Origin of the sequence: Vibrio sp. 10N.247.311.51 (genome assembly GCF_041467855.1) — a bacterium.
Lineage (GTDB): Bacteria > Pseudomonadota > Gammaproteobacteria > Enterobacterales > Vibrionaceae > Vibrio > Vibrio coralliirubri.
The window spans coordinates 1-192,592 of the sequence record NZ_JBFSVK010000009.1 but is presented as its reverse complement, the minus strand read 5'-3'; the positions used below and the strand labels follow the sequence as shown (position 1 = coordinate 192,592).

The 192,592-nt window shown below is 44.2% G+C and carries 185 protein-coding genes, 1 tRNA gene and 2 pseudogenes; 112 read left to right on the top strand and 76 right to left on the bottom strand.

The features are described 5' to 3' along the window. Positions 1 to 11 precede the first annotated feature (11 nt). Positions 12 to 830: an alpha/beta fold hydrolase gene (locus AB6E85_RS11125; protein WP_372142690.1), complete on the top strand. Its 819-nt coding sequence runs from the start codon at positions 12 to 14 to the stop codon at positions 828 to 830. Positions 831 to 949: 119 nt separating this feature from the next. Here the strand turns inward: AB6E85_RS11125 and AB6E85_RS11120 are convergent, their stop codons facing one another. Both AB6E85_RS11120 and AB6E85_RS11115 read right to left on the bottom strand, forming a co-directional pair. After that, the gene (locus AB6E85_RS11120) at positions 950 to 1,072 is read right to left on the bottom strand and encodes a hypothetical protein (RefSeq protein WP_258183960.1); all 123 of its coding nucleotides are present in this window, start codon (positions 1,070 to 1,072) and stop codon (positions 950 to 952) included. Positions 1,073 to 1,131: 59 nt separating this feature from the next. Then, positions 1,132 to 1,389, bottom strand: a complete 258-nt coding sequence (locus AB6E85_RS11115; protein WP_017085640.1) for a hypothetical protein — start codon at positions 1,387 to 1,389, stop codon at positions 1,132 to 1,134. 637 nt (positions 1,390 to 2,026) lie between these two features. Here AB6E85_RS11115 and AB6E85_RS11110 point away from each other — a divergent pair. Next, positions 2,027 to 2,365 (top strand): hypothetical protein, encoded by a 339-nt coding sequence (locus AB6E85_RS11110; protein WP_048617429.1) that lies wholly within the window; start codon positions 2,027 to 2,029, stop codon positions 2,363 to 2,365. Between the two features lie 97 nt (positions 2,366 to 2,462). On the opposite strand, the gene AB6E85_RS11105 is transcribed toward AB6E85_RS11110, so the two are convergent. Next, entirely contained in the window at positions 2,463 to 3,971 is a 1,509-nt protein-coding gene (locus tag AB6E85_RS11105; RefSeq protein WP_372142673.1) for a DUF3360 domain-containing protein, read from the bottom strand. A gap of 535 nt (positions 3,972 to 4,506) precedes the next feature. Between AB6E85_RS11105 and AB6E85_RS11100 the strand changes: the two genes are divergently transcribed. Together AB6E85_RS11100 and AB6E85_RS11095 are read left to right on the top strand one after the other, a co-directional pair. Continuing rightward, on the top strand, positions 4,507 to 5,379 hold the full coding sequence (locus AB6E85_RS11100; RefSeq protein ID WP_372142671.1) for a patatin-like phospholipase family protein: 873 nt from the start codon (positions 4,507 to 4,509) through the stop codon (positions 5,377 to 5,379). Positions 5,380 to 5,406: 27 nt separating this feature from the next. After that, positions 5,407 to 5,748, top strand: a complete 342-nt coding sequence (locus AB6E85_RS11095; RefSeq protein WP_372142669.1) for a hypothetical protein — start codon at positions 5,407 to 5,409, stop codon at positions 5,746 to 5,748. 90 nt (positions 5,749 to 5,838) lie between these two features. Here the strand turns inward: AB6E85_RS11095 and AB6E85_RS11090 are convergent, their stop codons facing one another. Continuing rightward, entirely contained in the window at positions 5,839 to 6,750 is a 912-nt protein-coding gene (locus AB6E85_RS11090; RefSeq protein WP_372142667.1) for a hypothetical protein, read from the bottom strand. Positions 6,751 to 7,061: 311 nt separating this feature from the next. Beyond that, entirely contained in the window at positions 7,062 to 7,970 is a 909-nt protein-coding gene (locus tag AB6E85_RS11085) for a dienelactone hydrolase family protein (protein WP_122082506.1), read from the bottom strand. 409 nt (positions 7,971 to 8,379) lie between these two features. Between AB6E85_RS11085 and AB6E85_RS11080 the strand changes: the two genes are divergently transcribed. Further along, on the top strand, positions 8,380 to 9,006 hold the full coding sequence (locus tag AB6E85_RS11080) for a type II secretion system protein (protein ID WP_372142666.1): 627 nt from the start codon (positions 8,380 to 8,382) through the stop codon (positions 9,004 to 9,006). Positions 9,007 to 9,017: 11 nt separating this feature from the next. Here AB6E85_RS11080 and AB6E85_RS11075 read toward each other — a convergent pair whose 3' ends face one another. Continuing rightward, entirely contained in the window at positions 9,018 to 9,473 is a 456-nt protein-coding gene (locus tag AB6E85_RS11075) for an Lrp/AsnC family transcriptional regulator (RefSeq protein ID WP_017059083.1), read from the bottom strand. Between the two features lie 141 nt (positions 9,474 to 9,614). Between AB6E85_RS11075 and AB6E85_RS11070 the strand changes: the two genes are divergently transcribed. Next, a complete protein-coding gene (locus AB6E85_RS11070; RefSeq protein ID WP_372142664.1) occupies positions 9,615 to 11,426 on the top strand; it encodes a PLP-dependent aspartate aminotransferase family protein in 1,812 nt (603 codons plus the stop codon). Between the two features lie 138 nt (positions 11,427 to 11,564). Here AB6E85_RS11070 and AB6E85_RS11065 read toward each other — a convergent pair whose 3' ends face one another. Next, entirely contained in the window at positions 11,565 to 11,807 is a 243-nt protein-coding gene (locus AB6E85_RS11065; protein WP_050621544.1) for a hypothetical protein, read from the bottom strand. 402 nt (positions 11,808 to 12,209) lie between these two features. On the opposite strand from AB6E85_RS11065, the gene AB6E85_RS11060 reads away from it, so the two are divergent. Both AB6E85_RS11060 and AB6E85_RS11055 read left to right on the top strand, forming a co-directional pair. After that, a complete protein-coding gene (locus AB6E85_RS11060) occupies positions 12,210 to 13,259 on the top strand; it encodes an HlyD family secretion protein (protein WP_050645352.1) in 1,050 nt (349 codons plus the stop codon). Positions 13,260 to 13,271: 12 nt separating this feature from the next. Then, on the top strand, positions 13,272 to 14,294 hold the full coding sequence (locus AB6E85_RS11055; protein WP_372142663.1) for a DUF2955 domain-containing protein: 1,023 nt from the start codon (positions 13,272 to 13,274) through the stop codon (positions 14,292 to 14,294). Here the strand turns inward: AB6E85_RS11055 and AB6E85_RS11050 are convergent. After that, positions 14,291 to 15,175, bottom strand: coding sequence for a LysR family transcriptional regulator (locus AB6E85_RS11050; RefSeq protein WP_050649552.1), 885 nt, complete (start codon positions 15,173 to 15,175; stop codon positions 14,291 to 14,293). The two genes, AB6E85_RS11055 and AB6E85_RS11050, sit on opposite strands and share 4 nt — an antisense overlap. Positions 15,176 to 15,339: 164 nt before the next feature. Between AB6E85_RS11050 and AB6E85_RS11045 the strand changes: the two genes are divergently transcribed. Both AB6E85_RS11045 and AB6E85_RS11040 read left to right on the top strand, forming a co-directional pair. Continuing rightward, a complete protein-coding gene (locus tag AB6E85_RS11045) occupies positions 15,340 to 15,840 on the top strand; it encodes a nuclear transport factor 2 family protein (RefSeq protein ID WP_372142661.1) in 501 nt (166 codons plus the stop codon). A 201-nt stretch (positions 15,841 to 16,041) separates the two neighbouring features. Continuing rightward, positions 16,042 to 16,788 carry a nuclear transport factor 2 family protein gene (locus AB6E85_RS11040; RefSeq protein ID WP_372142660.1) on the top strand — a complete coding sequence of 249 codons (747 nt, stop codon included), beginning with the start codon at positions 16,042 to 16,044 and terminating at the stop codon, positions 16,786 to 16,788. Between the two features lie 157 nt (positions 16,789 to 16,945). Here the strand turns inward: AB6E85_RS11040 and AB6E85_RS11035 are convergent, their stop codons facing one another. The 5 genes from AB6E85_RS11035 to AB6E85_RS11015 form a co-directional block, all read right to left on the bottom strand. After that, the gene (locus tag AB6E85_RS11035; RefSeq protein WP_372142658.1) at positions 16,946 to 18,088 is read right to left on the bottom strand and encodes a diguanylate cyclase; all 1,143 of its coding nucleotides are present in this window, start codon (positions 18,086 to 18,088) and stop codon (positions 16,946 to 16,948) included. A gap of 177 nt (positions 18,089 to 18,265) precedes the next feature. Beyond that, positions 18,266 to 18,643 (bottom strand): hypothetical protein, encoded by a 378-nt coding sequence (locus tag AB6E85_RS11030; protein WP_372142656.1) that lies wholly within the window; start codon positions 18,641 to 18,643, stop codon positions 18,266 to 18,268. Between the two features lie 280 nt (positions 18,644 to 18,923). Then, complete coding sequence (locus AB6E85_RS11025) at positions 18,924 to 20,093, bottom strand: MFS transporter (protein ID WP_372142654.1); 1,170 nt, start codon at positions 20,091 to 20,093, stop codon at positions 18,924 to 18,926. Between the two features lie 128 nt (positions 20,094 to 20,221). Then, positions 20,222 to 21,130 carry a LysR family transcriptional regulator gene (locus AB6E85_RS11020; protein ID WP_048609110.1) on the bottom strand — a complete coding sequence of 303 codons (909 nt, stop codon included), beginning with the start codon at positions 21,128 to 21,130 and terminating at the stop codon, positions 20,222 to 20,224. A gap of 200 nt (positions 21,131 to 21,330) precedes the next feature. Beyond that, a complete protein-coding gene (locus tag AB6E85_RS11015; protein ID WP_372142652.1) occupies positions 21,331 to 23,403 on the bottom strand; it encodes an FUSC family protein in 2,073 nt (690 codons plus the stop codon). Between the two features lie 394 nt (positions 23,404 to 23,797). Here AB6E85_RS11015 and AB6E85_RS11010 point away from each other — a divergent pair, with 394 nt between their 5' ends. After that, complete coding sequence (locus AB6E85_RS11010; protein ID WP_372142651.1) at positions 23,798 to 24,997, top strand: hypothetical protein; 1,200 nt, start codon at positions 23,798 to 23,800, stop codon at positions 24,995 to 24,997. Between the two features lie 60 nt (positions 24,998 to 25,057). Here AB6E85_RS11010 and AB6E85_RS11005 read toward each other — a convergent pair whose 3' ends face one another. The 7 genes from AB6E85_RS11005 to AB6E85_RS10975 all read right to left on the bottom strand — a co-directional run bounded on the left by AB6E85_RS11005 (position 25,058) and on the right by AB6E85_RS10975 (position 33,475). Further along, positions 25,058 to 25,783, bottom strand: coding sequence for a metallophosphoesterase (locus AB6E85_RS11005; protein ID WP_372142649.1), 726 nt, complete (start codon positions 25,781 to 25,783; stop codon positions 25,058 to 25,060). A gap of 79 nt (positions 25,784 to 25,862) precedes the next feature. Continuing rightward, a complete protein-coding gene (locus AB6E85_RS11000) occupies positions 25,863 to 26,357 on the bottom strand; it encodes a YcxB family protein (protein WP_048617387.1) in 495 nt (164 codons plus the stop codon). Positions 26,358 to 26,824: 467 nt separating this feature from the next. Continuing rightward, the gene (locus AB6E85_RS10995; protein WP_372142647.1) at positions 26,825 to 28,819 is read right to left on the bottom strand and encodes a choice-of-anchor X domain-containing protein; all 1,995 of its coding nucleotides are present in this window, start codon (positions 28,817 to 28,819) and stop codon (positions 26,825 to 26,827) included. A 12-nt stretch (positions 28,820 to 28,831) separates the two neighbouring features. Next, positions 28,832 to 30,349, bottom strand: a complete 1,518-nt coding sequence (locus AB6E85_RS10990) for a triacylglycerol lipase (protein ID WP_059019420.1) — start codon at positions 30,347 to 30,349, stop codon at positions 28,832 to 28,834. 489 nt (positions 30,350 to 30,838) lie between these two features. Beyond that, positions 30,839 to 31,951, bottom strand: coding sequence for a nickel/cobalt transporter (locus tag AB6E85_RS10985; protein WP_372142645.1), 1,113 nt, complete (start codon positions 31,949 to 31,951; stop codon positions 30,839 to 30,841). A gap of 77 nt (positions 31,952 to 32,028) precedes the next feature. Then, a complete protein-coding gene (locus tag AB6E85_RS10980) occupies positions 32,029 to 32,751 on the bottom strand; it encodes a DUF1007 family protein (protein WP_372142644.1) in 723 nt (240 codons plus the stop codon). A 226-nt stretch (positions 32,752 to 32,977) separates the two neighbouring features. Continuing rightward, the gene (locus AB6E85_RS10975) at positions 32,978 to 33,475 is read right to left on the bottom strand and encodes a heme-binding protein (RefSeq protein ID WP_048611549.1); all 498 of its coding nucleotides are present in this window, start codon (positions 33,473 to 33,475) and stop codon (positions 32,978 to 32,980) included. Between the two features lie 226 nt (positions 33,476 to 33,701). Between AB6E85_RS10975 and AB6E85_RS10970 the strand changes: the two genes are divergently transcribed. From AB6E85_RS10970 to nqrM, 4 genes are all read left to right on the top strand, one after another. Next, positions 33,702 to 34,376 (top strand): response regulator transcription factor, encoded by a 675-nt coding sequence (locus tag AB6E85_RS10970; protein WP_050634514.1) that lies wholly within the window; start codon positions 33,702 to 33,704, stop codon positions 34,374 to 34,376. After that, complete coding sequence (locus tag AB6E85_RS10965) at positions 34,360 to 35,763, top strand: cell wall metabolism sensor histidine kinase WalK (RefSeq protein WP_172379364.1); 1,404 nt, start codon at positions 34,360 to 34,362, stop codon at positions 35,761 to 35,763. Before AB6E85_RS10970 ends, AB6E85_RS10965 begins: the two co-directional genes overlap by 17 nt. Positions 35,764 to 36,037: 274 nt before the next feature. Next, on the top strand, positions 36,038 to 36,529 hold the full coding sequence (locus AB6E85_RS10960) for a NifB/NifX family molybdenum-iron cluster-binding protein (protein WP_108109060.1): 492 nt from the start codon (positions 36,038 to 36,040) through the stop codon (positions 36,527 to 36,529). Further along, the gene (gene nqrM / locus AB6E85_RS10955; protein ID WP_050650095.1) at positions 36,526 to 36,723 is read left to right on the top strand and encodes a (Na+)-NQR maturation NqrM; all 198 of its coding nucleotides are present in this window, start codon (positions 36,526 to 36,528) and stop codon (positions 36,721 to 36,723) included. The genes AB6E85_RS10960 and nqrM overlap by 4 nt, the downstream gene beginning before the upstream one ends. A gap of 67 nt (positions 36,724 to 36,790) precedes the next feature. Here nqrM and AB6E85_RS10950 read toward each other — a convergent pair whose 3' ends face one another. Next, complete coding sequence (locus AB6E85_RS10950; protein ID WP_004734814.1) at positions 36,791 to 37,069, bottom strand: DUF134 domain-containing protein; 279 nt, start codon at positions 37,067 to 37,069, stop codon at positions 36,791 to 36,793. Positions 37,070 to 37,104: 35 nt separating this feature from the next. Between AB6E85_RS10950 and AB6E85_RS10945 the strand changes: the two genes are divergently transcribed. Both AB6E85_RS10945 and AB6E85_RS10940 read left to right on the top strand, forming a co-directional pair. Then, entirely contained in the window at positions 37,105 to 37,560 is a 456-nt protein-coding gene (locus AB6E85_RS10945) for a PaaI family thioesterase (RefSeq protein WP_372142640.1), read from the top strand. Between the two features lie 216 nt (positions 37,561 to 37,776). Continuing rightward, on the top strand, positions 37,777 to 38,868 hold the full coding sequence (locus AB6E85_RS10940; protein ID WP_372142638.1) for a transporter substrate-binding domain-containing protein: 1,092 nt from the start codon (positions 37,777 to 37,779) through the stop codon (positions 38,866 to 38,868). 42 nt (positions 38,869 to 38,910) lie between these two features. Here the strand turns inward: AB6E85_RS10940 and AB6E85_RS10935 are convergent, their stop codons facing one another. From AB6E85_RS10935 to AB6E85_RS10905, 7 genes are all read right to left on the bottom strand, one after another. After that, positions 38,911 to 39,114: a hypothetical protein gene (locus AB6E85_RS10935; RefSeq protein WP_372142637.1), complete on the bottom strand. Its 204-nt coding sequence runs from the start codon at positions 39,112 to 39,114 to the stop codon at positions 38,911 to 38,913. 293 nt (positions 39,115 to 39,407) lie between these two features. Beyond that, entirely contained in the window at positions 39,408 to 39,551 is a 144-nt protein-coding gene (locus AB6E85_RS10930; protein ID WP_172379373.1) for a hypothetical protein, read from the bottom strand. A 24-nt stretch (positions 39,552 to 39,575) separates the two neighbouring features. Next, positions 39,576 to 39,851, bottom strand: coding sequence for an HU family DNA-binding protein (locus AB6E85_RS10925; protein WP_017059113.1), 276 nt, complete (start codon positions 39,849 to 39,851; stop codon positions 39,576 to 39,578). Between the two features lie 382 nt (positions 39,852 to 40,233). Beyond that, on the bottom strand, positions 40,234 to 40,929 hold the full coding sequence (locus tag AB6E85_RS10920) for a VC0807 family protein (RefSeq protein ID WP_048611526.1): 696 nt from the start codon (positions 40,927 to 40,929) through the stop codon (positions 40,234 to 40,236). Between the two features lie 171 nt (positions 40,930 to 41,100). After that, positions 41,101 to 41,757, bottom strand: a complete 657-nt coding sequence (locus tag AB6E85_RS10915; protein ID WP_050650089.1) for a glutathione S-transferase N-terminal domain-containing protein — start codon at positions 41,755 to 41,757, stop codon at positions 41,101 to 41,103. Positions 41,758 to 41,807: 50 nt separating this feature from the next. Next, on the bottom strand, positions 41,808 to 42,998 hold the full coding sequence (locus AB6E85_RS10910; RefSeq protein ID WP_248401385.1) for a YbfB/YjiJ family MFS transporter: 1,191 nt from the start codon (positions 42,996 to 42,998) through the stop codon (positions 41,808 to 41,810). Between the two features lie 384 nt (positions 42,999 to 43,382). After that, a complete protein-coding gene (locus tag AB6E85_RS10905; protein WP_372142635.1) occupies positions 43,383 to 43,958 on the bottom strand; it encodes a YceI family protein in 576 nt (191 codons plus the stop codon). A gap of 277 nt (positions 43,959 to 44,235) precedes the next feature. Here AB6E85_RS10905 and AB6E85_RS10900 point away from each other — a divergent pair, with 277 nt between their 5' ends. Both AB6E85_RS10900 and AB6E85_RS10895 read left to right on the top strand, forming a co-directional pair. Then, positions 44,236 to 44,952, top strand: a complete 717-nt coding sequence (locus AB6E85_RS10900) for a DUF1826 domain-containing protein (protein WP_372142689.1) — start codon at positions 44,236 to 44,238, stop codon at positions 44,950 to 44,952. 334 nt (positions 44,953 to 45,286) lie between these two features. After that, a complete protein-coding gene (locus AB6E85_RS10895; RefSeq protein WP_050621515.1) occupies positions 45,287 to 47,173 on the top strand; it encodes a methyl-accepting chemotaxis protein in 1,887 nt (628 codons plus the stop codon). 106 nt (positions 47,174 to 47,279) lie between these two features. On the opposite strand, the gene AB6E85_RS10890 is transcribed toward AB6E85_RS10895, so the two are convergent. Both AB6E85_RS10890 and AB6E85_RS10885 read right to left on the bottom strand, forming a co-directional pair. Next, positions 47,280 to 47,681: an ACT domain-containing protein gene (locus AB6E85_RS10890; protein WP_372142634.1), complete on the bottom strand. Its 402-nt coding sequence runs from the start codon at positions 47,679 to 47,681 to the stop codon at positions 47,280 to 47,282. A gap of 145 nt (positions 47,682 to 47,826) precedes the next feature. Continuing rightward, positions 47,827 to 48,720: a LysR family transcriptional regulator gene (locus AB6E85_RS10885; RefSeq protein ID WP_372142632.1), complete on the bottom strand. Its 894-nt coding sequence runs from the start codon at positions 48,718 to 48,720 to the stop codon at positions 47,827 to 47,829. 160 nt (positions 48,721 to 48,880) lie between these two features. On the opposite strand from AB6E85_RS10885, the gene AB6E85_RS10880 reads away from it, so the two are divergent. From AB6E85_RS10880 to AB6E85_RS10870, 3 genes are all read left to right on the top strand, one after another. After that, the gene (locus AB6E85_RS10880) at positions 48,881 to 49,780 is read left to right on the top strand and encodes a Vmh family MBL fold metallo-hydrolase (protein WP_372142630.1); all 900 of its coding nucleotides are present in this window, start codon (positions 48,881 to 48,883) and stop codon (positions 49,778 to 49,780) included. A gap of 310 nt (positions 49,781 to 50,090) precedes the next feature. Further along, the gene (locus tag AB6E85_RS10875; RefSeq protein WP_122082541.1) at positions 50,091 to 50,906 is read left to right on the top strand and encodes a TauD/TfdA family dioxygenase; all 816 of its coding nucleotides are present in this window, start codon (positions 50,091 to 50,093) and stop codon (positions 50,904 to 50,906) included. A gap of 253 nt (positions 50,907 to 51,159) precedes the next feature. Continuing rightward, positions 51,160 to 53,208: a response regulator gene (locus AB6E85_RS10870; protein ID WP_372142628.1), complete on the top strand. Its 2,049-nt coding sequence runs from the start codon at positions 51,160 to 51,162 to the stop codon at positions 53,206 to 53,208. A gap of 150 nt (positions 53,209 to 53,358) precedes the next feature. On the opposite strand, the gene cqsA is transcribed toward AB6E85_RS10870, so the two are convergent. Together cqsA and AB6E85_RS10860 are read right to left on the bottom strand one after the other, a co-directional pair. Beyond that, on the bottom strand, positions 53,359 to 54,540 hold the full coding sequence (gene cqsA / locus AB6E85_RS10865; RefSeq protein ID WP_372142627.1) for an alpha-hydroxyketone-type quorum-sensing autoinducer synthase: 1,182 nt from the start codon (positions 54,538 to 54,540) through the stop codon (positions 53,359 to 53,361). A gap of 283 nt (positions 54,541 to 54,823) precedes the next feature. Beyond that, entirely contained in the window at positions 54,824 to 56,206 is a 1,383-nt protein-coding gene (locus tag AB6E85_RS10860) for a PLP-dependent aminotransferase family protein (protein WP_372142625.1), read from the bottom strand. Between the two features lie 103 nt (positions 56,207 to 56,309). Between AB6E85_RS10860 and AB6E85_RS10855 the strand changes: the two genes are divergently transcribed. After that, entirely contained in the window at positions 56,310 to 57,206 is an 897-nt protein-coding gene (locus tag AB6E85_RS10855; protein WP_372142624.1) for an EamA family transporter, read from the top strand. 95 nt (positions 57,207 to 57,301) lie between these two features. On the opposite strand, the gene AB6E85_RS10850 is transcribed toward AB6E85_RS10855, so the two are convergent. From AB6E85_RS10850 to AB6E85_RS10840, 3 genes are read right to left on the bottom strand one after another with little or no spacing between them, the layout of a single operon-like run. After that, a complete protein-coding gene (locus AB6E85_RS10850; protein ID WP_048611502.1) occupies positions 57,302 to 58,303 on the bottom strand; it encodes a GTP-binding protein in 1,002 nt (333 codons plus the stop codon). Further along, positions 58,293 to 58,853, bottom strand: a complete 561-nt coding sequence (locus AB6E85_RS10845; protein ID WP_048611500.1) for a carbonate dehydratase — start codon at positions 58,851 to 58,853, stop codon at positions 58,293 to 58,295. Before AB6E85_RS10845 ends, AB6E85_RS10850 begins: the two co-directional genes overlap by 11 nt. Positions 58,854 to 58,912: 59 nt before the next feature. Then, positions 58,913 to 59,368: a Fur family transcriptional regulator gene (locus AB6E85_RS10840; RefSeq protein WP_372142623.1), complete on the bottom strand. Its 456-nt coding sequence runs from the start codon at positions 59,366 to 59,368 to the stop codon at positions 58,913 to 58,915. A gap of 653 nt (positions 59,369 to 60,021) precedes the next feature. Here AB6E85_RS10840 and ihfA point away from each other — a divergent pair. Next, on the top strand, positions 60,022 to 60,318 hold the full coding sequence (gene ihfA, locus AB6E85_RS10835) for an integration host factor subunit alpha (RefSeq protein WP_004734853.1): 297 nt from the start codon (positions 60,022 to 60,024) through the stop codon (positions 60,316 to 60,318). Positions 60,319 to 60,509: 191 nt separating this feature from the next. Here the strand turns inward: ihfA and AB6E85_RS10830 are convergent, their stop codons facing one another. Further along, complete coding sequence (locus tag AB6E85_RS10830) at positions 60,510 to 61,499, bottom strand: ABC transporter substrate-binding protein (RefSeq protein ID WP_372142621.1); 990 nt, start codon at positions 61,497 to 61,499, stop codon at positions 60,510 to 60,512. A gap of 346 nt (positions 61,500 to 61,845) precedes the next feature. Between AB6E85_RS10830 and AB6E85_RS10825 the strand changes: the two genes are divergently transcribed. From AB6E85_RS10825 to AB6E85_RS10810, 4 genes are read left to right on the top strand one after another with little or no spacing between them, the layout of a single operon-like run. Beyond that, positions 61,846 to 62,151, top strand: a complete 306-nt coding sequence (locus AB6E85_RS10825) for a c-type cytochrome (RefSeq protein WP_004734857.1) — start codon at positions 61,846 to 61,848, stop codon at positions 62,149 to 62,151. Further along, positions 62,148 to 63,374 carry a molybdopterin-dependent oxidoreductase gene (locus tag AB6E85_RS10820; protein WP_372142620.1) on the top strand — a complete coding sequence of 409 codons (1,227 nt, stop codon included), beginning with the start codon at positions 62,148 to 62,150 and terminating at the stop codon, positions 63,372 to 63,374. Before AB6E85_RS10825 ends, AB6E85_RS10820 begins: the two co-directional genes overlap by 4 nt. After that, a complete protein-coding gene (locus AB6E85_RS10815) occupies positions 63,374 to 63,877 on the top strand; it encodes a cytochrome C (RefSeq protein ID WP_372142619.1) in 504 nt (167 codons plus the stop codon). Before AB6E85_RS10820 ends, AB6E85_RS10815 begins: the two co-directional genes overlap by 1 nt. After that, entirely contained in the window at positions 63,874 to 64,428 is a 555-nt protein-coding gene (locus AB6E85_RS10810; RefSeq protein ID WP_372142618.1) for a cytochrome c, read from the top strand. Before AB6E85_RS10815 ends, AB6E85_RS10810 begins: the two co-directional genes overlap by 4 nt. Positions 64,429 to 64,580: 152 nt before the next feature. Here the strand turns inward: AB6E85_RS10810 and AB6E85_RS10805 are convergent, their stop codons facing one another. Continuing rightward, positions 64,581 to 65,357: a RelA/SpoT domain-containing protein gene (locus AB6E85_RS10805; RefSeq protein ID WP_017059130.1), complete on the bottom strand. Its 777-nt coding sequence runs from the start codon at positions 65,355 to 65,357 to the stop codon at positions 64,581 to 64,583. A gap of 324 nt (positions 65,358 to 65,681) precedes the next feature. On the opposite strand from AB6E85_RS10805, the gene AB6E85_RS10800 reads away from it, so the two are divergent. Next, on the top strand, positions 65,682 to 66,335 hold the full coding sequence (locus AB6E85_RS10800; protein WP_372142616.1) for a thiopurine S-methyltransferase: 654 nt from the start codon (positions 65,682 to 65,684) through the stop codon (positions 66,333 to 66,335). 115 nt (positions 66,336 to 66,450) lie between these two features. Here AB6E85_RS10800 and purT read toward each other — a convergent pair whose 3' ends face one another. The 5 genes from purT to sbcB form a co-directional block, all read right to left on the bottom strand. Continuing rightward, on the bottom strand, positions 66,451 to 67,626 hold the full coding sequence (purT, locus tag AB6E85_RS10795) for a formate-dependent phosphoribosylglycinamide formyltransferase (RefSeq protein WP_372142615.1): 1,176 nt from the start codon (positions 67,624 to 67,626) through the stop codon (positions 66,451 to 66,453). Between the two features lie 167 nt (positions 67,627 to 67,793). Next, entirely contained in the window at positions 67,794 to 68,681 is an 888-nt protein-coding gene (gene cdd / locus AB6E85_RS10790) for a cytidine deaminase (protein ID WP_017059133.1), read from the bottom strand. Between the two features lie 286 nt (positions 68,682 to 68,967). Then, complete coding sequence (locus AB6E85_RS10785) at positions 68,968 to 69,645, bottom strand: LrgB family protein (protein WP_017090893.1); 678 nt, start codon at positions 69,643 to 69,645, stop codon at positions 68,968 to 68,970. Positions 69,646 to 69,647: 2 nt separating this feature from the next. Further along, positions 69,648 to 70,019 (bottom strand): CidA/LrgA family protein, encoded by a 372-nt coding sequence (locus AB6E85_RS10780; RefSeq protein ID WP_004734867.1) that lies wholly within the window; start codon positions 70,017 to 70,019, stop codon positions 69,648 to 69,650. 25 nt (positions 70,020 to 70,044) lie between these two features. Next, a complete protein-coding gene (gene sbcB / locus AB6E85_RS10775; protein ID WP_248368049.1) occupies positions 70,045 to 71,469 on the bottom strand; it encodes an exodeoxyribonuclease I in 1,425 nt (474 codons plus the stop codon). Positions 71,470 to 72,354: 885 nt separating this feature from the next. Between sbcB and AB6E85_RS10770 the strand changes: the two genes are divergently transcribed. The 4 genes from AB6E85_RS10770 to AB6E85_RS10755 are packed head-to-tail and all read left to right on the top strand — an operon-like array spanning position 72,355 to position 76,491. After that, positions 72,355 to 72,789 (top strand): DUF4402 domain-containing protein, encoded by a 435-nt coding sequence (locus AB6E85_RS10770; RefSeq protein WP_372142614.1) that lies wholly within the window; start codon positions 72,355 to 72,357, stop codon positions 72,787 to 72,789. Positions 72,790 to 72,841: 52 nt separating this feature from the next. After that, positions 72,842 to 73,279, top strand: a complete 438-nt coding sequence (locus tag AB6E85_RS10765) for a DUF4402 domain-containing protein (RefSeq protein ID WP_372142613.1) — start codon at positions 72,842 to 72,844, stop codon at positions 73,277 to 73,279. After that, positions 73,276 to 73,986, top strand: a complete 711-nt coding sequence (locus tag AB6E85_RS10760; protein ID WP_102479078.1) for a molecular chaperone — start codon at positions 73,276 to 73,278, stop codon at positions 73,984 to 73,986. Before AB6E85_RS10765 ends, AB6E85_RS10760 begins: the two co-directional genes overlap by 4 nt. A gap of 54 nt (positions 73,987 to 74,040) precedes the next feature. Then, positions 74,041 to 76,491 carry a carboxypeptidase-like regulatory domain-containing protein gene (locus AB6E85_RS10755; protein WP_372142612.1) on the top strand — a complete coding sequence of 817 codons (2,451 nt, stop codon included), beginning with the start codon at positions 74,041 to 74,043 and terminating at the stop codon, positions 76,489 to 76,491. A gap of 15 nt (positions 76,492 to 76,506) precedes the next feature. On the opposite strand, the gene AB6E85_RS10750 is transcribed toward AB6E85_RS10755, so the two are convergent. Then, positions 76,507 to 77,355 (bottom strand): sterol desaturase family protein, encoded by an 849-nt coding sequence (locus tag AB6E85_RS10750; protein ID WP_372142610.1) that lies wholly within the window; start codon positions 77,353 to 77,355, stop codon positions 76,507 to 76,509. A gap of 87 nt (positions 77,356 to 77,442) precedes the next feature. Continuing rightward, entirely contained in the window at positions 77,443 to 78,456 is a 1,014-nt protein-coding gene (locus AB6E85_RS10745; RefSeq protein ID WP_372142608.1) for a DUF2804 domain-containing protein, read from the bottom strand. Between the two features lie 169 nt (positions 78,457 to 78,625). Here AB6E85_RS10745 and AB6E85_RS10740 point away from each other — a divergent pair, with 169 nt between their 5' ends. Then, entirely contained in the window at positions 78,626 to 79,660 is a 1,035-nt protein-coding gene (locus AB6E85_RS10740) for an AraC family transcriptional regulator (RefSeq protein WP_372142607.1), read from the top strand. Positions 79,661 to 79,664: 4 nt separating this feature from the next. Here the strand turns inward: AB6E85_RS10740 and AB6E85_RS10735 are convergent, their stop codons facing one another. Both AB6E85_RS10735 and AB6E85_RS10730 read right to left on the bottom strand, forming a co-directional pair. After that, positions 79,665 to 80,615, bottom strand: coding sequence for a chromosome partitioning protein ParA (locus AB6E85_RS10735; RefSeq protein ID WP_372142687.1), 951 nt, complete (start codon positions 80,613 to 80,615; stop codon positions 79,665 to 79,667). A 39-nt stretch (positions 80,616 to 80,654) separates the two neighbouring features. Further along, a complete protein-coding gene (locus tag AB6E85_RS10730; RefSeq protein WP_372142605.1) occupies positions 80,655 to 81,989 on the bottom strand; it encodes a sphingomyelin phosphodiesterase in 1,335 nt (444 codons plus the stop codon). A 415-nt stretch (positions 81,990 to 82,404) separates the two neighbouring features. Here AB6E85_RS10730 and AB6E85_RS10725 point away from each other — a divergent pair, with 415 nt between their 5' ends. The 3 genes from AB6E85_RS10725 (at position 82,405) to AB6E85_RS10715 (ending at position 85,105) form a co-directional block, all read left to right on the top strand. Next, positions 82,405 to 82,926 (top strand): DUF2058 domain-containing protein, encoded by a 522-nt coding sequence (locus AB6E85_RS10725; protein ID WP_010441213.1) that lies wholly within the window; start codon positions 82,405 to 82,407, stop codon positions 82,924 to 82,926. A gap of 162 nt (positions 82,927 to 83,088) precedes the next feature. Beyond that, on the top strand, positions 83,089 to 83,844 hold the full coding sequence (locus AB6E85_RS10720) for a hypothetical protein (protein ID WP_017091883.1): 756 nt from the start codon (positions 83,089 to 83,091) through the stop codon (positions 83,842 to 83,844). Between the two features lie 310 nt (positions 83,845 to 84,154). Continuing rightward, positions 84,155 to 85,105 (top strand): helix-turn-helix domain-containing protein, encoded by a 951-nt coding sequence (locus tag AB6E85_RS10715; RefSeq protein WP_372142604.1) that lies wholly within the window; start codon positions 84,155 to 84,157, stop codon positions 85,103 to 85,105. Between the two features lie 147 nt (positions 85,106 to 85,252). Here AB6E85_RS10715 and AB6E85_RS10710 read toward each other — a convergent pair whose 3' ends face one another. The 6 genes from AB6E85_RS10710 to AB6E85_RS10685 form a co-directional block, all read right to left on the bottom strand. Continuing rightward, the gene (locus AB6E85_RS10710; protein ID WP_372142603.1) at positions 85,253 to 86,809 is read right to left on the bottom strand and encodes an amidohydrolase family protein; all 1,557 of its coding nucleotides are present in this window, start codon (positions 86,807 to 86,809) and stop codon (positions 85,253 to 85,255) included. 49 nt (positions 86,810 to 86,858) lie between these two features. Next, positions 86,859 to 87,509, bottom strand: coding sequence for a DUF3299 domain-containing protein (locus tag AB6E85_RS10705; protein WP_372142602.1), 651 nt, complete (start codon positions 87,507 to 87,509; stop codon positions 86,859 to 86,861). Positions 87,510 to 87,839: 330 nt separating this feature from the next. Further along, complete coding sequence (locus tag AB6E85_RS10700; RefSeq protein WP_017059142.1) at positions 87,840 to 88,061, bottom strand: hypothetical protein; 222 nt, start codon at positions 88,059 to 88,061, stop codon at positions 87,840 to 87,842. Positions 88,062 to 88,279: 218 nt separating this feature from the next. Next, complete coding sequence (locus AB6E85_RS10695) at positions 88,280 to 89,752, bottom strand: aerolysin family beta-barrel pore-forming toxin (RefSeq protein WP_372142600.1); 1,473 nt, start codon at positions 89,750 to 89,752, stop codon at positions 88,280 to 88,282. Between the two features lie 476 nt (positions 89,753 to 90,228). Then, positions 90,229 to 90,990 (bottom strand): YdcF family protein, encoded by a 762-nt coding sequence (locus AB6E85_RS10690; RefSeq protein WP_050621486.1) that lies wholly within the window; start codon positions 90,988 to 90,990, stop codon positions 90,229 to 90,231. 275 nt (positions 90,991 to 91,265) lie between these two features. After that, positions 91,266 to 92,150 (bottom strand): LysR family transcriptional regulator, encoded by an 885-nt coding sequence (locus tag AB6E85_RS10685; protein WP_372142599.1) that lies wholly within the window; start codon positions 92,148 to 92,150, stop codon positions 91,266 to 91,268. Between the two features lie 132 nt (positions 92,151 to 92,282). On the opposite strand from AB6E85_RS10685, the gene AB6E85_RS10680 reads away from it, so the two are divergent. Both AB6E85_RS10680 and AB6E85_RS10675 read left to right on the top strand, forming a co-directional pair. Further along, a complete protein-coding gene (locus AB6E85_RS10680; RefSeq protein ID WP_372142598.1) occupies positions 92,283 to 93,293 on the top strand; it encodes an aldo/keto reductase family oxidoreductase in 1,011 nt (336 codons plus the stop codon). 9 nt (positions 93,294 to 93,302) lie between these two features. Further along, on the top strand, positions 93,303 to 93,695 hold the full coding sequence (locus AB6E85_RS10675) for a heme-binding protein (RefSeq protein ID WP_372142597.1): 393 nt from the start codon (positions 93,303 to 93,305) through the stop codon (positions 93,693 to 93,695). Between the two features lie 115 nt (positions 93,696 to 93,810). On the opposite strand, the gene AB6E85_RS10670 is transcribed toward AB6E85_RS10675, so the two are convergent. Continuing rightward, positions 93,811 to 95,184, bottom strand: a complete 1,374-nt coding sequence (locus tag AB6E85_RS10670) for an L-cystine transporter (RefSeq protein WP_372142596.1) — start codon at positions 95,182 to 95,184, stop codon at positions 93,811 to 93,813. A 185-nt stretch (positions 95,185 to 95,369) separates the two neighbouring features. Then, on the bottom strand, positions 95,370 to 96,065 hold the full coding sequence (locus AB6E85_RS10665) for an NAD-dependent epimerase/dehydratase family protein (protein ID WP_050634477.1): 696 nt from the start codon (positions 96,063 to 96,065) through the stop codon (positions 95,370 to 95,372). Between the two features lie 664 nt (positions 96,066 to 96,729). On the opposite strand from AB6E85_RS10665, the gene AB6E85_RS10660 reads away from it, so the two are divergent. From AB6E85_RS10660 to cydX, 17 genes are all read left to right on the top strand, one after another. Continuing rightward, a complete protein-coding gene (locus AB6E85_RS10660; protein ID WP_050634476.1) occupies positions 96,730 to 97,341 on the top strand; it encodes a flavin reductase family protein in 612 nt (203 codons plus the stop codon). 58 nt (positions 97,342 to 97,399) lie between these two features. Beyond that, positions 97,400 to 98,455, top strand: a complete 1,056-nt coding sequence (gene cobT / locus AB6E85_RS10655) for a nicotinate-nucleotide--dimethylbenzimidazole phosphoribosyltransferase (RefSeq protein WP_372142595.1) — start codon at positions 97,400 to 97,402, stop codon at positions 98,453 to 98,455. Further along, positions 98,455 to 99,261, top strand: coding sequence for an adenosylcobinamide-GDP ribazoletransferase (locus tag AB6E85_RS10650; protein WP_372142593.1), 807 nt, complete (start codon positions 98,455 to 98,457; stop codon positions 99,259 to 99,261). Before cobT ends, AB6E85_RS10650 begins: the two co-directional genes overlap by 1 nt. A 22-nt stretch (positions 99,262 to 99,283) precedes the next feature. Next, positions 99,284 to 99,904 carry a bifunctional adenosylcobinamide kinase/adenosylcobinamide-phosphate guanylyltransferase gene (cobU, locus tag AB6E85_RS10645; RefSeq protein WP_372142591.1) on the top strand — a complete coding sequence of 207 codons (621 nt, stop codon included), beginning with the start codon at positions 99,284 to 99,286 and terminating at the stop codon, positions 99,902 to 99,904. A gap of 9 nt (positions 99,905 to 99,913) precedes the next feature. Then, positions 99,914 to 100,531 carry an alpha-ribazole phosphatase family protein gene (cobC, locus tag AB6E85_RS10640; protein WP_372142590.1) on the top strand — a complete coding sequence of 206 codons (618 nt, stop codon included), beginning with the start codon at positions 99,914 to 99,916 and terminating at the stop codon, positions 100,529 to 100,531. Between the two features lie 134 nt (positions 100,532 to 100,665). Then, a complete protein-coding gene (locus AB6E85_RS10635) occupies positions 100,666 to 102,462 on the top strand; it encodes a M3 family oligoendopeptidase (protein ID WP_372142588.1) in 1,797 nt (598 codons plus the stop codon). A gap of 268 nt (positions 102,463 to 102,730) precedes the next feature. Then, entirely contained in the window at positions 102,731 to 103,759 is a 1,029-nt protein-coding gene (locus AB6E85_RS10630) for a succinylglutamate desuccinylase (protein WP_372142586.1), read from the top strand. Between the two features lie 133 nt (positions 103,760 to 103,892). Continuing rightward, entirely contained in the window at positions 103,893 to 104,888 is a 996-nt protein-coding gene (gene btuC / locus AB6E85_RS10625) for a vitamin B12 ABC transporter permease BtuC (protein WP_372142584.1), read from the top strand. Next, entirely contained in the window at positions 104,875 to 105,633 is a 759-nt protein-coding gene (btuD, locus tag AB6E85_RS10620) for a vitamin B12 ABC transporter ATP-binding protein BtuD (protein WP_050634470.1), read from the top strand. Before btuC ends, btuD begins: the two co-directional genes overlap by 14 nt. A 58-nt stretch (positions 105,634 to 105,691) precedes the next feature. Next, the gene (locus AB6E85_RS10615; protein ID WP_017066163.1) at positions 105,692 to 106,051 is read left to right on the top strand and encodes a DUF6559 family protein; all 360 of its coding nucleotides are present in this window, start codon (positions 105,692 to 105,694) and stop codon (positions 106,049 to 106,051) included. 461 nt (positions 106,052 to 106,512) lie between these two features. Beyond that, a complete protein-coding gene (gene gbpA, locus AB6E85_RS10610; protein WP_372142581.1) occupies positions 106,513 to 107,958 on the top strand; it encodes an N-acetylglucosamine-binding protein GbpA in 1,446 nt (481 codons plus the stop codon). Positions 107,959 to 108,347: 389 nt separating this feature from the next. Further along, positions 108,348 to 109,802, top strand: coding sequence for a lytic polysaccharide monooxygenase (locus AB6E85_RS10605; RefSeq protein WP_372142686.1), 1,455 nt, complete (start codon positions 108,348 to 108,350; stop codon positions 109,800 to 109,802). A gap of 195 nt (positions 109,803 to 109,997) precedes the next feature. After that, positions 109,998 to 110,555, top strand: a complete 558-nt coding sequence (locus AB6E85_RS10600; RefSeq protein WP_372142579.1) for an MAPEG family protein — start codon at positions 109,998 to 110,000, stop codon at positions 110,553 to 110,555. Positions 110,556 to 110,677: 122 nt separating this feature from the next. Next, positions 110,678 to 112,108: a PLP-dependent aminotransferase family protein gene (locus AB6E85_RS10595; RefSeq protein WP_372142577.1), complete on the top strand. Its 1,431-nt coding sequence runs from the start codon at positions 110,678 to 110,680 to the stop codon at positions 112,106 to 112,108. A gap of 142 nt (positions 112,109 to 112,250) precedes the next feature. Beyond that, a complete protein-coding gene (locus tag AB6E85_RS10590; RefSeq protein ID WP_004734905.1) occupies positions 112,251 to 113,837 on the top strand; it encodes a cytochrome ubiquinol oxidase subunit I in 1,587 nt (528 codons plus the stop codon). Positions 113,838 to 113,849: 12 nt separating this feature from the next. Continuing rightward, entirely contained in the window at positions 113,850 to 114,986 is a 1,137-nt protein-coding gene (gene cydB, locus AB6E85_RS10585; RefSeq protein ID WP_248401343.1) for a cytochrome d ubiquinol oxidase subunit II, read from the top strand. A 10-nt stretch (positions 114,987 to 114,996) separates the two neighbouring features. Beyond that, the gene (cydX, locus tag AB6E85_RS10580; protein WP_017083482.1) at positions 114,997 to 115,098 is read left to right on the top strand and encodes a cytochrome bd-I oxidase subunit CydX; all 102 of its coding nucleotides are present in this window, start codon (positions 114,997 to 114,999) and stop codon (positions 115,096 to 115,098) included. Positions 115,099 to 115,209: 111 nt separating this feature from the next. Here the strand turns inward: cydX and AB6E85_RS10575 are convergent, their stop codons facing one another. The 3 genes from AB6E85_RS10575 to AB6E85_RS10565 form a co-directional block, all read right to left on the bottom strand. Further along, a complete protein-coding gene (locus tag AB6E85_RS10575) occupies positions 115,210 to 115,443 on the bottom strand; it encodes a hypothetical protein (protein WP_248401342.1) in 234 nt (77 codons plus the stop codon). 59 nt (positions 115,444 to 115,502) lie between these two features. Continuing rightward, entirely contained in the window at positions 115,503 to 116,222 is a 720-nt protein-coding gene (locus tag AB6E85_RS10570; protein ID WP_372142574.1) for a hypothetical protein, read from the bottom strand. Between the two features lie 98 nt (positions 116,223 to 116,320). Next, entirely contained in the window at positions 116,321 to 117,160 is an 840-nt protein-coding gene (locus tag AB6E85_RS10565; protein WP_017078016.1) for a LysR family transcriptional regulator, read from the bottom strand. Between the two features lie 193 nt (positions 117,161 to 117,353). Here AB6E85_RS10565 and gntH point away from each other — a divergent pair, with 193 nt between their 5' ends. The 5 genes from gntH (at position 117,354) to AB6E85_RS10540 (ending at position 121,434) form a co-directional block, all read left to right on the top strand. Then, positions 117,354 to 118,979 carry a guanitoxin biosynthesis MBL fold metallo-hydrolase GntH gene (gene gntH / locus AB6E85_RS10560; RefSeq protein ID WP_086970082.1) on the top strand — a complete coding sequence of 542 codons (1,626 nt, stop codon included), beginning with the start codon at positions 117,354 to 117,356 and terminating at the stop codon, positions 118,977 to 118,979. A 125-nt stretch (positions 118,980 to 119,104) separates the two neighbouring features. Continuing rightward, positions 119,105 to 119,620, top strand: coding sequence for a hypothetical protein (locus AB6E85_RS10555; protein WP_248401340.1), 516 nt, complete (start codon positions 119,105 to 119,107; stop codon positions 119,618 to 119,620). A 179-nt stretch (positions 119,621 to 119,799) separates the two neighbouring features. After that, positions 119,800 to 120,309, top strand: a complete 510-nt coding sequence (locus tag AB6E85_RS10550) for a hypothetical protein (protein WP_372142573.1) — start codon at positions 119,800 to 119,802, stop codon at positions 120,307 to 120,309. Positions 120,310 to 120,479: 170 nt separating this feature from the next. Next, positions 120,480 to 120,659, top strand: coding sequence for a hypothetical protein (locus tag AB6E85_RS10545; RefSeq protein ID WP_017095358.1), 180 nt, complete (start codon positions 120,480 to 120,482; stop codon positions 120,657 to 120,659). Between the two features lie 286 nt (positions 120,660 to 120,945). Then, the gene (locus AB6E85_RS10540) at positions 120,946 to 121,434 is read left to right on the top strand and encodes a GNAT family N-acetyltransferase (protein ID WP_050052538.1); all 489 of its coding nucleotides are present in this window, start codon (positions 120,946 to 120,948) and stop codon (positions 121,432 to 121,434) included. 145 nt (positions 121,435 to 121,579) lie between these two features. Here AB6E85_RS10540 and AB6E85_RS10535 read toward each other — a convergent pair whose 3' ends face one another. Beyond that, positions 121,580 to 122,155, bottom strand: coding sequence for a nucleoside triphosphate pyrophosphohydrolase family protein (locus AB6E85_RS10535; protein ID WP_017059167.1), 576 nt, complete (start codon positions 122,153 to 122,155; stop codon positions 121,580 to 121,582). A gap of 213 nt (positions 122,156 to 122,368) precedes the next feature. Here AB6E85_RS10535 and AB6E85_RS10530 point away from each other — a divergent pair, with 213 nt between their 5' ends. Next, positions 122,369 to 123,439: a diguanylate cyclase domain-containing protein gene (locus AB6E85_RS10530; RefSeq protein WP_048611392.1), complete on the top strand. Its 1,071-nt coding sequence runs from the start codon at positions 122,369 to 122,371 to the stop codon at positions 123,437 to 123,439. Positions 123,440 to 123,467: 28 nt separating this feature from the next. On the opposite strand, the gene AB6E85_RS10525 is transcribed toward AB6E85_RS10530, so the two are convergent. Both AB6E85_RS10525 and AB6E85_RS10520 read right to left on the bottom strand, forming a co-directional pair. After that, positions 123,468 to 124,034 carry a DUF1415 domain-containing protein gene (locus AB6E85_RS10525; protein ID WP_372142572.1) on the bottom strand — a complete coding sequence of 189 codons (567 nt, stop codon included), beginning with the start codon at positions 124,032 to 124,034 and terminating at the stop codon, positions 123,468 to 123,470. An 85-nt stretch (positions 124,035 to 124,119) separates the two neighbouring features. Then, positions 124,120 to 125,319 carry an MFS transporter gene (locus AB6E85_RS10520; protein ID WP_372142571.1) on the bottom strand — a complete coding sequence of 400 codons (1,200 nt, stop codon included), beginning with the start codon at positions 125,317 to 125,319 and terminating at the stop codon, positions 124,120 to 124,122. A 110-nt stretch (positions 125,320 to 125,429) separates the two neighbouring features. Here AB6E85_RS10520 and AB6E85_RS10515 point away from each other — a divergent pair, with 110 nt between their 5' ends. Then, positions 125,430 to 126,302 carry a LysR family transcriptional regulator gene (locus AB6E85_RS10515; RefSeq protein ID WP_372142569.1) on the top strand — a complete coding sequence of 291 codons (873 nt, stop codon included), beginning with the start codon at positions 125,430 to 125,432 and terminating at the stop codon, positions 126,300 to 126,302. An 89-nt stretch (positions 126,303 to 126,391) separates the two neighbouring features. Here AB6E85_RS10515 and AB6E85_RS10510 read toward each other — a convergent pair whose 3' ends face one another. Continuing rightward, positions 126,392 to 126,628, bottom strand: a complete 237-nt coding sequence (locus AB6E85_RS10510) for a glutaredoxin family protein (protein WP_016786183.1) — start codon at positions 126,626 to 126,628, stop codon at positions 126,392 to 126,394. 137 nt (positions 126,629 to 126,765) lie between these two features. Here AB6E85_RS10510 and AB6E85_RS10505 point away from each other — a divergent pair, with 137 nt between their 5' ends. Next, positions 126,766 to 127,263: a YgjP-like metallopeptidase domain-containing protein gene (locus tag AB6E85_RS10505; RefSeq protein WP_004734935.1), complete on the top strand. Its 498-nt coding sequence runs from the start codon at positions 126,766 to 126,768 to the stop codon at positions 127,261 to 127,263. Between the two features lie 4 nt (positions 127,264 to 127,267). Further along, positions 127,268 to 128,569: a 23S rRNA (adenine(1618)-N(6))-methyltransferase RlmF gene (gene rlmF, locus AB6E85_RS10500; RefSeq protein ID WP_372142567.1), complete on the top strand. Its 1,302-nt coding sequence runs from the start codon at positions 127,268 to 127,270 to the stop codon at positions 128,567 to 128,569. Positions 128,570 to 128,657: 88 nt separating this feature from the next. Here rlmF and pilW read toward each other — a convergent pair whose 3' ends face one another. Together pilW and metA are read right to left on the bottom strand one after the other, a co-directional pair. After that, positions 128,658 to 129,425, bottom strand: coding sequence for a type IV pilus biogenesis/stability protein PilW (gene pilW, locus AB6E85_RS10495; protein WP_372142565.1), 768 nt, complete (start codon positions 129,423 to 129,425; stop codon positions 128,658 to 128,660). Positions 129,426 to 129,593: 168 nt separating this feature from the next. After that, positions 129,594 to 130,535, bottom strand: coding sequence for a homoserine O-succinyltransferase (gene metA, locus AB6E85_RS10490; protein WP_017066439.1), 942 nt, complete (start codon positions 130,533 to 130,535; stop codon positions 129,594 to 129,596). Between the two features lie 275 nt (positions 130,536 to 130,810). Here metA and AB6E85_RS10485 point away from each other — a divergent pair, with 275 nt between their 5' ends. Together AB6E85_RS10485 and AB6E85_RS10480 are read left to right on the top strand one after the other, a co-directional pair. Continuing rightward, positions 130,811 to 131,179 carry an ATP-binding protein gene (locus AB6E85_RS10485; protein WP_372142564.1) on the top strand — a complete coding sequence of 123 codons (369 nt, stop codon included), beginning with the start codon at positions 130,811 to 130,813 and terminating at the stop codon, positions 131,177 to 131,179. A 78-nt stretch (positions 131,180 to 131,257) separates the two neighbouring features. Then, the gene (locus AB6E85_RS10480) at positions 131,258 to 131,680 is read left to right on the top strand and encodes a DUF3859 domain-containing protein (protein WP_019824122.1); all 423 of its coding nucleotides are present in this window, start codon (positions 131,258 to 131,260) and stop codon (positions 131,678 to 131,680) included. A gap of 108 nt (positions 131,681 to 131,788) precedes the next feature. Here the strand turns inward: AB6E85_RS10480 and AB6E85_RS10475 are convergent, their stop codons facing one another. Continuing rightward, a complete protein-coding gene (locus AB6E85_RS10475) occupies positions 131,789 to 132,895 on the bottom strand; it encodes a M20/M25/M40 family metallo-hydrolase (RefSeq protein WP_017059177.1) in 1,107 nt (368 codons plus the stop codon). 261 nt (positions 132,896 to 133,156) lie between these two features. On the opposite strand from AB6E85_RS10475, the gene AB6E85_RS10470 reads away from it, so the two are divergent. Beyond that, complete coding sequence (locus AB6E85_RS10470; protein ID WP_372142562.1) at positions 133,157 to 135,115, top strand: diguanylate cyclase domain-containing protein; 1,959 nt, start codon at positions 133,157 to 133,159, stop codon at positions 135,113 to 135,115. Between the two features lie 135 nt (positions 135,116 to 135,250). On the opposite strand, the gene AB6E85_RS10465 is transcribed toward AB6E85_RS10470, so the two are convergent. Next, the gene (locus tag AB6E85_RS10465) at positions 135,251 to 135,436 is read right to left on the bottom strand and encodes a hypothetical protein (protein WP_017059179.1); all 186 of its coding nucleotides are present in this window, start codon (positions 135,434 to 135,436) and stop codon (positions 135,251 to 135,253) included. 273 nt (positions 135,437 to 135,709) lie between these two features. On the opposite strand from AB6E85_RS10465, the gene AB6E85_RS10460 reads away from it, so the two are divergent. Together AB6E85_RS10460 and AB6E85_RS10455 are read left to right on the top strand one after the other, a co-directional pair. Further along, positions 135,710 to 136,378, top strand: a complete 669-nt coding sequence (locus AB6E85_RS10460) for a DUF2726 domain-containing protein (RefSeq protein WP_372142560.1) — start codon at positions 135,710 to 135,712, stop codon at positions 136,376 to 136,378. A gap of 266 nt (positions 136,379 to 136,644) precedes the next feature. After that, positions 136,645 to 136,721, top strand: a tRNA-Val gene (locus tag AB6E85_RS10455). Between the two features lie 639 nt (positions 136,722 to 137,360). Here AB6E85_RS10455 and AB6E85_RS10450 read toward each other — a convergent pair. After that, the gene (locus AB6E85_RS10450; protein ID WP_048617232.1) at positions 137,361 to 138,254 is read right to left on the bottom strand and encodes a LysR family transcriptional regulator; all 894 of its coding nucleotides are present in this window, start codon (positions 138,252 to 138,254) and stop codon (positions 137,361 to 137,363) included. A 416-nt stretch (positions 138,255 to 138,670) separates the two neighbouring features. On the opposite strand from AB6E85_RS10450, the gene AB6E85_RS10445 reads away from it, so the two are divergent. The 15 genes from AB6E85_RS10445 (at position 138,671) to AB6E85_RS10375 (ending at position 151,475) form a co-directional block, all read left to right on the top strand. Beyond that, positions 138,671 to 138,883 (top strand): Flp family type IVb pilin, encoded by a 213-nt coding sequence (locus AB6E85_RS10445; protein WP_372142558.1) that lies wholly within the window; start codon positions 138,671 to 138,673, stop codon positions 138,881 to 138,883. Positions 138,884 to 139,035: 152 nt separating this feature from the next. Next, complete coding sequence (locus AB6E85_RS10440) at positions 139,036 to 139,461, top strand: prepilin peptidase (RefSeq protein WP_372142685.1); 426 nt, start codon at positions 139,036 to 139,038, stop codon at positions 139,459 to 139,461. A gap of 21 nt (positions 139,462 to 139,482) precedes the next feature. After that, positions 139,483 to 140,307 (top strand): Flp pilus assembly protein CpaB, encoded by an 825-nt coding sequence (gene cpaB / locus AB6E85_RS10435; protein WP_372142556.1) that lies wholly within the window; start codon positions 139,483 to 139,485, stop codon positions 140,305 to 140,307. After that, positions 140,307 to 141,677, top strand: coding sequence for a type II and III secretion system protein family protein (locus AB6E85_RS10430; RefSeq protein WP_372142683.1), 1,371 nt, complete (start codon positions 140,307 to 140,309; stop codon positions 141,675 to 141,677). The genes cpaB and AB6E85_RS10430 overlap by 1 nt, the downstream gene beginning before the upstream one ends. After that, positions 141,674 to 142,153 (top strand): hypothetical protein, encoded by a 480-nt coding sequence (locus AB6E85_RS10425; protein WP_372142554.1) that lies wholly within the window; start codon positions 141,674 to 141,676, stop codon positions 142,151 to 142,153. Before AB6E85_RS10430 ends, AB6E85_RS10425 begins: the two co-directional genes overlap by 4 nt. Next, on the top strand, positions 142,153 to 143,394 hold the full coding sequence (locus tag AB6E85_RS10420; RefSeq protein ID WP_050645252.1) for a chromosome partitioning protein ParA: 1,242 nt from the start codon (positions 142,153 to 142,155) through the stop codon (positions 143,392 to 143,394). Before AB6E85_RS10425 ends, AB6E85_RS10420 begins: the two co-directional genes overlap by 1 nt. After that, positions 143,391 to 144,662 (top strand): CpaF family protein, encoded by a 1,272-nt coding sequence (locus tag AB6E85_RS10415; protein WP_048611307.1) that lies wholly within the window; start codon positions 143,391 to 143,393, stop codon positions 144,660 to 144,662. Before AB6E85_RS10420 ends, AB6E85_RS10415 begins: the two co-directional genes overlap by 4 nt. Before the next feature lies 1 nt (position 144,663). Next, positions 144,664 to 145,566, top strand: coding sequence for a type II secretion system F family protein (locus AB6E85_RS10410; RefSeq protein WP_050621443.1), 903 nt, complete (start codon positions 144,664 to 144,666; stop codon positions 145,564 to 145,566). Continuing rightward, positions 145,563 to 146,405: a type II secretion system F family protein gene (locus tag AB6E85_RS10405; protein WP_372142551.1), complete on the top strand. Its 843-nt coding sequence runs from the start codon at positions 145,563 to 145,565 to the stop codon at positions 146,403 to 146,405. The genes AB6E85_RS10410 and AB6E85_RS10405 overlap by 4 nt, the downstream gene beginning before the upstream one ends. 11 nt (positions 146,406 to 146,416) lie before the next feature. After that, the gene (locus tag AB6E85_RS10400) at positions 146,417 to 147,154 is read left to right on the top strand and encodes a tetratricopeptide repeat protein (RefSeq protein WP_372142549.1); all 738 of its coding nucleotides are present in this window, start codon (positions 146,417 to 146,419) and stop codon (positions 147,152 to 147,154) included. Beyond that, positions 147,141 to 147,623 (top strand): TadE family protein, encoded by a 483-nt coding sequence (locus AB6E85_RS10395; protein WP_372142547.1) that lies wholly within the window; start codon positions 147,141 to 147,143, stop codon positions 147,621 to 147,623. The genes AB6E85_RS10400 and AB6E85_RS10395 overlap by 14 nt, the downstream gene beginning before the upstream one ends. After that, positions 147,613 to 148,170 carry a tight adherence pilus pseudopilin TadF gene (gene tadF / locus AB6E85_RS10390; RefSeq protein ID WP_372142681.1) on the top strand — a complete coding sequence of 186 codons (558 nt, stop codon included), beginning with the start codon at positions 147,613 to 147,615 and terminating at the stop codon, positions 148,168 to 148,170. Before AB6E85_RS10395 ends, tadF begins: the two co-directional genes overlap by 11 nt. 10 nt (positions 148,171 to 148,180) lie before the next feature. After that, a complete protein-coding gene (locus tag AB6E85_RS10385) occupies positions 148,181 to 149,728 on the top strand; it encodes a TadE/TadG family type IV pilus assembly protein (protein ID WP_372142679.1) in 1,548 nt (515 codons plus the stop codon). An 8-nt stretch (positions 149,729 to 149,736) separates the two neighbouring features. Further along, on the top strand, positions 149,737 to 150,375 hold the full coding sequence (locus AB6E85_RS10380; protein WP_372142545.1) for an OmpA family protein: 639 nt from the start codon (positions 149,737 to 149,739) through the stop codon (positions 150,373 to 150,375). 158 nt (positions 150,376 to 150,533) lie between these two features. Then, positions 150,534 to 151,475 (top strand): diguanylate cyclase domain-containing protein, encoded by a 942-nt coding sequence (locus tag AB6E85_RS10375; RefSeq protein ID WP_372142543.1) that lies wholly within the window; start codon positions 150,534 to 150,536, stop codon positions 151,473 to 151,475. A gap of 74 nt (positions 151,476 to 151,549) precedes the next feature. Here AB6E85_RS10375 and AB6E85_RS10370 read toward each other — a convergent pair whose 3' ends face one another. Further along, positions 151,550 to 152,809 (bottom strand): adenylosuccinate synthase, encoded by a 1,260-nt coding sequence (locus AB6E85_RS10370; protein WP_059019623.1) that lies wholly within the window; start codon positions 152,807 to 152,809, stop codon positions 151,550 to 151,552. Between the two features lie 365 nt (positions 152,810 to 153,174). Here AB6E85_RS10370 and AB6E85_RS10365 point away from each other — a divergent pair, with 365 nt between their 5' ends. From AB6E85_RS10365 to AB6E85_RS10350, 4 genes are all read left to right on the top strand, one after another. Continuing rightward, positions 153,175 to 154,047: a LysR family transcriptional regulator gene (locus AB6E85_RS10365; protein WP_372142541.1), complete on the top strand. Its 873-nt coding sequence runs from the start codon at positions 153,175 to 153,177 to the stop codon at positions 154,045 to 154,047. 276 nt (positions 154,048 to 154,323) lie between these two features. Then, positions 154,324 to 155,319 (top strand): CDF family Co(II)/Ni(II) efflux transporter DmeF, encoded by a 996-nt coding sequence (dmeF, locus tag AB6E85_RS10360; RefSeq protein ID WP_372142540.1) that lies wholly within the window; start codon positions 154,324 to 154,326, stop codon positions 155,317 to 155,319. Then, positions 155,297 to 155,713 carry a MarR family winged helix-turn-helix transcriptional regulator gene (locus tag AB6E85_RS10355; protein WP_059019630.1) on the top strand — a complete coding sequence of 139 codons (417 nt, stop codon included), beginning with the start codon at positions 155,297 to 155,299 and terminating at the stop codon, positions 155,711 to 155,713. Before dmeF ends, AB6E85_RS10355 begins: the two co-directional genes overlap by 23 nt. Before the next feature lie 618 nt (positions 155,714 to 156,331). Further along, positions 156,332 to 158,056 carry a methyl-accepting chemotaxis protein gene (locus AB6E85_RS10350; RefSeq protein WP_372142677.1) on the top strand — a complete coding sequence of 575 codons (1,725 nt, stop codon included), beginning with the start codon at positions 156,332 to 156,334 and terminating at the stop codon, positions 158,054 to 158,056. Positions 158,057 to 158,199: 143 nt separating this feature from the next. Here the strand turns inward: AB6E85_RS10350 and AB6E85_RS10345 are convergent, their stop codons facing one another. Next, a complete protein-coding gene (locus AB6E85_RS10345; protein WP_004733935.1) occupies positions 158,200 to 158,439 on the bottom strand; it encodes a PAS factor family protein in 240 nt (79 codons plus the stop codon). Positions 158,440 to 158,678: 239 nt separating this feature from the next. Between AB6E85_RS10345 and AB6E85_RS10340 the strand changes: the two genes are divergently transcribed. The 4 genes from AB6E85_RS10340 to AB6E85_RS10325 all read left to right on the top strand — a co-directional run bounded on the left by AB6E85_RS10340 (position 158,679) and on the right by AB6E85_RS10325 (position 165,716). Further along, entirely contained in the window at positions 158,679 to 159,677 is a 999-nt protein-coding gene (locus AB6E85_RS10340) for a DHH family phosphoesterase (RefSeq protein WP_372142538.1), read from the top strand. A gap of 487 nt (positions 159,678 to 160,164) precedes the next feature. Further along, positions 160,165 to 162,354, top strand: coding sequence for an immunoglobulin-like domain-containing protein (locus tag AB6E85_RS10335; RefSeq protein ID WP_372142536.1), 2,190 nt, complete (start codon positions 160,165 to 160,167; stop codon positions 162,352 to 162,354). A gap of 349 nt (positions 162,355 to 162,703) precedes the next feature. After that, entirely contained in the window at positions 162,704 to 163,504 is an 801-nt protein-coding gene (locus AB6E85_RS10330) for a LysR substrate-binding domain-containing protein (RefSeq protein WP_372142675.1), read from the top strand. A gap of 181 nt (positions 163,505 to 163,685) precedes the next feature. Beyond that, complete coding sequence (locus AB6E85_RS10325; protein ID WP_050645220.1) at positions 163,686 to 165,716, top strand: TonB-dependent receptor domain-containing protein; 2,031 nt, start codon at positions 163,686 to 163,688, stop codon at positions 165,714 to 165,716. Between the two features lie 130 nt (positions 165,717 to 165,846). Here the strand turns inward: AB6E85_RS10325 and AB6E85_RS10320 are convergent, their stop codons facing one another. Together AB6E85_RS10320 and AB6E85_RS10315 are read right to left on the bottom strand one after the other, a co-directional pair. Beyond that, on the bottom strand, positions 165,847 to 166,590 hold the full coding sequence (locus AB6E85_RS10320) for a class I SAM-dependent methyltransferase (protein WP_372142534.1): 744 nt from the start codon (positions 166,588 to 166,590) through the stop codon (positions 165,847 to 165,849). 212 nt (positions 166,591 to 166,802) lie between these two features. Further along, the gene (locus AB6E85_RS10315) at positions 166,803 to 168,098 is read right to left on the bottom strand and encodes a diguanylate cyclase (RefSeq protein WP_372142532.1); all 1,296 of its coding nucleotides are present in this window, start codon (positions 168,096 to 168,098) and stop codon (positions 166,803 to 166,805) included. 274 nt (positions 168,099 to 168,372) lie between these two features. On the opposite strand from AB6E85_RS10315, the gene AB6E85_RS10310 reads away from it, so the two are divergent. The 8 genes from AB6E85_RS10310 (at position 168,373) to AB6E85_RS10275 (ending at position 178,019) form a co-directional block, all read left to right on the top strand. Further along, the gene (locus AB6E85_RS10310; RefSeq protein WP_372142530.1) at positions 168,373 to 168,897 is read left to right on the top strand and encodes a GNAT family N-acetyltransferase; all 525 of its coding nucleotides are present in this window, start codon (positions 168,373 to 168,375) and stop codon (positions 168,895 to 168,897) included. A 14-nt stretch (positions 168,898 to 168,911) separates the two neighbouring features. Continuing rightward, complete coding sequence (locus tag AB6E85_RS10305) at positions 168,912 to 169,508, top strand: LysE/ArgO family amino acid transporter (RefSeq protein WP_050645216.1); 597 nt, start codon at positions 168,912 to 168,914, stop codon at positions 169,506 to 169,508. A 173-nt stretch (positions 169,509 to 169,681) separates the two neighbouring features. Next, positions 169,682 to 170,338 carry a glutathione S-transferase family protein gene (locus AB6E85_RS10300; RefSeq protein WP_372142529.1) on the top strand — a complete coding sequence of 219 codons (657 nt, stop codon included), beginning with the start codon at positions 169,682 to 169,684 and terminating at the stop codon, positions 170,336 to 170,338. Between the two features lie 508 nt (positions 170,339 to 170,846). Continuing rightward, positions 170,847 to 171,416, top strand: a complete 570-nt coding sequence (locus AB6E85_RS10295) for a porin family protein (RefSeq protein WP_372142527.1) — start codon at positions 170,847 to 170,849, stop codon at positions 171,414 to 171,416. Between the two features lie 213 nt (positions 171,417 to 171,629). Continuing rightward, entirely contained in the window at positions 171,630 to 172,883 is a 1,254-nt protein-coding gene (gene sbcD / locus AB6E85_RS10290) for an exonuclease subunit SbcD (RefSeq protein WP_372142526.1), read from the top strand. A gap of 5 nt (positions 172,884 to 172,888) precedes the next feature. After that, the gene (locus tag AB6E85_RS10285) at positions 172,889 to 176,605 is read left to right on the top strand and encodes an AAA family ATPase (protein ID WP_372142524.1); all 3,717 of its coding nucleotides are present in this window, start codon (positions 172,889 to 172,891) and stop codon (positions 176,603 to 176,605) included. A 232-nt stretch (positions 176,606 to 176,837) separates the two neighbouring features. Beyond that, complete coding sequence (locus tag AB6E85_RS10280) at positions 176,838 to 176,987, top strand: DUF2256 domain-containing protein (protein WP_082153984.1); 150 nt, start codon at positions 176,838 to 176,840, stop codon at positions 176,985 to 176,987. A 147-nt stretch (positions 176,988 to 177,134) separates the two neighbouring features. Continuing rightward, a complete protein-coding gene (locus tag AB6E85_RS10275; protein WP_081231109.1) occupies positions 177,135 to 178,019 on the top strand; it encodes a PA4780 family RIO1-like protein kinase in 885 nt (294 codons plus the stop codon). Positions 178,020 to 178,165: 146 nt separating this feature from the next. Here AB6E85_RS10275 and AB6E85_RS10270 read toward each other — a convergent pair whose 3' ends face one another. The 4 genes from AB6E85_RS10270 to AB6E85_RS10255 all read right to left on the bottom strand — a co-directional run bounded on the left by AB6E85_RS10270 (position 178,166) and on the right by AB6E85_RS10255 (position 182,466). Next, entirely contained in the window at positions 178,166 to 178,906 is a 741-nt protein-coding gene (locus tag AB6E85_RS10270) for an SDR family oxidoreductase (protein ID WP_372142523.1), read from the bottom strand. Next, a complete protein-coding gene (locus tag AB6E85_RS10265; protein ID WP_372142522.1) occupies positions 178,906 to 180,477 on the bottom strand; it encodes a cryptochrome/photolyase family protein in 1,572 nt (523 codons plus the stop codon). Before AB6E85_RS10265 ends, AB6E85_RS10270 begins: the two co-directional genes overlap by 1 nt. Beyond that, positions 180,474 to 181,850 (bottom strand): DASH family cryptochrome, encoded by a 1,377-nt coding sequence (locus AB6E85_RS10260; RefSeq protein WP_372142520.1) that lies wholly within the window; start codon positions 181,848 to 181,850, stop codon positions 180,474 to 180,476. The genes AB6E85_RS10265 and AB6E85_RS10260 overlap by 4 nt, the downstream gene beginning before the upstream one ends. Positions 181,851 to 182,043: 193 nt before the next feature. Then, complete coding sequence (locus AB6E85_RS10255) at positions 182,044 to 182,466, bottom strand: universal stress protein (RefSeq protein WP_017063967.1); 423 nt, start codon at positions 182,464 to 182,466, stop codon at positions 182,044 to 182,046. Positions 182,467 to 182,701: 235 nt separating this feature from the next. Here AB6E85_RS10255 and AB6E85_RS10250 point away from each other — a divergent pair, with 235 nt between their 5' ends. The 3 genes from AB6E85_RS10250 (at position 182,702) to AB6E85_RS10240 (ending at position 184,987) form a co-directional block, all read left to right on the top strand. Further along, positions 182,702 to 183,832, top strand: coding sequence for a PcfJ domain-containing protein (locus tag AB6E85_RS10250; RefSeq protein WP_372142518.1), 1,131 nt, complete (start codon positions 182,702 to 182,704; stop codon positions 183,830 to 183,832). 224 nt (positions 183,833 to 184,056) lie between these two features. Continuing rightward, a complete protein-coding gene (locus tag AB6E85_RS10245) occupies positions 184,057 to 184,491 on the top strand; it encodes a GNAT family N-acetyltransferase (protein WP_193841389.1) in 435 nt (144 codons plus the stop codon). Positions 184,492 to 184,732: 241 nt separating this feature from the next. Then, positions 184,733 to 184,987, top strand: coding sequence for a DUF3297 family protein (locus tag AB6E85_RS10240; RefSeq protein WP_017059204.1), 255 nt, complete (start codon positions 184,733 to 184,735; stop codon positions 184,985 to 184,987). Between the two features lie 106 nt (positions 184,988 to 185,093). On the opposite strand, the gene AB6E85_RS10235 is transcribed toward AB6E85_RS10240, so the two are convergent. Together AB6E85_RS10235 and AB6E85_RS10230 are read right to left on the bottom strand one after the other, a co-directional pair. Then, a complete protein-coding gene (locus AB6E85_RS10235) occupies positions 185,094 to 185,594 on the bottom strand; it encodes a hypothetical protein (RefSeq protein WP_050649996.1) in 501 nt (166 codons plus the stop codon). Positions 185,595 to 185,770: 176 nt separating this feature from the next. Continuing rightward, the gene (locus AB6E85_RS10230) at positions 185,771 to 186,487 is read right to left on the bottom strand and encodes a lipoprotein (RefSeq protein ID WP_193841388.1); all 717 of its coding nucleotides are present in this window, start codon (positions 186,485 to 186,487) and stop codon (positions 185,771 to 185,773) included. Positions 186,488 to 187,041: 554 nt separating this feature from the next. Between AB6E85_RS10230 and glpT the strand changes: the two genes are divergently transcribed. The 8 genes and pseudogenes from glpT to AB6E85_RS10190 form a co-directional block, all read left to right on the top strand. After that, complete coding sequence (gene glpT / locus AB6E85_RS10225) at positions 187,042 to 188,415, top strand: glycerol-3-phosphate transporter (protein WP_052878355.1); 1,374 nt, start codon at positions 187,042 to 187,044, stop codon at positions 188,413 to 188,415. A 77-nt stretch (positions 188,416 to 188,492) separates the two neighbouring features. Next, a complete protein-coding gene (gene glpQ / locus AB6E85_RS10220) occupies positions 188,493 to 189,548 on the top strand; it encodes a glycerophosphodiester phosphodiesterase (protein WP_372142515.1) in 1,056 nt (351 codons plus the stop codon). A gap of 262 nt (positions 189,549 to 189,810) precedes the next feature. Next, complete coding sequence (locus tag AB6E85_RS10215) at positions 189,811 to 190,275, top strand: ASCH domain-containing protein (protein ID WP_372142513.1); 465 nt, start codon at positions 189,811 to 189,813, stop codon at positions 190,273 to 190,275. A 70-nt stretch (positions 190,276 to 190,345) separates the two neighbouring features. Beyond that, positions 190,346 to 190,483, top strand: a pseudogene (locus tag AB6E85_RS10210) (D-2-hydroxyacid dehydrogenase family protein); the annotation flags it as partial. Between the two features lie 39 nt (positions 190,484 to 190,522). Beyond that, positions 190,523 to 191,023, top strand: coding sequence for an N-acetyltransferase family protein (locus AB6E85_RS10205; RefSeq protein ID WP_372142511.1), 501 nt, complete (start codon positions 190,523 to 190,525; stop codon positions 191,021 to 191,023). Between the two features lie 43 nt (positions 191,024 to 191,066). Continuing rightward, positions 191,067 to 191,570: an HAD family hydrolase gene (locus tag AB6E85_RS10200; protein WP_372142509.1), complete on the top strand. Its 504-nt coding sequence runs from the start codon at positions 191,067 to 191,069 to the stop codon at positions 191,568 to 191,570. 112 nt (positions 191,571 to 191,682) lie between these two features. Continuing rightward, the gene (locus AB6E85_RS10195; RefSeq protein ID WP_017057365.1) at positions 191,683 to 192,063 is read left to right on the top strand and encodes an STAS/SEC14 domain-containing protein; all 381 of its coding nucleotides are present in this window, start codon (positions 191,683 to 191,685) and stop codon (positions 192,061 to 192,063) included. A 228-nt stretch (positions 192,064 to 192,291) separates the two neighbouring features. Then, positions 192,292 to 192,537, top strand: a pseudogene (locus AB6E85_RS10190) (NUDIX hydrolase); the annotation flags it as partial. Between the last annotated feature and the right edge of the window lie 55 nt (positions 192,538 to 192,592).

Sequence of the window (192,592 nt, the reverse complement as noted above, 5' to 3'; positions counted from 1 at the left end):
CACTTGGTAGCATGAGTGCCATGGCTCATGATTCAACGGTTAAGTACGGTATTGCTATATCTCACGATGGTGAGCAAATTGCGTATGGCAAAAGTGGGAGTGGGGAGACAGTGTTGATCTTCATCCACGGTTGGAGCTTAGACAGTAGGCTTTGGCAAAACCAAGTGAGTGAGTTTTCAAAGCAGTACCAAGTAATCACCATGGACTTAGCTGGGCACGGTAACTCGTCGTTCAACCGTGAAGAGTACACCATGGTTGCGTTTGCTGAAGACATCAAAGCCGTAATCGAGAAAGAACAACTCGAATCCGTCATCTTAGTTGGGCATTCCATGGCCGGTGGTGTGATTGCAGAAGCCGCTAAACTGATGCCGAAAAGAGTTAAGGGTATTATTGGTGTAGACACATCGCAAAACGTTGCACTTGCGGTTTCACAAAGCGACCTAGATGCAATGACCAAACCGTTTGAAGCAGACTTCCAAGCGGGCATTACTATGTTCGTGAAAGACTCGCTACCAAAAGACGTAGACGAAGATTTACTTTACTGGGTAACGCAAGACATGGCATCAGCACCGCCAGCTATCGCGATAAATCAGTTCCGCCATTATCTAGGCCAATACGTAACAGGCGAAGCACACCGCGTGTATGAGAACGTGAACGTGCCAGTAATATTAGTGAACGCTCGCTTATGGCCAACCGATTCAGAAGCGAACAAGAAACACATCAAAGACTACAGCATTTACTACATTGAAGACTCAGGCCACTTCCCAATGCTTGAGCAACCACAGCAGTTCAACGCAACGTTGATGAAAGCAGTGAAGTCAGTGAAGTAGGGCGGTTGTAGTTGCTAAAAGATGGATGTAATCGTTGATATAAAAACCAAGGCCTCGCATGTGCGGGGCCTTAGTTTTTTAAGTTAAATCGATGGAGCCTGTCAATCTGATAGAGTCCATTATTTTTTGTCTTGAGATTCTTTATATTTTTTTGCAATCCACTCATGCAAATGAAGCCCCGTTTGACGCTTTAGGAATACACTGATACCAGCCAAAATTAACAGTCCAATTATTGTGCCCATAATCATCTCCACGTTTTGTCATTTTTAAATTCAGTTTAATCAATATGTTAGTGTTTTGATTAATCCATTGATTTCATCATTTTATCGATATTAAGCCCACCAAGATCCTCGAGGTTATTCTTAATCTCTTCATCGATTGATAGCTGGCGTTCCACTTTCTTTATTTCCTTCTCAAGAAATTTTTCAACTTCTTGAGATACATTGAACATTAGCCCTTGTTCACGCGCTGCTTTTCTCGCTCGTTTAAGACGAACATCTAAGTCTGATGAGATTTTGATGTTCAGTGATACTTTGGATTGTTTTTTCTGTAATGACATATTGATTCTCAAGTTTAGCTAAAAAATACCATAAACTTTTCTACCTTTTTAGCAAGAATATTTTGGCGTTGACGGACTCGGAAGTGAACAAGAAACACATCAGGGTTTGCAGTGTTTTCTACATTGAAGGGGCAAGCCATTTTCCAGTGCTAGCACAACTCAGCAATTCGACATTACTCTGGTGAAAGCTTTGAAGCTGATGAAATAGGGTAGTTGCACGTGACAATCCCCTCCTAACCTTCCCTTGGTTTACATCTCCAACTTCTTGCTGGCAACGAGAAAGGGGAGGAACTGAATACCGATCGCTACATGTGCTGCTATATGTTCAGCGACAAAGAATGTTCTCCCCCTCGAACGTTAATCTAAAGAGATCGGTGAACATAATTTGAGGGGGAGCTAGAGGGGGAGTTTTTGATGCTAGAATCGTTCAGTACAACGTGACGAAAGCGGTGAAGCCAGTGAAGTAGGGTGCTGTCGTTGTTAAAGGGTAGCTGTAACGGTTCGTTAGAACACTGAGGTCTCGCGATTGCGGTGCCTTCTTGTGTTCCGAGTGAAACTCAATTTCTCCCACGCTCTACACTTGATAGTGATAGAATCCCCGCATCAGAACTATCGAGAATCTAGGTATTTATAAACAATGTTTATCCATCATGTGAACGGCATCGACTGGCTGGTGATTACAGCTTTTGAAGAACTGAAACCGATGTTTATCGAAGATGCTGGTCCTATCCCGTCTTACTTCTCTATTAGCAGTGAATTAAGCCTGATTGATCAAGCCAAGCGCAGCTGTGGGTTTTTACCGACACTTCGTGGCGTCATCACAGATACTGGCACGTACCAAAGCAAAGATCTTGAAGAAGATTTGAACCCACAATTGGCGTGTATCGTTGAAGGGCGTGGGCGCGTTTTCATCTATCACGGCGACTACGTGGCTTTTGTCGATGACGAGCAAACCTTCATTACCCGAATGAATTAAAGCCAGTGAAGTAGGGCTATTAACCCTTGATAGAAAAACTAAGGCCTCGCATGTACGAGGCCTTTGTATTTCTAGCGAAGTTAACGATTAATCTAGCTTAACGAAAGCTTGGGATAATCGCTGGAATCCCTGGTAGAAGGCCAACCAACGCCATGACACTTGTTAGTACAACAAACATAATGCCCGGTAGTACCCAACGGCTCATCTTACTCAGTTCACCACTACGTTCTTTACAGCCAACTAAGCCTAAGTTGTCTAGCAGCATGGTGAGAGACCAACCAAATGCTGGGTTCACAAGCGCTGATGAGAACACAACAATCGCTGCTGACTGTGTGGTTTTTCCTTCACGCGTCATTTCCATTCCAGCTTCTAGCAATGGCACAAATACCCCAACAATCAGCGCCACACACAGTACAGGTTGCCAGATAGCTAAATCCATCGGGTAACCCCAAACTGCGGCGATGATACAGAACAGAGCCGTCAGTAGAGCACCCGCAGGGATAGGGCGTTTTGCAATCGCAGCTGGTACGATGTAGGTACCCCATGAAGAGGTAAAGTTAGTACCGCCAAGAAGCGAGCCGAATGTTTGACGAATAGACGCTGTGGTCATGGTGTCGTCAATGTTCATGTGCACTTTTTCAGTACGCTCTGGGTAGCTGATCTTTTGGAATACTTGATGCCCCAAGAAATCTGGTGACCACATCGCTACGGCTAGAATCGCGAACGGCAGTACTACCATGAAGTGTTCAATCGTCGGTAAGCCTAGCATCCAACCTGTATCCTCTCCCCACCAATACATAGGGTTCATGTTCGGTAGGCCAGGCTCTGTGTGGAAAGCGAATGGGGCACCCATGGCAAATGCAATCGTACCACCCAGCAAGCAGCTAAGAGGTACAGCTAACCAACGCTTACGGAAGTGCTCCAATAGTGCATACAAGATAATGGTGCAGAAGATCACCACAAAAGCGATGTGGCTTATGCCGATGCCTTCTGCCCAAGCGAACAGCTTTTTCACTTGAGAAGCGGTACCCACAAAGCCTAGGTAGAGCAGCAATCCGCCACACACGCCTTTACTGGTGAGGTTAGCCAACATACTGCCGCCTTTACTGATGGCTAACAGCAAGCCAAATGCGCCAATCAACAAGCCAAAGGCCATTGGGTGACCGCCAGCGGCAACAACAATAGGGATTAATGGAATAAGTGGGCCATGTGTACCTGCGAGGTTAGCCGTTGGTAGTAGAAAGCCAGAGAAAAGAATGATGAAGACAGAGGCGATAAGGAGTTCGTATCGAACGTTTTCTAGAATGAAGTCTTCATTTAACCCGAGAGCACCAGCAAAGGTGGTTGCAATCGCGCCCACCATAACCACTTTACCAATGGTCGCGGCCATGGCAGGGATGGTGTCTTCTATCTCAAATCGATAATCTTTAAACGGTAAATTTGGACGCCAGCGCTTAGGCGACATGATTTGTAATTCGTGCTCTAGATACTGTTCTCGGGATTCAAACTCTGAACTTGGTTTGTGTTGTTGTTCATAGGAGAGCTCGTTCTCAATGGTTTGAGGCTTTTCTCTTGGTATATTTACGGACTCTAAAGTACTGCTCATTTTGATTCCTTTCGTTCACACTCTAAGGTGTGTTATTCCAACAAACGTTGTTGACTCACGCAGAAGCGCAAACAATGCGTCAACTTATAATTAAAGATTCATTAACATTTAGTTGTTAGTACCTTATACCAAACCAAAAAAAACAAATAGACTCAGTCGGTTAGACATTAGTCGTAGGGTGAAGGTGCTAGAATGAAAGACTGTAAGTTAGGTGGGGCAGTTTATTGGTAGGGGATGAGCTTTATTGGTAATAAACGAATATCCAACAAGAAATGCTTGGTGCTAAAGCGGCAGATAACGTCCACCAATCAGTGCTTTCTGACGTTTTGGAGGGTGGATGGTGAAACACCCTTCAATGTTGTTCAGCCGTCTGAGACCAAGGTATACGCTAGAAGATAATTTTTACTATCCCAAAATGAAGATGTTCACCAACGACTTTAAGCCTTTTCAAAGCATTACACAGCGTACAGTTATACGAGGTGATATAATTTTTGCCTAAAGCTTTGAAGAGCTAATGAATTAAAGGATTGATACGATGGCAAAAACGATCTCATTGGTACTCGGTAGTGGTGGCGCAAGAGGCTTGGTTCACGTTGGAGTGATCCGTTGGTTAATTGAGCATGGCTATCAGATCAAATCCATCTCTGGCTGTTCAATTGGCGCACTTATCGGTGGTGTCTACGCTGCGGGCAAGTTGGATGAATTTGAAGAGTGGGTCACCAGTATCGACCAAGGGGACATGGCGATGTTGTTGGACTTTTCATGGCAATCGAGTGGTATGTTCAAAGGCGACAAGATCATCGACACACTGCGTGGACTTATCGGCGAGATTTCAATTGAAGATCTGCCTATCCCTTATACCGCCGTTGCCGCTAACGTCGCCGATGAAAAAGAGGTTTGGCTGCAATCAGGTTCTCTGTTTGATGCCATTCGTGCCTCTATCTCTTTGCCATTGTTCTTTACACCTCATGTCGTCAATGGCGAAGAACTCATTGATGGCGGAGTACTCAATCCCGTACCAATTGCGCCTACCTTTGGTGACAACACAGACTTTACACTGGCAGTGAACTTAGGTGGTGAACCTGAAATGCTTCAACAGGAAGTGATACCGGTTTCTCTACCAACGAAAGAGAGCAACCTGCACGAGAAGGTTGTTCACTTTATCGATAATCTAGGTAGCAGCGTAAAAAGTAAAATGAGCTTCAATTTTGCGGCCTACGACATTGCCAACCAAGCGTTTGATGCGATGCAATCGACCATTGCTCGCCAAAAGCTGGCCGCTTATCCTGCCGATATTACGCTTGAGCTGCCACGCAATGCTTGTGGCACTTTAGAGTTTGATCGTTCACAAAAGATGATAGACAGAGGCTACCATTTGGCACAGGCTAAACTGGGCAACCGACTTTAATGTATTTGCAGCTGAATGAGAGTAATTATGGAAACTGAACTCAAAGAATTGGTCACAACAAAAGATGTCATCGTGCTCACAAGCATAGAAGTGCCTGCTGTATCTTGGCTGATAGATAGCTATCAAGAGAATGCTGATATCCAAATTATCGAGAACGCACACCAGTTAGATACTGAGGCGATTTTGTCGCAATGCCGAAGCTGCCTTAGTGAAAGTAAAAAGGTGATACTCACCGCGCAGTTTCGCAGCCAGCTGCCTATCATCAATATCGCTTCACTGTGTAATGAGAAGCGCAAATCATTGATCAATATTGAGTTATCAGGCTGGGATGAAGAAAGTCGCGTTCCTCATTCTTATAGTAGTTTCTAGCTTATATTTGTTGCTAGAGAGAAAAACAAAGGCCTCGCGTGTGCGAGGCCTTTATGAACTAGAGTAACTCGATAGATACTGAGTCCGTGGTTAGTCATTCCGAGTCATATTCGCCATTTGCCCCAACATACCATCTTCGCCAAAATGGAATGTCTCAAGCTGGGCTCTGGGCGTGGAACTCGATTTAATCGAACTTGTATGCAGAGCTTCATCTTTTGTGTTCGCGGCATAAAGTTGTCCTGAAAATGGGATGCTGGTGTCGTAATTTTCAAACCATGCAGCCATTGCTTCCGTTAGCAAATTGTCAGACTTGTCGACATGCGCTAAGTAAGAGCTATGGTTGGCAAATATTCTCAAGTCGTGAACCAAATTAGGTGTGTTTTCATCTGGGAAGACAGCAGCCATCAAGATACCTGGAATCTTTTGGTACCACATGTCACATACGGTCTGGAATGAAGTGCCTAGATTCTGTATTCGGCCAGGTTTTACATAACGCGTAGTAAACCCAAACAACGGAGGACCTTCTTCTCTACCGCCATCAGGTTTCATGAAGCCTACGATACTATTCTTAAATTCGTAGCGTACGCCTGAAACAGCTTGAGTTTTCGTTCTTGTCTCTTCATCCCACCCGCCATACACAGCTAAAGTGTCTTGGCTTTCAGATGAGAAATCATACATATCCCACAAAGGTTCTCCTTGAGTAGGGCGAGACAAGTAATCGTTAAACGTTCGGGCACTTCGTATCCATAAAATATGCCAGTATGCCAAAGGATCTTCTTTATCAGGAAAGGCAAAGATTGCTTTTATGTCTGGGTTTTCTTCGTAAGCTGATTTGGAGAAAGCTTGAAATGCACTATTAAATTCACCAAGTTTTTCTTTTTTAATACGACGCTTACCATAAACAAGAATCGGTGTTATTTGTGCCGAGCCAGGTATTACAGCAGTTTCTTCAAACTGAGATGAAACTCGGCTTACTTGCTCTTTATTATCTTTAGGTTGCATGCCTTCTCCTAACTGAGTTACCACTTCTATCTATAATTAATAGCTGAAGTTCAATTTAATTCGCGTAGAACGAACATCTCTTATTTGTTCTGAGTGAAATACAAAGCCTAGATACAAAAAAACCTCTGGCGATGACTCACTCAGAGGTTTTTTGACGACGCAAAAGCCTACCCCCTGAGTAACCTCATGGTGGTAGTGGTGGTTTTTGCATTTAGGTCAATTCTGTTCATAGGACAAATTAGTAACACCTTCCAGATAACTGCACAATGTAAATTTAGATTTCACAACAGATCAAATTACTCTATTGCCTATTAAGAAAGCTTTTGGTTAAAGAACTCAAGTGTACGTTTCCAAGCTAACTCTGCTTCTTCTTCAGCATAGCGGCCAGTTGAATCGTTATGGAAGCCATGGTTCACGCCGTCATAGATGTAAGCTGTGTAGTCTGCTTCGTTCTCTTTGAGTTCGGCTTCATAATCTGGCCAAGTTGCGTTCACACGTTTATCGATTCCCGCAAATTGGATGAGCAATGGTCCTTTTACGTTCTTTCTCAAATCTGGTGCGGCAGGAGTACCATAGAACGGAACGCCCGCATCGAGTTGCTCTGGCATTACCGCCGCCAACATATTTACGATATAGCCACCGAAGCAGAAACCGACTGCGCCTAGCTTGCCGTTACTTTTTTCATGGGACTTCAAGAAGTTTGCAGCTGCGATAAAGTCTTCTTCGATTTTCTCTCGTGATAGCGACTTCTGCATTGTTCGACCTTCATCATCATTACCTGGATACCCACCAAGCGAATAGAGTGCATCAGGTGCAAACGCAATAAAACCCGCCGTTGCGAGTCGTCTTGCCACATCCTTTATGTATGGATTTAGGCCTCTATTTTCATGAATGACCAATACAACAGGCGCATTGCCCTCTAACTCTTTGGGTACAACCAAGTAGCCATAGCCTTCGCCGTGTCCTTTAGGTGAAGGAAACTTCTCGTAAGTTGCTTTGATGGAAGGATCATTGAAAGAGACTTGCTCTGCCTGCGCATAATTAGGAATCAATGCAGAAGTTAGCGTCGTCATGGTTAAGCCAAGTACAGCTAGCCCAGAGAGACGAGCCATAAACTCTCTGCGATCAATCAGGCCGTGTGCATATTCGTCGTACCAATCAAATGCTTCTTGAGGGATAGATCGAGTTGGGGCTGATTGAGATTCGGTATTTGGATTCATAACTTTTCCTTGTTGTGAGCTGTTTAACCAATCAACTATAGTGGAAAATTTAATATAGTTGAACGATCGCTCAATAACTTTTGAACTATTTGTTATATCAAAGTACAAAAATTAGATGACAGTCCGATAAAACGATCACTTCGAATCGATTCCCATCGCTTTGGTTTGTTTACGGAGTAATTCAAGACAAGGTTGATGTAAGGGGTTAAGTCAGTGAAGTAGGGTGTGATGATTGTTTGTTTTTAGGGAGGTTCTAGCTCTAAGTTGGGCACATCAGAGCTAGGCTCGTTTCCCGCAGGCATGGACAAGTACGTTTCAATGCAAAACGCTCGATTTTACTCTGGTATAATCTTTTCCATAGGGACGACCTTAGCGTTATAAGAACCTTCTTGATGAGAGATAAAAATAGATGTTGAAACTTTTGCGTCAGATAAAAAAATGGAAACTTGTAACGTTTGGCTTATTGATGCTCATTGCCGCTTTTTTTATCTACAACCCGTTCGGGAACCGTATGTCCCGTGTCGACGAGGCAAAATTTCTAATCGGGCAACTGAATACTGTTTTGGATGCTGCTGAGCAATATTCTCGTGATAATGGCTCTTTGCCTCCGATTACTTCCGATACCGATACGAATTTCGGCTACTTAAACATCAATCACTTAATCGAAACCCCGGGCTTATCCACATGGCAAGGGCCATACCTACCTTATGACGATACATGGATAGGTGGCGATCAGTACATCGACCACCCAGATTACATAGCAACGCAATTACTGCTTAAGGAAAAGGATAGCCTTTGGGTAAGAGGAAGCTCCGAGACAGGTTGCGAATCGTCATCATCCACTTGCTCTGTTGCAGCTTGTATCTGGTTGGTACCAACAAAAGTCGCACAAGAAATTAATAAGATTGTGGACGGCAGTTCGAGTATAGAAAGCTCAGATGCGACAGGAAAAATACGTTACGACAAAGCTTTTGGTGGCGCTCTTATCTGTATGATTGGAGACGACTATCCAATGCCATCAGCACAGCTAAATTAAGTCGTGTCTAATTATCTCACTGGCAACTTGGTCTTAGTTTTTACCTGACCGAAGGCGAAGCTGGATTCAATAGAAGCAATATTGGGTAGGCGAGTTAGTTGTTTACGGATGAACTGCTCGTAGCTTTTTAGCGACTCACTGACGACATGCAATAGGTAGTCATGATTGCCCGTCATCAGAAAACACTCTAACACCTCGTCAATCACTTCAATGTGCTGCTCAAAGTCTCGCATGTTCTCTTCTGTCGGCTTTTCAAGTTTCACCAACACAAACACATTGACTGGCAGGCCACACGCTTCTTGGTCGACACTGGCGTGGTAACCACGAATTATCCCTTGTTTCTCTAATGCTCGAACTCGACGCAAACAAGGAGAGGGCGACAGTGCCACTCGATCGGCCAACTCTTGGTTAGACAGCCGAGCGTTGTTTTGCAGTTCAGCCAGTATTTTCTTGTCGATCTCGTCCATTAGCATATCCCATCAATATTCAAGTTTATTTGGCAATATTATTGCTCAAAGTGTATGTCTTACTTCGCAAATAGCAATTTTTGACATCTGCGTAAAACTAAAATTAAAGGAGGACAACAAGCATGGAATGACTTAAGAACTATGAATACTTCAACTCAACTTAGCCCGCTGCGTAAAACCACTAAACACGAACAAGCAGAAGCCCTTGCCATTGAGCAAGCAAAGCATTTTGGTATCGACCCAAACAGTGATTACGGCGTCACGCTTATCGAACTGGCGACGACACTGTACCAAGCCAATACCAAGACACACGACCTTTGGGCATTGACCGTTGATGGACTTTCAGAGCTCGATAAAAGTGACCGAATCGCTTGGTTTAACGCTAAACGTTTTTTGTCATTTCAGATCGCAAAGATCCTCGACAACCTGCAAAACCCAATGCGCGCCACTTACCAATCTATTGCCACCAATAATGGTAATTTTGCGTCTAAAGGTGCGTATCCTATCTTTGATAATGTTGCTGCTATATTTTCTGCAAGCCCTGTGATTACACGTACCGCGACCTATTTGTTTGCGTGTACAGAATGGATTGAAGATGCGTTTAACGGTAAAGAGCCGTTGCACGATATCTATTCTCGACTGCTTAACCCTACATCGATTTCACTGGCTAACCACATGGTTGACCTTGAAGCAGGATCTAGAGCTAACGAGTACCTTGCGTGGAACTTTAATTCGGGCATGGCGGCTATTGATGGGTTGCTGAGCCATTTGCTCGGGCATGAAGATATAGTCTTGGCTTCACGCAACATCTACGGCGGTTCTTACCAGCTGTTGGAAGATTGGTTTGGTAAACCTTCTAATCTGAATGTCGCGGTAGAGTGGGTGGATGGTTACTCCGGTGATGAGTTTGCCACTCGCCTTGATGAGGTTGCTCATAAATACGCAGATCGCATCGCTGCGGGTAAGAAAATCTACGTCTACCTAGAGTCACCGTGTAACCCGCATGGATACGTGTTGGATGTTGCTAGCATCAGTAAAGCTGGTCACTCTCGTGGTTGGGATGTGATTGTTGACTCAACAGTGGGAACGCCTTTATTACACCCAGTACTAAAACGCGATGATGTGATGGAAAGACCTGATTACGTGATTCACTCTTACACCAAAGAACTGGCGGGTTCTGGTACCACAACTGCCGGGGTTGTGATTGGCCGCAACGAGACTATGTTTGTGCCAAAAGGAGATGAGGTCACTTTCACCAAGCCCAACGGTGATGAGGCCAAAATCCCATGGAACGAAACGCTGTTTTGGAATGTGTACTACATTAAGGGCGCATTCCTAGACGCAGACAAAGCGTTTGAAGTGCTCAATGGAATGAAAACCTATGAGATGCGCGTGGTGCAGAAAACGATTAATACACTGACTCTCGCAAAGATCTTTGATGCTCACCCAGACATCAATGTGTCGTGTCCAGCTCTGCCAGACAGCGATAACTATGAACACTGCCAGAACAACATGTACTTGGGATTGCCAGCCGCGCTTTTCACTATCGATATGGAAGGCAACGGCGATCGTGCGCCAATCAATCGAAGTGGGTTCAAACAGTTCTTCGACATGCTTGAGCCAGCAATCGGCATGCAAGTCAGTTTAGGGCAAACCAATACCGTGGCGCTGTGTCCAGCACTGACTACGCACTCAGAACTCACTGATGAAGCGCTCAATGAAGCAGGCATCAAACCGACCACAATGCGTATCTCTATCGGCTTAGAAGACCCTAGAATGTTCATTGCTCATATTGTCGAGGCCGCTAAATTGTCGATTGACCGCAACCACGCAGACTTCTCATCGAGTTTCCCGAGTGGTGACAGTATCGATGAAATCTATATGCAAACTTATATGGATGTACACCAGAGGTTTGTGAAGAGCTTGCCGAAGTTTAGTCAGCTGAGTCAGTAACTTAGGTCAGTAAGGAAAGTTAACAAAAGAAGTCAGTTAAAAGGCAGTCAATAAAAAAGTACCCTGCTGACTCAGTAGTCGGTAGGGTGCTTTCTCGATATAGAACCAAGTGACCATATTGGTTTACTAAGTCGCTTACTATTTAGGCTGGTGGCCTGTCTTCTTCGCAAGCTCTTGCATAGCCTCGGCAAACGTAGTTGTTCCGCCTTTCGCTTTAACCTGAACCACCTTATATCCTTGGCTTTCCAGTGCTTGGCGCTCTGCTAAAACGGCTTTGTCATCTGGCTGACTGCCTTGGACAGGTTGATGAATGTAACATCCTTCTAATTGACCATCTTCGACCAGTTGGTGATGTTTCAGTGCATTGATATCAAAATTCATAGTAAGTCTTTTCGCTTTAAATGGAGAGTCTCTGTGGCAAAGGCCGCGAGTCTTTATAATTTTATGGTTTGTACAATAGGCATTTTAACCATAAGAAGCCAGTGCCAATTAAGTAATCTAATGGAATGTAACTGTGTACGGTTTACTTCTTCAATCTCTTATTGCTCGTAGGGAGGGTGAGGAACGGAATTCTAACGTTTCAATACACCCTTATCTGACCTTTTTGCTCAACTATTGAGCGAAATCGGTACAGATTATCAACCTTTCCAAATGTGGAATCCACACTTCTTTTATTGGCTATATTTTCCATTTGTGAATGGTTATAACCTAGTTTTCGTAGAAAAGAGAATCGAATAAGCCGTGAGCGCGGCGCGTCATAATGAATGAAAACTAGGCACAAGCATGAACGAAAATTTTTATAGATACGCGATTTACACTGTTTTTTCAGCGGCAGCATTGTTCTCCGCTTTTTTAGTCACCTCAGATAATGTTTCCCCTTTCACCACTCAAGCGACTTTGTATCGTAACGTGGCGACCATTGCGCCAGAAGTGTCCGGTGTGATTACCGATGTCATGGTTAGTAATGGCGAGTTGGTTGAAAAAGGTCAGCCATTATTTGCTATCGATGCCAGTAGCTACCAATTGAAAGTGGCACAAGCGAAAGCCGAACTGCATCAAGCGCGTGATTCTGACTCGGCGAAATGGCAGCAATTAGCAGCAGCGAAACAAACACAAAGCCAACGAGAATTCGAATATCACAACGCGAAACAGAAACTTGCACGTAACCAGAAACTGCGTAACAAAGGGCTCGCGACGGAACAAGACCTTGATGACGCAATCACCAATACACAAGTTGCGAGTAGTGCGGTTGAAGCTGCGAACGCGGAAGTGAAACGTATTGAAGTTGAGTTATCGACCCAAGACCGCACAGCGGCCATTGAATTAGCAGAAGCAAAACTGGCCAGTGCGGAACTGGATTTAGGCCACACTCAAGTCGTCGCGCAAACGGAAGGTGTCGTGACCAACTTACAATTGCAATCGGGCAGTTATATCACTCAAGGTACTTCATCATTACTGCTGGTGGACGAAGCTCATGCGTGGATCAGTGCGGACTTCAATGAGAAAGGCATTGATAAGCTTACTAATGGCCGCGAAGTTTTGGTCTCTTTTGATGCGCTACCGGGCAAAGTCTTTACGGGGGAAGTGAGTAGCCAAGAGCGTGCGATTTACGACACCAATAACACCAATGGCAAACTGTCTAGCGTGACTAATGATACGCGTTGGATCCGTGAGCAACAGAAAGTACGTACCCGCATTACCGTTAACGAACTGGATCCTTCGATGATCTCAGGTTCACGAGCGAGTGTGATTGTTGAAAGCGGTAACCCAATAATGCACGTTATTGGCTCTGCTTGGATTCACTTGGTTTCAATATTTCGCTACATCTACTAGTAGGAGATGACGATGTGGACATTTGAAAACACCGCACAGGGTCATTCTCAACGTAATGAAGCGCTGCGTGTCGCACTTACTGTGGCGATTTGTATGGTGTTGGGAAAGCTACTAAACCTTGACTCTCCCGTTTATCTGGCGTTGTATCCAACCATCATCATGACCAAGAACAAAGATTACTCTTGGCTTGGCTTGATCCGTACCTTGGCACCCACTTTATTGGCAGCAAGTACAGCATTGGTGGTGACTGAGGTATTTTCACAGCATCCGTTTGTGGTGTGGACCATTAGCCTGTTCTTCTTCGACTTTATGCGTCGTCGAGCCACTACGCCAGCGAAGAAAGGTAAAATGTTGATGCCAACCTTCAACTGGATTTTGATTGTGGTGTTTGCTCAGCACACCACCATGGATATGCCGATGCGTATTCATGAAATTTTGGTATCCATGTTGATTACCATGGTCGTAGCAAAAACCATGGTGGCTTTGTTCTCTGTTGAGCAAGGAAGCAAGCCCCCTGTATTCAAAGAACAGCTTGTCACATTTGAGAGCAGAGCAATTTCACTCGCGTTGATTGGTCTCGGTTTAGCATTCTTGATGATCGTTGACATCATCTCAGCAACGTTCTGTATGGTTCCAGTGATTGCCGCTGCAACCCAAACCACGCACAAAAGCTTTATTGACGTGGTTGACCGCCGTTTTCAAACTCAAGTAGGCGGCTGTGCAGTAGCCGTGGTGTTCACCTTGTTGATGGCAGGGCATCAGTCTACATTCGGTTACTACACCATAGTGTTGGGTTTATTTACCTTTATGATCACCGCATCAATGGCCAAAGCGAAAGGTCTAGCCAAAGACGTTCATGCCGATGCGTTATTAGCGACCATGCTGCCGATTCAGTTGTATATGACCAGTAGCAATTTAGGGTTGGAAAGTACCTTCCTACGCGCTTGGGAGCTGGCTGTGACTTTGTTTGTGCTGTGGGCTTTGTGTCATTTTGTTCGTAAGCCTAATGGTGAAGAGCCGGCACTCGTTCGCTAATAATCAAATCCGGCCAACCGATTATGGTCTGATTTGATTGCGCCTTTCATAAAATTAAAAAATGCTTTTACTCTGGCTGAATCTTCTAAATCTTTATGAGTCATCATCCATAGGTCTGTATTTTGGTGCATCACTTCCATATCTACTCTGTGCAGAGTTCCCTTACTGTTACCTAAAAAACAAGGTAAGTAGGCTAGTCCCATCTGATTTTCAGCCGCGATGATCAGGGGCTCAAAAGAGTCGGCTTTCATGACAATTTTGTCTTCTGAAATCAGTTCAGAAACCTGTAGCGAAGCACTGCCTCTATGCATCATTAACCAAGAAGCGGACTTTAAGGGGTGCTTACTCTTAAGGCCATTTATATATTCAGGCGATCCGTAAACACCAAAGGCAATTTTACTTAACTTGGTCCCAACCAAATGGGCTGGCAACTCATTTGCCGGGCGAATCGCGATATCTGCATCTAGGTGTGAAATATCCAATTGACGAGATGTGAGGCTGAGTTCTAACTGAATTTTTGGATAAAGCCGATGAAAAGCAGCCAAGTGAGTACCCAGAATGAGGCGAGATAACGCATCGGTCGTCGTTATTCTTAGCGTTCCTTCTAGCTTCAATTCCTGTCCAAAAATCTTGTGTTCTAATTCTCTTACTGTGGATTCGATAGCGAGAGCTGACTCCAGAAGCTTTTGTCCTTCAACCGTTAGTTTGTATCCGGTAGGAAGCTTATGGAAGATTCGTAATTTGTGACGATACTCAAAGGTGTCAATACGACGTAAAACGGTGCTGTGGTTTACACCAAGTGCTCTTGCCGCGGCCGACAGGGAGCCTTCATTCGCCACTGTAAGAACATATTGCAGGTCATCCCATCTTATGTTGTGCATTTGCGCATATCCAATGTGTTCAATTAGTGAATTTACCAAAAATTTAGCACAGCTATAGTTATCTCACCAAGGCAACAAATAGAACTGAAGTTCAAAGCATGCACAGATGGCACTTTTAATCTCCCACGCATTGAGCTTCAAAATTGACAATCAGGAGAAAGAAAATGTTAAAGAAAAATCTACTTATCGGTCTAGCGAGTCTTCTGGCTTTCTTTCAATTCACTCCAGCCTTTGCAGATGAAACAAACGCAGTCGATTCAGCAAAGACACTAGAAACGGCTCAAGCATTCTTATGGGCGGCAGGCTCAGGTGATATGGCAAAACTCGAGTCATTAATGGCCGATGATTTTGTCTGGCACAACGAAGGTGACGCCGACATCCCTTGGATCGGTAACTGGGAGTCAAAAGAAAAAGTGCTCAACACTTTCTTTCCTCGATTTGGCGCAGGTTTGAAAGTCACAAGCTGGTCAACAGACTATAGTTTTGTAAACGGCGACCAAGCAGTATTCATGGGCAGCATGAGTGCCATTGCAAATGAATCTGGTGTAGACACGGGTAAATTCAGCTGGGCGGTTCGAGTTCAGGTTGAAGATGGCAAAGTGAAGAGTTGGAACTGGTTTGAGGATAGCTACGCAGTATCTAAAGCTTATCACGCCAAACAGTAACCACAGTGGCCAATTAGGTTGTAAAAGCTCGATATTCTACAGAGGTATATCGAGCTTAACTTGGTTTTGAGTAGCGATGCGATGGTCGAGCCTATTCAACAATCCGACAGTTAAAAGGACACCTGAGACAATCTAGTTCTGAGTTTCAGTGTACGAGCCAAATAACGTACTTTGGCATTATTAAGTTTGGAGAAACTATTTATGAGCAATAAGCTAGCGAATGCAACTAATCTGTATATGGAAGGTATCCGAGATGGTCATACATTAGAGGCGGTAACGAAGTACACCGGTCAACGTTATACTCAACATAGCACTGGGGTACGCAACGGTATTGATGGTTTTGTTGAGTTCTTCGAACCCTTCTTAAAACGTTGCCCTGTTAGAGACATAAAGATCATACGCTCAATCGTCGATGGCCAATTCGTGTTTGTTCAAGCATTCCAAGATATTAATAATGGCGAATATAAGTGGGTGACTACGGATCTATTCGATACCGATAATGACGATAAAATTATTGAACATTGGGATGTGATTTCTGCCTTCGAAGCTCAACCGACGGAAGGGGAAGGTCGGCTGCAAGGGCCAATCAATCATACTGACCTAGATAAAACAGAAGAGAATAAAAACCTTATCCGTGATTTTTTATGTGATGTCATGGTACTAGGGCAGAAAGAAAAGCTATCAAAGTACCTCCAGCACGAAGAGCTAGCCGTTTATCAAGCCTCAGATGTGAGCCCTTTAGAGAGTTATATTGGTGGCTATGACCATGTGTTTAAGATTGTCGGTCAAGGTAATTTCGTAGCAGCTTACAGCCGAGTTATTGAACATGGTCTCGAGGTTGCGCGTTTTGATCTTTTCCGAGTTGAGGGCGGTCAAATTAAAGAGATATGGGTAAACCAAGAGCCCGTGCCACCAAAAGCAGAATGGGTAAACGGCGGGAAGTTCTAGAGTCGCTTTAAGGGGGTTACGCCAATAATGCTATCGCTAAAACAAACCGAAAAATGCGCATCCTTGCTAACCTTACTTGTTGTGTGTGTTTAACTTCTTGAATCTTAGCCAACATGTTTTGTGATGGAAGAATATTTACACTGTTTTACAACTCGGCTTAACGCTCAACAATGCAATCGCGCCCTTGAGATTTTGCGTCGTAGAGGGCGTTATCTGCTCTTTTAATTAATGAATTCCAGTCATCGTTTATGAGAGCTTGAGTCACGCCAATGCTGACAGTATACGTGCCAGAAGAGAGCTCTTGATTGGAGTTGTGTTTTGCGTGGTTTCTTATTCTTTCAGCTATCTGCATTGCTTGAACTTTATTCGCTCTAGGTAACATGACCACAAACTCTTCTCCACCATAGCGAAAGCAGAAATCGCTTGTGCGGCATGTATCTTCAAGAATTTGACCAAAGTGCTTAATCACATCATCTCCCTTGTCATGACCATAAGTATCATTAATTTTTTTGAAGTGATCTAGGTCGGCCATCAGTACAGAAATGTCAGTCTCTCGGCCTGGTTGAACAAGCTTGGGTATCAGCTCTGCTAAGCCTCTACGGTTATAAAGGCCGGTTTGTTCATCAGTGATCGATGAACGATAGGTCTGCTTCAACAAACGATCAGTTAAGATCCAAAACACTGAAAATACGAGGCTAACAATTGTGATTGTCATGATAACGAAAGACAATTTATGAATATCTGATATCAGGTAATAGTTCGAGTTCGTTCCTTTAGTATGAGCAAGTACGCCCCGAATTGCCATATAGAGAATGTTGATGATCAGGGTCAGGTTCAACAGGCACTTTGCTTCTCTGTTATCGTGCTTTTCCCCTGAATAGTTTGCACATAGGGCTAAGATACATATCGTCACAACGAGAATACTTCGTGCCTCGATCCTAGAAGTAACAGAAGGCGCAATTAGGGCGCTATAAAGGAAGAAGCTAATGCCAAGGGAGCTAATGATGATTGATATTACGAGAAAAGATCGACTTGCTCCTCGTAACACGGTTATGCCGACGAGTAGTAAACCAAAAGCCGTTGCGTATGCACCATTGGAAAGAAAAACGATGGATTCTGAAGATTGAGTAACGCCGAACGAAAGTGGGGTAACACTGGCTCCTAACAGCAAAGCAGCATAAGCAATATAATTCACCCCTAACGTGGTGCCTGCGAGTATATATTTATGCGTTAACAACATAGCGCTCGCAACCGTGGCTGCTAACAAAGAGGTATATATAGCTAAGGTGTGAACATCCATGAAATCACCAACAACGTAAAAAATGAACGCCTCAATTCAGTATTGCGCAATTTGTATTATGAATGTTTAGTAGTTAATCATTATTAAACCATATGCTGATGCAGATCAATTTATGCTCAGGTGCATTGGTAAGTGTCGCGCAAGGTACGAGCTATCCCAGAGCTCTTTGTTATACTTTTATTTTAAATTCTCTAAGCCCGATGTATCGACGCCTTTTAAGGTGTCCTTTGCTACGTCATCTAAATCCGTCGTGGTCGATTCTTGAGGATAACTAGCAGCGGCACCTTTACCGATCGCTGTTGCTTCTGCTTGTAGTTTTTTCCCCTCAGACTCACCCGCGATCCAGCCTTGCTTGTAGTCACTGTCTGATTCAAAACGCTTTCCATCTTTTATGTAGTTTTCGAAGCTATTACCGCTTTCTTGCATGCCGCTATGCCTACCGTCATGAAAACCTTGTATGTAAGAGGTGTTGTGACCACTCTCAATCAACGCACTATCACTTGTTCCACATCCGGACAAAATAAAAACCAATAAGATCAAAAACAGTTTATTCATGCTCAAAGCCTCGGAACTCAGTTGTCTAAATGATAAGAATAGACCAAGATCATCTCGTAAAGGCATAACCGCTCTCTAGGCGGGAAAGCTAGTTTGAGAATCATGATATTCAAAACTTGAGAGAGTCGAGTTACTACTGCCTTATTAGATCTAGAACGATAGCAAATCACTGGTCGGTAATTTGCTATCAAACACAGAGTGAATATCCGTTGTGTATATTGGAGAACTTAAACTTAAACTTAAACTTAAACTTAAAATTTAAAGATCGAGGCGAGAAGACTTATTGCTTATTTGAACGGTTAGCAATAAAACTCAATACCACGACTGCAATACTAAAGCCCACAACACCCATCCAACCCGCACGTTCAAATGCCTGAATTCCCACAAATGAACCAAACGCACCACCGAGATAGTAGCCAAGCATATAAATTCCGTTGATACGACTTTGAGCTTGTGGGTCAATTGAGAATACGCGTACTTGGTTCGATACTTGAGCGCTGAATACCCCTAGGTCAATGAGAATGATACCGACGATCAATCCAGCCAGTGTGTCAGCGAAAAGACCCGATATAACAAAACCAGCAGTAATAATAACTAACGCCATGCTGATCATGTTTCGAGAGCCAAACTTGCTCACCAGTGACCCTGAAACTTTGGCACCAATGACTCCAGCAAGTGCAATAACACCAAACATTCCTGCCTGTTGTGCATTGTAGTTAAACGGAGATTCACTGACGTGCAGAGCTAACGTTGCCCACAGCGCATTGAACGAAGCAAACCAAAGCGCGCCAGTTAAAGCGGAAGTACGCAATGTCACATGCTGCTTGATTAACGTGGCCATGCTCGCAACCAGTTTAAGGTAAGGTATTTTAGTTGTCGGCGTGTTCGTCGGTAAAAAGGCATACAGCAACACACCAAAAATCATCGCAATACTTGCTGACATCATAAATACCGCACGCCACCCAAATTGCTCACCGATGAACCCACTGAGTGTACGCGAAAGCAAGATGCCCACAGTTAGGCCTGTCATTAATGTGCCAATGACTTTCCCTTTCGTTTCAGGAGTACTTAATGACGCTGCAAATGGAATCAGTTGCTGAGTGATGTTGGCGCTCAAGCCAATCGCAAAACACGCAACAACCAGGGCTACTAAGCTAGATGCAGAAAACGCGACAAAAGATGACAACACCAACATGACAGACAAGATCGCTATTAGGCGCCTGCGGGGTAACGTGTCTCCTAATGGCGATAAGAACAGTAGTGCCACGGCATACCCAATCTGACCTGCAGCTGGCACTGCGCCTAGCTGTTCGCTTGTTAACCCTAGCTCTGCGCCGATCTTAGGGAGGATAGGTTGGTTATAATAAAGGTTCGCAGCAGTTGCCGAGACAGCGCTCGACATCAGTAATAAACGTCCTGTGCTCAACACTTCTGTAGTCGATTTTGACATGGTGACACCTTAACTTTGGTTCATCGTTTTAATGAATGATTTCGATGAGCTAAGTCTAAGGTTAGCGATTGAATAACAAAAATAACCATTTGATCTAAATTCTATACGAATTTGGTATAGATAACTTTCTAAGCCATGTTTTGTTGAATCGCCTCAATTTCACTCTGTACGACAGCAACAAATACACTGGCCGTGGGGGATAGAGTATGTGAATGGTGTGTCATGACTAATGGCATTGGTACATCCACAGATTCAAGGTTAACAAATACACAGCCCTCACTGCGTAAATCACGAATTGCATGCGGAGCGATAGAGACACCTAAGCCAGAAGATACTTGGGTTAACACAGTTTGCATGTTGTTGGGTTGTTTTTTTATATTTGGAGAGAAGCCAGATAGGTCACACTGAGTAATGATGGAGTCAAATAATCCTACCGCTTGTTCACGTTCAAATAAGATGAAAGGGTCTTGCTGAAGTTGTTTTATTTGAATGGTGGAGTGTTGCGCCAGTTCGTGGGTGACGGGCAAAACAGCAACAAGCTTATCTGTATAAATCGTCACCGAGGTGTAATCATCAACAAGCAGGTTCGGCAGTGGGCGAGAGAAGCTAATATCGATCTCTCGTTTATCCAGGGCTTCGATCTGTTCAGAAGCGGTCATCTCAACAAGATCAACATCAATATTGGGGTTTTCAGCAATATACTGTCGAACTAAACGAGGCAGAAAACTCAGAGTTGCGCCTCCAAGATAACCAATAGTTAAAGTGCCAATACAACCAGAAGAAGCTCGAATCGCGGACTGTTTGGCTTGTTCCGTTTGTTCGATGAGTTTTATCGCGTCTTTAAGTAAGTGCTGCCCTGCGGCGCTAATGACAACTTCGCGAGATGTACGGAAAAATAGGCTCACACCAAGTTCGTGTTCAAGGCTTGTGATATGGCGGCTAATGGCAGGTTGAACGGTATTCAACTCTTTTGCAGCTTTTGAAAAACTGCAATGTGTCGCGACAGCCACAAAGCTTTTTAGTACTTTGATTTCCATATAGCCTCAATATAAACCTAGGTGATAAAAAAGCGCTAACCTGCGCCTATATTGCTTTTATTATCAATCACAAAGACCTTGCTAGCAAACCTTAGGGTAATAACGCTTGCAAGGCTTTGGTCACTTGTGAAAGCGGGGCGATAATCCTACATATTCAGCTTTCAAGCTCTCTGTTTTCTCGCTTATTCGTTTTCGAGCTTTTAGTTATCAAGTTCTTCGTTGTCAAACTTTTCGTTTTCGAGATTGCGCCGAACTAAATCGTGCATTTGTTTTACTGTCATCAGCGCTAACCAGATGATTTCTTCTACCGAACGTTGCCCAGCAGCTGACATTGGATGTTGGGCTTCGGTTTGATTAGTGAGCGCGGGCAACTCATGGACGCGGTTATCACGAATGGTATTGATCAATGCATCCATCACATCATGAATCAAGCTCTCAACTTGTTGTGAGCCTTGGTATTGCGTGCCTTTCCTGACCAGCGGAATCAGCAAGCAGAGGTAATGGCTTAACAATCGATAGTGACTCAGCATATCTTCATAATAGTGAGGGTCGGCGCGAGTGTGTTTTGGCTCCTGCTGCATCTCGTTGTAAATCAGCTCAAGGTCGCTTTCTGCGGTTAGCATAGCGGCACGTTGCTTGGTTAGCGCAGTATGGTCATGTTGTTCGGTGCCAATTTGCAGCTGTTCGTAGCAATACACAAATAAGCTTTTTGAACTATTAAGCGCCTTTAACGCTTGAGTGTGGATCTCTTTGCCTCGCCATTGCGGCCATAATAAGCTATATCCGAGCAGGACAATCGCACCACCGACCAGGGTGTCGATAACGCGTGGCGCGGCAAAGTCGAGCCCTTGGTGCGCCATGGTCTGATACACCAAAATCAATAGCGCCGTAATACAGCCAATGGCTAGCGAGTAATGGCGCATAATATTAAGCATCGCGACAGGTAAGAGGATGACGATAAGCGTATACATCGCGTTCGTCGGTACACCAATGTGAATCAAAGAGGTCGCGAACAGCACACCAAGCGCTGTACCTAAACAGCGTTGCCACGTTTTACTGCGTGTCGCTAAGAAGCTTGGTTGAATTACCATTAACATCGAAATCAGAACCCAATCAGGGCGGATCAATTCGAAGTATTCCGCAATTCCAGCGCCAAGTGCGAACATTAAACCGACACGGGTAACATGACGCCATATTGGATTGGCTCGGCTTGGTAGGCGAAAAGACAGCTCGAACGGCTGCACTTCAAAAGAACGTTCATAAGCGGGCTCATTAAGCTCAATACGGCGAGAGATGTGCTTCACGGCGAATGCCCAATAACGAAAGCGGGGTTGGTCTTCGAGCTTGACCGCTTCAATCAAGTCGTCGGCTTCTTGTTGTAATGAACTTAAATGCTTCATCTCTTCGTTTGTGTTAAGCAGAAGCTGTTTGGCTTTGTGTCTTAACCTTTGCTGGCAATGTTGGCTCCATACCAATAGCAAGTCTCGTTTGTGTTTATTGGACTGAAATTGGCTTAATAGATCGGGATTTGTTGTGTGGCTGCTGATTATCACTTCAAACGTATCAAGCGCGAGGAACAAGGCTTGTCGGAGCGAGTTAGCATCTTCTTGTTTAGATCGAAAAGATTCGGATTGAAGAGCCTGTTGGAACAACTCGATGAGTTGGTATTTGATGCGTCTTTTCGGTGCATCACTTTCGCTACCTAACAAGAATGCTTGTCGATATTGGATGTAGTCTGCCAAGGTTTCGTAAATCGCGGAGACACAGACGCGCAATGCATAGTGCTTCCATAGCGCAAACCAAAGCCAGCTAAACAGCGAAAAAGTAAGGGGGCCAAGTACCAACATCGGGTACAAGCTTAACGCTGTGTTGGAGTTATGAAGCGACAGACTGACGACAGCAATCAGGAGGCTAGACATGCCGAGCCTCGCCCAGAATGGACCATTGACTGCCGCACTGGCAAGCAACGCACCCATAGCACCATAAGTCACCCATAAAGGAAGTCCGCTTTTCAGCAGAGCGTAACTGACGGCCAGAGTCATGCCCCAAGCGGTTGCGGTAATCGCAAAACGTGTCCATCTCCTTGGCCCTGCTGCGTCGAGTCCACTAATCAGGGCGGCTGGCATGGTCATCAGCGCGGTCATGGCGATAGTGGTTTGATTCGACAGCACCCCTAAACCGAGAAACAGCACAATGGCACTGGTGGCGCGAAGCCCAAGGTTAATAGAAGGGGAGTACCAGACTTTACGCAAAATGGCAGGAGAAAACGTCATAGACCCTCGTTATTTGTTTGATCTTAATGAGTGTAACGCCAAATCTGTTTCCGCGCTGGCTTCAATCACAGATTGATAAATTAAAGCACAACAAACCTTTAGGTGAAATTCGACTCACCACACCTTCCTAGCGTTTCCTAGCTGAGTCAGTTGGCTCTATGCGCAAACAGAAGCTACATTTGATTTTATAGCTCAAACTTTTTAGCCACAGAAAAGACGGATATCGAACAATATGGTGGGCGATTACTGATCACCCCGAGAGGTAAAGATAAAGAGTCCACCAATACGTTTCGAGGCTCTTTTCGCGTTTTACAATCCTTCATATCAGCCTCTTTTGTGTGTAAATATTCAACTTGCTAAACGATCTTAAATGGATGAACAAGGACAGTGAATCATGCCAGATATTTTGAACAACTCTTTGGAAATAACAGGTGACCCGATAGACGAAAAACAACTTTTCTTTCTTAGGTTTTTTAGTGAAGTAAGCATCGATGACACAGTAAAAACACCTGAACAAATCAGAAAAAATAGAAAGGTGCTGAACAAAGTCAGAAAAATAACGAATGAGGTGAAGGATCTCTCAAAGTCGAATGATAGTGATAATGGGCAAGCGGTAGGTGACACGTCAAATGAGATCTTCGCTCAGGTAAACAGGACGGTTCAAGGCGTTCCTGGATTGGAGTTATTACCTTCAAACGTATTCACCGAGATGAAACCTTTGATCTTTGACTTAGTCAGCGATGTTTGGGAAGAATTTGCTCCTTTCATTAAAGACACCAAAGGGATAGTTCAAGGCGCATATAAAGGCCTGAAGGGCGTTTCACTCTATAAGAAAGCGACCAAGGTGATATCAGTAGCGGATAGCCAAGGGCAGATGACGCTGAGAGTGGTGAGAAGAAAAATTAAAGCGACAGCCTTAGAAGACGGGTTGTTGGAGTTTTCTTTTAATTCCGCAACGTTAGTGGTCAATATCGTTTCTTTGGGTACTGCCTCACCAGCGACAGCCATAGCAAGAGCGGCGAAGTCGATTTGTCAGTGGTGCGTTAATTACATTTACAGAAAGATTACTATCGCCCGATACAAAGCTTTCCAAAAAGAATGCCTGAGAATGTATCTGAACAAGAGCACGATCACTGGCCTAGCTTGCTGTACGTTTTTCAACAAGAGCATCCAAGATATACCGGTTGTCGCGATGATGTGGATTCTACATCCTCTGGTCAGCTCCAAAGAGGAGGTGCTCATTGGCGTGCTGGATCTGCCAGCTTATAAGAAACGTTCGCTTATGAAAAAGCACATGAGAAAGCTCAAATATAAGTTTAAGAAGGAGCCCGATAAGTTTGCGACCTATGCTCCAGGTAGTGAACTTGCAGGTAAGATTTACAAGTCTTACGAAAAAACCAGAAAATTCGCCCGCAAATACATCACTAAGTCGGGTATAGAATTCGTAACTATGGACACCATCTATGTGGCTTACTTAGCTCAAATTAAAGATGGCGTGAGTTATCTCAATACATCAAAAGACGAGTTCGACAAAGCGCTAAGCAAAAAAGACAAGTTGAAAGGTAAACTCAAAGAAGTAAAAGAATATTTGTAGCGGAGCACCAAGTTCGCGGAGTATTAAGTTAGCAGCGCAGCAAGGTTAAAGCTAGCATCCTCAAAGGTAGACAGCTTGATAGTCGATGGAATCAGTCGACAACGAGATTCGACTTAATCCTACCTTCTCGCTGCGATTGTATTCATTGATCGAGTGGTCAAAGCCATAGGCTGTCGACGGGGCCATATATTGGGTGATGCCTTGTTGTGTCGCCGTTATTCCATCATGGCCATGACCGCAGATCACATAACGAACACGATATTTTCGAAGTACGCCCATCACATCAGCATCGTTCTCTAGACGTATTGCTTTCATCCAATCTGCACCGACTGGAATGACAGGGTGGTGAACAACCACGATAGGATCATTGGCCTTTCTCAATTGTTGTTTTAGCTGAGCCATGCCGCGGTTATCAATACGCCCTGAACCAAGTGGATGTTGTTTATCAAGTGGCTTGAAACTTGAGTCTAGGAACACAAACTCTCGTTCACAGATGGTGGCTTTATCGGTGACACAAATCGTCGAGCCTTTGAGCTCAGTGCGCATTAAGCGAGAGTCATCATGATTGCCCGCAATCGCATAAATGGATTGGTCGCTAATGTGTTGCCTAATGAACGCCTCTAATCGAACGTAGTCGCCAGATTTTGGATTACAACAAATATCACCAGTCAGAAAGATGGTCTTGCATGCCGTGTCTTTGCTGACGTATTCCAGTGCTCTGCGCAGGTTCTCATAGCTGGAATCATCGGAAAGGTGGCAATCACTGATTTGGTACACGGTATTCATTGTTATGGTCCGGTCATTCGATACATTGAATTAAAGGTGGTAGAAAAATGCCTGCTAAGTCAGCAGGCATTTATTGGTGTTATTTCGCTTTTGATGCGGCATGGTGTTCAATCATAAACGCAATGGCTTCATCGCTTAAACAAGATTTACTCACATATTGGCGCTGTTTACCGATATGCAGGATAAAACCAAGATCGGTCTGCTCAAGTTGGTCGATGTCACTCCACGCGATAGCGTTGGTCGCTTTGTGGTTTTTGTAACTTACTCCGTTAGCATCACCTTGAAAGACGATTTTGCTGCCTGCGCCTGAGCTGATCTTTTGTCGCCATAACCACCAGGTTCTTTTGCAGTACACACTGAATGCTTCAATCACACTCAAAACAATAAAGAACCAGCCAACATAGCCGTTAGGTAATAGTTCAAACTCCAGTAGAACCACACCAAAAATAAGAAACAGTATTCCTTTTAAGTAGGCTTTTGGAAATTGAGTCGGAAGACTAGTTTGATCATAACACTCCGCGAAAAACGTCTTGTCGAGTTTGTATTCTGTAGTGAAACCGGGTTCTTTAGACATGTGAGGCTACTTTAATGCTTCTTGTTAATGGGCTTTCTTTGAATTGGTATTTCATGCTGCGATCTAGCAACTCGAGCATTGTATCGCTTCTCACTGTTTTTATTTAGATATTTTGGCTCTGTTTTGTAAATCGATGATACTTAACGGGTCTATTCTAACTTTAGCTATCAGACTAGTGTAGGGGCATCTTTAAAGTCACCTAAAAATTTGGTGATGGGATGGATAGATCTGTGGAGTCACCCGGTTGTTGGGACTACTGGCCTTTTTGGATAAAACTTCGATCTCATTTTGTTGGTTGATGGAGTCTATAGTGATTAGCGTGCTTTATCACTACTGTTGAGGGGCTGGTATAGCCTGCTCTAACAGAATAAACATATGAAGCTTGCAAAGTTCATCACTGTTCACTCTGAGAGGCCATGCCCAAAGCGATACCTTGGGCATGGCCTTATTCTATTTCAGTTTTAGGATCAGTACTCGATGAATAATGACACCTGCTTAACGTTAATGAAGAAACTTCTTTCATAGGGAGAAGAGGTAAGAGCAATATCTAGTTTGTTCAACCCAGACACTCTCTTCTCATTTAATGCTTCTAATAGTTTAGAGTTGGTAAACCTAAGCGTTTGACCTGCTTCTACGTTGTTGAATGTAGTGAGTGGATTACTCCATGCTGCACATATTGTAAAAGACTCACAGAACGTGTCGTAATCCAGTGTGTTTGGAGACCAAGTTTGATTAACGATATGCGCAGTTACATTGTTGAATGGAAATTGAAGAGTTGAATCTCCGAAATCAACAATAAGCGTTGCCTGTTTAATTTTCCCTCGAACCTCACTTAAGTCAAAACTCGCTAGTGTTTCGTAGTCGTATGGGATTGAAGCCCCCGCTCTTAAGTAACCACCGACACGATGTTGCGTGACTTGTGTTGCCGGGGTTGCTTGCCAGTTTTCTCTTTCCAAACCGAATAGGTTAGAGGGGAGGGTCACATTCACTGGCGGACTGAAATCAGAGGCTTGGTATGGTGGAGTTTGACCGAGAACTCCTTGTCGATAGGAGTCAACGCCACTGTAGATTAGCAGTGCGTTCAGTTCATAAGGACCATCGGCTTGCTTAAACGTGTTACCAGGAACGGTAAACTTGATGGTGTTTTCGCCAGCCTCAAGCGGTTCTTGGAAACTCACTAGCTCTAAATACTCTCCGGCTGCACCAACGATATTTACCGAACCTGTGTAAGTTCCACTGCGCGTAACATGGATAGGAAACTCAAAACTCAGCGAATCAATGTAGGTTCCATCTTGCGACATAGTCGGTGTGGTGACTAAACTCCCAGTGACTTCAATCGGTTCGCGGCAACGCTCAAAAGATGCTAAATCAATAAATTCTTCAAACTGAATTCGAGGGGCTGAAATTCGTATGTCATCTTGAGTGATTGCGTAGATGATCGTCGGGTTGGAGGTCAAAGTAGACGCTGAATCAAACGCGCCAAAAATATCTTCAGTTGAGTACTGTAGAGTGACGATTTGCTTCGCAGGTTTGAGTTGCAGACGTTTGCTTGTGTTCAGCTCGTCAATTCCATCGGTGAGGTAACCATGAATGGCAAAATCCCCCGCGGATTTAACATCAAGTTCCAAGCGCTGCTCTAAGGCAATAACACAGCCTTCAGAGGAAAACAGTGGAGCGAGTGAGAGGCTGACAAATTCAATGTCAGAGGGTAGTACGTGGATTTTTTTACTTGTCTGGCGAGTGATAGTTGTTCCATATTCTTCAAAAGACGTTATGCCTTCAATTAGATAATCCCCTTCAGCGGGTGGAACGAAAATATTGCTGTAGACACCATCTTTAGCAATAGCATCGAAATTGACACCCTCATCTTTAAGCGTCAGGCGTGTTTTTATTCCAGCTTCATCAATGATCACTGCGCTGGTTTGGGCACCTGTGATTGGATTCCCTTTGTTTGTCAGTAATGCAGAAACGGGAACTGGTTCACCGACCACAAATTGGTTTGCAGCTATCGCCATGCCAAACGCAATTGGGGATTGGATCGCAACCTGAGCAATAATTACTGTGTTGTAACTTGGGTTTGGAAAATCAACGACGATCTTCCATTCGCCAGGTTCAGGGTTAGTTACTTCAGGCAAAAATAAATAGCTGCCCGGTAGCGGCGGACTTTGTGTGTCACCTGAAAGTATGTTCGCTTGCACATCATTGGATGATGTTGCGACTTGCCCGTTAGGCTTGACTAAATATACGGTTGCATCATCCAACGGCACGATGATTTCTGCTTTTAGGGCTTCCGCTTTGTCGATGGTAAATAGCATTGTGACTTCGTTATCGTTACTAGTCACTGGTTGAGATAGTGTCGTGCTTGTACTCATCCCAACGGGTATTGCATTACTGGCGATAGCCGGTGTGATGAAGGTACAGAAAAGACTGAACACCATCACTAATTGCTTGATGAATTTCATTGTGGCCACTCCTTAGCGCATTGAAATAATTTGTTGTAGAAAACGTTCAACGTTTTGTCCCGTTTTCATTGTTGAGTGGTTAGCCAATACGTTACCCAATGCATTGGTATAACTTGGGTTAGCGCTTGCCAAGGTCACAACAACATCATTTTCTTGCGGTACTGTTTGAATGGCTTGGTAACTGACTATGGTGATTGGATGAGCTTGTGGTCCATACACACTTGGCATTGTGACCGATTGAGTTTGAGTATCGAGGTAGGCCGCAGAACTAAAGCTTCTTAGCGCCTGCCAAGCGGTAACGCCTGCCCAACGCGATCCCCATGGGAATAGGCCAACGATATCAGGATCTTTCTCAATAACACCGTCTTGGTTGAGATCGGCATTTGCCCCAATAGAAAATGTATTTGCAATATTGCCGCGAGTACGCATTTGGATCGCGTTTGATGCTGTATCCGTTGTTAGATCACGGATACCAGGCATTTTAGGACCCGCAAACGGAATATTTGGGAGTTGCATGTACTTGCCAGCGTAATTATTTGGATCGGTACTGACGTTACTGTAGATATCGGCGTAGTGGTCCATTTTTATCACCGACAAATCTGCTGCGACGCTACCAAGGTGAGGTGTGGAGAAAGTAGAAAGGGAGGTTATCTCAAAGGAAGGGCTAAGTGCTTTGAGGTTTTGGGTATCTAGCCCGCCTTTACTGTGTGCAATGACGTGAACTTTGTCGGATTTCAACTCACCGAGAAAACCCTGAATTTTGTTGTTCAAGATATTAGCGTTAGTCGCTGTGGTTCCATTTTTGTCAGCAGAGAAACGAGTATAACGAATGCCATAGTCATCAAGTGTAGAAAGCACGCCTGGAGCCGTATCATCATCCCAAGTGTCTGATTGTGCAGCAATGCCATGAGCAAGAATCACAGGAATGGCAACATCAAACTCGATTGAGACCCAATCGACAGACATACACCAGTTGTCTCCCGTATTGCCAGTATCAATATCGACGCGAATCTCATTGTTTTGGCCGAACTTGATATCACTGATATCGACTTGAAGGTTAGTATCCGTCCAACGGTTATCAGTGCCTTGCAGCGTACCTAAAGACTTTCCGTTAAAAGATACGATATCTATTTCTGGAGCAATATTACTGACGTTGGCATTGGAGTCTATGTCGAAGACCGGCATGCTGATCCTTGCGTTAGAACCGATAACGCCTTTTTGCTGCATATCGCCCAGTTTACTCGGAGCAATTCTCCCGTCACTTTGTAAAACGTTGGGGCTGACGACCATAGGAACAGGTAAAGAGATAAGTAGAGGTCCGCCAGAAGCATAGGTACAACCGGTATCCAGACCAGGACCCGAATTCACAACATAAACGCCGAGTTCTTCTTGCGGTGGGGCTATCCCAGAGCTTTGTGAGCGCATCGAAAAATTACGCAATTCGTATGAATCAGGTATATCTTCGGCACTCGCGAAACTCGGAGAAAGTAACAAAACACTGAGCGTGGCGCTCGGAATGTATAGTTTCATTTGTTTACCTTTGAGTATAGGTTATCCAAGAATTTGGTTGAAGAAAGCTCTATCTGTAGTTGTAAGGTAAAGGCTTGGAGTTTGATGTGAAATTTATTGGGTATAATTTCGGCTTGTTACTCAATTGATAAAACTGCTGCTCTATTTTTTTTCAAAATAGGAAGAGTGCGATCGCAGTTTCTGGATTGCGGAAGTTATGTCCTTATTTTCAAAAGGAGGGGGATAGTGCTCTAATATTGTTAGAACAATCTAAGTTAGTTTATGAAAGAGTAGCTAAGAATAGGAAAATCAAAGTTGGATGTAGGTTTGTTACAGAACTACATAGAGCGCGCTGTTCTGAATGGCTGACTACTAACCTAACTGGCTGTGCAAAGTTAGGTTAGTAGAAATTATGTGGCTGTTAATTCAGATTTGAGAGATAAGGGCTAGTGTTTTTTAGTAAAAATGGTAAAGGTCGCAATAAACTGAGGTTTGTTATTACATCGTTCGCTACATAGTGAAAACAGGCGACATACCGCTGTCTTGTCCACTCATTAGCAACAAGCCAATCAACACAAGTAGAATGCCACCGAAAAGCTGAAGATAGTGACCTGCGACTTTCAATGATTCACTACTGTTCTTGTTACCCGCTGCCAAATAGCGCTTCACTAGATGTTTACCTGTTAGCGTCATCATTGCAATTAATGAGGTTGTTAATGCTGTGCCTACGGCCATCGCAAAGGCACTCAGAACGCCCATCCAATATAGGCCAACCATGTTTGCGAAAAGCAGAACCATGATTGCTCCGGTGCATGGCCTGATACCAATCGTCACGATGATTCCCGCATATTCTCGGAGCGTTGAGGCTTTGTTGATTGCATCTGCATCGGCTACATGCTGGTGGCCGCACCCACAGTCGGCATGAGAATGATCTGCATGAGTGTGGTCAGCGGCTTGCAATGCATTGGTAGCGCCCATAACCATTGAACCAGATGAACGAAGCGCCATTGGCGTACGAACTGGCACTGACGAGCGAACTGACACTGACGAAGCTGTGCCTGTTGCTAATGGAGTGATGGCTTTCACTCTCAGAGTTGGTTGCGGTTTACGCATCGTTGAGTGGATGTTTTTCAGAGCTTTCCAGCAAATCAACGCACCTACCACGGCCACTAATGCAAAGCTTAATGAAACAAACATATTCGCTTTGTCATTCACGACTCGCATGGAAGCACTAAAGCCCCACAGCAACACGCTTACTAGTAAGATTGCGACCAGTGCTTGTAAAAAAGCGGAGACGACCGTAAGTACCAAACTCGCTTTTGCTTTGGTTGGGTGAGTGGCTAAGTAGGTAGATACAATAACCTTGCCGTGCCCAGGCCCCAGAGAGTGGAGCATGCCGTAGATAAAGCTGAATCCGATAAGGTAACTGCCTGCGCCCCAAGGATTAGATTTGGCTTCATAGAGTAGGTCGGCTAGCTCTGAATTGACTTCTCTTTGCCATTGGATGCTAGAGATAACTAACGATGGCCACATGGACCACACTTGATATGCACCGACAGCAATAAGCAATAAAGCTCCGGCGCCAATAAGGTAATAGTTTGTTTTAAGTTGATTTGTCTGCATTTCACAAGAACCTATATCAGATATTTTTCTCTAAATGAATTGAGAAGCTTACGTAATGGCGATAAAGAGTCACTTTATTAGGATGCAGGAACTGCTGCACAATGAAGCTCAACCGATTGTGTAAACAGTTGGCCTAACGTGTTATCTGGGTCAGCATCGGCTGGTAAAGACATCGCATAACTCATCTGTTCTGGCGTCGGGTTGGGCTCGATTAACTCCAACTGACATTGTCTCGCTAGTTCAAGTGACAAGGTCACGTCTCTATTGGATAGCCACGACATGTCGACGAAGTAACTAGGGTCAAAAATGAGTACGCGAAGCGAGTCTCGTGTCACTGGTTTAGGTTTAGAAAGTGGTAGGTCAAATGTTAGAACCATTTTGGCTTTATCACGCTCAAACTTGGCGTGTTCAGCAACCTGATATTTGATGGGCTCTTCACCATCATAAAAGTACGTGAAGTAGTGCTCATACTTCATGTTTTCAATAACAGACGCAGCGAGCTTTTTGAATGTTTCAGCTTCTGTATCGGCAGAGACATCTTCTCCATCCAACATGTACATGGAGGTCATTGCATCAAAAGACCACTCCATAGAGAGACCGGTGATCATGCCATTCTCTCCCTCAATATGAGTTTTCATCTCTATCCAAGAGTGAGGGTGGGCATATAGATTTGGCGTAAAAAACAGTAATACTAGGCCAAAAGGCAAACCCTTTAGAGAACGACAGCATGTCGAAAAACGGCTTACATAGCGTGTGGAGAAACGATTGATGACATCGATTAGAATAAATAGCTGTTTCATGAGAGCGAATAGTTATTAAGTGTAATGTTATAATATAACAATTGAGTGAGTTGTTCACATCAAATTTGTGTCATGTTTTGCCTGTTTACGTTTCTATTATCGGTTCCAATTCGGAGTTGCTTTTATTCGCAACTGCTTTAATTTGCAGCAATGCCCCGCAAGTGCGAGGCATTTATTGTTGGGGCAAGCAAGGGTATGACCAAATTAGGCGAGTGAATGGACTTGCTTAGAAGAACTTCTTAATCGCTTTTTCAGCACACGCCACATCTAGGTGACCTCCTGGCGCACCACCCACACCAATCGCACCAATCATGGCATTGTTCAGTTGTACCGGAACACCGCCAGCTAAGAACAGCAAGTTGTCATCCATATTTTGTAATGGTTGCATGATTGGCTTTTCTGCAATGAGCTTCATCAGATTACCTGACGGCTGCTTCATGCTAGTGACAGTAAAAGCTTTCTTGCGTGAGCTATCAAGCGTGTGGATACCTGCGCCATCTGAGCGAAGTTGCGCAATCACATTCCCTGATAAACCGACGACCGTAGCAGACACCTTGTAACCATCAGCCTCACATTGGCTAACCGCTTCATGAGCAAGCTTGAATGCCGCTTCTGATGAGATCTGTGTGAAAGAGACCGTTTGTGTTTCTGCTGCCATTGCGTTGTGAGAAAGGCTAAGGAAACCAAGAGTTGCTGCTAGTACAGTTAGTTTTGTCATTTTCATGTTTACTCCGTTAAATCATCTGTTTTCAAAAAGAATCTGTTTTCAAATTCCGAACTCTATTTTTTGTTTGTTTAGAAAGGGTGTTTTTATTCAACAGGTTCATACTAACGAACACATGATTACGAGGAGCTTTCTCGAACATTACAAAGTTGCAATGTTGGTTATATTCGAGAAAGGATATTGATAGAGTGTGTTTAGACCACGGCTAACAGATAAACGGACGTTAATGAAAATACTATTGATTGAGGATGACATTCATATCGCGAGATTTTTGGTGAATGGTTTTCAGCAAGAAGGGATAACGGTGACGCACGCAACAGATGGTGTTGATGGATTACACGAGGCCGTAACCGAAGAGTATGACGTGATCATTCTCGATATCATGTTGCCAAAGAAAGATGGGTTTGAAGTGTTGGCTGAACTCAGAGGGCAAGGTTACGCGACGCCTGTCATCATATTAAGTGCCAAACACTCAGTGGAAGAACGAGTGCAAGGGCTACAGTCAGGTGCTGATGATTATTTGGTAAAACCTTTTGCGTTTCCTGAGTTATTGGCTCGTTGCCAAACCTTGGTACGCCGAGGAAAGCAACCCACGCCTCAAGCATTAGAATTGCATTACGGCCCACTTAGCCTAGACCTACTTAAACACACGCTACAAAGAGAGCAACAAACGATCACCATTAATCAACGCGAGTTTATGTTGATGAAATTATTGCTCGAAAACCGAGAGGCTGTGATGTCGAAAACCGCGATTCTTGAGCATGTTTGGGGGCATCAGTTTGATCCGCAAACCAACGTGGTCGATGTTTTGGTTTGTAGGCTTCGCAGCAAAGTTGATAAGGGTTTTTCTAAGCCATTAATTCACACACTTCGAGGTGTTGGCTATGTCCTCAAGTCGTAGTATTGAACAGGCGCTTGCTAAAACGCAGAGACATTTGTTGGTTCGCTTTATGTCGGCCTTACTGCTCTGCTTGCTGCTGGTGGAACTGATTGTTGGGGCTATCTTCTTTTTCGACCTTTACCAAACGGAAAAGAAGATCCTTACGTCTATGTCGACCGAGTATCAGCGTATTTTGACTTACGATTCGAGTGAGCGATTGATTCATGTTTTAGAGGCGAATCCTCATCGGCTACTCGAAAACAACATTGCGGCGTATAAGCTTGAGAAGGGCGCTTCATCTGATGGCGTGTTTATCGCTGGTGTTCAACATTTATCGACAGAACAGCCTTTTTCTAGCTACCAAATTGATGACAATCGTTCATGGCTGGAGAGCTTCATCTTGAGTCCCTATATGTCGTTGCCTATTGAAGGGGAGCAGTATGATTTCTGGTTGGTTTTGGATAACCGAGCAAGAGACTTTATCGCGTACAATCAATGGCTAATGACTTTATATGCGTTGCTTGCTCTCGTGGCTGTGACCGCAGTTTTTACTCGTAACATTATCCAGAGTGCGATGTCTCCGTTAGTGACCTTTGGCGACCTGCTCGATAAGCTGAAAAAAGGGCAGTTAGAATTTCCTAGCGCTAGCACTAAAAATGAAGCCGAATCTGATTTACCGCAAGGGCTCAATGTGATCAGTTCTAGTGTCCATACTGCGGTTGCCAAGTTACAGCACGTGACGACAACCTTGAATACGACCGTCGATGCGATCGCTCATGATATTCGAACTCCTTTGTCGCGTATTACGTTAGCCTCCCAAACGGCATTGCTCAATAACGCCGACCAACAAGCGATGAAAGACGCATTGGCAGATTGTTCTGAACACGCCATGCAGGCAAGCAATATGTTAACCGCCTTGATGAAGCTGAACGACGAGCTGACTGGAAAGCGCATACCACAGAAAGTGCCGACTCAGGTCTCTGATGTGATTGCCAATGTGGTGAGCTGGTATGAAGATGTCGCAGAAGATAAACAAGTTGAGCTTGAGGTTGAGAGCGCTGATGCTCTTGTTATTCAGTCAGATCCTGACAAATTGACTCAGGTGTTGGTTAACCTTGTTGATAACGCGATTAAGTACACCGAGCCCGAAGGAAGAGTGACGGTCAAAGCCGAGCAAAGTTCAGAGGGTAAGATCGCGATAACCATCCAAGATACTGGTGTTGGCATTGAACAGAAATATCAGGATTTGATTTTTGAACGACTTTACCGAGTCGACAGCAGCCGCAGCAATATCGAGGGGTATGGTCTTGGGTTATCTTTAGCGCTTGCCATGGTCGAGAATCTAGAAGGAACGCTAGTCGTTGAATCTGAACTGGGTGTGGGGAGTACTTTTACTCTTTCGTTGTAACAACGATTTATATCGTCACTTCTGCCTTTGAAATTCCAGCTCGCAGGTACAAAGAATGCCCCGCACTAGTGGGGCATTCTTGTTTTTGGGGAAGGGAGGCTCTCCGTGAACAGGTTTGGGAGGTAGAGTAACCTGCGCCAACCCTATTGGCTGCTTGTAGCTTTTGATCTTAGTTATCGATCCAGTAAATCTTATTTTTCACATGATAGTTGTTGGCATATGCTAATAATGGGGCGTATGCTGAACTTCTGATCATCAATAACAGGAAGTTACTATGTTATACGCAGTACCTTGTCGCGACCTTCATGTAGGCAACCATTTTGCTCGTTCCCCACAGATTGCGATTGTCGATGAACAACGACAAATAAAGCAGATTGTTCCTTTGGTTGAGTCCGACACCGCTTGCAATAAAAAGAAGCAATGGATCTCAGTGCTTCGTTCTTACGATGTGAAATCTGTAGTCGTCCGTCACATAGGGAAGAAGATGCTAGCGCACTTGTTCAACCACGATATTCGAGTCCTGGCATCAACAGGAAAGGCCGAAATAGGTGCTTTGGATTTTAGTAATCTGCAACAAGTGACCGATCTCGATTACGGTCGGGAGCCTCGCAACGTTTGTCACAGCAAAAAAGGGCACAGTCAGAGAGGGTGCAGTAATAAAGGGAGTAGTAAGAAAGGGTGCGGTGAGGAAGGGCGCAAGAAAGACTCCGCGATTCTTATGGCACAGCCGAATCACTTAGGGGGTATTCGAGGGTTCCGAAAATGACCTTTTTGTTGACGCTATTGGGGTTTGTCGGAATCGTCGCGTTGATGGCGATAGGTGTGATTTTTTCTCGCAAGCCAATCAAAGGCAGCTGTGGAGGGCTTGCGCAGTTAGATATTGAGCGTGAATGCAATTGCAAAGATGCCTGTGAAGGGCAGAGTCGAAAGCTGTATCAGATCTCTGAGCCATCAAGCTAAGTATCGAGAATTCACTGTCGTTGAGCTAGCTAACGTTGGGTTAACTAACGTTGGGCTAGTTCGCGAGTTAAGCGCTTTGAATCACCAACGCGTGACCGTTGACGATGCACTTGGCGACTTTGGCTCTTGCACGCTTGATGATGTTGCCGAACGTTTGGCGAGACACCTGCATTTGTTCAGCGGCTTCAAGTTGGCTCAATCCTTCTTGATCAGCCAAGCGTAAGGCTTCTAACTCTTCTAATAGCAATTCTTCTTTATGAAGCTCGTCCATAGGAACGCCATTAGGCTTAAAGCAAGAGTAAGCCGCTCGGGTGCATAACTGGCGATGTTTTTTTGGTCGAGCCATATTAATCTCTAGGTATTTAAGGTTAAAAGGTAAGTATGAAGGTTTTCATTCCACACAACCATCGGCGTTGCCAAGTGTGCAGCCAAGGTTTTTTTTCAGACAATCCAATAATATTTGAAGCTATTGGTGAGCACGAGGCTTTAGTTAAGCACGATACTTTATCCAAGTATGAGACTTTAGCTAAATATAAAACCAGGGCCAAGATTGTACCAACAGATAAAGCTGAGGGCTACGATGGCATCATGCAGGGTGGCATTGTCACCGCGTTACACGACAGCGCGATGCTGCATTGTTTGTTCCAAAATCACATCACTGCAATGACGGTGAGTTTGGCGTCTCGCTTTCATCATCCTATTTCCATTGGTCAAGAACTGGAAGTTCGTGCCCAATGGGTCAAAAGCAGACGTAATATCTACTTCCTTGAAAGCCAAATTACGCAGTGCGGAAAGTTATGTTCGTCGGCGCAAAGCCAGTTCATGTCATCACCCTAGCTATCGAGCGATAGCCTGGGTGGTGCTCGTTTGTTGATTCCGCTGTTTTGCACAACAAATAGAGGTTTTCTATAGTTAATGTAATAACGAATAAAACTAGCCGGGCAGTCTTGAATTCATTATCCACCTTTTAGTTCCTGAGCACGCTTGAATCCGTTCATTAGAGCGAGTTTCCCCGCACTCGGTTCATCACTGCCTTTTCTCGGAGGGCTGCTGATGCCAAAATTCTTCAAATCGACATTCCAATATTGTGTTCTATCAATCGTCTTACTTTTTCCATTCTTCAGTAGTTATGCTTCTTCCGCCCCGCTTAAAGTCGGTGTTTATCCATGTCCTCCTTTTGTCATTAGCTCTATGGAAGGCGACTGGAGTGGATTGAGTGTCGAGCTCTGGGAGCAGATCGCCAAAGAGATGAGCGTTGAGTATACGCTAGAGACCCACCGCTTAGATGACTTACTCAATTCGATTAAAACCGAGCAAATTGATGTCGGTGTATCTTGTATTTCAATCACCCCAGAGCGAGAGTTATTTGCCGACTTTTCTCATTCTTTTTACGAAACTCATCTCGCCATTGCAGTTAAAAAGCAGGGCTACCTCCAAACCTTGCATGCCATTTTCTTCAATCCCGCGCTGTGGTTGATCATTGGTGCCGTCGTCTTTGTCTCTGGCGTAATTGGCGCGTTTTTCTACCTATTGGAGCATGGCGAGAATGAAAAACTCTACTCGATGAAAAGCCGAACGGGACGTTTGTTGGAAAGCTTTATTATGGGCTTACTTTTTATCACGCGAGGTCCATTCAATTACTTTGAGTTTAAGAGCTTAACTGGGCGAATTGCCACGGTGTTCATTGGTGTGTTTAGTATGCTTTTTATCGCCAGTATTACCGCTGTTTTAGCCAGCAAACTGACTCTCAGCCAAGGCTCTTCCCATATTGAAGGTGTTAATGATCTTGCGAATGTGGAGGTAGGAGCAAAGGTTGCCACGACGTCTTCTTTGATGCTCACAAGCTTCGGAATTCGACACAAGAGTTATGTTGATATGCCAAGGCTTCTAGCGGCTTTAGAGGATGGTGAAGTCGAAGCGATTGTCGCTGATGATGTGGTGCTCAAATATATGATCGGTAACGGCAGAATAAGCGGGCAGTTTGAAGACCTAGAGGTGTTGCCGTATCAGTTAGAAAAGCAGAATTATGGCTTTATCATCACTGAAAATAACGTGTACGAAGAAGAGATTAACCGAGCACTGTTGAAGATTCGTGAATCGCGAAAGTGGCGTAAAATCTTGATCGATTATTTCGCAGATCAGTAATCGAAATTAGAGGCATATTCAAAAGCTTTTGGACTTTCGCCGTTACAGTTGATCTGAACCAGACGCCATGGTCTTTTTGAAGTATTTGAATGCACTCCAAACCGCGTAAGCCGCAACACCCACAATCAATGCCGAGCGAAGGAGAATAGGCGCATCATGCTCAAGTTGACCAACATGCGGCACAATACTGGCAAACAATCGACTGGTAAAAAGCAGCCCCATTACTAACATAATTACTTTATTCATGTGACCTGCCATCCAATTGAGTACGTTGCACAGAACGAGTTATGGGGCGATTACACGGTTAACACGCCAGACAACGATTCTGCTCGAAATAAAAGCATGCGCTTCTCAAACGTAACCGTCAACGCGTTATCGGCGTTAAGCCAGTAAGCTAAAATTCCGTTTTTGGAACTGAGGAGGGAATTGATTTAATGGGGGAGTTCTAAAACCAAAAATGCCACTACAAATCTGCAGTGGCATTAGAACGATAACAAACTATCACTTTGCTCAAACCTAAACTTTAGTTCTTACATAAACTATAGCTCTAACAGTTTGGCCAATTCACGCTCTTCGAGAAGCTCTTCAATGCGTTGACGAGTCTTAGGTGTTTCAGCTTGCGCTTTAGGCGACTTACCTGCTTTTTTGCTTCGGCTCGTTTTCGCTTTTTCCTTAGTCGTCATCGTAACCTTCCTTGTATTTTTGTATTACAGGTTGCACGTCTCTTTCAGTGCTTTGCCTGCTTTAAATGCTGGCGTCTTTGACGCTGCAATTTGAATCTCTTCTCCGGTACGCGGGTTGCGACCAGTTCGAGCGGCACGAGAGTTAACTTTAAAGCTACCAAATCCAAGGATCGATACGTCATCACCGTTAGCAAGCGAAGTAGAGATACCTTCCACAAGCGCATTGAGCGCCGTGCCTGCTTGGTCTTTTGAGATGTCTGCAGAAGTCGCGATGTGTTCAACTAATTGAGATTTGTTCATAATCTATATTCCTTATTGAGTACGGCTGGCGTCTACTTTTAGCACCTAGCTTATGCGATCTTATCAACGGCAACTGAAATATTGTCAGTGGTTGGGTAGAGCTTTGTAAAGTAACCAACAGAATTGACTATAAAAGCATCTGTCGGCTCAATCAATGGAATTCCTTGATTATTATGGATTTAAAGCGAGTTAGTTGAGTTCACGAGAGATAAGTGACTGTGAATGTCTTGGTTGATTGAGAGTATCAATTAAAAGAACGCTGATCGAATTCATGAATTATAGACAGAAAAAACTATAAAGCCCAGCGACAGGGCTGGGCTTTATGGCGTTAAAAAATCTAGTATTTGAAGCTATTCTGTATTTAAAGCTAACGTAACGAGAACTACTTAGTAATAAAGATTTGTTCTGTTTCTAGCGAAGTCATGTCGCGAACTTGGCGCCAGATGTAGTAGAAGATACCAAGCATCATTAGAAGGCTTGGGATAGCGATTGCAGGGTAACTGTATAGTGTCAGCTTACCTAGTTCTTCATTGAAGGCTACCGTGCCCGCGGGGCTCGTCACAATCCAAGTCGCAAGGAAATAGTTCATTGCAGAAGAGAAAGCGAAGGTACTTGCGAATAGGTAGTTCGATGTCATTAGGCAACGATCAAACTTTGCTTGGTTACCGAACTGCTTGAGGCGCTCTTCAATAAGAGAGATGTTTAACAGAGCCGGTGTGAAGATAACTTTTTGGATAAACGGGTAGCGGGTGAAGGTTGAGCCAAGAACCGCCAAACCAATTAGACCAGGGATTAATGCTTCTTTTAGTGCTAACCAGCGAGTGTCTAGTTCGAAGAAACCAATACCGCCCGTTAATAGCACGCTGACGAAGCCAAGTGCCGCGATGAAGTTGAACTTCTTATTACGGATTAACTCCATACCACCGTAAGCAATAGGGAAGGCAAGGGCGACGAGCAATGCTAAGCCTGTTCCAAGGTGCTCCTCTCCACTGAACTTCATTAGGATGAATGAAGGAAGAAAGACGTTAAACACGACTTCGAAAAGAGGACTCGATTTTTTGTTTTCTGTGCTACTCATAATTTCTAAATACATTATGTTATGGATTTATTCTCAGGGATTGTTGTTTACCTCGCCCAAGATGTAAAGCCTTAAGGCGTCATGCTGTGTAACGACATGTGACATCAACGACACCTTTGAGCCTATCTAACGCTCAACTCTAGACTTTGTACGCCTTGTTTCTTGCCATTTTTACGACTCTCGACAGTGTGAATCTAACAACGTTTTATATCTAGGTTTGTTTGCTAATCTCTCAATGCTTACGTGTGTCAGTACGTCTGCGAATGGAGAACGGTGTAAAAAATCGGTGATGTTTCGGCTGTTCGCTTCATCAAACAACGCAGTATGTCGGAATTGGACGTAATCCAAAGCGACATGGAGATACAGCGTGGCCAAGTTATCAGTAAGAAGGGAATCTAACCCTTGTGTGTTTATCTCTTGGTCAAGTTGCTTTAGCGCGGCAGCGATACCGTCTTGTCCTCTCTTGATTAGCGCATTATCACTGTCGGTATAGCGTGTTAGTGCTGCGGTTCGAAAAGCTATCTCTATTAATGTCTTTGCTGTTCCTAGATGCTTCATTTGATGGGCATCACTTAACGTCACTTGGCGCAGCGTTTGAGGTTGATACGTTTCAATTAGGTATTGGCAGATACATAAGCTTTCTGTCAGTGGAGTTCCGTCTTCCAGTTCCAATGCCGGAATTAAGCAAAACGGATTTACGTTTATCAGGTTGGTCGGCGTACTCCAAGGGTCGACCCAAACAAAAGACAAAGGCGAACAACGAGACAGAAGTGCTGTTGCTGCGACTACGCGTGAAAACGGAGAGGTTTCATTTAAGTAGAGTTGCATGTTAATCCCTTATTTTATTCGATAACTGGTCCAAAAAAGCGCGTTTAGATTTAGATTGAGTGTTCCCGCTTAGGTCGAGTCGCGGTCATTAAGGTGCACACTGCAGACAAAATTAAAGCAGCAGCACTCACGCTGAATAACAGATCGTACGACGCCACGTGATTTAAGTGGTACGCCATCACAAGCCCGACGACTCCTTGTGATATAGCAAAAGAAAGTGTCATCCCAGCCCACGCTTTAGTGTGCAGTTCATAACCGACAATCTCCAATGTGTAAGTCGACACCAGAGTGACCGTCCCCGGCGTGAAAATACCGACCAGTAATGAAGAAATAAGTAGCGCGATGGGGTGAGTGCTAAAAAGGGGTAATGCGACGCCTAGAGCCTTGAAGCTAAATGCAATGCAGAGTGATTTCTTTAGCCCTAGCTTGTCTCCCAATATGCCTGTTATTAATGGGCCAATGGCGGCACCAATACCAAAGGTTGCCCAGAATAACCCACCGCTAGTGAACGACATGCCCAGTTCACGCACGATGTAATCAACCCAAAATAAGGTGTGTGGTAGGTAGCCGATAGCGTCGAAGGTATAAGCCACAAGAATAAGCGTTACGCTGATTAACTTAGGTTTTGATAGCTGAGAGAAGGAAGATTTTATATAGGGCGCTTTTGACGTATTAGGTTGGGTTTGCCATGTATTCCAAGTCAGTATCGTTGTGACTAATGCGATGATTCCCATGCCAATCCAAGCCGACACCACACTAAAATAGATCAGTACTGGGATTAATGTGCCAGATAACATCGCGCCAACTCCAATGCCTGAAAATATGACACCGCTGACACGCGCCTTCACATCGGGATTAAACTTTCGGACAATCACTGGTGGGGCGACAACCATTAATAATGCTCCCGCAATTCCAGCCAAAGTTCGCCAAACATAGAACCATGCCAAGGGCGCATCCTGCAGTGCACAGCCCAAGTAGCTAAAGCTGCTCACCAACATCGCGAAACGAATTAACTGACCGGCGCTGAAATAACGCAGTAGTATATTGGCAGCTGGTGCACCCAATATGTATCCAAGAAGGGTTGCTACACCAAGATAAGATGCATCACTTTCGCTAAACCAACCACTTTGAATGAGAGCTGGCATCAATGCTATATAGGCAAACCTACCGATCCCGTTGCCTATTAGAGTCGCCCCCATTCCAGCCAAGCTGTCTCGATTAACGATGTGCGTATTCAGCATAAAAGGGGCTCTTTTCAGTTTGACTAGATGCTCTGGCAATAGGACAAAATCTTTGTTTGATTTTGCATACTGACATCATTCACCATCAATATCACTAGGCTGTTAGTCATATAAGTTGCATATCTAAAAGTGGTTTCGAGGTAGGAAAATAGCCAGTATGTTTAAACACTTAGGTGGACCTGTTGCTCTGCCAAGGGGAAGGCCGTAAGCGATTGTTTTAATCACCTTAGAATTGAGTGATTAATGGTTAGACTAAAGTCGGAGCTAAATGATTAGGTTATTTAGAAAAGTTTGATGCTCAGTTGCTCTCACTCACATTCACCGCTCTTAAACGATTGATGAATGTGAAATGAGGCAGAATAGAAAGGAAGAGTTATAAGCCCATTATTGGTCGAAAAGTAGGTTAAAGCTCAAAGGGATTTTGTCGGAAATAGCTAATCCACCTACGGTTGCTGAAAGTTTGTTTAGATTCTCTGTCGATATCCCAAAATCAGCGCCGTTGACGATGATTGTCGAGGCTGAGCTAACCATGACAAACCCTGAGGATGGAACCACCACAACTGGGAAATCGATCGTTTTGGTTACGCCGTGTAAAGTAACTTCCGCTGCTATTGTTGTTGTTCTTTTTGGGTCACCGGATAGCATCGACGGTTCAACCTTTCCTGAGATCTTCACTTCAGGAAAATTCATTGATTCGAAGTAGAGTTCATTGAGTCTCTGGTCACGGATAGCGACACCGGTGCTCACGCTTTTCAAGTCCAATACTATTGAAAACTGACCCTCTTCGGTAAGCCCTCCAGACATTGGCTTGATGGATGCAGGCTCGACAACAAACTGCTTTTTAATGGTCGCGAATGTGATGTTCGATAACTTCGGATCTAATGTGTAGCCCGACTCCGCGAAAGATTGAGCGGAGATAACGGTGCATAGGAGGCCGAATGTAGAGATTAGTTTTTTCATAAGTTGTCACCAGATTGATGAATTCACAGGTTTACGTTCATGAGTCGTACGTCTTTAAAATGGTTTTTTGGAAAGAGTGATTGATAGAAGCTTAGTTCAGCATTCGAAAAATTACCGCTGGCAAAGAAGGGCGTCGCTGTATTACTGGAATCATGATCGACTAAGTGACTTGTTTATTTTTAGTTATGTTATAACATAACTAAAAATCACTCTTACTTAGAATAGTTATTATATTGGTAGGAGAGAAGCGATGAGCATGTATCAAGGAGACGACGTAATGAATGCCGTGTTAACCAAGCCTTTGGCAACCAATAGCAACCAGCCACTCAACATTAGTTCCGTTGTGAGTATCCAGGATCAGGCAAATCACAAGCCAAGCTTTAGTGCTTCTAAGCAGCCAACGGTATTAGCGGATATCTACCAAAGCGATATTAATATGGCGGTATGGCAGCGACAGTTTGATGAAGGCTTAACGACGGCAATCAGTGAATTTATCGCCTTGAATCCAAACTTTAGTAAGTCTGTTAGCGTGTCACCTGAAAATGCTTTCGATAAGTTGGAATTTGCTACCGATGGTACCGCTTCTAAAGCGCTATTAGAAAATATGGCAGAGCTGGTGGATATGTTTTGTTGTTTGTTCGAGCTTGAAGAAGTCGGATTGCGTTTAGCGGTTTTGAACAAAGCGATGTGCCCGCGTTTCCATTTTGATCAAGTGCCTTGCCGCTTGGTGACAACTTATCATGGTGTTGCGACTCAATGGTTGCCAAACGACTTAGTCGACCGTTCTAAGCTAGGGCGAGGGGCCAACGGACACCCAGATTCAGAGTCCGGCTTATACAATCATGAGTCAGATATCCAACAACTGTCGAGTGGTGATGTGGCATTACTAAAAGGGGAGCGCTGGAGTGGCAACGAAAATACGGGGCTTGTGCATCGCTCACCAGTCACTTTATCTGACGAGACACGATTGCTGTTAACGTTGGACTTTGGTTGATCAACTTTTGACTATCTAGTCCATAGCCTGTTTCTTTTCAAACGTTTAAATACCTTTCTAATGAGCTGACGGTATAGAGCGATCTGTGCCGTTAATATTCTCAAACAGAGACACCCATCAGCTGACCTTGATTAGCACATTAATTCAAAATTTAGAGTTTACCATTCTCTAAATCAATGGGTTACGATGCGTGCACTTACTCACATATATCAATATTTCAGTTCCTCATCGGTTTCTTAATTTATTTTAAAGCGTAAAATATATCCCGCTTGCAAACCTCTTTGGCAACCAATTTGTTCGCCACGGTTTTTTACTTCCACATTATAGGTTTCCTATGTTCAAGAAACTCTCGCTTAAAAATAAACTGGCGATTTCAGCCAGTATGGCCATTATCCTGGGGGGGATTTTGGTCGAGGCATTGTCTTTTCGTGCTTCATTGCAAAGGTTGGATACAGAAGTTGAACAGCGTTTAGAAGGCGCATCGGCTTCTTACAATCAATATGTATCGGATTGGATCTTATCCAAAGAGCGTGCGCTTACTTCTCTTTCGAAAGAATCCAAACAGGAAAGCTTGGTGACTCACCTAAAACAGGTTCGTGATTCAGCCTCTTTTGATAATGTCTTCTTGGCGTTTCCAGACGGTTCGCAAAAGAACGCAAACGGAGTGGTATTGCCGCCGGGCAATGATGACCCACGTCTATGGGGTTGGTACACCAACGCGGTAGCAAATCCTAGTAAGGTGTTCATGGATAATCCAACGGTTGCAGCTGCAACTGGGGCGAATGTTGTGTCGCTGGGTACTGCCATGCAATTACATGGTCAACAGGTTGTGTTAGGCGCGGATGTTGAAATTACCGACATTCTTAATAGCCTAGAGCAAGTGATTCTTCCGGGTGAAGGTTACATGTTCATCGCGACCAATAAAGGCACGGTTTATACGCACCCTGACACCAAGTTACTGAACAAAAATATCAGCTCACTTGGGTTAGATTTTGCGGACGTACAAAAGGCGCTGACTAGCGGTAAAGACACTTCTATCGAGTTGAATGGCAGCGACTATGTTCTGTACGCACGTGCGATTGATGGAACGAGCCTGATTACTGTGAGCGTTGTTAACCATGACTCTCTGGTTGCGCCACTATTTGATGCAGTGATTGGTCAAGTGTTGGTGACGCTACTTGTGGTGATCGTATGTACCATACTGTTTAACCTGTTGTGTACGATTCTATTCCGTCCGTTGAACCACGTATCTCAAGCACTGGCGCAAATCGCGAATGGTAGCGGTGATTTAACTCAACGCATTCATGTTGAAAACCAAGATGAAGTGGGTGAGTTAGCTCATAACTTCAATACCTTTGTTGGAAGCTTACAGCAGTTGATTGGCCATATCCGTGGGCAGTCAGAACAGCTAAACAGCCAGTCAGAGCAAAGTGCTCAGCGTGCGAACCGTTCTGTGGATGAGCTTAATCATCAGCAGCAAGAAATCACTATGGTCGCGACGGCTGTAACTGAAATGGCGAGCGCTACGCAGGAGATTGCATCGCATGCCGAGCAAACAGCAAAAGCGGCGCAAGATTCAGCGACAAGCACTAACAGCGGTCACGCACTGGTTGTCGACACCAAAGGTTCAATCAATAACCTAGCTAATGAAGTGAACGAAGCGGGTAGTGTGATTAGCGAACTTAACAAGCATGCTCAAGAGATCTCGACTGTACTCGCAACGATTCAAGGCATTGCAGAGCAAACCAACTTACTTGCTTTGAACGCTGCAATTGAGGCGGCTCGTGCGGGTGAACAAGGTCGTGGCTTTGCTGTGGTTGCTGATGAAGTACGTGTGCTTTCGCAGCGCACTCACTCTTCAACAGAAGAGATCAAATCAACGATTGATATTCTACAGCGCACGACAGCTCAAGCGGTTGAGTTGATGGAGAGCAGTTCGAAACTGGCGATACATTCCGTAGAAGATGCCGACAGAGCTTCGCATGCGCTTGAAGAGATCAACTCGGCGGTGGCTTTGATCAGTGACATGGCGACTCAAATCGCAACGGCTGCTGAAGAGCAAACACACGTGACGGGTGAAATTACCCAAAACATTACGACCATTAAAGATGTTACTGACCACTTGGTTGTGGGCGCACAGGACAGCTTAACTGAGTCAAACGAACTTAAAAGCCAAGCCGCTGGTTTAAGCGACAAAGTGGCCACTTTTAAGCTTGCTTAACTGTTTCACTCGCTGATGCCTGATCAGTGAGTGCGGGGTAAGCAATAAGTCAAAGCGACGTAGATTACGTCGCTTTTTTTGTATTTGTGAGTCATCGAAGTCTTAATTAATCAGTTTCTGAAAACTCTTTCAGCGCACTCATTGCAGCTTCTGCTTTGTCTTTTTGAACGAAAATGTGGTCGTGATAGTAGCCCGCAACAACGTTAGCGCTAATGCCGTATGAGCCTAGCTTGGTGGCAAAGGCCGCTGTTAATCCAACCGCTTCAAGGCTTGAGTGTACCGATAAAGTAATCAAGCTAAACACACCATCGAAATCGAGTTGAGCTTGGCGTGCGGCATCTTCAGCGAGCACCAAGGTTAAGCCTTCTTTTTCACGAAAGGTCGCGATTGGGTCGAGTTGAATATAGTCTGCCAACGCTCCATCGACTGTGCAAAAAACATAGTTCCCGTTGATTAATTCTGGTGACATGGATTTCAGTAGGAGGTCTAGATCGGTAATGGCAACCATAGTCAGTTTCCCTGCGTTAATAAGCTTATTGAAGATGTATGCAGTCACGATAGAAGTAACTGGCAGTTAAGTAAAATTAATGATTTTAATTCTGCATCAGTTTTACTAATGGCAAGTTTTCCTCTTTATTGATGGCATCGTACTTCTACCAACTTTTCGACTGTTCCATCTCATTTGATAGATGATCAATAAAGGCCCTTAACAGCGGTGTGACTTGTTTACGCGTTCCATAAACTGCGTGCACACCCAGCGTTTTCGGTTTCCAGTCAGAGAGCAGAGGAACCAATACCCCGTTTTCAATTAGGCCTTCGACTGAAGGAAAGGGCAGTAAGCAGATACCGTTGCCTTTGAGTGTGGCAGACAACAATACCTCGGAGGTGTTGGCGCTGATATTCCCTTTAATCGGAACCGATTCTAGTCCATTGGGGCCATTGAACGTCCAAGCGGTTTTGCCAAAGTAACTGAACGATAAACAGTTGTGGTGCGCTAGATCTTGGGCTTCTGTGGGTGTGCCTCTCTCTTTTAGATATTGAGGCGACGCGCAAATCACGGAGCTGCATTCACCGATCTGCTTCGCGACAATATTGGGCGTCAGTTCGTTGGTTATGCGAATGGCCAAATCGATACGTGACTCAACCAGATTGACGGTCTGATCAGTCGAGATAATGTCGATAGAAACCTCTGGCCATTTGGCGATGAAGCGACTGATTGATTCCATCAAGAAGCTATCGACAATCGAGTAACTCGCAGTGATACGCAGTTGACCTTTTAAATGCTCTCGGTTTTGGTTTCTGATTCCAGCTAGGGATGCTTCAAGCGCTAGAAGTTCTCTGGCGACCTCAAGTGTTTCTTTACCTGCGCTGGTTAAACTTAAGCTTCGTGTTGTTCTGTGAAGCAAGCGTGTGTCCATCCATGTTTCTAACTCACCCAAATAACGAGTGACCTTGGTTCGTGAGAGATCAAGGTGCTCTGCCGCTGCGCTCAAACTGCCACGTTCCACTATGGTGACAAAGACATTCATTGCCTCGAGTTTATCCATTGTTTTATTGCCTAGAGAATTAAACCGACCTCAGTATATGTCCGAAAACTGCAACAGTTAAAGTCAATTTGATGGCTATTTCATCTAAAAACAATCAAATAAGATGTTTGGACATTCAGCGAGTTGGCAGGTGTTCAACTCCAAATACCGGAATAAAGCCATGAATACATTATCGAAAAACCTGTTATTAAAAAGCATGCTTTTAGGAACGATAAGCCTAGGAACCGTAATGGCATCAAGTGTTGCTTTATCTGCGGATCTGAATATCACTCACTATAACCCCGGCGAGAACGCGATATTCCCAGCCAGCTCGGTATTGGTCTCGGGTGAGAAAGAAGTGATTCTGTTTGATGCGCAATTTAGTGTGGCTGATGGTCAAAAGCTAGTGGAGCAAATCAAAGCCACAGGCAAAAAATTATCGATGATTTACATCAGTAGCGGCGACCCAGATTACTACTTTGGTTTGGAACCGATAGTTTCGGCATTTCCTAACGTTAAGGTCGTTGCCAGTGAAGCCGTTGTCGCGCATATCAAACGCACCAGAGATGCAAAGCTTGAATACTGGGGGCCTATATTAGAAGGTAATGCGCCCTCTAAGGTGATTGTTCCAACGGTGATGAACGACACAGCATTAAGCATCGAAGGTGAAACCATCGAAGTGAAAGAGATAAACACACACCAAGCTTACCTTTGGGTTCCATCTGAAAAGACTGTATTTGGTGGTGTATCGGTGTATAGCGGTGTGCATGTATGGATGGCAGATACCGCATCGAAAGAGATTCGTAGCCAGTGGTCACAATCGTTGGAGCGTATGAAAGCACTTGAGCCAGAGGTTGTAATTCCGGGTCACTATTTAGGTGAAATGCCAACTGGGATAAATGCGGTTCAGTTCACGCAGGATTATGTGGCTGATATTGAAAAAGCATTGGTGAGCAAAAGTAATCCAACATCGGTCGAGATCAGTGATTGTATGAAGAAAGCCTACCCCAAATTTGAGGCCACGGAAGGTGATTTAGCACTTGGTGCGAAAGTGCTGAGTGGCGAGATGGTTTGGCACTAGAGTTGATTATCTCGGTTGTGTCGCAGAACAGTCTGAAGATTGTATGCTAGATTTATTAATGATACACAACTGGAGATATCGATGATCTGGCTTTCAGTGAAAGTACTACAGGTTGGACTTGTCTATGGATACAGGAAGTATCAAAAAACGAAAAGAGCTCCAGCTTAGGGGCTCTTTTTTTGTTTCGGAGAGACGATTTTCTATTTCAAGAGGGAAAGAAAATCTGCATTTGCCCGGTTTACTGTTAGTAGCCAGATTAGCCTAGTAGCCAGATCCGCCCTGCAACTCAATACCACCAATAAGCGAAAGTATGTTGAAAATAGAACCCATTACTCCTCACATCGGAGCTCGCATCCACGAATTAGAGCTTTCTACATGCAGTGCTGATGAACTCGATAAGGTGTATCAGGCGCTTCTAACCCATCAAGTGATCTTTCTCGACGGGCAGACTTTGTCTCCAGAACAACACTTGATGATTGCAGAACGCTTTGGAACGTTAGAACCTGCACATCCTTTCTTCCCTCGCGTGGAAAGTGCGCCTCAGGTGAGTGTGATTGAAACAACCCTAGGCAATGCGCCAATGGAAAGTTATTGGCATACCGACTTAACGTGGCGCAGCTTGCCGTCGAAAGCTTCCCTGTTGCATGCTCAACACATTCCAAGCGTCGGTGGTGACACGATCTGGTGTTCTATGACGGCGGTTTTTGAATCTCTAAATGAAGATATGAAAGCTAAGTTGAGAGGCTTATCGGCGACTCATTCGCTGGTGGCCTTTGAAGGTATAGAGTCAGAAGACATTGAGCTCGATTGGCACAAATCCTTAATCAAAACAGCACAGGAGAATCCGCCAGTGGTTCACTCTGTTGTTCAAGTTCATCCTGAAACGGGTAAAGAAACGCTGTATATCAATGAACAGTTTACGCGTTATATCAATGAGCTCGACCGCAAAGAGAGTGATGTTTTACTCAGCCAACTGTTTGAAATTGCGAGACGCCCTGAGTTTCAAGTTCGTTTCAAATGGGACAACGGCTCAATGGCGATCTGGGATAACAGGGTAACGCAACATTACGCAGTGATAGATTACGGCGATACTCCAAGAAAAATGCATCGAGTAACAGTTACATAACAGTAAGTAAGAGGGGTAATTGGTGTAGGCGCTAGCGGACAAGTCTCAGGAACTCAGGTTTAGTGTCTGAATTAAAGTATAAAACTGAGACTTTATTCATCTAAGCTTAATAATAAAAACAAATCTGTTGGTTCTTTGATTGAAACCCCACTGCTCGGACGTGATGTGTAATATAATCGGCGCCAAAATATAAGTATAAAAACCAAATCATAGAATTAATAAACGTCAGGGCTTAGAGAACAAAGTATTTCGTATGAACGCGATTCGTAAAGTTTACCAGTACGCAGAACCAAACCTTACTCTCGTAGGTTGGATGGGCTTTGTCGGCTTTCCAATTTACTACATTGTGTGGGAGTTTTTGTTTCCGCAACCCTACGAAAACTTAGCGCTTCGCCTGTTTTGCTCGGTATTGTTCTTTGGCATTATATTTCGTAATCGTGTCCCATTTGAATGGCGAAAATACCTTCCGGCTTATTATCAAGTTGCTGTAACTATCTGTTTGCCAGGTTTCTTTTTCTACATGCTGCTAATGAATAATTGGTCCAACGTTTGGGTTATGTCATTCATGTCGGCTATTTTCCTCCATATTTTATTGGTGCACGTGACGAGAGTGATGTTTGCACAAACCTTTGCCGGTATTGGGATTGCTACGTTGTGTGCTTGGATTGCACAAGGCTTCTACCTCGAACTCACAATGGATTGGACGCATGTGCCAATCTTTTTGTTTATCTACTTATTCGGCAACTTGTTCTACTTCCGCAATCAGGTGGAACATGAAAACAAGGTGTCATTGGCGAAGTCTTTTGGTGCGGGTATTGCCCACGAGATGCGAAACCCTCTAAGCGGATTACTTACCTCTATTGATGTTATGCAGTCTATATTGCCTAACCCTAAAAGTGGCGTTCAAAAAGGGCAATATGCGTTAAGCAATGAAGAAGTGATTCAGTTGCGTGAAGTGGGCGATGAAGCGATGGAGATCATTCATTCCGGTAACGAAACGATTGATCTGTTACTGACTTCAATTGATGAAAACCGAGTCTCTCGCTCTACGTTTAAGAAGCATTCAGCGCAAGCCGTGGTTGAGGATGCGATAGACAGTTTCAATTACAAGCGCACTGCTGATAAGTTAGCAATCTCCTTGGATGTGCAGAGTAACTTTGAGTTCTTGGGCAGCGACACCTTGCTGAAATACGTCATGTATAACCTGTTCAAGAATGCGTTCCATCATCGTAGCCCTGAAGATTTTCATATTCATGTCACCATGTTCAGTGATGAAGTGACGAACCAAATTATGGTGACGGATAACGGGTCTGGTATTTCGAGCGATATCATTCGTCGTATTTTCCAAGATTTTTACACCACAGGCCAGTCGGGTAATTACGGGCTGGGTTTACCATTTTGTAAGAAGGTGATGCGTTCGTTTGGTGGTGAGATTAAATGCCAGTCTGAAGTGGAACAATGGACGCAGTTTACGATGACGTTCCCATCTTTGGCTTCAAATACAGTGAAAGAGATCAAGAGTGAGCTCACTAAGCTGAAGACCGTATTAATGGTGAGCGACCAGAAGATTCTGACCAGTAAAATGACCGAGATATCGCGTTTTATGGGCTTTGAACTTGCCGTCTTAGATGTCGCATCTGCGCTTAAGAACAAGGAGTATCAGTTCGAATTCGATCTGATCTTTGTTGATATGGAGAGCTTGGATTTAAGAGCCAATTGCCTCGATAGGATTGAATCGTTACTTTCGTTTACTGAGGCGCGAATCATTTACTTGTATGAGCGTCATCCTATCAAGCATGTACGTAACATCTCTTTCGAGCCTATTTGGGTGGAAACACAAGTCTGGCTACTGAATACTAATGCGACCATTGACCGTTTACTGTTTGACTCCAACTACGTGATGACATCGGTTGCTGTAAAACCGCTAGAGGCCACCACTAAACGTACGATTATGGTGGTCGATGACAATGAATCTCTACGCCGATTTACGGCAATGTTATTGGAAAAACAGGGCTTTGATGTTGTGCAGAAAGAAGACGGACAACAAGCCTTAGATGCGCTTGATACCGACGACATCGACTTGATCCTAATGGATATTGAAATGCCAATCATGGACGGTGTTGAAGCTTCTCGCCGAATTCGAAGTGCCGACAAAGAATACTCTTCGGTGCCGATTATTGCTCACACGGGTGACAGTTCTCCCGTTACCTTGGAAAAGATGGAATCATCAGGCATGTCGGACTTTATTGTTAAACCAGCGGACAAGAACCGACTGTTCGATAAAATTGCTCACTGGATTTAGGGGGTGTAATCGTCTGAAGTTCACGGGCAGTGGGTAGACATAGATTCAAGAAAGAGCTCAGCGAATTGCTGGGCTCTTTTTGTATCGCGACATGATAGCGTCCATTCAGTCCTGCCGTTGGTGTTAGTTATAAATATGGTTCGAACAAGGTTACACGAACTCTAACTCGGGGTGATGGTACGCTTCGTGACAAACCGTGAGCACATGGTCAATGTCTCTTGGCGTCATGTCGGCATTCACTGAAAAACGGATGATGTTTTTGTTCTTGCCAGTAGCCGGGCGGCAGAATACCGCACCGAACACATCACGCTGTTCTAGGAAGTCACGCACACGTTCAGTGTTCCTTTCATTGCCGCACTCTAGCGCTATAATTTGAGACTCACTGCGGATGTTAAAGCCAATTCGCTTTAGCCCCGTAGTCAGCGACTTAGCCCGATTGAATAAGGCTTCTCGTTTGCCTTCCGCACCTTTGATCACCTCCAACGTTTTCTCCAAACGAACCACCTCTTGTGGTAATACCGTTGAGCTAAAAATCGCAGGGTACGCCACAAACGGCAAGGTTCTAGACAATTGTTTAGGACCAAGGATTGCCCCGGCGCGATAAGCAAAGGTTTTTGCCAAGCTAACAGTGATAAAGTCGACTTGGTTGGTGAGCCCCAATGCTTGCACTAAGCCTGCACCATTTTCCCCATGTGTACCCAGTGAATGCGATTCATCAACGACAACGGCACAATCAAACTCCTGCGCCATTTCGTAGATGTCGCGTAGTGGGGCGATGGTCCCAATGGTGCTGTAAACCGAATCGACCACAATAACGCCTGAGCCGTGGCGCTCTAGCTGTTTGCGCAGGTGATTCATATTGTTATGCATAAATGGGTGGGCGAGGGCGCCTGCAGCGCGAATGCCTTCCCAAAGCGACATGTGTGCAAAGAAGTCAATGTACACCGGTGTGCTCGGTGGGCAGATGGTTTGCAATAGCCCAATATTGGCCGCCCAGCCTGATTGAGAAAGCAAACAGCTCTCCATTCCAACATAGTTCGCAAGCTCAGTTTCGAACGCAGGTTTAGACTGCTCATCTTGTAAGAAAATGGCAGACATCACCACGTTGTCATCGTGCTCACAGATCGCCGCTTGATGGGCTTGTTGGATCTGTTTGTTGTGTGACAGCGCTAGGTAATCATTGCTCTGCATCACAACGGCACTGCGCTGGGGGCGTTTACCCAATACCAAATGCTTTTGGCTTTGGTTCTGGGTAATCAGGTCTTGAATATAGAAGTTCAAGCGTTCTTCGATAAAGGAAGGTAGTGGTTTGTTTTTTGTTTTATCACTCATAATAGTTCTCTTCAAATACAGGAAAACGCCAGCGCTGACGGCTGTATATTGACGATAAAAAGTGATGTGTCATTAGCCAAGTTGCATAAATTTGTGGGTGCTTGCAAACTCAGCATTTAAGGGTTTTGAGGCGAGTGGGTTTCCTTACGGTTCGGGGCTTTAACCGAATCAATATAGGAATAATAGCCTTCTTTTTTATGACAAAAGGCTATTAAAATTCGGTGTTCGAAAGGCTTTTAAAAAAGCTGATTTTGAAAGGCTACGGGCTGTTAGCTGTTAGCTGTTAGCTGTGAATGTGGATAAGCTCGATTAAGGCATCCAATTGCTGCTTAGTTTCACCCTCTAACGAATACCCAATATTGATGCGTAAGCAATTGCTGTAAAGGTCGAGAGTGCTGAATAGGTGTCCAAGCCTGATATCAAGGCGCTTCTCGGTAACAGCTTGAGCAAAGGTTGGTTGATTCAGGCTTGGTATTTGCAGCCAAAGTACCATGCCACCTTGCGGGTTACTTATCTTCACGTCTTGAGGAAGGTGTTGGGCTAAATAACTAAGGTATTGCTGGCGCAACGAAAGGATTTGAGTACATCTTCTTCTAACGTGCTTTGCGTATTGGCCAGATTCGATAAAGTCAGCAACAGCGAGTTGAGTCGGTAAGGCAACGCCATAGCTTGCGGCAGAAAACTGTGCCTTGTATTCATTAATATACCTTCCCGGTAAGCACCAACCTAAACGGTAGCTCGGTGATAGGCTTTTCGATACAGAACCGCACCACAGTACATAGCCGCCTTTGTCATAGTATTTCGCTGGTAGTGGTGTGTGTGAGGAGTAAGACAGTTCAAGATACACATCATCTTCAATGATCGGCACTCGATATTGATTCGCTAATTCGGCAAGCTTCTGTTTTTGACTTGCCGACATATTGATCCCCTGAGGGTTCATATGAGAAGAACAAAAGATCGCGGCATCGACTCGCTTGTTCTTCAAATGCGCTTCCAGCTGTAGCAAGTCGACACCATCATCGAGCGATGGGATTTCGATGATCTGGCGTGACATCTTTCCGAGCAACTCCAGAATGCCATTGAAACAAGGAGAGCTAATCGCAATGGTGTCGCCTTCTTTGGTACACGATTCAAGAGCGGCCTTAATCGCTGACATACAGCCTGCGGTGATAACCATCTCTTCAGGTGAAAAACGGACATCGAGCTTGGCAAAGTGGGTGGATAATGCCTGTCGCAACATCGGCTCACCTTGTGTATCAGGGTAGTGGTTGAGCCTGCTACCCATCCGTTTAATAGCGCGACGAAAACTTCGTTCCAGTTCAACGATCGACTGTTCATCATTGGTGGTGCTCGAAACCCCTAAAGGTCCGTTGATTGAGTTGTGAGTCGATGACGTTTGCTTAACGCTAGACACCTTACTCTCAAACTGTGCCCACTCAGGCGTTGAGTGAGATGGCTTGTGAGGCGAGACAAAATAGCCCGCTTGCGGTCGAGAATGTATCCAGCCTTGTGATTCCAGTTCTTGGTAACAGCTCACCACGGTCGACATGCTTATGGCTTGTTGCTTGGCCAATTGACGTAGCGAAGGCATGCGTCCGCCTTCCGCTCTTTTGCCTGTTTCTATCTCATCGATAAACTGATTGGCTAGCTTTCTATAGATACTCATTGTCACGATCGTTGTTAACTGTACTGGTTTTTATTATAAAAATTGTAGCTGTACTGGTTTTATTATTCAAGGGATACTCATTTAAAACAAAGGAGGGGTCAGTATGAAAAGAAATGATTTGTTGTTAGCGGTATTCGTCATGGCGATTTGGGGATTCAACTTCTCGATGATCAAAATGGGTGTGACTAATGTTCATCCGTTGTTAGCAACCGCCGCACGTTTTTCGCTAGCGGTGATTCCGGTGATATTTTTTGTAGCGAGACCTAATGTCGCTTGGCGCTACTTAGTGAGTTATGGCTTTGTATTCGGTGTGGGAATTTGGGGTATGGCTTCATGGTCGATCACTGCTGGTTTATCGTCTGGGCTTTCATCGGTCTTGCTTTCAACCAACGTATTAATCGGCATGGCGGTTGGCGTGTGGGTGTTCAAGGAGAGTGCTTCTGTTCGTAAATTATTGGGTGCGATGCTAGCTATGTGTGCGTTGGCGGTATTGGTATCCGCAGCAACGGGCAATGTCACCGTTAATGGCGTGATCTTGATTATGATTGCGGCGTGCAGTTGGACCTTGATGGGCGTGATTGTTAAGGCATCGAAAACCACTCAAGCTTTTTCGTTCAATGTCTGGGGGATGCTGTTTGCTCCAGTGCCATTAGTGTTATTTGCCGTGATGTTACACGGTGACCAAATTATCTGGCAGGGCATCGAACAATGGGATTGGAACACGACGATTGCGGTGCTGTTTCAGGCTTACCCAACCACGCTATTTGGTTATTGGGTATGGAATAAGCTGCTAATCCAATACCCGTTAAGTACGACCGCACCGTTAACCTTGTTAGTGCCTATCTTCGCATTGATCAGTGGTTACTTTATGTATGATGAGGTGCTGTCTGTGGCTCAGGTTGTTGCATCAATACTGTTTCTTGTCGGGATTGGTTTGATTGTGAAACCTGCGAGTTCATCGAATACCAAAGCGAAACAAACACTTGCCGGGCAAAAATGATTGAAGAAAACTGATATTGCATAAGCAGTTTTGAATGATAAAAAAGCCCACTAGTTTTGGTATACAAGGCTAGTGGGCTTATTTCTTTCTGTGACTTAAGCGATCATGCACTCAAGTAATTGGCTCTCTAGATCGTCATCTATTTCTAGACCGATCACTTCTATTCTGGTTTCGATACACTCATCGAGTTCTGATTCCGTCAAGCCATCCTCTGTTAAGTTGTACCCGAAAATACCACTTTGAGTAATGAATACCGCTTTCATCCGCTCAGCTTTCAATCCAACTAAAAAGTGTCTCAAACGCTGGTGGTCAAACAGTTTCTCTGCAGAGAATCGCCAACCAACGCTTTCAAAACCTTCACCTTGGTTAGTCGCTTTGATCATACCGCTTTCTGGCATCGGTAATTCTGAAGCGAGCGGCTTTTCTTGCTGGTGATGATGGTGGTGGTGCGCTTGTTGGCCAAAGAAGTTTGTATCTCCTTCGAACTCTTCAAAAGGGATTTTTCCATGGTGAGCGAAGACTAGCTTGGTATTCGGGTGACAAATTTCAGTCACGTATTCAACCAGTTTCTCTGCGTCGCCATCTTGGTATAGGTCGACTTTGTTACCAACTACGGTATCGGCAATGGTGATTTGCTGATTGAAGGTATCGTGATCTGCATAGCGAGAATCAGAGAGCTTCCGTGCATCGACTAAGGTAACGTTTTTCTGCAGTGATAGTACTTTATGGTAATGTTCAGAGGACAAAACTTGCAGCACTTCTTTAGGGTGACCAAGCCCTGTTGGTTCGATTAATAAACGATCGGGTTTGGCTTCGGTAAGCAGTTGATTGAGCGCGATTTGCATCGGTAAACCTGCCGCACAACACATGCAACCACCGGGTACTTCACGAATGAACACTCTTTGTGTGGTCTGGTTGCCTTGAATCAAGCTACCATCAACGCCGATTTCTCCAAACTCATTCACTAACACAGCCCAGCGTTCATTTTCTGGTTGGTTCTTCATCAGGTTGAGAATCGCAGAGGTTTTTCCCACCCCAAGGAACCCGGTAATAATGTTGGTTGGAATGCCTAACATAGGTGACTTATCAGAGCTCATTAGCAATTCTCCTGTAGCCTTGAACTAGGGTGTGGTTGGCTGATACCACAGACTCTGAAAATGCAGAGTATTCAGGCGGTACTTTGGAGATGCTATTTAAGTCAAACCCTGAGCCTATATTGGTCATTGGTGGAACATGGAAGTTTTCCGGTAAATCGAGGCCATCTACCACACAGTTGTGGCGAATGACGCAACCTTTGCCAATCACAGCATTGAATACCACCGAGTTGAAGCCAATAAAGACATCGTCACAAACTTCACATGGCCCATGAATGATAGAGCGGTGAGCGATAGAAGAGCGTTCTCCAATGGTAACCGCTGCTCCTGCTTTTGAGTGGATGACGACACCATCTTGTATATTGGTATCGCGCTTAATCACGATTGCTTCCATGTCACCTTGTTCGTTAACCTCGTCGGCACGAATGACGGCGTAGGGGCCGATAAACACGTTATCTTCAATGATGACTTTCCCGCAGATGATAGCGGTCGGGTCAATGAAGGCGGTTTCCGATACGTTTGGCATATGGCCGCTAGGGTTTCTTCTTAACATATTGAGCTCTTTTATTTTTTTAGTCCGCAGGGCCTTCCACCATTGATGGAGCGAAATATTTATGTGTCGACGCATTCATCACATACGCAGCTAATCTCTAACTGGGGGCTTGTTACAGTAAAGCCTTCTTGCTTTGCGTGAGATTGAAGATCGCGAATGATGGAAGGGGCGATGGTTTGCTCGGTGATTTTGTCGCACTTAGAGCAAATCAAAAACTGCGGGATGCCGTGCTCATGATCGCAAAGGATATGGTCGCAAAGTATGTACTTATTAGAGACTTGCAGTTTGTGCGCTAAGTGCTGTTCTTCAAGAAACTCCAACACTCGATAAACCGACATCGCTTGAACGTGTTGAGCAAAGTGTTCCTTACAATATTCAACGATTTCATACGCAGACAGCGCTTTGTCGGCATGACCCAGTGCACGCAGTATCAACAGTCTTTTAGCGGTAAACTGTTTTCCGTTTGTTTTACAGCCTTGTTTTACGTGCTCGATGATCGCTTCGATGTCTCTCATTCAATCCACAAAATTAGTGATAATGTGGATATGTTATAACATAACAGCTAGTTGTAAGGAACGAACTTTTACTTAAACAACCTCTTAGGTGGGATCTCTCTTTTCAGGCTTACTTTGTAGATGAATAATAGCCGTTTATTGCTCATCATTTTGCATGTTGTGCCAAAGAAGCTTTCTTATAATGATTGGATTACTGATTAAAACCCCAAAAGAGAGTGGGTTGTTATAAGTGAATTCGAATTAAATTCTGAAATGATACAAATCTCATATTTAATAACGCTTATTTAGTAACCTCTGTTGAGTCCCATATCAAATCAAGTGGCTGATTTTATTGGGTATCGGAGAAAAGTCTCAAAAATTATTATTTAGATCGCTAAAGTTTTAAATTCTACCAAGTGTTATTTATATAGAATATAACTCCATTTGGTGGCGGTTGAGTAGATGGTTTTTAGCTATATATGTGAATTTTGAAGCGAGTTATCTTTCTGATTTGAAAGAATAATTAAATAGTTAAGATAAAAAAGTTGGCGAAAATCAGAAGCTTGGCATACACTTTCCTTGTAAATGACCTTATCTCATTGATTGAATAGGGTAAATGCTTTGGCGCTACTGACGATAGTAGCAATGTTTAACATAGCTTTGAGGAAAGTTTTATGGCACTCACGAAGGCCGATTTGGCTGAGAACCTGTTTGAGACACTCGGATACAGCAAGCGGGATGCCAAGGAAACGGTTGAGGTGTTTTTCGAAGAAGTTCGTAAAGCACTCGAAAATGGCGAACAGGTAAAACTGTCTGGTTTTGGTAATTTTGATCTTCGCGAGAAAAACGAGCGACCTGGTCGTAACCCGAAAACTGGTGAAGACATTCCAATTTCTGCTCGACGTGTTGTTACTTTCAGACCGGGACAAAAACTAAAGGCCCGAGTTGAAAATATTAAAATCGAGAAGTAGCCAAGCAATAGACCACGCCTAGCGTGGTCTTTTTGTATCTGCATAGAGTTTAAGCGAAACGCATTTCTCTAACTTCGAGTAATCTTTCTCAAACTCTCAAACTCTCAAACTCCATCTTCTTTCTGTTCCCCGTAACGAACTTACTTTAGATGCTAAAACAGAGACTAGGCTTCTGCCTTTGAATCTTCGCTCTAAAGGGCTTGTTGAACCTTACTTGCGATCTCTTCAGATACCCAAGGCTTCCAAACTTCTGGAGAGCTTTCTAAGAAGTAATACATAGCTTCTTCTGCATCCGCTTGATTTTCTTCCATCCAAGCTAACATCTGGCTCATTTTCTGATTGGTGAAACCACGTTTCTGGAAGTATTCGTAGGCAAGAGGCTGGCTAGTTGCGAAGCTCTCCGTTGTTACCGTGTGAACCGGCGCTGGTGGGAACATGGTCACTTTAGGTGATTCACAGTCAGGTTGAGTAGTGCAGTTTCGAAATTCCTCGAGGTCGATACCGCTACCAAAATCAACTTTAACCATTTCATACTTACCTAGCACAGGTGTAGGCGACCAGTAATATCCAAACCATGCTTTTTTGCGTTCGTAAGCTTTCGCTATCGTACCTGCTAAAGCGGCGCCTGAGCCGGGATCAACCATTTCAAAATTGTGATCTTCTAACTTAAGCGCATCGAACAGGTGACCGGAGGTAATCTGACAAGTCCAACCCGCAGGGCAGCTATAGAAAGCAAACTTCTCATCATCTTCTGGGTGTTCAAACAGCTTTGCGTTTTTAATCACACCTTCAATGGTTGTGAGCTCTGGATACTGTTCAACAAGGTAGTTCGGGACCCAAAACCCTTCTTCACCCCCATTAACCAGCGACTTACCTGCATAGCGTAACCGTTTATCTGCTACGCCTTTATCGAGTGCTTCTTTGATTCCGTTTGTCCAAAGTTCGGGCGCGACATCTGGCTGACCTTTTTCGATCATAGAGGTACCCGTTGGAACGCTATCTCCGGGGATAAGTTGTGCGTCGCAGCCATAACCTTCATTAAGAATAAATTGGTCTACGTGTGCTATTAGGCTTGCCGAGTTCCAGTTCATATCGGCTATCGTGAACTCACCACATTCATTGGCATGAGAAGGTAACGTTAGAGCGGAGAGCACGAAAATCGCAGATGTTTTGATTTTCATATGACGAAATCCCTTTAATTGTCAGATGGTTGAAATTGTATCTAAGCAAAAAAACTTAAAGGGATAAAGAGCAATCACCCAGATATTTGTGACTTATTTGAACTGACTACGATCGGTCTGTTTCTGGGTTAGATGAGAGGAGTTGGAATAAAAGATAAACCACACATTTAAAATGGACAGCTAGAGAGTATGGATTAAGTGTATCTTATTGGTTTTTTAAATCTGTTCAGTGAAATTGAACAGAGGTTAAATCTAATTGAATTTAAATAGACCGAGTGATTTGCTGTAATATGCTCAATAAACAGCCAGTTAATCTATTTTGTTGATCTAAATCTAAGGAGAAGCTTTGCGTAAGTCCGCTTTAGCTTTGATGTTACTCTTTTTATCAACTGTCGCTTCGGCAGCTGAGTACCAGCAACTCGCCAATATGTGCATTGCTTGTCATGGCAGTAACAACGACACCTCGTTTCCCTCTATCCCCAACCTTAAGTGGCAAAACCAAGTCTACCTTACTGAGCAACTGACTGACTTTAAAAGTGGTAAGCGTGAGGACAAAACGATGTCCAAAGTCGCGCAACTATTGTCAGAAGAAGACATCAAGAAGTTAGCTAATTACTTTTACCAACTGAACAACACAGGGTCACCACAATGAGTTTAGATAGAAGACAGTTCCTTAAAGCCGCGCTTTCAGCAACCGCAGTATCTGCATTGCCGGTGTCGTGGGTATTTGCCGCGAATCGCCCTGAAGGCTTAGCAGCACTGGACATCAATGCATTAACGTGGGCAAAAGCAGAAGATCTACCGGATTACTACACCGTTTTAAATACCAACCCTTTAAATGCGTATCCGCCAGAAAGTATGCTTGCACCTGCTGTGACTCCTGCAGATGTTCCCTTTGTTCGTTGGAATGGTTTGATGCCAGATTTTACGGAGATGGACCCAGATACTTGGACCTTTGAAGTGAAAGGTGAATCGGTAAAACAGAGTAAAACCTACACGATAGCTGAGCTCAAATCTAAGTTTAAACATCACACGCAAAGCCTAGTATTGGAGTGTGGCGGTAACAGCCGAAACAATTTTTATCCGAGCACTAAAGGCAACCAATGGAACAATGCTGGTGTCTATTGTTCACAGTGGACAGGTGTCTTGTTGAGTGATGTGCTTAAAGACTGTGGCATTAAAGATGATGCGGTTTACGTCGGTAACCATGGCTTTGATAAGCACTTGAGTGGTAAAGGTGAGGCAATTTCACGTGGCGTTCCTATTGCAGCGGCGATGAACGATAACGCCTTGATTGCATGGGAAATGAATGGCGAGCCAATTCCTTATCTCCATGGTTATCCGCTACGAACGGTATTTGGCGGTCGACCGGCTTCTGTTTCTCAGAAATGCGCAACAGGCATCAGTATTCGAAACAAGATTCATGATGGACACAAGATGGCGGCTCCTGCTTATCAAGTGCCTAAGAACCCAATCGCTCCGGGTGAGAAGGTGGATAACAAAGATTTCCGAATCATTGAAGAAATGATTGTGAAGTCGCTGATTACTTCTCCAAAAAGTGGGACAGAGTTTGCCCTCGGTAAGAAGGTTAAAGTCAGTGGTCATGCTTGGGCTGGGTTAAGAACCGTTGAGAAGCTGCAAGTGAGTTATGACTACGGCACCACTTGGCATGATGCAAAGCTGAATAAGCCGCTAAACAAGGGCGCGTGGCAACAATGGGAAGCCGATCTAGACCTTCCTATGACAGGTTATTATGAGATCTGGGCGAAGGCGACCGATAGCGAAGGTGATAGCCAGCCAGTCGTGCAACCGCAATGGAATCCTAAAGGTTATCTGTTTAATGGTTGCCACCGTATCGCAGTAAGAGTGTCGTGATGCTGTCTATTTCCAATAAGCCTATTGATGGCCGTTCTAAGCTTACTAATTTGGTTAATGGCCAGTCATTTCATGCAGACTCAACTCCTGTCAGCAAGCGCAGTTACCGTAAAGGCATAATGAGAGCGGCATTGGTGTGCAGCTTATTAACGTCGATGCTTGTTCATGCTGAAGACATTCCAGAGAACCCAAAAGAGTACTATGGCGTAGATAAAGCGTCGGGGCTGATCATGGCACCCGGTTGGGAGACCGTGAAAGGGCAATGTAACGCCTGCCATACCAGCTTAATCGTTGCTCAGAATAGCGGTAATCGAGAGCAATGGCGTGAAACCATTCAGTGGATGGTCGACACTCAAGGGCTGTGGGATCTGTCTGATACTTGGGACCCGGTATTGGATTACCTCAGTACCTACTATCAAGACAAAGGTATCGATATGAACAAGTATCGTCGTAAGCCTATTGATAGCGCTTTGATGCCACCTATACCGGGAGAGAGCCAATGATCATCAATCGATTAAAACGGACCGCTCTTGTGAATGGAATTGTTTTTAATAGAGCTGTTGCAAATAGAGCTATTGCGATAGCCGCTGCAGCAATAGTTTTGTCGCTGTCGGCGTGTACTGATGAACAGCCGAGCACTGAAGATAAAGTTGCCTCGCGAGTCGAATCATTAGGAATAGAATCGAAACCAGCGCCGAAGCTTGAAGTGGAAGCTAAATCTGAGGTTGAAACGCTTGTCGATAGCAAGGTAATCACCAAAGATTACATACCTAGCTTAGTGTCAGGTGAGAAGTTGGTTCAAAATCTATGTAGCCAGTGTCATGGCGACAAAATTATTCCCTTCGTACAATCTTATCCGAATATCAAAGGTCAGAAAGCTGGGTTCATTCTTAAACAGCTGCGTGATTTTAAAAGTGATGAACGCCAAGATCTGTACATGCAGTCGGTGGTCAAACACCTTTCAGATGAAGACCTACAAGACGTAGCCGCATTCTATGGTACGTTGAAGCCATTGGACTTATACAATCGCACTAAAGAGTATTATCACCAGTAGGTGCGCTTTCTCTGGGTACTGGCTAAGTTGGTCTCTACGAGGTTCGGTGGGCAAAGCAGTAGATAACGATAAGTAAAACGATGGATAAAAGAAAGGGCTGCGATTATGCAGCCCTTTGTCGTTCTTGTTTATGATAATTGCTTAGTCAGTGATTAAGCCGCTTTAATGTGCGTTGTGATGTATGGTTGCCATGCTTGTTGATAAAGCTCTAAAGATTGGCGTCTTAGGCTATTAATTTGTGCCGCTTCGATATCGTTGATTGGGCGATGTTCTGCAATTGCGTGACGCTCAATACCTTGGATAATTTCGTACAGCTCGTGCTCAGGGCCACTTTTCACATCAGCAATCGCTTTTAAGTGGAGTTGAACCTCTGCAATGATGTTGGTTTTAGGTAAACGAACCAACAAGTTAAGGTCACGGTAGCCAGAGTCAGCTGGTGATTTAAACTTGTTTTTCAGCTTAACAACGTCTGCTTCACGGCTTAACGCTTCGTAAACTTCAACCAAGCTCTCGACATCGTTCGCGATGATAGTTGCACGGGCTAAGTCGGTAATTTTTGTCACATCACCATCAAGCTCAAGGGCGATTTTTTCTTCTGCACGAGCTTGAGATTTAACGCCAGCAAATAGTGCTTCAGAATTGGTGAGTAGAGCAGTACTTTTACAGATAGTTTCTAGTTCAGCTTGGCCTTGATGCGCTTTGCTGTACAGAATATCGAAGTCGGTGTAAGGCTGAGTCGGGCGTGAGTCGAAGGCTTTGATGCCGTAAAGGCCGCTCAAACTATGACGGAATACGTTTGAAGATACTTGGTTTTGCGCAGGAGTGCGCGTTTGATCAGTTGAACTTGTTGAAACAGGTGCTGCTGCGAATGCAGGCGCTCGGCTCAATACTAGAAGCATTAGGGCCGTCGTACGGAGAAATACACTCATTCAAACTCCAAAATACAAGGTTACAAAAAACGGGTAGTCAAAAGGGGTAACCAGTAACGCACAAGAGTAAAAACAGCTTAACTAAACTCACTACATATTAAATGGGGCTAGCTAAGACAGAAACCAACTCTAACGTTTAATATTGCTTTAAAATGTGAAGATATAGACAAATAATCCAACCGTTAGTTCCGCAATTATCAGAACTTTGAACTTAGCCAGTTTCTGGTTTTATCGAAACCAATTTGGTACTTTAAACCAAGCTAAGGTTGCTCTTACCTCTCTATACTGTACCCTTGCATTATGACTGTTTAACATGAACGAAAGATGAATAATCCTGAATTTTGGCACAATAAATGGGCAGCCAACCAAATTGGTTTCCACCTCAAAGATGTAAACCCACTTCTGATTAAATTTTGGGAAAAGACTGAGCCTAGCTACGAGAAGAGTGTGTTTGTTCCACTTTGTGGTAAAAGTGAAGATCTGATTTGGCTAGCTTCAAAGCATGAAGATGTTCAAGGTGTCGAGTTAAGCCAGATTGCGGTTCGCGCATTTTTTGCAGAGCACCTTTATACGCCGACTGTGACTCAAATTAGCGGTCAGCACGAGCTCTACCAATTCGATGAACTGAACATCTACACGGGCGATTACTTCACAGCGCCAATCCAGCCTGTCGACACCATTTATGATCGCGCGTCTTTAGTCGCATTGTCTGAAGAGATGCGAGTGCAGTACGTAGAGCGTTTGAAACAACTGTTGAAACCGGGCGGTAAGATCCTTCTGGTGACTCTAGATTATGACCAAAGCGAGATGGCGGGGCCTCCGTTTAGCGTACCTAAGTTAGAGATTGATCAATTGTTTGCGGGATACAAAATCACATTGTTGAATCAAGATATTGCGGACGATAAACATCCGAAGATTGCTAAGAAGGGCTTGTCTCGATTCAGTGAAGAAGTGTATTTGATTGAGTCAGACGCTTAAGTTCAGTCTGCTTAGTTAAGCCAACAGATAACACCAACAAAAAGACGGGCTCGATAGCCCGTCTTTTTTTATTGTTCAGATTTGAACTCGTGATTGTTCAGAATTGAATAGCTGGTTAGTAAATCACTTTTACTTTTGACGCGCTCTCAATTGCATCTTCAATCGCTGTCTCTGTACTGTTGCGACGAGTAAGCGCCACACCTAGACGACGGCGACCATCGATATCAGGCTTACCAAACAAGCGAACTTGTGTTTGTGGTGCGTCTAGCGCCTCTGTAAGACCTTCAAAACGAATGTTGGTTGAAGTGCCTTGGCCAAGGATAACCGCTGAAGCACACGGGCCGTATTGCGTGATGGATTTGATCGGCATACCGGTAAAGGCGCGTACGTGCAGTGCGAATTCAGATGAGTCTTGAGACATCAATGTTACTAAGCCAGTATCGTGTGGGCGAGGGGATACTTCATTGAAGATAACGTGATCGCCTTTAACAAACAGCTCGACACCAAAGATACCGTGACCACCTAGTGCGTTAACCACTTGTTCAGCTGTGTATTGCGCGGCTTTCAGTGCATTGTCTGACATCACTTGTGGCTGCCATGATTCGCGGTAATCACCGTCTTCTTGGCGGTGACCGATAGGCGCACAGAAGTGAACACCGTCGACTGCGCGAACGGTAAGTAGCGTAATTTCGTAATCGAAGTCGATGAAGCCTTCAACGATTACACGACCCGCGCCTGTACGACCGCCTTCTTGTGCGTAGTCCCAAGACTTCTGAATGTCTTCTTCTGTTTTGATAACGCTTTGACCTTTACCTGAAGAGCTCATTACCGGCTTAACAACGCAAGGCATGCCCACGAATTCAACAGCGGCTGAGAAATCTTCAAAGGTGTCTGCAAAGCGGTAAGGAGAAGTGCTCAGTTTTAGCTCTTCTGCGGCTAGACGACGGATACCTTCGCGGTTCATCGTTAGCTTGGTCGCATTCGCAGTTGGAACGACATTTAAGCCTTGTGCTTCTAGCTCTACCAGTTTGCTGGTGGCAATAGCTTCAATTTCAGGAACCACATAATCTGGCTTTTCTCGTTCAATGATCGCTTGAAGTGCATCGCCGTCTAACATGTCTAATACATGGCTACGATGCGCAACTTGCATCGCTGGTGCGTCTGCATAACGGTCACAAGCAATAACTTCCAAACCTAAACGTTGGCACTCGATAGCAACTTCTTTGCCGAGTTCACCTGAACCTAATAGAAGTACACGAGTAGCATTTTCACGAGTAGCAGTACCAAACATAGAAATTCCTTCCGATCTTTTGAACGATTGATTGAAAACGGGGTGATCATACTTATTTCAATGACAAAAGCAAACGTTTGCGCAAGTTGTTGCGTTAATTACAGGCATAAAAAAAGCAACCCTGTTAAATAGGGCTGCTTATTTAAATTTTTGTTAATCAGATGTGCTTATATTGCTAAGTAAGTCACTGGAATGTCGGGATTAATCGCTTCTAGTGTAGATTGCGTATCCGCTAGGTGACTGATGCTACCTTCTGCGATTTCAACCAAAGCAGCACTTTCAATTTGTTCGAAATCGAAGCCAGCCAGTTTAAGTTGAATTAACGCGACTTGCAGAGGAGGTAGGCTCGGGTTGAACGCTGCATTTTCTGCGTAAGCACCCGTGAAAATCTCACCTGACGTCAGTTGTAATGAAACACCACTTAGGTTTTTGGTGTAAGGAGCATGGCTGCGGTTTAGTGCTGCTAGCGCCTCTACAACAATAGGTGTTGTTTCTTCGGTCGTGTACTTATGATCAAGCTTTGTCATTAGGCCAGTTGTCACACCTAAATCAGCAGGGCCGAACGAGTCTGGTAGGTACTCTTGCAGAGACATTTCATCACGTTGTGGAAGCTGAACTTTAAGTTCTTTTGCTGTTGTCAGTTCGTTCATGAATTGACGACAGTGACCACAAGGACTGAAGTTGATGGTGATATCTGAGATACCGAGTTCGCCTTTCATCCAAGCGTGGCTGATTGCAGATTGCTCAGCGTGAACGGTTTGACCAAGTTGAGCACCAGCGATTTCAAGGTTTGCACCAAAATACAGAGTACCAGACAAACCACGCACGATTGCACCAACATAAAAGTCAGATAACGGAGCGTAAGAATACGCTGCGGCAAAAGGAAGTAGCGCAATACGTAGTTCGTCATCCGCTAGACCACTTGCTTGCAGTAGGCTAGCAAATTGTTCTGGAGACAATGTCGCGTCAAAGTTGTCTGCTAATACGATGTCACTCAAAAGCGCTTTCATTGATGATGGAGCACTTTCCAGCGCCAGGGTAATACGACTGTTCATGTTGAATCCTTAATTGACCTTAGGCTTTAAGTTTATGCATTGCTCAGGAATTTTCTGTGATAAAGATCACTATTGCATTGTTGTTGTTACATTGGTTTGCATAATTAGAGTGAGGTCACACTTGAAATCGATTGCAAGAGCCATTTATACAGCTGATATCGCACTTAGTGCTCGTAAAAGACCGTGACTTGACTGCTAGTGCTAAATAAATGCGAATAAAAAGCCCAAACAGACACTGTAATAAACAGCATTCTGGTTGGGCTGAATCGCGTAGTGATCGTTTAGGTTAAGAATAGAACCAAACCACGAGCGAAAATATACTCGGTGCGATGATTGAGGTGATAACGCCACAGAGCACAAGAGCCAAAGAACTGAATGCTGCATCTTCCTGATTCTTTTCCGCACAAGTCGCGGTGCCTAAAGCGTGAGACACGGTACCCATGGTTAAACCTCGTGCAATAGGGCTCTTAATACCAATGAGATTGTAGATTGGATAAGCAAAAATTGCCCCAAACAGACCAACAATCAATACCAGTATTGCCGCAATCGCAGCTTCACCACCTAAATGGCTCGATACTTCCATCGCAATTGGTGTGGTGACTGACTTACCTAATAAACTCGCAATCAAAGTTAAGTCAGCTTTAAAAGCCACTGCGATTAATGCTGTCGTTGTCATCGACATCACACTGCCTAGCGTGCAAGCAAAGGTGATGATGCGCCAGTTTGCTCTGATTTGAGGTAGCTGTTCGTAAAGCGGATAAGCAAGTGCAACAACCGCAGGCTGTAGCATGTAGGTAATCCAAGTGTTGTCAGCATAGTAAGTCTCAAACGGTACTCTAAAGAACGTGAGAATCGGAATGATGATACCAATGCTGATAAGCAGGGGGTTACACAGCGGCGAGTTTACTTTTTGACTTACCCAGCGAGCAAATAGGAATACCACGATGGTGAGTAGAATCCACATGATCAGTTACCTCTCGAAAGCAAGCGGTCTAAGAACCATGATAAGGACACCAACACCAGTAATGTGCCACCAACGGCGCTCGCCATAATTGGCAATGCGTTCGCGATGAGCATGTCGAAGTGATCCATCAACCCAACACTGATCGGAACAAACAGTAAGATCATTAGGCGGATAATCAAGCTTGCACCGGGCTGTACCCAGTGCGAAGGAACAATACCAATCACCATGGCGGCAAACAGAATCAACATGCCAAAAATACTGCCTGGGATTGAGGTATCCAAAAAGTGCTGTAACGCGTTACCTGCTGTAAGTGCACCTATGATTAAGGTGAAGGAGATTAAGCAGTAAACCAGTTGGATCAATCTTTCTTTCAAAGTGTTACGTCTCTTGATAATGGAATTAGCTAGCTAACTTTTCTACGTATTGATAAACCGCCTTCAAGATAGCCATTTTCTTCTCGTCACTTTCATGTTCGTGCGCGAGGTTTTCAAGGTTGAGCATGTACTCTTCTAAACGGCACTCATAAAACTCACGACAATGGTTCGCCCATTTCAATTGCTCAGCTTCGTCGAGCGTCCATGGGAAGTTACGCGCACGGTAACGGAACAGTAACGGTTTAATTCGTTCGTCACTGAAGGTGATATCCAAAGCTGCCAAGTTGTTCGGGTCAGTTTCACGAATGATGTTCATCGCTGTTTTATCAGCAGGTGAAAAGAAACCGTCGTAAAGGTGTGTGTCAACATCATCACTCTTTTCGTACTCGCGCTCTTGTGAGTACAGGCCGATCAGTTTTTCGCGGATCTCTGGATGTTCGCGCAGCAGTGCCAAGTTCTTCAAGCATTGTTGGCGATCGATACCGATGGTTTCGGCATTTTCAGCCGTCAGCGTTTTGGCTGGAGCAAGAATAGGGCACTTGTTCAGTTGAACCAATTTGATGGGTACGGGTAACTCGTCTTCATTCAGTTCACTGCGTTTGGTATAGAGTCTTTCTCTGAGTTCATCAGCGTCCAGTTCTAACAGTGGGCTTGGATCTTTGGCTAAATCAACCACGATAACGGCATTTTGATTGGTTGGGTGCCAAGCCATAGGCACAATCCAGCTGGTGTAGTTGCAGTCACGGCCAAACATGCCAGAAACGTGCATCAATGGTGTCATGTTTACGATATCAACCAGGTCATTTAGCTTACGCTTATGACGCATGTTGTAAAGGTAATCAAACATCTTAGGTTGTGCAGCTTTCAGCTTTTTCGCTAATTCGATAGTCGCAATAACATCGGCCATCGCATCGTGCGCGTTCTCGTGTTCAATGCCATTTGCCACAGATAGGTGTTCCAGTTTGAAACTTGGATAACCTTCTTCGTTCTCTGGCCAAACAATGCCTTCAGGGCGCAGTGCGTGAACAGCGCGCATTACATCTAATAAATCCCAACGTGAGTTGCCGTTCTGCCAGCTCCACGCATATGGGTCGATGAAGTTTCGGTAACAGGTGTAACGCGTTACTTCATCATCGAATCGAATACTGTTGTAACCAAGGCTTGTAGTGTTTGGTTTCGCTAACTCAGCATGGATCTTAGCGATAAACTCAGGTTCAGGAAGACCTTGTGAAGCCGCTTTTTGAGGCGTGATACGGGTGATCAATGCTGCTTCTGGCGCAGGGAGGTAATCAGCAGGAGGTTGGCAATAGATAACCAGAGGCTCTCCAATAACATTGAAATCTTGGTCGGTACGAACACCTGCAAACTGACTCGGACGGTCTTTTGCTGGGCTCACGCCCCAAGTTTCGTAATCGAAAAAGAAGTAGGTCGGCTGATTATCTGAACTCATTGAATTTCCTGAACAGCAAGCGCGGAACGTTTACTGTGGCTGAAGGTTAGTTTTGTTCAGTATCTGATAGTATGCGGTACGCGTGCAACCCAGATCACAAATAAATTGCCGGAAAACGGTGCTTTACTATTCAATCGAGTCAACAGGGAAGCTTTTGAATCGAATTGTGGCGATTTCTTCGTAACGGTTCTGCCTGTTTACGGTTTAGATGAGCGGCGGTGGTGGAGAGTCAGGGTCACTATCAAGGTACAGATGTTTAAGCTATCAGACGACCGTTTAAACCGTTACATCTTCATGCCTAATGCTCTCCCCAATTTAGTTGTCTTTCGGCAATATAATTCACTTAGCTTTGACGATTTATTGAGTATTTATGAGTGTAGGGGTAATCATGTTGGATAGTTCTACGTGTCTCATTTTTAATACTGTTTAAAACTTATGTTTAAACTGGCTAATACAGAAACTTAATATTTCATTTTTATTACAGATCAATGTTAATACTGGTTTGTTTCATTTATGAGACTATATTGCAACACGGTGATCTATATAGTGATTCATTTAAATAAAATGCTTGGTTATTACTTTTGTTTATTGTGCAGACATTTTAAATAAAACGTTTTTTATAAAAGTAATGACGTATAAAATTAAAGGGATTAAGTGTAAAACCAGTTTTATATATAATTAATAAAAACACCTAAATACCACTATTTTTGCTAGTGTTATTTGTGTCAATTTGCGTGATCTTATTCTCACTGCGCCTCATTTCTTTATAAATTAGTGTCAATGTATATATTTTCTAAATAGGATTGCTGTTACTTAATTGTTAACTCTGATTAACTATTAGGTAACCCTAATAATAAAGCCGATTTTATATAAAGGATTAAAGAAATGAACAAAATTTTTAAGGTTGTTGCTGTCTCTGCACTTTCTATCTCTTCAGCGAACGTTTTCGCTGTGAGTGACACTTTTGATGCAACACTAGAAGTAAAACAAGCAATTACAATGACAAAAACAAGTGATCTTGACTTCGGTATCATCACTTCAGACAACACAACAGACGTTGTTATCGCTCAAGGCGATGCAGGGGCGGCGGCATTTACTCTTTCTGGAGAGTCTGGTGATGCAGTAACAGTCAGTATTTCTGATACTAACTTGGTGAATGGTGTAAATACGATTGCAGCTGAATTTGACTTTAATAATGCTATTACCCTTACGGGTGGTACTGCGGATCTTAATATTGGTGGCACTGCACGTACTTCAAGTGCAACATTAGTTGCTGGTACATATACTGCTAACGTTGCAGTAGATGTAACTTACCAATAATTAAATGAAATCAGTATAATATTACGGCTGTTGCAAAGCAGCCGTCTTTACTATGAGTGTTCTATCCAAATACGCGATTTATATCGGTCTTATTTTTTATTCTAGCCCTTTTCATGCGCTGGAAATTATTCCTGAGAATATGGAAGTGAAATTTCCAGGCATGTATATCTCTGGATCGGGTCAGAATGCGGATTCAAACCCAGCCAATAGTCAGGTATATGTGGTGCGCTTTTACGTTGAAGGTGAGCCGGGTCAAAAAATAGTGGTTTCTCTCCCTTCTAAGCAATACCTAAACCATTCTCGTAAATCCAAGCGCCTGCGTATTAGAAAGTTCTATTTTGGTTGTGGCTTATCAAAGCGTGGTAGAGCCAAAATCAAAGGGAATGGAAGAAGCAAATTATTGTGTATTGGTGCCAAAGTGAAAATCGGCGCTAATCATCCCGCTGGCGTTTATACCAGTACAATTCCTTTTGAGGTTAATTATAAATGAAGTTATTTATCTCATGTGTTCTCGGCTTACTTTTCACGGCACAAGCCTCTGCTCAACTCCTAATCGCTCCAACTCGTTTTGTCTTAGATGCTGATACCTCTGTGACGGAAAAAATCGTGGTGGAGAACAATTCGGATGAACCGATTCGATTGGAGATCAAACCAATCTATCGACCAGTCAAGGCCAGTGGGTTAGTTCGTACCGACGCGAATATTGCTGAGTCTGAAAATATCGCTGATTGGATTAAAGTGTCACCGCCGATTATTCGTGAATTGAAACCCAACCAAAGACGCACTGTTCGCTTACGCATGAACGCATTGCCAGACGACATGCCAGATGGCGAATATCGAGCTTACCTATGGTTTTCGCCTATCGCGAAGGCTGTTGAAGCCTCACCGCCTGATTTATCCAGAAAGGTTCGTTCTAACAACGGTTCTGCGTTTCAACTCAACTTTCATATCAACAGTTATGTCCCGGTTTATGTACAAAAAGGTGAGCAGGTACAAGATGTGAAGTTTCAATGTGATGATCAGAACCTCAAGATCACGAATGACGGTAATTTCCAGTTCAGCGCTAAACTGAATGTCGACGAACACAGCGAAAAGGTGGTGTTACTTCGAAATGCAGAATTAACCAAACCGCTACCAAAGGGCTCGAAAGTTTCATTGGTGCAGAACGACCAGCCTTTGTACGAATGTGTTCTGTAGCTTGAACTGTGTGTTGCCAGTGATTGTGCGCTCAACTGAGTGACGACAAGATCCATGTTTCAACATTTGGCTTGTCGATTTGCCTTGCTTTGTTCACTGTTTCCATTTGTCGTTCTTTCGCAGTCAGAAGGGGAAAGTGAGGCGATTGAGCTTTATCCTGCTCATATCGAAGTTCGAGTAGGGCAAGTCGGTGATAGTTTCTATCGTGTCATGATGGATGATTACGAAGAGCCGTTTATTTCGATATCAAATGCCGCGTTTTCTCTGCTAGAGATGAATGGGCAGTGCGATGAGAACGGCTATTGCGAAATCTACTTGCCACAAGATGTAGGCAGAGAGTCACCTCCTTATATTGTTGACTCTGAGCAAGCGCTTTGTTTTCGCGATGACAACAATATCCAGTCGATCAAATTTGAAGTGATTGACTCAGAAACCTACATCCACTGGTACAGCTTACAAGCCTGTATCCCTGCCAAAATCCGATGGGACATTGATGACTATCGGCTAACCGTTTCCCCGGAATTCAGTTCGTTAACCGAGTTGGAAGCAGTGATCTCTAAGATCAAAAATGAATCCCGTAAGAAAGCCGAAGAATTGAAGCGTGCCAGTAATACTCCAGTTATAGAGCCACTTGCGACCGTGGGTTTGGCAACAAGAGTGGCGGCTTCTGTTTATCACGATAGTGAAACCGGCGGCGATGTTTACGCCATTTCCGACACTATCCTAAGCACCGAACATTCCTTATCTCGCTTGTCTATAGACTCACGAGAAGATAACCCCATCGTTTACTACAACATTGCGGTAGAAGCTCATGAAGGTGAAGGCTCTTTAGAAATAGGTCATGTGTTATTGGATGGCAGCGTTTTTACCGTCAATCAAACATTGGAAGACGGCCTTTATTACACTAATCGAAAGCGACAACCTGAGTTTGGTAACCTGCAATTAGAACGTACCACCCAGCCTAATATTAGTATTGATGTGTTGGTGAATGGCATCTATCAAACCACGTATCGCTCCGATGAATTTGGCCGTTTTGTTGTTGAAGAAGAGAACATCTCACCCGGTGACACCATCAAGTTTCGCTATTACTTATCGAAAGGTGTCTGGCAGGAAGAAGAGATCACCGTCGCTGGTTTAGAAGATGCATTTCTGCCACGCAACGAGTGGGGCGTGCAAGTGGTGGGCAATGAAGGTGCAGACCGAGCGGGTGCAGTCTCACTTGAATATGGACTTGCCGATTACTTCACCGTGGGTAGTGCCTTTATGAGGCAACATGGCAAAGACCTGATTGGCTTTCAAGGACGATATTTACCAGCGCACTGGCTTGCTGGTCATATCGGTTGGTTACCAGAGTTCAATCGTTTTCCAATGGAGTTTGATATCCTGATCAACGGTGACCAGTCGGCATCGATAGAGCTCAATAAAACCGATGAATTGGACTTAGAGTCAATGGAATACGATGTGTTCAAATATAACTTGTCGCTTGCAAACCTAACAGCCTTTTTGACGGTGAGAGATGATGACGACGAATTGAGCGTTGAACCTAAGCTTAACTCGAAAGTGGCTCGTAATCTGTTTGTTTCATACGCTGGCGACTATCGATATACCAAAGCTTCTCATCAAGATGACTATCTACATACGATTGGCTTGGCCAAAAGCGGGTTTTCGGATACATCGTGGAATATATCTGGAACTGTTGATGGCTCTGGTCATCATGAACGAACAGAATTATCCCTAAGGAATGCCTGTAAAGAGTGTCTGTTAGATCCGTTGGAGGTTTTTCAAGAACTCACGACCAACGTATCGGCTCGCTATCAAAAGCAGGAGATTTCGTTTACGGCTTCTTTGGAAGCTCGAGTGAATCCTTATTTGCTCTTTAAGCTAGAAGGAACTGAAGACCGATACGGTGTCGAGATGACAACCGAATTTGGCGCGAAGACTTACTTTGATGAAAGCATTGGTGAGTTTGTTGAGTGGAATCGATACAACCATTCTAAGCTGACGGGCATTGTCTACGATCACCACAAACAACCCATACAAGGCGTAAGCCTACAAATCTTGGACCAACGAGCGGTCAGTGATACAAAAGGCCGATTTGAATTCTCAAGTGTTCCGGCTCGAGATAATCTGCCTATCTATATTGATGAAGGGGCACTCGACCTTAACCTTACGCCGATTCAAAACCCCGTATTTGTAAATACTAAACAGGTAGGACTAACTCATGCTCATATCGAAATGGTGGTGTCATTTGGCGTCGATGGCATGGTAGAAGGTGACCTAGAAAACAGTGCTTATCTGCACTTTAAACATATCCAGAAAGGCACCGAGTATTCGAGCGAGATTGAGAGTGATGGCTTTTACATGGTAGAGGGGCTCATCGCGGGCAAATACATTGTGACTTTAGACATGGGAGACAAGCGATACGTGCAAGGTGCCGACTTGGACGGCGATTTCTGGGTAAGCGACCTCACATTCAACCTCATTGATTTTCATAAGGTGTACTAGACCCGATCGCTTTGATTAATCCGAGGGAGGTGAGAGTATCAACTGGATTTTCTGCTTCATGGTTAACTCTCGGTTCCTCAAATCTTTGAATATGGCCTTCCATTCTTGAAAGGTGACCACTATCGGGTTAAAACTGTTTACGGGTTTGGTGACGCCGTAACGCACGGTTTCAATTTCAGGTTCGAACGTACCAAACAACTTATCCCAAATGATCAAAACACCTGCGTAGTTCTTATCGATGTATTGCGGGTTTTTGCCGTGATGTACTCGATGATGCGAAGGGGTATTAAAGATGTATTCAAGTGGCCCCAAGCTTCGTATCCATTGTGTATGGACAAAGAACTGCAAACCTAGATTGAGAAGCACCACAAAGATGACCCACTTAGGGTCAAAACCTATGATGACCAACGGTACCCAGAAAAGCCACATCCCAGCAAGTGGATACATTAAGCTTTGACGGAAAGCCGTACTGAAGTTCATGCTTTCTGAACTATGGTGTGCCACGTGTGCTGCCCACATCCAGCGAACACGATGGCTTGCTCTATGGAACCAGTAATAGCAAAAGTCTTGCAACACCATCAATACAACAAAGCTCAGCACGCCCATTTCAATGTCCATTAAGCGCCAACCAAACATCCAAAGATACAGCTGTACGACCAATAACCCAGTGAGCAAATCGGAGAGTTGATGCATTCCTGCCAGCGTGAAGTTACATATTACTTCTGAAAGTTTATAGCTCGAGTTATCTGGCAATCGACCTTGCTTCTGACCGATAAAATACTCAGCCAACATGCACACCATGAACAAGGGCGCTAATACCAACAGTAGCCATTCTGGGTGATTGATTAATGCGTCGATATTCATGTTTTATCCTTGTTGAGACGCCATACGCGTTCTTAGTATCAAGTTTACTTAGACTTGCTCGCCTGAGATTCAACCAGCAGAATTACGTTACCAGCAAGCAAAGTGATCTTCTGTTAGGCCAAGAACACCATCGAGTTGATGTGTCACTCCATTGTTGTCTTCAACCGAGCCAGAAAAGTGACCAACGAACTGACGGAAGTTACTTTTTAACAGCCATAAATTGAGCTTTTCGCTGCGATTATTTAAGGGCGTAAAGGTCAGGTTTATACGTCCATCTTGTGATGTTATCTGCCAAGGTAAATTCGTATCTTGGCGATTAAACGCAAACTGTACCGGGTTAAGTAAGTGCCGAGTTCCATTGATCCATAATACGTTCTCGCAGCCTCCCGTTTCATTGACGCCTGCTGCGAGGTTCAAGCCAATATCAGTACCATTGGATTGCGTGTTAATGCTTGCCCAGCGCCAACTGGTCTCGCGCCTCATGTAACCCGCAGAAAAGTCATAACCGGCACGAGCTTGAGTGAGATCGAGTGATTCTCCTTTGATTTGAATGTCGCCGCTGATGCGCAAAGCATTGTGCTTTTGGGTGTAAGTCCAACCTGAATAACCCGTTGGGCTGCACATCGCCATGGGCAAGCTGTCGGTTTCAGGCTCTAAAGCGATATCGGCCTTTATGAGTTTGGTATTCAAGTGAACTCGCCATTGTCCGTCTTCAATATCAAAGGTGATACTTTGATCTGCAATGCTTGTATTTCCTTCAAATGGTGAAGGCGTTACATGCTTATCAAACCCTAATGGCCTCAACCAAGATGACTCTTGCAGATGGTTGTTTTCTATGTTGTACAGATAACAAAATGCCGAGCCCAAGTAGCGAATATCCGCGATAGCGACACCAATAATATGTGTGTCGGTGACGATACTGACAAACTGGAATTGTTTGTAGTGGAAGTGCTTCTGCCAAGAGTTTGCTTTTGAATCCATCGAGTTTCGGTAGTCAAAGTTCTCGATGTTCAGGTGTTTAGGGATGCCATCGAAATGTCCAATGGTCGGCTGACCATTAGAATCAATCAAACTGTGTGGGGCTGGGTTTGTTTTTATCATTGCGAACGTTCACATTATTTTAACAACTAAAGCCATTGTGCGATGAGACGCGTAGAATTGGGAGGTCATATTCGGACAAGAGCGCGTTACCAATCACGATTTTGTGAGTAGTGTTGTTGAAGCTGAGTAGTCATGTTGATGGGAATGGGCTCGATATAAGGAGAGACGATTGGAGATTATCGCGGAGTATAAGCCGACCGGGCATCGGCATCAGTTGGGTACATTAGATATCGCTCTGCTGTTGAATACGCTAGAGCAACGAGGTCTCGATATTGAAAGGCTACTCAATGATGTGGGTTTACCGAACATGGATTGGCGAGACCCGAATGGAAAGCTGACTTACGCTGACAAGCTTTCGTTGTTTAGCGCGGCTAATCAGAGTTTTCCTCACGATGGCTTGGGGCTTTGGTTAGGAGAGCACGCTAGCTTGAGCCACTTTGGTGTGTTGGGTTATGCGCTATCGACCAGTCAAAATGTCGGGGAGGCCATCAAGTCGGGCTTCAAGTATTTGCGCCTGAATGGGCCTATCTTCTCGGTTAAATTGTTTCTAGATTCCGAGCAAGCAGTGATTCAGATTGAGAACACCTTGGAAGTGGGCAATCTGCTCCCTTTCTGCAGTGAGTATTTCTTAAGTTCAATCGTCTCTTTGTTCAAAGAGCTGAATGGTCATGAATTGGATATTCACACTTTGGGTTTGCCTTATGCTCGTCCCAATTACGCCAAGCTCTATGACGACCGTTTCCAGTGCCCTGTAGTTTTTGAGCAGAGCCATTGTGAACTGCGTTTTGATGTATCGGTTTTGTCGCAAACCTTATTGACTCATGATGCAGCGACACTGAAGCGCTATCTTGCGTCTTGCCAGTCGATAGTCGAAACGTTGGACTCTGAGCATCTACTGACTAACCAGATCAAAACGATCTTTTATCAAACTGCAGGCAGCTTTCCGACTATAGAACAACTCGCGGATGAGTTTGGTTGTAGCTCTCGTACACTCAGGCGAGAACTGGTTACTCATGAATCCAGTTATCAAGTCTTGCTTACCGAAGTTAGAGTGGAATTAGCCAAAGAATTGTTGCTCGGCACAACCATGAGTATTGACGATATCGGTGAAAGGCTCGGTTATAGCGACCCTGCAAACTTCAGAAGGGCGTTTAAAGGTTGGCTCAATAAAACGCCCGCGCAGTTTCGGGATGGCTTAAGTTAAGGCGTTACTTGCTAAAAAACTGCTCCCTGAAATTGGTGACTTGCTGCTGATAATAACTGTCCCAATCTTGTTGAGTCCAAGTGGCATAACTTGAGGAGCGCTGAGAGCCTAAGGTCGCTTTGAGCTGATCCAGTTGCTCGTGATAACTCATCACGGTTTGTTGCTGTTGTGCGACTTGTTGTTCTCGCGCGGCAATGTTGCTGGCCTGCGCTTCATCTAAGTAGGCATCTTGGAGGTCGGCTTTGACTGATGCTACTTCAGCAGGGCTATAGCTGCTGGGTATCAAAGAGACTGCCAGTTCATATTTTTGAAGCTGCGTTCCGGCGTTTAACGTGCCCGTATTGTTTTGCCATTCACTAAGCAAATCTTGATAGTTGGCCAAAAACTGGTTTGAATCGTTCTCTTCAAGGGTGTTGGCGTCAAGCGTAAAATCCAGATGAGCAAACTGGTCAGCGAATAGCTGGTGGGTCAACTCTCCCCATACTTGCTGTGCAGATTGTTTGAATAGGGCAACACGCTCTTCAAGTGCCTCTATGGATTCTAGTGGGATAGTGCTTTGGGTTAATTGCCAGTCGGCTGATAGCTTCGGATAGTCGCTCAGTAATTCAAACCATATACTCGGCAATTCTGATTTCAGTAGTGCTAGTTGCTCTGCGCAGTCCTCACGCTGTTGGCAAAGCTTCCAGAACTCATCGAGTTCATCGAACAAAACCTTGCCTTCAAGCTCAGTCAAGTTTTCAGCATACGTTTCCCCGCCCGATGATACAGCTTCGGCTTGTTTGTTCTGTGATGCTGAATTTCCCGAACTGGCGGTTGCAGTTGGTGTGAAATTATCGTCAGCAGTTGTCGCAGAAACACGCGGCTTAGGTCCTGTGTGTTGAGCAGAAGATAGCGGTGTTTCAGTGGATTTTGATGACCACGAATAGCCAACAATGCTCGCCGTTAAGACGAGCATTAGGATTAATATAACTCGATGCATTATTGATTCACCGAGTTACTTAATCACGGCGCTAACAGGGAAGTGGTCTGAAAGGTTGTAGTGCTTCCATAACTCACTGCTTGTTGATCTTGGAACATCCACGCGATTGTCGTTATGCGCTTTAGCGGCATACTCTGAGCTCACTACCACATAATCGAGATACTCAACGTTTTCACCACCCGACATAGGTTCGCCCGCAAAGTTGTTGATGCGTGGATCAAAGGTAGACGCGGTGTAACCTGAATATTGTGGTTCATCAGCCTGCAGGTTAGCGAACATCTGTTGGTAGTCGCCTGGGAACTTGAGCTTGTTCACGTTGAAGTCACCGCTATAAACTACAGTTTCTGATGCTGGGATATTCAAAGACTGCGCCAGTGCACGCATCTGCTTGAATTGACGTTGTCGGTAATCACGAGCGGTGTCCGTATCAAACGATGCCGTGTGGGTGCCGAATACATGGTAAGCCTGACCATTCTTGATAACTTCCGCGTAGTTAACACCTTTATCAGCAAAGCAATCTGTGCCCGTGCAATCAGGGAAAACATACTGAGCTTCGTTAACGATAGGGTAGCGGCTGACAATGATTACACCGCCGTCATAGATGTTGATCCCATTTTTATCGAGCATTTTGGTTTGATACGGATACTCCTTCGCAAGTTCACGCAAGAACTCATCTCTGCCGTTGGCAAACACCTCTTGAAGCGCCAACACATCGTAGCCCTTTACGTATTGAGGAATCAGATCGTAGCGGTCACCAATATGCGACGCGATAGCAGGCAGCGCCCAGATGTTGTAAGTCATGACTTTCAGTGTATTGGCATCCGGCTCTGGTTGCTCATCCACTTTTGGCGGGGTGATGGTGTAATAAATATCATCATAGCGCGCCGTAGAATCGGCTTTAAGTGCTAGCTCTGCATTGACCCCGAATGCATCGGTGGTGTTGCGATGAATATTACGATCGTCATGCAACGTTAGGTTGACGTCTGCGGCACTCAAACCATGTTGCAGTGTCGAGTTATACCAATGTCCCTCCATGGTTTGGTTGAGCGTGACACTCTCACCCACAGCGTTTGATACCACAGTGTCAAACTCATAGGTCTCCCCAGATTTCACACCAGTCCAGCGGTTGAAACTGATCAGCTTCTTCGTTTCCCAAGGGCCAATCTGTTCAACATGCTGTTGCCACTCATCACCGAGTTGAAGTAGGTCGGTACCGGTGTGGTTGGCTTGAATGGTCATCACTTGATTGGTGTTATTGGTGAGATAAACGTCGGTGTCTGCGATCGCAGAGGTCGAAGCGATTGATGTGGATGCCACAAGTGCAGCTAACCAAGTCCATTGAGTTTTCATCGTTTACGTTATCCTTATTGATTGATGTCTAGAATAACGTAGTCAAGACTTATGACATTGGAGTTATAACTCTATGGCATTTATTCAAATATGAGATATATGCCAAGGTTTTATAAAATTGATTAACCATTGAAAATTAACATATTGTCTTGTTGGAATAATAAATGGTACGCGCGCGAATAATAGAGTCAGATAATGGTTTCGAGTCGGTAGAACACCCAATGTTGGCGTGCTTAAGTGAAAACTGTGTGTCGCGGTAAAGTGGAGGTTGTGAGCAACAAGAAGGGAATATGGCGACAGCTTAGAGCTATCAGCATAAATTTTGCGATTGTTCTGCAATTTACTCTTGTTCAGTAAACAGAAACCTTAAAAACAGGTATGATAGTGCCGTTTTTAATCCTGAACTGGGAAAGTCATGGCAAAGTTAACACTCCAAGAGCAGATGCTTAAAGCTGGCTTGGTAAATGAGAAAAAATTAAAGAAGGCGAAGAAAGGCTCTAAAAAGTCTCGCGTTCAGTCTCGTGAAGCAAAAGCGGCAGCTGAAGAAACTAAACTGGCGCAGCAAGCGAAAGACAAAGAGCTAAACCAACAGTTGAAAGAACAACAGTTGAGCAAAGAAATTAAAGCTCAAGTGAAGCAACTGATTGAGATGAACAAGATCGAACAGAAGAACGGTGAGATCAAATACAACTTCACCGACGGTACGCTAGTTAAATATCTTTACGTAGAAGAGCTGACTCAAAAGCAACTAAGTAAAGGCATTCTAAGTATTGCTCGTCAAGGCGAGAGCTATGTTGTTATTCCAACAGCAGTAGCGAACAAGATTGCTATGCGCGACGAAGAATCTATCGTTGATACGCAGGCAGGTAGCACAGACGAAGTAGACGAAGATGACCCGTACAAAGACTTTGTGATCCCAGATGATCTAATGTGGTAATCCGTTTTACCTAGCTCCATTCTAATGGCTAGCTAAGTTTACAGGATCTAAGAATGCAGCGAACAATCACTCGATTGGCGCTGCATTTTTTTTGGCGCAAAATGACCTTAATAAACTTAGGCAAACCTCTATAGTTCGTCCCCTTAATACGGGAGAACACACATGAAAAAACGCACCAAAATTGCTTTCGCAACCACTCTGTTTTGCGCTGGCATCACTTTAGCTCACGCACAAGATTCTAATGAAGAAGTGATTGATCCTTCCAACCTGACCGCCGTGAATACATCCGCTTACCTAGGCTTTAGTAACCAAGGCGACGTGAAACTGTCGGGCTCTATTGGCTATGGTTTACAAAACGGTCAAATGGCGATGGGTACCATCGAAGGCACCATGGACCAAGACGGAAAATACAAAGACAGCCGACTGCAATATTTCCATGTTATGAATTTCGCTAACCCTGTTATGCCGTCAGCGGCGGGCTCGATTGATATCATCGACAATACTCAGTTCACGACTGCAGCGTTGGGCGGAGTCGTGATGATCAAACCGGACGTAGAAAACCTAACTCTGTTCGGTCGAGTGGGCGTACTAGCGGGTGATTATGACAGTGATTTTGCATCTTCGATGGGTGAAAAAAAGACCGACATACTCGGTGGTATGGCTGCGGCGTATATCTCATGGAAGCCGGGTGCTGATGGCACGTACTTCATGCTTTCACCTGAATACACCTACATGGATGGTGACATTGAAACCTCATTACTGAAAAGCTCAATAACGGCGGGCACGCCTTTGTCGAGCGATGGTACTCGTTGGGGGCAATTTAAGATTGAAAACACCAATGGCAGCATGAAATCTGCATCGAAAAAAATCGATATTGATGACACGGTAGCATGGGTTTTCTATAAGGTTTACTTCTAGAACCTACACCTATTCAACGATTAAAGATCCCGAAGCACGGAGGCTTCATTCAATTTCAGCGTCTCGCCTTACTCTTTCACTTTCCGCAAACTGTTTTAATATCACCCCTTGTACGCTTCTTCCATCCCACAACTACAACCATTCAATCAAAGCTCTACGCCAGCACGTTTACTTTGTTCTTATCACTTGCCGTGTTTTTTCGAAGCGTACTTTTTCGCAGCGTACTCCTTAATGTTTCGGTAACAGTTCACATCGAAAAACAATTAACGCTATAGTCGTTAATAGATAGTCTCTAAGGTTTAATCGCTTAATGCAGAATCCTATTAATATCAGTAATTCAAACAACCTTGCTCCCTTTTTAACTTACTTTGAACAAAAGGGGATTGAGTGGCGAAAAATTGCGGCTGAATACGACTTCCCTGAAGATATTGAAGACCGAGAGTATTGGTTGTCTTCTCATCAAGCGATGGCTTTTCTCGGTGCAATGGTCAAACAAACCAACAAGAATGTTGGGTTTGATGTGGGGCGGTTAATCACGCTTGACCAAATCTCGCCTGAGTTAGTCTCTGAGTTTTCAGGATGTGAAAACTTAGAACATGCACTTCATCATCTGCTTGACATGATGCCGACGTTAAACAACTACATGGTGGTTTGGGTCGATAAAATCGATGGCAAGTGGTACTTGTGTCACCGAGGCTCATATCACCCTTCGTTACCCGGTTATGACCAAGCAGAATGGTTTCGAACCTTTGCTTTTATTTCGTTGTGTCGCATGTTCTTGGGCAATCATTGGGAACCTAACTCGGTGTTTATGAGTTTTCCTGACCATTTGGCGAGAGACGTTACCAATGCTGCCAATCTAGACGCGTTCCATTTCGATCATGCATTTGGTGCCATTGAAGTACCGTTGTCAGCGGATTTTGTCCCAGTAGATAAGCCAATAGACAGTGATTGGTTGACGGTAATTAATGCATTGGTACAAACCTACGCGGTTCTACCGTGGTTTAATATTCAATGGCTTGCCTCATTGATTGGAACTTCGTCGCGTTCTCTACAAAGGCAGTTCACCGAGCATGGTTGCACATTTCGTGGCTTGCGAGATGAGGCTCGTTGTCAGGTGGCGAAGCGGTTGCTTGAAGCCAACACATCACCTTTTGAGACAGCATGGCGATGTGGCTATAGCGACTTATCTAACTTTAACCGAGCATTCAAAGGGTGGTTGGGCAAAACGCCGGCGCAATATCAAAAACAAAGCGGCTAATTAAGGTATGTTTTAACGGATAAACAAAAAGCCAGCCCTTGCAGTTACTAGATGTAAGTTGGAGGGGGCTGGCTTTATTTTGATTTGATCTACTTTTGACTTAATCTAACTTTGAGTTTTTATCTAATCTCTAACGCTCGAATGACCTTACTTCTGAGTGTCACGACGTATAGCTTGTCCTGGTGCTGCAGTGGTTACAAGCTCACCATCTTGAACCACAAACTGACCGTTAACTAACACGGTATCAATGCCTGTCGAAATCGCGGCCGGTACTTGGTATGTCGCTTTGTTCGCGACCGTTTTCGGGTCAAAGATAACGATGTCTGCATCCATACCCACTTGGATACGGCCTTTTTTCTCCATTTGAGGAACGAAGCCATCAAGCACAGTAGCAGGCATGTAACTCATTTTGCGAATCGCTTCTTCCATAGAAAGCAAACCACGCTCTCTTACGTACGTACCTAAGATCTTAGTGAACGTACCACTCGATCTAGGGTGTGCAAATGCCTCGCTTGGAATTGGCCACTCATCACCTTCGTAATAGCTTACCTTGCCATCTTCGATCAACATCCAAGGCATGGAGTCTGATTCAATCAACACATTGGGATGGATGATTGACTTATCCAGTGCAGACAACTCACTAGGGACCGCTTCATCTAAGAAGTGCCAGTTAATGATTGAGCCCGGTTGTTCTTTCTGTGCTTTGAGAAGCTCTTCGTTATTTAGGCGTTCGGTACCCATTTGGATACTTTCTTCTTGATAGCCTAAACGTTCTTTCCATTCTGGCCCGCTAAACATCGCCGCGCCAACCACCGTACTTGCTGCCCCCCATGGGTAAGCGCCGGCTGTAACATGGAAACCGTTCTCGGTTGCTTCATCGAACAGTTCTAATGTCGCGTCAATATCGCGCAGTGAAGTACTGTTGATGTGGTTGATGTGCATCTTTGCGCCAGTCAGTGCAGAGTTCGCAATCAGCTCTTGAATAGCTTCAAAGCTGCTTCCTGGTTCCATCATGCTGGCATAACGAACGTGCGTGTAAGTCGCAACGTCGCGCTCTGCTGCAAGTTTAGAAAGGGCATAATATTCCTTCTGGCCATAGCCCGGCGCATAACCCGCATTGATACCAATCCCGATTGCACCTTCGTCTAAGCCTTGCTCAACGTATGCCATGATCTTTTCTCGCTGCTCTGGTGTCGCGATTTTCTGCTTCCAGTTGTCGAGCCCTTGCATGCTTTGAAAGTACTGCAAATTAGCTTGTGGCTCACTGTCGGTGAACGTTGCGATACGAGCAAATGTCCACGCTGCTGATGCGCCATAGTTAATCGGTAGGTTCTTTTCTGCCTGTCCTTTGTACCAGTCACCGATAGGCAAAATACCTGATTCTAATTCAAGGGCGGTGGTCACACCTTGTTGTGCCTGCATACGATAGCCAGCAATGTTTTGACCATGGTGATGGAGGTCGATGAAACCTGGAGAGACAATGTGATCGTTCGCATCAATGATGGTTTTACCCGTGATTGAATCTTTAGTGATCGCTTCAATGGTGCCTTTGTTGATACCAATATTTCGTACATCACTCAAACCTGTCTCTGGGTCGATAACATGACCACCTTGAATGACGACATCGTAGCTTTCTGCGTAAACATTAGCTGCTGACGCAATTAAAACGATGGGTAACGCAACAGAGCGAATGGATGATTTCATGACTGCTTTCCTATTGAAAATAAATACGTTATTGAAAGTTGGCGAATTACTAAGGGTAATTGACTTTATGCGCCGCCATTGAGTAACCCGTGCTGATCACTTCGGTTCCATCAATGAATGAGATAGGTAGATCTTGTTCAAAGGTTGCGATATCTCCCGACACCATAACGACTCTGTAAAGATCCTGAAGTGGGAATCCTTCATCAATATCGACAATAATGGTCTGATTTGCCGGTGGCGGCGGGGTATGGATACACGCGCCTGCGATGGGTACCAAAAGAAACTTCGTCGTTAACATGCCGTCCATTTCAAGCGGGACAACGAAACCCGGAATAGTCACATCGTTCAGTTCGAGGTCAGTGTTGACCGTTGTTAAGCGAATGTGTTCTACCTCCAGTGCTTCTTCTCTCAGTGCCAGCAGTTCATCAGCGTCATAACCAGATTCATTTAATGCGAGCTTGCTTGCTTCGTATTGCTCTGTCTCTTCAGAGTTCATCTCGCGCTTGAGGCTCGTTTTCTGATAGTTCAAAACGGCAAATAAGTTAGAGACTTGATCTTGATTCAACGCGGGTACCGCGACTTCTTTTGTTGGCGGCGGAATCAGGTCTTCCCACATCACCATGGTTGACGACATAGCACTAAAGCTAAGCAGTAAACCTGGTAACAGAGTCGTAAAGAGTGAACTAAATCGAAATAGCATCTGATGGATTCTCCAGCGTTGTCGTAGGGTCGTTCGCAATGTCTCAGCTATTCGCTATCAATCTAAACGAATAGTAAGTAACGAAGCTTTGTCAAATCCTATTGATTTGCTCTCCGTAATTCGTGCTGTGAATAATATCAACCGCTGAAAATACAGATAGGTCACTTTGCGCCAAGAGGGGATGGGCATTCTGATAGGAGGAAGAGGGATTATTGAAGAATAAAAAGGGCGTAATAAATGAAAAGCCCTGATGCGCTTTTAACTAGAAAGAGCATCAGGGCTTGTTTGCATTTGAACAGGAATTGAGACTGATTGACGTTCGTTCGCTAGCTAATGTTCTGACATGCCGTAAACAAGGCTATCATTGGCACTTGCATGATCGATAAAATCGGTATTGGCGCGCTGTTCGTGTTGGTCATAGCCATCGAAGTAACAGTCGCCAATTTCATTGCGCGGGCAAACGTGAATATGGTCTTTGATGACCAGTTCGGTAGAACAACATGGGCAGTGTTTTACATGTCCAGTGAGTACCGTAGATCGATTTGGTTTCATACATCCTCCTGATAGGCACTGTAATCTGATTGCCTATTTGCATCCTAAGTTACGCAAATTAGTGTGTCGTTATGATTTCATTTTTAAGTCAATGAAAAACGATTCAGAAAGTGAATACTTAGCGGCTAATGCAGATGTATGACTGAGAGAATGTAAGACGAATCAAGCCCAGAGCAGACGCAATGGGCTTGGAATAACAGCTGACACTTTCTATGACGTTATTGCTGTATTGGGGTAAGCGTTAGCTGAGCGCTGTTATAACCCAGTTGCGCTAGAGCCGCAGGGTCGAAGTCAGTCAGAACCTTGATGTCACCCGCGTAGTAGGTTGTGTAATCGCCTGAAGGTGTCATGGCGTTAAATGAATCAATAGAGTGCTCGGTACCAATGTCTATCATTCCAGAGTATTGTGACTCCGCACTAAACTGGCCTGAAACATAGGTGTAGAAAGGACGCACACTGGCACCTGCGGCGTACTGCATGCTACTCAAGCCATTGGTGTTGATTGCCCAGCTCCAATCCCACCATTTCATCTCTCCAGGAATATAACGGTGATCCCATTGGTAGCGGATATTGGCTTGATCTTCGCTGGTGGTTCCCATGGTAAAGGTGTGAGAGGCCGTCGGGCGGTTTGTTGGGTGTGAGCTTAGCGCATTGCCGCTATAACGAAGGAAACCTGTGAAGTTCACGTCGTAACTCATGTTGGTTTTGATACGGTATGGGTAAGTGATGGTAGAGCGTAAAAACTCGACTTGAAAAGGAAGTACTGAATGAGCAGGCACAGTAATGATGGCTTGCAGTTTTGTTGGTTCAAAACGAGCACCACTGTTGGTATCGGAGAAACGTTGGCCATCTTCTAGCGCGACTCTTACCTCTGTTTTTCCAACTTGTGGCCAGTGAAAGGTCTCATCAATGGCGACTGAATCAGCAAGTTCGAAGCGCTGTGTTTTACTCCATTGTGTGGATTGCTCAAAATGAAGGTCAACGACGACTTGTTTAGGCTGATCGCCATCATTGATTGCATAAGCCGAGACGGTTTCAATCAGCTCTTGGTCGGTCTCTGTTATGGAACCGTGTAAAAACGATGTGTTATCGAGTGTATAAGCGAAGTTATCAACAGTGATGCTTGTCTTCTCATTACAGCGATCACCGGCACAGCTTCCATCGTTATTGCCTTTAATCTCCCAACCATTGTTTAGCGGTTTTATTGCCATATCTTGGCCGACATAACGCGCGTTATCGCCTCCAACCCAAGCGTAACCCAGGTTATGGGCTAAGTAACTCAGTGGTCTGATAAAGTTTGTGTTGTCGCTGACTAAGGCGCGTTGAACATCAAGGTTATTGTTCGTTTCGATGGCTTGCGCTTCGTAGTAAGGCAGGCCTGCGTCTGGGGTATTTGGGTAGCACCAAGTATTGTCGCTGGGTTGTCCTTGTTTGATGAGCCCGTGGTAGCCAGACCCCATGATCACCCAGTCATTTTTAAGGCCAGCAATGTCCCACACATTCATGCGAGACAGTAGGGCGGTTTTGTGTTCTTGCGCTTCTGTATTACTGAGCGGACGATAATCGGAACGGCAAATATCTTCACCGAGGTTATCCAATACGATTTGGTCTGAATATATCTTGGCATGAGTGGCAAAAGAGATGAAACAGAGGGCAGAGCTAAATAGAACGGTTTTACTGACGTTAAGCATGAATAAGTTCCTAAATGCCATTATTTGGCTATTTTTATTAGAATCGAGTTATTAGATTTTATTGATATTATTTAAAGCCGAGGGACTCTAGCGGGGTGTACTTTGTCATATAAAACAATGCCAAAAATACTGAAATGAATTGAAAATAAATACTTATAGATATCAGGAGGTTGTACTGATCAACTTGTTGTTTGATAAAGACTTATCTTGATGACTTCAATTAGTTTCAACAATCCAATCTATGGATGATTAATTGTTGAACGTTTCTGGTTTTGAAGTCTCGCTATTTGGTATGTTGGCTTGGAAAATTTAGGCCAGCAAGATGGATTAGAGAGATTTATTGCTTAAAGGAGGGGAAATTACTGAGTAGCCAAATAAGGAAGGATGTTGTGATAAGCAAGATCAAAAAATGCAGCCAGCAACCGTTCGATTGCTGCTGCATTTTGTATTGTTCGAGTTAACTTAATTGGTAGAGATTAAGCATCACCTGGCTTTTCGCGTTTGCTGTTCCAACCCATAAAGTTGTAGATGTTGTAACGGGCAAAGCCTATCTGCTCATGCAAAGCAAAATCTGTGACCGCAAAGTTGTACCACAATGGCAACCATGAAATTTGAGCAGCCATATAGTCGGCTCTTACTGGAATAACATTCAAGCCGAAGTGGTTGAAGTAGAGCTCGCTACGACGAATATGTAGGCCAGATGAAACCAACACAATGTTGTCGAATTTATGATGCTTCATTAGGTCACTAGTGAGCTGTGCATTCTTCCAAGTGTTGACGCTATTTGGCTCTTGAATGATGTCACCCATCGGAACGCCAAGTCTCAGCAATTGTTGTTGATAAACTTCTGCTTCGGTAACACCGTTATTTTGTGCATCGCCACCACTGATGATCACTTTGCATGTGGTTTGGGTTTTGGCGCAATCTTTATATTGGCTGGCTGTTTCACTGATTCGGCCAAAAGAGAAAAAGGCTGGCTCAAACTCTTGCGTGCTTTTAATTAACTGCGTTCCCGCACCCAGAAGAACAATGGCGTTATTGTCAGACCATTGGATATCAGGCTTATTTTCGTAATCGGCTTGCAGATCGTTCAGTAAATAACGAGGAATTAAACCTGAACCAATCAGCACAAATGACGATATAAGAACAAGAGATAAAAACAGAGAAGTTTTTCGCCACTGAAGTAAACGTGTAAAGCCTACGAATAGCAGAAGAAGTAATAATATAATAAAGCTCATGAGGATCCTGTTATCGAACTGGTGCCAAAATGATGTGACATACTGAAGCGGTGCATCATATATCAGTTATGTTAATCGTTCATAGCTAACTCATTGTATTATTGAACAAATGCACGATTTCTTGTTATTAAACACATTCATCGATGAGAGCATTCGCAAAATCGCTTTATTATTGTTCGATAATCCCATTCTAAATATAGGTATATAAACCAAGAGGGTTATTTAAACCTTATTTCGTGTTATTTAATTTGTCTGTTCATCGGCTTCTCATTTTTTCAAACTCTCAAATTATCAAAGTAAGCTTGAACAAATTTAACGAACACTTGGTGTTTTTTTGCCGGATAAATAACTTGCGGATAGAACAGATAAATACTGTTGCCTTGTTGTAGGCATTCATCAGGCAGCACTCGCTCTAATTCTCCAAGCTCGACCTCTTTCGCAACGTAGTAACTTGCGATACGGATGATGCCGCTGCCAGCCATAGCTTGTTGCTTAAGTAAGTGGTTGTCATTGCTTGAAAGCCAGCCGGACACATCAATATTAGCCGATTTTAAAGGCCACTCGGTTTGGTGCAGCGTTGCTAAGCATTGATGATCACTTAAGTCACTCACATTGGTAGGGCGACCAAATTGATCAAGATAATCGGGAGTCGCGACTAAATCATGCTGATAGCTAATTAAGTGTTTCGCCACCATGTTGTCAGGTGGCGTATTGGTGGCACGAAACGCGATATCGATATCATCTTGGTTGAGATTAAAGTTGGTGTAGCTGCTGTTTATCTCAAAACGGATTTCTGGATATTGCTGCCTAAATTGTTGGCAGATTTCGAATAGATATACCTCAGTAAACATCTTTGGCGCGGTGAGGCGCAATAGGCCTTTTACGATGTCGTGTTGCTCAGAAACACTGCGTTCAAGCTGTAAGACTTGCGAACGAATCTTTAAGCCTTGTTGTAAGGCGCGTTCGCCTTCTTGGGTTAAACGAACACTGCGCGTGGTTCTGACCAAAAGCGGGCACTGTAAATCGTTCTCTAAACGTTTGATCTGCTCAGAAAGATAGCTCTTAGAGATACCGAGCTTTTCGGCTGCCTTGGTAAAGTTAAGTTGCTGAGCAAGCTCTATAAACAGGATCAGTCGTTCTATTCTTTTGTGTTCGTTCATTCGCGCGTTCCTACCAATCTATTGTTCGTCATATCAAACAATCATTTCGTAACTAGCATATTCTGTTTTTTAAAAAGAACAATATGATAGAGGCATATTTCTGGTCAGCAAATCTTCTAAGCGAGAATCGATATGACGAACAGCATTGAATCTACAAACAAAACGAATGACAAAAAACGTATCCCATTATCAAATTATCTACCGAATGTTGGGCAAATTGCCTATGGCTGCATGGGGTTAGGTGGTGGCTGGAATGATAATCCAGTGACGAGTGCGGATGTTGCTCAAACACGAAGTGTAATCGACACAGCATTAGAATCGGGCATTAACTTATTCGACCATGCGGATATCTATACCTTCAGCAAAGCTGAGCAAGCCTTTGGTCAAGCATTACAACAAGCGCCTGATCTGCGAGAGCAGATGTTCATTCAATCTAAGTGTGGAATTCGTTTTGAAGGCGGGGGCAATGTTGGTCGCTATGATTTTTCGGCTGATTGGGTAAGCCAATCGGTAGACGGTATTCTCGACCGTTTGAATACTGAAAAGCTCGATGTGCTGTTATTGCATCGTCCTGATCCATTGATGGAACTTGATGAGCTAGCAAGAACGTTAGAGAACTTAAAAGCGCAAGGTAAGGTCGATTTCTTTGGTGTGTCGAACATGAACAGCCAGCAAATTCAGTACCTGCAATCTGCGCTCGGGCAACCCATTGTCGCGAATCAGGTTGAGATGAGCTTAGCCAAGTTGGATTGGTTGAATGATGGGGTGATGATTAACTCACAAGGGTACCATCAATCAGACTTCGCCGCAGGCACGCTAGAGCATTGCCAAATGAATAACATCCAACTGCAAGCTTGGGGTTGTTTGGCACAAGGCCGATTTGCTGAGCAAGGTTTGTATTCAGAACATGAAAACGTGAAAAAGACAGCGCACTACGTGGCTCAGTTAGCGAACCAATATGGCGTAGAAAGTGAAGCGATCGTGTTGGCATTTTTGCTTCGTCACCCTGCTCGTATCCAACCTGTAATTGGCACCACAAATCTAGAGCGAATCAAAGCTTCGGCAGTCGCGACTCAGATAAACCTGTCTCGTGAAGAGTGGTACAACTTATATGTGTACTCACGTGGTCAAGCACTGCCATAAGGAACGAATATGTTGAATCAAAAGATCGCGCAACAACTGGTGTCTAACGCTCTCGACATTGCTGAGCGTAATCAACAAGCAATTGCGGTGAGCGTGTGTGATACGCACGGTGAGTTACTGGCGTTTATTCGCATGGATAATGTGAGTGTTCAAGCCGGATTGTTAGCACAGAACAAAGCTTATACATCTGCAAGAGATAGACAGCCAAGTGGTAACTTAGGTGCTTGGGCGAGAGAAACCGGTAAAGACTTAAGTTACTGGACTGACGCTAAGATCACTGGCTTTAAAGGCGGTGTTCCCATTGAGTTAAAGGGGCAGGTGATTGGCGCGATTGGTATCAGCGGATTGAGTGAAGAGGACGATGAAGCACTTGCTGAGAAAGTGATTCAACTTGTGCTCTAAGTGCTGTTGCTTGTGAAGTAAAGAAAATTAGAAATAACAAATAATAAAAAACCGATGCATGTGCATCGGTTTTTTTGGTTTAACGAGACTCAAGTGCTTGAATCAATCGAACTCATTAAGCGTTCGCTTGTTCCAGATCTTGTTGCTTGTCTTTCTTGCCCAATAGGCGGCTTGTGATCGTACCGGCTGTCATTGCACCAGATACGTTAAGCGCCGTACGTGCCATGTCGATAAGTGGCTCGATAGAGATAAGCAGTGCTGCAATCGTTACAGGAAGGCCCATCGCAGGAAGTACGATAAGTGCCGCGAACGTTGCACCGCCACCTACGCCAGCAATACCGAATGAGCTCACTGTGATAATAGCAATCAGAGACAGAATGAAGTTAATGTCCATTGGGTCGATGCCAACCGTAGGCGCAACCATTACCGCTAGCATTGCAGGGTAGATACCCGCACAACCGTTTTGACCAATCGTCGCACCGAAAGAGGCAGACAGGTTAGCAATCGCTGGTGGCACGTTTAGCTTAGTGATTTGAGCTTCAACGTTCAGTGGAATCGTTGCTGCAGAACTACGAGACGTGAAAGCGAACGTCAGTACAGGCCAGATCTTTTGGAAGTACTCTTTCGGGTTTACACCAACAAAAGAAACCAACACACCGTGTACAACGAACATCAGTAGAATCGCAACGTAAGATGCAACGATGAAACCCAGTAGGCTGAGGATGTCAGAAGCACTTGATGTTGCAACTACCTTAGCCATTAACGCTGCGATGCCGTATGGCGTTAGTGCCATGATCATCTTAACTAAGCGCATAACGATAGATTGTACCGCTTCAACAAACGTACGAATTGGAGATTCTAGTTCTTCTTTCTCTGCCATCACTTTACGAGCAGCAATACCCGTTAGCACACCAAAGATAACCACTGCGATGATAGACGTAGAGCGAGCGCCCGTTAGGTCTGCAAATGGGTTAGTCGGAATAAAACTAATCAGCATCTGCGGAATTGTTAGGTCTGAAACGCTACCGATGCGGCTTTCAAGTGTTGCGATACGTGCTGTTTCGCGAGCACCTTCTGTTAAACCTTCAGCAGATAAGCCGAATGCTTGAGTCACAACAATACCAACAATCGCAGAAATTGCGGTTGTTGCTAGCAGTACAGAAATGGTGATGCCAGAAATCTTGCCCAGTGAACCGCCTTTTTCAAGCTTCACTACTGCGGCAATCATTGAAACCAATACTAATGGCATGATCACCATTTTTAGTAGGCCAACATAACCACGGCCAACAATGTTTACCCAGTCTAGTGTTTCGTTGATGACCGGGTTGCCTTCACCAAATAACAGCTGTAGACCAAGACCAAATGCGCTACCAAATACTAAACCGAGTAAAACGAGGCGAGAAAGTGTGTTTTCTTTTTTCTGCTGTCCGTAGAGAAAAAAGAGGATACCAGTGAATACCGCTAAGGCAGCGATAGCTGAAAATGACATTTGTTTTCCTTATGAATTTCTTTAAATCGATAGGGCGCTTAGATATATGGGCGCGAATACTGTTAGCTACAGTAGCGACCTGTAACAAAACGTAAAATAAGGAAAAGTAATTTATTAGAACGATTAGTAATATCCACTCAATAGGATGGGTGGATATTCAACATTGTGATGAATAGGTGAGCTTTTTAGCGATATTTTGCCAATAAATTGAGCATGTCACTTGACGAGTAAATTTCGATATTTTGGAAATTATTTTCGAATAACCGGAACAACATTGCTTTGGCTACGTCTTCCGACTGAATAGGGCGTAGGTTTTTGAACTTACCAAGCATAAATGGAGACAGCAGAGGAAAGACACTTTGCAGGAGTTTTTCATCAGCTCTAGGTTCATCACGCTCACCCACCAGAGGCCCAGGGCGTGCGATGAAAAGCTGCTTGAAGCCAATACGTTTTAAATTTTGTTCCATTTGTCCTTTACAGCGAAGGTAGTGCGAATAGGAATCTGGTGAAGCGCCATAGCTAGAAACGACCGCTACGCGTTGAACCCCAAGAAACTTCATCGACTGTGCGACTTGGCTAACCAGTTCCACATCGATTTTGCGAAGCGCTTCTTTTGATCCTGCCTTTTTCTTAGTCGTACCTAAGCAGATAACGCCAAGATTAGGCGTCGCATTCGTGTCATCCCAACTGGTAACTTGCAGGTCGCTGTGAATGAGTGTGTGGAGCTTGTTGGAATCAAACTGTGAATCTAACGCTCGGCGAGATAGGGCATAGATATGATCAACGGCGGGTTCATCGATGAGCAACTTCATCACATGATGACCAATTAACCCTGTTGCACCAGCCACAACAACCGATGTTTTGTCTCCAGCAATGCTCATTTTAATCCCTTATTCACTCCACAAGTGCTTGTTTAATATAAACAGTGTTTGAATTTTAAGCGAATAAAAGTTTGTTAAACGAGTGGTCAGTAGTATGTGGGGAGTCGCCTGTTAATGGAAAAAGAGATGATTTAGTTTGGCTCGACGCATAAGTACGGTCTGAAGCATTAGTACGGCGTTAAAAATAACAAAGCCCGCTGGGCGACGGGCTTTGTTATTTACTTTACTGCTTTCTAGGTGAAGGATAGTGGGATTTTCCTTACCTTTTTGCTGGTTTTCTTACTTGATTTATTTGGTTTTCTTTTACTTGAGTTTGGAATCATTACACCTCCTAAATCGTTGTTCTGTTTTGTCTTTCAATCGATTGTCTTTCTTTGTGTAGCGTTAGTGTTGTGGGCATTCACTGTATGGGTACTTATCAATGGAGAGATTAACAAGTACTTTAGATAAAGCATAAACGATGCCAAAATGTAAGTTATTGATAAATCTATTATCAGTATTGTAGGTGTTTTAGGGTTCGTCAATTTGATTGTCAATTTGAGAAAAAACCAGTGTGATCTGTTTAAATTAAGAACACTCTCTACGGTTTCTGTTGATTAGGCATAGATACAGCATTGCTTAACACGTAAACTGAGTCGTAATTCACATAGACCAAGGACGTGCTATGAACCTCAAGCTTGATACTCTTGCTCCCACTCAGATTTATCACCTGATGACACAAACCGTTGTCCCTCGCCCTATTGCGTGGGCATTGACGGAATCTTCTGACCAAGAGTACAACCTAGCGCCTTTCTCTTATTTCACGCCTGTTTCTAGTAATCCGCCGCTACTGATGTTATCGGTTGGGAAGAAGCCGTCCAGCGAAATCAAAGATACCACTCGTAATGCCTTAGAAACGGGTAAGCTAGTGATTCACATTGCTTCTTCAAGTTCTGCAGAAACCATGACAGCGACAGCAGCTACCCTTGAGCATGGTGATTCGGAAGTCACCGCGAATAACATTGAGCTAGTTGAATTTGAAGGATTTTCTTTACCGAGAGTGAAAGAGTGCGCGGTCGCTTTTGGCTGCACCTTGTACGAAGTAAAAGAGGTTGGAGAGGTGCCACAAAGCCTCATCTTTGCTCAAGTCGAAACCGTGTACATTTCCGAAGACGTGATCGACAAAGAGAGTGAACGTCTTAAGATTGATGCGTTGGCATTGGACCCTTTGTCTCGACTTGGTGGCGGTGAATACGCGACGCTTTCCAATGTGTTTTCTGTCGCACGCCCTAAGTAACAATCCCTAAGTAGCAGTCCCTAAATCAACGTACCCAGAATAAGCGTTTTTAAAAACTATGTTAGATACCCAATACTCGCAGTACATCCAACACCGAATTGACCAAAAAACCAAGCCACTCGGTGCGCTTGGCTTATTAGAAAAAGTAGCACATCAACTGGCATTGATTCAGAGCCAAAGCAAAGAAGCGGCGGTTGAACACATCGAATTAAATAAGCCAAGTATCATCATTTTTGCTGGCGACCATGGCATTGCTGACGAAGGTGTGAGTATTGCCCCAAGTGCGGTCACACAACAGATGGTGTTGAACTTCTTAAGCGGTGGCGCGGCGATCAATTGCTTCTGTGCGGTGAATAATATCGATATCACGGTAGTCGACACGGGGATATTGTTGCCTGTGGAATCTGACAGTGACATGTTGATCTCTCAGCGTTTGGGTACGCGAACCAATAACTTTGCCAATGAAGCAGCAATGAGTTTAGAAACGGTGGAACACGGGATTGAACTGGGCACTGAGCTTGTATCTAGAACCATTTCGAATGGCACCAATATCATCATGTTTGGTGAAATGGGTATCGGTAATACCAGCAGCGCATCAGCGATCTTCAGTGCATTAGCGAATAGGTCTGCAGATGAGTGTGTTGGCCTAGGAACAGGCATCAACAATGATCAACTTGCGCGAAAAGTGGCTGTGGTTGAGCAAGGTGTTGCGCGTTGCAAAGGTTTAGAGCTTAAAGAAGTTAAAGGGCTTAAAGATACCAAAGAGGTACTCGCACAAGTTGGTGGCTATGAAATCGTTCAAATAGTCGGTGGTTTCCTTGGCGCATACCAAAACAGAACACCGGTATTGGTCGATGGTTTTATCGTGTCAGTTGCGGCGTATGTCGCGACTTTAATTGAACCGAGTTGCCGTGACTATATGATCTTTGCACATCGCTCTGAAGAGTCGGGGCACAAAATTCTGTTAGATCTGCTAGACGCTGAGCCACTGCTCGATCTTGGATTGAGATTAGGCGAGGGCACAGGTGCTGCGCTAGCTATGCCAATTATTCGTGCGGCAGCCGAGTTCTATAACAACATGGCGAGCTTCGAAAGTGCTGGAGTCACAGTTTAATGAGTGATGCACCAGAAAGATCGTTGAAAGATCGAGTTACTTATCAGTGGGAGCTGTTTGCGCTGGCGATGGGTTTCTTTTCTCGCTTGCCAATGCCAAAGAACACGCCCTATTCATCAGAGCGAATGAACCGTTCGGGTCGTTATTTCTCAATGGTTGGTTTGTTACTTGGTGTTCTATGTGGCGGTGTGTTCTTGCTACTTGACGCGGTACTACCGAGTGCCGTGGCGATCTTTTTGATGATGAGTTTTAGCCTGATGCTCACTGGTGCATTCCATGAAGATGGTTTGACTGATATGGCGGATGGCATTGGTGGCGGCATGACTCTAGAATGTCGTTTGACCATCATGAAAGACAGTCGTATTGGCACTTATGGCGCGTCTGCACTGGTTATGGCTCTGCTTGGCAAGTGGGTGTTGTTGAATGAGCTGGTCAACATGACGGCTCTGTTTATGGTTATCGTGACCAGTTATACTTTTAGCCGCGCGATTGCAGCATCACTGATTTACGACATGCCTTATGTTAGCGATTTAGATACCAGTAAAAGTAAGCCTTTGGCCAACAAGCAAACCAAAGGTGAACTTGCCTTCTTATTGTTTGTGGGAGTGCTGCCTAGCCTGTGGTTTGGTCTTGAATTCGCTTTGGTTTTATCTGTCGTCGCCTATCTGTTCAGAACTGGTTTCAAAAAGTGGTTAACGGCTCGAATTGGTGGCTTTACTGGCGACTGCTTGGGTGCGGCTCAACAGCTAATGGAGTTGCTGATTTATCTTGTATTCATTACTTCATTTTATAATGGCTTTCTATAACGGCTTTCTATAACGGCTTCCTATGACAAACACGAATCAAACTATTCAAGCTAATCAAATTAATCAAGCAAGTCAGCGAAACAGCCATTTGGTATTGGGTGGGGCTCGTTCTGGCAAGTCGAGTTTTGCAGAGCAACAAGCATTATGTGCGCTTGAAGCATGTTCAAATGGACGCCTCAATTATATTGCGACAGCGACATATCTTGATGATGAAATGCGAGAACGAATCGCGCACCATCAACAACGTCGTGGCGAGCAGTGGATTGAGCATGAAGTACCCGTCGAATTAGCCGAAAAACTGCTGTCTTTTGAGAAAGAAGATGTGGTGTTGATTGATTGCCTAACCTTGTGGTTGAACAACATCATCTTTGAACTGGGTGATGACGCAACCAATGAACAGGTTGAAGCCGTGGTTGAAGTATTGGTCAAAAGCGTCGAGCAAAGCCCGGCGCAAATTATCATGGTGTCTAACGAAGTCGGCTTAGGTGTGGTGCCTCTGGGTAAAGTGTCACGCTTGTTTGTGGACAATGCAGGGCGAATGAACCAAGCGCTAGCTCGCGTCGTCGAACGCGTTACGCTGGTTGCTGCCGGATTGCCGCTGTATTTAAAACCATCTAATCACTTGCTTGATACTCAAGGTTAGGTCGCACACATGGTCAATGGAACAACCAAAAACATCTATCTGCTAAGACATGGCAAAGTCGAAGGAAAAGCTGCGCTCAATGGTTTATCTGATGTGCTGGTCAACCCTGAGCTTCAAGAACAGATATGTGAGGCGCTTGCGACACAAGACATTACCTTTGATAGCGTGGTCACCTCGCCACTAAAACGATGCGGCGACCTAGCAAACCTGTATGCAGAGCGTACGTCAGTGCCTTTGTCTGTTGCGCCAGGCTTTCAGGAAATGAACTTCGGTGAAGTAGATGGTGTCCCATTTGATGAACTTGAAGACAAGTGGGAAATGCTAGAAACCTTTTGGCAAGATCCTGCTAATCATCAATTAACTGGTGCAGAAAGTTTACAGGGCTTCCACGACAGAGTAACTCAAGCTTGGTCGCAACTTTTGAATGATCCAAGTGACAATATATTGTTGGTTACTCATGGTGGTGTGATTCGCATATTGTTAGCGCACTGCCTTGATATTGATTGGAAAAATCCGAGTCTGTACTCGAAGTTATCGATAGAAAATGCGTCGATAACGCATATTCAAATCACTCAGTTTGCGCAGAGTTTTATCAGCGTTAAATCAATAGGGCTACCTGTTCTCTGAGTGTTAAAAATACACGGTTTTAAGAATTAACAATCTATTAGAACTGTAAATAGAAACAGAAATCGAAATATAAAGCGGCGTTCACAGCCGCTATACCTGATTGGTATTACTACCTACGTGAAAGGAATTTAGTCATGACAACACCAAGTTGGGATCTAAGCATTGCTTATAGCGATCTTAATGATGCAAAAATCGAACAGGACATTGAACTCATTCAGCAGTGCATTGAGCTGTTGAACCTACACGTTGAAAAGCGTCACATCATTCTAGCGATGCAAAACGCGATTCAGACTTCAGAAGCGGCAGGCACGCTACTCAGCACGATCAACACCTTCGCTAATTGCCACGCATCGGTCGACGCGACACACACAGAAGCCAAAGCACTGCTTGGTCGTGTCGCAAAGCTGAACTCTGAAATGTCTCAAGCGTTCAGCCCTTACGAAGACACGCTAATTCACGCAGAACCAGAATTTATTGATGCAGTATTAGAGCATGAGAGTGCGGACGTAGCAGGGCAGCGCTTTGCGATTGAAAGCTCTCGTAAGCTATCAAGCAGCCGACTCAGTGTTGCAGAAGAACAGTTGTTAGCGGCGATGAAGGTTGATGGCCGTGATGGGTGGGGTCGTTTATACGATAACCTAACCGGTTCTTTAAAACTGTCGCTAAAGCTTGACGGTGAAGAGGAAGCTCTAGGCTTTTCACAAGCCGCGAGCCTGTTGTACGGCAGCGAATTTGACAAACAAGAACCGGCATGGCGCGCGGTTCAAGGCGCAATGAAAACGCATCAAGAGTCTTTTGCTTCAATCCTAAATGCATTGGCGGGTTGGCGACTGACTGAAAACAAAAAGCGCTCGAAGATTAGCGATGTACATTTCCTAGATCCAAGCCTACACGGTAGCCGCATTGTGCCAGAAACGCTAGACACCATGATGTCGGTAGCGAAAGCGAATCGAGCTGTTGGTCAGAAAGCGGGTTTGTTGATGGCAAGAGTTCACGGGCTCGATGAAATGAAGCCTTGGAATCATTTAGCTGCGATGCCACCGCTGGGTGACGCTCAATCTAAGGTTTACCCATTTGATGAAGCGATCGAAGTGATTAAAACCGCTTTTGCTGAAGTAAATCCAGAGATGGCTGATTTTGTCGCATTAATGGTTGAGAATGGTTGGATTGATGCCGCACCAGCTGCCAACAAACGTTTAGGCGCGTACTGCACCAAGTTTGCTGCCACACGCACCCCGCTAGTGTTTATGACGTGGAGCGGTAGCCGCTCAGATTTAATGACATTGGCACACGAGCTAGGCCACGCGTTCCACAACTGGGTGATGAAAGACATGCCGTTGTGTCAAACACGCTACCCAATGACGCTAGCAGAAACGGCTTCGATCTTTGCTGAAAATATCGTTCGTGACCACTTGTTAATACAAGCCCAAACACGCAATGAGAAACTTGAAATGCTGTGGGAAGAACTTTCTTCTTCTTTGGCATTAATGGTGAACATTCCTGTTCGTTTTGAGTTTGAGAACGCCTTCTACGAGCAGCGTGAAAAAGGTGAGCTCACGGCTCAGCAGCTGTGTGACTTGATGGAAACGACTTGGAAAGAGTGGTACGGCGATGCAATGACAGAAGCCGACCCATACTTCTGGGCGAGCAAGCTGCACTTCAGCATCTCTCAAGTAAGCTTCTACAACTACCCATACTTGTTCGGTTACCTGTTCAGTAAAGGTGTTTACGCTCAGCGAGATGCGAAAGGCGAGCAATTTTACGGCGATTACGTGTCGTTGCTTCGTGATACAGGCAGCATGATGGCGGAAGAAGTCGTTCAAAAGCACCTTGGTATGGATCTGACTCAAGCGGATTTTTGGCAACAAAGCATCGACATGGTCAAAGTTCAAATCGATGAATTTGAAAGATTGCTCGATCAGGAAGATTAATTGATCTCAATCTGTTCATGGCAGGTAAGAGCTGTGTTAGCTTACGTGGCTCTTATCTTGCTGAGATGACCAGAGACAACCAAAAGCTGCTCTAAATAGAGAAAGTTATTTGGAACAGATGTCGGTTAGTAAAATCAGCAGGTAATACAAAAATATATGGGTAGTATTTGTGAGTGATAACGGAGTTTCTATTGATAAGTGCGATCCTAGCAACACAATTTCTATGTACAATTTATTAACATACGGCCGTGCAATTAAGGAGTAGCGCATGACGAAGACCCTCTTTCGCCAATCATTTCTTTTTGACAGCCTAGATCTTGAGCAAGAAGTGGTTGCAGGACAGACCGTACTGAGTAACGGTGTTCAAATTAAGCTTCATCAACGCGGTGTATTGGAAGTGATTCCCGCTGAGTATAATTCTGAAACCAAGAACATCATCTTTTCAACAGGTGTTCATGGCGACGAAACTTCACCAATGGAGCTGATAGACAAGCTCATTGAGGATATTGAAACAGGCTTTCAAGTAGTGACAGCAAGATGTTTGTTCATCATTGCTCACCCAGAAGCAACCAACGCGCATACTCGTTTTCTTGATGTGAATATGAACCGTCTGTTTGATGAAAAACAGCACGAAAGCAATCGAGAAGTGGATATCGCGAAGAACCTTAAGTACTTGGTTACTGAGTTTTACAAGGAAACGGTGCCTGCTACTCGTTGGCACTTAGATCTGCACTGTGCGATCCGTTTATCTAAGCATTACTCGTTCGCTGTGAGCCCTAAGGTTCGCCACGAAGTACGCAACAAGGAGCTTTTCGATTTCATCAACAGTGCTCACATTGAAGCTGTGTTGCTGTCGAATGCACCAACCAGCACCTTCAGTTGGTACAGTGCTGAAAACTTTGAAGCGCAAGCACTGACAATGGAGCTAGGGCAGGTAGCAAGAATTGGAGAGAACCCACTTGATAAGCTAACGGCTTTCGATTTGGCAATGCGCAATCTGATTGCTGAAATAGAACCAGAGCATTTGCCGAAGAAAACCATTACATATCGCGTAAGCCGAACCATTGTTCGTTTGCACGATGACTTTGATTTCATGTTCTCTGATGATGTTGAGAACTTTACGGCGTTTAAGCACGGTGAAGTGTTTGGTCATGATGGTGATAAGCCATTGATGGCGAAGAATGAAAACGAAGCAGTGGTATTCCCAAATCGTAACGTTGCTATCGGTCAACGAGCGGCCTTAATGGTGTGCGAAGTTGAAACACGATTCGACCATGGTCAGCTTGTGTACGATTAATACCGAGCCGGGTTAAAGCGACGAAAACAACCGCTCAACTGGTTGAAATATCAAGGTTCACATTACGGTGTGAGCCTTGAGTTTATTTAGGGATACAGGTAAGGTTACGCGAACAATTTCAAAGTAGCTTGATATGGATTTCCAACAACTTCTTCACCAAAACCAGCGCAAATGGACCCGAGCCATTTATCTGATGGCAGCACTGCTTGTCGCGCTGAGTGCGATTTACCTAATGGTTGGCGATCTTTTCATTTCCCCTCTGGGCACATTGTCCACGTTAGAACAAAAACTACTGATTGATTTACGCTTACCTCGATTATTAGCAGCGATTGCGATCGGGGCTGGGTTAGCCGTATCTGGCGCAAGCTTACAAGTCTTATTGGGTAACGTATTAGCAGAACCCGGTGTGCTCGGCATTTCTGGTGGCGCAAGCTTGGCGATGGTTATCGTGCTGTTCTTCTTGCCGTTTGCTCCGACTCCAGAAGTGTTCATGATTGCTGCCGTTTTAGGCTCGCTCTGTTTTACCGTGATACTGGTGAGCATGGTAAAAACGATGCGACTCACCACAGCTAAATTGCTGCTGGTGGGTGTCGCATTGGGCATTCTTTCTGGTGCGATGGTGACATGGGCATTCTATTTTAGTGATGACTTAAGCCTACGCTTGTTGATGTATTGGCTGATGGGCAGCTTAGGTGGCGTAACTTGGTATCAACACTCGCTTACGTTAGTGATGATCCCCGTGATTATTTGGCTGTGCCTGCAAGGTAGCAAGCTAGACAAACTAATGATTGGCGAAACGCATGCCGCGCAACTGGGTGTGAACGTTCCGAGATTACGCTGGCGTCTAATTTTCGCTGTGTCTATTTTAGTCGGCTGCGCGGTAGCTTTAGGTGGCGTGATCAGCTTTGTTGGCTTGGTTGTGCCACACTTATTGCGTTTAGCGATTGGTACTGATAACAAATACCTTCTTCCTTTGTCTGCCGTTGCTGGCGCTGCGTTGTTGGTGTTTGCTGATATCTGTGCAAGAACCTTATTAGATTCAGCAGAACTGCCTTTGGGTGTGATGACCACCAGTATCGGTGCGCCTATCTTCATTTGGATGTTAATTAAAAATCATGATTCAAATTAAGAGCCTGAGCGTCGGCGCTCGTTTATTACCGCTATCATTTGAACTCAAGCAAGGGCAGGTGACTCACGTTATCGGCCCTAATGGCAGCGGAAAAAGTACCTTACTCGAAGCGATATCTGGCATTGGTGATGGTTACAAAGGCGATATAAAGATCGACGGGCAGGATTTGTCGGAGCTGTCTTTACAAGATTTATCATTGCATCGTGCTTACTTGTGCCAAAGCGCAAGGCCAGCCTTCAACTTAGAAGTGTTCCAATATCTCGCGCTCTCATTACCAAGCTCATCGCATGGACTTGATGCTGAAATCAACGCAGCTTTGGAAGAGATAAGTCAGATGTTGGACATCACAGACAAACTTCATCGTTCCATTCAGACACTGTCTGGTGGTGAATGGCAACGCGTTCGTTTAGCTGGAATGTGCCTGCAAATTTGGCCGACACTTAACCCATACGCGAAGCTGCTGATCCTCGACGAACCCGCAGCTCCACTGGATATTGCTCAAGAAGCCTTGTTGTACAAGCTCATTGAACGAGTGGCAGAGAAGGGCATCGCTGTGATTATGGCTAACCACGACCTGAACCGTACCCTAAGACACGCAGACCAAGTGTTGTTGCTCGACAAAGGTGTACTTCAAGCATCAGGCACAGCTGATCAAGTGCTTACCCCTGAGCAGTTAGAGTCCGTGTTCAACACTGAAGTCAAAAGTATCTCAGTCGATAATCAAACTTATCTGTTGTTTGGTTAAAATACTAATTGGTTAAGCTGAACATTGGGTTCAAGGCGAGTTAGTAAAGGAAGCAAATATGTTTAGGTACATCCAAAGAAGAAGAATCAAAAAGGTGATTAAGTCATTGTCTGCAAAGATGGTGAAGAGCTACGGAAGCCGTGATTTCTTCTCGATTGGGCAGGTTGAAACAAGTTCTCGTGAGTTGAGTAAGCGCCAACAACAGATTGCTTTAGCTTTGTTTGCGGATCCACAAGATCTTGCTGTTGAATTAGCTCCAACAATTCAGTTGCTACGTAATGATGTGTCTAATGACTTCTTCGGCGGAGAAGACTACACAGCGCGAGATGTACTTAATCTATTGGGTGGCGGCGGTTGGAAGGGCGGTCGTATGGACGACGACATGTCACATCGCATGGGCATGCATAGCCGCTATTAAAGCTCTACCAAGCTCCCTCTATTTAAATCAACTTTGCATCAAAGCACCTTTATCTAATGTGACTCGTCAAAACCGTTATTTTGACAACAAACCCTCTACTTTCGCGTCAATGCGATATCCTGAACAGCCCGTTCATACGTTTCTCACCTCTAGTCTCTCAGGTTCTTAGCCTGTTCCCTTGCTCTATTTATTGAATAAACTTCATAGTCTTCAGATGTATAAGATAATTTCCCCTTCGTATTACCTTTGATGAATATCAATCAGCCTTATTGATTAAATAATCCTACCTTCCTCGACCATGCTCAAATTGATTGATATGCATTTGCTTTATTAATGTTCGAGCCAAGTAACGGTTAATAGCAAATTGAGGTGCTTACTCAGTCAAACAAGTGGATAGGTAAACAAGCGAAGATCATTTTGTCTTGTTAATGGGAAATATGACGTCTTTAAGTGGAAATGTTATGAGAATCGGAATAGAGAAAACGGCTTTAGCCATCGCTTTGTCTGTGGCTTGTGGTGGTGCTATGGCACATGGATTTATATCGCTGAACGATGATGGCAACATCATAAGTCGTGTCGCCTTGTGTCACTTAGAAGATTCTGAAGGTCAGGCGAAGAACATGGACTGTGGCGACATACAGTATGAGCCACAAAGTGTGGAAGGCTTTGACGGCTTTCCTGAAGATGGCCCTGCTGATGGTTACATTGCCAGTGCTGAAATATTAATGGCAAGAAACCTAGATGAACAAACTTCAGAGCGCTGGCAGAAACGCCCAATCGAAGCGGGCTCTCAAGAGTTTGAATGGACATTTAGAGCCAACCATATTGCGGCTGGTTTTAAATATTACATCACGAAAGAAGGTTGGGACCAAAATTCACCATTAGCGCGCTCAGAGTTTGACTTAAATCCCTTTTGTGAAGTTGATGCCCATGGAGAGATGACACAGAACACGGCGACTCACACGTGTAACGTGCCAGAGAGAGAAGGCTATCACGTGATCCTGGCTGTGTGGGATGTGGGCGACACCGACAAGGCTTTCTATAACGCGATTGATGTGGTGTTTGATGGCAATGATTCTCAACTTCCGGGTTGGGAAAAAGCAGGTCAGATAACTCCTACGATCAATTTGAAAGAAGGCGACGCGGTATATACGCGCGTGTTTGATGGATCTGGTGAAAACTCAGCGCTCAGTACTCGTATCGAAATTGCGAATAGTGAGGATGGCCAACCAAAGAACTGGTCTAAGGCATTAGCAACCAAAGTTAATGAAGAAAGCAATAACATTAAGTCTGGTGTGTTGAGTGAAAATGGTTTTGCACCTATTTACGGTGTGAACCCAATATATGTGAATTCTGACAGCGGTATTCAGCGTGTGGAAATAGGCTACGATGTTGAAGTGCCAGAACCCGATACGTCCCTTACGGTTGAAGGTCTGGATTCAGAATACGTGATCGGAGAACAAGCAACCGTACTCGATTTATCATTGGTAGCTGAGGGCGATGCCCAAGCTGAACTCACCGTGTATAACCATGCTCGAGAGTCTTTAGCATACTGGAGTGGGGAGGTTGAAGATAACTCGTCAGAATCGGTATCATTACCTTTGTCTAAATCAGAGGCTGGTCATCATATGTTGGTAGTGAGTGTCAAAAACAGCGAAGGTAAATTGGTAGGCCAACAAATGATGGATTTCCATTTAGTTGATGTCGATGCGCCACCACCTGCACATGATTATGTCTACCCAGAAGGCTTTGGTAACTATGTTGATGGCGACGTCGTTTTATTTGAAGGCGAAGGTGTTTATCAATGTTACGGCCCATGGGCAGCAGAATGTAACAATGAAGCGTACCTTCCAGGCGTGGCAGCAGATCCAAATTGGGTTGAGCAACAATGGAAAAAGTTAGATTAATTACGAGTTAATCGAACTCACTTAGCTGTATATTAAATCTCTAGATGCAAAAGCGGCTTAATCATCAAGCCGCTTTTTTATTCACTTTGGATAATGTTGCGCCAATCAAGACGGAATACTGAGATCCAATAATTCGAAGCAACATCATCTATCGACAACGCATTTCTTTGAGTTGTGTGACTCTGATTCCTATCAATATAAAACCCGCTGTCATTGATAAAATTGACGTATATATTTTTCGTTGTTCTTCAAACAAAAACTATAAACCCTTGAAGTGCAATTTTGATTGGTAAGTGACCAGTTAATGTTGTGTGCAGGGTAAAATAATAGAGAGTGGGAAAGTGACAACAATAAATAATAATATTCTAAAAGTAGCAGTAGGTATGGCTATGCTATCCAGCGTGCCATCAGTGGCAAATGCTCATGGCTGGTCTGAGTTTCCAAGTGCGCGTCAGAACACGTGTTACGAGCAAGGCGGGATTTGGTCGGGTACACCACCTAATGCTGCGTGTGCTCAAGCAAAAGACATTTCGGGTTCATACCCATTTGTTCAACGTAACGAATACGCTAAAAATGTGCAGGATTTCAATAACATCAATGCTGTAAAAGCGGCGATTCCTGACGGCACGTTATGTTATGCCAATGATTCGCAAAAACGCGGTATGGGTGCGCCTCATACTGGTTGGACTCGTACCGAGCTAAATACTGGTACGTTTGAATATGTATTCAATGCGACTGCGCCACATAACCCTTCTTTCTGGGAGTTCTACCTAACGAAACCAAACGCAGACCTAAGCAAAGGCCTAGCGTGGGGAGACTTAGATCTTATCCAAGAAGAGGGTAACGTTCCGGTTAATGGCGGGAAGTACCGCATTAATGTCACTATTCCTTCAGACCGCTCTGGCGATGCGATTCTATTCGTTCGCTGGCAACGTAATGATGCTGCGGGCGAAGGCTTCTACAACTGTTCAGACATCACTATCGCGGGTGGCACAACCCCTCCACCAGAGCCGGGTCCAGAGCCCGATCTAGTACGTGGTGATCTGTTTGTTTCAGACCAATTTGGAACGCCAGAAGTTGGTGACACAGTTAAGTACGACATCATCAACAAGTATGGTGAAGTAGCGCGCAGCTTCGACATCGTTATCGACGCTTCAAACGTTAACGATTGGGCTCGTTTGTTGGCTTCAGAAATCAATGGCTGGCACGAAGAGTTCAAAGATGGCGCGATCTTCATTGGTGACTGGCATGCTGAAATGCAGCACTACATGTACTTCCAAAACGATCCTTCACGTAACTTCTTCAACTCAAAAGATAGCCGTGCTTCTGGTCAGTTAACGCTGATTGATGGTGGCGACGGTGGTGTTGAACCATTGAAAGGTGACATCTACGAACTAGTGAAGAGTGACAACGTAGTGAATGCTGGCGATAAGGTTGTGATTGCAACAAGCGAAACGGCGACATTGACTCAAACTCAAGGGTCTTCAGTAAGCATTCAAAATAACGGCACGGCTTCTATCGTAGTTGATACCACTGGCGTCACTGCAAACGAAACTTTATCGTTTATGGCTAGCTCGATTGAAAGCGACAGTGTTGAAACCTTCACGTTTGAAGTGATTGCTGATGACGGTGGCGTAACACCAGACCCAGATCCAACGCCGGATCCTGATCCGACTCCTGATCCAGACCCAGGCACGTGGGACTCATCAGCAACTTACCTTGGTGGTGAAGTCGTGACTTACTCGAATCAGTCATGGAAAGCACAATGGTGGGTTCAAGGTGGTACAAATCCTAAAGCGACCTACGAAAATGACAAATGGGGCGTTTGGCGTCCAGCGAACTAATTTAACTATTGTTAGTTAATTAGCCTTGCAGTAATAACCAAGACACCACACTTTTTGACGAGTGTGGTGTCTTTTTCATTTGAAAGGCTTAATCAGCGAAATAGGTTTGATTTTTATTGGTTTTATCCTTTCATATAGTAAAAGAGCGTCACAAACATCGACGGGTTGATAGGTAATAATGAGTAAATTTGTTCAATGGATGGCGAGGGTTTTATGGAACTAACCAGTAAGCAAGTTGGAGTCTTTAAGGGAATGGCGTTGGCTATGCTAACCGCCATTGTTGCAATCTGGGTAGCCATCGTTTTAGACCCGTTCAATTACGCCCAAGCCAGCTTGCTACAAGATAGGGTGACTGTTTTAGGGCTGTGTCTGATACTACCGACCTTGATGTTAATCGTCTCTATTGGACGTTTAGCCAAGTTTCGCTTCTTCAGCCCAGAAGATATCGATGGCAGTGGGTTAACGTCTGGAACAAAGCAAGCCCTAATGCTGCAAAGCTTGCTTCAAAATACCTTAGAGCAACTGGTCATCGCATTTGGTGTCTATACCGCGTGGTGTTTATTAATGCCTTTTGCTTGGTTATCGGCGGGGCTCGTGTGTTCAGTGTTGTTTTTTATTGGGCGTATCTTCTTTTTCAAAGGCTACAGTCATGGAGCTCCGGCAAGGGCTTTTGGTTTTGCGTTAACCTTCTATTCAACGGTAGTGCTGTGCTTAGTATTGGTGGTCACTCAATTGATATTCGCATTAAGTTAGTTAGACGCTTTGCTAAGGGGCTGCCCGCTTTAAACTAAGGCAAATGAATTTCGATTAGGGCAGAGTACCCCTTTGCCTGTAACATGATGTGTTTACTATCTTCGAACACGAAAGACTTTTTGATGAAAAAATCACAGATACTCGCCAATACAATTAAGAATCAGATAGAACAAAATATTTGGTTGAGTGGTGAGAAGATCCCATCAATTAGAGATGCTTGTAAGCGCTATAAACTCAGCATCGAGACGGTACTGCAAGCCTATCAGCAGCTTGAAGACCAAGGCTATGTGCGCTCAAAGCCTAAGTCTGGCTATTTCGTGTTACCGCGCAGAAATGTATTCACCTCAGAACACACGCAACAAAAAGCCATCAAGCCGTATCCTGTTAAAATCAGTGACCTGCTATACGATGTACTTCAACGAGCCAAAGACCCTAGCATCATTCCACTTAGCTCGGCATTCCCTGATCCCGCCTTGTTTCCCCATCAAGCACTGTCACGCAGCTTAGCTAATGCCAGTCGCCAAATGCCCGACAACAGCATGCTCACCAATTTACCTCCAGGCAGTGAAACACTTCGCAGGCAAATTGCCCAACGCTATCAAGTTCAAGGTTTAAACGTACTGGCAGACGATATTGTGATCACTTCTGGGGCGATGGAGGCACTTAACTTATGCCTGCAATCCTGTACCGAACCGGGTGACTTAGTCGCGATAGAGTACCCTGCGTTTTATGGTGTGTTACAGACCATAGAAAGGCTAAACCTCACTGCTGTTGAGATTCCAACAGACCCGACAACAGGGATTGATTTAGATGTGTTGGAGTCGGTGTTCGCTTCAATGGACATCAAAGCGTGCTGGTTTATGACAGAATCGCAAAACCCAGTGGGTTATTCGATGAGTGATGGAAACAAGCAGCGATTGGCCGAGTTGGTGAACCAACATAAGACCCCGATGATCGAAGACGATGTGTATCGAGAACTTCATGTTGGCAACCAAAGCTCATTGCCTGCTAAAGCCTATGACACCGGCGAGCAAATCATGTTGTGTGGTTCGTTTTCCAAATCATTGTCACCGGGCTTTCGAATCGGTTGGGTAGTCGCAAGGAAACAAGCGCTAAAGATACAGAGATTGCAGCACCTTTCGACGCTCTCAAGCAGTATTCCTATTCAACTTGGCTTGTCTCACTACCTAACGTTTTATAGTTATGACAACCATCTTAAAAAACTTCGCAAGCTTTTGAATGAAAGGAAGAAGGCACATATTGCATTGTTAGAATCTAGCTTACCTTCAAGTGCGATGGTAAATAAAAGCCAAGGTGGTTACTTCATTTGGATTGAACTGCCTCACTCTGTTTGTGTTGAGAAGTTGTATGAACTAGCCCTTGAACAAAACATCTCTGTCGCACCGGGAATCATATTCAGCAGTGACAAAAAGTTCTCTCATCACATTCGTCTCAACTGTTCGTACGCTTGTGACGACAAAATAGCAGAAGCCATTCAAACATTAGGCGGCTTGATTCAGACAATGGAATTGCAAGCCAATAGTTGCAGCTAAATTCTGACCAGTCGTTCGTCTAATAAGTAAATCTGTTCTGTTTTTTAACAATCAATCTGTTCTAGTTTGGTTCGTGAGAACTGTGCTGAAATACGCTCCAATTCTTAATATGAAAGCCATCATTATGATGTTTGGAGCTTAAATGTTTGATGTAGTTGAATTGTCGCGTTTACAGTTTGCGCTAACCGCTATGTTCCACTTTCTTTTCGTCCCTCTGACTATCGGTATGTCGTGCTTACTGGCGATCATGGAGTCGATCTATGTACTCACCGGTAAACAAATCTATCAGGACATGACCCGCTTCTGGGGCAAACTGTTCGGCATTAACTTTGCCTTGGGTGTCACGACCGGTTTAACCATGGAGTTCCAGTTCGGCACCAACTGGTCTTATTATTCTCACTATGTCGGCGATATTTTCGGTGCACCTTTAGCCATCGAAGCGCTTGTCGCATTTTTCCTAGAATCCACCTTTGTTGGATTATTCTTCTTCGGCTGGGAAAGGTTATCTAAACGCCAACACCTTGTAGTGACTTGGCTGGTGGCTCTGGGTTCGAGCTTCTCTGCACTGTGGATTTTGGTTGCCAATGGTTGGATGCAAAATCCAATTGGATCAGAGTTCAATTACCAAACCATGCGTATGGAGATGACCAGTTTTGCCGAAGTGGTGCTCAATCCTGTCGCACAAGTTAAATTCCTGCATACCGTGGCATCAGCGTATACCTGTGGGTCAATGTTTATCCTTGGTGTGAGCTCTTACTACTTGCTGAAAGGTCGTGACGTTGCTTTTGCAAAACGTTCTTTTGCTGTCGCAGCTTCGTTCGGCATTGCTTCTATTATCTCGGTGATCGTATTAGGTGATGAGTCGGGCTATGAACTGGGTGACGTTCAAAAAGTAAAGCTGGCCGCTATTGAAGCTGAATGGCACACAGAACCCGCACCTGCAGCGTTTACCTTGTTTGGCTTACCAAACCAAGAAGAAGGCAAAACCGACTTCGCGGTCAAAATCCCTTATGTGATGGGAATTATTGCGACGCGATCTCTGGATGAGCAAGTCACTGGCCTTCATGACCTACGCGACCAACACCTCGTCCGCATTCGCAACGGAATCATCGCTTATGAATTGCTAGAGCGTTTACGAGCTGGCGACACCTCTTATGAGACGGAACAAGCCTTTGATCAAACCAAGCACGATCTCGGCTATGGCTTATTACTTAAGCGTTACACCGATACCGTAACCGATGCGACTGAACAGCAAATCCAACAAGCGGCAGATGATTCCATTCCAACTGTCTGGCCACTTTTTTGGTCATTCCGAATCATGGTGGGCTGTGGTTTCATTATGTTGTTTGTGTTTGGTGCTGCCTTCCTGCAAACCTACCGTAAAAACATTACGCAAAAGCCTTGGTTACTGAAAGCGGCGCTATGGTCGATTCCATTACCTTGGATTGCCATTGAAGCTGGCTGGTTTGTTGCGGAATACGGCCGTCAGCCTTGGGCAGTAGGTGAAATCCTTCCTGTGACGGTCGCGGCTTCTTCTCAAACCGTTGAAAATCTGCTTACGTCTCTTGCTCTCATTATCAGCCTATATACCGTATTCATCATTGTTGAAAGTTACTTGATGATTACCGTTGCTAAAAAAGGCCCAAGCAGTTTAAAAACGGGTCGCTATCACTATGAACAAAATACAACTTCACTTGAAGCCAAATTGGCACAACAAGTTCAACAATAAGGTGACTGACTCATGTTCGAATATGACACATTGCGTTTAATTTGGTGGGTTCTGATTGGTGTACTGCTGATTGGTTTTATGATCACCGATGGTTTTGATATGGGAGTGGGGGCGTTGTTACCGTTTATTGGTAAAACGAACGTTGAAAGACGAGTCATGATTAACTCCATCGCGCCCCATTGGGACGGCAACCAAGTGTGGTTAATTACCGCAGGTGGTGCGTTGTTTGCGGCTTGGCCTCTTGTTTATGCGACATCGTTTTCAAGCCTTTATGTAGCTATGTATGTGGTGCTTATCTCACTGTGGTTACGTCCTTTGGCGCTTGAGTATCGAGCAAAGATCGACAGCGATCAGTGGCGACAAGTATGTGATTTAGCAATCTCGTTCTCAGGCTTCTTCCCGCCTATCTTGTTTGGGGTGGCGTTTGGCAATTTGATGCAAGGCTTACCTTTTACGCTTAATAGCTTATTGATGGTTGAGTACCATGGTTCGTTTATCGATTTGATTAACCCATTTGCGCTTTTGTGTGGTCTAGTCGGGTTGTTGATGGCGCTGTTACAAGGCAGTGCTTGGTTGATGATGAAAACCACAGATGCAGTGTACAAAAAGGCAAGAAGGGTGACGCAGGCGAGTGCGGTACTTGTTGCGTTCCTTATGGTGGTTGGCTGTATGGCGATTAACCATAGTGATGGCTATGTGATAGTCAGTGCGATGGATCATAGCTCGGCTTCGAACCCTTTGAACAAAGAAGTCATCACACAAACAGGCGCTTGGTTAACCAACTTCGATACGTACCCTTGGATGTGGTTTGCACCGATCGGCAGCGTGACCATTCCATTGCTGGCTTTGATTGGCGCAAGGTTGAAATGGGATGCGATTGCTTTTATAAGTTCAAGCCTGACTAATGCTTGCATCATCTTAACGGCGGGTTTCTCGATGTTCCCGTTCATTATCCCGTCTAGCGTTAACCCGAGTAATAGCCTAACGCTGTGGGATTCAACATCGAGCGAACTGACCTTGAACATCATGACAGGCGTGGCGTTTGTGATGGTACCTATCATTCTGTGTTATACCGCGTTCAGTTATCGAACCATGTTTGGACGACTCGATAGTGAGTATGTCGAACGTAATGGCCACTCACTGTATTAAGGAGTTTCTCATGTGGTATTTTGTTTGGATATTGGGCTTATTCCTAGCCTCTGCATTTGCAGTTTTGAATGTTATCAGCCTAGAGAAAAGTGACTCAGAAACGGAGTCTTAATCGCTGAGCAAAGCTCTGTAAGAAGATAAGAGTTATATAGAAAACAAGAGCTATATAAGAAGACCAGAAGCGTGAGTTTCTGGTCTGTTAGTTTTGTAATGTGTTGACGAATTATTCCAGAATAAGGTTTTCTTTAATCTCATCGTTAAGATACCTCTGATCAAAATCTGGTGTCATGAATTCGACGAAGGAAGAGTCTAGATAGCCGGTTTCTAGATAACTCGGCTCTAGATAATGGAAATCTAAGTGATCAGCACTTGCGTAGGTGGGAATCGCAGAAAACAAAACGATACTGATCGCTGCAGCGATATTAATGACTTTGTTACGTTGAAGAGTCATTTTCATAGTAGTGCCCTCGAAAGGTGGGCAAATCCATCTGCCTATGAGAATTGAATCTGAGATGTTTAGAAGTCGTAAGACAAACCAAGTGTGATGATGCTGTCGTTGTCGATCGGGCCCATCGACTTACCGTCTAAGTAAAGGTCACCTTCGTTGGTGTTGAAATAGGTGTATTTCACGTAGGGTGTCCAGTCGTCGATGCTCTTAGAGAGAACGACTTCGTGTTCATTGGTACGATAGTCGCCTTGATGAAAGATAACGTTGTCATCGTTGTGGGTAAACCCGCCATTGGATCCATCACTGTTTTCGTGAGTGTATTGGTAAGCTAAATCCCAACCGGCGAGTGAGTACCCCGCACCGGCGATGAACTTATTGGTGTTGATCGTGGTATCGCTTAAATTCTCGAGTACTTGCCCTGACTGGTTATATCCCAATCCACTGAATACATTGAAGTTGTCGTTTACTTGATAATCAATAATACCTTCGATTAATAACTCTTCACCGTTGTCCCATTTACCGAGTTCACCGTATAGGTTGAACGTGAAGGACTCGCTGATGTGAAAGTCGTGGCCGTAACCCGCTGCTAACCAACCTTGGTCATCAAAACCTATATAGACTTGTCCATTTTCTGAGGTATCGATTAATGCGCCAGCTTCTGTGGTGTAGACACCGTTATCAGCAGCATTAGAGGCAACGTTTTGTTCGATGTAAACTTGAGTCGAAGTCGCAAACGCTGCGCTGCTGAGTAACGTAAGTGGTAGAGCAATAAGGTTAAGCTTTTTCATGGATTCTCCAGTGTCGTTCTATTGAATTAACTTGCTGGAGAGTATGTGATTAAACTGAATTTATATTAATAGGGTTAACTTTAGTTAAAACCTCAGTTTCATTTATGTTTTCTTAATGCTGACTTGATTGCTTCACGGGTTTTGATGTGTTGCTCGTCGTTAGCATAACGGCGGTGATAGAGCATTCGAAACGTGAGCGGTTTTAATTTGATAGGGATAGGGTGAACGCGTAAGCCAAGCGCTGGTGCGAGCATTTCTGCAAAAGAGCGAGTAGAAGCGGCGATGTAATCTGTCGTGCTTGCCAAAATCAGCATGCTTGAAATTGAGCTGGTTTCAATTCTGACTTTTCTCGGCTCGATATCGCTCTCTGATAAAAACTCGACCGTGTTCATGTTGGCGCGTTTGATCTTGAGTGCAATATGTTCCTCTTGGAAATACTCCTCTTTACTCAGTGTCTCACCAATTCGAGGGTGGTTGATTCGAGTCAGACACACGGGCTCCTCATCGACGATGGTTTCTTCAATCAATGAGTGTTTCTTACTCGAAAGTACATCAATGACGATATCCACTTTTTGTGCAGTAAGCGCATCAAACAGTTCTTCCTCTTCGAGCGGCGCTTCCGTAAAGCTTACGCCTTCAACCTGGCTAACGAAATGAAGCAAGCTCTCTGTGCAATAGACTTTAAGGTCATTCTTTTGCTGCTCAACCGTTCCAATGATGTTCAATGGGTCTTCTATCTTATTAGCGAGTGATACCGCTGCTCCAGTGGGCGCGATACCTCGTCCTTCTCTCACAAATAAAGCCTTGCCCACGACACCTTCGAGTCTCTTAATAGCCGCGCTTACCGCGGGTTGAGAAATATCGAGCTGCTCTGATGCCACGGTGATAGAGCTGTGTTTGTAAACGGCCAAAAATGTCGTCAGTAGATTAAGGTCCAAATTCAGTTCCCTCTATTCTTATTGCCACTCATTCAAATCATTGTGGAGTCACTATTAACTCATAAATGAAATGGAGGTTTTAAGTAAAGTTTACACTATATATCAAGGTTCTGTTTATTAATAAACTTGTTTGCATCGGAGTGAGGAAGGAACTTCATTCATTTACTAAATACTCAGACCGATAGGTGAAACTATGAGAACTTTCGCAAAATTATCAATCATCTCTACAGCAATGATCATCACGACAACCGCTTTTGCTGCTGACCCAATGATGCAATACAACACCAAGCAGACTAACTCTGATATTCAAAAACTCGAGAAATTTGAATATCACGAGGGTGAAACCCTTGAAGAGTATCTGAGCAGTCAACCTAAGGGGAACTTGTACTCTTCAGAAGAAGAGGTGCTCTCTGTGTTAATGGGCGGTGTAAACAATGGTGACTATCGCAAAGAAACCAATTCAGGTTGGAAAGAAGGCCTGATGTTTGAGGGCATTGCACCTTATGGCGATCACATGGTGTCTGGCGCCAACTGGTTCCCACGCACTGAAGAAGTTCAACCGGATGAAATGCGCGTCACGTTCATGGGGACATCACCAATGATTCGCCCGGGGCAGGCAAACACCTCGATATACGTCGAATTGGGTAACGGCTCTAACTTTGTCTTTGATTTAGGTGAAGGATCAATTGCGAACTACGTAGCGGCGGGTGTCGCGATGAATGAACTCGACCATATCTTCATTACTCACTTACACGTAGATCACTACGGATCATTACCTTACCTGTATCAATTTGGTGGTTGGAATGGTCGCTGGGAAAAGCCGCTTAACATTTATGGCCCGAGTGGTGCGACTCCAGAATATGGCACTCGTCATATGATTGAAGGCATGCAGCAAATGTTGAACTGGCACACCGATGCATTTGATGTGTTCCCATCAGGCAACGACATAGTGGTACACGAGTTTGATTTCCGCGACGACGGTGGCGTTATCTATGACCAAGACAATGTGGAAGTGATTCACTGGCGACGCAGTCACGCAAAAGATGGTGCGTCTGGTTACCGCTTGAATTGGACTCAAGATGATGGTCGAGTGCTTTCATTTGTTTGGACAGGAGACGGTCGCCCAACTGAGTTGGATTTGAAATACGCAAAAGGTGCAGACTTGTTCATTACTGAATTGCAAACCGAAACGTTTGGTGTGTCTTCGATTATTCAAGGTGTGCCGCCATTCTTAGCACGTTACACCGTTGATACTCACCATACACCAGCGTACGCGGCGGGTTATGTGGCCAATGAAGTACAACCGCGTTTGTTTATGACAACGCACATGACATTCGACCCATATCTCAATGAGGAAACCGTTGCAGAGGTTCGCCACCATTGGCAAGGGCCTTACCACTTCGGTGCGCCAGATGGCATTGTCGTTAACATGACTAAAGATAACGCGTGGGTTCGTGAAGGTATTTTACCTGATTTCCCGAATGCACGAGCGCCACAATTTGATATGGCCGATGGGTCTGACTTTAGAATCCCGTTGCCGAAAAACAGCCGTGAAGACATACAAGAACAAGAGATTCGTGATTTAGAGCTGGATCCGAAACTGTACTACCCAGAAGGCTACCATCCAGAGCTGTTAACTGAGTGGCCAGTCGACCGTGACATCGTGATCCCAGCTGAACAAGTACCAGAAGCAATGAAGCAAGGTATGAACACCAAGCAAGAATACATGGATAGAGTGCGTGCTCACCACAACCTTGAGCGCAAGTCGGTAAGTCGTCCAACTGAGCCCGGTGAAGGAGCAGGAACCGACAACAAATAGGGTATTTGTAGTGAGGGCTGATGTGCCCTCACATCCTAAAAACTTAGGTAAACAAACCCATTCTATTACTCAACCATAAAAATCATTGCTAGCAACATCTTTGCTTAGAATATCTGGAGTTCATTATGAAAAAATCAATTTTAGCGGTCGTCATTCTATCTTTAGTGGCAGGTTCTGTTTTCGCTAACGGGCAATCAAATGCCCACAACTATCAACCTGGTGCGACGAATAACTCAGAACGTTTAGCGGACATTGATCCCAACTACGAACTGACCTTACCTTCAGAAAAAGAAGGCTACACCATGTATGACAACCAATACATGTCAGATGGCGGCACCTACACAACGTATGTTAAACCGAACCCTTCCGATGCAATGCATGTTGCCGATGAAGGCTCGCTAAAAATAACGCACGGTGAAGGTGGAGGCATTATGACGGAATACACCACAAAGAATGGGCAACACACGTTTTCAGTGATGTGCGGCTACACCTCGGGCCCATCATACTGGGCTGACGGAAAACCAGCGAAGGTATGTGAAGAGGCGCAAGCATTGGCGGTTGCCTTGGAAGCCAAGGGGCAATGGGAGATGAAGCAGATGGCTTACACCATCGCGCCAGCAAGAATCGTGGTTGATAAGTGATTTTTGTCTACAGAACGCTCTTTATATCGAGCCTCGTTATCCAATCATATTGATTATTTGTAGTGAGATGAGAGACGGGCTCAGGCTGAAATAGTCCTGACGTTCCCATCCGTTCATCTCACTAAAAGCTAAGCCAAGCAACTAATCAAATTGTTCTCTCAAATTTAGAAGGTCTATCCATGAATAACACTATTAAACTACTGGCTATCGCATGTGTTTTACTTACTCCAATGCTTGTAGCCGCTGCTGAACATAATCACAGTCACAATCATTTCAACCCTGCACTAGAACAACTTGGTGATGACATTATTGGTCTAACTGTGTGTTACAAAAATGGTCATCTCTCTGATGAAAACCAAGAACCTGCTTTCATGAACCTTATCAACCACGCCAATGTGGAAGGAGAGGAGTTAGGGATGTTCTACATGGACAAGTTGGGCCCTAAAGCCGAGCAAATCATGAGTGATGATGAGGCTCGACGTTTATGGACTGAAGATTATTGTGCTGATTTGACTGATACCTATTTGGATTCAGACAAGTTAGCTCAAAGAGCAAATGAACATCAAGGTCATTCCCACAGCCACGATCATGGCCATCACCATAATCATGACCACCATGAAGTTGGCGATTTAGCGCCAGAGGTGCTTGAGCAAGATATTGAGAGAGGGCGTTTACTCAGTATCAACTAAGCCCAATAAAATAAGCGTACTTACTTTGTTACCTCTTGGCACAAAATGGTAAGACTCGAATCGAGCGAATGACTAGAATTATCTCAAACGAAACAAGTGAATTAGGGCGGATTCTAGTCACTTTATCTTATTCGAATGGTTGCTTTGAAAGCTCGAAAGAGGATTATTTTATGTACGAACTAACACTGATTCTAAGTCTAATGATGGGTGGCGCTGATAGCACAGCAGAAATGGAAGTTAACACCCAATTTACGACTCTTGAGCAATGTAATGAAGAAGGCGCAGCGCTAGCTGAGAAGCTAAATGCAACAGACCTTAAAGTCATGCAAGTTCAATGTGAGCGTGATTAATCAAGAGAGCTAGTTAAACAATATGGGCACATACCTTTGTGTCCATATCACATCAACATAATAACCTAGTCTTTACTCTCTCCATCGGAAACTTTCCGTTAGCCACTACAAGTAAAAGCATATTATTAATACGCCTTCGTCAAAATACTGTTTCCCTCCACTTGCTAATTCCTTAATTTGAAACAATTTCATCTAACCTATTGTTAAATATTTACTATTTGATAGTGTGTCTAGGTGCACATTGAGGATGTGTTTCATATTTAGCGAAGAAATATTAGGAGTTGCGATGAGTATTATAGTGAGACGGTCTGAGCCGTCAGATGCGAAGGGAATAAAAGAAATTTACGAATGCACTAATGCTTATACCGGTACGCTGCAACTCCCAAATCCATCTCTGGAAAGCTGGCAAAAACGAATCTCTAATATGCCTGACAACGTGTACTCGTATGTCGCGATGATCGACGATGAGATTGTTGGTAACTTGGGAATGGAAGTGTGTGTAAACCCTAGAAGACGACATGTGGCTTCATTTGGTATGGGTGTTAAGGACGATGTGTTAGGCAAAGGCGTTGGTAGCCAACTGCTCGCAACAGCAATCGACTTGTGTGATAACTGGATTAACATCAAGCGAATGGAGTTGACGGTGTATACCGATAACGAAAGAGCGATCAGCCTGTATAAGAAGTTTGGTTTCGTGATTGAAGGAGAGTCGGCAGGGTTCGCTTTCAGAAACGGCGAATATGTGGCGGCTTATCATATGGCGCGACTGGTATAGCACTTAGTTAGCTACAATTAGCTCACAGCTACGATTAACGCACAGTTAGAATTGACTGACAGATAATAAAACGCCACGTTATTTAAACGTGGCGTTTGCTATTCAAATTAGCTGAAGCTTTTAACCGCTTCAGTCTTAACCTTATTTAAGCCGTTAGTGGCTCAAGGTTCGCAGGACGGTAGTGTACTGATTTTAGTACCTTACCTTGGCGAACCGTCTTGCCTTCCGATACGAAATCTTCCGCACACTTAGCGATGATATATTCGCCTTTTTGAACCGCCATCAGCTTGATGTTTTGCTCAGCATAGAAAGCTTCTGTTTCAGCGTATTCAGTTTCGTTGCGACATACCTTGCTCATGTTGCTTGAATGTACTTCGTCCCAGCAAGGTAAGAAGTCAATTGAGCGGTTTTTAGAAACATTCAACAGTAGGTCGATCAGGTAGCTGATTGCTAGGTTGTCTTCAACCTTAGCTTGACCAAGGTGAACCAAGCGTCCCATCAAAACATAAACGCTGTCTACAATAGCGTCCGCTTGTTCGATTTTAGAGTCAGCTTCTGCAAGTTCTGTTAGTTCTTCGATCGCTAGAGAGGTGTGTAGCGTATCGCCTTTTTCGTCCATTGTTTCAGGAGCAGCAACAGGCAGATCAAAAGTACTGCGGAACTCTTCAATGTCGCGGTAAAGGTGATCGTAGATTTCTTGGCTTAGTTGAGAAAGGTTCATTTTCCTATCCATTCTGTTTCGTTAATGGATTATTTTACCAAAGCTAGGAATAGGGTGCTAACGCAAAGTCGAAGAAGTCGACTTTTATTCATTGGACCAATGAGGTATTTTGCATACAAACTAATTGATTATTATGTTTTTTTACACTTTACTCTTCTTAATATACCAAATATTAATGTTGCCATTAACTTCAGCAGCAGCGGAATCCCATTTATGAACCAAGCCAGTGAAAGCGAAATTGTTATACGCCGCTTGTATCAAATCACCAATGATTATCGAAAGGGCTTCGATATTCAGATCGCTCAGCTGCTTATTATGGGGCTTGAACGCTTCAACCTTGATATTGGTATCTTATCGAAAGTCGATGGCAATGCTTACGTTGTTGAACATTGTGTTACGCCTGAAGGGGTTGAACTCAATAGCGGTGATACCTTCGATTATCGTTCAACCTATTGCGAAATTACCTGTAAATCGATTGGCCCTATCTGCATTGAGCATTGTGGCAAACACGATAAGTATGCGAAGCACCCTGCTTACCAGTCTTTTGGCTTGGAGTCTTATATTGGGGTTCCTATTTTCGTTAATGATGAGCTTTATGGCACCTTAAACTTTTCAAGCCCGGCTCCTTATCATCGTGAGTTCAAAGAGTTCGATGTCGACGTGATGAGACTAATGGCATCATGGATCGAAGTGGAGCTGGTTAGAAGACAGCAAGAACGAAAGCTAAAAGAGCTGAATGAGAAGTTAGAGTACCAAGCTCTGTATGATCCTCTGACACACTTGCCAAATAGACGTTGCTTGTTCAAAACATTGAATGCGGAAGTGGAGCAGTTAAAAGGGTCTTTAGGAAAGGGAACCTTGGCTGTTGTCGATATCGATTTCTTTAAACAGGTCAACGACATCTATGGCCACCAAATGGGTGATGTTGTCTTAAAGAAAGTGGCGAACGTGCTGAGCAATAACACTCAAGAGGGTGAGTTTGTCGCGCGTTTTGGTGGTGAAGAGTTCATTCTTTGGTATCCAAATAAAACACCAAGTTGTGTTGAAGATAAGTTCATGACTCTTTTGCAAGAGATGAAGAAAATCACACTGGATAGAAAGCCTGTCACTATATCAATCGGTGCGTGTCATTTTGAGTTGAGTACAGGGGATACCAAAGGAGAAAGGATGTCGGCGTTAGATAAGCTCATCAAAGTTGCCGATGAATGCCTGTATATTGCGAAACAAAATGGACGAGATCAGTTTATTTCTCGTCCATATCATCAAGAGCGCTCAGGAATATGAGCCATCATGTTAGCGATTAACTGAACTATTAACTGAACAGGTAAGGGAACAGTTTACGGCGTTCTTCTGGCGTTAAAGACTCGACTCTCGCGATGTTGGTATCAGGAATCGCTTCAGGGTTAGGGTAGTGCTTCAACACCTTTTCCATGCTCGCTTCACGAATCAAATGGTAAACCGGATACGGTGAGCGGTTAGTGAGGTTTTCATCGTCTTCAGGATCCGCACCACCAAAACAATAGTCTGGGTGGAAGGTTGCTACTTGGTAAATGCCTTCCCAATCTTCTTGCTTGATCAACGCTTCAATCCAATCAATGAACATGTTGTAGTCGAAAAAATCTTGCAGCATGTTAGGCACAACCACCAAAGTCGTCTCTAATTCGGCGACTGGCGTGTTATCTAACTCTACGAAATGCGTCATGATGTCTTCCAACAACGTTTCTTCCGTATTTGCTTCACTCACAAAGATCTTAATCTGTTTATTACGTTGTGGCTTGGCTGCGAATGGACACAGGTTTAGGCCAATAACGACATCGTCTAACCATTGTTTTACTTGGTCGTGGATGGTTTGAAGATCTGTGCTTTGAGTGTTCGACATAACAGGTTCCGAAATGAAATTTTGCGTAGGATATCAGAACGGACGTTAATCAAAAGCAATAATTGAGTTACAAACTCAGTCGCAGTTATGCTTGTGCGAGTTTGGACGCCGATACTTGTAGCTGTTTCAACTGGTAGACCCAAGCAAATATCGCGACATAGAAGATCGAGCCGCCTGCAATCACGCCACTCCAACCGAACAGTTGCCAGCAATACAAGAGTAAGAAACCACCTAAGCTCCCGCCAATATAATAGTGAACCAAGTAAAGTGCCGTTGCTGTCGCCTTAGCGCTCGATGCTTTTTGACTCACCCAAGAGTAGGCAAGAGTGTGGGCAAAGAACGCACCGCCACTAATCAATAACAAGCCAGCTAACATGAACGGGACTTTATCGACGGCAGAAACCAGCATTCCGATTAAGCTAATGCACACGCCCATCAATATTCCGTTTAACGGTTCAAAACGAAGTGTCCATTTGTTGGAGAGCTTAGAACTCACCGTACCGGCCAAGTAACATAAGAATATCAGCGAAGCTAAACCCACAGGCACCGAGTGAGGCGCAGATACTAGCCTAAAGCCCATTACTGAATACAGGTTAACGAACAGAGCAAAGTTAGCACCCCCAATCAGCATAGCGAGCCACAGTGTACGGTTTTTTAAGTGCATCACAACCGAGCGGTTATGGTGAAAGAACAGGCTTTTCTGTGGTTTGAAGTTTTGTTGGTCAGGCAAGCTATACGCAATATAGAGTGCGCCAAGCAAAGAGCCGACAACGAAAAACAAAACTGTCGCATGCCAATCGAAATAATCCGTAATCAAGCCACCCAATACACGCCCGAAGATACCGCCTAGTGAGTTAGCCGCAATATAACCACCAATCGCGACTGCGAATGCTTTGGGTGATAATTCTTCGACCATGTAGGCAACCGCCACGCCTGCAAAAGCAGCAACGGCAATTCCCATGAATGCTCTAGCAATAACAAGCTGTAGTAGGGTGGTCGTGAACACCATGCTCAGCCCAATTAGTGGGATAGCAAATAAGCTGAACAGAATGATGGGTTTTCGACCAAAGGTTTCAGAAGCGATTGCCCACGGCACCAAGCTGATGGAAAGCCCAAGTGTTGTTGCAGCAAACAGCCAGTTGATTTGAGTTTCAGATACTTGGAAGTGCTCCGCCATGTGCGGCAAGATGGGCTGAAAGAGGTAAAGGTTACAGAAAATGATAAACGAGCCAATCGCCAATGATTGGGTGATGCGTTTGTATTGAAGACTGCCTTTATCAAACATTTACGTTGTGCCTGCACGAGTTAGTAAGCTATTTGTGAACAAGTTATCAGCACAAGTGTGATTAAAGAAATATATTAAAAATATCACCTCTATATATTTAATATATCGTTATGCTTGAATCAAAACCACTTCGACATTTTCTGGCTGTTGCGCAGTTTGGTAATTTCACTCAGGCCGCCAAAGCGCTGCATATCGCTCAGCCCGCATTGAGTATCTCCATTAAAAAACTCGAACAGACGCTTGATTTGATTCTATTCCGTCGCGGAGATAAATCCGTCACCTTAACGGAAGAGGGAAAGGTACTGTTTGAGCATGCCAAGCGAATCGCCCAGCAGTTCGATGATGCTCAACTCGCGATGAACGAGTTAAAGGGGCTAGAGAAAGGCGAGGTTCGATTAGGCGCTCCAAGCATGATGGGCAGTTATTTTTTCCCGCAAGTTGTGATGGCATTTAAAAGCCAATACCCAAACCTAAAGTTGACCTTGATTGATGCTGGCACCGCTTCTATTCGTGAAATGTTGTTAAACGGCGAACTTGATATTGGCGTAATCAACCATGAAAACGTGCCTGATGATCTTGAAACTGACCACCTGTTAAGCTCAGAAATGTTAGCGGTCGTTGGCAAAGATCACTCACTCGCAACGCAACCATCCATCACATTTGAAGAATTTTTTGCTCAAGAGCTGATCATGTTCAAATCAGGCTACTTCCACCGTGATTTTATCGATGCGACTTGCAAGAAGTACAACCTAGACATGACCATCGCCTTCGAAACCAATTTATTACCGATGATTCTTTCTATCGTGAAGCGAGAGTTTGCCATTACTGCGCTGCTTAGCTTGGTGACAGAATACGAGGAAGACGTAGTAGGCGTGCCATTTAAAGACCCTGTGAAGCTGAACCTATCTTTGGCGTGGAGAAAGGAAGGGTATCTGTCAAAAGCAGACCGAACCTTTATCGACTTCGTTAAGCGGTATGTGTGATTTAGAATGCAATAGACAAAACAAAGCCCGAACATCCTAGGTTGGACATTCGGGCTTTGTTTGTAGAAATATAAATCTCTTAAATCACGTTAAGTGTTCTTTGAGTTATACATCTTATCGAAGTTCTTCTGATTCCAGCCGACCATCACTTGATCGCCGATCTTTAGCACGGGGATAGAACGAGCACCCATCGCTTGCAATTCTTTACGACCACGCTGCATCTTTGCATTCGTCAGGCGGTAAACAATTTTCTTAGAGTCTAAATACCTTTGGGCATCTTTACAGTGCGGGCATTTGTCTGCGACGTACAATACAACACGTTTCATTTTTTCATTCTCTTGGTGAATCTCGCTAAAGTGTAACGAATCCTAGGTGATTAGAAAAGTGTGATCAGTTACACTATGCGGCTCAATTTTCAAGACCACAACGTATTGTCGTGGTGTAACTTGTACGGTCTTTCAGCATGCATCCTTCTTTACGCTATATACAAGGCTATCCTAAGCACATTCTTGATCCTGTGACTCAACTTGTAGAATCGGGTAAATTGGTGCCGTGGTTTGAAGCTCGCTACCCAAAGAATCATGAAATCAAAAGCGAGAAAGCCCTGTTTGACTATGCGATTGAGATAAAAAATCGCTACATGAAAAAAACACCACCGATCAGCAAAGTGATTTACGACGGTAAGATACACCTAATCAACAATGCGTTAGGTCTTCATTCTTACGTTGCGAAGAATCACGGTGGAAAGATCAAATCAAAGAATGAAATTCGTATCGCCAGCGTTTTTAAAAATGCACCAGAACCTTTGCTAAGAATGCTGGTGGTACACGAACTGGCGCATATCAAAGAGAAAGAGCACGACAAAGCCTTTTACCAACTATGCTGTCACATGGAACCGGAATATCATCAACTTGAGTTGGATGCCCGTTTATTCATGATGTATTTAGATTTAAAGAAGTAGCCTAATGAGCCAATCACAAAACAGAACGACGCTAAGCCTGTCGAAAAACAGTACTTCATCAGCAAAAACAAAAGACAACCAAGCTAAAGAAGGCAACGACAAGCGTATTTCTACAAAGAACACATCTGATAAAAGCCGCAAGAATAGTGTCCCTAAAGGTGCTGGTAGTAACAAAGCAAAGCGACCTTTTGCAAAAGACAGCAAAGGTAAACCGGGTTCGAATAAAGGGTCATCGAATAAGGGTTCTTTCAATAAAACGGCTTTTAACAAAAGCGCAGCCCAAAAAAGACGTTCGGCTGAAAAACCTCAAGGTGGATTACACCCAAGAAACCAGCACACTGGTCGTTATGACTTCGAGTTGTTGGTTGCAGCCTTGCCCGAGCTAAAAGAGCATCTGATCAAGAACCCAGTGGGTGAAGACACCATTAATTTCTCTGATCCATTGGCCGTTAAGCTACTCAACAAAGCTTTGTTGGCGCATCACTATGGCGTTAAACATTGGGATATTCCTGCTGGTTACTTGTGTCCGCCAATTCCTGGTCGTGCAGACTACATTCACAGAGTGGCCGACATCCTTAATAGCGATGGCCAAGGCGAACCCTATAACCACGCGTCTGTGAAAGCACTAGATATTGGTGTTGGTGCAAACTGTATCTACCCAATCATTGGTGCGACAGAGTATAAGTGGCGTTGTACAGGAACTGATGTCGATTCAGTCTCAATCAAAACAGCGAACTTCATTGCTGAAAGTAACCCTAATCTAAAAGGTAAGATCCGCGCTCGCCTACAAGCTGACTCTGAATCCATCTTTAAGGGCGTGATTAAGGATAATGAACGTTACGATGTCACTATTTGTAACCCTCCATTCCACAGCTCTCTTGAAGAGGCGGAAAAGGGCTCACAACGTAAACTGGATAATCTAGCGGCAAACCGTGCTAAGAAAGCCGGTCAGTCATTCAAGCCTGAAACGAACAAGAAGCCAGTTAAGTTAGATAAATCAACTAAGCAAGCTAAACCAACCCTAAACTTTGGTGGTCAAAAAGCCGAGCTTTGGTGCCCAGGTGGTGAAGCCGCTTTCATTATGAAGATGGCGAGAGAGAGTCAACTTTTTGCAACTCAAGTCTTGTGGTTTACGACATTGATTTCTAAGAAAGACAACGTCGATATGGTTCGTTCAGAGTTGGGTAAGCTGCGAGCGAAACAAGTGAAAGTCGTCGAGATGTCACAAGGCCAGAAGGTGAGTCGATTTATCGCATGGACCTTTATGGACGATGAACAAAGACAAGAGTGGATTGCGCTCAAATAGCCGCTGCACTTAGTTAAGATATTAAGCTGAAATGACGTACGGGCTGTTGTTAACGCAACAAGCCCGTTTTTTGTGTTATGCCTATACGCTAAGCAGAAAGCAACTCATCTAACTTGCTCTGATATTTCTTCTCAAGAGCTCTGTTACCTGCTTTATTTTCGAGATCGACCAAGATTTGAAGCGATGGAATTTGATAGCCATAACGCTGGTGGAATTTGAATAAACGAAGTCGAGCTTCATTGTAATCGGCGTCACTCACTTCAATCTTTGAAAGCTGTAGTATCGATTTTACGCGGTTTGGATCGTGGTCAATTGCTCTGCTGAAGTAGTACTTCGCTTGGTCTGTATTGCCAGCCTTAAATGCACAAAACGCGGCGTTTTCATAACTTGCAGACACCAAGTAATAGTATGGTTGGTCGATTGCGCGATTGAAGTACTTATCGGCTTGTTCGTATTCGCCTTGTTTACACAAGAAGGTACCGTAGTTGTTCAATACATTACCGTTTCTTGAATCAAGACTGAGAGCTTTACGGTAAGTGGTTCTCGCTTCGTCTACTTCGCCCACTTGTTCGTAATAATGCGCCATTGAAAGCCGAGCACGGTAGTAGCTAGGTGCGTGCTTAATCGCGAGCTCTAGGTTTTCACGCGCTCTCACCATATTGCCTTGTCCCATATAGCCCAAACCTAATTCGATTCGAGATTCTGACATCGCGATAGGATCACTTTCAATCTTTGGCGGACCTTCAGTGACAGAGACACAACCGACCAACGAAAGCAAGGCGAGTAGTATTACACTTGATAACGAAATGCGGCGGGATAACGAAATCGGATTTGAGAATGACGGCTTGGCAGGCATGTGAAGCTCCTTATGAACACCAACCCATCATATGAAATCAAACCCATTGAAGTGGTAAATCTATTATGGAATGCGACCCACACACCATAAAAAAACCGCGTTCAATTCGTCGTTTTATCAACAACATATTGAACACGGCTTATGTGTTTGTGAATCGGAAGAAAGAACTTAATCGTCTTTGGTAAAGTTGTCTTCGCTGAAATGATCCAGATCGTAAGGCGTTTGTTGGTAAACGCAGTAGTTTAGCCAGTTTGAGAACAACAAGTGTCCGTGGCTACGCCAGCTTGCAACTGGTTTGTTGTCTGGATTGTTGTTCGGGTAGTAGTTGATTGGAATCACAGGCTCCATGCCTTCACCCAAATCACGAATGTATTCATTGTGCAGCGTATGAGAGTCGTACTCAGGGTGACCGGTGACAAACACGTTCCGTTTATCTTTAGTCGCCGCTAGGTATACGCCCGCAACATCCGAAGTCGCAAGAACATCAAGGTCAGTATGTTCCGCTAAGTACTCTTGAGAGAAGTCCGCATAGCGAGAGTGCGGAGCCAAGAATGTATCGTCGAAGCCACGTAAAATAGGGTGGTATGGGTTATGTATCTCGTGGTTGTAAACACCAGACAGCTTCTCTTTACGAGTGCGTTTTGGCAAATCATACAGTAATTTCAAACCAGCCTGAGCCGCCCAACACACGTATAGAGTTGAAGTAACGTGCTTGTTTGCCCATTCCATGATGGTTTTCAGATGGTCCCAGTAGATCACATCTTCAAATTGAACCAAGCCAAGCGGCGCACCAGTGATGATCAATCCATCAAAGTTTCTTTCTTTGACCATTTCAAATTGACGGTAGAAGTTATCAAGGTGTTCAGTCGGTGTGTTTTTGCTTGGTCGGTCATCAATGCGCAGCAGCTCTACATCAACTTGCAACGGGCTGTTTGATAGTAGGCGTAAAAATTGAGTTTCAGTTTCAATCTTCTTCGGCATTAGGTTGAGGATCAAGACTCGAAGTGGACGAATTTCCTGTGTCGATGCTCTTGATAACGGCATAACGAAGATGTTTTCTTCACGAAGAACATCGGATGCTGGCAATTGGTCTGGAATGCGAATAGGCACAGCTTTCTCCCTAAGCTAGATATGTAGACGTCTATACATCTAAATCTATAGTAGTTTGATACGCTTGTCGATATGCAAAATGGATAGATGTAAATTATTTGTGTTTTCTATCAGAAGCAATCCACGCGCTTCGAGGGGAGCCTCATTGTATTCAGTGATTATCTGAGTCGTGTGTAAGTACTTGGTTTTCGTATGCTGAGCAAAGTCAGTTATCAGAGCAACTCGTTACTATTTACGATAAACTCATGTTTTCGAATTAGCCTGTAAAGTGACAGATGAAGTTAATACTCATTCGAGGGTTGCCCGGCTCTGGAAAATCAACAAAAGCAAAAACCTACGATGCATTGCATGTTGAAGCCGATATGTATTATGTGAATGAGCAAGGTGAGTACCATTTTGACCCTAGGCAGCTGCAACAAGCTCATGAGTGGTGTCAAAACACGGCTGAAAATGGATTAAAGCAAGGGCTTGATGTGGTGGTTTCGAATACCTTTATTAAGCATTGGGAAATGAAAGCCTACCGCCAACTTGCACTCAAATATAAAGCAGAATTGGTTATCGAAGTGTGCCGAGAGCAATATGGCACAATTCACGACATTGAGCCGTCAGTGATTAAGCGTATGGCGAGAGACTGGCAAGAATAACCTCGTTCTTCCTCTGCTTGCGTGGCTGAATGGCAAATAGAATTAAATTAATAGAACAACTTCAAGGTAACGATTGAAATGGCAAAGCGCTCTGTTGTGGTCGACATGACTTCTTATGGTATCTATTCCACATGGGATTCCAAATCTAAAGATCTTCCAAAAATCCAAGAGTTCACCACCACCGTTGATGCTGAAATCGACGTAGAGTTTGGCTATATCTTGAACATCAAAAAAGCCAAAGGGGAGAAGATCCGTTACTGCATTTATCACCCAAACATCACCACAGACAAAGGTGAAGTGCTCGAACCGTTCGATGGTGAAGAATATGTCGGTAACAATGACTGGGATTTCTACTTAGGTGACACTATCTGGGCCCCAGTCTCGAACAAGTTAGGCAAATGGCGCATGACGGTTGAGCTAAAAGGCAACATCATTGCTGATAAGACATTCGACCTCGTAGCAAAAGACGAAGGCCAATTCTGGAAGCGTAGGGGTTTTTAGGTTCGACCTTCTATGTTCACCTAAACAGCAAAAAGCCGAGCATCGTGTTGATGTCTCGGCTTTTTGTCATTTGCTAGGCAGTAATCGCCACCTAGCTTATTAGTCAGATTATTGAGTTACGTAAGCCACAACAAACTCAGTGATAGCGACCATGTCTTTCACTGCAATGTACTCTTCAGTGGTGTGAACTTTCGCCATACCAGTAGAAAGGTTAACCGTTGTTAGACCTTTTGCGTTGAAGTTGTTTGCATCGCTACCGCCGCCAGTGCGTTTAGTGTTCGCTGTTACGCCAAGCTTCTCAAACGCTGATTTGATAGAAAGAATGTGCGGGTGATCGTCTGCAATAACGAATGCATCGTAAGCACGAGTAGATTCGATTTCTACTTCAGCGCCGAACTGCTTAGCACTTTCTTGGAATGTAGAGATCATGTGCTCAACTTGAGCTGTTAGCTTTTCGCCGTTTAGAGAACGTGCTTCAGCCACAACTTTAAGCTCTGGCATTACGATGTTAGTCGCTTGACCGCCTTCAACAATACCAACGTTTGCTGTCGTTTCTTCATCGATACGAAGTAGGTTCATCTTAGTGATTGCGTCTGCAGCAACTTGAATTGCGCTGATACCTTCTTCTGGCGCTAAACCAGCGTGAGCAGGGCGACCTTTGATTTTAGCAACAATCTTCTGCTGACCAGGCGCTGCGTTTACGATAGTGCCAATTGGGCCGCCTGTATCAAGTACGATTGCGTGCTCAGATTGAATGTAAGACATATCGAAGTTTAAAGAGCCGAACAGACCGCCTTCTTCGAATACAGTAAACGCAATCTCAATAGTTTTGTGCTCTTGGCCTTCAGCTTTGATGCAACGAACCGCTTCCATTATAGCTGCGATACCAGACTTGTCGTCGCCACCTAGAATTGTGTTGCCTTTTGAACGGATAATGCCGTCTTCGATGATTGGCTCAATGCCGATGCCTGGCGTTACTGTGTCCATGTGGCAGCTGAATACTGTGCTACCTGGAAGAGTGCCATCTAGACGAGCGTAGATGTTGAAACCGTTAGATACTTCTTCAGGAACCGCCAGTTTGTGAACTTCAAAACCTAGTTCACCGAGTTGCTCAGCCAAAGCTTCAGCAATCGCTTTTTCGTTACGAGATTCACTATCAATTTTCACTAGATCGCAGAAATGTTCTACAAGACGTTGTTCATTAATTTGGGTCATTGTTAATTCTCATTATGCTTCCGCTTGTTCAAAAAGAAGCCGCGGAGGTAGGAACAGGAAAATCACTATAACGCCAATGAGCTAGATGATTGTCTGAGTTAAATCAAGAAAGTTGCCTGATTATTCTAATTAATGAGAAAAACCCAACCCAGATCTACCAGTGCGCAGGATTTTAATCTGTATATCTGTCGGGTATAATGTTTGACCGCTTTTAAACATACGTCGATGAAATTGGAATGCAATCAATAATGGCACTGATAAATGAATAGAAACAATGTGTTAGGTTCATTCCTTTTAGTGGTGCTGATGAGTGTTGTGCTGGGGCTGTATTTGCTCTATCCAACTTATGACGACGATTTAAAGCATATTCGCCCTGAAAACCCGAGTATTTATAGTCCAGAGAAAGAGTTATCACACTCTCAATATGGTTCTGCGTTGATTGATATTCTCGATGTATCTCGTGGTGATCCAAATTTAGCTTCCCAACAACTTGAGGCTCTCCAAACCAAGTTCCCAGACCAAGATAAAGCCATCTATCGTGCTTACGAATTGATGATTTTGTCGAACCTCGCGCAACACAAGTTGGATACCAAAGCGGTTTCCGAATACGTCAGACAGATTAAAGCGCTCGCACAACACGAACATATGGGTTGGCTAAAGGCCCAATCTCTCGTTGAATTGGCGATTGAATACATCAGTAAGGGTGAGCTAGCGGAATCTGAAATCCAAATCAGAGCAGCGATAGATATCGCAGAATCGCTTCACTATGAAGAGTTGTTGATTAAGGCCTATAACACGGCTGGTGTCATCAACAATATCCGCAATGATTTTCCCGAAGCTCAATACTTTTTCCATAAAGGTTTAGACCTTGGTAAGAATTACCCTCAACACATCTACAACAGCAAGTTAGTGTCAAATATGGCACTGCTTTATATCTATTTGGAAGACTGGCCGAAAGCGCTCAAGCTGATTAAAAAAGCCAAAAAACTCTATTACAAGAGTGGACTACTCGAAGCGTCCACCATCGGCGTGCTGCATGTGAATGAGTCTTTTGCTTATCTGCGCAGTGGTGATTTGGTCAAAGGTCGAGAAGCATATCAAAGTGCGGCTAAGCTTAATGGCGATAACGTGAGTGAACGATACAAAATCATCCTATTAAAGGCAGAGAGTGATGTGTTGTTGGCAGAAAAGAACTTTGAGTCAGCACGCCAAGTCGCAAACTTGTGTCTTAGATATCCGGGCGTGGACAAATATACACTTCAGCTGGGTCAGTGTTACTTAAACAGAGCCTTAGCTAACATTGGTTTGAACCGAGATAATTTTGTCTTTGCTGATCTAAAGCGATCGTCTGCAATGTTCGATGTTGTGGGGACTCGCAGCTGGAAAGTCCTCGGTTTAAGAACCCTTGCTGAATACTATGATTCGAGAGGCGACAGCGAGAACGCACTTCGTTACTTCAAACTCTATTACAAGGGCAACAAAGCGCTGCTTTTTGATAAGCGCCAGAGCGATATCTTTTTACTCGAGCAAGATTTCGCTACGGCATCATTAGCTCAAGAAAACGAACTGCTTAACGCAGAAAAAGAGTTGGGTGAGCTGACATTAGATAAGCAGCAGCTACGGAATCGAATCGTTGTCGCGTTGGGTATCATGGTGATGATCAGCGCCGCATTACTTTTGATAAGGTTACGCTCGATCCAGAAGACCAATAAAGAACTACTCAAGCAATCTACAAGATGCGAACTGACAGGTTTATACAATAGGCGTTATTTAGAGCAACGGTTAACTCAGCCGATGCCACATCCTTTGTCGTCGTTTGGGTATACGCTCGCTATTCTAGATTTAGACCGCTTCAAACAAGTAAATGATACTTATGGGCATGATATCGGTGACCAAGTGTTGGTGGAAGTCGCTCAACGTTTAGAGCAAATCTTATCAACAAGCGATGTAGTGGCAAGATGGGGTGGGGAAGAGTTTGTTTTGTTGCTGGCTGGGAATCAAGATCCTAATAAAGAGCTTGAGCTTATAAGGCAAGCGATCGCTGACCGACCGATTGAAACACATTCTGGCCAATTAGAATTAACCACATCGATTGGTGCGACAACTCATCTAACGGAGCAACAGTTGAATAGCCGTACCTATAAGAAACACTTGAAATCGGCAGACGATGCTTTGTATCAAGCTAAGCAGTCAGGGCGTAATAAGGTCGTTATCATTTGAGTGCCTAAACTTGGTTAATCCCCTGTAATCAAGAAACCTGAACTTCGATAACTAAGCGAATAAGAGTGCTTATCTGAATTAATACAGCTATCTACTCTTATTCGCTTAATTCATACTGTGATTTGGCTTGGTGGGTTACTTAGCTACACCTTGAAGCATTTCAACCAATTCGCCTTCTGTCGCAGGTTCGCTAGCGAGTTCAATCACTGCCGAAGCGCCGCCTTTTAACATATAGGCTTGGGTTCCGCAGTGGTCATAGTGGAACCATTTACCATCTACACATACGTCGGTATAACATCTTGGGTCTTGTTTAAGTTCCATATCAATTTCCTTATTAACATTTGCCTAACGTTTTTCAGACTAGTTGATCACAAATCCGGGTAAATTGATCTAAATCAATCTAGAGTGTAATTGATGATTTGATAATCAAAATAGGAGAGGTGTGTCTAGCGAAGGAGCGACCTCTCGCTGGGCACTGCGCTCAAAGGTCGTGATTCTGGTTGGCAACTCTCGCTCTTTTGCTTGCCAGGTGATGCTTTTCTACATACGCTAACCACTCTCTTAATCCCTATACAGACTTGATTGTGTTGGAAAATGACTAATATCTTTATCGTTGTAATTGTTCTGGTTGTGTTCTTTTACTTTATTCAAAAGTATGTGGTGAAACACGATGACACCAAAGACCACGCTTATCAGAAGAAAGGGGCGTTGATGTCGGCGCAACAGGCGACATTCTATAATGCGCTAAAATCCGCTGTGGGCAACCATGGGGAAGTGTTTGCGAAAGTCAGCATGTCGAACGTACTTGTTCCTGCCAAGACGAACAACAAGAAGAATTGGTTTATCGCCAATAACAAGATCTCACGTAGTTACTTCGACTTTGTGGTTTGCGATCCGCGAACTCTAGAGCCCCGCGTGATCATCGAACTTGATAACGGCAAAGAACTCAGTAAAGGCAAAGTCGACCGCGAAAAGCTACTGATTCACGTGTGTAAATCGGCAGGTTTACCCCTGATTGGTGCTTCAATTAAACACAGCTATCAAGTGAGCCGTTTGAAGAGGTTGCTGGCAGCCCACATCGATTTAATCGAACCATCCAAAGAAGTTCGATTCTGTAAGAAGTGTGGTAGCCCGATGATCATCAAACTGGCAAGCCAAGGCGATTACAAAGGCCGACGCTTCTTTACTTGTAGCCGCCAGCCAAACTGTACCTACACCGAAAACTACAACGTTGTATTCGATGTAGATGAGGAAACGAACTAATATCTTGAGTCAAAATACTCAAGGCAGCCGTAAATAGCACAAAGCGTATCGATGTGTGTCACCATTGAAGTTGAGGTGAAATGTGATCTACTTCAAGCCATTGATCTGCTTTGTGTTTAAAATTTATTCTGATTGTTGTTTTTAAAAGCAAACGAACTGTTTTGTGCAAATTTATCCTTGCACGCTACCCATTCACTCGTTATTATCCATCTCGTTCTGAAGCGTTAGCCACTTAGTAAAGCGGTTAGACAAGTTTCACAGCATTTGCCCGCTTAGCTCAGTTGGTTAGAGTACTTGCATGACATGCAAGGTGTCACTGGTTCGAGTCCAGTAGCGGGCACCAGATTCGTTCTTTACGAACAAGCAAAAAAGCCCACCTAGTGTGGGCTTTTTTGTGTCTGAAATTCCCCGCTTTATGAATGTTCTAGTCTTCTCATCTCTTATGAGGATCTTTAGGGCTTACCTATCCAATGTTGTAGTCCGAATGTAGATTAACGTTGCTAGAAAGGTCGTTAGCATCAAAAGAGGGGCATGAGAGTCGTCTACATCGACCTACCTTCTAATCCTCTATATCGTCGCTTGTGAGAGATTAAGCGAAAGCTAAGTCGCTCTATGTCTCCTAGATACACGTATTACCTAAATAGCTCCACAGTGGACTTGTAAACGACTAATCGACAACCCCAACTGATCTCTTCGAAATACCGCCAAACACATAACCTTAGATCTTGTGACCAGTTGAATTATGAGTATGGCGATAAATAGATCTAAGTTCTTTCTGTTAATTAAATCTAAGCAATGAAAGGTTATATGTGCAGTTAAGTTTTGATTGGTGAGCTATAGAATAAACAAATTAATAACGACGTTAATTATATTTATTATCTATGATTTATTTCGGAGGTATATCAAGATGTATGGATTTATTAGTATCACACCCTAAGCTAGTGAATGTACCAGAGCGTGATTGCCAGATTTTAAGAGAACGTTATTGAGCTAAATCAGCAACAAATGTTTGTTTGTAATTAGTTGTGGTTTGTAGCTCTTTTTTTATCCATTGGTTAAACAAGCTAAAGTCAGAATGTATGTGCCAGAAGAGAGATGCAATAACTCGTTTACCAAAAAAATCAGGGTGGTCTGTAATTACCTTAAGCTTATTCTCTTTTACGTTACCATCGATAAGAAACCCGGGTAAAAATGCGATGCCTTTTTGAGCCTTACATAAGTCGATGATGGTCCCTAAATCATCCAGTCGCCATAGGTTATATGCAGCAATGTTTGATAAGTTAAGAAGCTCTTCACAACCATCCATTAATAGCACTCGCTGTGATGGTGCGTGAGACTCAAAGGTTACCAAGTCTTCATGGGCTACCCACCAACAGTTGACGTGAAATAACTCCTCTATATTGAAGTCGTAATTTGTCTTGTGATAGGGGTTACCTAACGCTAAGTCTATCTTTCCTTCATTTATGTAGTTCCCTAAAACGAAACTCGGTTTAGTGACGACAAGTAAATCCACATTTGGGAATGCCTCTGAAAATGCCAATAATGTCTTCTTTACGTTTTGATTGAACACCAACGGATCTATACCTACTCGGTAAACTATCTGGTCAGATATATTCATTTGTTGAGCAATGGTGACCAATTCTCGATATTTCGATACCACAGGTAAAGAGAGTTGGAATAGGCGTTCTCCTTTCTCCGTTAGCCAAACTTTAGAATGTTCTCTATTAAATACATTGAAACCTAAGTCTGACTCCAGATTCTGAACCGCTGTACTAACGGTTGACTGTGATTTTCCGAGCATGCGAGCAGCAGAGCTAAATGAACCTTCTTCAACTACTGCAATGAACGAAACAATATTTTCGAAATGTAGTTTCATGATTCGACTAACCTTTTGACACAAAGAAATTATATTTATTATTGTTTGTTGATTCGAAGGACAATAGCGTGATGATAATTGTATTTCAACAAGTTTTATAAGGAGTAATAAAGCTTGGTCAATTAATTCTTAGGTTGCTTCCAAACCTTATATAAACTTTAGATAAGTAAGAATATTGACCCGTGTCTTACTTTTTCAAGTTTATAAATTTAAATTAATATTCTTTGTGGGAGTGGGTTTTATATGTAAGGTATTGTTATTTAGGGGTTTATTTTTAATTCTTCTGTTTTTATTGTGCTTATTCTGATCATTTTTTGCTCGACCTATTGATTAAATCGATAGGGGGTATTTTCCACTGAGTGGGGGCGGTAATTATAATGGCGACGAATTTTCAATAGCCCTTATAGGAAGAAATAATGATTACTAAGCTATACGTTAAAACAAGCATGTTTTTATCACAATTTAAGAACGATGAGCGCGGTGTAACTGCGATTGAATATGGTCTTATTGGCGTCGCTATGGCTGTGTTGTTAGCTGCTACGTTAGATAGCAGCGGTGGTTTCATCGATGCGCTTACGAAGGCATTCGCAAAAATCGCCGCTAACATCACTATTTCTACTGGTAGCTAATTAAACGGATTTGGTCATTTTCATACGCAGATGATGGCGAAGATATTTGTGCCAGACCTCTGTTTACATTGGTCTGGCTTGATTAATTCACATCGTAAAATAAGATTTATTTTAACCAAGACTAGGTGGTATTTCTAATTTTTAGTCATGAATTGTATTTAGTGGCTTTGGCAGTGCTGAGTATATATGTGTCGGTTACTGATTTTCTCTATCGCAAGATACAAAATTACGCCCTGTACGTATTACTCTTCTTTCAGTGTTTCATATCCCCGTTAGATATTCAAATAATGAGCTTTTTACTGATGTTAGGTGGAGGGCTTATTCTTTATAAGCTGATATGGATTGGAGCAGGTGATATTAAATACGCCGTTATTTTGTCACTTACCATCCCTTTTGATGACTTATTATTGGCGTATATTCTGACGGCTTTTTCTGGTGGTATTTTAGCAGTTACTTATCTAATGAGTAAAAAATTAATAAGAGAAAATGCCCGTTACCAAGAGGGTATTCCATATGGGATAGCCATTAGCATTGGATTTTACTTAGTCATTTTAACTCAATCTACGCCACATATATAAACCTCCAAGAATGAGAACATTATGAGATCTCGACTGGTATTACTTGTTGCCATTGCCGCCTTGATAGTTGGCGCACTGGGCGTTGTCGACTTGTTCAAGAGTGAACCTAAACCGTCAACGACCGCTGAAGTAGCGGAAGAAAAAAGTGAAGAGTATGTTTCTGTTTGGATGACCAAGCAGCCATATGAAAAAGGGCTTCCGCTCGATGCTCAAGGTGTCGTCAAACAACAACTTCCTCTTAGTAAAGCATTAACGCTTGGTGTCAGAGAAGACGCTCAAATCAGCTTTTCACCCTCTATTTTGTTAAATCGAAACCTTAACGCCGGCGAGGTTGTACTGCCTGAATATCAGGTGACGCCTGGTCAGCCTGGATACATTGATCTTCTGGTCTCGGATGGTATGACGCTATACCCATTAAAAGTCAGTGACAAAAACCTAATTAACGACTACATCCGACCGGGTTCGTTTATCGATGTTCTGACGGTGAGTTCTCCTAATGCCAACTTGGCTGGCAATATCGATAAGCCAAAGCGGTTTAGGGGAGTGAAAGCCTCAATGTTTCTTAAAAACGTCAAAGTCCTCAACATCGGAAATGACGAGACAGGCGACAGTTCTGTCACTGCTCGAGCTCCGAGCAAAGAGGATGGACTAACTACGGTAGTCATTGAAGTTAGCCCCGATGAGTTACCAAAGCTCGCACTAGCCCAGCGAACAATGCACATCGAAATTTATCGAAGCCAAACCTATACGCAACCTGAGTTTGCGGAAGTGCGCAACATTATCGATAACTATACCGGGATTGCTGAGTTACGCGGTAATGAGAATAACCCTAGAGAGGCTTTGTAATTATGTTTCATCATCGAATCAAGCAAGCACTGCGTGTTTCCATGTTGGCACCGCTGATTGGCTTACTTTTTATAACAAACAGTTTTGCTGCCGATCGCTCCATTACGCTCAACGATGGTCAGCACATCAAATTCAACAGCCCGGTTGGCCAAGTGTTCATTAATAACCCTGATATCGTTGACTACAAGGTAATCAATGACAACACCCTAGTCGTGTTCGCCAATGCTATTGGGCAGTCACGTCTGATTGTTTACGGAATTAACGATGAGGTATTGCTTTCCGATCGCATTATTGTTGATTTGAATCTGACGGATATTAGACGCCAGCTCAAATTTCATTTCCCTGATGCCAAGGTCAAGGTCCAGTCAGTGGGCGAGCAAGTTGCCGTTAGTGGCCTTGTTGATTCGGAAGCGACTCGTGACGACATCTATCGTTTGGTTGCCACTCTGCTAGGACGAGAAAAAACCGAGAAGTGGGATAAAACTCAGAAACTAGAGTTTAAATCCGACAACTCTGATTATGAAGAGCCGGAAAGTATGGTATTTGCGCGCAATATGACGTGGGAAGGGATCATCGAACGTATTGAAGTCGCGACTACCCAGCAGGTGAACGTCAAAATATCGGTGGCTCAAGTCACCGAATCGTTTGGCCAAACCGTTGGTGTCGATTGGAGCTCAGTGGGTTCAAGTGTTGGCGAGTTTGTTTTCGACCAGTTCGATGCCGCTAACCTAAGTACATTAATCACTGCGTTAGGTAACGATCAGATTGCAGAAGTTTTGGCTGAGCCTAACTTAACCGTGTTATCTGGTGAATCTGCAAGTTTCCTTGTGGGTGGTGAAGTGCCCGTTATCGTTTCTACCAGCAGTAACGTGAACATTTCATTCAAAGAGTTCGGCATCAAACTCGACCTTACTGCCAAAGTGCTCAGTCAAGACAAGATCCGCATGCAGTTAGCGCCTGAAGTGAGCGAAGTTGAGGGCTATGTCGAAGCGGCAGGAATCAAAGTCCCACAATTGGCTTCACGACGTGCCATGACAACCGTTGAACTGGCCGATGGCGACAGCTTTGTTCTCGGTGGCTTGATGAGCAGTGCTGATTTGGAAAAAATGCAAAAAATCCCTTTCGTTGGCGATATTCCAGTACTTGGTGCCGCATTCCGCAAAGCAACCACAGAAAGAAAACGCACTGAATTGATCATCGTTGCGACCGTGAATCTTGTGGAACCGATGAAACCGAAAGACATTCAACTGCCTTACATCAAGAAGACCTCGACATTAGCGCGTTGGCTCAACGTTAAGTGGGATGGCAAGGCGGTGACGTCTTCTGATGCAACGATTCGCTTGTTGTCGCAAGGAGGGTTTATCCAATGAAGAAACTATTATTGATGGCGTTACTTACCTCTTCACTTTTGGGCTGTGCCTCTGAGCAATACTTTGTCGGGCATGGTTCTGAAGCCTTGGTGTACAAAGAGCATCACAACTTTGAGTTTGCGATGAAAAACCGTGCAGAAACGGCCAAGCAGCTTAAAGGATTGATTCAGGATATTGAATCCATGGACAAAGAAGCGACCTATGTTGTGGATTACAAATCAATTCGTAGCAAAGCGATGTTGCAAGAGATTTTCGAGCAATATCCATCGCATGTCATTGCGCCACAAAGAGTGGTGTATCGAAGTGCTCAGCTGTTGCCTAGCGACTTAAATATCCAGGTGACGCTAACACGTTTAAAGACTCAAGAATGCACGCCGGCACAGATCCACGTTCGCTTGAGGCAGCCAGACTGCTTTGCTGAATCGATGCGTTTGAAGCAAGTGGCCTACAAATCAAGATTGGTAGGAGAACAATAATGTTTGACCTGACGAAAGCATTAACAACAAAGGCCAAGCCAACTCCGACCGCAACAACAGGCGTTGCCGGGTGTACTTTGTTCTATCAATCTCAAGAGTGTTTAGACCTTGTTCAAGAAGTCTTCCGCTTTGAAGGGTGGAGTGATCCTGCATGCGTCAAAGCCAAAGCGGGCTTGACCAAACTAACAGAACAACAGAGTAGCCATATCGTTATTCTGGAACTTAATGAATCGACCAATGTTGTTGAAGACGCTAAATCTTTTGCAAGCAAACTGCCCACCCACAAAGGTGTGGTCGTGATTGGTAAAGAGGATGCGATTTCTACGCTTCGTTCTCTTAAAGATATGGGTTTCTATTACGTTTTTTGGCCAGTGAACAAACAAGAATTTGCGGACTTCTTAAATCACGTTAGCAAAAACCTGAAGACGTTCTCTGGTGTGAGCCAGAAACGCAAAGCCAAGCGAGTTGCAATTGTTGGTGCCAAAGGCGGCGTTGGCGCGTCGTTTATCACCACGGAGTTGGGTTCACTGTTATCGACTCAAGGCTCGGACACGATTCTTGTCGACCATCAATATGCCGATACCAACATTGATGTCTTGCTGGGTCTCAAAGACTTTAAGCCGCGAACCATTGATGAGTTTACTGCGCCATTGCATGAAATGGATGAAGAAGGGGCGTTGAGTTACTTAATCAACGCCCGCAAGAATTTACGTCTGTTGGCGATTGATGGCGACATGAGCCAAACCGATGTTCTTAATTACAACCAAACCTTGTGTGAGTTGTTAGCGCGCAACGCCAACTTCATTATTGAAGACTTTTCAGGTGGTGTGGATTTCAAAGTTGAACCTCAACTCTTGGTAGAAAACTTTGATGTGGTGGTGCTGGTTTTAGATGCGTCGGTGTCTTCAGTAAGAAGTGCGAAGCGATTGTTTGAGAAAGTCTCCAACTTACAGCTTTCGTTATCGTCGCGTACTCGTGTCATTACCGTGGTGAACTACCATCGTCCGGAAAACGCTTACGTTCTACAAAAGCCTGATCTGACTAAGTATTTAGGCGCAGAGGTTGATCTCGAAGTCGACTACTGCAAAGCGTTGGCACACATCATTATCGATGGCAAAAGAGGCCATAAGCATGACCGCCACATTAGCCGTTCTATGGAACAGCTAGTGAAGTTGATTAATGGTCAGCCTTTAGACCACAAGAGTATGAATTCTTGGTTGAAAAAGGTGCGTGCTAAATGAGTTCTAACAAAGACTTATACCTCGCATTTCGTGGCCAAATCTTTGAAGCCCTAGATGCAGAAGCGGTTCAGAAAATGAGCCGCCGAGACCTTGAATCCCAAATACAAGCGGCTGTCGATCTGTTGGCGAATAGCTACCAAAGACCGATCACTTCAATGATGAAGTCAGGCTTGGTGAAAAGTTTAATCGATGAACTGTTTGGTCTGGGGCCTTTGCAGCCTCTAGTCGAAGACCAGTCCATTTCCGACATCATGGTGAACGGGCCTAACAACATCTTTTTCGAACGACACGGCAAGGTCAAAAAATCCGAAGTCTCGTTCGTCAATGAAGAGCAGTTGTTAGCGATTGCTAAGCGTATTGCTTCACGTGTTGGAAGACGTGTGGATGAGCTTTCGCCGACGGTCGATGCCAGACTTGAAGATGGCAGCCGTGTGAATATTGTGATTCCGCCGATTTCATTGGATGGCACATCGATCTCTATTCGTAAGTTTAGAGAGCAGAAGATTGGCTTTGAAGATTTGATTGGCTTTGGCTCGATGTCTCCAGAGATGGCACGAGTGTTGATGATCGCTTCTCGCTGCCGTATCAATGTATTGATTTCTGGCGGTACAGGTTCAGGTAAAACCACGTTGCTCAATGCGTTGTCTCAGTATATTGCTGAAGATGAACGCATCGTCACCATTGAAGATGCGGCCGAGCTGCGCCTGCAACAACCCAACTTGGTACGACTAGAAACACGTACCTCAAGTGTTGAGCAAACTGGAGCAGTAACTCAGCGTGAGTTGGTGATCAATGCGCTTCGTATGCGTCCGGACCGAATTATTTTGGGCGAGTGTCGTGGCTCTGAAGCGTTTGAAATGTTGCAAGCTATGAATACCGGACACGATGGCTCAATGTCTACATTGCATGCCAACACGCCGCGCGATGCGATTGCTCGTGTTGAATCAATGGTGATGATGGCGAACTTGAATCAACCGCTTGATGCGATTCGAAGAACGATCGTGAGTGCCGTTCAGATGATTGTTCAGGTCAACAGGCTGCGCGACGGGTCTCGTAAGATCACGAGCATCTCAGAAATCGTCGGCCTTGAAGGTGAGAGCGTGGTGATGGAAGAGATCTATCGCTTTCGTTATGACGACGCGCATTACGGAGAAACTGTGAAAGGCGAATTCGTCACCGACGGCATTATGCAACGATCTGAGCTTGTGAAAAAAGCACAATTCTTCGGGCTCTATGAAGAGCTCATCGCTGCGTTTAAGGGGGCATAACATGCTTTGGGTTTCATTAATCCTGTTCGCGTTTGTGCTGCTTTTGATCCGAGATTCCAAGGTCAAAAAGGTTTACCAATTTTTCAATATCGAAGAAGCGGAAGCTGAAAACTTTAATGCGATTAACGTGAAGTCATTGGTACGTAAGCAGGGCTGGCAAAAGTTCAAAGATTCCATCTCGCCAACATTAATGGTGTTGGGCCCGAGATCGTCGTTGTACATCGCCTTATATATAACGGGCAGCCTTATCGCGTCTTGGTACATCGTTACTGATCTACTATCAATCACCAACTCTTGGTTGGTACTGGGTTCATCTTTGATGTTTACCTTTTTCGGCTATCGTTTTCTGGTCACAAGAAGGCGTCGAGACTTTGAGAACACGTTTCCTGATGCGCTGAATATCCTGATGAGTGCCGTCACCGCGGGTGACAGCTTAATGCAAGCCATCAGTTATGTCGGCGATGTCATGCACAACCCGATTGGCCGTGAGTTTAAGCTTATGGGAGAGCGACTGAAGTTAGGAGAATCTCCCGAAGTTGTGCTTCAACGATCGTGTAAAAACTATCCGTATCCAGAGTTTCTGTTCTTTACCGTGACGATCAGGGCGAATATTGCTCGAGGCGGGCAACTCAAGGGGGTGTTAGCGCGGTTAATTAGAGTGCTGGTCGATTCTAGAACACTAGAGAAAAAGAAAATGGCGATGACTTCGGAAGCTCGAATCTCCGCCAAAATCGTTGCGGCCATTCCTCTGATTTTTATGATTATTCTTAACTACGTTAACCCTGAGAATGTGGATTTTGTTCTCTACGATCCAGAGGGAAGAATCGTATTGTTTTACGTATTGGGTAGTGAGCTTTTCGGTTTGTTTATTGTTTGGCTTTTAGTCAGGGGGGTACGCGCATGATGGTACTGGCTTCCCTAATTGTGTTGTTTTTTTCGCTACTCTTTTTGATTATCGACTCTATTCGTAAAGAGCAGCGACATAAGACAGTTGCGCTCTATATTGGAGACAACTCGGCTCGTGCTCCTTCTCGCGTTAACCGTTTTTTCGTTCGTTTTGGTAAAGAACATCGCCATGAACTCGAGCAAAAAATGATCGAGGCGGGCTACTACAACACTGAGTGGGCGAAATTCTATTTCCCTGCCAAGTTACTGGTATTGGCGTTGGTTTCTGGGTTGGTGCTCTTGGGGGATATGACATCAACCAACAAACTGGTCGTGGTTATTTTCGCGCTGATTGGCGTCATTGTCGTTCCAGATACCTTGTTGCAAATGCGACGTAAGATGTTGATCAGTAGAACCTCTGCTCAACTGCCGTATCTGCTAGACATGATGTCGGTATGTGTGCAAACCAGTATGACGATTGAAGCTGCATTGGTCTATTTGGGAAAAGAGTTGGCTGAATTTGACTCAGACCTTTGTTATCAAATTAAACGCACATCGGACTCGGCGAAAATACACGGACTGGAAAAGGCGCTCAATGATCTGAGTGAACGTATCCCGACGCCACCAGTACGAAGCTTCGTACTGACCATTATCCAGAACCTGCAATACGGAACATCCGTGGCGAGTGTGTTAAGTGATCTCGCTGAAGACATGCGAAAAGTTCAAATTCTTACCGTTGAGGAAAAGGTGGGTAAGCTCTCTGCGAAGATGAGTGTGCCTTTGATCCTCTTCATTATGTTTCCGATCGTTATCTTGATTCTCGCACCGAGCATCATGCAAATGACATTGAACATATAGGGGAATTACCAGTGATTGGAAAACGTATCTGTCTCATTGGTCTAGCGCTTAGTGTGTTGGCCGGCTGTCAATCAGCACCGTCACAACAAGACTTGCAGCTTGCCGACGTCACGAGCATGGAAAAAGTGCATAACTATGACGGCCTCATTAGCTATTACAAGGCTGAATTGGCACAAGGCTCCGAAGATCCAGAGGTTAAAGAGAAACTAGCTTGGGCATATTTCCATAAAGGGGATATCGAGTCGGCTGACTTCTATGTTCAACACTTGCAAAAAGAGGGAATTGAAAATCCCAACTTGTACCAGTTAGAAGGACAAGTGTTTGATGCAAAGAATGACATCGAAAGTGCAATCGCTGCTTATGTAACCTCTGTGGAAGCGGGAAATACAACAGGTCAGATTCACGTGTTACTCGGCGTATCATATACCAAAGTTGGAAGATTCGATGAAGCGTACCAAGAGCTTAATCGAGCCCGTTTACGTGGCTACGACGATGTCGTTGTTAAGAACAACATTGCAATGATTCAAATGGCCAATGGCGAGTACCAACAGGCGATTGAAACGTTAGCTCCGGTTTTAAAAGAAGAGCCGGCAAATAAGATCGTTAAAGCAAATCTTGCTATCGCGCTGATGAAAACTCAACAAATCGATTCGGCCAAAAAGTTACTCAAAGGCGATTTCTCAGCAGAAGAGATCCAGAGTATTGCCGCTGAATTAACTCAACTAGGAGTTAACGATGAAGCGTCTTAACAAACAGAAAGGAGTCACGGCGATTGAGTTTGTGTTGGGTGCGCTTGTTCTGTTTTTCGCTACCTTTGCGATTTTCGAATCGAGTTATCAGATCTATGTCGTGAACATGACCGAGTATTCGCTTAGAGAAACCATCAGGAATACCAAAATATATGAAGGTAAAGGGATCAACGAACAGTACGAGAACAAGTTCAGATCGTTAATTGAAGACGATGACAATCTATGGAGTTTTCTAATTGATAGCTCAAGGTTCTCTATCGCAGGTCAGTACTTCAAAACCTATGACGATTTTATCGCGAACAGAGGGCACTCAGATCAAGGTTTGAACTTCAATTACGACTTAGCCGAAATGACTGTCACTTATCGTTATACACCTGTGATTAAACTCACCGGTGCCGCTGACAGCGATATTTCACGCACCATGGTTTTGAACTTAGAACACGAGGGGTGGGAAGATGATGCTCCGTAAGCAACTTGTGCATTCTAAAAGGCGCCAGCAAGGTTCGTACACCATTGAGTTAGTTTTCATTCTTGTGGCCTTATGGGGCGTTTATCTGTTTGGAGCGGACTTGAGCTATCAATTGCTCGCGCGCGCCAAGCTTGATCGATCCAGCTTTGCTTTAGTCAATGTTATCAAAGAGCGCACTCGTTATTTTGAAGCCGATGTGTTGGCAGGAAAGAACTTAGCCGTGACTAACACTGAGTTACTAGAGATGACGAAAGTGGCAAGCCGAATGCTCAATACACCAGTAGACAGTGTGGGGATCAAGATTGAGTCGTTGACCAATAAAACGAATGTTGCTGAGTTCACATCAAGCAAATATAGAAGTTTAAATTGCCAAACGGATTCGATTCTCGCGCATGCAGATCTAGCTCCGGTGGAGAAGGGCGTTGTTTATCCACTGTACCGAATCAGCCTCTGTGAAGAGCAAAGTTCTTGGTTCAAACCCTTCTTCAACGGTGGCACCAGTACCACGGTTAAGATTGGCTCTTCTTCAATAATGCCTGGGAGATAATGAAATGAAAATGCAGCATGACCGCCATATCAATCGCCAGCATCTCAGTCTCCAAAGACAACAAGGGGTAGCAGCGGTTTGGATGGGTTTATTGCTCGTGCCAATCATGGGCATGACCTTTTGGGCGGTTGAAGGCACACGTTATGTTCAAGAAACCAGCCGATTAAGGGACTCTGCAGAGGCGGCGGCGATAGCGGTGACCATTGAAGATCAACAAGATCAGGCTGGCAGGCTAGCAACCAAATATGTCGAAAACTATGTGCGTGACATTAAATCAACCAACCTCTCTGCAGACCGGTTCCACCAAGCGGAAGACGAGGGCGCAGGGGTTCTTGAATACATTCAATACACAGTGAATGCTAAGACCACGCACGACTCTTGGTTCGCGAGCAGCTTTATCCCTTCATTTGATCAGCAACAAGATTTGGCGGGGCGTTCATTAGCGAGAAAGTACCCGGTTTACTTGGGTGATAACAACATCGACATTGTGTTCGTGTCGGATTTTTCTGGTTCTATGGATGAACGATGGGGTTCTAGTCGACATAAAAAAATCGACGATTTGAAAACGGCCATCGACGAAATATCAAACAAGATCCTTTGTACGTCGATTGACCAAGACTATGTCGGTGGAGAAGTGTGCGATGAGCCAGGAGAAGACACAACCGGAGATAAGCTTCTTAACCGAGTTGGCTTTGTGCCTTTTAACGTTCGAACGAGGGAAATCGTTTCGGGAAATCAAGCGCGAGCTACAAGCCAGTTGAGCTACAAAGACAACTATAAAACGAATGTATCACCATATTCCTACAACGATGTTGACTGGGATTACTGGCGAACCTATTCGGAAGATGATGTGCTTGATTGTGCGTACTGGAAATCATATTGCCCTAACCCAAAATCGGACAACCAAAAGTACGCTAAGCGTATCAAAGATGTGATGAGTCTCGATCGTTACCTTGTTGCCGATGTTTACGACTATGTAGATTTATCGACATCAGTGTCGACCATGTTTACTGACAAGTCAGGGTTAAAGCCTGATTTCTATGGTGTGAGTGGAGCAAAACTATTCAACGCGCATGGTTCTTCAAATTCATCGCAGTTTTCCAACATTCAGCTATCGAACAAGCTATCAGATTTAGACCCGATTAACTCGATGTGGGCAGACGGAGGTACAGCGGCGTTTCAGGGTATTTTGAGAGGCTCTCAAGTTCTCCATGATGGTGACCCGAACAGTTCCGATCAAGAAGAACAACAGGCTTACAACAAGAAAATCAAGATGCTACTGATTTTGAGCGACGGGCAGGAGAGCCCTAATAACGGCATCCTAAAAGGACTTGTCGACAGAGGCATGTGTGACAAAGCAAGGAATGAAATACCGGGCTTATACATAGGTGTTATTGGTATCGATTTTCGAGCATCTCAACAAAGTGGTTTTCAAGACTGCGTTGTCGATCCAAATGAAGACATCATTGATGTATCTAACCTCGATGAATTGATTGAAAAGATAGAAGAACTCATCCGTAAAGGCTCAAAAACAAGCGGAATCACTAAGTTGTACTAGAGGAAAATATGAAAAAGTTAATGATCGGTTCAATCGTCATATCGACATTGCAATTTAGCCTTGTCGCCCATACGGAAGAAGGCATCAATGTCTATTGCGACACTGCGTTCAGTGAATATCAACATAGTGTTAGGGTTGATGATGTCGTGGGTATCGCGCAACACAGACAGGGCTTTTTACAAATTGAACAGCCGTCTGATAGCAGTGAGTTAAAACAAGCCTTGGCAAGTCAATCTAATCTAAGTACGAACCAATCCGGCTGTAAGACTTGGATCAGTAACCGAGAGCGTCAAGGGTTGTTGGCCCGTCTTCATTTTGGTTTTGATCAACATAACTTAACGCCGATGGGCAGCAAAGCATTGCGTCAGCTCGCAGCTGAGCTAAAGACTAACGGCAGTTCGATTACAGTTGATGGCCACACCGACAGCACAGGCGCAGAAGGTTATAACCAAGCGCTGGGCATGCAAAGAGCGCTTACGACGTCGGATGGCTTAATCGCTGACGGTGTCGAGAAAAACCGTCTTGTGATTCGTTCATTTGGTGAAAGTGAACCTATCGCGTCTAACGCAACGCCAGAGGGTAGAGCGAAGAACCGGCGCTCAGAAATTTGGGCCTCTGCGAACGATGCCGCTGAAGTAGAAAATTAAGATTTAGGGTTTGGTTGTTGCTTGGTTCTGCTTAGTGCTTGGTTGTTGCTTAGTACTAGGTAATAACCGCCCTAGATTGTCGCTCTTGGGATTTTTGTTACAACGTATACTAATGAATATTCGATTAAGTTTAACTGTCTGATACTAAAGAAATATTAATGCTTTTTGATAAGTTCTCTTCTGAAGGGATGCAAAGGAATATCGATGTCGATACTTGGGTATCTATATTGGATAACATACGAGACATAATGGATGCGTCTAATGCAGGCATCATCATGATCTCTGATTTGAGTTGCTCTGGTTCTGAGAGTGTGTGGAGCTCGTCAAACATATCGTGCAACCAACATAAGAGCAAAATTAGCCTCTTTTGTGAGTATGTGCATAACGAAAATCGCACGGTCTATTTGAGTGGTCACGCTGGTGGTGATTCCGTTTCTGCGAATGGTAAGGATGCCTATAAGTCTTTTTGCGGGGTTCCTGTTAGGGATATAGATGAAGAAGTGTTTGCGGTGCTCTTGGTGTTTGATTTAAGCCCAACAACGTATACCGAAAGCCAAGTTAACTTGATTGAGAACATATCGACTCTATTGCGTTCTGAAATCCTGTTAAAAGAAGAGAGCAGGATTTTATACAAAAACAGTCACTTTGATATCATGACGACGCTGCTTAATCGAAGGGGCTTTTTCCATGAATTCAACAAAGCAAACATCAGCGATGGAGAGGTTGTTTGTTTGTATTTTGATTTGGATAACCTGAAATACATCAATGATACGTATGGTCACTTTAAAGGTGATGATTACATATCTGGCTTTGCGTCATGCATTAAAAATAATTCAAAGTACAACACGATATCGGCGAGAATTGGCGGTGATGAATTCATTGTCGTCATACACTCAGAAGAGCCGGGTTATGCTCGTGAGTTGGTCAAAAAAATTCACGCTGAATTCCATGATTTCATTGAAGGCTTTCGTTGTGATGATGAGGTTTCACTCGGCTTTTCATATGGTTGTGGTATTGCAGACTCCCGAAACTTCAATATCATTAATCTAATAAAGTCGTCCGATGAAAACATGTACCTCAACAAGAAAAACAAGATTTAGATGTTTGTGACAGACATAAAAAAGCCCACGGAATGTGGGCTTTGATGTAGATGTGGGTGTAGTAGTCTTCTAAACTAAGCTCGAATGATCATTTGTTCGCGCTCTGGACCTACTGATACCATCACGATTGGAACACCCATCAACTCTTCGATACGAGTAACGTAATCTTGTGCTGCTTGAGGAAGACTCTCAAACGTGCGGCATCCCGTGATGTCTTCATCCCAGCCAGCCATATCTTCATATACAGGTTTTAGTTCAGCCGTTTGTGGCCAAATTGGGTTCTCTGTGTGCTCACCTGAGTAAGCGGTACAGATCTTAAGTTCAGACAAACCAGACAGGCAATCGATCTTAGTCAGTGCGATTTCCGTTGCAGCTTGCAGATCAACACCGTTGCGAGTTGCTACCGCGTCGAAGTAACCCATATCACGTGGGCGGCCTGTTGTTGCACCGTATTCGTTAGAGCTTTCGCGGAAGCTGTCTTGCTCTTCCATTGCTGTTACTAGCGTGCCAGTACCAACAGACGAGCTGAACGATTTAGCAACAGCAATAACGCGCTCAGGGCGAAGGGCAGGTAAACCGCTACCAATGCCTGCATAAGCTGCAGTTACATTCGAAGACGTTGTCCAAGGGTATTCACCGTAGACAAGGTCGCGACCTGCGCCTAACTGAGCTTCAAACAGTAGGTTTGCGTCTTGTGATTGCAGTGCTTTAAGCGGCTCAGTTACGTTGCAGATGAACGGGCGCCACGCTTTAGTTACTTCAAGTAGCCATTCTGTCATTTCAGATGCAGTCTGAGAGAAGTCACATTGAGGGTATAGCGCTTTAAGCTGAGGCATCTTCCAATCAAGTAGGAATTGAATACGCTGCTCTAAAATCTCAGGTTGATTCAGCCAACCGACAAGAATGCCTTTTTTCATTACACGATCGCCGTACGCTGGTGCAATACCTTGACGTGTTGAACCGTAAGCGCCATCGCCCAAACGCTCTTCTTCAAGCGTATCTTCAAGAGCATGTAAAGGGAGACACAGTGTCGCACGATCGGAGATTGCCATTTTCACTTTGATGCCAGCAGCTTGTACTTCTGCAATCTCTTCAGTTAGCGCAGCTGGGCTGATCACCATGCCAGGGCCAAGAACCGCCGTACAATCAGGATTAAAAATACCACTAGGTAGTTGGTGCAGTTTGAATGTACCGAAGTCATTTACCACAGTATGACCCGCATTGTTTCCGCCTTGAAAACGAATGCTAGCAGAAGCTTGGTCTGCTAAAAAATCGACGATGCGGCCTTTGCCTTCATCACCCCAGTTTGCGCCCACAACAACGATAGATGGCATAATTTTTCTCCTAACTGATTGAGAAATCATATTAGGCCTACAAGGTGGATAAGAGAAATTAATTATCTTTATTATCTTGATAAGGATTCCATATATCCTTAAAGTCTTAAGCTATAAACGAGATTCCCTATCACGTTCGTTCCTCACTGTAGGGAATGACGATGTGAGGGTATTCTTTACTTTAGTGAATGGCGATGATTAGCAGAGAAACGTCAAAACAATCGTCATTCCAGAACAGAGGAACGAGGTATCTGGAATCTCAAACCACAAGCGAGATTCCCTATCGCGTTCGTTTCTCACTGTAGGGAGTGACGTTGGGGCATTCTTCATTTTTTGGGAATGAAATAAGTGACACGAGAGAGGACATGATGCTCGATATTAATTTGTTGAAGACGTTTGTGACGCTTGCGGAGTACAAGCATTTCGGGAAAGCGGCCAATGCACTGCACATGACACAACCCAATGTGAGTTTGCACCTAAAACAACTGGAACAACAAACGCGCATAAAGTTGATAGAGAGAAGCCCTTTTCAATTGACTCAAGCGGGTGAACGGCTATTGGAAACAAGCCAAAGAACGCTACTCGAACTGCAGATTTGTCAGGCTGATCTCAATGCCATTAACGACCTTAAAATAGGGACGTTAACCATTGCCGTAAGTGACATCATTTCTCGATTCTTGCTAATTCGCCCTTTCCAGAAGTTCAAAGCGCAGTATCCCGGTATTGACCTTACGCTCTTGAATACCACCTCATCTCAGGCATCGAGTTTAGTTAAAAATGCTCAAGCGGATATTGGTTTTGTTATCGCCAAAGAGCAGCACAACGAGTCATTGTATTTCACTAAGCTGCAAGAGCTTTCTTGGTGTGCGCTTGGCGATGGTTTTAACATCCAAGACTCTGATGCAGAGCTCACATTGATTCTACTGGGTCATGATACGAGAACCCGCGACTTCATTGATGAAGGTTTACCGAGTCTTAATCTCCCGAATTACAGGGTGATGGAAGTAGGGAGTGTCGACGCTCAAATCGATTGGGCAGAAGCCGGTTTTGGCGTGGCGATTGTCCCGGAGTTCGCGGTATCAACCAAGCAGCATCTGCATTCGAAAGTGACACCGTTGATGAACTTTTCTAGCACCAGCCTTGGTTATATTGTTAGGCAGAACCAAGTCTTGTCGAAAGCGACCAAGCAGTTGTTAGGGTGGGTGAATGATGAGATTATTTCATTGCAAAACGAATAAATACAATCATTAAGTTTGATTTAATTAGCCCACCTCGCGTGGGCTTTTTTGTCCCTGCAAAGCCTCGTTTTTACTGAATCAATAAGCGCTGGAATAATCTAGAACGCACCATCAACTATTCGTCCCGCAAATCAGAGTTTCAAAATTCATCGTTGACAAAGTTTGACAATCAAACTAAATTTCAATTAATTACTTTGATTCTCAAATTACTTGTCAATCAAAGGGTTTTTATTAACAACGATAATCTAACCACAAACATCAGCTAAGGACGCCATTTTGAGTTTTCCAACACGTCACCAACACAACTTTTCTTCACACAACAGTCAAGGTGAGAAACGCACGTTCTATGTCCTGTTATTGACCGTCGTTACAATGGTTGTTGAGATCGTTGCGGGCACTATTTACGGATCGATGGCATTGCTTGCCGATGGTTGGCACATGGGTACGCATGCTGCAGCGTTTGGTATCACTTTGTTTGCATACCGATATGCGAAGAAACATGCCGAGAGCGAACGTTTCTCTTTCGGTACCGGTAAAGTCAGCGTGTTAGGGGGCTACACCAGCGCGATTGCATTGGGGATTGTGGCATTACTGATGCTGGTGGAATCGGTACATCGCTTGTTTAACCCGCAAGCAATTCAGTTCAATGAAGCGATCATCGTTGCTTGTATTGGTTTAACTGTGAATGTGGTGAGTATGTTTTTACTTGGCGATCACCATCATGATCACGGACACGAGCATAGCCACAATCATAGTAAGAATCACGGTCATTCACATAGTCATGATCACGACAGCGAGCATGGTCATAAACATGGTGAGCACCACGGACACCATCATGATCACAACCTACGCGCAGCCTACATGCATGTGTTGGCGGATACTCTAACTTCGCTGCTTGCGATTGTCGCGCTGTTATTTGGTAAGTTTTACGGTTGGAATTGGTTAGACGCAGCAATGGGAATGGTTGGCGCATTCGTGATTGCCAAGTGGACGATGAACCTTATGAAACAAACCAGTCCAATCCTACTTGATGAGAATATCGACCAAGATTATCGTGACTCAGTGACAGAAACCTTAACGCCCTATGCGTCGGTCACCGATTTCCATATGTGGAAGGTGAGTGGGCATCACTACTCAGCAGCGATTACTCTTGAATCAAACAGTGATAAAACCGTCTCTGAATATAAACAAATGCTCGCCAAGTTTGATAAGATTAATCATCTTACTCTTGAAGTGCATTCAAACGACCATGCGAAATATAGAACAGCTTAACCAAATACTGACTGAGTTCTACGATAAAATGTCTTCGTGGGAGCAGTCTGTTGTCAAAGAGACGGGTTACTCCCTGGCTCAAGTACACACCATTGAAGTACTTGGTATGCATGGCGCGTTAAGAATGAAAGAGCTCGCTGAAAAGTTGGGCATCACCACGGGTACACTTACTGTTCAAATCGAAAAGTTGGTTAAAGCCGAATTGATTGAACGCCATGAACACCCAACGGACCGTCGTGCAATTGTGGTGGCATTAACTGATGAAGGTCAGAAGATCCACGTTCACCATAACCAGCTTCACTTGAATTTGGTTAATGAGCTGACGCAAGAGATCGAAGAAGACGAGAAAGCGGTGTTATTGAAGTGCCTAACCAAGATGGTGAAAGCGTTTTAGTCAGCCTTAAGTTCGCAGCCTAACTAATTAGCTGAAAAGCTATTGATTAAGAAATCCAAAAATGGACCTGACTCGAATTGAGTAGGTCCATTTTTTTTACCATTTACGATCGACTGTACAATCACCAATCGATGGATTCACCGTTTAAAAATCAAGTCAAAACCTCCAATATTGCTCTTTTTTCTTGCTCCTCTGATGAGCCAAAAAAGTGTCATTTCCAATCCTAAGGTCAATAATTGCCCAAAGTGTTTTAATTCAAAGCCTTACATAGCAAGGTGTTCAAGCCTTTACGCTCCGTCAAATAGCTGTCTCTCACTTTTATCATTCAACTAATGTACATGTAATAAATTTGTGTTATTGATAAATTTAACTTTAGTTGGCTGTTTCATTTGCTGTTTAAATGCAATTAAGAACGTCATAGCTAGTGGACTTAGAAGCCACAGTTTTAGACGCTCATTATCGATATAAAAACCATAACAATAATCAGGTCGCGCAAGTTGGATATCCATTCTTTGATGCGATTTATTTAGATACTCATAGTTAATTTAGTAAAGACGAGCCACGTATATGAACATAAAGAAAAAGCTCTATTCGTTGGGGATGTTCTCCATCTTCGGCATGATTTCACTGTTGTTTACCACATCACAATTTGCAGACACCACCGCTCAAATGAGCGAAGCCAAACAAATAACCAAAGAACTTGAAGTGCGTTTGCTCAACCTTCGCCGTAACGAGAAAGATTTCTTACTGCGTAGCGATATGAAATACCTCGACAAGTTCGACGTAAACTACAACAAATTCTTAGCGTCTGAATCTGAGCTAGATACAGTGCTCAGTGATTTAGGTTTAGCCAACAGCACACACCTACGTGAAGACATCGAAACTTACCACACCAGCTTTGTTAATCTAGTAAAAGCGAGCGAAGTCTATGGTCTAGCACGTGACAAAGGCCTGCTAGGCGAGTTTCATGTTTTACTCGATAACATCAGCGCGACAGCCAGTGCTGAACAAAAAATCGAACTTTACCTGTTCAATGACTTAATTGAGAAGGGGGAGTTTGACCCGAGTGTTCTTTCTATAACTTCAAATATGAGTAACTCAGCGGCTTTGATAGACGCTGCTCGCCAAGTGGTTGAACAGAAGCGCGTGATTGGCTTGAAGCATAACGAAGGTCTGCTTGGGCAAGCTCGTTCTAGTTCACACGCTATCGAGACGCAGTTTAAGGAGTTCTCGGCGGTGCTAGACCAACAAACGCAGCAAGAGATGGACAAACTATCGCTGATCAACAACATCCTTTGCGTCACACTGCTTGTGTCGATCATTCTGTTCAGTTGGTTAATCGTCCGTTCTATCATTGGCAAAATTGAGTCACTGCTTTCGGTGATCCGTAATATCGTTAATTCAAACGACGTGTCTATTCGTTCACATCTAGATGGTAAAGACGAACTCAGCACGCTAGGTCAATACTTCAACCAACTGTTGGATCAACTTGAAGGGCTTATCGCGGCATCGCAATCCAAATCACTGCAACTCACGCAAAGCACGTCAAACATGCATGATGAGCTAGAGTCAGTAATCAAACAGTTTGAAGTTCAAGCAAATCACACCTCTACAATGACAACCTCAGTTCAAGAGATGGTACTCACCATTGGCGAGATCTCTGAAAGCACATCGGTTGCGGCTGAAGGTGTACATCAAGCGAAAGTGAATGCCGATAAAGGCCGTGAAGTGGTGGTTGAAACCATCAGCAACATCACCCAGTTGTCTGAACGCCTTTCAAGCAGCCAAGATTCAATCAGCTCACTGAACCATCATGTTGACCAAATCGGCGATGCAGTAAATATCATCCAAGGCATTGCAGAGCAAACTAACCTATTGGCATTGAACGCAGCAATTGAAGCAGCACGTGCGGGTGAACAAGGTCGTGGCTTTGCGGTAGTTGCCGATGAAGTACGAGCACTAGCAAGCAGAACGCATCAATCGACCACAGAGATAACCTCAGTGGTGAGTGCAATCCAAAGCCAGATGCAGGCGTCGATGACAGAGATTGGCGAGTGTAATCAACAAGGTCAACTAACGCTGAAAGATTCGGAAGAGCTGGATGCAAGCTTGCAACTTATCTTGAGTGATATGGAAAGCATTCAAGGCAATTCAGAACGTATTGCCTCAGCGATTGAAGAGCAGGGCGCAGTAATGGCGCAAGTGAGCGACTCAATCACTGAGCTGAACACTATCTCGAATGACAATAACGCTTCGGCGCAGCATTGCTTAGTTGAAGTGGACAAAGTCGCAGAACAAGCGAACGACATGGACCAAGCGGTCGCACAGTTCAAGACTTCGTAAACATTCAGAAGGAACTAAACCAAAGGCGTGGATCATCTGCGCCTTTTTTGTATCAGAAATTCAGTTAGATAAAAGACAAGAATAAAAAAACGGCCCGATCTGGGGGAAGATCTGGGCCGTTATATTACGTATTTAAAGGGGAATTACTTATTTCGGCCTTCCAGCACATCCAGTGCCAGTTCAACCGCTTTATCAATATTGTCACATCCCGCTAACTTACCTGAGCTGATAGGACCAAGCACATTAGCGTATAACGAGAGCTGCTTGTTAAATGGCAGGCTCAACTGCTCATATAAACGCTGGCGAATCTCGGCATGTTGCTCAGGAGCGTGAGCAGCAAGGCTTTTCAAAGTGTCATAAACAAGAGTGGTGGTAGTGTTCATTCGTCTCTTTATCATTAAGTGGGAGGCGCTTATTTTATAATCTTTTCGTATTCGTTTACTGTGATATAAGTCATACAATATTATTAATGTGTTTATCTTTTGAATCTAATGAGAATAAGGCATTCCAAAATAGACTTAAGTATCTGTGAAATATAACTAAAATAATGACAGACTATCGAACACACAAACGAATTGGCGCGTTTCTGGCAAACGGTTAAATCTATAGGAAGAGGAACAACATGCACTACGACGTATTCAACGGAGACGCAGATGGCATAATCGCGTTGTTACAGCTGCGATTAAGTGAGCCAAGAGAGAGCGTGCTCATTACTGGTGTAAAGCGTGATATTAAGTTGGTCTCTCAAGTTGTTATTCAAATGATGGAGCTGGGCAAGCAAGGCGATGTGTCTTCCGTGACCGTTTTAGATGTATCGATGGAGAAAAACCTGCCTGCACTGCACTCACTGCTAGACGCCAACATTAATGTATTTTATTGCGATCACCACCGAACAGGGGATGTCCCAACTTCTGAGCATTTAGATACTCTGATTGATACCGCGGCAGAGAGCTGCACGAGCTTGCTGATTAACCAGAAGCTGAATGGTGCGCATGTGGCTTGGGCAATCGCAGCTGCCTTTGGCGACAATCTAAAAACGGTGGCGGCGCGGCTAGCGGATGAAAATGGATTCGCTCAATCTCAAAAAGAGTTTCTAGAAGAGCTAGGTACCTTGGTTAACTACAACGGTTACGGTTCGTCACTGAGTGATTTGCATTTCACGCCAGCTGAGCTCTACAAAACCCTTTATCAATACCCGAATCCGTTTGATCTTTTGGATGATAAAGACTCTGTGTTTTATCGACTACGAGCTGCTTATCAAAATGATCGCCAGCAGTTAGCAAACCTTGCTCCTGTTTATGAAAGTGAAGTCTCACGTGTGTTTGAACTACCAGGTGAGACTTGGGCAAGGCGCATCAGTGGCGTATTTGGTAATGAAATCGTTAATCAAGATCCAAACCGAGCGCAAGCAGTATTAACGAAAAACCAAGGTGGCGAGTCTTACACGGTAAGTTTACGGGCACCATTATCAAACAGAACGGGTGCAGACGAAATTTGCTCAAGTTTTGCGACTGGCGGGGGACGAAAAGCAGCGGCTGGAATTAATCAACTTAATGAACTTGATAAAGTGAATTTTATTTCACTATTGGATGCATATTATTCATCTGGTACTGAAGGTTAACTGAAAAACTCCCGAGGTATACATTTAAAATTCCACAAATTCTTACTCCTATATTCCGTTATACGTGTGTATTGCTAGCACATGTATGATGGCTATATCTACGCTATTTTAGTGATGTCACTCGCAATGGTATCTGGTCTGAGGTCAGTAATTACGGCGTGTTTGGGGTGAATTTTGCCGATTTAAAGTTCATTTTTTCCTATTGGTGATTTTTTATATTTTTGGTTAATTATCTTAGTGAATTAAGGTTGATTAAACATTTGCACGGTCAATGTGTTCGACCGAAAATAACAGTTTTTAGCATTTCAATTTGAATCAAAAGTCAAAATCATATTGATTCTGATATTCAATCTGTGACTTAAAATCACAAGTTAAATCAAAGGTCATCTTTTCCTATAAATTCCATTACTTCTCTATAAATATTCATGATTACAATGAATTGGTTCGGTTGTGATTGGCACAGCTGTTAAGTAAGGAAGTGGGACTAATGTTGAAACGTAAAGCTCTACAATTAGCAGTATCGGTCGGCATGGCGGCTATGTCTGGCGCTGTTTATGCGAATGGTTCAGATATGACGAATCCAGATTCTGGCGTCGTGGTTGGCTATTGGCATAACTGGTGTGACGGTGGCGGTTACCAAGGTGGTAATGCGCCATGTGTGACGCTGGATGAAGTGAACCCAATGTACAACATCGTGAATGTGTCATTCATGAAGGTTTACGATGTGGCTGATGGTCGAATCCCAACTTTTAAACTGGACCCAACCATTGGGCTTTCAGAAGAACAATTTATTGACCAAATCTCTGAACTCAACAAGCAAGGTCGCTCTGTACTGTTGGCTTTGGGTGGTGCTGATGCACACGTAGAGCTAGAAACCGGTGATGAAAGAGCCTTTGCTGATGAGATTATCCGTCTTACCGAGCGTTACGGTTTCGATGGCCTAGATATCGACCTTGAACAAGCAGCCGTAACCGCAGCGAACAACCAAACCGTGATTCCAGATGCACTTAAGCTAGTGAAAGATCACTACCGTGCAGAAGGTAAAAACTTCCTTATTACTATGGCGCCTGAGTTCCCGTATCTAACGACGGGTGGTAAGTACGTTCCTTATATCGATAATCTAGAAGGCTACTACGACTGGATTAACCCACAGTTCTACAACCAAGGTGGCGACGGTATCTGGGTTGAAGGCGTGGGTTGGATTGCTCAAAATAACGATGCGTTAAAAGAAGAATTCATCTACTACATCTCTGATTCGCTTATCAACGGAACGCGTGGCTTCCACAAAATCCCACATGACAAGCTCGTGTTTGGTATTCCTTCAAGTATCGATGCTGCAGCGACAGGTTTTGTGCAAGAGCCACAAGATTTATACGACGCGTTTGATAGCCTAACGGCGCAAGGCCAACCGCTACGTGGTGTGATGACTTGGTCTATCAACTGGGACATGGGCACTAACAAAAACGGCCAACAATACAACGAGCAGTTTATTAAAGACTACGGCCCGTTTGTACACGGTCAAGTAACGCCACCACCAGTCGAGGGTGAGCCAGTTCTTAAAGGTGTCGAAAATACGCGTATTCTTCACGGAACAACATTTGATCCTATGGATGGCGTAACGGCAACAGACAAAGAAGACGGCGATCTAACTTCATCAATCGATGTTGAAGGTTACGTTGAAACCAGTGTTATTGGCACTTACGTTTTGACTTACCGAGTGAAAGACAGCGATAACAACGAAACCACAAAAGCGCGAACGGTAGAGGTTTACAGCCAGAAGCCAGTATTTAATGGTGTGTCGGACACGACTGTTGTGTTGGGAACTGCGTTTGATGCTATGGCAGGCGTGACGGCGAATGATGCTGAAGATGGCGACCTGACAAGCACTATTACACACACAGGCAGTGTCGATGTAAATGAAATCGGCAACTACACACTTGTGTATAGCGTAACAGACAGCGCGAACCAAACTATAACCGCTGACCGTAAGGTGTCTGTGACTGATGGTTCTAACTGTGCTGCTGCATGGGATGTAGATACCGTTTATGTTGAAGGTGATCAAGTATCTCATGACGGTTCAACGTGGGGAGCAGGTTGGTACACTCGCGGCGAAGAACCAGGAACAACGGGTGAGTGGGGCGTTTGGAGAAAAGTTTCAGACTCTTCTTGTGGTGGTAACCCAGATCCGGGCGGTGACTTAGAGCTTTCAGTTTCAGGGCTTCAATCAGAATATGCGCCAGATAACGGTAATGTTCGTTTAGAACTGACGCTAACATCAAATGAAGCGTTAGATGTTACCGCTATGGTGATCAACAGTGCAGGTACTGTGGTTGAGCAAACTAAGGTCAACGTTACGGACAGTCGCGCTATTACCATCGACTTATACGATGTAGCGGAAGGGCAATATGCACTTGAAGTGGTCGGTAAAGCATCTGACGGTGAAATGGTGATGGTAAACGATTCTTTCGCTGTTAAAGACGGTGGTGGTACAACACCACCTCCAGGTGATTACCCTCCATATGAAGCGGGCACCAACTACGCAGCGGGTGACATTGTGGTCGGCAGCGATAATGGCTTGTACGAATGTAAACCTTGGCCATACACGGCATGGTGTGCAAGTGCGTCTTACGCTCCAGCAGATAGCCAATATTGGCAAGATGCTTGGACTAAGTTGTAGTCTGATAGCTCAACGCTAGCAATATAAAGTAGACGATCAAAGAGAGGCCACTGTGCCTCTCTTTTTTATGTTTAAACATTTCTGACTTCGAGCTTTAACACCCACTTAACCTTAAACTCTACTCTGCATATTGCTCTAGATCAAAATAGGAGTGATTATCAATTGTATTACTTGTTAAGAAATAGCACTATGCGCTCATTGAATTTTTTATATTGTTAATATTTGCATAATGAATCTTGCTCAAGTCGACCTCAATCTACTCGTTATTCTTAAACACCTTCTTGAAGAGAAGCACGTTTCCAACACGGCATTGGCGCTGGATATGAGCCAACCAACGGTGAGCTGATCTCTGCAAAAACTGCGTACCGTTTTCAATGATGACCTATTGGTGCGAGCGGCTTATGGCTATGAGTTAACGCCAAAAGCAGAAGCCATTAAGCAAGATCTCAATTCGGTTCTGACACGTTTAGAAAAGCTGGTGCATGGCGATGTATTCGAACCGCAAAGTAGTGACAGTACGGTTCGTTTCTTTGGTTTAGTACCTAATGTCGCGCACTTGCTGCCCAAGGTAGTTGCGGAGATACGCCAACAAGCGCCGAACATGACTGTTGATATCGACTCGATTCCTAAACGACACTTTGAGCCTCTGTTATCTGGTGATGCGCACTTTGTGTTGTCGACCCACGAGCCATTAAGTTCAGAGCAAAATTTGTATCGAATGTTCGTGATTAGCCGAGATTACCGTTTGTTGATGAGTAAAAACCATCCTCTGGCAGATAAAGAGATCACGGTTGATGACTTGTTGAATAGCCAACTTGGTCAAATCTCACTGCAAGGGGATAAGAAGCTATCGATCGAAAGTCGATTTAAAGATCTTGGCTTGATTGATAAGCAGCGCCAGCTGTCCATTCCAATTCAGCTTTCCAATTTTAACGTCGCGCCGGATATGGCAGAAGCAACCGACATCATCTTTCATTTACCGACACCTTTTGCTCAACAAGCCGCTAAGCAAAGAGATCTTGTTTGTAAACGTGTGCCTAAAGCGTTGCGCCACCCATCAGAAGACGTCTACTTATACTGGCATAAGCGCTTTCATAACGACCCGATGTGTCGCTGGGTTCGCAATATATTCAAAGAGCTTTATACATAATTCATCTGCAGGGTGAATGAAAATTATGAATACCTATCGAGTTGAATATAGATCTCTTTCGTTATTTGAATGGTGAATAACGAGAATCGATTTTTGGTATGAAACTTTCGTTGATAAGAATGGTAGTCGGTTGTTTAATGCAAACCATTATCATTACTAATCACATATAAGAATGAATATCATGTCTGAGAGATCTCTTTTGATTCGCAAACCCCTTTCGATCGCAGTCGCTGTTATTTGTACCTCACTTTCAGCTAACGTGTTAGCGCAAGAAGAAGCGCAAGCAACAGATGAACAAATGGTTGTTACGGCAACTCGTACCGAGATGGCACTAAAACAAGCGCCAGCTTCAATGTCGGTTATCACCGCGCAAGACATTGAAGATAGCCCTGGTATTACCTTGGCTGACATCGTTGCCGAATCAACGAGTGTTGAGTCTGATTTTGATAGCACTCGTGCTGGCCGTCAGATGATCTCTATTCGTGGTATGGATTCAGACTACACACTTATCATGGTGAATGGCCGTCGTTTAAGCTCGGCGAGTGCCATCATCCGTGGTAACGACTTCGACCTATCAACTATTCCTGCTGATTCAATTGAACGTGTTGAAATCATCCGTGGCCCAATGTCTGCACTTTACGGTTCAGATGGTATGGGCGGTACAATCAACATCATCACTAAGGCTCCAGAAAACGATTGGAGCTCTACTCTAAGCATGGACTCGTCATCTCCAATGGATGGTAACGGTGGCCAAGAGCAGTCTGTTGGTTTTACTACTTCTGGTGCGTTGATTGAAGATGAGCTGTTCGCGCGAGTTTCTGTTAACCAAACAAGCCGTAACGCATGGCAACCATATTCTGGTACACACAGCTCTGGTTACGATCGTGAAGATATTACAGCTTTAGAAGACCGTGACACGCTAAGCATGCTTGCAAGCCTGACATGGCATGCGACAGATAACCAAACCATCGATTTTGACTTTGGTTACAGCGACGACGAGCGTAATTCTGCGGCTGAAAGTTCAAGCTCAGTTATTGAGTCTGACACGCGTGTTGTACGTAACAGCCAAGCGATTACACACAGCGGTTTTTGGAGCTGGGGTGACACGCAAGTACGTTACTCACGCGAAAATGTGACTGACAATGATGCGGCTGATCTGGGTAATAACTTCAGCAGCGATATCGAAGAGTTAACTCAGATTGTTGAAGCGTCTGCGACCACTTATCTTGGTGAAAGCCATACGCTAACGTTTGGTATGGATTACCAACTGAGCGAGCTGACGAACAAAGAGAACCTAGTGAGTGGTTCGTCTGAAGCTTACCAAGGTGCACTGTTTGTACAAGACCAATGGTTAATGACGGATCAACTAACGGCAACCATTGGTGGTCGTTTAGATAAACATGAACTGTACGGTGAAGAGTTCAGCCCACGTGTGTACTTGGTACACCAAACAACGAATGACCTGATCATCAAAGGTGGTGTGGGTAAAGCATTTAAAGCACCAACATTGACTCAAAACCAATCTGACTATCAGGTACCAAGCTGTAAAGGTGGCTGTGCGTTAGTCGGTAATGAAGATCTAAGCCCAGAAACTAGCTTAAACTACGAGTTGGCGGCAGTTTACACTCAACCTCGTTGGAATATCGAAGCGGCATTGTTCCGAAATGAGATTAATGACCTGATTGAAAGAACGGAAGGTTACTGTCCAGAAGGCGGTGATTGGAACGAAAGTGCTCGTCAATGTGAAAACCCTGACGGCACACCAACGGGTAATTTAGGCGCAAAAACTTACCAAAACGTCTCTGAAGCAATCATTCAAGGTGTTGAGCTAGGTGGTATGTATCAAATCTCTGATAAGTGGGCGTTTTCTGGTAACTACACTTACCTAGATACTGAAGATAAGTCGACAGGCGAACAGCTACTTGAGCGTTACAAGCACTCGGGTTTAGTTAAACTGAACTGGAGCCCGACTTTCGACCTGAACACCTTTGTTAGTGCTCGTTACCGTGGTGAGCGTCAGATCGAAAGCGACCTAACTCAAGACGCATACACAACATTGAACATCGGCACAGTGTACAACGTGAATGATTCAGTACGACTGCGTGCAGGTATTTCGAACCTAACGGACGAGTCAGTATCTGAAGAACTAGAATATCTAGGTTATGTTGAAGAGCCACGTACTTACTACGTAGGTATGACAGCTGACTTCTAATCTAGAGTTCAGTAACTGATAGCTTGATACAAAAGAATCCACACTGACTGATGCTCTATAAGGAGAATGGCGAGTGTGGGTTCTTTTTTTGATCTATAGGTTTGGCTTAACTCGCCACGTATCTATTTATCTAGATTTTGACACATGTGATCAGCGCATTACCGGACTGAGTATCCCAAGGAATCAGCTTGTCGTAATCGTGCTCGAAGATATTAACCTCGAAGTAGGGCTTCAATATCTCGATTAACTCCTTAAACGAGAATGCCACCATCGGGTGTTCATCATTCCACACTTGAGTTTCACCAGCAGTCGTCTTTTCGATACTAAGCTTTAGCGCTTGCTTATCACCCTGACCAGAGTAATACCAACCAGAACGGAACGTGAAATCGTCTTTGTCTTGGTTTGTTGTGTGTCTAACAAACAGGTCGTTGCTGATCTTGTCTTTATCAACCACGTTAAAACAGAAAATACCTTCTGGCTTCAACGCGCGATGCACACTTTCAATACACTCTTTAAGCTTCTCAAGGCCATCGTTGTAATGGATGGAATACAGGAAGCAAGTGATAAGATCGAGTGGTTCCGTGACCTCAAAGTTACTCATGTTTTGTACTGAGAACTTGGCTTCCGGGCAGCGAACTTCTGCGATATCTAACATCGGCTTGTTAAGATCTAGGCCACCGCTTTGGTAACCGAAATCAATAAAATGACGAACGTGTGGGCCAGTGCCACAAGCTAAGTCGAGGTGTGTTGTTCCTTCATTTCCAAAGATTTGATGGAGTCTACGTACGCAGTTACTTTGCGCTTGGTAGTCAATATCTACACACATTAAATCATAGTAACCGGATAGGTCGGTATAGAGTGCGTTGGCGGACATATTTGCCTGCAGCATAAGCTGAAAAATTAGGGTGGCGCATCATATACCGAAATTGGAAAATCGCAATCAAATATCGTTCAATATAGGCGCTTTAATTCTTGGTCGCTGTACTTTCATTATCTGTTGGCTGGCTTCAATTCGTCAGGTTAACCGGCTTATTTGACGCATGTTTGAAATACCTCTGGATCACGAAAGAGAGAAAAGAGCTGGGATTAAGCAATAGCTTCCTGGCAAACCACATCATCATTGATAGATACCTGGTTTTTCCCACTTGTTTTTGAACGATAAAGTGCATCATCCGTCACCCGAATTAGCGTGTTAATGTTGTTGGGTGAGTGACACATACATCGGTTGGTGATGCCAATACTGACGCTCGATGTAAATTGACGGCGATTGAATCCAACAAAAGTATGCCTATTAAAAGCACGGCAGATACGTTCGCCTATGACTTGGGTATGTTCAGGTTTCGCGTTGGGAATGAACACAATAAACTCCTCTCCGCCCCATCGTCCAACTACGCCATTGAGTAATTCAACGTGAGTTTTAATGGAATCGGCTAAGTGTTTAATGACAGCATCACCAACACTGTGACCAAACTGATCGTTTATTAATTTAAAGTCATCGATATCAATCAGCATACAAGACATTTCTATTTGCTGATTCACTGGCTTCTTTATCCAATCATAAATGGCGCGACGATTGAGTACCTGCGTTAAGTCATCATACATAGCGCGGTGCAGCAGCTCTTTTTCTAACAAGACCTTGTCTGTGACTTCTTCGAGAATCACTTGAATGGCGTCTTCACCTTCCCAGTTAATCACGTTGTCATAAATATTGAAGTATTTATAGCTGCCATCAAAGCAATGGTTGGATACTACAGAGCTGAAGTTGGGTGTATTGCCATTGAGAATGCTCTCGCACCGCCGGATGGCATTTGAATGCTGTTCTTCAGGAATGATTGAAATGATTGAGTCCATCGCAAGTACTTGCTCGATAGATTCGGCACCTTGTTGCTCAACCCAAGCTTGATTAACCATCAAAGGTTTGAAGTTTCGGTGGATCAAAATACCTTGTTTCGATGTACTGAGTAATTTTCGATACATGAGATCTGTTTCGTGGCGTTTACGCTGCGCCTCTAACATTGATGTGATGTCAATGACGTGTACTTCAAGCGCAGGTTTGTTATTCAGTTCAATGACATGTGATAAACAAAATATGGAGATTTTGCGACCATTAGCTGGAATGTCCGTGTACAATTTTCCCTTATCAAACTTGCCTTTTATTGCCTCTAGGTAGCGTTTTTTGGCTAGGTTTTGGTAATTGTCGGGAACTAAGGCATACACAAACTCAACATTGTGTAATAACTCATTGCGGTTTCGATAACCAAAGATTTGAGCGATCTCGTTGTCGACATCAATAATTCGATGGTTTTGAAGTGTCATCCGCCCTTGTGCCGAGTCGAAGTTTTGGCAGGGCATAGTGGTGGTTAGATCTAGTTGAATACTCATATCGGCCTGACTACTTATTCGTTAACTGAAACAGGTGTTGCTCCCTCGCTGCTGCGACCTACGGGCTTTGTGGCACGCTTTTATGACGAGACTAGATAGGAAAAATATGGTATCTAGGTAAACCCAGTGTGACATTTATAATTTTATGATGAATCAGTAATTTTACTGATTCAAACCGAGTTCTTGAAAAGGAAACAATTCAGGAAAGTAGGCCAGTAATTAAAGCCAAATCACTCAAGCTAAATATGCGAACCAAACAAGGAGAGTTGGGACAATGACATCAGCAATAAATGCACAGGATTCAATGGAAAATGGAACAGCGTTGGAAAGCAGTACTTCAATAGAAATTAAGCTTGATGACTTGTCGGGTGGAGAAGTCATTGAATTGCTTGAAGAGCACCTTGCCGATATGTACGCAACTTCGCCAGCCGAAAGCGTTCATGCTCTGGATCTGAACGGACTCAAGTCACCAGAAATTACCTTTTTCAGTGCTTGGAAAGACAGCCAACTGCTTGGGTGTGTCGCCATTAAAGAGCTGAATACCCAACACGCTGAACTCAAATCGATGAGAACCTCACAGTTTGCTCGAAAGTCAGGCGTTGCTAGCCAACTTTTACAACACGCGTTAGATACAGCGGCCATTCGCCAATATCAAACAATCAGCTTAGAGACAGGCTCAGAAGATTACTTCAAGCCAGCACGTAACCTGTATGAAAAGTTTGGCTTCGGATACTGTGACCCCTTTGCTGATTATGTGTTGGACCCGCACAGCCAGTTTATGCGTATTGAGTTGCGTTAAGAGGCTAGCTTTAGATGTCGACTTACTTCGCAGGGTTCTCCCTTGGCCTTTCGTTGATTCTTGCGATTGGCTCTCAAAATGCGTTTGTTTTAAAGCAAGGGCTTAAGAACCAACACGTATTGGCAGTTTGCGCTGTATGTGCCATTTCTGACGCCTTACTCATTAGCTTTGGCGTGACGGGCTTTGGCGCAATCGTTAAGCAGTTCCCACAAATTGAACAGTTCGCCCGTTATGGTGGGGCTATCTTTTTGGGTGTCTATTCATTCTTAAGCTTCCGTTCAGCATTTACTGAAAACCACGCCTTAGAAGCCACTGCTGAAACCAAAGACTCGTTAACCAAAGCGATTGCGATGTGTTTGGCGTTCACTTGGCTTAATCCGCATGTGTATTTGGATACTGTGGTATTGCTGGGTTCTATCTCAACTCAATATCAACCTAACCAAATGTTGTTTGGCGCTGGTGCCGTATCGGCGTCGTTTGTGTTCTTCTTCTCACTTGGATATGGCGCTCGCTTCTTGGCTCCAATGTTTAAGAACCCGAGAGCGTGGAAGGTGTTGGAATTTGTCGTTGGCGTGATCATGGCATCTATTGCAATATCTTTGATCGTCTAGCTGCGCGTAATTAGGCATTCAAGCTTACTACTTAAAGTGCGTATCTAAAGTGACTGCCTTTAGTTATCTCGCATTTAATTATTTCCAAAAAAATAGAATTATTTTTCGTCTTTCAGTTTTGGCGTTCGTCTTAGGGGTACAAATACAAATTAATGACCTAATTCGGAGTCACCATGATTAAACTTGTTAGCTTTAAAAACTGCCCATTCGTTCAACGTGTAATGGGTGCTTTGGTAATGAAAAATGTCCCATTTGAAATTGAATACATTGAGCTAAATAATAAACCTCAATGGTTCCTAGATATTTCGCCAAACGGACAAGTGCCTGTCTTGATTACAGAAAATGAAACGGTTCTTTTTGAGTCAGATGCAATTGTTGAATACCTAGATGATAAATATGCGCCGATAGAAGAAGTGTCTGCCGAGCAAAAGGCACTAGATCGTGCTTGGTCTTATCAGGCAAGCAAACATTACATGCCGCAATGTGGAACCATGGGCAGTAAAGATAAAGAAACATTTGAGACGCGTTTAGCAAACCTTCAAAAATCCTTCCAAAAGGCCGAGAATAAATTGGGTGGCAGTGACTTCTTTAAAGGCGATTATATCTCTAATGTCGACATCGCTTGGCTACCACTGTTGCACCGAGCGTCAGTAATTAAAGAAGGCTCTGGTTTTGATATGCTTGAAGGCTTCCCGAAAGTACAGAAGTGGCAAGCGGCGCTAATTGAATCTGGCTTGACCGAAAAAACCGTCCCTGCGGACTTTATTGAGAAGTTCAGCGGTTTCTATTTAACGAATAACTACTTGGCTAGTCTTGCTGACGCTCGTTAATAACATAAATTAAATTGAAATATATTTTAATAGCAGACCGTTCCAAATAATCACTCTCCAAAAATAAAACTCATTCTTCTCTTTATATCTTTTATTGGATAAAGAGAGAAACAGGGTGAGTTTTTATATTTAGGCATGAAAATTCAGGTTGATTTTGAGAGCGGATGAAAATTTAATTAGCTCGATAACAATCTGATTGTAATAAGTTTAATGTTGATGATGCTCCTGTTTACTATCAGGTTTATTCGTATTTTAGTGCTCGTTATGCCTCAGGAAATACAGCTGTCTCATAAATAAGACTTGATTAAATATCTATGATTGTTCGTTTGATGACCTAAAAATCTTGTGGTACTTTCTCATTCGCTCCGTAAATGAACAGTGTTTTATTATTCATTTGGAGTTGCTTATTTAATTTATTTTAAACAGTAACGCAACAGGTGAAATAGTGTCGGAAACTATTGGCTGTTGGTCAACGTTGCTGTAGGACAGACAAAAAAAGGGTATTTTCATGCTTAAATCATCATTTCTATTGGGTCTAGTTGGCTTAGTTTCACTTCCTACACTTGCTGCTGGTATCGAGGGTGGTCCATACATTGGCGCAGGCCTTGGTGTGTATCAAGACTCAGACACGGACGGCGCAGGTAGTCTAGATGCTGAAAGCATGGGGTACAGCCTTTATGGTGGCTATCAGTTTAACCGTATTGTAGGTATCGAACTTGGTTACACAGATTATGCTGATTACGAAAAATTTGGCACTAAAGTACTTTCACCAACATCTTTCTCTGTTGCGGCAAATTTGGGTTACACGTTTGATAATTCAATTCGTCCGTTTGTAACCGCAGGCCTTAGCTACGTTGATCTAAACTCTAAGGGCTCTAGTTACATTGATGATGATTCTGGTGCAGGCTTCCATTTTGGTATCGGTGTTGAATACACGCCAGTAGAAAACCTAACCTTACGTTTGATCTCACAAGCAGATGCAGTAAATATCGAATTCTTCGGCCCGAATGGTAATAGATTGGCAAGCCGTGATGTAGCGTTTAGCACAGTAACTCTGGGCGCTTCGTACAATTTTTAATGACCTCTGTGAAATAGCTTAATGCTAAAGTTATGGACACCTAAAACCGCTCTAACGTTGAGCGGTTTTTTTATGTCAAAAATAACGATTGGTCACGCTATCGGCGGAGTTGGTCCAAAGCCTGAAATTAGTTGGTTTTCACAAGCTTATAAAAGGGAATTATCTCGACTATTTTGGTAGATTAAAGGTATTACAGACTTCCAGTGAGCAGCAATGAAGATTCTTCACACGTCCGATTGGCACCTTGGCCAAAACTTCTACAATAAAAGCCGTAAGAATGAACATGAACGGTTTTTACAATGGTTACTTGAGCAAGTTACAGAGCACGACATCGACGCGATCATTGTTGCTGGCGACATTTTTGATACCAGTACACCGCCGAGTTACGCTCGTGAGATGTATAACAAGTTTGTGGTCGATTCGAACAAGATCGGTTGCCAATTGGTGTTATTAGGTGGAAATCACGATTCAGTCTCTGTGCTTAAAGAGACCCAACAGCTGCTCAAATACATGGGTGCAGACGTGATTCCAAACACTAATGAAGATCATGCGACTCAGGTTGTCGAACTAAAAGGCAAGAACGGCGATGTAGAAGCGCTGGTTTGTGCCATTCCTTTTATTCGTCCTCGCGATGTGTTGATGAGCCAAGCCGGTGTCACAGGAGTTGAGCGTCAGAAGCAACTCGGCGATGCAATCAAACAGCACTACCAAAGTGTTTATGATGCGGCGGTTGCAAAGCGTGCGACGTTTGATAACAGCGAGCACATGCCGATTATCGCTACCGGTCATTTAACGGCGATGGGTGTCCAACAATCGGATTCTGTGCGTGATATCTATGTCGGCAACCTTGATGGTTTCGCCGCTGATGGCTTCCCAGACGCAGACTATATCGCACTTGGTCATATCCATCGCCCACAAGTGGTGGCAAAGCGTGAATACATTCGTTATTCAGGCTCTCCAATCCCACTAAGTTTTGATGAACTTAAGTCTCAGAAACAAGTGTGTGTTGTTGAGTTTGTTGAAGGTGAGCGCACCATTTCTCAATTGCCTGTTCCCACATTCCAACTTCTAGCTGAAATCAAAGGCGACTTGAGCGAGATCGAATCTCAGCTTAACCAATACATAGGTTTAGATAGCGACCAAAGCGTGTGGTTATCGATAGAAGTGCAAGCGCAAGATTACTTGTCGGATCTACAAGAGCGCATGCGTTCATTAACTGACGGTTTGAATGTGGAAGTACTTCAACTGCGCCGAGCAAGAGAGCGTCGTAATCAAGCATTAGAGCAAGAGTCGGCAGAGACCTTATCTGAACTGAGCCCGATGGACGTGTTTAGCAAGCGTATTGCCTTAGAAGAGTTTGAAACGGATTCTGAAAAAGCACGTTTAGAGCGAATGACAGTGAAGTTTAAACAAGTGATGGTTGAAGTGTCCGAGAGCGCTCAAGCGCCAAACAAAGTAGAAGAGTAACCAGTATGAAGATTTTAAGCCTAGAATTTGAAAACCTGAACTCTTTGAAAGGACGTTGGAAGCTCGATTTCACCCAATCACCGTTTGCAGAAAATGGTCTGTTTGCGATTACTGGCCCAACAGGGGCGGGTAAAACAACCATTCTTGATGCGATTTGTTTGGCATTGTTCCACCGCACACCGCGTTTGAAGAGCATTGCCAAAGGCAACAATGAATTAATGACGCGTGGCACGGGTGAGTGTTTTGCTGAGCTGGAGTTTGAAGTGCAGGGCAAAACGTATCGCTCTAACTTCCACCAAAAGCGAGCGCGCGGAAAATACGATGGCGCATTACAAACGCCAACGTGTGAGTTTGCCGATGCTGACACCGATAAAGTCTTAGAAACCATGCTGACCAAGAAAACCAAGTTGGTGGAGCAGGTAACAGGTCTCGATTTTTCACGCTTCACTAAATCGATCATGTTGTCTCAGGGTGAGTTTGCGGCGTTCTTAAATGCCAATGCTAACGACCGTGCAGAGCTACTTGAAGAGCTGACGGGAACCGAAGTTTATAGCCTGATTTCAGAGCGTATCTACGATCATTTTAAGTCGAGTGAAGAGTCGCTTAATCACCTTAAAGCGAAAGCCGAAGGTGTGAGCTTACTGTCTGAACAGCAAATCAAAGAGCTGACCGCAGAACGAGAAACGCTAGAAGCTGAGCAGAAGCGTTTAGCCGAGCAATTAAAAGAGTGGCAAGCGCATCTAAGCTGGTGGAAAGACGTGACCAAAGCTGAGCAAACTATTGCGACCAGTGATCACGATCTTAAAACAGCTCAAGATGACCTAGACCGTAATCAACCTTCATTAGAGCGTTTGGCAAACAGTGAGCCGGCTGAAAAGCTGCGTCCAATGCACAAAGATTTAAAGCGTTGCGAACAAGAGATAAACACCACTCAAGCTCACTTAGATAACAGCACTAAGTTACTTGCCGTTCGTGATGCAGAGAAGCAAGACGCGCAAACTAAACTGACGCAAAGCAGTGCGATTGTCGAACAGGTAAAAACCGAGCAACAAGATCAAGAGAAGATCATCGATCTGGTGCGTCCGCTAGATAACCAAATCGTCGTACTCAAAGATAAACAAACTGCGGCCGTTAATGCAGCGAATACGCTAAACGAGCAACATACGCAGCAGCGTAATCAACAGATTGGTTTAGTCCAAGAAACAGATGCACTGAAGCAACAAGATCAACTCTGCACTGAGTACCTAAATACGCATCAAGCTGACCAACACCTGGAAAAATACCTAGGTCAATGGCAAGCAAAGGTCGAGCAAGTTCGTACTCTAGAGCGTCAGCATTCAGAACAGTTGAACTCAGCGAAGCAAGCTTTGTCTGCGGTTGATGCTCAGCAAACGATCATCAGATCTGCGAAAGAAGCTAAAGCAACGCAAGATAAAACTTTAGCTGAGTTGGTTTTGGTAGAGAGTAGTGCAAAGCAACAGTGGGAAGCATTGCAAGGCAACACCAGTGAGCAAGTGCTGAATGCGCAAAAAGATCTGTTGGAGTTTTGGAACCGCAATACCCACTCATTACTCGAGATCAATCGTGGTTTCCTAAATGCCCAGCAACAGCTGCACGCAAAAACACAGGCACATCAAACCAACACTCAGTTGGTTGACAAGCTTTCGAAAGAGCGTGAAGTGTTGGTGGAGCGATATAAAGAGAGAGAGACTTCGCTTGAACGATTAACGCGTTTGATTGATCAAGAAGGTGAATTAGCAAAATATCGTGCAGCTCTAGAATCTGGGTCTGAATGCCCACTGTGTGGTTCAACAGAGCATTCGATTGAACAGTCGCAAGATATTGCAAATTTGGTTGCTCAAAAAGATAGGGAAAACCTAGAGCTAACGGCTATCAAAAAAGAAGGCCAAGATCATCGTCAGCAGTTAGATTCTCTTGCCCCTATGATTGCAGCGCTTAACGATGACATTCAACGTGCTCAAGCGGATATTCAGCAGGCTCAATTGAATTGGCAAGGCGTTGTCGGCAAGCTTCAACAGAGCTTATCGGATTTCGTTGGCACGGCTCCTGAATTGGCACTACTAACGATTAACGATTTAGGCAATGAAGCCACAGTCGCGACCTTTGCTCAGCAGTGTGAACTTCAACTAAGTCAGAGCGCGCAGCAACTCAAAGCGTTGGGTGATGCTAAAGCGCATTACGCTGAAGCTGAGAAACAACGCCTGTCTGTAAGTGTTATGGCTGACAAGGCACAATCGAATCTCGAGTTGGCCGAGCATCGCTTAGCGGATCTGAATAAGCAAAACCAAGTCGCGAACGAACAAGTGACTCAAATAGCTCAAGCGAAAGAGCAGCAATGGAGCGACTTGAAAGAGAGCATTGTTCAAACTTCTATCGAAGCGCCTGAACTTGAACATATCGATGATTGGTTTACTGCGAAATCACAAGCATCAAGCACATGGCAGCAAACTAAACAGCAACAGGCCGATATTGAGAAGCAACTGATTACTCAAAATGCCGAATTGAAAACCTTAGATGACAAGCTAAGCAGTGTTGAGAAAGAGCTCGCGACACTGACGCAACAGAGTGAGTCTTTAGTGTCAGAACTCACTCGTGTAACGGCTGAACGAACAGAGTTGTTTGGTGACAAAGATATTCAAGCCACCAGCAATGCGATGAAGCAAAAAGTCACTGACGCGGTAAATGCATTTGATGCCACGCAGTTGGTGCTTAACCGTAGTGAACTTGAACATCGAACCGAGCAAACCAAACACACTGGTTTCTCGGACGAGTTAGTCAGTAAGCAATCCAGCTACACACAAGCGTCGAATGCTTGGTTAGAAGCACTGAAAACGAGCCCATTCGAAGATGAGGCTAATTTTGAAGCGGCGTTGTTGGATGAAGAGGTTAGAACTCAACTTCAAAGCCTGAAGAAGTCTTTAGACGAAGCGATTGTCAGTGCACAAGCAAGGTTGAATACCGCCAAAGCGGCGCAAGTGGATCTACAAAACCACGAAAATGCGAAAGCATGGCAAGAGCAAGACCAACAGCAAGTTGAAGAAGCGACGACTGAGTGTCAAAACGCACAACAAAGCCATGCGACAAAGATCGGTGCAATTTCTGCCAATCTTGAAACGGATAGCCAGAACCGCAGCAATCAGCAAGATCTGTTCAAGCAGATCGATGAGCAACAAGTCGAGTTTGATGATATCTCACGTCTGAACTCACTTATCGGTTCTAAGAACGGCGATAAATTCCGTAAGTTTGCCCAAGGTTTAACGTTGGAAAACTTGGTGTACCTTGCGAACAAGCAGCTACAACGTTTGCATGGTCGTTACGAACTTAAACGCAAAGCCGACGATGGTTTAGAACTGCAAGTGCTCGACACATGGCAGGGCGATGTGATGCGTGATACCAAGACGTTATCAGGTGGTGAAAGCTTCTTGGTGAGCTTGGCGTTGGCATTAGCGCTTTCTGATCTTGTGAGCTACAAAACCAGTATTGATTCTCTGTTCTTAGATGAAGGCTTCGGCACGCTGGATAGTGACACATTGGACATTGCCCTTAACGCGTTAGATAACTTGAATGCATCAGGCAAGATGATCGGTGTCATTAGCCACGTTGAAGCACTGAAAGAGCGAGTACCCGTTCAGCTTAAAGTGACAAAACACTCTGGTTTAGGTGTGAGTGAGATGGAGAAACAGTACAAGGTTGTGACTTAGATTTAGCTGTATTCATTATCGTCATTCCCTAAAGTGAGGTACGAACGCAATAGGGAATCCAGCTTTGCCATTGATACAGCAGATCCCCGACTCAGTCGTTCCTCCTTCTCGAGGATGACGGAGTCGGGAGTTGTCATAAATCACTACGCCGTCATTCCCTAAAGTGAGTCACGAGCGTAATAGGGAATCTCTAGTAAACGCAGGAAGTGGATGCTTCAAGAAGGAAACGGCCATGCACAAAAAGCCCCATCTACCGACTAAGACATGTCCTGTTTGCCAAAAGCCTTTCGCATGGCGTAAAAAATGGCAGCGCTGTTGGGATGACGTGATCTACTGTTCTGAACGTTGTCGTCGTAATAAATCTGAGTCTTCATACTCTTGAATAGATCAGCTCAATCCTCACGCTCTAAACCCACTAACTCCAATATTTCCTTCCTTTGTCATCATTTTGATGATCCTTTAATCGTTTCGTCATTCATTTCTCAAGTTAATATTTCTATCTGTAAGATAAGTGATGTATAAAGGCGGCATGAAGATACCTAAAAGAATACAGCCTTTAGTTGACGATGGTTTAGTCGACGAGGTGACAAGCCAACTCATGAGTGGCAAAGAAGCATCGGTGTACATTGTACGCTGCGGCGATACGATCCGTTGTGCCAAGGTATATAAGGAAATTAGCCAACGCAGCTTTAAAAAAGCGACCGCGTATCGTGAAGGCCGAAAAGTCCGAAATAGCCGCCGTGCTCGAGCGATGGAAAAAGGCTCTGGCTTTGGTCGTGAACAACAAGAAAAGGTTTGGCAAAGTGCCGAAGTGGATGCCTTATACAAACTGGCAGAAGCGGGCGTTCGTGTGCCTGTGCCTTATGGTTGCTTTGATGGCGTGCTGCTTATGGAGCTGGTTACTGACGATGATGGTTACGTTGCGCCACGTTTGAACGATGTCGTGATGTCTGCAGAGCAAGCGATCGAAGACCACGCTGTGATGATGACTTACGTAGTTAAAATGCTGTGTGTTGGTTTGATCCATGGTGACTTGTCTGAGTTCAACGTACTGGTTGATGAATACGGCCCAGTGATTATCGATCTACCGCAAGCGGTTGACGCTTCGGCGAACAACAACGCTGAGTGGATGCTGGCTCGTGACATCAATAACATCCGTGATTATTACGCTCAGTTTGCTCCTGAATTGGCGAAAACCGAGTATGCCAAGGAAATGTGGGCGCTGTACGAGAAAGGCGACTTGAAGCCAGACAGCAAGCTAACGGGTGAGTTTACGGAAACGGACGACTTGGCTGATATCGAAGCCATCATGCAAGAGATAGACGCTGCGCGAATTGAAGAACAACACCGACGTGAACGTGCGAAAGAAGAGAAAGAAGGTGTCGACGATAGCAAGTTCAATTGGGCTGAGTAATCGCGATGATCAGTTTTGATCTTTAGCTAGATATCAACCAAACGCCTTATAAAACAGAGGCGCTCTTTCAAAAAATAACCCAATAGAGCCTCAACTCTGTTGGGTTTTCTTTTTTAGCACTAATGAAAGACGTCCACTGGTATTAACTACCAATTTAACTGCTCGCCATCATAAGCGTAGAAGTGCCCACTTTTGTCCGGTGTGGCAGTGCGAATGATATCGACTAACTGATGGGCGACATAGCTCGACTCAAACAACTTGCCTTCAGGGACATTGGTCTGAAAAGGCTTCGATAGAGCTGTGTCTGTTGTACCCGGGTGCAGAGCCAACACGGTGCCTTTCTTTATGGTGCGTTGCCATTCAATCGACATGGTTTTGATGAACATGTTTAGGGCTGCTTTCGAAGAGCGATAGCTATACCAACCGCCTAATCTGTTGTCTGAAATACTGCCAACCTTTGCGGATACCACAGCGAATTTTGGATTGTCACTCGCTTTAAGAATCGGCGTGAAGTGCTTTGCCAATAACAAGCTGGGTAGGGTATTCACAGAGATGTTTTTGAGGAAAAACTCAGGGTCGATGGACGACAAGTTCTTTTCCGGTCCAAGATCTGGAGTGTGGAGCATACCCACGCAGTTAATCAACCAATCAAGTTGGTCAAACTCAGAACTCAAGCGCTTAATATCAGCTTCGTCGGTGGCGTCGACTTTGTGCCAGCTCAAGCGATTGTTTTCTAGTTCCGGCTGTTGAGAGTGGTAAGTCGCGTCTACATGCACATCAAGAAAGTCAAACCGAGAGAGCTCAGATAATAGGTGTTTAACCACAGCGAAACCAATACCGCCGCTCCCACCGACCACCAATATGTGTAATCTGAGTTGCTCCACCATTATAAGTTCTCCAAGTTTGTGATTCGTTGTTCAGCGGTATCGAGAATCGCTTGTTGTGATTGCTCGTCCATGTTGTCCCAAGAGCGATATAACATGCCCATGCGTGGGTTGCGGTTTAACGCATCGCGGTGCTGGTTCATAAAGCGCCAATACAAGCTATTGAAAGGGCAAGATTGTTCACCGCTGCGTTCTTTTATCTTGTAGTGACAGCCTTTGCAGTAGTCGCTCATGCGGTTGATATAGGAACCGCTGGCAGAGTATGGTTTGGTTCCGACGATCCCGCCATCTGCAAACAGTGCCATACCTCGCGTATTTGGCATTTCAACCCACTCAATTGCGTCGACGTAAATACCGAGGTACCAACTGTCTACTTGGTCAGGGTCTATGCCTGTGATTAAACAGAAGTTGCCAGTTATCATTAACCTTTGGATGTGGTGCGCGTAAGCAAACTCAAGAGACTGGTCAATCGCATGCTTCATGCAGTTCATATTGGTCTGTCCGTCCCAAAAGTAATGGGGCAGGTTATTGTTTGCGGAGTAATGATTTTTATTGGCGTAAGCAGGCATATTCGCCCAATAGACGGCGCGTATGTATTCTCGCCAGCCCAGTATTTGGCGTACAAACCCTTCGACCTGTGCAATGTCGATGCTTGCTTTATCTGGTGAACAGTCTCGATGACTGGATGCTTGGTAGGCCGACAGTGCTGCATCAATCACTTCTTTAGGGCTCAGCAGTTTACTGTTCAGGGAGAACGAGATACGGCTATGGTACAAGCTCCATTTAGAGTCGTGCTCTGCAGTCATCGCATCTTGAAACTGCCCAAATAACGGTAAGCAAACTTGGCAGAAATGAGCGAGCAGAGACAAACTTTGTGCGCGGTTCACCGGCCATAATAACTGGCTACCGACTTGACCAATGGTTTGCACTTGGTGGCGCTCGATACGCTGCAAAATGTCGGTTATGTCATTGGTAAACATCAAAGGCTGAGGCAGGTTTTCGATGTCTTGTTTCTTGAGTTTCTTTCGATTGTTCGCGTCGTAATTCCATTTGCCGCCAACGGGCTTTCCGTCTTCTAGCAAAATGTCGAAACGCTTTCTCATTCGGCGATAGAAGTGTTCCATCATGATGTGTTTGTCTTTCGGAAACTGTTGTTCGATCTCCTCGAATGGAAAGAGGAAGTGTTCTGTATCACAACAACCTTTGGTCGCATTGGTTAGCTTGAGCTTGTTCATCTGCTCTAAAAGGCGATATTCATCTGGCCTTTGATATTCGAATTTCTCTGCGCCGAATTCGTGTACATAGTGCTTTAGAAGTGTGTCTAGGTTTTCAAATTGCGTTGTGTCGTCAAGAGTAAGGTGTAGTATTTGATGACCTTGTTCTTTGAGTTCGTTAGCGAAGCAACCCATCGCACAGAAAAACGCGGCCACTTTTTGAACGTGAGATGCAACATAATCCGTTTCTTGTTTGAGCTCAGCAATGATGTAAATAACGTCATCGTCAACTTGTTGAAACCATGAGTGCTCTATGTTTAGCTGGTCTCCTAATACAAGTCGTACCGTTTTAAATTTCATAATGCGTCCTGGTTCGTGAGGTTTGTTGAGACTGCGTTACCGCCTGTCCATTGATTGATGAAGGCATGGTCTGGGTCGTACATTTCAGTCTGCTTAGTTAAATCAAAATGGCGTGATTTAGGTTGTGATTGGTTTTTAGTTTGATTGTTGTGGATTTGTTGATTGAGAGCTCCGGCGATATAAGCCCAATTTCCCCAGTTAGATGCCACATCATAGTCGACAAGCTGGCTTTCAAAATAGGCAGCGCCGTGTCGCCAGTCGACGCCCAACTCGTAAATCAAACAGCTTGCGGCTAACTGCCTTCCGCGATTGGACATGTAGCCAGTTGCATTAAGTTGGCGCATACATGCATCGACAATCGGGTAGTTGGTGTTACCGCTCTTCCACTTGGCAAAATTAAGGCTTGCCGATTGATTGCTATTCTCTTCTATGACGGGGTTTATGGATGAGCCCGAAAATAGCGATGATTTCAACGCCATGCTCTTCCAATAAAAATACTCTCGCCACAACAGCTCGAAATAGATCCAGTAGGTTGAATCGTTGGAACCATGATGCGACTCAAATCGCGAGAGGTGTCTGCAGATTGTTTTTGGTGAGGCACAACCTAATGCGAGCCACGGTGAAAACTTGGTCGAGTTCTCGATGCCGTCCAATGCATTTCTTGTCTGTTTATAGCGGCACGCGTAATCGTGTGAGAAGTAGTGGTCGAGATGCACTAACCCTGATGTTTCACCGCCTTTGAAGCTTTGCTCGCTCGTCAAATCGTTCGTCATAAAAAGTGAGGCTTTTGAGTGACAGTGTGACGTTATCGTTAGGTCTGGTGCTGGTGGTAACGTCGTTATGGTCAAACTTTGAGTATCGACGACTAAGTGTTCGATGAGTTTTCTGAACTTGGTAAACGAGCGGGGTAACTTGTCTAACGTAAAAGGGAAGTCATCGAGCTCAAACAGAGTCGAGTTATGAGTTTGAATCGCAGTTAAGTTCGGGCAGTCAGCCAACGTTGATTGCACTAGCTGTTGCTCGTCGTAGCCACCATGAACATTTGCAAACAAGTGAGTGACGTTTAGGTCAGAGATAATCTCGTTGAGCGAATCTTTGACGTTATCGCTTTTATCTTGGTCTTGTTTAAGGACGATGAGTGTTTGATCTAGGCCGCTCAGGTTAATCTTAAGATCGCTTATCGATTGTGAAATGAAAGCTGTGCGGTGAGCGCCGTATTGTTGTTCTTGGGCGAACAGTGAAGAGTAGTGCGACAGAACCGGTTCAACGACGACACATACGAGCTCATCGACGATTTGGCTTGCTTGGTAAAGTAGCGCATTGTCGTTGATTCTTAAGTCGTTTGTAAAAAGATACAGACCAATCTTTTTCATTACTTTCACTCGGCGATTTGTTAATTATTAGACGCTTACGAGTTGATAGGCTGACAAGATCACAAATGACTATTCTAAGTGGGAAATAGCAGATTTCGGTCAGGTTCAGGGTGTTGAAGAGGGTATTAAGCCAACCAATAATACCGATAGAGGTTGGCAATACAGGCTATTTTTGAGTGTCGAACTGCAGCATTTATTCCATAGGAACAACGAGAATATCGATAGGGGAAGTATCGATGATCTGTTTAGAATGGGAGATGAGCTTATGCCAAAAATCATGGTGATGGCCACACAGCAATAGGTCAACGCCATTTGCTTCGATGGCATTTTTGAGCTTATCGTTCAAATCACCCGTTCCCACGAAAATGTGCTTAATTGGGTGTTTGGCGTAGGCTTCAAACTCTTTCAAATGCTTAACGGCATCTTCATTGATGGGTAAATCACCGTCATTTCCCTGAATATCAACGAGCTCTGGATAAATTTCTCCATGCGTACCATCGATATAAACAAATGAAATGCCAGCCTCCAGTTTATCAGCGAAGAAGGTCGCTCTATCAATGAGAATCTTGGTGTCGTCAGACAGTTCAAGTGCGACCAGAATATGTCGGTAATCCATAATTAAAGCCTCTTGTTGTGAGTTATGTAACAAGCATAGTTTCTGTTGACGCAAATGATATCGAAGAGATCTCATATTCCGTAAAATCATCATTCAATGTTCTTCTAAGCACTATCTTATTTATATCGCTTTGATTGATAAGAAATTTACAAAAGGTTGATATAGTGGTTGAAGCGCTAGCTTATGCTGTTAGATAGGCTTGATAGTTCAATGCGCCAATAACGAAGAGGCATCAATGACAGCACTACTAACCATTCCCACTCGAACATTAGGTTTTGACTACGACATTGAGATCCGAGATTGGTCTCAAAAGCTCGTCGGCTATCATGTGTTTGAAGATGGTAGACGACCGCTTGATGGGGGCATTGGACTGAGCCTCAACCTTGTTGAACAGTTTGACGTGAATGGTCGTTGGTTAGACTCATTGCCTGCGCGTTATCGTGAAATCACCGACGACTTTCCAGAATACCAATACCAGATGTTGTGGCTTGCTGCGAATACTTATGAAGCCGAGCAATTGCTTGAATTAAGGCCTGTTATTTTGGCTTTGATCTGCATGAAATACAGTGTCGACAACAAGAAAGCACTGGCACTAAGTCGCTTAGGGCAGAAGAAGATCCTTACCAAGTTGGGCTTAGACGGCAGCAAGGCGACACTCAAATTCATCGACAAGCTAGAGCTTCATTACAATGTTGGTGATGAACTCGACCACATTGTTCGCATTCTCGAGCCACTGCAAAGACGAGTTCTTAAGTTTAAGCATTACTCAAAAGTTGGATACACAGCCCTGCGTTTGGACCAAGTTCATCCATTTCTAACCGGTAGTCGATTAGGGATTGCGATGGTGGAAGAGGGCAGACTTAACGCACCGTCGAAGATGGCGATGTTTCAAGATGCGATATTGCTAGGCCAAGATTTAGAGATGGATGATCCACTGCGCGCCATTACCAGTCAGAACTCTTTTGCGATGTTTGAACAACTCCATGACCGCTGGACGGAGCAACGCCAATTACGTCGTTTGGAGGGTAATCGCCCAATGGATAAAGACATCCCTTATCCCGTTCCTTTACTCGGTAATGACAACATTCATCCGCTTACGGATTATTACGATCTTGAACACGAAGGCATAGAGCAGAAGCACTGTATTGGTGTGTATCACAACCGAATCATGAGCGATCGCTATGTGGTGTTCCGCATGCTCAAACCTCAGCGTTTAACCATAGGTTTACGTCGCGTCCCGAGCAAAGCATTTCCGTTTGAGATTGATCAAATCTGCGGAAAACGAAATGCACCGCCATCGGAGTCCGCTCGCCAAGTCATCCATGACTGGTTAGAAGCGAGTAAGCAAAAGTACCCTAAGCAATAACCATGAAGTAGAAGGGATAGCAGGATGTATCAACAAGGAGATTTATGCCCCATTGTGGTTTGATTATTGTCATGCCAACAGATTTGCAAGCCGAATGCTTAGGGTGTGGTGAAGAGATCAATCAAGACCCTGCAGACGATTACGACGAAGAAGAGTAACTTTACCTACACTGATATAAACCAAGGCTAGGATGGCCGTATTAGCCCTTCAAAGGATGGAAAGACATGCAGAAAGTAATCTTTAGAAATTGCGATGAAAGCTCGCCATATTGGAGTGAATTAGAGCGCTTGTTTCAAAGTGAATGGTCTGATTTCAAGTTTAAAGATACCTATAAAGACTGCGTACAACTCCCTCCAGTAATAGTAGTACTTCGCGATAATGTGGTCATTGGTGGCTTGGCATATTCCCATTTTCAGGAACCTCATCAAGTGCGGGATGTGGTTTGGATTAATGCTGTTTATGTTGATACTCAATGGCGCGGTCAAGGTATTGCGAGTGAACTGATTAATCGTGGTGTCAGACAAGTATCTTCTGCAGTGCAAACTCAACTCTACGCGTACACCAATATCATGGGACTCTACCAAGGGCTAGGTTGGTCAGTTGTCGATATCGAATCAGAACCGAACCATAAAGTGATGAGTATTGAGCTTAATCGATAAACTAAGATTAAAGTCAGATATTAGGTTATCTGCCGTTTGAGTGATGAACTTCTCCCTTTCATCTATAACGCATAAACCTGTTAAATTTTCGTTGGAACTCATGTCGATATCGCCTTTAAATCAAACAACTAGCTGTTGATTAAAACGATCAAGACGATTTATTGCAGCAGTTGTTGAGCACAAAGCCTATATTGACTAGAATGACGCACTTTTTTTATTTACGTACATACAGGTAATGAACATGAGCGATACTAATTCAAGACCAGCTTTACCAGATCATCTTGCAGGTAACCCACGCAGCCCACACCACGTTGCTGAGTGTTTCGAATACCCAATCGGCATTCGTCTAAATGGTAAAGAGCGTACTGATGTTGAAGAATACTGCATCAGCGAAGGTTGGGTTAAGATCCCTTCTCCAAAAGCGCTAGATCGTTTTGGTCAGCCAATGCTTATTACTCTAAAAGGCACGGTAGAAGCTTTTTACATCGACGCATAATCACTTCGTGTAACTCGATCATATCGAGCCACCAAGCGTTATTACCTAAAAGGGTCTAGAGAAATCTAGACCCTTTTTGTTTTTCAAATCTATTGAGCTATTACCTTTACCAAGCGATACCTGCACCAATCGAGAACTCCAAATCTTCACCTTCTGCTTTATCGAAACCTGCGGTCACAACAAAGCCACTGTCCATAATGTAGGTTGCATCTAAGCCACCAACTTGTTTGGTTGAGCTGTCAGAGAACTCATGGCTATCTATAGTGACGTCCGTGTGGGTACGCTTAATCCCGTAACCTGGGGTGATGTACAAGTTTTCGGTGATACCAATCGGTGCTTGAAACTGATATTCGTTGTCGCGTTGCTTGTATTCGTACGAGTCTTCATCTTCGTTATAAGCTGAGCGGGTAAACTCAATGCCATAACCTATGCTTCCCGGACCGCGATATTTGATGTAAGAAGCAGACCAATCTCTCCACCCACGTTCAGCCGATAGACCAAATGTAATCGCAGTTTCTTCTTGGTTTTGTTCATAGGCTTGTGCGTTAGACATAGTGAACAGCAAGACAGCGGCTAATGTCAGAAGGGGAAGCTTTTTGATGGTCATTGGATCTCTCGCTTATGTATACAAAATATCGGCAAATTCACACTATCGAATGCCAGTAGATTAGTAACCTAGTCCGGATCTTCCTTGAGCTTTTTAGTTGTGTTTTCTTGGTTGTGCTTGAGCGGCATCCTCTTGGATTTGAGGATGCCTTTTTGATATGGGATTGGTGATAAGTATTACTTCAAAGTACGTAGCTTATTAACCTGCATTTTTGCTCGCACTTTGGTGGCTTGCGCTTGCGACGGTAAGTTGTCTTTGACCTTGTTTTTAATGTCTGCGACAGGGATGAAGTTCCACTGACCGTCGTGATACTTAACTACAAAAGTCTCACGGTTCATTTCTTCACGGAACACCCAAACACCATCGTCGAGACGCTTAAAGTCACCAACTACATTGCCGTTAGTGTCTCGAACTGTCCAAAAGGTGTAATCATCGTCCGCATAAGTGATGGAATCTTTTTGGCCAGAGATCATCTTGTCTCCAGAGCTAACCGTCACATAGTTGTCACGAATGATGATTTCACCAACACGTTTATCATCCACGTAGATGCTGTAGAGAGTGTGCTCGTCGCTAACCTGCTCTCGAACGGCTGAGACATGTGCATCGCTGTCATCTCGGTTAAAGAAAGGAATGTCTCCCAACTCAGGGATATGAACAAAACCTAAATCAGCTTGAGCGATTTTGTCTTTAAGAGTAGGAGCATCATTGCCATAGTTCGGATCTGGATTCTCATAGTCACCATCGTTATCTGAATCGTCTAGTCCAAAACCTGGGTCAATATTTTCGAAACCATAGTCGCCATCAAATTGAGGTTGTGCTGGTTCTGAACCACCGCCAGATGAACAACCTGCTAAAACAGTAGTAAGAACGAGTGCGATAAGTGATTTGTTCATGATATTTCCTAACGTTTGTTGAATTCGTAAGATGCTCACTGACTAACCTCACTACTAGGTGATGGGTACACGCCTTGTGTATAGACATTGCTGCATCGCTTGAGATGTACAATAAACAACCTGCCTAGTTCGATAAATAAACGGAAAGAAATACAAAACATCACCATTGGCTATGTATTGTTAGTTATACGCATTGCTGATGGCGATGTACGACTTATCTATTCACATTAATTGGGCGCAAAGAGGTTGGTTCTGTTTACAATTGTTTAACTTAATTGCATATCCTTGTTTGAAAGGTTCGATATTTGCTCACTCGAAAGGTGGTTTTCTGTACAAGCGAACTCAGCACTGAAGAACAACACCAACAAAAATATGAAGCGCAGTCTAATTAAATGAAACTAATATGCTGTATTTAAAGTTATTTTTTGTTAATAACTACCTCTATCACAGAAATTAATCCTGAAGCACATACAATTCCCTTGATTTCGAATGAGCGCTAAATTTTTTCGTTCGAGCATTTTAATTCTTCCTTCGCCCAATAACATGAGGTTCCTATGTTTGGAATATTCAAACCTATGGCGCATATCGATCGCTTGTCATCAGATAAGATTGATAGCACCTACACACGACTACGATGGCAGCTGTTTCTCGGTATCTTCGTTGGCTATGCGGGGTACTACTTAGTCCGTAAAAACTTTAGTTTGGCGATGCCTTATCTCATTGAACAAGGTTTTAGCCGCGGAGAGCTAGGGGTTGCATTAGCGGCGGTATCTATCGCTTACGGCTTATCTAAGTTCTTAATGGGCAGTGTTTCTGACCGGTCTAATCCTCGTTACTTCCTCAGCGGTGGCTTGTTAATGTCGGCACTGGTGATGTTCTGCTTTGGCTTTATGCCTTGGGCAACAGGCAGCATCACTGCGATGTTTATTCTGCTGTTCTTGAATGGTTGGTTCCAAGGTATGGGTTGGCCAGCTTGTGGGCGAACCATGGTTCACTGGTGGTCACGTAAAGAACGTGGTGAGATCGTGTCGGTATGGAACGTTGCTCACAACGTGGGTGGCGGTTTGATTGGTCCAATGTTCTTGTTGGGGCTGTGGGCTTTTAACGACGATTGGCGAACCGCTTTTTATGTTCCTGCATTTTTTGCCACTCTCGTTGCTATCTTTGTTTGGTTTACCGTAAGAGATACGCCTCAATCTTGTGGGTTACCACCGATTGAAGAACACAAAGACGATTACCCAGACGACTACGATACGTCTCATGAGAAAGAAATGACGGCGAAAGAGATCTTCTTCAAGTACGTTTTCTCTAACAAGCTGTTGTGGTCAATCGCGATTGCTAACGCGTTTGTTTACCTTATCCGTTATGGCGTACTCGATTGGGCTCCGGTTTATTTAAAAGAAGCAAAAGACTTCTCAGTAGATAAATCATCATGGGCTTACTTCCTGTATGAGTGGGCTGGTATTCCTGGCACGTTATTGTGTGGTTGGATTTCAGATAAGTTATTCAAAGGCCGACGTGCACCAGCAGGTATCTTGTTCATGGTGCTAGTGACAGTCGCTGTATTGGTATATTGGTTGAACCCAGCAGGTAACCCAACGGTTGATATGTTGGCATTGGTTGCGATTGGTTTCCTTATCTATGGTCCTGTAATGTTGATTGGTTTGTATGCACTGGAACTTGCACCTAAGAAAGCAGCGGGTACAGCTGCTGGTCTAACAGGTTTGTTTGGTTACTTAGGTGGCGCGGTTGCTGCGAACGCAATACTCGGCTTTATGGTTGACCATTACGGTTGGGATGGCGGCTTCATTATTTTGGTCGGCGCTTGTGTGGCTTCAATCATCTGTCTGCTTTACGCCTTCTTAGGTGAGCGTGCTCACCACAAACAAAAAGATCTCGAACGAGAGAAAGAAGCGCTAGCTCAGTAGTGTATTTACTGAATCACATCTATAAATAACAACAGAGGCAGGTATATCCTGCTTCTGTTTTATCAAGGAAAACAATAATGAAAACAACGTCACTGTCTCTGACCTTATTAGCACTAAGCTTATCTGCAAATGTATTCGCCGATCCTTTAGTGATTGCGCATCGCGGTGCTTCTGGATATTTGCCTGAACACACATTGCCCGCTAAAGCGCTCGCTTATGCGATGAAACCTGACTACATCGAACAAGATGTCGTGATGACCAAAGACGACCAATTGGTGGTTTTGCATGATCACTATCTAGACCGAGTCACCGATGTCGCGGATCGCTTTCCAACACGCGCTCGTGCAGATGGCCGTTACTACGCAATTGATTTTACGCTTGCTGAGATCAAATCCCTGAAAGTGACCGAAGGCTTTAACCTAGATGAACAAGGTAACAGAGTAGCAGGGTACCCAACGCGCTTCCCAATGTGGCAGTCTGATTTCCGTGTCGCTACCTTTGCTGAAGAAATCGAGCTGATCCAAGGCTTGAATAAGACCCTTGGTTATAACGTGGGTATCTACCCAGAAATCAAAGCACCTTGGTTCCATCGCCACGAAGGCAAAGACATCTCTAAAGCGGTACTTGCGACCTTGCAACAATATGGGTATTTATCGAAAGACGACAAAGTGTATTTGCAGTGTTTCGACGCCAATGAACTTCAGCGCATTAACGATGAGCTCATGCCAGTGATGGAAATGGATCTTAAGCTCGTTCAGTTGATGGCCTATACAGATTGGAATGAAACCATGACGTACCTAGATGACAAAGCAACGCCGTACAGTTACGACTGGATGTTTGAAGCTGGTGGCATGGAAAAAGTGGCGACTTATGCAGAAGGAATCGGCCCTTGGAAGCCAATGTTGGTGGATGATGCATCAACCAAAGAAAACATCATTATTAAGCCGTTAATGAAATCAGCAAAAGACGCGGGCTTAGATGTTCACCCGTACACGTTCCGTGCCGACCCAGGAAGAATCCCAGCTTATGCTGATAACTTTGATGGTATGTTGGATGTCTTCTACAACCAAGTCAAAGTCGATGGTGTGTTTACTGACTTCCCAGACAAAGCGGTCGACTTCTTGAACCGTTAATATCCTGCTAATTACGAGCGACTATTAACGAGATATTCAGAGCTAAAAGCACACACTAAAGCTGTTTTTGGCTCTTCTTTTACTTTTTGGATCTACTTGTATTGGCCTCGAAATCCTTCCGATATTCTTCTTTCTCAGCCCACACTTTGATATTCACTCGGTTTACAGCAATAACCTGACTTGATAGGTTACTCCCAATGCAGCCAGATGCTTAATCTATAAGTCTTTATCGGCTCAAGCTCATATTGAATTTGGAAAGATCATGGAAGAAAGAAGCAAAGCTTATCTTGATAGTTACCTCAACACATTGCCAGCAGACGTTGCCTCGCAATACACCTCCTTTAGTGCTGATTATTACTGCGCCGACGAGTACAACGCCAACCTTTGTGCGCAGTTGATTCTTAAGGGCGAAAAACAGGCGTCTTGCAGCCTTGAATATTGGTACAGCCATGAAGGAGAGACGAGACCAGTAGTTGGTCACTTGCAAGTCGTCACCGATTGGGATGGCAAGCCTGTTTGCATTGTTGAGATCACGTCGGTGTCGTCGTGCAAATACAACGAAGTGACCGCTGAGTTTGCTGCTGCAGAAGGCGAGGGTGACAAATCACTCGAATGGTGGAGAGAAGCTCACTGGAATTTCTTCTCACGTGAATGTGAAGAGCTCAAGATCTCACCAAGTGAAGACATGTTACTTATGTTGGAGCGTTTCAAAGTGGTTTATCAATAGTGAAGCCCCAGCGCGTGTGTGTTGAATCGGAAGTCTTGGCACTTTAGGTGTCTTTGACTAAAGCAAGATAACAGACTCCGAACCGCTACTGTCCTTACCAAACGTCACTGCGACTCCACATTTGGGCTATGTTGAACAAAATAGCTACGAACTCTACTTTGATATCGCCTTCGACAACATTCTGTCCTATCAAAGGGATGGTATATAGCGATAGAATCTGCCCAAAGCAATAAAAAGGTAGAGAAGTATGAGCTTAACAATCAGAGAGGTCGCGGTAGAAGATGCACAAGGCATTATTGATGTATTAAATCCAATCATTATCGAAGCGCGTTATACAATCTTGGACCAAACTTTTACTGTTAATGAAGAAAAGGCATTCATTGAGTCGTTCCCAAAACGTGGTGTGTTTAGCGTTGCAGTCAACGAAACGACCAACCAGTTACTTGGTTTTCAGAATGTAGAACCATTTGCTACTTACACTAAGGCCTTTGACCACGTTGGTATTATTGGCACTTATGTTGATGCAAATAGCCGTGGGCAGGGCGTTGCAAAACAGTTGTTTGATTACACATTTAAAGCAGCCAAAGCCAAAGGTTATGAAAAGCTGTTCGCCTATGTAAGAGCAGACAACGAGCGCGCGTTAGCGGTATACCTTAAGCAAGGTTTTGACATCGTCGGAACGGCTAAAAAACACGGTAAGATTGGTGACCAGTACTTTGACGAGATCCTGATCGAGAAGTTTTTATAGGCTCGCTTAAATACTAGATAATTCATCGTATGCAGGAGGCAAGATGACAAAGCTAATCGAATTAACAGAAGTAGTCTTATTCGACTGGGGTAATACGCTGATGGTCGATTTCCCAGACGCACAAGGGAAGATGTGTGACTGGGAAACCGTACAAGAAGTGAGTGGTGCTCGTGCATTACTGGCTGAACTCTCCAAAAATCATCAAGTCTACGTTGCCACCAATGCTGGTGATTCCAGTAAAGCCGACATCATTAGTGCCTTCGAGCGTGTTGGCCTGTCTCAATATATCTTGGGTTACTTTTGTAAGGCGAGCATTGGCTTTTCTAAGTTCGAGTCGGGGTTCTATCCTGCCATCATTTCCAAACTCGGTGTTGCACCACAAGACATCACCATGGTTGGCGACACCTTAGAGAAAGACATTTACCCAGCACTTGAAGCGGGTTTGCACGCGGTGTGGTTGAACACGGAAGGAGTTGAGCTTAGGTCACAGCATCCGCGTATCGTGCAAGTTCAAAGCCTAAGTGAACTGTTGGAGAAGCGCGATTAACTCTCTGATATTAAGCCCAGATAAAGTGCTTATCCGTTTTGACGTCAACCTCTCATATATTTGTTGTTTGATCCTCTAAGCTAACTCTAGTTTCCACTATGAGGGCTAGATTATGAGTATCGAACGTCACGGAATATCGGTTGGAATTGAACGTGTTAGCGGTGAGACCATCGTTGTGTTTAAAGCAAAAGGCAAACTCACACACGATGACTATCAAGCAATGATGCCAATTCTAAATACCACGCTAGAAGAACTCGATTCATCTAAACTCAAGATGCTGGTCGACATCTCTACCTTAACGGGTTGGGAGTTACGTGCTGCTTGGGATGATTTCAAACTGGGATTAGAGCTCAATTCGAAGATAGACAAAATCGCGATTTATGGTGATAAAAGCTGGCAAGAATTCGCTTCAAAAGTAGGGAGCTGGTTTGTGTCTGGTGAGATTAAGTCATTCGAAGACCATGACTCTGCGCTTAAGTGGCTAGTCGATTGATTCTATCTACGAACAACTAGAAAGTAATCCGTAAACAACGCCAATGACAGTTGACGAGCATTGTCTCGAACGCTGTCATTTTTCGTTTTGCCGATGATATTTCCAATTCGATTCAATAGAGTATATTCATTCCAACGTGTAACATACCCAGGCTTTGTTTGGTCGCGACTAATGGTGTGGCTAGATTCAGTAATAACGAGAACTAAAACAGAAATAAGGTCTAACGACATGCATAAGGTAATTGATAAGCTGGCTTGGATATTCATCAAAGACGGCAAGCTGTTGATGGTGAGATCAAAAGGCAAAGAACTGTTCTACCTACCGGGTGGTAAGCGTGAAGCTGGCGAAAGTGATGAGCAAGCACTGGTTCGCGAAATTAAAGAAGAGATCTCAGTCGATTTAGTGCCTGACTCCATCAAATACGTTGAGACCTTTACAGGCCAAGCTGATGGAAAAGCGGAAGGCGTATCAGTGTAGGGAAAATTCACGTACATGCCCATATTTAAAGGCTTCGTGGCTTGTTAGGCAC

Excerpts from the sequence above, each read along its gene's own strand:
- AB6E85_RS11125 (WP_372142690.1), top strand. The coding sequence starts at position 12 with ATGAGTGCCATGGCTCATGATTCAACGGTTAAGTACGGTATTGCTATA.
- AB6E85_RS11120 (WP_258183960.1), bottom strand. The coding sequence starts at position 1,072 with ATGGGCACAATAATTGGACTGTTAATTTTGGCTGGTATCAGTGTATTC.
- AB6E85_RS11115 (WP_017085640.1), bottom strand. The coding sequence starts at position 1,389 with ATGTCATTACAGAAAAAACAATCCAAAGTATCACTGAACATCAAAATC.
- AB6E85_RS11110 (WP_048617429.1), top strand. The coding sequence starts at position 2,027 with ATGTTTATCCATCATGTGAACGGCATCGACTGGCTGGTGATTACAGCT.
- AB6E85_RS11105 (WP_372142673.1), bottom strand. The coding sequence starts at position 3,971 with ATGAGCAGTACTTTAGAGTCCGTAAATATACCAAGAGAAAAGCCTCAA.
- AB6E85_RS11100 (WP_372142671.1), top strand. The coding sequence starts at position 4,507 with ATGGCAAAAACGATCTCATTGGTACTCGGTAGTGGTGGCGCAAGAGGC.
- AB6E85_RS11095 (WP_372142669.1), top strand. The coding sequence starts at position 5,407 with ATGGAAACTGAACTCAAAGAATTGGTCACAACAAAAGATGTCATCGTG.
- AB6E85_RS11090 (WP_372142667.1), bottom strand. The coding sequence starts at position 6,750 with ATGCAACCTAAAGATAATAAAGAGCAAGTAAGCCGAGTTTCATCTCAG.
- AB6E85_RS11085 (WP_122082506.1), bottom strand. The coding sequence starts at position 7,970 with ATGAATCCAAATACCGAATCTCAATCAGCCCCAACTCGATCTATCCCT.
- AB6E85_RS11080 (WP_372142666.1), top strand. The coding sequence starts at position 8,380 with ATGTTGAAACTTTTGCGTCAGATAAAAAAATGGAAACTTGTAACGTTT.
- AB6E85_RS11075 (WP_017059083.1), bottom strand. The coding sequence starts at position 9,473 with ATGGACGAGATCGACAAGAAAATACTGGCTGAACTGCAAAACAACGCT.
- AB6E85_RS11070 (WP_372142664.1), top strand. The coding sequence starts at position 9,615 with ATGAATACTTCAACTCAACTTAGCCCGCTGCGTAAAACCACTAAACAC.
- AB6E85_RS11065 (WP_050621544.1), bottom strand. The coding sequence starts at position 11,807 with ATGAATTTTGATATCAATGCACTGAAACATCACCAACTGGTCGAAGAT.
- AB6E85_RS11060 (WP_050645352.1), top strand. The coding sequence starts at position 12,210 with ATGAACGAAAATTTTTATAGATACGCGATTTACACTGTTTTTTCAGCG.
- AB6E85_RS11055 (WP_372142663.1), top strand. The coding sequence starts at position 13,272 with ATGTGGACATTTGAAAACACCGCACAGGGTCATTCTCAACGTAATGAA.
- AB6E85_RS11050 (WP_050649552.1), bottom strand. The coding sequence starts at position 15,175 with ATGCACAACATAAGATGGGATGACCTGCAATATGTTCTTACAGTGGCG.
- AB6E85_RS11045 (WP_372142661.1), top strand. The coding sequence starts at position 15,340 with ATGTTAAAGAAAAATCTACTTATCGGTCTAGCGAGTCTTCTGGCTTTC.
- AB6E85_RS11040 (WP_372142660.1), top strand. The coding sequence starts at position 16,042 with ATGAGCAATAAGCTAGCGAATGCAACTAATCTGTATATGGAAGGTATC.
- AB6E85_RS11035 (WP_372142658.1), bottom strand. The coding sequence starts at position 18,088 with ATGGATGTTCACACCTTAGCTATATATACCTCTTTGTTAGCAGCCACG.
- AB6E85_RS11030 (WP_372142656.1), bottom strand. The coding sequence starts at position 18,643 with ATGAATAAACTGTTTTTGATCTTATTGGTTTTTATTTTGTCCGGATGT.
- AB6E85_RS11025 (WP_372142654.1), bottom strand. The coding sequence starts at position 20,093 with ATGTCAAAATCGACTACAGAAGTGTTGAGCACAGGACGTTTATTACTG.
- AB6E85_RS11020 (WP_048609110.1), bottom strand. The coding sequence starts at position 21,130 with ATGGAAATCAAAGTACTAAAAAGCTTTGTGGCTGTCGCGACACATTGC.
- AB6E85_RS11015 (WP_372142652.1), bottom strand. The coding sequence starts at position 23,403 with ATGACGTTTTCTCCTGCCATTTTGCGTAAAGTCTGGTACTCCCCTTCT.
- AB6E85_RS11010 (WP_372142651.1), top strand. The coding sequence starts at position 23,798 with ATGCCAGATATTTTGAACAACTCTTTGGAAATAACAGGTGACCCGATA.
- AB6E85_RS11005 (WP_372142649.1), bottom strand. The coding sequence starts at position 25,783 with ATGAATACCGTGTACCAAATCAGTGATTGCCACCTTTCCGATGATTCC.
- AB6E85_RS11000 (WP_048617387.1), bottom strand. The coding sequence starts at position 26,357 with ATGTCTAAAGAACCCGGTTTCACTACAGAATACAAACTCGACAAGACG.
- AB6E85_RS10995 (WP_372142647.1), bottom strand. The coding sequence starts at position 28,819 with ATGAAATTCATCAAGCAATTAGTGATGGTGTTCAGTCTTTTCTGTACC.
- AB6E85_RS10990 (WP_059019420.1), bottom strand. The coding sequence starts at position 30,349 with ATGAAACTATACATTCCGAGCGCCACGCTCAGTGTTTTGTTACTTTCT.
- AB6E85_RS10985 (WP_372142645.1), bottom strand. The coding sequence starts at position 31,951 with ATGCAGACAAATCAACTTAAAACAAACTATTACCTTATTGGCGCCGGA.
- AB6E85_RS10980 (WP_372142644.1), bottom strand. The coding sequence starts at position 32,751 with ATGAAACAGCTATTTATTCTAATCGATGTCATCAATCGTTTCTCCACA.
- AB6E85_RS10975 (WP_048611549.1), bottom strand. The coding sequence starts at position 33,475 with ATGAAAATGACAAAACTAACTGTACTAGCAGCAACTCTTGGTTTCCTT.
- AB6E85_RS10970 (WP_050634514.1), top strand. The coding sequence starts at position 33,702 with ATGAAAATACTATTGATTGAGGATGACATTCATATCGCGAGATTTTTG.
- AB6E85_RS10965 (WP_172379364.1), top strand. The coding sequence starts at position 34,360 with ATGTCCTCAAGTCGTAGTATTGAACAGGCGCTTGCTAAAACGCAGAGA.
- AB6E85_RS10960 (WP_108109060.1), top strand. The coding sequence starts at position 36,038 with ATGTTATACGCAGTACCTTGTCGCGACCTTCATGTAGGCAACCATTTT.
- nqrM (WP_050650095.1), top strand. The coding sequence starts at position 36,526 with ATGACCTTTTTGTTGACGCTATTGGGGTTTGTCGGAATCGTCGCGTTG.
- AB6E85_RS10950 (WP_004734814.1), bottom strand. The coding sequence starts at position 37,069 with ATGGCTCGACCAAAAAAACATCGCCAGTTATGCACCCGAGCGGCTTAC.
- AB6E85_RS10945 (WP_372142640.1), top strand. The coding sequence starts at position 37,105 with ATGAAGGTTTTCATTCCACACAACCATCGGCGTTGCCAAGTGTGCAGC.
- AB6E85_RS10940 (WP_372142638.1), top strand. The coding sequence starts at position 37,777 with ATGCCAAAATTCTTCAAATCGACATTCCAATATTGTGTTCTATCAATC.
- AB6E85_RS10935 (WP_372142637.1), bottom strand. The coding sequence starts at position 39,114 with ATGAATAAAGTAATTATGTTAGTAATGGGGCTGCTTTTTACCAGTCGA.
- AB6E85_RS10930 (WP_172379373.1), bottom strand. The coding sequence starts at position 39,551 with ATGACGACTAAGGAAAAAGCGAAAACGAGCCGAAGCAAAAAAGCAGGT.
- AB6E85_RS10925 (WP_017059113.1), bottom strand. The coding sequence starts at position 39,851 with ATGAACAAATCTCAATTAGTTGAACACATCGCGACTTCTGCAGACATC.
- AB6E85_RS10920 (WP_048611526.1), bottom strand. The coding sequence starts at position 40,929 with ATGAGTAGCACAGAAAACAAAAAATCGAGTCCTCTTTTCGAAGTCGTG.
- AB6E85_RS10915 (WP_050650089.1), bottom strand. The coding sequence starts at position 41,757 with ATGCAACTCTACTTAAATGAAACCTCTCCGTTTTCACGCGTAGTCGCA.
- AB6E85_RS10910 (WP_248401385.1), bottom strand. The coding sequence starts at position 42,998 with ATGCTGAATACGCACATCGTTAATCGAGACAGCTTGGCTGGAATGGGG.
- AB6E85_RS10905 (WP_372142635.1), bottom strand. The coding sequence starts at position 43,958 with ATGAAAAAACTAATCTCTACATTCGGCCTCCTATGCACCGTTATCTCC.
- AB6E85_RS10900 (WP_372142689.1), top strand. The coding sequence starts at position 44,236 with ATGAATGCCGTGTTAACCAAGCCTTTGGCAACCAATAGCAACCAGCCA.
- AB6E85_RS10895 (WP_050621515.1), top strand. The coding sequence starts at position 45,287 with ATGTTCAAGAAACTCTCGCTTAAAAATAAACTGGCGATTTCAGCCAGT.
- AB6E85_RS10890 (WP_372142634.1), bottom strand. The coding sequence starts at position 47,681 with ATGGTTGCCATTACCGATCTAGACCTCCTACTGAAATCCATGTCACCA.
- AB6E85_RS10885 (WP_372142632.1), bottom strand. The coding sequence starts at position 48,720 with ATGGATAAACTCGAGGCAATGAATGTCTTTGTCACCATAGTGGAACGT.
- AB6E85_RS10880 (WP_372142630.1), top strand. The coding sequence starts at position 48,881 with ATGAATACATTATCGAAAAACCTGTTATTAAAAAGCATGCTTTTAGGA.
- AB6E85_RS10875 (WP_122082541.1), top strand. The coding sequence starts at position 50,091 with ATGTTGAAAATAGAACCCATTACTCCTCACATCGGAGCTCGCATCCAC.
- AB6E85_RS10870 (WP_372142628.1), top strand. The coding sequence starts at position 51,160 with ATGAACGCGATTCGTAAAGTTTACCAGTACGCAGAACCAAACCTTACT.
- cqsA (WP_372142627.1), bottom strand. The coding sequence starts at position 54,540 with ATGAGTGATAAAACAAAAAACAAACCACTACCTTCCTTTATCGAAGAA.
- AB6E85_RS10860 (WP_372142625.1), bottom strand. The coding sequence starts at position 56,206 with ATGAGTATCTATAGAAAGCTAGCCAATCAGTTTATCGATGAGATAGAA.
- AB6E85_RS10855 (WP_372142624.1), top strand. The coding sequence starts at position 56,310 with ATGAAAAGAAATGATTTGTTGTTAGCGGTATTCGTCATGGCGATTTGG.
- AB6E85_RS10850 (WP_048611502.1), bottom strand. The coding sequence starts at position 58,303 with ATGAGCTCTGATAAGTCACCTATGTTAGGCATTCCAACCAACATTATT.
- AB6E85_RS10845 (WP_048611500.1), bottom strand. The coding sequence starts at position 58,853 with ATGTTAAGAAGAAACCCTAGCGGCCATATGCCAAACGTATCGGAAACC.
- AB6E85_RS10840 (WP_372142623.1), bottom strand. The coding sequence starts at position 59,368 with ATGAGAGACATCGAAGCGATCATCGAGCACGTAAAACAAGGCTGTAAA.
- ihfA (WP_004734853.1), top strand. The coding sequence starts at position 60,022 with ATGGCACTCACGAAGGCCGATTTGGCTGAGAACCTGTTTGAGACACTC.
- AB6E85_RS10830 (WP_372142621.1), bottom strand. The coding sequence starts at position 61,499 with ATGAAAATCAAAACATCTGCGATTTTCGTGCTCTCCGCTCTAACGTTA.
- AB6E85_RS10820 (WP_372142620.1), top strand. The coding sequence starts at position 62,148 with ATGAGTTTAGATAGAAGACAGTTCCTTAAAGCCGCGCTTTCAGCAACC.
- AB6E85_RS10815 (WP_372142619.1), top strand. The coding sequence starts at position 63,374 with ATGCTGTCTATTTCCAATAAGCCTATTGATGGCCGTTCTAAGCTTACT.
- AB6E85_RS10810 (WP_372142618.1), top strand. The coding sequence starts at position 63,874 with ATGATCATCAATCGATTAAAACGGACCGCTCTTGTGAATGGAATTGTT.
- AB6E85_RS10805 (WP_017059130.1), bottom strand. The coding sequence starts at position 65,357 with ATGAGTGTATTTCTCCGTACGACGGCCCTAATGCTTCTAGTATTGAGC.
- AB6E85_RS10800 (WP_372142616.1), top strand. The coding sequence starts at position 65,682 with ATGAATAATCCTGAATTTTGGCACAATAAATGGGCAGCCAACCAAATT.
- purT (WP_372142615.1), bottom strand. The coding sequence starts at position 67,626 with ATGTTTGGTACTGCTACTCGTGAAAATGCTACTCGTGTACTTCTATTA.
- cdd (WP_017059133.1), bottom strand. The coding sequence starts at position 68,681 with ATGAACAGTCGTATTACCCTGGCGCTGGAAAGTGCTCCATCATCAATG.
- AB6E85_RS10785 (WP_017090893.1), bottom strand. The coding sequence starts at position 69,645 with ATGTGGATTCTACTCACCATCGTGGTATTCCTATTTGCTCGCTGGGTA.
- sbcB (WP_248368049.1), bottom strand. The coding sequence starts at position 71,469 with ATGAGTTCAGATAATCAGCCGACCTACTTCTTTTTCGATTACGAAACT.
- AB6E85_RS10770 (WP_372142614.1), top strand. The coding sequence starts at position 72,355 with ATGAACAAAATTTTTAAGGTTGTTGCTGTCTCTGCACTTTCTATCTCT.
- AB6E85_RS10765 (WP_372142613.1), top strand. The coding sequence starts at position 72,842 with ATGAGTGTTCTATCCAAATACGCGATTTATATCGGTCTTATTTTTTAT.
- AB6E85_RS10760 (WP_102479078.1), top strand. The coding sequence starts at position 73,276 with ATGAAGTTATTTATCTCATGTGTTCTCGGCTTACTTTTCACGGCACAA.
- AB6E85_RS10755 (WP_372142612.1), top strand. The coding sequence starts at position 74,041 with ATGTTTCAACATTTGGCTTGTCGATTTGCCTTGCTTTGTTCACTGTTT.
- AB6E85_RS10750 (WP_372142610.1), bottom strand. The coding sequence starts at position 77,355 with ATGAATATCGACGCATTAATCAATCACCCAGAATGGCTACTGTTGGTA.
- AB6E85_RS10745 (WP_372142608.1), bottom strand. The coding sequence starts at position 78,456 with ATGATAAAAACAAACCCAGCCCCACACAGTTTGATTGATTCTAATGGT.
- AB6E85_RS10735 (WP_372142687.1), bottom strand. The coding sequence starts at position 80,615 with ATGCTCGTCTTAACGGCGAGCATTGTTGGCTATTCGTGGTCATCAAAA.
- AB6E85_RS10730 (WP_372142605.1), bottom strand. The coding sequence starts at position 81,989 with ATGAAAACTCAATGGACTTGGTTAGCTGCACTTGTGGCATCCACATCA.
- AB6E85_RS10725 (WP_010441213.1), top strand. The coding sequence starts at position 82,405 with ATGGCAAAGTTAACACTCCAAGAGCAGATGCTTAAAGCTGGCTTGGTA.
- AB6E85_RS10720 (WP_017091883.1), top strand. The coding sequence starts at position 83,089 with ATGAAAAAACGCACCAAAATTGCTTTCGCAACCACTCTGTTTTGCGCT.
- AB6E85_RS10715 (WP_372142604.1), top strand. The coding sequence starts at position 84,155 with ATGCAGAATCCTATTAATATCAGTAATTCAAACAACCTTGCTCCCTTT.
- AB6E85_RS10710 (WP_372142603.1), bottom strand. The coding sequence starts at position 86,809 with ATGAAATCATCCATTCGCTCTGTTGCGTTACCCATCGTTTTAATTGCG.
- AB6E85_RS10705 (WP_372142602.1), bottom strand. The coding sequence starts at position 87,509 with ATGCTATTTCGATTTAGTTCACTCTTTACGACTCTGTTACCAGGTTTA.
- AB6E85_RS10700 (WP_017059142.1), bottom strand. The coding sequence starts at position 88,061 with ATGAAACCAAATCGATCTACGGTACTCACTGGACATGTAAAACACTGC.
- AB6E85_RS10695 (WP_372142600.1), bottom strand. The coding sequence starts at position 89,752 with ATGCTTAACGTCAGTAAAACCGTTCTATTTAGCTCTGCCCTCTGTTTC.
- AB6E85_RS10690 (WP_050621486.1), bottom strand. The coding sequence starts at position 90,990 with ATGAGCTTTATTATATTATTACTTCTTCTGCTATTCGTAGGCTTTACA.
- AB6E85_RS10685 (WP_372142599.1), bottom strand. The coding sequence starts at position 92,150 with ATGAACGAACACAAAAGAATAGAACGACTGATCCTGTTTATAGAGCTT.
- AB6E85_RS10680 (WP_372142598.1), top strand. The coding sequence starts at position 92,283 with ATGACGAACAGCATTGAATCTACAAACAAAACGAATGACAAAAAACGT.
- AB6E85_RS10675 (WP_372142597.1), top strand. The coding sequence starts at position 93,303 with ATGTTGAATCAAAAGATCGCGCAACAACTGGTGTCTAACGCTCTCGAC.
- AB6E85_RS10670 (WP_372142596.1), bottom strand. The coding sequence starts at position 95,184 with ATGTCATTTTCAGCTATCGCTGCCTTAGCGGTATTCACTGGTATCCTC.
- AB6E85_RS10665 (WP_050634477.1), bottom strand. The coding sequence starts at position 96,065 with ATGAGCATTGCTGGAGACAAAACATCGGTTGTTGTGGCTGGTGCAACA.
- AB6E85_RS10660 (WP_050634476.1), top strand. The coding sequence starts at position 96,730 with ATGAACCTCAAGCTTGATACTCTTGCTCCCACTCAGATTTATCACCTG.
- cobT (WP_372142595.1), top strand. The coding sequence starts at position 97,400 with ATGTTAGATACCCAATACTCGCAGTACATCCAACACCGAATTGACCAA.
- AB6E85_RS10650 (WP_372142593.1), top strand. The coding sequence starts at position 98,455 with ATGAGTGATGCACCAGAAAGATCGTTGAAAGATCGAGTTACTTATCAG.
- cobU (WP_372142591.1), top strand. The coding sequence starts at position 99,284 with ATGACAAACACGAATCAAACTATTCAAGCTAATCAAATTAATCAAGCA.
- cobC (WP_372142590.1), top strand. The coding sequence starts at position 99,914 with ATGGTCAATGGAACAACCAAAAACATCTATCTGCTAAGACATGGCAAA.
- AB6E85_RS10635 (WP_372142588.1), top strand. The coding sequence starts at position 100,666 with ATGACAACACCAAGTTGGGATCTAAGCATTGCTTATAGCGATCTTAAT.
- AB6E85_RS10630 (WP_372142586.1), top strand. The coding sequence starts at position 102,731 with ATGACGAAGACCCTCTTTCGCCAATCATTTCTTTTTGACAGCCTAGAT.
- btuC (WP_372142584.1), top strand. The coding sequence starts at position 103,893 with ATGGATTTCCAACAACTTCTTCACCAAAACCAGCGCAAATGGACCCGA.
- btuD (WP_050634470.1), top strand. The coding sequence starts at position 104,875 with ATGATTCAAATTAAGAGCCTGAGCGTCGGCGCTCGTTTATTACCGCTA.
- AB6E85_RS10615 (WP_017066163.1), top strand. The coding sequence starts at position 105,692 with ATGTTTAGGTACATCCAAAGAAGAAGAATCAAAAAGGTGATTAAGTCA.
- gbpA (WP_372142581.1), top strand. The coding sequence starts at position 106,513 with ATGAGAATCGGAATAGAGAAAACGGCTTTAGCCATCGCTTTGTCTGTG.
- AB6E85_RS10605 (WP_372142686.1), top strand. The coding sequence starts at position 108,348 with ATGCTATCCAGCGTGCCATCAGTGGCAAATGCTCATGGCTGGTCTGAG.
- AB6E85_RS10600 (WP_372142579.1), top strand. The coding sequence starts at position 109,998 with ATGGATGGCGAGGGTTTTATGGAACTAACCAGTAAGCAAGTTGGAGTC.
- AB6E85_RS10595 (WP_372142577.1), top strand. The coding sequence starts at position 110,678 with ATGAAAAAATCACAGATACTCGCCAATACAATTAAGAATCAGATAGAA.
- AB6E85_RS10590 (WP_004734905.1), top strand. The coding sequence starts at position 112,251 with ATGTTTGATGTAGTTGAATTGTCGCGTTTACAGTTTGCGCTAACCGCT.
- cydB (WP_248401343.1), top strand. The coding sequence starts at position 113,850 with ATGTTCGAATATGACACATTGCGTTTAATTTGGTGGGTTCTGATTGGT.
- cydX (WP_017083482.1), top strand. The coding sequence starts at position 114,997 with ATGTGGTATTTTGTTTGGATATTGGGCTTATTCCTAGCCTCTGCATTT.
- AB6E85_RS10575 (WP_248401342.1), bottom strand. The coding sequence starts at position 115,443 with ATGAAAATGACTCTTCAACGTAACAAAGTCATTAATATCGCTGCAGCG.
- AB6E85_RS10570 (WP_372142574.1), bottom strand. The coding sequence starts at position 116,222 with ATGAAAAAGCTTAACCTTATTGCTCTACCACTTACGTTACTCAGCAGC.
- gntH (WP_086970082.1), top strand. The coding sequence starts at position 117,354 with ATGAGAACTTTCGCAAAATTATCAATCATCTCTACAGCAATGATCATC.
- AB6E85_RS10555 (WP_248401340.1), top strand. The coding sequence starts at position 119,105 with ATGAAAAAATCAATTTTAGCGGTCGTCATTCTATCTTTAGTGGCAGGT.
- AB6E85_RS10550 (WP_372142573.1), top strand. The coding sequence starts at position 119,800 with ATGAATAACACTATTAAACTACTGGCTATCGCATGTGTTTTACTTACT.
- AB6E85_RS10545 (WP_017095358.1), top strand. The coding sequence starts at position 120,480 with ATGTACGAACTAACACTGATTCTAAGTCTAATGATGGGTGGCGCTGAT.
- AB6E85_RS10540 (WP_050052538.1), top strand. The coding sequence starts at position 120,946 with ATGAGTATTATAGTGAGACGGTCTGAGCCGTCAGATGCGAAGGGAATA.
- AB6E85_RS10535 (WP_017059167.1), bottom strand. The coding sequence starts at position 122,155 with ATGAACCTTTCTCAACTAAGCCAAGAAATCTACGATCACCTTTACCGC.
- AB6E85_RS10530 (WP_048611392.1), top strand. The coding sequence starts at position 122,369 with ATGAACCAAGCCAGTGAAAGCGAAATTGTTATACGCCGCTTGTATCAA.
- AB6E85_RS10525 (WP_372142572.1), bottom strand. The coding sequence starts at position 124,034 with ATGTCGAACACTCAAAGCACAGATCTTCAAACCATCCACGACCAAGTA.
- AB6E85_RS10520 (WP_372142571.1), bottom strand. The coding sequence starts at position 125,319 with ATGTTTGATAAAGGCAGTCTTCAATACAAACGCATCACCCAATCATTG.
- AB6E85_RS10515 (WP_372142569.1), top strand. The coding sequence starts at position 125,430 with ATGCTTGAATCAAAACCACTTCGACATTTTCTGGCTGTTGCGCAGTTT.
- AB6E85_RS10510 (WP_016786183.1), bottom strand. The coding sequence starts at position 126,628 with ATGAAACGTGTTGTATTGTACGTCGCAGACAAATGCCCGCACTGTAAA.
- AB6E85_RS10505 (WP_004734935.1), top strand. The coding sequence starts at position 126,766 with ATGCATCCTTCTTTACGCTATATACAAGGCTATCCTAAGCACATTCTT.
- rlmF (WP_372142567.1), top strand. The coding sequence starts at position 127,268 with ATGAGCCAATCACAAAACAGAACGACGCTAAGCCTGTCGAAAAACAGT.
- pilW (WP_372142565.1), bottom strand. The coding sequence starts at position 129,425 with ATGCCTGCCAAGCCGTCATTCTCAAATCCGATTTCGTTATCCCGCCGC.
- AB6E85_RS10485 (WP_372142564.1), top strand. The coding sequence starts at position 130,811 with ATGAAGTTAATACTCATTCGAGGGTTGCCCGGCTCTGGAAAATCAACA.
- AB6E85_RS10480 (WP_019824122.1), top strand. The coding sequence starts at position 131,258 with ATGGCAAAGCGCTCTGTTGTGGTCGACATGACTTCTTATGGTATCTAT.
- AB6E85_RS10475 (WP_017059177.1), bottom strand. The coding sequence starts at position 132,895 with ATGACCCAAATTAATGAACAACGTCTTGTAGAACATTTCTGCGATCTA.
- AB6E85_RS10470 (WP_372142562.1), top strand. The coding sequence starts at position 133,157 with ATGAATAGAAACAATGTGTTAGGTTCATTCCTTTTAGTGGTGCTGATG.
- AB6E85_RS10465 (WP_017059179.1), bottom strand. The coding sequence starts at position 135,436 with ATGGAACTTAAACAAGACCCAAGATGTTATACCGACGTATGTGTAGAT.
- AB6E85_RS10460 (WP_372142560.1), top strand. The coding sequence starts at position 135,710 with ATGACTAATATCTTTATCGTTGTAATTGTTCTGGTTGTGTTCTTTTAC.
- AB6E85_RS10450 (WP_048617232.1), bottom strand. The coding sequence starts at position 138,254 with ATGAAACTACATTTCGAAAATATTGTTTCGTTCATTGCAGTAGTTGAA.
- AB6E85_RS10445 (WP_372142558.1), top strand. The coding sequence starts at position 138,671 with ATGATTACTAAGCTATACGTTAAAACAAGCATGTTTTTATCACAATTT.
- cpaB (WP_372142556.1), top strand. The coding sequence starts at position 139,483 with ATGAGATCTCGACTGGTATTACTTGTTGCCATTGCCGCCTTGATAGTT.
- AB6E85_RS10425 (WP_372142554.1), top strand. The coding sequence starts at position 141,674 with ATGAAGAAACTATTATTGATGGCGTTACTTACCTCTTCACTTTTGGGC.
- AB6E85_RS10420 (WP_050645252.1), top strand. The coding sequence starts at position 142,153 with ATGTTTGACCTGACGAAAGCATTAACAACAAAGGCCAAGCCAACTCCG.
- AB6E85_RS10415 (WP_048611307.1), top strand. The coding sequence starts at position 143,391 with ATGAGTTCTAACAAAGACTTATACCTCGCATTTCGTGGCCAAATCTTT.
- AB6E85_RS10410 (WP_050621443.1), top strand. The coding sequence starts at position 144,664 with ATGCTTTGGGTTTCATTAATCCTGTTCGCGTTTGTGCTGCTTTTGATC.
- AB6E85_RS10405 (WP_372142551.1), top strand. The coding sequence starts at position 145,563 with ATGATGGTACTGGCTTCCCTAATTGTGTTGTTTTTTTCGCTACTCTTT.
- AB6E85_RS10395 (WP_372142547.1), top strand. The coding sequence starts at position 147,141 with ATGAAGCGTCTTAACAAACAGAAAGGAGTCACGGCGATTGAGTTTGTG.
- tadF (WP_372142681.1), top strand. The coding sequence starts at position 147,613 with ATGCTCCGTAAGCAACTTGTGCATTCTAAAAGGCGCCAGCAAGGTTCG.
- AB6E85_RS10385 (WP_372142679.1), top strand. The coding sequence starts at position 148,181 with ATGCAGCATGACCGCCATATCAATCGCCAGCATCTCAGTCTCCAAAGA.
- AB6E85_RS10380 (WP_372142545.1), top strand. The coding sequence starts at position 149,737 with ATGAAAAAGTTAATGATCGGTTCAATCGTCATATCGACATTGCAATTT.
- AB6E85_RS10375 (WP_372142543.1), top strand. The coding sequence starts at position 150,534 with ATGCTTTTTGATAAGTTCTCTTCTGAAGGGATGCAAAGGAATATCGAT.
- AB6E85_RS10370 (WP_059019623.1), bottom strand. The coding sequence starts at position 152,809 with ATGCCATCTATCGTTGTTGTGGGCGCAAACTGGGGTGATGAAGGCAAA.
- AB6E85_RS10365 (WP_372142541.1), top strand. The coding sequence starts at position 153,175 with ATGATGCTCGATATTAATTTGTTGAAGACGTTTGTGACGCTTGCGGAG.
- AB6E85_RS10355 (WP_059019630.1), top strand. The coding sequence starts at position 155,297 with ATGCGAAATATAGAACAGCTTAACCAAATACTGACTGAGTTCTACGAT.
- AB6E85_RS10350 (WP_372142677.1), top strand. The coding sequence starts at position 156,332 with ATGATTTCACTGTTGTTTACCACATCACAATTTGCAGACACCACCGCT.
- AB6E85_RS10345 (WP_004733935.1), bottom strand. The coding sequence starts at position 158,439 with ATGAACACTACCACCACTCTTGTTTATGACACTTTGAAAAGCCTTGCT.
- AB6E85_RS10340 (WP_372142538.1), top strand. The coding sequence starts at position 158,679 with ATGCACTACGACGTATTCAACGGAGACGCAGATGGCATAATCGCGTTG.
- AB6E85_RS10335 (WP_372142536.1), top strand. The coding sequence starts at position 160,165 with ATGTTGAAACGTAAAGCTCTACAATTAGCAGTATCGGTCGGCATGGCG.
- AB6E85_RS10325 (WP_050645220.1), top strand. The coding sequence starts at position 163,686 with ATGTCTGAGAGATCTCTTTTGATTCGCAAACCCCTTTCGATCGCAGTC.
- AB6E85_RS10320 (WP_372142534.1), bottom strand. The coding sequence starts at position 166,590 with ATGTCCGCCAACGCACTCTATACCGACCTATCCGGTTACTATGATTTA.
- AB6E85_RS10315 (WP_372142532.1), bottom strand. The coding sequence starts at position 168,098 with ATGAGTATTCAACTAGATCTAACCACCACTATGCCCTGCCAAAACTTC.
- AB6E85_RS10310 (WP_372142530.1), top strand. The coding sequence starts at position 168,373 with ATGACATCAGCAATAAATGCACAGGATTCAATGGAAAATGGAACAGCG.
- AB6E85_RS10305 (WP_050645216.1), top strand. The coding sequence starts at position 168,912 with ATGTCGACTTACTTCGCAGGGTTCTCCCTTGGCCTTTCGTTGATTCTT.
- AB6E85_RS10300 (WP_372142529.1), top strand. The coding sequence starts at position 169,682 with ATGATTAAACTTGTTAGCTTTAAAAACTGCCCATTCGTTCAACGTGTA.
- AB6E85_RS10295 (WP_372142527.1), top strand. The coding sequence starts at position 170,847 with ATGCTTAAATCATCATTTCTATTGGGTCTAGTTGGCTTAGTTTCACTT.
- sbcD (WP_372142526.1), top strand. The coding sequence starts at position 171,630 with ATGAAGATTCTTCACACGTCCGATTGGCACCTTGGCCAAAACTTCTAC.
- AB6E85_RS10285 (WP_372142524.1), top strand. The coding sequence starts at position 172,889 with ATGAAGATTTTAAGCCTAGAATTTGAAAACCTGAACTCTTTGAAAGGA.
- AB6E85_RS10280 (WP_082153984.1), top strand. The coding sequence starts at position 176,838 with ATGCACAAAAAGCCCCATCTACCGACTAAGACATGTCCTGTTTGCCAA.
- AB6E85_RS10275 (WP_081231109.1), top strand. The coding sequence starts at position 177,135 with ATGAAGATACCTAAAAGAATACAGCCTTTAGTTGACGATGGTTTAGTC.
- AB6E85_RS10270 (WP_372142523.1), bottom strand. The coding sequence starts at position 178,906 with ATGGTGGAGCAACTCAGATTACACATATTGGTGGTCGGTGGGAGCGGC.
- AB6E85_RS10265 (WP_372142522.1), bottom strand. The coding sequence starts at position 180,477 with ATGAAATTTAAAACGGTACGACTTGTATTAGGAGACCAGCTAAACATA.
- AB6E85_RS10260 (WP_372142520.1), bottom strand. The coding sequence starts at position 181,850 with ATGAAAAAGATTGGTCTGTATCTTTTTACAAACGACTTAAGAATCAAC.
- AB6E85_RS10255 (WP_017063967.1), bottom strand. The coding sequence starts at position 182,466 with ATGGATTACCGACATATTCTGGTCGCACTTGAACTGTCTGACGACACC.
- AB6E85_RS10250 (WP_372142518.1), top strand. The coding sequence starts at position 182,702 with ATGACAGCACTACTAACCATTCCCACTCGAACATTAGGTTTTGACTAC.
- AB6E85_RS10245 (WP_193841389.1), top strand. The coding sequence starts at position 184,057 with ATGCAGAAAGTAATCTTTAGAAATTGCGATGAAAGCTCGCCATATTGG.
- AB6E85_RS10240 (WP_017059204.1), top strand. The coding sequence starts at position 184,733 with ATGAGCGATACTAATTCAAGACCAGCTTTACCAGATCATCTTGCAGGT.
- AB6E85_RS10235 (WP_050649996.1), bottom strand. The coding sequence starts at position 185,594 with ATGACCATCAAAAAGCTTCCCCTTCTGACATTAGCCGCTGTCTTGCTG.
- AB6E85_RS10230 (WP_193841388.1), bottom strand. The coding sequence starts at position 186,487 with ATGAACAAATCACTTATCGCACTCGTTCTTACTACTGTTTTAGCAGGT.
- glpT (WP_052878355.1), top strand. The coding sequence starts at position 187,042 with ATGTTTGGAATATTCAAACCTATGGCGCATATCGATCGCTTGTCATCA.
- glpQ (WP_372142515.1), top strand. The coding sequence starts at position 188,493 with ATGAAAACAACGTCACTGTCTCTGACCTTATTAGCACTAAGCTTATCT.
- AB6E85_RS10215 (WP_372142513.1), top strand. The coding sequence starts at position 189,811 with ATGGAAGAAAGAAGCAAAGCTTATCTTGATAGTTACCTCAACACATTG.
- AB6E85_RS10205 (WP_372142511.1), top strand. The coding sequence starts at position 190,523 with ATGAGCTTAACAATCAGAGAGGTCGCGGTAGAAGATGCACAAGGCATT.
- AB6E85_RS10200 (WP_372142509.1), top strand. The coding sequence starts at position 191,067 with ATGACAAAGCTAATCGAATTAACAGAAGTAGTCTTATTCGACTGGGGT.
- AB6E85_RS10195 (WP_017057365.1), top strand. The coding sequence starts at position 191,683 with ATGAGTATCGAACGTCACGGAATATCGGTTGGAATTGAACGTGTTAGC.